We start from the raw sequence: 226,842 nt of genomic DNA on the forward strand, positions 1-226,842 counted from the left end.
CAACACCCGCCCCGAGAGGCTGTAGGGGCGCCCCAGCATGCGCGCGGCCAGGGCCAGATCGCCGTCGGCCAGGGCCTGGCGGATCAGGGTACTGCTCACCCGCAGGCCATCCAGTTCGACGGTGGTGGCGGCTTCCAGGGTGAAGCCATGATCGCGGGCAGCCAGATTCAGGTAGGTGAAGTCGCCGGCGCGGTCGCAGCCGAAGCGGAAGTCGTCACCGATCTCCAGGTGCCTCACGCCCAGGCCTTCCACCAGTACCTGCTGGACGAAGGCCTCGGCGGACAATTCGCGCAACCGCCGATTGAAATTCAGGCAGAGCACGTTGTCGACGCCCAGGCGCGCGAAACATTCCAGTTTCTCACGCAGGCGCGTCAGGCGCACCGGCGCGATGTCGGGCAGGAAGAATTCACGGGGCTGCGGTTCGAAGATCACCACGCAACTGGGCACCCCGAGCTCCGCCGCCCGCTCACGCAGCCGCGCGAGGATGGCCTGGTGCCCCAGGTGAACCCCGTCGAAGTTGCCAATGGTGGCAACGCAGCCCTTGGGAAAGGCGTCGAGATGGTGGAGACCGCGAAACAGCTGCATGGATAGGGATTGCTCAGAAATTAATCGATTATATCCGGATGCCCGCCGCGAGGACAGGCACACACCCGGCCTTGTGCAATCACAGCACCGCGCGCCGGTTGAAGTCGCGCACGCGGAAGCCGAGCAGGAAGAGACTGGCGAAATAGGCCAGCACCCCCGCCGCGACCAGCCCGCCCAGACGCAGCAGGCGCTGCCACATCAGTCCTTCGCTCCAGCTGGGCAGCAGCTGCATCAGACCGAACAGGACGGCGGTCATCACCGCCACCGCGACCAGCAGCCGGAGCAGGAAGCCCGTCCAGCCGGGCTGGGGGATGAACAGGTTATGGCGGCGCAACTGCCAGAATAAAAGGCCGGCGTTGAGACAGGCCGCCAGACCTATGGCCAGCGCCAGGCCGACGTGCTGCAGCGGCCCGATCAGGACCAGGTTGAGCACCTGGGTCACCGCCAGGGTGAAAATGGCGATCTTTACCGGCGTCTTGATGTTCTGCTGGGCATAGAAGCCCGGCGCCAGCACCTTGACCAGGATGATCCCGAGCAACCCCACGGCATAGGCGACCAGCGCCCGCTGGGTCATCAGGGCATCGTGGGCATCGAAGCGACCGTACTGGAACAGCGAGACGGTCAGGGGCTCGGACAGCAGCGCCAGGGCCGCGGAGCAAGGCAGCACCAGCAGGAAGCAGAGTCGCAGACCCCAGTCGAGCAATCGCGAATACTCCTGGCGATCGGCCTTGGCGTAGGTGCGCGACAGCGCCGGCAGCAGGATGGTCCCGAGCGCCACGCCGAGCACGCCGGAAGGCAACTCCATCAGGCGATCGGCGTAGTACATCCAGGACACCGAGCCGGCCGCCAGGAAGGAGGCGAAGATGGTGTTGATGATCAGCGAGATCTGGCTGACCGAGACCCCGAGGATCGCCGGCCCCATCTGCTTCATGACCCGCCAAACGCCGGTATCGCGCAGATTCAGCCGCGGCAGCACCAGCATGCCGATGCGCTTGAGGTGCGGCAGCTGATAGAGGAACTGGGCCAGGCCGCCCACCAGGGTCGCCCAGGCCAGCGCCATGATCGGCGGATCGAAATAGGGCGTCAGGAACAGCGCGAAGATGATCATGCTGATGTTGAGCAGGGTCGGCACGAAGGCCGGCACGCTGAATCTGTTCCAGGTATTGAGCACGGCGCCGGCCAGGGAGGCCAGGGAGATCAGCAGGATGTAGGGAAAGGTCACCCGCAAGAGGCTGGACGTGAGGGCGAATTTCTCCGGGGTATCGGCAAAGCCCGGCGCGGTGATCCAGATCACCAGGGGCGCGGCCAGCATGCCCAGCACCGTGACCACCGCCAGCACCAGGGTCAGCAGGCCGCTGACATAGGCCAGGAAGGTACGGGTGGCCTCCTCGCCCTGCTGGGCCTTGTATTCGGCCAGGATGGGCACGAAGGCCTGGGAAAAGGCGCCCTCGGCGAAGATGCGGCGCAGGAGATTGGGCAACTTGAAGGCGACGAAGAAGGCGTCGGTGGCCATGCCGGCGCCAAAGGTGCGGGCGACGATGGTGTCGCGCACGAAACCCAGCACGCGGGACAGCATGGTCATGGAGCTGACGGCGGCCAGGGACTTGAGCAGATTCATGGCAGGGAGAGGACTCGGTGAACGCAGCGGGACGTGACGAAAGAAGCGCGCGAGCGCAGTCGGGCGATGGACACAAGCGATCGAGTGTAACGAGGCCCTTCATCGGCGACCAGCCGGATATCCATCCAGACGGCCTTGACAGCCGCCGCCAGGGACGTCAAGATTCGCGACCTTAATTTAGCTCTGTACTTGCTACAGAGTTCGCTCTGTACCCAATACAGTCTTTTTCGAAGGAGCTCCACGGTGGCTAACTCCCCCTCCGCCAAAAAACGCGCCAAACAGGCTGAGAAGCGTCGCAGCCACAATGCGAGCCTGCGCTCCATGGTGCGTACCTACATCAAGAACGTCGTCAAGGCGATCGAAGCCAAGGACCTGGAAAAAGCCAAGTCCGCTTATGTTGCTGCCGTTCCGGTCATCGACCGCATGGCCGACAAGGGCATCATCGACAAGAACAAGGCCGCTCGTCACAAGAGCCGCCTGAACGCTCACATCAAGGCCCTGGCTACCCCCGCCGCTGCCTGATAAGCGTTCGAATAAAAAACCGGCCTAGGCCGGTTTTTTATTGCCTGCAATTCGAGCACCCAACGCCTCCGGAGAGGCGCCAGGAGCGACGATCGTCAGACCAGGACCAGATTGTCCCTGTGGATCAGTTCGGGCTCGTAGACGTAGCCCAGCTCGACGACGATGGCATCCGAGGGCCGCCCCAGGATGCGCCGCGCCTCGGTCGCACTGTAGTTGACCAGGCCACGCGCCACCTCGCGCCCATCCGGACCGACGCAGGCGACCATCTCGCCCCGTCGGAAGCTGCCTTCCAGCTCCCGCACCCCCACCGGCAACAGACTGCGATGACCGCCCACCAGGGCCTCTACCGCACCGGCATCCAGGCGCAGAGTGCCACGCACCTGCAGATGCCCAGCCAGCCACTGCTTGCGCGCCGCCACCAGGCCGCGCTCGGGTGACAGCAGGGTTCCCAGCTGCTCGCCCTGCTGCAGGCGACTGAGCACCTGCTGGATACGCCCGCCGACGATGACGGTATAGGCACCGGAACGCGCTGCCAGACGGGCGGCACGCAACTTGGTCTGCATGCCGCCACGCCCCAAGGCGCCACCGGTACCGCCGGCGACCAGATCCAGGGCCGGATCGTCGGCACGCGCCTCACTGATGAGGCTGGCGTCGGGATTGTTGCGCGGATCGGCGTCGAACATGCCATCGCGATCGGTGAGGATGACCAGCAGATCGGCCTCGACCAGGTTGGCCACCAGGGCGGCCAGGGTGTCGTTGTCGCCGAAGCGGATCTCGTCGGTCACGACGGTATCGTTTTCGTTGATCACCGGCACCACGCCCAGGCTCACCAGCGTCCGCAAGGTACTGCGGGCGTTGAGATAGCGCTTGCGATCGGACAGGTCGTCATGGGTCAGCAGGATCTGTGCGGTCTGCACCCGGTGTTCGGCAAAGCTGGATTCCCAGGCCTGCACCAACCCCATCTGCCCCACCGCCGCGGCCGCCTGCAATTCGTTGATGGCGGTCGGGCGCTGCGCCCAGCCGAGCCGGCTCATGCCCGCCGCCACCGCGCCCGAGGACACCAGCACCAGCTCGATGCCCGCCTGGTGCAGGGCCACCATCTGCTCGACCCAGCCGGCCATGGCCCCGCCATCCAGACAACGACCGTCGTCGGTCAGCAGGGCACTGCCGATCTTCACCACCCAGCGCTGGGCGCCAGACACCTGATCACGCATGGGCAAGCTCCTTTCTTACCGTACGTAGAAGATTTCCGGACCGTCGCCGTCGTCTTCGTCATCGAAGTCGTCATCGGCATCGTCCACCGCCTTGACGCCGGACCGGCGCAGGGCACGCTGGTCATCCAGCGCCTGCAGCCGCGCCCGCGCCTCGTCCTCGATGCGCTGATCGAGTTCTTCCAGCGCTTCGGCATAGGCCGGATCCTCGGCGAGGCGCAGGGTACGCTCGTCGAGATACTGCATGATCGCCTGGCAGAGCTGCTCGGTTCCTTCGCGCTCCAGCGCGGAGATGACAAAGACCGGACCCTGCCAGTCCAGGTGCTCGACCACCGCCTTGAGGCGCTCTTCGCGCTCGTCGTCGAGCAACTGGTCGGCCTTGTTCAGCACCAGCCAGCGGTCACGCTCGCCCAGCGCCGGGCTGAACTTGGTCAGCTCGTTGATGATGGTCTCGGCAGCCTCGGCCGGATCGCTCTCATCCAGGGGCGCCATGTCGACGAGGTGCAGCAGCAGCCGGGTTCGCGCCAGGTGCTTGAGGAAGCGGATCCCCAGACCGGCACCTTCGGAGGCGCCCTCGATCAGCCCCGGAATGTCGGCGACCACGAAGCTCTTGAAGCGCCCCACGCTGACCACACCCAGGTTCGGCACCAGGGTGGTGAAGGGATAGTCCGCCACCTTGGGCTTGGCAGCCGATACCGCCCGGATGAAGGTGCTCTTACCGGCATTGGGCAGGCCGAGCAGACCGATGTCCGCCAGCACCTTGAGCTCCAGCTTGAGATCACGCTCTTCGCCGGGCTTGCCGGGCGTGGTCTGCCGCGGCGCACGGTTGGTGCTGGATTTGAAACGAGTATTGCCGAGGCCGTGCCAGCCGCCCTGAACCACACGGATGCGCTGACCGGGCTGGGTCAGGTCACCAATGATTTCCTGGGTCGCCGCATCGATCACCGTGGTGCCCACAGGGACCGGCAGCACCAGGTCTTCACCCTTGGCGCCGGTGCACTCGGTGCTCCCGCCCTTTTCACCGTTCTGCGCGGTGAAACGTCGGGTGTAACGGTAATCGACCAGGGTGTTCAGGTTGATGTCGGCTTCGAGCCAGATCGACCCGCCATCGCCGCCGTCACCGCCATTGGGGCCACCCTTCTCGATGAATTTCTCCCGGCGGAAACTCATCATGCCGTTGCCGCCGTCACCCGCTTTTACGTGTATGGATACTTCATCGACGAATTTCATCTGGACCTCCCGCGCTCGCGGGCCGCTGCAAACAAGGAACTAGTGTGGTACTTCAGGAGTTCGCGCAAGAATTGGCGAGTGTTTTTTGCCGGTTCGGCGTTCCGACTGGGCTAGGCGCCGCGACGAGTCATAGCAGGGCTATGGCGAGGAGTGACAACAACGCCCAGGCGGAAAAAGCGCCGCCAAAATTGTGCAGATAACTTCTGAAACACCACACTAGCTTAACTACAAACGAAAAAGCCCCGTCGGGTAGACAGGGCTTTTCTTTCGTCACAGGCCTTAGGCGGCGGCGACGATGCTCACGTAACGACGGCCGAAGGCGCCCTTCACGTCGAACTTGATCACGCCGTCCACTTTCGCGAACAGGGTGTGATCCTTGCCGAGGCCCACGCCGTAACCGGCATGGTACTGGGTGCCGCGCTGACGCACGATGATGTTACCGGCCTTGACGACCTGGCCGCCGTACAGCTTCACGCCAAGGCGCTTGCTTTCGGAATCGCGACCGTTACGAGTAGAACCACCCGCTTTTTTGTGTGCCATGAGTCAATTCTCCGTTAGAGGCGAGATCAGGCCTGGATGCCAGTGATCTTGATTTCGGTGAACCACTGACGGTGGCCCTGACGCTTCATGTGATGCTTACGACGACGGAATTTGATGATGGTGACCTTGTCGTGACGGCCCTGGGCGGTCACTTCGGCGGTCACTTTGGCACCATCAACGACCGGCAGACCGATCTTGACGTCGTCACCGTTGCCAACCAGCAGAACCTGGTCGAAGGTGACGGTTTCACCGGTGGCGATGTCGAGCTTCTCGACCTTCAGGTATTCGCCTTCGGCGACCTTGTATTGCTTGCCACCGGTAACGATAACTGCGTAGGACATGGTAAATCTCCGTTAAACCTGCTCACCCGGTGCTTTATAGGAGGTATCGTCGACCGGCATGGCTGCACGGGACCGGAAGGACCGCCGCGCAATTGCGTAAGACAGGGGGTCAACCCTAGGAATGTTCAGGGCCCGCGATTCTACGCAAGCCCGGGCCAGGAGGCAAGAGCCGCCCGCCCGCGCCTTGACAGCCCCCCACCCCACCCCTAGCATGCCGCGCAACCTCGTTCAGCGGCCATGCCGGGCCGGTGCCCAACCGAATCGGCAGGAGCGGCGAGCCGCGGGAGCGCGATGGCTATCCCTGGGCATGGCACTCGTGCCGGTCCCTAGGGCATAGTCTGGCGGTCATGCGCCATCCGGCCGCCTGAATATTGCCCGGACCTCCAGTGGACACCTCTCAATGACGCAGCAATCCCAGTCCTTCTATCGCGTGGTGACGGACGATTTCGCCGCCGTAGACGGCATCATCCGCCAGCAGCTGACCTCGCGCGTGCCGCTGGTCGAGAAGATTGGCGACTACATCGTCTCCGCAGGTGGCAAGCGCCTGCGTCCGCTGCTGGTGCTGCTGGCCGGCAAGGCGCTCGGGCGCGCCGACCATGATCTACAGTTGCTGGCGGCGACCATCGAATTCCTGCACACCTCCACCCTGCTGCACGACGACGTCGTCGATGCCTCGGGAATGCGCCGTGGCCGCTCCACCGCCAACGCCCTCTGGGGTAATGCCCCCAGCGTCCTGGTCGGCGACTTCCTCTATGCCCGCTCGTTCGAGATGATGGTGGCGCTGGGCTCCATGGAGGTGATGCGCATCATCTCCCAGGCCACTCGCGTCATCGCCGAGGGCGAGGTGCTGCAGCTGTCGAAGATCCGCGACGCCAGCACCACCGAAGAAATCTACATGGAGGTCATTCGCGGCAAGACCGCGATGCTCTTCGAGGCCTCCACCCACAGCGCGGCGATCCTGGCCGGCGCCAGCACCGAGCAGGCGGACGCCCTGCGCCGCTATGGCGATCACCTGGGCGTGGCCTTCCAGCTGGTCGACGACCTGCTCGACTACCAGGGCGACGCCGTGGCCCTCGGCAAGAACGTCGGTGACGACCTGGCCGAGGGCAAGCCGACCCTGCCGCTGATCGTGACCATGCGCGAAGGCACTGCCGAACAGGCCGCCCTGGTACGCCAGGCGATCCGCCAGGGCGGCAGCCAGGACCTGGAAGGCGTGCGCGCCGCGGTCGAAGCCGCCGGCGCCCTGGACTACACCGCTCGCAAGGCGCAGGAATTCGCCGAGCGGGCCATCGCCTGCCTGGACGCCCTGCCCGCCAGCGAATATCGCGACGCTCTCGCCGACCTGGGTCGCTTCTCGGTGGCCCGTACCCACTGAGGCCTGCCGTCGCCTGACCAAGCCCGCCGTCGCCAGACTGCGGGCTTTTTTCATGTCCTACTAAAAAAGTCAGGTAATCGGCTTGCTATTTAGCGAATAAGAATTATTCTCATGAATAGTACAGCAGGAGCTCTTGCCATGACTTATCTGATCGACGCCTGGCTGGACCGGCCGCATCCCTACCTGCGCATCCTCAACCGGGAAACCGGCAAGGTCTGCGCGGAGCTGGACGAGACGGCCCTGGAAGAACTCAAGGACCTGGGCGAGCTGGATCTGCACAGCCTCACCTCCAGCGAACCGCGGGTGGTGAAGGAGCAGATCCGCCAGGTCTTCCTGTTCAGCTACGCCCTTGCGCTGCGCCCGGACAACGAGGCGCTGCGGCTGGACTGCTAGCGTTAAAGGACGTCGAGCAGCTCGACGTCGAACACCAGCACGCTGTGCGGCGGGATGCCGCCGACGCCCTGGGCGCCGTAGGCCAGTTCGCTAGGCACATGCAGGCGCCACTTGCTGCCGGCAGGCATCAGTTGCAGGGCCTCGGTCCAGCCGGCGATCACGCCGCCCACCGGAAACTCGGCCGGCTGGCCGCGCTGGTAGGAGCTGTCGAACACGCTGCCGTCGATGAGGGTGCCGTGGTAGTGGGTACGCACCTGGTCTTCGCGAGTCGGCGTAGCGCCGTCACCCTGGGTGAGCACCTCGTATTGCAGACCGGACGGCAGCACCACGACGCCAGGGCGCTCGGCATTGGCCTTCAGGTAGTCGACGCCTTCCTGGGCGGCAGCGGCGGCCTTGACCTGGGCTTCCGCCTGCATGCGCTCGCGGATGACCCGGAAGCTGGCGTTCAGCGACTCGACGTCCACCCGGGAATCCTGGCCGTCAAAGGCCTCGTTGAGACCGGCGAGCACGGCCGCCAGCTGCATGCCGGGGACCGGATTCTGGCGCAGCTGATCGCCCAGCTGGCGGCCGATGCCGTAGCTGACGCGGGCTTCGTCGGTGTCGAGCAGGATGTCGTTCATAGCAGCCTTTCCATCGTCAAAAAGGAGCCGAGCCTAGCACATCAGGGATTCGACTCGCCGCCGCCCAGGCTGCCACGCTGCCGGCGACAGCGCTCGGAGCAGTAGCGCACCTCGTCCCAGTTGCGCTCCCACTTCTTGCGCCAGGCGAAGGGCCGCTGGCAGACCGGACAGAGCTTGGTGGGCAGATCGCCCTTCTTCATAGGGATTCTCCTGCGTCGATACGCGCCAGCAGTGCCTCGCCGCGCTGCCAGAGCGCCTGTTGCCGCTCGGGAGCCTGACGATCGAGGTTGCGATAGAGATTGAGCATGCGCGGATAGTGGGCGAAGCGCCCGCGATGACGGATCAGGAAATGCCAGTAGAGGGCATTGAAGGGGCAGGCTCGCTCGCCCAGGGCCTCGCCGACCTGATAGTGGCAACCCTTGCAGTAGTCGGACTGCCGGCGGATGTACTGGCCACTGGCGCAATAGGGCTTGCTCGCCAGATAGCCGCCGTCCGCATGCATCACCATGGCCTGGGTGTTGGGCAGCTCGACCCACTCGAAGGCGTCCAGGTAGACCGCCAGGTACCACTCGCCGATAGCCTGGGGCGCGATGCCGGCCAGCAGGGCGAAGTTGCCGGTGACCATCAGCCGCTGGATATGGTGAGCGTAGCTCAGCGCCAGGGTCTGGCCGATGGTCTCGCGCAGGCAGGCCATGCGGGTCGCCCCGGTCCAGTAGAACGCCGGTAGCGCCCGGGTATTGCCCAGCACATTGAGCTCCCGGTATTCGGGCATGCGCAGCCAGTAGACGCCATGGACATACTCCCGCCAACCGATCAGCTGACGCAGAAATCCCTCGGCGCTGTTGAGCGGCACCCTGCCCTCGCGATAGGCGGCGTCAACGTCGGCGCAGAGCTGACGCAGGTCCAGCAGTCCGATGTTCAGCGCCGCTCTGATCCGGGCGTGATGCAGATAGGGCTCGCCACAGGCCATGGCGTCCTGGTAGTGGCCGAAGTCGCGCAGGCCCGACGCCAGGAAATGCTGCCAGAGGCGCTCGGCATCGATACGGGTCACCGGATAGTCGAAGCCCTCCAGCCGGCCATAGTGATGGGCGAAGCGCTGCCCGACCAGGTCGAGCACCTCCCGGGTACAGGCATCGGGCGGGCAACTGAAGGGCTCGGAGACCGGATGGTCCTTGGGCAGGGCCTTGCGATTGTCCTTGTCCAGATTCCAGACGCCACCGCAAGGCTCGTCTGGCCCCCCCATCAGCCAGCCGTGTCGCCTGCGCATGCCGCGATAGAAGGCCTCCATCCGCAACTCGGTACGGGCCCCGGCCCAGCGGGCGAAGGCGCCGCGGCTGCAGAGGAATCGGTCATCGCCGTGCCATTGCACGGGCACCGCCAGATCGAGTCCCCGTAGTGCCTGCTCCAGACGCCATTCACCGGCCTCGGTCAGGTGAACCTCGCGTGCGCCCGTCTTCTTTGCCCAGAAAGCGATCTCGGCCGGCAGCGAGCCCTGATTGTCCGGTTCATCCAGGGTGCGGTAGTGGACCCGGAAGCCACGCGCGCGCATCTCGCTAGCGAAGTGGCGCATAGCGCTGAAGATCAGGGCGATCTTGCGCGGGTGGTGCGGGACATAGCTGGCTTCTTCCCGGACCTCGGCGAGCAGCAACACGTCCTGCGCGGGATCGGCCTCGCGCAGGGAGGCCAGCCGGGGCGACAGCTGATCGCCAAGGACCGGAAGCAGGCGCCGGACGGCGCCGTCGCTCAAAAGGCGTTCCGGTAGTTCAGCGGGATCTTCAGGGGCTCGGCCGAGCGTGGCGCCATGCCGACCATCTCGTCATAGGCGCTGTGCTGGATGAGAAAGCACGGCAGTGCCGGCAGGTCGGCCAGCAGACGGCGGGCCTGGGCGGCGGAGCCCAGGCGGTAGAAGTGGCCATCCCGCCCGGTCAGCCGCGTGCGACCGTCCTGGGTGAGTACCTCGAGCACATAGAAACCGCCCTCGATGGACAGCAGATTGAGTTCACGGACCTCGCCGGCCTGGGCGCGCTGGGTCAATTCCGGCAATTGCATGGAAACCTCCGGGTCGAGATCGACGCCAGGGGCGGCGTCGATCGGCAGCTGTGAGCATTCGACAACCTAGGACAAGCAAGCGCAGCGGCGCAATCCACAAAGCGTAAACGAAAGCTGCCGGCGGTGGACGAGTGGCCGCCCGGCCCGTCAGTGCTTGGTCAGCCGATCCAGATAGCCCATGGCGAAGGCCGAGACCACGAACACCAGATGGATGATCACGTACCACTTGAGGTATTCGGGATTGGTGTTCTGGGCATCCATGAAGATGCGCAGCAGGTGGATCGAGGAGATGGCGACGATGGAGGCAGCCACCTTGTTCTTCAGCGAGCCCGAATCCATCTTGCCCAGCCAGCTGAGCTTTTCCGAGCCTTCGTCGATGTCCAGCTGGGACACGAAGTTCTCGTAGCCGGAGATCATCACCATGACCAGCAGGCCACCCACCAGCGCCATGTCGATGAGCGACAGGACCAGCAGGATGAGTTCGGCTTCGGTGGATTGGAAGATGTGCGGCAGGACGTGGAAGACTTCCTGAAAGAACTTGAGCGCCAGCAGCACCAGTGCCAGGGACAACCCCAGATAGATGGGGGCCAGCAGCCAGCGGGAGGCGTAAAGGGCTTTTTCGATCAGACGTTCCATGCAGACTCGCTCGGATTACCAGGGCCGGGCGAGTATACCGGGGCGGTGCGGGCGGACCAATGCGGCAGGTTATACCTGACTCAGGCGTCGGGGCCGACCTGGAAACGCACCTGCTGGTGGGCACGCTCGCCGTTCATCTTGCGCAGTTCGCTCTGCATGTGCAGGCGCCAGATCTGGGTTTCCTCGACCTGGATATAGCCCTGCTCCACCAGGTTCTCGGCGATGGCGGTCATGACGCCTTCGGCCGCCTTGGGACCGTGGAAAGGCCCCTGGGCCTTGATCGCGGTGGGCTGCTGGCCATTCAGGCCGGCGGCGCACAACAGGGTCCAGAGGCCCTGCTCCTGACCGAGCGGCTTGATTTCGCATTCGATACGGGTGACGAGGCCCAGGCAGGGACGGATCAGGGTAATGGTGCGGGACATGGCGTCATCCTCTCGAAGCGCTCGATGCTCGCCGGTCCTAGGCCAGAGGTATCCACAAAGGCTGTGGACAACCCTGTTGGTCAACAGGGGGCAAGCGGGTCTGGGCGCCGTGCTACTTGGGCTGCGACGCCTTGTACAAAATCCGACCTGCCCCCTGGACCTCAGTTCTCCTCCGCTTCGTTGTTTTTCCCTTTTGCCTTGGAGTTATCACTGAGTTTGTCGGCCAGTTCATCTTCCAGCTCGAGCTCGGCGATTTCCTTGAGACGCTGCACCACGCGCGCATTGACGCTGCCGTCCGGGAAGCGACCCTTGGCATCCGGTGCCCCGGCGGGCTCGCCCACCAGCAGCGACAGAGCCTCGTCCGCCTGGCGGACGGCATAGACATGGAACAGCCCTTCGCGTACCGCTTCGAGCACGGTCTCGTCGAGCATCAGGTTGGTGACGTTGGCGCGCGGGATGATCACGCCCTGCTCGCCGGTCAGACCGCGGGCCTGGCAGAGGCGGAAGAAGCCTTCGATCTTCTCGTTCACCCCGCCGACCGGCTGCACCTCGCCGAACTGGTTGATGGAGCCGGTGATGGCGAAGCACTGCTTGAGCGGCGTGCGGGACAGCGCGGAGATCAGGGTGCAGGCCTCGCCGAGGGAGGCGCTGTCGCCATCGACATAGCCATAGGACTGCTCCAGGGCGATGCTGGCAGAGATCGACAGTGGAAATTCCTGGGCATAGCGACTGCCCAGGTAGCCGGTCAGGATCATCACGCCCTTGGAGTGGATCGGCTGCCCCAGGCTGACCTCGCGCTCGATGTCGAGAATACCGCTGGCACCTGGATAGACCGTGGCGGAAATGCGCGCCGGCATGCCGAAGGCGGAATCGGCCACTTCCAGCACGGTGAGGCCGTTGCACTTGCCCACCGCCGCACCCTGGGTGTCGATGAGGATGAGTCCGGTCAGCATGTCGTCCAGTACCCGGGCGCAGACGCGACCGGTGCGGGTTTCCTTGGCCTTGAGCGCGCGCTCGACATGGCCCTTGTCGGTACGCTCGTCGCCGGCCAGGTGGCGGATGAAGTCGGCTTCGCTGACCAGCTGGAACAGATCGCCGATACGCGCCGACAGCCGTCCCTGGTGTTCGGCCAGCCGGGCACTGTAGGTGGCCAGCCGCGCCACGGCCGCGGAGGTCAGGGGCGCCATGCCCTCTTCCGAGGTGCGCGTCTTGATCAACTGGGCGAACTGCTCGAGGCTTTCGTCGCGCAGCGGCAGCTCCTCGTCGAAGTCCACCAGCACCCGGAACATCTCTTGGAAGTCCGAATCCAGCTCCTGCAGGGTGTAGTAGATGTTGCGCGAGCCGATGATGATGACCTTGAGCTGCAGCGGGATCTGCTGCGGCGCCAGGCTCATGGCGGTGAGCCGCCCCAGTTCGGCCAGCGGCGATTCCATCTTCAGCTGACGCGAATGCAGGGCGCGCTTGAGTGCGTCCCAGACGAAGGGCTCGGTCAGCAGCTTGTCCGCCTCGACGATGAGGAAGCCGCCATTGGCGCGATGCAGCGCGCCGGGGCGCAGCTGGCGATAGTTGGTGTAGAGCGCGCCCTGATCGGACTGGTATTCGATCCGGCCGAAGAGGTTGTCGTAGGTCGGATGGGACTCGAACACCACCGGGGCACCGCCGGTGACGTGGTGGCCGATGATCAGATTGGGTTCGTACTGCTCGCGCAATTCCTTGCGCCGCTGCATGTCGGGCTTGGCGTCGTCGGCCAGTTGCTCGACCACCGTCTTGAGCAGATCCACCTGCATGGCCTGCAGATAGGCGCAGACCCCGGGATTGTCGTTGTACTTCTCCGACAGCGGCGCCAGCAGCGGTTGCAGGGCCTGGATGATGGTGTCTTCGTTCAGGGCACGCAGCTGGTTGCTCGACTCGCGCCGCCACTGCGGCAGGCTGGCCAGCTCTTCGTTGAGGCGCTCTTCCAGGCTGGAGATGTCGGCGTGGAAACGCTCGCGCTCGGCTTCGGGCAACTGGGCGAATTCGGCTTCGTCCAGCGCCTTGCCTTCCTTCATCGGGGTGAAGGCGACATTGTTGGCGTCGCGGTAGAGGGCGATCTCCTTTTCCAGGGCGAGCTTTTCCACCACGTCCAGCGCCTGGTCATAGCGCTGGTTGAAGGCGCGCTCGATGGCGCTCTTCTTCTGCTGGAAGGCCGGATGCTCGAACACCGCCGGGAAGGTCGCCAGCAGGTTGTCGATGAAATGGGCCATGTCGGCCACGAAGGCCTCGCCCTCGCCGGGGGGCAACTCCAGCACGCTCGGCGCGCGGGGCTCTTCGAAGTGATTCAGGTACACCCAGTCGTTGGGCGTCGGCTGGCGCTTGGCTTCGGCCTTGAGATAGCGCTGGACGAAGGAGAAACGACCGGTACCCGGCTCGCCCATGACAAAGACGTTGTAGCCGGGCCGCGGCATGGCCACGCCGAACTGCAGGGCTTCCACCGCACGTTCCTGACCCAGGATGCCGCGGAAGGGCTCGAGCTGATCGGTATCGGCGAAGGAAAACTGTTCGGGGGCGAAGGGGCGGGTCAGCTCATCAGGGGCGAGCCGGAGACCGGCTGCGACGGGATCGTGCATCGTAAGTCCTTGTCAGGCATGCAAGCAGTGCCCGCATTCTGCGACCGGGATGACAGCCGAAGCAAGGCAAGCGGCGCTCCGCCGCGTATTTAAGCGCAGCGGTTCGAAGGGCTGGCCATGACGTCCGTCGGTATTTTTCAACCCGGACGTTTTTTGACGAAATTCTCACTAGGCACCAACTAAGCTCTCTACACAGGGATCAGACGTAGTATCCCGTGAGGAGGCTCCCATGGCTGTCTCTCGTCGTCTCGCCTCGTTGTGCGTCCTGCTGGCCAGTCTCACGGCTTGCACCAGTTACCACGACCAGTTGATCGCCAAGGGCTATCCCCCGGCCTATGCCGACGGCTTCAGCGACGGCTGCCAGACCGGCAAGCAGGCGGTCAATGGCATCGGTTACGAACACAAGGACGCCCGCCGCTTCGCCGCGGAAAAGCCCTACCAGCAGGGGTGGGATGCAGGCTACGCGCAATGCGTGCAGGTGGCCCAGCGCGAAGAGCAGCAGCGCTTCATCGAGCAGGTCCGGGAAAATCGCGAAAGCGCCGAATCGCTGCTGCAGCGCTCGAGAACACGTTGAGGTCGCAGCCAACCTTGCGACCCTGACAGGATGACCTATGCTGGCGGGCCCGCTAGTCGAGCCCTGCCGATGTCTGCCCGCTCTCCGCTGTTCGCCGTCGCCCTGTTGCTGGTCGCCATGACCTCGATCCAGACCAGCGCCAGCCTGGCCAAGACCCTGTTCCTGCGTCTCGATCCGGTGGGCGTCACTACCCTCAGGCTGATCTTCGCCGCCCTGGTCCTGCTGATCGTGCTGCGCCCCTGGCGCAACTTCCGCCGCGCGGCGCTGGGCAGCCTGCTGGGCTACGGCGTCGCCATGGGCGTGATGAACCTGACCATCTACCTGGCCATGCAGCGGCTGCCGATCGGCATCGCCGTGGGCCTGGAATTCGTCGGGCCGCTGGTGGTGGCGCTGTGCGCCTTGCGCCGCTGGCTGGACCTGCTGTGGATCGTGCTGGTGGTGGCCGGCCTGGCCGTACTCCTGCCCTTCGGCCACAACGCCTCGGCACTGGATCCGCTGGGCACCACCCTGGCCCTGGCTGCTGGCGCCTGCTGGGCGATCTACATCGTCCTGGGCAAGCGCGCCGGCGCGGTGCACGGTACCGGTACGGTGGCTTTCGGCGCCACCATCGCCGCCCTGGTCGTCCTGCCCCTCGGCGTCGCCCACAGCGGCAGCAATCTCCTGAAACCTGAAATCTGGCCGCTGGCGCTGGCCCTGGCGCTGATGTCCACGGCCATTCCCTATGCCCTGGAAATGGTCGTCCTGACCCGCCTGCCGGCCTCCACCTTCGGCACCCTGATGAGTCTGGAGCCGGCGCTGGGCGCCCTCTCCGGCTGGGTATTCCTCGGCGAGATCCTGGGCGTCGCCCAGTGGTTCGCCCTCGCCTGCATCATCGTCGCGTCCATCGGCGCTACCTGGAGCAGCCGGCTGACCCCGGAGCAAACGCCGCTCTAGACACTCTATAGCGAGGCGAATCCTCACGCGGAGCGACGACGATGATCTATCTGATAATGGGCGTCTCGGGCAGTGGCAAGACCACCCTGGGCGAACTCCTGGCCAGCCGGCTGGGCTGCCGTTTCGACGATGCCGACACCTTTCACAGCCAGGCCAACAAGGACAAGATGGCCAAGGGCGTCGCCCTCACCGACGAGGATCGCTGGCCCTGGCTGGATGCCATCCACGACGCCATGCAGCAGGCGCAGGCCGATGGCACCACCCGGGTGTTCGCCTGCTCGGCGCTGAAGAAGGTCTATCGCGATCGCCTGCTGAACGGCCTGGAAGGCGTTCGTCTGCTGTTCCTCAGGGGCTCACCCGAGCTCCTGGCCGAGCGCATCGGCAGTCGCCGCGGGCATTTCTTCGATCCCAAGCTCTTGCAGAGCCAGCTCGACACCCTGGAGGCGCCCGATCACCTGGAAGCCCAGGTGCTGGACGTGCGCAAGGCGCCCGAGCAACTGGTGGACGAGGTGCTGGAGCACGGCCACGGCGCCTGAACGCTGCGGCCGCCGGCTCAGACCGCGACCGGCGCCTTGATGTGCGGATGGGCCTGGTAGCCTTCCAGTTCGAAGTCCTCGAAACGGAACGCGAACAGGTCGGTGACCGCTGGATTGAGCTTCATGGTCGGCAGCGGCAGCGGCTCGCGGGTCAGCTGCAGATCGGTCTGCTCCAGGTGATTGGCATAGAGATGGCAATCACCGCCGGTCCAGATGAATTCGCCCGGTTGCAGTCCGGTGACCTGGGCCACCATCAGGGTCAGCAGCGCGTAGCTGGCGATGTTGAAGGGCACGCCGAGGAAGATGTCGGCGGAACGCTGATACAGCTGGCAGCTCAAGCGACCATCGGCGACATAGAACTGGAACAGCGCATGGCACGGTGGCAGCGCCATCTCGTCCACCAGCGCCGGATTCCAGGCCGAAACGATCAGGCGCCGCGAGTCGGGCTTAGCGCGGATCATGTCCACCACCCCGGCGATCTGGTCGATATGGCGCCCGTCCGGTGCCGGCCAGCTGCGCCATTGATAGCCGTACACGGGGCCCAGCTCGCCGTTCTCGTCGGCCCATTCGTCCCAGATGGATACGCCGTTGTCCTTCAGGTAGCGGATGTTGGTCTCGCCCTGCAGGAACCACAGCAGTTCGTGGATGATGGATCGCAGGTGGCACTTCTTGGTGGTGACCAGGGGAAAGCCCGCGGCGAGGTCGAATCTCATCTGGTAGCCGAAGACGCTGTAGGTCCCGGTGCCGGTGCGGTCGCTCTTGAAGGTGCCGTGTTCGCGCACGTGGCGCATCAGGTCGAGGTACTGTTTCATGGCGGGAGCGCTACCTGGCAAAAGGCAAATGGTATCAAATCACGCCTCGCGAAAGCGGTCGCGCTTGTCGCAGGCCTGATCATCGGACATAAAAAAAGCGGCCCTGAGGCCGCCCTTTTCTTCCCGTCCTCAGCTGTTGGCCGGCGGCGCCATGAGGGTCGCCGTTTCGCGTTCGCGCCGGGTGCTTTCCGAGGCCGTGGCATCCATGGCTTCCTGCAGGCCCTGCAGTCGCTTCTTCTCGGCGCGGCGGGTGAAGTACCAGGCGAAGAAGGTGAACAGCGAGACCGCCAGGAGGATCAGGCTGGCGATGGCGTTGATCTCCGGCTTCACGCCGAGGCGCACCGCGGAGAACACTTCCATCGGCAGGGTGGTCGAGCCGGGGCCCGAGACGAAGCTCGCCAGCACCAGGTCGTCCAGCGACAGGGCGAAGGACATCATGCCGCCCGCCGCCAGCGATGGCGCGATCATGGGAATGGTGATCAGCAGGAACACCTTCCACGGCCGGGCGCCCAGGTCCATGGCCGCCTCCTCGATGGACAGGTCCAGCTCGCGCAGGCGCGAGGAGACCACCACCGCCACATAGGAGGAGCAGAAGCTGGTGTGGGCGATCCAGATGGTGGTCACGCCCCGGTCCTGCGGCCAGCCGATCAGTTGCGCCATGGAGACGAACAGCAGCAGCAGCGACAGACCGGTGATCACCTCGGGCATCACCAGCGGCGCCGTGACCATGCCACCGAAGACGGTGCGACCACGGAAGCGCGGGATGCGGGTCAGTACGAAGGCCGCCAGGGTGCCGAGGATCACCGAGGAGATGGCCGTGTAGAAGGCGATCTCCAGGGAGCGGAACACCGCGCTCATCAGCTGGGTATTGTCCAGCAGGCCGACGTACCACTTCACCGACCAGCCGCCCCAGACGGTCACCAGGCGCGACTCGTTGAAGGAGTAGATGACCAGGATGACCATCGGCAGATAGATGAACAGCAGCCCGAGCACCAGCATCAGGTTGGTGAACTTGAGGCCTCTCATGGCTTGCCCTCCAGTTCCTTGGCTCGGCCCCAGAGTGGAGAGCCGGTTGAACAGCACGATGGGCGCACAGCGGCTTTCTGGCTCACAGCTTGCCCTCCAGTTCCTTGGCTTGGTTGCGGTTGAACAGCACGATGGGCACGATGAGGATCACCAGCATCACCACCGCCAGGGCGGAGGCCACCGGCCAGTCACGGTTGTTGAAGAATTCCTGCCAGAGCACGCGGCCGATCATCAGGGTCTCCGGGCCACCCAGCAGCTCGGGAATGACGAACTCGCCCACCGCCGGAATGAACACCAGCATGCAGCCGGCGATGATGCCGTTCTTGGACAGCGGCACGGTGATCTTCCAGAAGCTGGTGAAGCGACTGGCACCCAGGTCGCCAGCGGCTTCCAGCAGCGTCAGGTCATGCTTCACCAGGTTGGCGAACAGCGGCAGGATCATGAACGGCAGATAGGAATAGACGATCCCCAGGTACACCGCGAAGTTGGTGTTGAGCATCTGCAGCGGACTGCTGATGAGCCCCAGATTCATCAGGAAGCTGTTGATCAGGCCGTTGGTGGACAGCAGCCCCATCCAGGCATAGACGCGGATGAGGATGGCGGTCCAGGTCGGCATCATGATCAGCAGCAGCAGCACCGTCTGCTTCTCGCGACTGGCCCGGGCGATGGCATAGGCCATGGGGTAGCCGATCAGCAGACAGATCAGGGTGCTGATGCCGGCCATCTTCAGCGAACCGAGGTAGGCGTCCAAATACAGCGGATCGTCGGCGAACATCAGGTAGTTGCCGAAGTTGAGCGCGATATCCAGTTGCTGATCGGCGTAGCTGAACAGCTCGGTATAGGGCGGGATGGCCACGTCCGCGACCGAGAAGCTGATCTTGAGCACGATCAGGAACGGCAGCAGGAAGAACAGGAACAGCCACACGAAGGGCACGCCGATGGTCAGGCGGCGGCCATCGAGCAGGCGCTTGAGCAAGGGGGGTCTGGTCATGCTTGCAGTACCACGCCGCTGTCGTCTTCCCAGTACACCACCACGGCGTCATCCCAGGTGGGTCGCTTGCCGAGGCGCTCGGCGTTGGCGATGAAGCACTGGACGATGGGGCCGGTGCCCAGCTTGACGTGATAGACCGAGTGCCCGCCCAGGTAGGCGATGTCGTGCACGGTGCCGCTGCACCAGTTGTAGTCGGGATGCTCGTGATCCGCCGGCAGGCTGGTGCCCATCAGCAGCTTCTCGGGGCGCAGGGCGAAGGTGACCTGCTTTTCCTGGGCGCGGGTGCTGATGCCGTGGCCGATGTAGATCGGTCGCTCCAGTTGCGGACTGTGGATGATGGCGTGGTCGGCACCGTCGTCGGTCAGCTCGCCGTCGAAGACGTTGACGCTGCCGATGAACTCGCAGACCAGCCGGCTCGCCGGGGTCTCGTAGATGTCCATCGGGCTGCCCACCTGGGCGATCCAGCCCAGGTGCATGATGGCGATGCGCTCGGCCATGGTCATGGCCTCTTCCTGGTCGTGGGTCACCATCACGCAGGTCACGCCCACGCGCTCGATGATCTCCACCAGTTCCAGCTGCATCTGCGAGCGCAGCTTCTTGTCCAGGGCACCCATTGGCTCGTCGAGCAGCAGCAGCTTGGGCCGCTTGGCCAGGGAGCGCGCCAGGGCCACTCGCTGGCGCTGGCCGCCGGAGAGCTGGTGCGGCTTGCGCTTGGCGTACTGGGTCATGTGCACCAGCTTGAGCATCTCGGCCACGCGGGCATCGATCTCGGCCTTGGGCAGCTTGTCCTGCTTGAGGCCGAAGGCGATGTTCTGCTCCACGCTCATGTGCGGGAACAGCGCATAGGACTGGAACATCATGTTGATCGGCCGCTCGTAGGGCGGCATGTCGGTGATGTCCACGCCATCGAGAAAGATGCGCCCTTCGCTGGGCCGCTCGAAACCGGCCAGCATGCGCAGCAGGGTCGACTTGCCCGAACCCGAGCCGCCGAGCAGGGCAAAGATCTCACCCTTGTTGATGGTCAGGGAGACGTCGTCGACAGCGACGGTTTCGTCGAATTTCTTGGTGACCCGGTCGATCTTGACCAGGACTTCCTTGGCTTTCTTGTCGCCGGTGGCGGCTTTCTTGAAGGCACTGGTGGCAGTCGCCATGTACATCTCCCCAGGAAAATCGGGGACCGGTCGGGCCGGTCCGCTTTAGCGTTGGTTATTTGCCGGACTTGACCCGCGTCCAGCTGCGGGTTTCCAGGCGCAGGATCTGCGGGGGCAGCTCCTTCATGACGTACAGCTTGTCCATCACCGCTTGTGGCGGATAGACGGTCTCGTCCTGCCGCAGCTCGGCATTCATCAGCTCGCCCGCCTTCGGATTGGGGTTGGCGTAGCCGACATAGTCACTGACCTTGGCAATGACCTCGGGCTGCAGCAGATAGTTGATGAAGGCATGCGCCTCCTTCACGTTCTTGGCATCCTTGGGGATGGCCAGGAGGTCGAACCAGAGGTTCGCGCCCTCCTTGGGAATCGCGTAGCCGATGTTGACGCCCTTCTTCGCTTCCTCGGCACGCGAACGCGCCTGAAAGACATCGCCGGAATAGCCGAAGGCCACGCAGATGTTGCCGTTGGCCAGATCCGAGATGTACTTGGAGGAATGGAAATAGGTGATGTATGGCCGCACCTTGAGCAGCTGGGCCTCGGCCTTCTTGTAGTCGTCGGGATTGGTGCTGTTGGGATCGAGTCCCAGGTATTGCAGTACTGCCGGATAGACCTCATCGGGCGAGTCCATGAAGGAGACGCCGCACTTGCTCAGCTTCTTGAGGTTCTCGGGTTCGAACAGGATGGCCCAGGAATCGAGCTTGTCGGTGCCTAGCGCGGCCTTGACCTTGTCGACATTGTACCCGATGCCGTTGGTGCCCCACAGGTAGGGAACGCCGTATTGGTTGCCCGGATCGCTCTTTTCCAGCTGCTTGAGCAGCGCCGGATCGAGATTCTGCCAGTTCGGCAGCTGGCTCTTGTCCACCTTCTGGAAGGCGCCCGCCTTGATCTGCTTGGCCAGGAAGTTGCTCGAGGGCACCACCACGTCATAGCCGGTGTGACCGGCCAGGAGCTTGCCTTCGAGGGTCTCGTTGGAATCGAAGACGTCATAGACGGGCGTGATGCCGGTGGCCTTCTGGAAATCCTCGAGCGTGGTCTCGCCGACGTAATCGCTCCAGTTGTAGACGCGTACCGTCGGCTCGGCGACGGCGGTTCCCATGACGGTCAGGGTGGTCATGGCCAGCAGGGTTTTACGCAACGAAAGCACGGGCGGCTCCTTTCATGGTGGGCATCGGCGGCGACACCCTTTCAGCGGTCCATACAGACGGACGGCACGCCGGAGTGACTCCGGCGTGCCGTCCTTTCAGCCGCACGCGGCGACCGAACTCACTTGCCGGACTTGATGGTGGTCCAGGTACGGGTCATCAGACGCTGGGTCTTGGCCGGAAGATCCGGGAAGGCGTACAGCTTGGCCATGGTTTCCTGGGTCGGATAGATCCCCGGGTTGGTGCGAATCGCTTCAGCTACGAGCGGGGTCGCCTCTTTGTTGCCGTTGGGATATTGCACGTAGTCGCTGACCGCCGCGATCACCTTGGGCTCCATGATGTAGTTGATGAACTTCAGTGCGCCCTCGGGATTCTCGGCATCCTTGGGAATGGCCATGGTGTCGAAGAAGGTGCCGGCGCCTTCCTTGGGAATGTTGTAGGCCACGGTCACGCCGTTCTTGGCGTCGGCCGCGCGGGCCTTGGCCTGGGCGATGTCGCCGGAATAGCCGACCGCCACGCAGACGTTGCCGTTGGCCAGGTCCGAGATGTACTTGGAGCTGTGGAAATAGGTGATGTACGGACGCACCTTGAGGAACAGCTCCTCGGCCGCCTTGATCTCCTTGGGATCCTGGCTATCTGGCTTGTAGCCAAGGTAGTGCAGACCGGCGGGAATGATCTCGGTGGGCGAATCCAGCACGGCCACGCCGCAGCCCTTGAGCTTGGAGAGGTTCTCGGGCTTGAAGATCAGGTCCCAGGAATCCACCGGCGCATTGTCGCCCAGGGCGGCCTTGACCTTGGCCGGGTTGTAGCCGATGCCGATGGTGCCCCACAGGTAGGGGATGGCGTACTGGTTGCCCGGATCGCTGACTTCCAGGGTCTTCATCAGCTGCGGATCCAGGTTGCTGTAGTTGGGCAACTTGGACTTGTCCAGCGGCTGGTAGACGCCGGCCTTGATCTGCTTGGCCAGGAAGGAGTTGGACGGCACCACCACATCGTAGCCGGAACGGCCGGCGAGCAGCTTAGCTTCGAGGGTCTCGTTGCTGTCGTAGACGTCATAGACCACCTTGATCCCCGACTCCTTCTCGAAGTTGGCGATGGTGTCTTCGGCAATGTAGTCGTTCCAGTTGTAGACGTGCAGGACCTTGGGGTCCGCCGAGGCGTTACCGGCAAAGAGGCCGGCCAGGCTCAGCGCTAGAAGAGTCTTGCCAAAAACATTCATGCGGTGGTGCTCCTCAAGTCATCGTTGGTCTTTTGATTCGGTGCGCGGCCAGCGCCCGCGCGCAGTCTGGCAAGGTCCGCCGCCGGGCTCAAGCCTTGGCGGCCATTAGCCACGCTGGCGCAGCACCGCATGGGTCTGATCGAGGCTCAGGCGCGCCAGGGTGACCAGTTCGTCGATGGACTCCGGCGTGATCACCAGCGGCGGCGCGATGATCATGGTATCGCCCACCGCGCGCATCACCAGGCCGTTGCGGAAGCAGTGCTCGCGACAGAGCATGCCCGCCCCGCCCTCGTAGCGCGTCCGCGTCTGCTTGTCGCGCACCAGCTCCAGCGCCGCCACCATGCCGACGCCACGGGTCTCGCCCACCAGCGGGTGGTCGGCCAGCTCCGCCCAGCGCTTTTGCAAATAGGGTGCCGTGGTACTGCGAACCCGGTCGACGATGCCCTCGTCGCGCAGGATGCGGATGTTCTCAAGGGCCACGGCCGCGGCCACCGGATGCCCGGAATAGGTGAAGCCGTGATAGAACTCGCCGCCCTCGTCGAGCACCCTGACCACCTCGTCGCGCACCACCACGCCGCCCATGGGCACGTAGCCGGAGGTGAGCCCCTTGGCGATGGGCATGAGGTCCGGAGCGTTGCCGTAGTACTGGCTGCCGAACCATTCGCCGGTGCGACCGAAGCCGCAGATGACCTCGTCGGCGATGAAGAGGATGTCGTACTTGTCGAGGATCTGGCGGACCCGCGGCCAGTAGCTTTCCGGCGGCACGATCACCCCGCCGGCGCCCTGGATGGGTTCGGCGATAAAGGCGGCGACGCGCTCCTCCCCGACCTCGAGAATCTTCCGCTCCAGCTGATCGGCCGCCCAGATGCCGAATTCCTCCGGACTCATCTCGCCGCCTTCACCGAACCAGTAGGGCTGCGGGATATGCACGATGTCGGGCAGCAGGCCGCCCTGCTCGTGCATCGCCGCCATGCCGCCCAGGCTGGCACCGGCCAGGGTCGAGCCGTGGTAACCGTTCCAGCGGCCGATGACCACGCGCTTCTCCGGCTGGCCCTTGGTCGCCCAGTAATGGCGCACCAGGCGCAGCACGGTGTCGTTGGCCTCCGAGCCGGAGCCGGTGAAGAACACGTGGTTCATGCCCTCCGGCGCCAGTTCGGCGATGGCCTTGGCCAGCTCCAGCACCGGCGGATGGGCGGTCTGGAAGAACAGGTTGTAATAGGGCAGTTCGCGCATCTGGCGACTGGCCGCCTCGACCAGTTCTTCACGGCCGTAGCCGACGTTGACGCACCAGAGCCCGGCCATGCCGTCGAGGATGCGCTGACCCTCGCTGTCCCAGAGGTGCACCCCCTCGGCGCGGGTGATGATGCGCGCGCCCTTCTCGTTGAGCTGGCGATAGTCGGTGAACGGCGCCAGCAGATGCCGGCGACTCAGGTCCTGCCAATGGGCGGTGGTAAAGGTATTCACGAAGCCTCTCCTCGGATCGCGGTCAGACGCTGAGCAGCAGGAATTCCCGCTCCCAGGAACTGATCACGCGCTTGTAGTTCTCGTGCTCGGCGCGCTTCACCGCGACGTAGCCGCGGGTGAAGCGACTCCCCAGATACCGCTCCAAGGTGGCCGACTGCTCCATGCGCTCCAGGGCGGCTTCCAGGGTCAGCGGCAGGCGCAGGTTGCGACGCTCGTAGCCGCGACCCTGCACCGGCGCACTGGGCGAGACGTTCTCGATCATGCCCAGATAGCCACACAGCAGGCTGGCCGCCAGGGCCAGGTAGGGATTGGCGTCGGCACCCGCCAGGCGATTCTCCACCCGGCGATTCTGCGGATCGGAATCCGGCACGCGCAGGCCCACGGTGCGGTTCTCCTCGCCCCACTCCACGTTGACCGGCGCCGAGGTGTCGGGCAGGAAGCGGCGGAAGGAATTCACATTGGGGGCGAACAGCGGCAGCGCCTCGGGAATGTATTTCTGCAGGCCACCGATGTGGTGCAGGAAGAGTTCGCTCATGCTGCCATCGGGGTTGGAAAACACCGTCTTGCCGGTCTTCAGGTCCACCACGCTCTGGTGCAGGTGCATGGCGCTGCCGGGCTCGCCGGTCATGGGCTTGGCCATGAAGGTGGCGGTGACGTTGTGTTTGAGCGCCGCCTCGCGCAGGGTGCGCTTGAAGACGAAGATCTGGTCGGCCAGGTGCAGCGGATCGCCGTGGCGGAAGTTGATCTCCATCTGCGCGGTGCCCTCCTCGTGGATCAGGGTATCCAGATCCAGTTCCTGGGCCTCGCACCAGTCGTACATGTCTTCGAACAGCGGATCGAATTCGTTGGCCGCATCGATGGAAAAGGACTGGCGCCCGGTTTCCTGGCGCCCGGAGCGACCTACCGGCGGCTGCAGCGGATAGTCGGGGTCGTCGCTGCGCTTGGTCAGGTAGAACTCCATTTCCGGCGCGACGATGGGCTGCCAGCCGTGCTCGGCATAGAGCTTGAGCACCTTCTTGAGCAGGTTGCGCGGCGACAGCTCGATGGGGATGCCGCGCTTGTCGTAGGTGTCGTGGATCACCAGGGCGGTGGGCTCCAGTGCCCAGGGCACCAGGAACACCGCGCGATCGTCCGGGCGACAGTGCATGTCGATGTCGGCCGGATCGAGCAACTCGTAGTAGATGTCGTCGTCGACATAGTCCCCGGTCACGCTCTGCAGGAGCACGCTCTCCGGCAGGCGCATGCCCTTTTCGTTGAGAAACTTGGCGGTGGGGGAAATCTTGCCGCGGGCGATGCCGGTCAGATCGGCGACCAGGCATTCCACTTCAGTGATCTTGCGTTCTTTCAACCAGGCGGTGAGCCGGTCAAGCGGGGTGCTCATAAAGACCTCGAAGGTTCGAGCGGGGTGAACAGCATCAGCGCTCGGCAGCGCGCGCCTTGCAGGCCTTGCCGAACGCCCTGAACAAGGCGAGATAGACCGGGTGACTGCGCACCCTCCATTCCGGGTGCCACTGCACGCCACAGGCGAAGGCGCGGGCCTCGCGGACCGAGACGGCCTCGATCAGGCCGTCGGGCGCCAGTGCCTCGGCACGCAACCCCGGTGCCAGGCGATCGATACCCTGGCCATGGATGGAATTCACGTCGAAGCGAGCCGGCAGCTCCAAGGCCTCGAACAGGCCGCCTGGCTGGACCTCGACCGGATGGTGGAGACCATAGTGCTCCTCCAGGGTCTCGCCGCGTTCGCGGTGATCCATGAGGGAGCCGACCTCGTGCACCTTCTGGTGCAGGCTGCCGCCAAAGGCCACGTTCATTTCCTGAAAGCCGCGGCAGATGCCCAGCACCGGCACCCCGGCCGCCACGGCGGCGCGCAGCAGCGGCAGGGTCACGGCATCGCGAGCCGCATCGTGCAGGGTGCCGGGCTCGCTGGGCGTACCCTGGTAATGATGGGGCTCGACGTTGGATGGCGACCCGGTGAACAGCAGACCGTCCAGGCGCCCGAGCAAGGCCTCGGTGGCAATGAGATCGGCCAGGGCCGGAATCACCAGCGGCATGCCCTCGGCCCCCTCCACCACCGCGCGCAGATACTTGTCGCCCGCGATGTGAAAGGGATGCAGGCCTAGTTGCCTGGTACAGGCTGTGACACCTATGAGGGGCAGCGCGGACATGGGACACCGGGTTGAACAGGAATCATCCGAGCCTAGTCTTGTTCGTTATTTTTCACAACCACCGGCAAAAAGTTTCGAGATTCTGCACAGGAGCGGCGAAACAGAGGCATTCCAGCGCCTCTGAATGCGCCAAAAACAGGCACCTGCGCACCACCCCTGAGCAGGGGTGCCTCCAGTTGACTTTGGTCCGCCTTTCGGATTGACTCCAGAGTGGTAACTCCGCTGATTGATATTTTTAACAGGGGCGCTGACAAAGCGTCGGAGCGCAGGCGAGACCGTACTCTCAGGTCGCTGTCGGATCGACAGCGGGCACTCGTGCCCTCACTGCGGTTGGCCCACTGGGCAAACAGGCGCATCAGGCGCTAACCGTTTTGTCGAGCGCAGCCAAAAGCAAAGGTGTTTCATCATGTCGGTACCCCCGCGTGCCGTTCGTTTGGATGAAGCGACCGACTTCCTCAGGGAGCACCCTGAGGTCCAGTTCGTCGATCTTCTGATTGCGGATATGAATGGCGTGGTGCGTGGCAAACGCATCGAGCGCACCAATCTGCCCAAAGTCTTCGAGAAAGGAATCAACCTCCCCGCTTCGCTGTTCGCCCTCGACATCACCGGCTCCACCGTCGAAAGCACCGGTCTCGGGCTCGACATCGGCGACGCCGACCGCGTCTGCTTCCCCATCACCGATACCCTCTCCATGGAACCCTGGCAGAAGCGCCCCACCGCGCAGCTGCTGATGACCATGCATGAGATGGAAGGCGAGCCCTTCTTCGCCGATCCCCGCGAGGTCCTGCGTCAGGTCGTCCAGCGTTTCGACGAGCTCGGACTCACCGTCTGCGCCGCCTTCGAGCTGGAGTTCTATCTGATCGATCAGGAGAACATCAACGGCCGCCCGCAACCGCCCCGCTCGCCTATTTCCGGCAAGCGTCCCCAGTCGGTCCAGGTCTATTCCATGGACGATCTGGACGAGTATGCGGACTGCCTGCAGGACATCATCGACGGCGCCCGCGCCCAGGGCATTCCGGCCGACGCCATCGTCGCCGAATCGGCTCCGGCGCAATTCGAGGTCAACCTCAATCACGTTGCCGATCCGATCAAGGCCTGCGACTACGCCGTGCTGCTCAAGCGCCTGATCAAGAACGTCGCCTATGACCATGAGATGGACACCACCTTCATGGCCAAGCCCTATCCGGGCCAGGCGGGCAACGGCCTGCACGTACATATTTCCCTGCTGGACAAGGACGGCCGCAACATCTTCGCCGGCGAGGATCCCGAGCAGAACGCCGCATTGCGTCACGCCATCGGCGGTGTGCTCGAGACCCTACCCGCCTGCATGGCCTTCCTCTGCCCCAACGTGAACAGCTATCGCCGCTTCGGCTCGCAGTTCTTCGTGCCCAATGCGCCGAGCTGGGGCCTGGACAACCGCACCACCGCCCTGCGCGTCCCCACCGGCACGCCGGAGGCGCACCGCATCGAGCATCGGGTAGCCGGGGCCGACGCCAACCCCTACCTGCTGCTGGCCGGCGTCCTGGCCGGCGTGCACCATGGCCTGACCCGACAGATCGAACCCGGTCCGGTCACCGAGGGCAACTCCTACGAGCAGCACGAGCAGAGCCTGCCGAACAACCTGCGCGATGCCTTGCGCTACCTGGACGACAGCTCGGTGATGGCGGAGTACATCGACCCGAAGTACATCGACATCTTCGTCGCCTGCAAGGAGCACGAGCTGGAGGAGTTCGAGCACTCCATCTCCGACCTCGAGTACAACTGGTACCTGCACACCGTGTAAGCGCCAGCCTGCCGACCGGTCCCGCTCCGGTCGGCAGCTGTTCTGCAGTACCTCTGGCGCCCTGTGCGTGTTCACGCCCGCGGCGCCCTTTCGATTCTTTCCCTTATCAGCCCAAGACGACTCTGGACGGAGAGCCTCGCCATGACCACCCTCACCACGCCGCGTGCCGACGGCTTCCACATGCCGGCCGAATGGGCCGACCAGCGCAAGATCTGGATGATCTGGCCCGAGCGCCCGGACAACTGGCGCCTGGGCGGCAAGCCCGCCCAGGCCGCCTTCACCGCGGTCGCCCAGGCCATTGCCCGTTTCGAGCCTGTGACCATCGGCGCCTCGGCCCATCAGTACGAGAATGCCCGTGCCCGCCTGCAGCACCCGAACATCCGGGTGGTGGAAATCAGCAATGACGACGCCTGGTGCCGCGATACCGGCCCGACCTTCGTCAGCGACGGCCAGGGTGGCGTGCGCGGGGTGGACTGGAGCTTCAATGCCTGGGGCGGCCTGGATGGCGGCCTCTATTTCCCCTGGCAGCGCGATGACCAGGTCGCCGGCAAGATCCTCGCGATTGAGAATCTGCCGGGCTATCGCACCCCGGACTTCGTCCTCGAGGGCGGCTCCATCCACGTCGACGGCGAAGGCACCCTGATCACCACCGAGGAATGCCTGCTCAACGCCAATCGCAATCCGCACCTGGATCGCGAAGCGATCGAGCACTACTTGAGCGACTACCTGGCGGTGGACAAGGTCATCTGGTTGCCCCACGGTCTCTACAACGACGAAACCAACGGCCACGTGGACAACTTCTGCTGCTACGTGCGCCCGGGCGAGGTGCTGCTGAGCTGGTGCGACGACCAGGCCGACCCCAACTACAGCCGCTGCCGCGAGGCCCTGGCCGTGCTGGAGCGCGAAACCGATGCCCGCGGCCGCACCTTCAAGGTGCACCGGATCGTCACCCCGGGTCCGCTGTTCGCCAGCGAAGAAGAATGCCGCGACGTGGATGCCTGCCTTGGCACCCAGCCACGCCGAGCCGGTGAGCGGCTGGCCGCCTCCTACGTCAACTTCCTCATCGTCAACGGCGGCATCATCGCCCCGACCTTTGGCGTTCCCGAGGACGCCGAGGCGCTGCGTACGCTGCAGGCCTGCTTCCCGGAGCACGAGGTGGTACAGGTTCCCGGCCGCGAGATCCTGCTCGGCGGTGGCAACATCCACTGCATCACCCAGCAGCAGCCGACCGGTCACTGATTTCCGGCGGAAACGAAAAAGCCCGTCTCGCGACGGGCTTTTTTCTGACCTGAGCGCGGCTCAGAGCAGCGGCAGGGTGTAGCTGACGATCAGACGGTTTTCGTCGACGTCACGCTGGCCCGGTACACCGGCTTGCGAAACGGCCGGCAGGTCGGAACGCAGCATGGCGTTACGCCAGGTGAAGCCCAGACCTTTCAGCTGGCCTTCCGGGATCACGTAGCTGACAGTCAGGTCGCGTTCCCATTCCATGGCGTCGCCAGTACGGGTACGGATGTTGTCACCGCGCTGATAGATGACGCCAGCGGTCAGACCCTTGACGCCCAGCTGAGCGAAGTCATAGGAGTAGCGAGCCTGCCAGGTGTCTTCGCCGGAACGGGTGAAGTTGTTGATCTGAATATCGGTGATGGCATAGGTCGAAGCGCCACCGTTCTCGTTCAGGTAGGGGAAGGCGCTGTTACCGTTGCTGCCCTGATAACCCAGACCGAAGGTGTGGCCGTAGATCGAGTAGGTGAACAGGCCGCTGTAGAGGCGGTTGTCGATCTCGCCAGTGGTACGGGTACCACCGTAGTAGCCGCTGGACACGTAGAGGCCGGTGCTGTCGGCCTTGCGGTTCTCGCCCTGGCTGTTGCTATCGAAATAGCGCAGGTCGGTCTTGAAGGTACCGTCGCCCAGCTTGACGCTGTGCACCAGGCCCAGGAAGTGCTGGTTGTAGAAGTCTTCCAGCTGACCGAAGTAGTACTGCAGGGTCAGGTCTTTGGTGACCTTGTAGTCGGCACCGACGAAGCGGAAATGGTCGCTGTTGCGACGCAGGGCGGCATTCGCAGCACCGTTGGAACCGGCGATGGACAGATCGTCTTCGTCGGTGGAGTTACGGTTCTTGGCGCGCTCGAGTTGGCCGGCGGTCAGGGTCACGTCCTTGATGTCCTTGGACGTGATCTGAGCACCCTGGTAGGTCTGCGGCAGCAGACGACCGTCGTTGGAGACCACGACCGGCAGCTTCGGCATCAGGGTGCCGTAGCGGAATTCGGTTTCGGAGATCTTCATCTTGGCGGTAGCGCCCAGGCTGCTGAACTCGTCTACAGCGCTGTTATCGGTGTCGCGCGGGAACATGGTGCCGTTCTGCACGCTGCCACCGTTGCCGCCGTTGGCCTTGCCACCGCTGTCCAGACGCAGGCCCAGCATGCCGACCGCATCGACGCCGAAGCCAACGGTGCCCTGGGTGAAGCCCGACTGGTAGTTCAGCATGAAGCCCTGACCCCAATCCATCACGCGGGAAGGATTGGCAGTACCGTTGCGGTTGTCTGTGTTGATGTAGAAGTTACGCAGACTGAGGGTGGCTTTGCTGTCTTCGACGAAGCCGGCAGCGTGGGCGGCGGCAATGAGGGACAGGTTCAGACAGGCCGCGGAGACCGCGACCACCAGTGGCTTCTTGACCATGAGTGCTCCAGGGGTGAATCGTTGTTATGCGGCCACCAGAGGTGTCAGCGCCTGCTGGTGGTATGCCCGACGGGCCGTGCGGAAGGGAAAGCTAGAGGGCTTTTGTTTCAATTTGGAGAATTATCCCGGGCCTGGTCGACTTTTAAGTTGCGACCTCCAGCACAGGGTCCCTGCCACCGTCTTCCACGTTGCGAAAGCTAATTGCAAAAAAGCATTTCGTCTAGCGATACCTGGTTGAAAACCCGCCCTGTGGTCTTCCCCTCTGACTGTTCGGTCATGTCCCGAGGGAACCTGCGCTGCCTACGCCTATGGAACGGCTCGCCGTTTCCTGGGGGAACACCCGCCCAATCCGTACGCACTGAGGCTCTGGGACGGGCCTCCCAAGGCACTGGCTCGGCCTTGAAAATCGACCAATCTCAAGCATCAAAAAAGCAGGATCTAAAGGAATTCCCTATCTGCTTCAAGGACTTGTAATTTTTTGCGACGGCTCTTTCAGTGGAATGGCCCTGAAGACGACGTCTTTCGCCCGGCGTGACGCATCACGTGCCCTGCCGCAAGGGCGATCTTGCCCAATCGGTCACGCAGGAAATTCTTTCCCATCGATGGGGTGCCGCCGCTTCAGCCAGGACGGCCAACAGGACAAGAAGAAGAGATCGGCTGCAGGCCAGATGGACAAGGAAGCAAGGTCGCAGCGGACCGGGTGGGGGATGGCATGACGGCGGTCGGCAGAACCGCGACCCAAGCCGGCCGAGCTGTCATCGGCGCGGCCTGGCAAGGGGTATTCAGCCCTGGACGACCTGATCCTTGCCCTGGCGCTTGGCGCGGTACATGGCCTCGTCCGCCCGCACATAAAGGGTGTCGAGGGACTCGTCGCCCTCCCGCAACACGGTGACACCCTGACTGATGGTGACCTTCAGCGGGCCCTCGGCGCTGGGTACCGCCAACTGCCGCACGGCGCGCTGCAGGCGCCCGCCGATCTGCAACGCCAGATCGCTGTCGCAGCCCGGCAGCAGCAGGGCAAATTCCTCGCCGCCGATACGGCCGAACAGATCCCCACGGCGGGTAGTCTGGGCGCCGCATTCGGCAACACGCTGCAACACTTGATCACCCATCTGGTGACCGAAGCGGTCATTGATCTTCTTGAAGTCGTCGATGTCGAGCAACAGGAAGGCCAGGGGCTCGCCTTCGTTCTGGGCGAATTCGAAGGCGCGCTGGGCACTCTCGAAGAAGTGCCGACGGTTGCTGCTGCGGGTCAGGACGTCGGTGGTGGCGAGCCGTTGCAGCTCCTCCTCCATGCGCTTCTTGTCGGTGATGTCTTCGGCGATGCCCACCACCAGCAGCGGCATGCCAGCCTCGCTGCGCTGACTGACAAAGCACTTGTCGCTGAGCCAGCGGATCTCGCCGTCGGCGCGGATGATGCGGTACTCGCGCGATTCCACGGCGCCCTGCTCGATCACCTGTTCCAGGGTGCGCTGGGCGTATTCCAGATCGTCGGGATAGATGTTGTTGAGCCAGGTGCTGTAGTCGCTCAATACCAGGGACTGGGAGCGACCGAAGATCTGTTCGTAGGCAGGGCTGACATAGATGATCTGGCGAGTGCGCCAGTCCAGGGCCCAGAGCACCGCATTGACGCTTTCCAGCAGCGCGCTGAACAGCTGCTCCCGGTCACGCAGGCGATCTGTCTCGGCCCGCGAATGCAGGAGAGCCAGCAGATTCTCTTCCGGAGTGGGAAGAGCAGACAGAGAGGGTTGTTCATCCATATACAAATGCGCCTACGCGGGGTCCTGAGGGAGTTAGAGACAGCTGAAACCAGCCTGGTTCAATCCCCGCATAGAGCAGCCCACCGCTTCGGTGGGCTTTTGTGAAGCCTTTCTCAAGCAGTTCCGGCCGGCCGCAGGGAATAGGTTTTCAGCTGTTCGGCGAATTCGCGCAGCGACTGAATGCCGCTCGCTTCGGCTTCGCCGATCCACTGCCGGGTCGCGGCCAGCATGTCGTGGCCGTTGGCGCTGGTCCGGGCCCAGATCTGCTGCAGCGCCAGGCGCTTTTCGTAGATCAGCTTCAGCGCCTGGCTGTGCTCGAGCAGTTCGTCGATGCGCACCTGATGGCGGGCCTTGAGCAGACTGGTCTCGCGGGCCAGCAGACCACGCGCCCGACGGAACAGCGGACGCTGGGAGGGCGCCGCACTGCCGCGCTCCTGCCGCAGCAGCGGGCCGATCACCTGCTTGCGGTACTGGGCCATGATCTGGAAGCGGTTGTTGAGGATGGCCATGGCGGTGTCCATGTCCAGCTGCCCCTTGCCTTCGATGCGATGGGCGATGGGGGCGACACGGTTGACCTTGGCCAGACGCAGCCAGGTGAACAGCTTGATCCAGGCCCAGCCCATGTCGAATTCCCAGCGCTTGACCGACAGCTTGGCCGAGTTCGGGTAGGTGTGGTGGTTGTTGTGCAGCTCTTCGCCGCCGATGACGATGCCCCAGGGAATGAGGTTGGTGGCGGCATCGCGGCACTCGAAGTTGCGATAGCCCACGGCATGGCCCAGGCCATTGACCACACCCGCGGCCCAGAAGGGAATCCAGACCATCTGCACGGCCCAGACGGTGAGCCCCAGGGCGCCGAACAGGGCGATGTCGATCAGCAGCAACAGCACCACACCCATGTTGCGGGTGCGCGGATTGGAGTAGAGCTTGCGCTCGATCCAGTCGTCCGGGCAGTTCTTGCCATAGATGCGCAGGGTATCGGCGTTGTTCGCCTCGGCCTTGTACAACTCGGCGCCGCGCCGCACCACGGTGGCGAGGCCCTTGTGCACCGGGCTGTGCGGATCCTCTTCGGTTTCGCACTTGGCGTGGTGCTTGCGGTGAATGGCGGTCCACTCGCGGGTGTTCATCGCCGTGGTCAGCCACAGCCAGAAGCGGAAGGCGTGCTTGAGCGCGGGATGCAGCTCCAGCGAACGGTGGGCGGAGTAGCGATGCAGGTAGACGGTGACACTGACAATGGTCAGGTGGGTCAGCAGCAGGGTGACCACCACCAGTTGCCAGACCGACAGGTCAAGCAGGCCGTTGTAGCTCATGGACGCAAAGGACCTCGCGCGGGTTGTGTAGTGCAACTGTCACAGAAAGTTCAGTGAACAGGCGTTCGCGCATTATTGCCGGGGTGGGCGATAAATCCAGCCCTCCCTTTTGCTACACAACGTGTCCTTCACAGACTGCTAATTCTAAAAGTGAATAAACAAAGCATTATTAGCAATTTTAAGAAATAAAGATCAGCCCTCTAAGATGGCGCCACCTCCCCGCCCACCGCTGTACACGAGGACGCCACCCCATGAGCTCCGTTCCGTTCCGCAGCCTGGAAAACCAGGACGAAACCGCACTGCTCCGCGATATCCAGCAGGCTTTGCGCGGGCTGAGATTCGGCGCCATCGAGATCACCGTGCACAACGGGCAGGTGGTGCAGATCGAGCGCAAGGAAAAATTCCGGCCTCAGACCGGCCAAGCCAACAAGCATTGAGTTCTCGAGGTCAGCGGACGAGCGGGCAAGGCGCCCGCCAGACGGTGTCCGGCTTTCTCACGTCAAGGAGCCTTTTCATGTCGATTCGCCGTTTCGCCCTGGCCGCGCTGGCTGGTGCCCTGTTCGCCACCCAGGTCCACGCCGTTGAATTGCTCAACGTGTCCTACGATCCGACCCGCGAGCTCTATCAGCAGTACAACGCCGCCTTCGCCAAGCACTGGAAGACCGGGACCGGCGAAGACGTGACCATCAAGAACTCCCATGGCGGCTCAGGCAAGCAGGCGCGCTCGGTGATCGATGGCCTGCAGGCCGACGTGGTGACCCTGGCGCTGTCCGGCGACATCGATGCCCTCAATCTGCGCCAGCAGCTGGTCGACCCGAACTGGCAGAAGCGGCTGGCGGACAACAGCACCCCCTACACCTCGACCATCGTCTTCCTGGTGCGCAAGGGCAATCCCAAGGGCATCAAGGACTGGGACGACCTGGTGAAGAAGGATGTCCAGGTCATCACCCCCAATCCCAAGACCTCCGGCGGCGCCCGCTGGAACTTCCTCGCCGCCTGGGCCTATGCCAAGGCCAAGTACGGCAGCGATGCCGAGGCGCTCAAGTTCGTCACCGAGCTCTATCGCCACGCCCCGGTGCTGGACACCGGTGCACGCGGCGCCACCATCAGCTTCGTGCAGCGCCAGCTGGGCGACGTGCTGATCGCCTGGGAAAACGAAGCCTATCTGTCCCTGAAGGAAGAAGGCGGCGACCAGCTGGAGATCGTCACCCCGTCGCTGTCGATCCTGGCCGAGCCGCCGGTGGCCGTGGTGGACAAGGTGGTCGACAAGAAGGGCACGCGCAAGCAGGCCGAGGCCTACCTGCAGTATCTGTACAGCCCCGAGGGGCAGCGCATCGCCGCGCAGAATTTCTATCGCCCCCGCGATGCCAAGGTGGCCGCGGAATTCAAGGATCAGTTCAAGCCGGTCAAGCTGGTGACCATCGATCAGGAATTCGGCGGCTGGAAAGAGGCGCAGCCCAAGTACTTCGCCGACGGCGGCGTGTTCGACAAGATCTTCGCCGACATCAACAAATAGCGCCCCGGCCGGGACGGCTCACGCTGACCGGCCCGGAACAGGTATCGTTCCACCCCTCTGCGCCCTGGCGAATGCATCGCCGGGGCGCCTTGCAGAAGGACGTCTCATGTCTCGCCGTCTCTCCCCGGTCATACCCGGCTTCGGGTTGACCCTGGGATTCTCCCTGACTTACCTCGCGCTGATCGTGCTGATCCCGCTGGGCGCCATGTTCCTCCATGCCAGCCAGCTGACCCTCGGGCAGTTCTGGTCGCTGATCACCGGGCGCCAGGTGCTGGCCGCGCTACAGCTGTCCTTCGGCACGGCCCTGCTCGCCGCCCTGGTCAACGGCATCCTCGGCACCCTGCTGGCCTGGGTGCTGGTGCGCTACGAGTTTCCCGGGCGCAAGCTGATCGATGCCATGGTCGACCTGCCCTTCGCCCTGCCCACCGCGGTGGCCGGCATCGCCCTGACCGCGCTCTATGCGCCCAACGGCATGATCGGTTCGCTGTTTCCCTTCAAGATCGCCTATACCCCGATCGGCATCACCCTGGCGCTGATCTTCGTCACCCTGCCCTTCGTGGTGCGCACCCTGCAGCCGGTGCTGGCGGACATCCCCAAGGAGATCGAGGAAGCCGCCACCTGCCTGGGCGCGCGCCCGTGGCAGGTATTCCGCTACGTGCTGGTGCCGACCCTGCTGCCGGCCTGGCTGACCGGTTTCGCCCTGGCCTTCGCCCGCGGCGTGGGCGAGTACGGCTCGGTGGTGTTCATCGCCGGCAACATCCCGTTCAAGACCGAGATCCTGCCGCTGCTCATCGTCTCCAAGCTGGACCAGTACGACTACACCGGCGCCACCGGCATCGGCGTGTTCATGCTGCTGGTGTCCTTTGTCATGCTGCTGCTGATCAACATCCTGCAGCGCCGCATCCAGCCCAACATCTAAGGACGTCCGCATGAGCCTCATGACTTCCACCAAGGCCGATGCGCGCGCCAACAAGCAGCGCACGCCGGTGGCCATCGCGCTGATCGCCAGCGCCTGGCTGATCTTCCTGCTGGTCCTGGTGCTGCCGCTGTACATGGTGCTGAGCCAGGGCCTGGCCAACGGCATCGGCGCCTTCTGGGACGCCATCAGCGAACCGGATGCGCTCTCGGCGCTCAAGCTCACGCTGTTCGCCACCGCCATCTCGGTGCCCCTCAACCTGGCCTTCGGCCTGGCCGCGGCCTGGTGCGTGACCAAGTTCGAGTTCACCGGCAAGAGTCTGCTGATCACCCTGATCGACCTGCCCTTCTCGGTCTCGCCGGTGATCGCCGGTCTCATCTATGTGCTGCTGTTCGGCGCCCAGGGCCTGATGGGCCCCTACCTGCAGAGCGTCGATGTGCAGATCGTCTTCGCCGTACCCGGCATCGTGCTGGCGACGATCTTCGTCACCTTTCCCTATGTGGCCCGCGAACTGATCCCGCTGATGCAGGAACAGGGCACCCAGGAAGAGGAGGCGGCGCGCCTGCTGGGCGCCAGCGGCTGGCAGCTGTTCTGGCACGTGACCCTGCCCAACGTGAAATGGGCGCTGATCTATGGGGTGGTGCTCTGCACCGCGCGGGCCATGGGCGAGTTCGGGGCGGTGTCGGTGGTCTCCGGCCATATCCGCGGCCTGACCAACACCCTGCCGCTGCATATCGAGATTCTCTACAACGAGTACAACATCGTCGCCGCCTTCAGCGTGGCGATCCTGCTGCTGATGATGGCCCTGGTGATCCTGCTGCTGCGGCAGTGGAGCGAGAGTCGCCTGAGCCGCCAACTGCAGCACCGTGACGAGGAATAAGGCGCCATGAGTATCGAGATCCAGGGTATCAACAAGAGGTTTGGCGCCTTCCAGGCGCTCAAGGACATCAACCTGCACATCGAGAGTGGCGAGCTGGTCGCCCTGCTCGGCCCCTCGGGCTGCGGCAAGACCACCCTGCTGCGCATCATCGCCGGCCTGGAAGCGCCGGACACCGGCAATATCGGCTTCCATGGCGAAGACGTCTCCGGGCGTGACGTGCGCGATCGCAACGTCGGCTTCGTCTTCCAGCATTACGCGCTGTTCCGCCATATGACGGTGTTCGACAACGTGGCCTTCGGCCTGCGCATGAAGCCGCGCCGCGAGCGGCCGAGCGAGGCGCAGATCGCCAGCAAGGTGCACGAGCTGCTGAACATGGTGCAGCTCGACTGGCTGGCCGATCGCTATCCCGAGCAACTCTCCGGCGGTCAGCGCCAGCGCATCGCCCTGGCTCGCGCGCTGGCGGTGGAGCCCAAGATCCTGCTGCTCGACGAACCCTTCGGCGCCCTGGATGCCAAGGTGCGCAAGGAGCTGCGCCGCTGGCTGGCACGGCTGCACGAAGAGATCCACCTGACTTCGGTGTTCGTCACCCACGACCAGGAAGAAGCCATGGAGGTGGCCGACCGCATCGTGGTGATGAACAAGGGCCAGATCGAGCAGGTCGGCTCGCCCGGCGAGGTCTACGAGCAGCCGGCGAGCGACTTCGTCTATCACTTCCTGGGTGACTCCAACCGCCTGGCCCTGGGCGAGCAGGAGGTGCTGTTCCGTCCGCACGAGGTGGAGCTGGAGCGTGAGCCGCGAGCGGGTTATCACGCCGCCGAAGTGCGCGACATCCGGCCGCTGGGCGCCACCACCCGGGTCACCCTGAGAGTGCCGGAGCAGACCGAGGTGATCGAGGTGGAGCTGGTCAAGGACCACCCGGTGCTGGCCGGTCTGCAACGGGGTGCGCCGCTGCATTTCCTGCCGCGTACGCCCTGAGTCCGCCGCGGCGGCTAAGACCAAAGTCGTAGCTGCCGGGACCAGACAGCGGTTGCAACCTCCGGAAAGCGGGCTCCATGATCGACGAAGCTGACACCCGTCACACTTCGTCCTCGATCGAGCAGAATAACAAGGAGGTCGCATGCCCAGGCGCTGGCCCGTCGTGTTGTCGCTTCACCTGGTCATCCTCGTGGCCGCGCTGCTGCTCTGGCAGTGGCTGGCGCTCCCCATCGCCGCCGGCATGGCACTGGTGCTCGCCGCTGCCCTCTGGCCCTGGTTGCTGCTGCGCAGGCCCCCGGCGCCGCCCGCGCCGAGCCAGTCCTTCGACGCGCTGACCAGCGATCTCTCGCGCAGCACGGCGCGCAACGCCGTGGCCATCGCTGGCGTGGCCTTTGCCGCCCAGCAACTGGCGGCCCGAGTGCAATCCCAGGCCAGCACGGCGGCGCAGATCTCCAGCAGTGCCACGTCCCTTACCCAGACCGAGCATGACAGCGCCGGCAGCGCCCGCCAGGCCCTGGCGGTGGCGCAGCAGGTGCACCAGCGCAGCGAGGCCGGGCGGGAAGCCCTGAATGCGGCGATCGCCGCCATCCGCGCCCTCAGCGAGCACGCCCGCCAGAGTCGCGAACTGATCGCCGGCCTGAGTGCCCGTACCGACAAGATCCAGCAGGTCACCGAGGTCATCCAGGGTATCGCCAGCCAGACCAACCTGCTGGCGCTCAATGCCGCCATCGAGGCCGCGCGCGCCGGGGAACACGGGCGCGGCTTCGCGGTGGTCGCCGACGAGGTCCGGGGGCTGGCGGCGCGGACCTCCAGCGCGACCGGCGAGGTGGGGCTGATCGTCGCCGACATCAGCCAGCAGACCGACGCCGTGGTAGCGCAGATCCAGCAACTGGCCCAGGCGCTGGACGACGGCGTGCGCCAGGTCGAACGCACCGGCGAGGGCCTGCAGGAGATCGCCCAGCTGGCGCAGACCGCCGAGCGCCAGGCCGCGGACATCGCGCAGGGCACCTCGGCCAATCTTGCCCAGCTGGAAAGCCTGGCCCAGGCGGTGGAGCAGGTGCACAGCGATCTGGCCGACAGCGAGCGCCAGACCAGCCGGCTCAGCAGCGCCGCCGACGAACTGGTGGACATGGCCGAGGCCAGCAGCGAACGCCTGGCCGAGGTCGGCCTGGACAGCTATCACCAGCGCATCTTCGAACTGGCGCGCCAGGGCGCGGATGCCATCGGCCGGCGCTTCGAGGAAGACCTGGCCGCCGGGCGCATCACCCAGGACGCCCTCTTCGACCGCCAGTACCAGCCCGTGCCCGGCAGTCAGCCGGCCAAGTACCGCACCCGTTTCGACAGCTATACCGATGGCGTGCTACCGGCGATCCAGGAGCCGCTGCTGGACCAGCATCCCGGCCTGGTGTTCGCCATCGCCTGTACGCCGGAAGGCTATGTGCCCACCCACAACCGCGCCTTCGCCCATGCACCCACCGGCGACGTGGCCGTGGATACGGCGCGCAGTCGCAGCAAGCGCCTCTTCGGCGATCGCACCGGCAAGCGCTGCGGCAGCCATCAGCGTCGCCTGCTGTTGCAGACCTACATGAGAGACACCGGCGAGGTGATGCACGACCTTTCGGTGCCGATCCTGGTGAACGGCCGCCACTGGGGTGGACTGCGCCTGGGCTATCGTCCCGACAGCGCGCGCTAGGCCAGCTTGAGCTGGGTGACCGCCAGCTGCCAGACCGCCGCTTCCAGACCGAGCATGCGCCCGGCCTTGTGCTCGAGCAGGGCATCGAGGGACTCGCCCGGGGCGGGATTCGCCGCCTGCGCCGCCAGGTGCAGGATCAGCGACGGCTTGGGCAGCACGCCGTGCAGGCTGTGCACCGCGGCCACCAGCTCGCGCAGCTCCAGCGGTAGTCGCCAGTGCCGCTGCAATTCCGCGGAGAACTCCAAGCTGTAGCTCAGCAGCGCGCGCTCCAGCGCAGCCTCCTCGATGGCGCCACCCCCGTCGCACCAGCGCTGCACGCCTTGCAGCACCGCCAGTTCACCCAGGCGGTGCAGCAGGCCGGCGGTATAGCAGCGCTCGGCGTCTTCGCGCACATAGCGTAGCGCCAGCAGCCGGGCGCAGTCGGCGGCGCGCTGGGCCAGGCGCAGATAGCCTTCGGCGCGTCCGGCCAGCAGCGGCTCGGCCAGACGGGTCGCCCGCCGCAGGCTCAGGCCGAGGACCAGATTGAGGGTGAAGCCGACGCCCAGCCGCGGCAGGGCCTGGCTGAGGGTCTGGCAGGATTGGCCGACACGCTGGGAGGCGCTGTTGGCCGCCGCGATCAGGGTCGCCGTGACCAGGGGATCCTGACCGAATTCGGTTTCCAGTTCGTCCAGGCTGCAGCTCTCGCTCTCGCGACAGCGCTCGATGATGGCCGGCAGATCGGCGAACAGCGGCACGGCGTCGATTTCGGCGGCCATGCGCTGCAGATGATCGTCCAGGGAGCCCAGCGCCGCGACACTGGCCGTCCGGGACTCGTCCCCCGCGGGCGGCAACAGGCTGCGCAGACGGCGCAACACCTCTTCCGCCGCATAGGGTTTGACCAGATAGGCGGTTGGCGCCAGACGCAGGGCCGCGCGCACATAGGCGGCATCGGCCTGTTCAGACAGCAGGATCACCGGCTGCAGCGGCTGGGCGCCGCGCTGACGGATGCGGCGCAGCAGGTCGAGTCCATCGCAATCGGCCGGTCGCTCGACGATGATCAGGGCGCATCTCTTTCGCTGATCCAGTTCGGCGAGGGCCTGATAGCCATGGCCGTATTCCTGCACCAGGGCATCGGCACGCACGGCCAGCACCAGCGACTTGAGCAGGTCGCGGGTCCAGGGATTGGCGTCGACGATAAGTATCAGGGGCGGCATCCCAACCCACTCCTGCTTGAGGAAAGCGAAGCGGCGGATAATGCGTCAAAGCAGAAATAATGCCAAGTCCATCACAGAAAAACCGCCCTCTGGGAGGGCGGTTTGGTCAGGACTCAGGCCAATTCGGCAAAGCACTCGCCGATTATGGCCAAGCCGCGATCCAGCTCTTCGTCGCTGGCGGTCAGCGGCACGAGGATGCGCAACACGTTGCCGTAGCTGCCGCAGCTGAGCAGGATCAGGCCCTTCTGGCGCGCGCGGACCACGATCTGGCTGGTAAGCTCGGCATCGGGCTGCTCGATGTCGCCGCCCTTGCCTAGCTCCATGGCGATCATGGCGCCCAGGCCACGGACGTCGCAGATCTGCGCGTGCTTGGCGGCCAGTTCGCGCAGACCGGCGGTGAGGCGTTCGCCCACGGCCTTGGAGCGGTCCAGTAGCTTCTCTTCCTCGAAGGTCTCGATCACCGCCAGGGCCGCGGCGCAGGCGATGGGGCTGCCGGCGTAGGTGCCCCCCAGGCCGCCGGGGGTGACGGCATCCATCACCGTGGCGCGACCGGTCACGCCCGACAGCGGGAAACCACCGGCGATGGACTTGGCGAAGGTCACCAGGTCGGCGTCGACGCCCATCTGCTCCATGGCGAAGAAGGTCCCGGTACGGCCGGCGCCGGACTGGACTTCATCGGCGATGAGCAGGATGCCGTGGGTGTCGCACAGCTTGCGCAGGCGCTGCATGAATTCTTTGGGCGCGGCATAGAAGCCGCCCTCGCCCTGTACCGGCTCGAGGATGATGGCGGCGATGTCGCCAGGGGCCGCATCGTTCTTGAAGATGCGCTCGACGCTGGCGATGGCGTCATCGACGCTGATGCCGTGCAGTTCGCAGGGATAGAGCGCGCGATAGACACCACCGGGCATCAGGCCCATGCCGGCCGAATAGGGCGCGACCTTGCCGGTCAGCGACAGGGTCATCATGGTACGGCCGTGGTAGGCGCTGGAGAAGGCGATGACGCCGGCGCGCTGGGTGGCGGCGCGGGCGATCTTGACGGCGTTCTCCACGGCTTCGGAGCCGGAGTTGAACAGCGCGGTCTTTTTCGGGAAGTTGCCCGGCACCAGTTCGTTGAGCTTTTCGCAGACCTCGACATAGGGCTCGTAGGCCAGCACCTGGAAGCAGGTGTGGGAGACCTTGGTCAGCTGCTCCTGCACGGCCGCCACCACGCGCGGATGCAAGTGGCCGGTGTTGAGCACGGCGATGCCGCCGGCGAAGTCCAGGAATTCGTTGCCCTCGACGTCCCATACCTTGGCGTTCTCCGCGCGGGCGACGAAGATCGGATGGGTCTGGCCGACGCCACGGGCGACGGCGGCACTGCGGCGGTGCATCAGGGAATCATTGGTGTGGCTCATTGCAGTCCTCGATGGCCGCTCATCGTGGCGGCCGGCTACGGGAAAGGCGCGGACCGGATTCCGGGCAGCATACGATGATCGACTGCCAACGGCCCGGCGTCCGCGCCGGGAAAAGCTTTGGATCAGGCTGAGGGGCTGTTGGGCTTCGACGGTAGAGCTGTCTCAACCCAACCTACGGTGTCAGTAGGTTGGGTTGAGCTCCGCGAAGCCCAACGAGAGCGATCAGACGCCCAGGCAGAGGTACTTGATCTCCAGGTATTCCTCGATGCCGTACTTGGAGCCTTCACGGCCCAGGCCCGAGGCCTTGACGCCGCCGAAGGGCGCGACCTCGTTGGAGATCAGGCCGGTGTTGATGCCGACCATGCCGTACTCCAGCGCCTCGGCCACGCGGAACACGCGGGACAGGTCGCGGGCATAGAAATAGGACGCCAGGCCGAATTCGGTGTCGTTGGCCAGCTCGATGACCTCGGCCTCGTCCTTGAAGCGGAACAGCGGCGCCAGCGGGCCGAAGGTCTCTTCCTTGGATACCTTGGCGCTCTTGGGCACGTCGGCGAGGATGGTCGGTTCGAAGTAGCTGCCACCGTTGGCGTGGGCCTTGCCCCCGGCGATGACCTTGGCGCCCTGGCTCACGGCGTCGTCGATGTGCTCCTTGACCTTGGCCGCGGCCTTGGCGTCGATCAGCGGGCCGATGGTCACGCCCTCTTCCAGGCCGTTGCCGACCTTGAGCTTGGCCACGGCGGCCTTGAACTTCTCGGCGAAGGCGTCGTACACGCCATCCTGGATGTAGAGGCGGTTGACGCAGACGCAGGTCTGACCGGCGTTGCGGTACTTGGAGGCAATGGCGCCTTCCACGGCCTTGTCCAGGTCGGCGTCGTCGAAGACGATGAAGGGCGCGTTGCCGCCCAGCTCCAGCGACAGCTTCTTGATGGTGGGCGCGCTCTGCTCCATCAGCTTGGCACCGATCTCGGTGGAGCCGGTAAAGGAGATCTTGCGCACGATGGGGCTTTCGGTCAGCTCGGCGCCGATCTCGGCGGCGGAGCCGGTGACCACGCTCAGCACGCCCTTGGGAATGCCGGCGCGCTCGGCCAGCTCGACCAGGGCCAGGGCCGAATACGGCGTCTGGCTGGCGGGCTTGATCACCATGGTGCAGCCGGCGGCCAGGGCCGGACCGGCCTTGCGGGTGATCATCGCGGTGGGGAAATTCCACGGCGTGATGGCGGCGGTGACGCCGATGGGCTGCTTGATGACCAGGATGCGCTTGTCGGCCTGGTGGCCGGGGATGGTGTCGCCATAGATGCGCTTGGCTTCTTCGGCGAACCACTCGATGAAGGAGGCGGCGTAGGCGATCTCGCCCTTGGCTTCGGCCAGCGGCTTGCCCTGCTCCAGGGTCATCAGCCGGCCCAGGTCGTCCTGGTTCTCGATCATCAGCTCGTACCAGCGCCGCAGCTTGGCCGAACGCTCCTTGGCCGTCAGCGCCCGCCAGGCCGGCAGGGCGCGGTTGGCGGCGTCGATGGCACGCTTGGTCTCGGCGCGGCCGAGCTTGGGAATGGTGCCCAGGGTCTCGCCGGTGGCCGGGTTATCCACTTTGACGGTGGCACCGCTGTCGGCGTCGATCCAGGCGCCGTCGACATAGGCTTGCTGGCGAAACAGGGAAGCGTCTTTGAGCTGCATTACGGTCTCCTTGGCTGAAAGGGCCGGAAGCAAGGGCATGACACCCCTGCGCCTGCGATAGGGTCAGGCCTGGAAACGCTGGCATCGCCACCGTTCAGTGCCCGTTCGAGCAACGTTCGAACCGCCCTGGGCGTTCGAAATATTGAACGCATCCTAGGAGAATATTGAACCCCCGCGCAAGAGCGCCGGAGCGGTTTTCGCGCGGCCCTCCTCCTTGTTTATCCAGCCCTTGCCAAGCCCCGCGAAACAGTCGTTCAAAATCAACAACATCGTGCATCCGGGCATGGACGGTCGAGGGCAAGGTGAGTATGATGGCGACCGATTCAGCGTCACCGAATCGCTGCACTCGTAGCTCAGCTGGATAGAGTACTGCCCTCCGAAGGCAGGGGTCGTGGGTTCGAATCCCGCCGAGTGCGCCATCTTCCGTTCACCGTCGCGTGAACCTCAGCAAAGCCCGCCATCGTGCGGGCTTTGCTGTTTCTGGCGTCAATCAAGCCGTTCCAGAACTTACAGACCGCTGGTAAAGGGGGCTCGCCAGATTACCGGCGTGATTTATCTGACCATTATCACTACCACCCTCGCGATTCTGATCTAAGCTCTGACCTCTAGACCCGCTCCAACAGGCCGGCCGGATGCCGATACCCTGGTGACCACCTCGCAAGGACGCCTCATGAGATACCTCCTGACCAGCTCGGTCACCCTCTTTCTCGCCGCTCCGCTCCTGACCGAAGACACCGCCCTGGCACAGGCCGGTCATGCCCTTCGCCCGGGGATAGAGGCAGCGGCGCACGCCCTCAATCTGTCGCTGCTGCAGAGCAGCGCGGTCGGCAGGGGCCCGGTGGCCGACGGGGCGCGGCTACAGCTGGCGGCGCTGGAACGGCAAGCGCGGCGGGACGACTAGCGCCTCAAGGCGTTTGCCAAGGCCCGGCGCAGAGCCCTTCTTGAACGAAGCGCCCGTCCCGGGCTCTCAAGGTCTCCACCATGGCCACCCCGAGGAGACCTGGATGAAATCCCTGATTCCCCTGTTGTTGTTGCCCCTCGCCCTGGGCGCCTGTACCCGGGAGCCGGTTCGGCACGACGATCTCGGCTTGCCGAGCTGCGATCTGCAGCAGCAGCGCGAACTCCCGGGCGAGCTGGGCGGCGCCATCAGCGATCCGCGGCAGGCGCATATATCGATGCGCGCCAATGTGCTGCTGGCCGATGTGAGCACGGCGCGCAAGGCGCGGCGGATCAGTCAGGAACAGGCGACCGCCTTCAGCGAGCGCATCGCCGCGGTGCGCAGCCAGACCGATTCCCTGGTCGGGCAGCAGGGCTTTCTCAGCGCGGCCGAGCGCGCCAGCTTCGATCGCGAATTCGACGGGATCGCCACGCAGATCTGCCAGCCGCGCTAGCGGCTGGTGGGTGGCGCCTGACAGGTCGGGTCGAAAGGCGCCGCCATGAACGGCTAGGATAATGGGGCCGATCAGGCGGCAAGGCAGCTTGCCGCCCTGTTCTCTTGGCCTACGGGGACGACCCCGGCGATCGGCGGGCAGCGTTCCGGGACGGCCCGGTTTTACAGGAGGCCGTCGTTGGCTTGGTTCTATCTGGTGTGCGCCGGACTGCTCGAAGTGGTCTGGGCGTTCTACATGAAGCAGTCCGCGGGCTTCACCCGTCTCATACCCACGCTGATCACCGGGGTCGCCATGGTGGCCAGCGTGGCGCTGCTGTCGATCTCCATGCGCAGCCTGCCGCTGGGCACCGCCTATACGATCTGGACCGGCATCGGCGCGGTCGGCGCCTTCATGGTCGGCATCCTGGTGCTGGGCGAGGCGGCGAGTCCGCTGCGCATCCTGGCCGCCGCGCTGATCGTCGGCGGACTAGTGCTGATGAAGCTGACCTCATCCTAGGTTCTGTACGAAAACTGCCTGCGCTCGGTGATGCTTTGTTGAAAACCGCTGCGGAATGCTCATTTACCGCTCGTAAACTCGCTCGCGAGCCCGGTCCGCTTCCTCAGCGCTTTTCGCCTCGCCTGACCTTCGCTCGGCGACTTTTCGTACAGAACCTGAGCGCCCTCCCCTAGCGCGGAATCACCGAGCGGGCCAGCCAGATGAACAGCAGCCCGCCAAGCAACCCACCCACGGCCATCGCCAGCAGCCCTTCCAGGGTACGCGTCGCATAGATGAGCACCGGCATGGGTGCGAAGGCGTCGATCAGGCGGATGGCGGCGATCAGGCTGAGGCTGCTGGCCAGCGGCAGCAGGCAGGCGCGATAGGCACCGCCGTGACGACCGAGCCAGAGGGCCGCGGCAAAGGCTGGTAACCAAGCGGCGAGCACGATAGCGGCATAGACGGGTCCGAAGCCCAGCAGATCCTCCAGCGAGGTCCGCCAGCGCGTGGCCAGGTCGATCGGCTGGCCGAGCACCTGGAGAGCGGCCAGGTTGTACTGAGTCTGCACCAGGCTGCCCCAGGCGGTGGCCAGCAGCAGGGCCGCGGCGAACGCCAGCAGGGTGCGCGGTTGCAACAGGGCGCGCCAGAGCGGTTGAGGCATGGTCGGAAGATTCCTTGGAGAGAGCCAGATGCTAGCGAAAGCGGGTACCCGGAACAGACCTCAAGCGTTACCTAAAGCTTCCGGCCGCTGGGTCTGGCTGGCGTGGCTGGCCCTGCTGGCGGTTCCACTGGCGCTGGCGACGCCGGCCTATCGGATCGAGACGGTGGCGACCGGGCTGGACCGCCCCTGGTCGCTGGCCTTCCTGCCCGATGGCCGCGCGCTCCTGACCGAGGGCGCCGGGCGCTTGCGGCTGCTGGTGCCGGATGGAGACGGCCGCCTCAGGCTGCAGGCGGAAGCGCTGGACGGACTACCCGCCTTGTACAACGAAGGCCAGGCCGGTCTGTTCGAGGTGCTGCCGGATCCGGATTTCGCGCGCAACCAGCTGATCTATCTCTCCTATGCGACAGGCACGCGCCAGGCCAATCACCTGAGGGTGGTACGGGCGCGGCTGGAGAGTGGCCGCCTAGAGGACGTTCGGACGCTGTTCACCAGTCAGCCGGCCAAGGCCTTCGGCCAGCACTTCGGGGCGCGGATGGCCCTGCTCGGCGACGGCACCCTGGCCATCGCCCTGGGTGACGGCAACGTGGAACGTACCGACGCCCAGCGACTGGATACCCATCTGGGCAAGATCGTGCGCATTACCCGCGACGGCCAGGTGCCGGCGGACAATCCCTTCATCAAGCGACCCGGCGCCCTGCCGGAGATCTACAGCCTGGGCCATCGCAATCCCCAGGGCCTGGTCTGGGTGGCCGAGCGCCAGGCGCTGTACGAGCACGAGCATGGCTCCAAGGGTGGCGACGAACTCAATCTGATCCGCAGCGGTGCCAACTACGGCTGGCCGCTGACCACCGGCGGCGTGGACTACACGGGCGCGCGCATCTCGCCCTTTCGCGAATTGCCGGGCATCACCCCACCGCTGCTGGAGTGGACCCCCTCCATCGCACCGGCCGGGATGACCTGGTACGACGGCCAGGGCTTTCCCGCCTGGCGCGGCAGCCTGTTCGTGGCGGCGCTGCGAGAGAAGTCGGTGCGGCGGATACCGCTGGTGAACGGGGTGCCCGGTCCGCAGGAGCTCCTGTTCCAGGAGCTGGACCAGCGCTTGCGCGACGTGCGCAGCGGACCGGACGGGAATCTCTGGCTGCTCACCGATGGCGAGGACGGCCGGCTGTTGCGGGTGGTACCGGGGTAGGTGGCGAGAGAGCCGTGATGCCGATCCGGTACAGCGCCAGTCGCGGCCATGCCGGTGCGCCGTAGGTTGGGTTGAGCGCAACGAAGCCCAACATCGCCTCAGGGCTCGCCATGTCGGGCTGCGACGATAGGGCCGTCTCAACCCAACCTGCGGAGACATGGATAGCCTGTTGAGGCGGCAACTCGGGTAAGCCGCGAGACGCCTCGTCGAAACGACGAATACTCCGTCGCTTCGTCAAATAAAGCACAACGATTCGACGCTCTGACGCTCACATCTGGCAGCGCCGCTTTTTAAGCTGGAGCCTCAACCACGGAGGATCCCGCCATGAAAGTCACCCTGCTCGGCGCCGGCCATATCGGCTACACCATTTCGCAATTGCTGCACGCTAGTGGCGACTACCAGGTGACGGTGGCGGATCGCGACGAGCGCGCCCTGGCGGCCATCGCCGCCCTGGGTGTGCAGACCCGGACCCTGGATACCGCCGACGCCAGCGCCCTGGCCGCGGCCCTGGATGACCAGGACGTGGTGCTCAATGCCCTGCCCTATCATCTGGCGATTCCCGTGGCCCAGGCGGCCAAGGCTACCAACACCCACTATTTCGACCTGACCGAAGACGTCAAGGCGACCAAGACCATCCGCCAGCTGGCCGAGGGCGCGAGCAATGCCTTCATGCCCCAGTGCGGTCTGGCGCCCGGCTTCATCGGTATCGCCGCGCACTCCCTGGCCAAGCGCTTCGACAGCGTGCGCGAGGTGAAGATGCGCGTCGGCGCCTTGCCGGAATTCCCCACCAATGCCCTGAAGTACAACCTGACCTGGAGCGTCGACGGCCTGGTCAACGAGTACTGCCACCCCTGCGAAGCCGTACGCAACGGCGAACTGCAACTGGTGCAGCCGCTGGAAGGCCTGGAGCACTTTTCCCTGGACGGCGTGGAATACGAGGCCTTCAACACCTCGGGCGGCCTGGGCACCCTCTGCGAGACCCTGCAGGGCCAGGTGGAAACCCTGGACTACAAGACCGTGCGCTATCCCGGTCACCGCGACCTGATGAAGTTCCTGCTGGAAGACCTGCGCCTGGCCGGTGACCAGGAGCAGCTCAAGAACATCCTGCGTGGCGCCGTGCCCACCACCATGCAGGACGTGGTGCTGGTGTTCGTCACCGTCAGCGGGATGCGCGGTGGCAAGCTGGTGCAGGAGGTGTTCAGCCGCAAGATCTTCGCCGCCGAGCGCGACGGTCGCCTGACCAGCGCCATCCAGATCACCACCGCCGCCGGCATCTGCACCGCCCTGGACCTGTTCCGCGAAGGCAAGCTGCCGCAGCGCGGCTTCATCGCCCAGGAGCAGGTCGACATGGAGGCCTTCCTGGCCAACCGTTTCGGCAAGTCCTACCAGCCGGTCTGATCGGGGAAGCTTAGCGGGCGATAAGGGGTCCATAACGGAACAGTTGCCGTTAGAGGACCCCTCGTCATGCTCAGCGTCGCCATCGTCGGTTGCGAACAGATCCACGCCCAGGACTATCTGGACACCAGCCTGGCCGATCCGCGGGTGCGGGTGGTGGCGGTGGCCAGCGAACGCGATCCCGCCCGCGCCCGGCGCCTTGCCGCGCCCCACAGTCTGCCGGTACTCGATGACTTCACCCGGTTGCCCGCGGTGGACCTGGCCTTCGTCACCACCGCCATCGAGGATCACGAGGCAGCGGTGACCGCCCTGCTCCCGCGCGCCCGTCATCTCTTCGTGGAAAAGCCGCTGGCCGTCTCGGCAGCCCGGGCCACCGCCCTGGCCGATCAGCTCGCCGGGCGTTCCTGCTTCAGTGGCTTCTATCTGCGCACCGACCCGGCCTTGCAGCTGTTGCGCCAGCGGGCGCGGGACGGCGCCATCGGCAGCCTCGCCCACCTGTCGCTCACCGCCGGCCACCCCGGGCTGCTGGAGGGCTGGCTCAGCGACTGGCCGGCGCATCTGGACGAGCGCCGCATGGGCTATGGCGCCTTTGGCGATCTGGCGGTGCACCTGCTGGACTTCAGCGCCTGGCTAAGCGGTGAGGCCCTGACCGTCGTGCACAGTCGGCTGGACCGCGATCCGTGCTGGCCGCTGGATCATGGCGGCGAGGCCCTGCTCCAGGCCGGCGATCTGCCGATTCATCTGCGCGCCAGCGCCACCCTGCGCGGTCCGCGGCTGGCCATGCGGCTGGACGGTAGCGAGGGAAGCCTGGAGCTCTCCGCGGGGCGCCTGGTGCTGCACGACGCCAAGGGCAATCGGCAGGTGTTGGCCGAGGGGGTGGATCCCGGCGTGCCCCAGGGCGCCCAGGCGGTGTTCGACCAGCTGCTCGGCCAGCCGCGACCGGAACTGGCCAGTCTGGCGGACGCCCTGGTGGCCAATCGGCCGCTTGATGCCCTCTATGGACGCGGTTGAAGGCGGATTCGGACGCTCCGGGGCCACCTAAAGGTCGGACAGTTGGTGCCGATAGCGAGGGTATCCAGCGCAACTTGGCTGATACCCACCTCGCAGAAAGGAAGGCTCCATGGTCTGGTTCAACAATCTGGCGCTGGCGAAGAAACTCGCCGTGGCCTTTGGCCTGTGTACGGCCATCACCCTGGGCATCGGCGCCGTCGGCCTCAGCGGTATCCGCAGCGTCAACGCTCAGCTGGATAACGTGCTGAACGACACGCTGCTCTCCATCACCCTGCTCAACGATGCCAAGAGCAATGTCATCGGCCACAACCGCGATCTGTTCCGCGTGCTGTCCATGGCCTACGGCGAGGCGCCCCAGAGCGATCTGCAGACCGTCATCACCTCCCTGCGCGACAACCAGGCCGATGCCGAGAAACCCTTCGCCGCCTATCGCACCACGCCGCTGCAGGCCGATGAAAAGCAGGCCGGCGATGCCTTCGAGCAGGACTGGAAGAGCTATATCGCCGGCACCGACGCCATCCTGGCGCGGCTGGCCGTCAAGGACGTCGCCGGTGCCGCCAAGTTGTTGAACGAGCAGGTGCAACCCACCTATCGCAAGACCATGGCCTCGTTCAAGGTCATGATCCAGTCCAACAAGCGCCAGAGCGCCGAAGCCGGCACCGCGGCGCATGCCGCCTACCAGCAGGCGGTCTGGGCACTGGGCCTGGGTCTGCTGCTGGCCTCACTCTGCGCCCTGGCGCTGGGCATCGTCATCACCCGGATGATCGTTGCACCAATCCGCCAGGCAGTGACCAGCGCCGAGCGCGTCGCCCAGGGCGACCTGACCCAGTCGATCCAGAGTTCGCGCCGTGACGAGGCCGGGCAGCTGCTGCAAGCGCTGGGTGGCATGCAGCGCAGCCTGAAAGACACGGTACAACAGATGGCCGGCGCCTCCAGCCAGCTCGCCGCGGCCGCCGAGGAACTGCACGCCGTGACCGAGGAGAGCTCGCGGGGTCAGGTCCGCCAGCACGATGAAGTGCAGCAGGCCGCCACCGCGGTCAACCAGATGACCGCCGCCGTGGAAGAGGTGGCGCGCAATGCCGCCTCCACCTCCACTGCCTCCCAGGACACCAGCCGCGAAGCCCAGCAGGGCCGCGAGCAGGTGCAGCAGGCCGCCCAGGCCATGGCGGTGATGACCGGCGAGATCACCGACTCCACCCAGAAGGTGCAGACCCTGGAAGGCCAGGTACGCGAGATCGGCAAGTTGCTGGAGGTGATCCGCGGGATCGCCGAGCAGACCAACCTGCTGGCGCTCAATGCCGCCATCGAAGCCGCCCGGGCGGGCGAACAGGGCCGCGGCTTCGCCGTGGTGGCGGACGAGGTCCGTGCCCTGGCCCATCGTACCCAGGGGTCCACCGGCGAGATCGAACGCATGATGAGTGCCGTGCGTAGCAGCGCCGAGGAAGCGGTGGGCGCCATGCACAAGAGCCAGTCCCTGGCCGACAGCACCCAGGCGCGCGCCAACCGGGCCGGTGAAGCCCTGGACCGCATCGCCGCGGGGGTCGCCCAGATCGAGGAGCGCAACCTGGTGATCGCCAGCGCCGCCGAGGAGCAGGCCCAGGTCGCTCGCGAAGTGGATCGCAACCTGGTCAACATCCAGGACCTGTCCACCCAAACCGCCACCGGGGCCCAGCAGACCGCGGCGTCCAGCCAGGAGCTGTCGCGACTGGCCACCTCCTTCCAGACCCTGGTGGCGCAATTCCGTTATTGATCGGTCATCCCGCACCCTTCCGACCGGCGGTCAGCCTGCCCTCGCCCCCGCGAGTGGCAGGCTTTCGGTGCAGCCATGGGTCTGCAGGCCCGACGCGCTGATGTTCGCAATTGAACATTGCGCGCCGACGCGGCTCTGAGCAGAAACACCTGAATGGATGCTCCCATGCGCTTTACCTACGATGCCCGCCGCAGCTATCGCCTGATCGGCCTGGACGATGGCCGTCTGGCTGGCCAATTGCTGTGTGGGCAGCTGTACATCATGGTCGCGGGCGATGGAAAGCAACCGCAGTCCTATGCCCAGCTGGAAGATGACCAGCTGCGCACCGCCGAGGGCCGGCTGATCGGCTGTCGCGACGCGGATATCCTCACCCTGCAGCGGACGGGCGTAGCCCTGCGTCTGGAGCCGCTCGACGCCTGAGGCAGGACGGCTAGCGCGGTCCCCTCTGCTCCGGGCCACCGCCTGGCCCGTCCCCATGGCCACCATGACCTCCACCGCCGGGCGGTGGCATGAACAGCCAGCACCCGGACAGGGACAACAGGGCCGCCAGTACGGCCAGCTTGACGCTCTTCACCATCACGACGATCTCTCCTCTCGAAGGGCCCTTCCCTTCTCACCGTCATTGGACGCCAGGCCGAGCCGAAAAAGGCGTAGCCCCGGGTAAAGGCCAGGTAATAACGCTGTCCGGCCTGATACATCCGCTGCCGATCGGTGGGAACCTCTCGCGCGCCTTGCTGCTCCATTTCCTTGAACGTCATCGAAAAGATGCCAAACGGGCGCCTTTTGGCCCCCTTCAGGAGATGTCATGTCCAGCAACAACCAGTACAGCATGCAGAACCCCCTCACCCAGTATCCCCAGCCGGAATTTCCCAAGCAGCCCCAGGAGGCCCCGGGCCTGGCGCAGGTCATGGAGCCGCGTCCCGATCATGGCGAGACCAGCTACAGGGGCTTCGGTCGACTGGCCGGACGCAAGGCGCTGATCACCGGCGCGGACTCGGGGATCGGTCGGGCCACGGCCATCGCCTATGCCCGGGAGGGTGCCGATCTGGTACTGAACTACCTACCCGAGGAAGAGGCCGACGCCCAGGAAGTGGTCACGCTGGTGGAAGCCGAGGGTCGCAAGGCCGTCTGCGTGCCCGGTGACCTGAAGGACGAGGCCTTCTGCACACAGCTGGTGAGCAAGGCCAAGGAGGCCCTGGGCGGTCTCGACATCCTGGTCAACGTGGCCGGCAAGCAGACCGCCGTGCAGGACATCGCCGAGCTGACCACCGAGCAGTTCGACGCCACCTACAAGACCAACGTCTACGCCCTGTTCTGGCTGTGCAAGGCTGCCCTGCCGCACCTGCCGGCCGGCGCCGCCATCATCAACACCACCTCGATCCAGGCCACCCAGCCTTCCGAATTCCTGCTGGACTACGCCTCGACCAAGGCGGCCATCACCAACTTCACCAAGGCCCTGGCCAAGCAGGTCGCCAGCAAGGGCATCCGCGTCAACGCCGTGGCCCCCGGTCCGTTCTGGACCCCGCTGCAGCCCAGCGGCGGCCAGCCCCAGGAAAAGATCCCCACCTTTGGCGGCGAAACGGTGTTCAAGCGCCCTGGCCAACCGGCGGAACTGGCGCCCATCTATGTGCTGCTGGCCTCCCAGGAATCGAGCTATGTGACCGGTGAGGTCTATGGCGCCACCGGAGGCATGGGCTGACGGCCATGGCGGCCTTCGATCCCGCCCGCCAGGATGGCTACGCGCCCCTGGCGGGCTATGCCGCCCTCTCCGATGGCCGTTCGGTCGCCCTGGTGGCGCCGGACGGCTCGCTGGACTGGTGGTGCGTGCCCAACATGGATTCCGCCCCGCTGTTCGACCGTCTGCTGGACGCTCCAGAGGGCGGATTCTTTTCGATCGCCCCGGTGGCCGACTATCGCGTCGAGCGGGCCTATCGAGAAGACAGCAATGTGCTGGAAACCTGCTTCCACACCGCTGATGGCAGCGTCCGCCTCACCGAATCGCTCAACAGCGGTTCGGCCGGGCGCCTGCCCTGGTGCGAACTGGGTCGCCGGGTGGAAGGTCTTTCCGGGCGGGTCGAACTGCGCATCGAACTGGTACCCGGGACCCAGGGCCAGACCGTCTCACCCTGGATGCGCAGCACCCCCAATGGCGAGGTCATGCACGTCGATGGCGTGATGGCCACCCTGCGCTATTGCGAACGCCTGGAAATCCTCCAGTGCGACGACCGCCGACTGGTGGCGCGCCTGGTGCTCGAAGCCGGGCAACGCAGTGTCCTGGCGCTGACCGCGACCGAGAACGAGCCGCTGGTGGTGCCCTCGCTGGACGAGGTGGACCAGCGCATCGACCGCAGTGACCAAGCCTGGCGCGAATGGGCCCAGGGCTTCGCCTACCGCGGCGAATTCCTCAGCGAGGTGAAGCGCTCCGCGCTGGCCCTCAAGCTCTTGCTCTACTCCCCCACCGGCGCCATCGTCGCCGCGGCCACCACCTCGCTGCCAGAACGCATCGGCGGCGACAAGAACTACGAATACCGCTACGCCTGGGTGCGCGATGCGGTCTTTACCATCAAGGCCTTCCTGCGCCTGGGCGCCCTTGGCGAAGCCCAGGCGGCCCTGGCCTGGATCCAGAATGTCATCCGCCGCCACGGCAATCGTCTGCACACCTGCTTTACCCTGCAGGGCGAACTGGCACCGGCGGAGCGCACCATTCCCGTCCCCGGCTATCGCGACTCCCAGCCGGTGCGCGTCGGCAATCGCGCCAGCGCCCAATGCCAGCTGAGTCTTTATGGCGATCTGCTGGAGACCTTCCGCCTCTATGCCAGCAAGGGCCACGTGCTGGATTTCGCCACCGCCAGCCTGCTCACCGACCTGGCCAATCTCTGCGCCGATGGCTGGCGCCAGCCGGATGCCGGCATGTGGGAGTTGCCCGAAGAGCGGCACTACACCCTGTCCAAGCTGGGCTGCTGGTTCGCCCTGGATCGCGCCGTGACCCTGGCCCGCGAAGGGCACATCCCCGACGCCATGTGTGGCCGCTGGGAGCGCGAGCGCGACCGCATTCGCGATTGGGTCAACGAACACTGCTGGAGCGAGCGCAAGCAGGCCTACACCTTCTATGCCGGGACCGAGCGCCTGGACGCCGGGCTGCTGCTCGGTATCCGCTTCGGCTTCGACGGGGGTGAGCGGTCGGTGAGCACCCTGGCCGCCATCCGCCGCGAGCTGGCCCGCGGTCCGCTGGTCTATCGCTACAGCGGCGCCGAGCGGGAGGAAGGGGCCTTTCTCGCCTGCTCCTACTGGATGGTCGAGGCCCATGCCGTACTGGGCGAGGTGGACCAGGCATGCGAACTGATGCGCGAGGTCCTGGCCGCCAGTCTCAATGGCGTCGGCCTGATGACCGAGATGCGCGATCCCAATGACGGCGCAGCCCTGGGCAACTTCCCCCAGGGCTTGAGCCACCTGGCCATGGTGCATGCCGCGCTGATCCTGGAAGAGCCGGAGCCCGAGGCGTGAGCGACCTGGACTTCACCCGTCCGGTGGACGAGGTCGCCCGGCAACTGATCGGCGCGACGCTCAGGGTCGCGGGCGTCGGTGGCCTCATCGTCGAGACCGAGGCCTATGACGGCGAAGACCCGGCCTCCCACAGCTTTTCCGGTCCCACCCCGCGCAACCGCGCCATGTTCGGTCCGCCCGGCCATGCCTATGTCTATCGCTCCTATGGCATCCACTGGTGCTTCAACCTGGTCTGCCGCGAAGCCGGGCATGGCGCCGGCGTGCTGATCCGCGCGCTGGAGCCGCTGTGGGGGCTGGAGACAATGCGCGAACGTCGCGGTGGCCTGCCCGATCGCCTGCTCTGCGCCGGTCCCGGCCGGCTGTGCCAGGCCCTCGCCATCGACGGCAGTCACGATGGCCTGCCGCTGGCCGAACCGCCCTTCCTGCTGGAGCCGGCGGCTGCCGAGGTGGCGGTGCTCGCGGGCCCGCGCATCGGCATCAGCCGCGCGCGCGAGGTGCCCTGGCGCTTCGGCCTGGCCGGTTCGCGCTATCTGAGTCGTGGCTTTCCTGGCTGAGCACCGCCGCGCGGTGCTGGCGCCGGCCGCGGCGCAAATCGACGATCAGGGTCAGGAGACCGAAGGCCAGAATCACCAGGACGATGCCCAGGCCGAGTAGCTGCTTTTCCATGTTGTCCTCCGGGTCTGTCGATGAAGCGCGCTAGACCGCGCGCGCGGCGGATTCGGCCCGACGCCGCAGCGAGCGGCGCAGGATCCAGGTCAGGGCGAGACTCAGCGTGGCCATGGCTGCCAGCAGCAGCGAGTAGGACAGCCACCAGGGATGACCGGCGGTCATCATGCTGAATTCGGACATGCCGCCAATGCCGGCGATGAGGTTGAGCGGCAGGAACACCACGTTGATCAGCGTGAGGTTGCGCAGGGTCAGGTTCATGCTGTTGTTGGCCAGGTTGCCACGGGCATCCATGAGGCGGGCGAACACCGTGGCGTAGAGGTCGGCCTGGCGGCGGCACTGATCGTTCTCGATGATCAGGTCCTCCAGGCGCGCCTGCAGCGCCTCACCGAACTCGCGCCTTTCGGCGATCTGTCGCAGTCGGTCGAGGACCGCGCCGTTGCCCTGCAGGGCGTTGATGTAATGGATCAGGCTCTCGCTGAGGTTGAACATCTGCAGCAGGTGCTCGTTGCCCAGGGAGCTGTCGAAGCGCTGCTGCAATTCGCGGCCGACCAGCCTGATGACCTTGAGATGCCCCTGGTAGTGATGGACGCTGCGAAACAGCAGCTCCACCAGCACATCCAGCGGAGCGTGCAGCGGCTGCAACGGCCCCTCGCCGGCCAGCAGCGACTGGCCGGCGGAGATGACCACCAGCCGCTCGGGATGCCAGAGCAAGCCGAAGGAAGACACCTCGAAGGCGAAGCGCGCTCCGCCGGCATAGCGTTCCGGACGCTTCCAGATCAGGAAGAGTTCGTCGCCCTGCACTTCCAGGCGCGAGACCTCGTCCGGGTCGAGCGCCGAGGCCAGGCGGTGACTGTCCAGGTTGAAGGCCTGCTGCAGCCAGGTGCGTTCCCGGGCATCCGGATCGCTGCACAGCAGCACTGGCGCCTGGCGGTCGCCGGCCGGCACCAGGCCGCCGTCCAGCAGGGTGAAGGCTTCGATCATGAGAAGCTCCTACCAGCCCTGACGCCGTTGCTCCAGGCGCCGGACGAAGTCCTCCAGCACCCGCCGATAGAGACTCTCGCCCAGCAGGCCGTCTTCGATGCCGGCGTCCAGGTTGGGGTTGTCGTTGACCTCGATGACCACCAGCCGATCACCGTCCTGCTTGAGATCCACCCCATAGAGGCCATCGCCGATCAGGGCGGCGGCCCGCACCGCCAGCTCCACCACCGCGGGAGGTACTGCGGCGATGGCCACCGCCTCGCAGTGCCCTCCGCTACTGCCGGCGTCCGCCTTGTGGTTGTAGATCTGCCAGTGGCCGGCGGACATGAAGTAGCGACAGGCATAGAGCGGCTCGCCGGCGAGCACGCCGATGCGCCAGTCGAATTCGGTGTAGAGGTATTCCTGGGCCAGCAGCAGCACCGAGCGCTCAAACAACTCCGCCGCGGCCTGGCGCAACTCGGCGGCGTCGGCCACCTTGAGCACGCCGCGGGAAAAGCAGCCGTCGGGAATCTTCAGCACCAGCGGATAGCCCAGGCGCCGCCCCACCTCTTCCAGCTCGTGAGGCCGCTCACGATAGAGGATCTCGGTACGCGGCATGCCCAGGCCGTGCTGGGCCAGCAGGTCGCTGAGAAAGACCTTGTTGGTGCAGCGCAGGATGGAGGCGGGATCGTCCAGCACCACCAGTCCTTCGCTCTCGGCCTTGCGGGCGAAGCGATAGGTGTGGTCGTCGACCCGGGTGGTGGCGCGGATGAACAGGGCGTCGTATTCCGCCAGCCGGCCATAGTCCTTGCGCTCGATCAGCTCCACGGCCACCCCCAGGTCGCGCCCGGCGGCGACGAAGCCGGCCAGGGCCGCGGCATTGGATGGAGGCAGCGGTTCTTCCGGATCATGCAGGATGGCCAGGTCGTAGCGCGCCTGGCGCCGCGAGGCCGGTTGCCGCCAGATGCGCCGGTTGAAGGCATCCAGGGCATCGGCGAAGGCGTATTGCTGGGCGTCCTGCAGCCGGTGCAGGGCGCCACTCTTGATCCCGGCGATATGCCAGTGGCGACTGTGGCGCAACTCCACCTGCAGGATCGGACAGGGCAAGGCGTCGAACAGCTGCCTTGCCAGCGCCTGCAGCGGCGCGAAGTCGGTGCGGCCGAAATAGAGGTTGAGGGTGAAGCCCTCGGTGGCACCCAGCGGATGCTCGGCCAGCGCCTGGTCCACCAGGACGTCGAGGTCTTCCAGCAGCAGGCCGTAGAGCGCCTTGCGATTGAGTTCGCTCAGGGTGCGCACCGAGGGGATGACGCGATGGCCACGCGCCTCCGCCAGCAGCGAGCAATAGTAGCCATGCCCCAGATAGCGGTAGTTGCGACAGAGGTTGAGCACCTGGATCCGGCCGCCACCGGCGGAGAGACGACGGTCTTCCAGGTACTCCTGGGCGGTGATGATGCTTTCGCTGGGCAGGTAGTCCGACCAGTCTTCCTTGCGCTCGACGATGATCAGCAGGGTGCTGCTGGCCGGCAGGTGCAGCACGGGTTCGGGACGGGGAACGGGGGTGGCGACGGGCAGGCGGGCTTGGATCGCGACCATGATGCGGACGGGGCTCTTGCGGAAGGGGTGTCCAGCAATACGCCTTCCGCCGACAGCTGTCCCGCGCCGTTACGCAGGCTTTATGCCCTGGCGGTGGAGTTGACCGAGACTTTGCACCGGGCACGCCGTTCGGCGGTTGGCTAAGCTTGACGGACGTCCTGCCCCGGAGTCCTCATGAAGTCCCGTCAGTTGCTGCCGATTGTCCTGCTGTGTCCCCTCCTCGCCCAGGCCAGCCTGCGCTGCGGCCAGAGTCTCGTCGAAGAAGGCGACAGCGTCGAGCAGGTCCTCGCCGCCTGCGGCACCCCGGCCGAGCGCAAGATCAATCCGCCGGCGCTACGCAACAACAACGTGCCCACATTCAATGCCGCCGAGACCCAGTTCTGGACCTATGCCCCGGCGAACGGCGCCTCGCGCTACCTCACGTTCATCGACGGCAAACTGGTGGAGATCAGGGTCGAGCGTTAGTGGGAAGCCTCCCTCACCCCAGCCCTCTTCCGGAGGGAGCGGGGGAAAAGCAGCAGCTTAGGCGTAGGTTGGGTTGAGCGCAGCGAAGCCCAACAGTTGCCAGGCGAGCCTCTCTCTCGGTTAGCAGGCAAGAGCCTCCCTCACCCCAGCCCTCTCCCGGAGGGAGAGGGGGAAAAGCAGCGGCTTCTGCGTAGGTTGGGTTGAGCGCAGCGAAGCCCAACACTTGCCAGGCGAGCCTCGCCATCGCGCAGGCAAAAAAGAACCGCCCGGAGGCGGTTCAAGAGGAGCACGACCTCAGGGTCGTGGTTAGAACTTGGCTTCTAGGTCCAGCTGCAGGGTCTTGACGTCGGCGTCGCGGCGGAAGCGGCTGGCGGTATCGGACTCGGCGAGGAAGTAGGTCAGGCCGACGCCGAAGTTCTTGTCGATGTCGTAGCCGAGCTTGAGCTTGTGGCCACGGGCGCCGGTCGAGCCGTTGCCGAAGTCGGAGTCGGTGAAGGCGCCCACCACGGCGTTGCGCTGGACATCGCGATAGTTGTATTCCAGTCCGACCCGCTGCATCAGCTTGGTCTTGGCGCCCACCAGCCAGGCGGTGTCCTCGCCGTCGTCGGCCTTGTCGTTGACCACGTACTGGCCGTAGAAGGACAAAGGCACCCACAGCTTGGTCAGGTCCAGCTGGGCGAAGCCCTCGTAGAGCTGGAAGCGGTCGGTGGTGTTGCCATTGACCGCCAGGGCGCAGGGCGAGGTGACCGAGCCGGTGGTCGGGCAGGTGCTGTCCTGGTCCTTGTCGTAGGCGTAGACGCTGCCACCGACCATCAGCTTGGCGGCATCGCCCAGGTTGAAGCGGCTGCCCAGCTGGCCGGCGTAGAGGCGCAGGTCATGCCTGAACTCGTAGCCCTCGCCGTCGACGTTGTCCTTGAGCACGTAATAGCCGGTGCTGCCGAACAGCTCGGCGCCGCCGCCCAGGTCGTACTTGTAGGTGCCGGCCAGGCCTTCGGGATTGATGTCGGCGTCCCAGATGACGTCACCGGTGCTGACCCACTGCTGGCCCATCTTGCCGCCCACCAGGTGCAGATTCGGCATCGCCGTCGGGTGGTAGTCGATGTAGGCCTGATCCAGCCAGAGCTGCTTCTTGTTGAAGTAGCCGTTGAGGTCCTGGTTGGTGGAGCGGGCATCGTCGCCGCCGCCGGTGGCGATGCGGATGCCGGTGTCCACCTGCGGATTGATCTCGCTGTAGGCGCCCAGTCGCGCCCGGATGCGCTGGCGGTCGCGGTCGCGACCGTTGTCCGGCTCGCCGCTGATGTCGATGCTCTCGTGGCGCACCCGCACGTCGCCCTTGATCTGGGTCTTGGCGGCCCAGGCCAGTTTCTTCTCGAAGTCGGAGGTCTTCTGCTGCTGGGCGACCTGGGCGGCGCGCGCCTGCTGCTCCTGCTGCAGGTCGCCGCGCAGTTCGCTGTACTGGGCGGGGGTGATGGAGCCGTTGGCCTTGAGCATGTCGAGCAGCTTCTCATCGACAGCGGCACTCGCGGCGGCCGAGCAGGTGGCCAGGAGCACGCCCGAGAACAGCGCCGTGAATCGATAAGGGTTAACAGACATCGGCAGATCTCCTTTCAAGACAATCCAGGGGTGGTGGCTGGCAATGCAGCCCGTCACGAAGCTGGGTCAGTCTCGACAGAAGAGATGTCGTTTTGTCTTCAATAAAGTAAAACTTTTAATACAAGCCTTTGAAATTAAATGAAAATTTCACGTTAACGCCATGCGTTTCGAGCTCGGGAAAAGTCTTTTTCGGACGTGAAGACAATTTTCTCCGCCGAGAAACCAGGCGACCGCCCTGCCCCACCCCTTTCCGCTCGCCCATGAAAAAGGCCACTCCGGGGAGTGGCCTTGCCGAGAGCCGGCGAAAGCGTCAGCCGAAGCGACCGGTGATGTAGTCCTCGGTCTGCTTCTTGTCCGGCTTGGTGAAGATCTTGTCGGTCTTGTCCACTTCGATCAGCTCGCCCAGGTACATGAAGGCGGTGACGTCGGAGCAGCGCGCCGCCTGCTGCATGTTGTGGGTGACGATGACCACGGTGAACTCCTGCTTGAGTTCAGCCAGCAGCTGTTCGATGCGCGCGGTGGAGATGGGGTCCAGGGCCGAGGTCGGCTCGTCCAGCAGCAGCACCCGCGGACGCAGGGCGATGGTGCGGGCGATGCACAGGCGCTGCTGCTGACCGCCAGAGAGACCCAGGGCGCTCTGGTTGAGCTTGTCCTTGACCTCGTCCCACAGCGCCGCGCCGCGCAGGGCCTGCTCGACGCGATCCTGCAACTCCACGCGGGACAGCCGCTCGTGGTGGCGGATGCCGTAGGCGACGTTGTCGGCGATCGACATCGGGAAGGGCACCGGCTTCTGGAACACCATGCCGATGGTGCTGCGCAGGCGGCTCAGCGAGTACTTGGGATCGAGGATGTTCTCCCCGTCCATGAGGATCTCGCCGGTCGCTTCCAGCCCCGGGTATTCCGAGTAGATGCGGTTGAAGATGCGCAGCAGCGTGGACTTGCCGCATCCGGACGGGCCGATGATGGCGGTGATCTGCTTGGCCGCGATGTCCAGGTTGATCGACTTGAGCGCCTGGTGGCCCTTGTAACGGAAGCCGACGTCGCGCGCCTGCAGTTCCGGTATCTGCGTCTGCATGGTAGTCACTTGGAATCCCGGTTACGAAAGAAGAAGCGAGAGGAGAGGTTCAGGAGCAGCACGAACAGCGTCAGCAGCAGGGCGCCGGCCCAGGCCAGGTGCTGCCAGTTCTCGAACGGACTCATGGCGAACTGGAAGATGGTCACCGGCACGGTGGCCATGGGCTTGAGCACGTCGGCGTTCCAGTACTGGTTGCCGAAGGCGGTGAACAGCAGCGGTGCGGTCTCACCGGTGATGCGGGCGATGGACAGCAACACCCCGGTCACCACGCCGGCGCGGGAGGCGCGCAGCAGGATCTGCAAGGTCACCTTCCACTGGGGGATGCCCAGGGCCAGGGCCGCTTCGCGCATGGCCGGCGGCTGCAGCTGCATCATCTCGTCGGTGGTACGGGTCACCACCGGCACCACCAGCATGGCCAGCGCCAGGGAGCCGGCGAACCCGGAGAAGCCGAGGCTGCCGCCGGAGTACTGGTTCAGCGTCACCACCACGGCGGTGTAGATGAACAGGCCGATGACGATGGACGGCGCCGACAACAGGATGTCGTTGACGAAACGCACCACCAGACCGAGCTTGGAGTGGCGGGCGTATTCGGCCAGCCAGAGGCCGGCGAGGATGCCGATGGGCGCGCCGATGGCGGTGGCCAGCAGGGTGATCAGCACGCTGCCGAACAGGGCGTTGGCCAGACCGCCGTCGGCGGCGCCGGGCGGCGGCGTCATCTCGACGAAGAGGGCCGGGCTCAGGGCGCTGACGCCCTTGATCAGGGTGGTGCCGAGGATCCAGGCCAGGAAACCCAGGCCGAGCACGGCGGCGGCGCTGCCAAAGATCAGCGCGATGCCGTTCTTGATCCGCCGCTTGCGATAGAGATAGGCGTCGATGTGCATCAATTACCTGCCTTGCGCGACAGTTGCGTCAGCATCAGCCGTGCCGCCAGCAGCACGAAGAAGGTCACCACGAACAGCAAAAAGCCAAGGGCGATCAGCGAAGAGCGGTGCAGATCGGTGTAGGCCTCGTTGAATTCGTTGGCGATCACCGAGGCGATGGAGCTGCTCGGCATCATCAGCGAAAGGGAGAACTGGTGGGCGTTGCCCAGCACGAAGGTCACCGCCATGGTCTCGCCCAGGGCGCGACCCAGACCGAGAAAGGCGCCGCCGACCACCGCCGAGCGGGTGTAGGGCAGCACGATGTCCCAGCAGACTTCCCAGGTGGTGGAACCCAGGGCGTAGGCCGATTCCTTGAGCTGGGCCGGCACGCTGCGGAACACCTCGTACATCACCGAGGTGATGAAGGGCAGGATCATGATCGCCAGGATGATGCCGGCGGTCAGCATGCCGATGCCCAGCGGCGGGCCCTGGAACAGCACCCCGATCACCGGGATGGCGCCGAGGTAGTCGTTGATGAAGGGCGAGATATAGGCGGCCATGAAGGGGCCGAAGACGAACAGGCCCCACATGCCGTAGATGATCGAGGGAATGCCCGCCAGCAGTTCGACCGCGGTGGCCACCGGGCCGCGCAGCCAGGGCGGCGCGATCTCCGAGAGGAACAGGGCGATGCCGAAGGCGGTGGGCACGGCCAGCAGCAGGGCGATGAAGGAAGTCATCAGGGTGCCGTAGATGGGCACCAGGGCGCCGAACTTCTCGGCGCCGACATCCCATTCGGCCGAGGTGATGAAGTCCAGGCCAAAGGTCATGAAGGCGTGGCGACCGCCCCAGAGGGTGGACGCGGCGGCGCCGACCAGTACCAGCAGTACCAGCAGCGCGGCGGAAAACAGGAGCCGGCGGAACCAGACATCGGCACGGGTATCCCGGCGGATGCGCTGTTCCTGAACGGCGGAGAGGGGCAGGGTCTGGTCGGTCATGGAGCTTTCCGTCTACCTGGAAGGACGCGCGAAACCGCCTGGACCCCAGGGGATCCAGGCGGCGGGACAGTCGTGCTTACTTCTTGAAGTCGGACGCCCAGTAGCCTTCGATCTGCTTGACCAGGGTGTCCGGGACCGGGACGTAATCCAGGGCCGCGGCATCCTTCTGGCCATGCTCAAGGGACCACTTGAAGAAGTCGAAGGCGACCTTGCTGCGCTCTTCGTTCTTGGGTTCCTTGTACATCACGATCCAGGTGGTGGCGGTGATCGGCCAGGCATCGGCGCCCGGGGCGTTGGTCATCAGCAGGTTGAAGTCCTTGGCGCTCTTCCAGTCGGCGGTGGCGGCGGCGGCCTGGAAGCTCTTGGCTTCGGGCTGCACGAAGTTGCCGGCGGCGTTCTTCAGCTGCACGTGGGTCATCTTGTTGGTCAGCGCATAGGCGTACTCGACGTAGCCGATGGAGCCCTTGATCTGCTTCACGTAGGCGGCGATACCCTCGTTACCCTTGCCACCCACACCGACCGGCCAGTTGACGGTGGTGCCGAAGTTGAACTTCTCCTTCCACTCCGGGCTGACCTTGGCCAGGTAGTTGGTGAAGTTGTAGGAGGTGCCGGAGCCGTCGGAACGACGCACCACGGTGATGGCGCCCTCAGGCAGCTTCAGGCCGGGGTTCAGCGCGGCGATGGCCGGGTCGTTCCAGGTCTTGATCTCGCCCATGAAGATCTTGGCCATGGTCGGACCGTCGAGCTTCAGCTTGCCGGGTTCGATGCCTTCCACGTTGATCACCGGCACGATGCCGCCAATGATGGTGGGGAACTGGCCCAGACCGCCCTTCTGCAGGTCGTCGGTGCTCATGGGCGCGTCGGTGGCGCCGAAGTCCACGGTGCCGGCCTTGATCTGGGCGATGCCGCCGCCGGAGCCGATGGACTGGTAGTTGATCCGGTTGCCAGTCTTCTCGCTGAAGCCTTGCGACCACTTCGACAGAACGGGGAAGACGAAGCTCGAGCCGGCGCCCGTGACATCCACGGCGTGAGCGGCGGTGCTCAGGCAAAAGGCCGACAACAACAGAGAGAGGCTGAACGTGCGTTTCATGGTGGCTCCATTACCTAGTGAGGGCTGGCGCTAGGCTATTGCCGAAATGTGACAATTAAGTGTCAGCGGCATGACGAAACGGGGACGGCAGAGCGCCATCATTAAGGGCGGTGGCGACAGCGCAAGCGCCGACGAGCAGCGGTGTCCGCGCCCGGGTCTCGGACGAGACCGCTACGAGCGATCCGTCGAGCGCGGCGGATAACAAAGGGGCCGCGAGTGCCCCGGCCCGTTATCACAGGCGACCTCTGACGGTCGCCAGACGACACTCCCACCGGGCACCCGCGCTCCGCTCGCGCCTCCTCTCGGCAGCCTGTGCCGAAGCGAAAATCCAGCTGCGCCGGGCCTTGCAGGTCCTTTTGCGGCTATGCCTGGTCGCCACGGCAGCAGAAATTTAGCCAAGGCTATATATATTAGAACTATCTACAAGATAGACTTTCTCTATCCGGATGGGTAAGGTGGCGGCCTCTTTGGGGAGTAGCCTGCTTCCACCGCGGTGGAAAGCGTCCTGATCAACATACTCGGCAACCGCCGTGGTCAGGACAGCCAGTCAGGGTTGGCGAGACCAGAGGCATCACCGCGCCATGCCGGGCGTGCGGGGGTGCCTTGTGGATCGAGCCCGGCCGGCGCTGTCACGATGAACCCCGCTTCCCTGATGTTCCTGGCCTTCGCCATGTCCACCGATGCCTTTGCCGCCGCCGTCGGCAAGGGTGCCAGCCTGCACAAGCCCTGCCTGCGCGAAGCCTTGCGTACCGGCGCCATCTTTGGCGTCATCGAAGCCATCACCCCGGTGATCGGCTGGGCCGTCGGCCTCACCGCCGCCCAGTACGTCCAGCCCTGGGATCACTGGATCGCCTTCACCCTGCTCACCGTGCTCGGCCTGCGCATGATCTGGGCCGGCTTCGGCGCGCCCGAGGCCGAAGCGGAAAAGCCCCGCCAGCATTCCTTCATGCTGCTCGCCCTGACCGCCGTGGCCACCAGCATCGATGCCCTCGCCGTGGGCGTGGGCCTGGCCTTCATCGACGTCAACATCATTACCGCCGCCCTGGCCATCGGCCTCGCCACCATGATCATGGTCACCACCGGGGTGATGCTGGGCCGGGTGATGGGCAACCTGGTCGGCAAGCGCGCAGAGATGCTCGGTGGCGTGGTGCTGATCGTGATCGGCGCGGCCATCCTCCATGAACACCTGGCCGCCGTTGCCAGCTGATGGCCCGGCCCTGGCGTAGCGCCCTCCTCGTCCTGGCCGCCCTGCTGCTGGCAGCCTTGGGCTTTCTCGCCTGGCAGCGCTTCTGGCCGGCCCAGGCTGCCCCTGGCTGGCGCTACGAAGTGGCCCATGCCGACATCGCCAAGGCCAGTGCCCTGGCCTGGCAGGGCGATGCCCTGCTCACCGCGGAAGAACTCAAGGACGGCAAGGGCCGCCTGCTGCGTATCGATGCCGAGGGCCGGCGCAGCGTGCTCAGCGAGGGGCTGTACAAGCCCGACGGCCTGGTGCCCTACCAGGACGGCTTCGCCTACAGCCAGGAAGGTGGCACCCATCCCATCCGCTGGTTCGACGCCGCCGGCAGTCGCGATCTCTTCACCGGCATCAACGCCCAGGGCCTCTGGGCCGAAGGCAAGCGGCTCTATGCCGTGGAAGACCGCAAGGGAGCCGGACGGCTGCTGCGCTACGACGCCGCCGATGGCAGCCTGACCGTGCTGCGCGACCATCTGGACGAGGCGGAGTCCTTTACCCGCTGCCCGGACGGCAGTGCCTTCTATACCGAAAAATCCCGCGGCCTGGTGCGCCAGCTGAGCGATGACGGCCGTGATCCGCCGGCGCTGAGCGAGCTGCGCGAGCCGAGCTTTCTGCTCTGCGACCGGCGCGGCCTGTGGATCAGCGAAGACTCCACCCACCGCGCCCGCCTGCTGCTCTGGGATCGCCAGTCGGCCCCGCGCGCCATCCTGACCTTCCTGCGCGCGCCCCAGGCCTTGCTGCCACGGGGCGACGGCTATCTACTGGCCGAAGGCGGTCGCAACCGCATCATCGCCCTCGATCCGCGTTAGCGCATGCGCTTCAAGGTGTCGTCCTTGCGCACCAGGTGATGCCAGAGGGCGGCCAGCACGTGCAGGCCGATCACCCAGTAGAAGGCCTTGCCCAGCCAGAGGTGCACGCCCTTGAGCGTCTTCGCCAGTTCCGGGTCCACCGGGAAGGGCGAAGGCAGCGCCCAGGTGCTGGACGGGATCTTGACCGCGCCGATGGTCAGCCAGACGGTGAACAGCCCGAGCAGCGGCTGGGCCAGCAGGAAGGCATAGAGCGCATAGTGGGTCAGCCGGCCGAGGGTCTCCAGGCTTCGCGCCAGCGGCGGCGTGATCGGCGGCACCGGATGGCGGTGGCGCACCAGCAGCCGCGGCAAGACCAGCGCCAGGACCAGCAGCCCGACCCAGAAATGACTGAGCGTCACCCACTGGCGCTCCAGCGAGCCCCGCTCGAACTGTCCGCGGTTAAGGATCAGTACATAGGCCAGCAGTACCAGCAGGGCCATGAGCCAGTGCAGCAGCCGGGCGCTGCGTGCATAGCGGGAGACAGGAGAAGCGGAAGGCATGACGGGATCCTGCGACTGAGGTGAAGAGGCGTCGGCAGTGTAGCGGCGCCCCGGAGCCAAGGGTAAGACGGCCGCGGGACTAGCCGCAGGGCGCCGCCGAGGTATCCAGCAGCAAGGTGCTCAGCTGCTGCGGCGGCTGATGCACGAGGCCGGTGGGCGATTCGCAGACGCGCTGCACGAAATTGTCGCTGAACAGGAGCTTGCCATGGACGAAGTACTCGTCGGGGCGGCGATTGGGATTGTCGATGCGGGTCCCCAGGCGCTCCGCCAGCCAGCTGCCGGCCTCGTAGTGGCTGATCCAGCGCTCACCCTGCAGCTCGGCCAGGGGTTGGGGCGGTGCGTCCCGCGCCACCACGATCACCGGTACGTCGCTGACCTCGGGCACCAGGTCGTTATGGCCCCAGTGACCGCCCTCCCCTAGCCGCTGGCCGTGATCGCCGGTGATGATCAGATAGCGCTCGCCGTCCAGGCGGTCGAAGTCGGCGAGGATCTCGGCGAGCAGGCCGTCGAGATAGTGCAGGGAATTGTCATAGGCGTTGGCCTGGCCCTCGGTCCCGCTATCCGGCCAGGGCGCCGGGGTGCTCTCGTGCCGGTAGTTCTGCGCATAGGGCAGGTGCGCGGTGCGCAGGTTGAGCACCACGAAGTTGCGCGGCGCCCACTGCTGCTCGTCGAGGATCTCCAGCAGGGCGCGATCCTGGCGCTGCAGGAAGCGCAATGGATGGTCCTCGCGGGTGATGGCGACGTCCAGGTGGCGACTGCCCAGGTGCGCCAGCAACTTGGATTCCTGGGAGGACAGCCAGTGGGTGCGAAAGCCGGCGGCCTGGGCGAAGCGGAACAGATTGATCTCGCCACTGCGCAGGCGTCCGTCCTGGCCCGGTTCGCGGATCGGATTGAGCAGGTAGGGCAGGCTCACGTCGGTGGCCACCCCTGCCGCCACCCCCGGCCGGATCAGCGTCTGGGGATTGCCCGCCAGATAGGCCGACAACCTAGGGGTGGTATTGCGCGCATAGCCAAAGGCCCCCAGGCGGTCGCTGCGCAGGGAATCGGCCACCACCAGCCAGACGTGTCGCGCACTGCTGGGCACCTGGGCCAGTCCATAGGGCGCATAGGCGGTGGGCGGCAGGACGACATCGTCACGCCCGGCCAGGCGCACCGCCCAGGCGGAAAAGGCGTTGAGGCTGTTGTGCAGCCCGCTGCGCGCGGGACTCGGCACGAAGGCATCGAGATTGCGGTAGGTGGCGCGATAGGGTTTGGACAGCAGCACCGCGGCGATCAGGATCAGCGCCCAGCGACTGGCCGGCAGCGGTATCCGGCCTGGCAACTGGAGATGCAGGGCGATCAGCAGTCCATAGGGCAGTCCCACGCACAGCAGCACCGTCCAGTGTTCGGGCAGACTGAGCCACAGCGTCTGGCGCACTTCGGCGGTATCGCCCAGCAGGGCCTGGATGTCGATGGCGCTGAGTGGTTCGCCGAAGAAGCTCAGGTTGCCCAGCTGCAGCAGCTGCATCAGCGCGAACCCCAGCAGGATGACCGCCGCCAGGCGCGGCAGATTGCTCAGCCAGAGCGCCAGGCTGAACACCCAGAGCGCGGCCACATAGCCCGCCTCCAGCTCGGCGCGGTTGTTTGCCGTGAAGCCTTGCTGCAGGAAATCGTCGGCCAGCAACAGCAGGCAACTCAGACTGCTCAGCAGCAGCAGATTGCGCCAGGGCCGCCAGCCCGAGGCGCGGGGACGGGAGAAGGCTGCGAGCAGCATCAGGGTGCCCTGCGCATGCGCGAGGGACGGCAAAGGCAAGCGGGCATGGCGGGCTCCAGCGACGGGAAGCCGCTACCCTGAGGGGCGAACCTTAATGAAGTCTTAGCGACTCATGCGCGGTAACAGATGACCAAAGGGTCAGACGCAAGCCGACCGGCTTGACCCTGAAGTCACTTCAGGCTTCAGGATGGTCAGAGAAGGGCCCGTGCCCACTGCTTCCTCAATGCTCCGGAGACCTGTAGATGAGTGGCTCCACCTCTCACCACGACCACGACCACGACCACGACCACGACCACGATCATCAGCATGGCCACGACCATGGCCATGGTCATTCCCACGCCCCGCGGGTGACCGCCGCCAACGAGCGCAAGCTCAAGCTGGTCTTCGTCCTGACCTTTGGCTACGCCATCGTCCAGGCCGTGGGCGGCTGGTGGTCCGGCTCCCTGGCGCTGATCGCCGATTCCGGCCATATGGTCTCGGACGCCGCGGCCCTGCTGCTGGCGCTGGTGGCCTACCGGGTGGCGGCCAAGGCGGCCAATGCGCGCTTCACCTATGGCTTCCACCGGGTGCGCATCCTCGCCGCCCTGACCAATGGCGTCGCCCTGCTGCTGCTGGTCCTGTGGATCGGCTGGGAAGCCATCATGCGGCTGCGCGAGCCCACCGAGGTGCTGTCCGGCCCGATGCTGGTGGTGGCGGTGATCGGCCTGGTGGTCAATATCGTCGGCTTCGTGGTGCTCAACAGCGGGCACAAGGACGACAGCAACCTGCGCGGTGCCCTGCTGCATGTGGCCGGCGACCTGCTGGGCTCGGTGGGCGCCATCGTCGCCGCCCTGGGCATCCTCTGGACCGGCTGGACCTGGCTGGACCCGGCGCTGTCGATCCTGGTCGCCCTGCTGATCGTCAAATCGGCCTGGACCCTGGTGCGCGATGCAGGCGCGGTGCTCTTGCAGGCCGCGCCGCGGGAATTCGACACGGCCGGTGCCACGGCGGCGGTCCGCGCCCTGCCGGAGGTGGCCGAGGTGGGCCATCTGCACGTCTGGACGCTGACCGATGAAACCCGCATCGCCACCCTGCACATCACCCCGGCGCCGGGCAGCGATCCCCTGCGCCTGCCGACCCTGGTGGGCGAGCTGCTGCGCAGTCGCCATGGCCTGCAGCACGTGACGGTACAGGTGGATCCGCCCGGCACCCTCGACGGGCACTGCGCCTAGTAGCGCGGGGAAGACTCATCCAGCGGGCGGCGGCGACCGGTCAGCATCGACAGCGGCAGGTTGTCGCCCACCCTCAGGCTTTCCACCACGGCGGCCACGGCATGCAGGCAGACCAGCGCCAGCAGGCCGTTGGCGAAGCAGGCGTGCAGGTCTCCGGGCCAGTCGGCGCCCCAGAGGGCATCCACCTCGCGCATGAGGAAGCCGGTGACGCCCAGGCCGCCGATGGCGGCCATCATCAGCAGCATCACCAGGGCACCCAGCGGCGAATGGCCGAGGCGATGATGGGGCCGCCCCTGGCAGAGATCACGCAGCTGGGCGCCCAGTCGGGCGCGGGTCGGCCAGCAGTCGCTCCAGCGCGCGCTGCGCGGGCCGACGAAACCCCAGACCAGGCGTACCAGCAGCCAGGCACTGGCGTAGTAGCCGATCCAGCGGTGCCAGAAGGCGCCCTTCTCGTTGAAGAAATAGTTGGCGAAGAAGGCGGCGGCGACCGACAGGTGGAACAGCCGTACCAGGGGATCCCAGAGCCGCACGGTCGCCGTCTTCATCAGCTGTCGATCTCGCTCTTGACCGCCTTGCCGCTCACCGGGTCGTGATAGATCTCGACCTTGCGCCGGTCCTTGTCGAAGCCATAGATCTCGTAGCAGTTGCCCTTGGTGATCTTGAACTTCTTGATCTCGTAACCCTGGTCGCGCAGCTGCGCCTGGAATTTCTCGGCGTCCTGCCAGGTGGACTTGTCCGCCTGGGTGCACTGGGGTTCGGCGGCGAGGGCCAGGGGACTTGCGAACCGCAACGGCAGCAACAGGCGGCGCATGGCGACACTCCTCGTGATTGGAGTGGCCAGACTCGACGGCGAAGCTTAATGCAGTCTTAGGATGCAACGCCCGGTAACAGTTGCCCCTGCCGCTGCGCCAGGACGCCAGCGATGATGGCGGCCTGACGGCATTGCAGAACGAGGAGCACGGCCGTGCGGGTACTGCTGGTGGAAGACGATGCGGCCCTGGCCCAGGGCATCCGCATGGCCCTGCGCGGCGAGGGCTATACCCTGGACTGGGTGGCCGACGGCCTGGCCGCCGAGCATGCCCTGGCCGCCGAGCGCTTCGACCTGGTGCTGCTCGACCTGGGCCTGCCGCGCCTCGACGGCCTCGACCTGCTGCGCCGCCTGCGCAGCCAGCCGGACGGCCAGGTGCCGGTGCTGGTGCTCACCTCCCGCGACGCCAAGGCCGATCGCATCCAGGGCCTGGATGCCGGCGCCGACGACTACCTGGTCAAGCCCTGCGACCTGGACGAACTCAAGGCGCGCCTGCGCGCCCTGATCCGCCGCAGCTGTGGCCGCGCGCAACCGCTGCTGGAGCACGCCGGCATCAGCCTCGATCCGGCCAGCCAGGTGGTGCACTACCGCGGCGCCGAGGTGGTGGTGACGCCCATGGAATACCAGCTGCTGCACCAGCTGCTGCTGCGACCGGGCGCCGTCATCACCCGCGAGCGCCTGAGCAACGCCCTCTATGGCTGGCAGGAAGCCGCTTCGGGCAACACCCTGGAAGTGCTCATCCACAACCTGCGCAAGAAACTCGACAGCGGCCTGATCCGTACCGTGCGCGGGGTGGGCTATCTGCTGGAGCGTCAGCCATGATCGCCATCCGGACCCGCATCCTCGCCCCCACCCTGGCCCTGGTGCTGGCCGGCAGTCTGGCCCTCGCGCTGCTGGCGCTGCGCGACAGCCATCGCGAGATCGAGGGCATCTACGACGCCCAGCTGGTCCAGGGCGCGCGCCTGCTGGAAGGCCTGCTGCAGGCCGGCACGCCGGCGGCAGCCAGCTGGCCGGCGCTGATCCGGGTGTTCGATCGCGCCATGCAACCCGTTCCCGGCAGCGTGCCGGCGCACCCCTACGAGAATCAGCTGACCTTCCAGATCTGGACCGCCGACGGCCGGCTGCTGGCCCGTTCCGGTAATGCACCGCAGCTGGCCGAGGTGCCGCCGGAGGGCCTGCACGAGGTGTTCGAGAACGGGCGCGAATGGTGCGGGATGCTGGTGCGCACCGCCGAGGGCGGCCTGCGCATCTGGGTCGGCGAGCGCGAAGACCTGCGCCAGGACCTGATCCAGCGCATCGTCAGCCATACCCTCTGGCCGACCCTGGTGGGCCTGCCGCTGCTGGTCGGGGTGCTCTGGCTGCTGCTGGGCTGGGGGCTGCGACCGCTGCAGGATTTCGCCCGCGGACTGCGCGAGCGCGATCCGCACAGCCTGGCGCCGCTGCCGGCCGGTCCGCTGCCGCCGGAGTTGCAACCCATGCGCGGCGCCCTGGATCACCAGCTCGCCCAGTTGCGCGCCCTGCTCGATCGCGAGCGGCGCTTCATCGCCGACGCCGCCCACGAATTGCGTACGCCGCTGGCGATCCTCGATCTGCATGCGCAGAACGCCCAGCGCGCCGAGACGGCCGCGGAGCGCGACGAAGCCCTGGGCTATCTGCGCCAGGGCGTCAGCCGGGCCACCCGCCTGGCCAGCCAGTTGCTGACCCTGGCGCGGCTGGAACCCGGCGCCACCCAGGTCCAGCCGCTGGCGCTGGAACCCCTGGTCCGGGAAGAACTGGCGGAATTGACGCCGCTGGCGCTCAGGCAGCAGGTGGAGCTGGTGCTGGCGGCCCAGGCCGGACCGCCGGTGCTGGGCGATCCGGACGCCATCGCCATCGCCCTGCAGAATCTGGTGACCAATGCCCTGGCCTTCGCCCCCGCCGGCAGCACGGTGGAAGTCGGCATCGAGGCCAGCCAGGACCAGGGCGTGCTGCTGCGGGTGGAGGATCGCGGCCCCGGGGTGGACGAAGCCGAGCTAGCGCGGCTGTGCGATCGCTTCTACAGCGCCGGCAACCCCCAGGGCGCCGGGCTGGGGCTGGCCATCGTCGAGACCATCACCCGCCGCCTGGGCGGTGCCCTGAGCTTCAGCAATAGGGCGCGGGGCGGCTTTTGCGTGGAGTTGCGCCTGCCGCGCGCGGGCTAGGTTCAAACAGCTAGGCCTGCTGGCAGCCGCGCGCCACGACCGGGCGCTCCGGGCGGGTCAGGCGCAGGCCGAGGCCCATCAGCACCACCACGCCCACCGCCATCAGCAGCCAGGCGTTGGCCAGGCTGTCCAGGTAGTCGCGCAGGATGCCGGCGGCCAGCGGCGCCAGGCTGGCGATCAGATAGCCACCGCCCTGGACGAAACCGAGCAGCGCGCCGGCGTCGGCGGGATCGCGCACCTGGTCCATCGCCAGGATCAGCGACAGCGGAAACAGTGCGCCGATGCCCAGGCCGAGCAGGATGGCGGTCGGCACCGCCAATGGCAGCGGCGCCAGCGCCAGGCACAGCAGCCCCACCAGCACCACGCCGAGTACCCCCAACACCAGCGGCCGGCGGTTGCGCAGGCGGGCGATGGTCGCCGACAGCAGGAGGCCGGCGCTGACCTCGGCGAGACTCACGCCGCCCAGCAGCAGGCCGCTGTCGGCCGGTGGCCAGCCGAGGCCGGTGTAGTACGGCGGCAGCCACGCCAGCACCAGGGTGTAGGCGGCGGTACCGATGCCGAAGAAGGCCAGCAGCAGCCAGGCCTGGCGCTGCCGCCAGGGTTGCGCGCGGGGTGCCGCGTGCTGCACCGGCGCGTCCGGACGGGCCAGGGCCAGCCAGACGCCGAGCGCCAGCAGCACCGGCAGGGTCCAGAGCGCCAGGCCCTGGGCCCAGCCCCACTGCTCGGCCAGGGGCGCGGCGGTCGCCGCCGCCACGGCCGCGCCACCCATGATGCCGGTGGTGTAGAGACCCATCAGGGTGCTGGTGCGCTGCGGATGGCAGCGGCGGATGTAGGCGGGGATCAGCGCCTGCACCAGGGCAATGCCGACCCCGCCCAGACCGGCGGTGAGGATCAGCCCCAGGCCGCCCGGTTCTTTCCAGCGCAGCGCATTGGCCAGGGCCAGCAGCAGCAGGCCGAGGGCGATGCCACGGCGCTCGCCGAGCCAGGCCTGCAGGCGGGCGCCGCCCAGGGCGCAGAGACCCATGGCGGCGATGGGCAGGGTGGTCAGCGCCCCGGCGCCGCTGCCCTCCAGACCGGTGGCCGCCTGGATGTTATCCAGCAGCGGACCGATGGCCGCCAGGATGGGTCTGAGATTCACGCCGACCAGCAGCACCAGCAACACGGCGAGGAAGGCGTCCTGGCGTGGTGCGGCCATGGTCGGGGATGATGATGACGCGGAAAGCATGGACAATCTCCAGCACGACTCGGTATTTCTCTTGATGAGAAGTATCTTAACATCAAGATATATTCCTGAGGTAAGCCGATGGCCGATCGCGCCGAATTCGCCGTGGATCAGTGGCACCGCGAGCGCCCCGACCTGGATGCCCTGCCCATGCGCCTGGTGGGTCGCCTGGGCGAGATGGCCCAGGTGCTCAATCGCGATGTCCTGCAGCCCTTCTTCGACGAACACCGGCTGCACTATGGCGAATTCGACGTCCTGGCGACCCTGAGGCGCGCCGGCGAGCCCTATGCCCTGAGTCCGACCGTGCTCTATGAATCGGCCATGATCTCCTCGGGCGGCATGACCAATCGCCTCGACCGCCTGGAGCGTGCCGGCCTGATCGAGCGACGCAGGAATCCCGAGGATCGCCGCAGTACCCTGGTGGCCCTCAGCGCGAACGGCTTCGCCCTGATCGATGGCCTGATGGCCGCCCACGTGGACAACGAGCGCCGCGCCCTGGCCACCCTCAGCGAGGCCGAGCAGCGGCAGCTCGATGCCCTGCTGGGCAAATGGCTGGCCGGCCGCGCGCCGTCCTGACGCCATGCTCATCGACTTCAGCTCGTGCAATGGCCTCCACGCCGTGGCCCAGGACTTCGCCCATGGCGACCGGGTGCCGCCCCATAGCCATCGCCAGGCGCAGCTGATCCATGCCCTCTGCGGCGTGGTCATCGTCAACACCGCCCAGGGTCGCTGGGTGGTGCCGCCCGGGCGGGGGGTCTGGGTACCCGCCGGCGAAGAGCACGATCTGCACCTGCTGGGCCGCGTCGAGGTGCGCACCCTGTTCGTCGATCCGCGGGTACGGGCCGAGCTGCCGACGCGCTGCCAGCTGATCGCCGTCTCGCCGCTGCTGCGGGAACTCATCCTGGCCGCCCTGCCCCTGCCCGCCGATCGACCGGCCGAAGGGCGCGCCCGCTATATCCTGCAGCTGATGCTCGACGAGTTGCAGGGCTCGCCCACCGCCGGACTGCACCTGCCCTGGCCGGTGGATGCCACGCTCGCCGAACTCTGCCGCCACCTGCGCCAGCACCCGGGCGAGCGCTGGACGCTGACCCGCGCCGCCGCGCGGCTGGCGGTCAGCGAGCGCACCCTGAGCCGGCTGTTCCTCAAGGAGACCGGCCTGACCTTCGGCCAGTGGCTGCAGCGGGCGCGGCTGGATTCCAGCCTGACCTCCCTGGCCGCCGGCCACCCCATCGTCGACGTCGCCCTGGACCACGGCTATGCCAGCCCCAGTGCCTTCGCCACCCGCTTCCGCCAGGTGCTGGGAGTGTCGCCCTCGGCCTATCGCGGCCAGGCGGGCTTGCCCGAAGAGGTCAGCCCCGCCGCGCCCTGAGCCCCAGCTCGGCCGGATCGACGAGCCCCAGGGCCGCGCCCTGCCCGGCATTGGCGGCCAGGGCCAGGCGACCGCCATAGGGATGGCGCGGATGGATGGTCAGCTGGTTGCAGGCCTCCACCACGCTGGCCACCTCTTCCAGGCGCGAGAAGTCGATCCCCGGCGTGATCCCCTGGCTGTAGAGATTCAGCGCCAGGGTCACCAGGTCGACGTTGCCGGTGCGCTCGCCATTGCCGAACAGACAGCCCTCCACCCGCGTGGCCCCGGCCAGCTGGGCCAGTTCGGCGCAGGCGACGCCGGTGCCCCGGTCGTTGTGCGGATGGACGCTGATGGTCACGTGGGGCGCCGCACCCAGGCCGCGGATGAAGCCCTCGATCTGATCGGCGTAGACATTGGGCGTGGCCACTTCCACCGTCGCCGGCAGATTGAGGATCAACGGGCGCTCCGCCGAGGGCTGCCAGGCCTCGCGCACCGCCTGGCAGATCTCCAGGACGAAGTCCGCCTCGGTGAAGCAGAAGGTCTCGGGCGAATACTGATAGGTCCAGGCGGTCTCCGGCTGGGCGTCGCACAGGGCGCGCACGCGCTGGGTACCGGCGACCGCCATGGCCAGGGTGGCGGCGCGATCCTGGTCGAACACCACCCGGCGAAACAGCGGCGCGGTGGCGTTGTAGAGATGCACGATGGCACGGGGCGCCCCGACCAGGGCCGCGAAGGTGCGCTCGATCAACTCGCTGCGCGCCGGCGTCATCACCTGCAGCCAGAGATCGTCCGGCAGCCCGTCCGCGGTGACCAGTTCGCGCACAAAGGCGAAATCGGTCTTGGACGCCGCCGGAAAGGCCACCTCGATTTCCCGGTAACCCACGGCCAGCAGCAGGGCGAAGAAGCGCCGCTTGCGCTCCAGCCCCATGGGCTCGATCAGGGCCTGGTTGCCATCGCGCAGGTCGGTTGAGCACCAGCGCGGTGCCTGGGTCAGCTGGCGACTCGGCCATTGGCGATCGGGCAAGGCCGGCGCGGCGAAGGCGGGGTACTTGGTCTGGGGTTGCTTGAGCATAAGGGACTCCAGGACTGGACCCCGGAGTCTGACCGTCCCGCCGCTTCGCTGCGCTCGCGAGCAGGACAGGTCCCTGCGCGATCCGGACAGCGGCGGGCGAAAAAAAGCCGCCGGGGGAAGACCCGGCGGCTGTGGGTGCCTCGGCAGGGTGACGATCAGTCCACCGAGATGCGCTCCAGCGGCACCGGCTTGAGTCGCGGCGTGAGCACATGGATAACCACGATGGCCACCAGGTAGGCACTGCCGGCGACGATGAAGATCGGCTGGTAGGACTTGAAGATCTCCAGGATGTAGCCGTTGTAGGTGGTCATCAGCATGCCGCCGATGGCGCCGGCGGTACCGCCGATGCCGATCACCGAGGCCACGGCTTCCTTGGGGAAGAGGTCCGACGGCAGGGTCATCAGGTTGGCCGACCAGGCCTGGTGGGCCGCGGCGGCGAGGCCGATGATGCCGACCACCAGCCACAGGCTGGAGACGAACTGGGCGGTGACGATGGGCACGACCGCCAGGGCGCAGAGCAGCATGGTGGTCTTGCGCGCCAGGTTGGCGCTGCGGCCGAGCTTCATCTGCTTGGACGAGCCCCAGCCGCCCATCACCGAACCGATGTCGGCGAGGATATAGATGGCGATCAGCGGCGGACCGAAGGATTTCAGATTCAGGCCGTAGGTCTTGCCGAGGAAGTCCGGCAGCCAGAACAGGTACAGCCACCAGATCGGATCGGTGAGGAACTTGCCGGCGGCATAGGCCCAGGTCTCGCGGAAGGTCAGCAGCTTGAACCAGGAGATCTTGGTCGGGGCGGTCGGGGTGGCCGACACCGGGGAGCCATCGTCGGCCTGGATGTAGGCCAGCTCTTCACGACTCACCTTGGGGTGCTCGTGGGGGCGGCGATAGATCAGCAGCCAGGCGATCAGCCACAGGGCGGTGACGATGCCGATGGAGATGAAGGCCGCGCGCCAGCCCCAGGCCAGGGTGATGGCCGGAACCAGCAAAGGTGTGATGATCGGGCCCATGGCGGTGCCGGCGTTGAACAGCCCGGTGGCCTGGGCGCGCTCCTTTTGCGGAAACCATTCCGACACCGCCTTGAGGCTGGCCGGGAAGCTGCCGGACTCGCCGAAGCCGAGGGTGAAGCGCACCAGCACGAAGTGGGTGACGGTATGGGCGATGCCGTGACCGATGCTGGCGATGGTCCAGATGGTGAAGGCCAGAGCGTAGCCGATGCGCACCCCGACCTTGTCGATGATGCGGCCAAAGGTCAGGAAGCCGATGGCGTAGGCGCACTGGAACCAGAACACGATCTTGGCGTAGTCGGTCTCCGTCCAGCCCAGGTCCGCCTGCAGCGTGGGCTTGAGGATGCCGATCATCTGGCGGTCGATGTAGTTGATGCCGATGGCGATGAACAGCAGGGCGCAGATCAGCCAGCGGTAGCGGGTGATGCGGGAGGCTTGTTGGGTAGCGGCGACGGGCGGGACCTGCGGCCGCAGGGCGGACTCCGTCTCGGGAGTGACCTGGATAGTCATCGAATAGGCTTCCTGACTTGTTGTTATTGACCGGCGTGAACCGGGGTCGTTGGAAAGCTGTTACCAGATATTCATATGACATCGTATGAGTGACTTTCCAAGGTGTCAATCCACCCAAAGCAGAGTGGTCAGACAACGCTCCAGAGGCTAGACCTGGCTACCGGAGCAGGCGCGCGCGCCCCGGTGAAGGATCCCGCCTCGCGCCGAAACGACGCCGTGAAGAATCTGTGACGCGCCTGGCACTTTCCCAGCCCGGACCGTCTAATGCCGGTCTTTGAAGCGAAGCCGTCGCCTCATCCTTCTCGCCGAGCCTGCCGTGCCTGTCGCCGACACCCCTTCCCTGCTGGCGCGCCTTGCCGAGCTGGAGCAGCGCAATCAGCAGCTGCGCCAGCATCTCGACGCCCGCGCCGCACTCCCCGAAAGCCCCGTCGCCCTGGCCAGCGAGCGTTACCAGTTCCTGTTCAACGCCATGGACGAAGGCTTCTGCATCATCGAATTCATCGACGGCCCCCATGGACCGCTGAGCGACTACGTCCATGTCGAGGCGAATCCGGCCTATACCGCCCATGCCGGCATTGCCAACATTGTCGGCAAGAAGCTGCGCGAGGTGGTCGGCGACGAGGCCCAGGCCTGGCTCGATCGCTATGGCCACGTGCTGCGCACCGGCGAAGCCATCCGCTTCGAGCAGGAACTGGTAGCCACCGGGCGCTACCTGGAGCTGACCGCCTTTCGCATCGAGCCGGCCAGCCGCCGCCAGGTCGCCGTGCTGTTCCAGGACATCACCCCACGCAAGCGCGCCGAAATCGCCTTGCGGCAACTCAACGAAACCCTCGAAGAACGGGTGCAGGCCGCCCTGGCCGCCAACCGCATCCTGGCCAATGTGGTGGACGGCTCCGCGGCCCTGATCCAGGTGGTGGATTTCGACTTTCGCTGGCTGGCGATCAACGGCTCCGGCGCCGATGTCTTCGAACGCGTATTGGGTGTCCGCCCCCACATCGGCGGCTCCATGAGCGAGAACCTAAAGCGGCGTCCCGAGTTGTACGAGGTGATCATCCCGCTGTGGCAGCGTGCCTTCGCGGGTGAGACCTTCCGCGAGATCGTCTCGGTGGACGAGGCCTCGACGCAGCGCCATTACGAGCTGCAGTTCAGCCCCCTGCACGATGCCGAAGGCCGCTGTATCGGCGCCTATGAGTTCGCCTACGACGTCACCGAGCGCCTCAACGAGCAGGAACGCATCCGGCTGATGGAAGAAGCGCTGCGCCAGTCGCAGAAGATGGAAGCCGTCGGCCAGCTCACCGGCGGCATCGCCCATGACTTCAACAACCTGCTGACCGGCATCCTAGGTTCGCTGGAGCTGCTCGACCTGCGCCTGCGCCAGGGCCGCCTGCAGGACCTGGAGCGCTACACCGGCACCGCCCGCAGCGCCGCCCAGCGCGCCGCCGCCCTGACCCACCGGCTGCTGGCCTTTTCCCGCCGCCAGACCCTGGATCCGCAACCGGTGGCCCTGGAGCAACTGGTGATCGGCCTGGAAGACCTGATCCAGCGCAGCATCGGCCCGCAGATCGCCTTGGAGCGCGAAGCCGATCCCCGGCTCTGGCTGACCCACATCGACGGCCTGCAGCTGGAAAACGCCCTGCTCAATCTCTGCCTCAATGCCCGCGACGCCATGCCCGACGGCGGCCGCATCCGTATCGTCCTGAGCAACGAACGCCTCGACGAGGCCCAGGCCGGGTGCCAGGCGCTGCCTCCGGGCGACTACGTGCGCCTGAGCGTGGGCGATACCGGCAGCGGCATGAGCGCCGAGGTGCTCGACAGGGCCTTCGATCCCTTCTTCACCACCAAGCCGCTGGGTCAGGGCACCGGCCTGGGGCTGTCCATGGTGCACGGCTTCGTGCTGCAGTCGGGTGGCGAGATCCGCATCGACTCCGCGCCCGGCGCCGGCACCCGGGTAAATCTCTATCTGCCGCGCCATCGCCTGGCACCGGTAGCCAGCGCCCCGGTCTATCCCGAGCTCGAACCCAGCCGGCCCGGCCAGGGCGAGACCATCCTGGTGGTGGACGACGAACCGACCATCCGCACCCTGCTGGTGGATGCCATGCTCGCCCAGGGCTACCAGGTGCTGGAGGCGGCCGATGCCGCCACTGCCCTGGCCCTGCTCGCGCCTGATACCCACCTGGATCTGCTGGTGACCGACGTCGGCCTGCCCGGGGCGCTCAATGGCCGCCAGCTGGCCGATGCCCTGCGCAGGCTGCGGCCGCAGTTGCCGGTGCTGTTCATCACCGGCTATGCCGAGGCCAATGTCATCGGCGACGGCGATCTCGACACCGGCATGCGGATCCTGACCAAGCCCTTCACCCTGGATACGCTGGAGCGACGGATCCAGGCGATGCTGCAGCCGTCCTGAGCTGCGGCCGGGCAACAGGTGGTAGCTCTTTGCTATCATCGGCCATCCGCGTCGCTACCCGTGCCCTCGCCCATGGACAAGCTCTCCCTGCTGCACCTCCTGCTGATCTTTACCGCCATCGCCTGCATGGCCCTGCTGGCCACGCTGATTCGCTGAGCGGCGTTAAGGCAGCCATAAGCCGGGCGGTGGCAAGCTCTCCTCCATGCCGACAAGGCATCGTAGAAGCTGACATCTGCGCTTTTAGCCCGGGAGGATCCCGGGCTTTTTTTCGCGTCGACAAAATGCGCAGCAGTCCACGCGTCCGCGCTTTGCCCCTCCAGCGCTCTCCGCCGGGCCTGGCATGATGGGGCTCTGGTCCAGGAGGGACAGCCATGATCACCAGGATGCCGTCAGCCCACGCCCAGTCGCTCGCCTTCGATGCCTGCCCCCTGGGCGCCAAGGTCCAGTCGCTGTCCATCGAGATCCTCCAGCAGGGCTTCCAGGCGCTGGATCATCACGGTCAGCTGGACATGAGTCGCGCGCTCAAGCGCCAGTTGCGCGAGCGCCTGGTCGAGCAACTGGATGCCCAGCTGCCCGCGGTCGCGGCCGCCGCGCTGGAGCGTTCCACCCCGCAGCCACGGGCCTTGCCGCAGCGTCGCAGCTGCGGCGGCTGATCGCCTCTTTCAGTCCCGGTAGTCCGGCTCCAGCCGCAGGAGCTGGCGCTTCACGCTGTCCAGGTGCAGCCGTGCGCTGTCGGCATTGCCCTGCAGCATCTGCTGGCAGGCGGCGTGCGCGATGGCGGGCGCCACCGGCTTGAGTGGCCGGCCGCTGGCCATGGCCTTGGGTTGCACCTCGGCGGCGCGCTCCAGGTAGTAGAGATCGTCCCAAGCCTCGGCGATGCTCGGCCCCAGCACCAGCGGTCCGTGATTCTTCAGCATGACCACCGCCGCGTCACCCGCCGCCCGGGCGATGCGTTCGCCTTCGGCCGCGTCCAGCGCCAGGCCGTTGTAGTCCTCGTCCACGCTCAGGCGGTCATAGAATTTCAGCGCGGTCTGCCCGGCCCAGACGAAGGGTTCGCCTTCCAGCAGGCAGAGCGCCGTGGCGTGGGGCATATGGGTGTGGAAGGCGGCCCGCGCCCCGGGATTGAGCCGGTGCAGCTGGGCATGGATATAGAAGGCAGTGGCCTCGGGCGCCCCTTCCCCTACGACCACACCGCCAGTGAAGTCGCAGATCAGCAGCGAAGAGGCGGTGACCTCGGCGAAGGCCAGGCCATAGGGATTGACCAGGAAAAGGTCATCGTGGCCGGGCACCACGAAGGAAAAGTGATTGCAGATCCCCTCGCCCAGGCCCAGTCGGGCGGCCATGCGGAAACAGGCGGCGAGATCGATGCGGGCCTGGCGGATGGCCGGGGTTTCCAGGTCAAGGTGACGGGCAGCGGCGGTGGTGCTCTCGAAGGCGTGGGCCATGGGCAGCTCCTTGGATGGGGACCCGAGCGCTGCACAAAGGATGCCGCCCCCTGTCATGGCGCTGTCATCATAAAATTGCAGCAATCCCTTGTTACATCTCTGCTGTCTTTCTACCTGTACAGAGAATCTTCCATGGCGTTCCTTCCTACCCGTCTCGCCCGTGCCTGCAGTCTCGCCCTCCTCGCCAGTTCGGCCGTCATGGCCGCGGAGCCGGCGCGCAACGTCATCCTCTTCATCCCCGACGGCCTGCGCGCCAACATCGTCGATGCCCAGACCGCGCCGAATCTGGCCCAGCTGCGCCGCGAGGGTGTGAACTTCCAGAACAGCCATTCGCTGTTCCCGACCTTCACCACGCCCAATGCCTCGGCCATGGCCACCGGGCACTACTTGGGCGATACCGGGGATTTCGGTAACACGATCTACACCGGCTTCCCGGTCCCGGGCGCCAACAACAGCGTCACGCCCTTCCTGGAAAACGACGAGGTGCTGGGCGACGTCGACGAGCATTTCGCCGGCAACTACCTGGACGAGGAGACCCTGCTGGCCGCCGCGCGCCAGGCGGGCCTGTCCACCGCCGCCGTCGGCAAGCTCGGTCCGGTGGCCATCCAGGACGTGACCGCCCGCGACGGCGAGAAGACGGTGATCGTCGACGATTCCACCGGTCACCCCACCGGCATTCCGCTGAGCGCGGCCATGCAGGACGCCCTGAAACAGGCCGGTCTGCCGCTGGAAGCCCCGAGCCGGGGCGCCAACGGCAAGGCCGGCAACGCCACCACGCCGGGCACCCTGAGTGCCAACGTCGAGCAGCAGCGCTACTTCCTCGACGTCACCAACCAGGTGCTGCTGCCGCGCTTCAAGGCGAGCGGCAAGCCCTTCGTGCTGGTGTTCTGGTCGCGCGATCCCGACGGCACCCAGCACAATCAGGGCGACAGCCTGGGCAAGGTCACCCCGGGCATCAACGGCCCCACCAGCCTGGCCGCCATCCGCAACGTCGACGCCAACCTCGGCGCCCTGCGCGCCCGGCTGAAGGAGCTGGGCCTGGACGGCAACACCGACATCTTCGTCAGCGCCGACCACGGCTTCTCCACCATCTCCAAGGAGAGCAAGACCAGTCCGGCGGCCAAGGCCAGCTACCCCGACGTGCCAAAGGGACAGCTGCCGCCCGGCTTCCTCGCGCTGGATCTCGCCGCCGCGCTGAAATTGCCGCTGCTCGATCCGGACGCCAAGGGCGCCGCGGTGGCGATGGACCAGGGCCAGCATCCGAGCAAGGCCAATGGCCTGATCGGCCCCGACCCGGCCAAGCCGGAGGTGGTGGTGGCGGCCAACGGCGGCTCGGACCTGGTCTATCTCCCACAGGGCGATGCCAAGGCGCTGGCGCCCAAGGTGGTCGCGGCGCTGCTCAAGCAGGACTACGTCAGCGGCCTGTTCGTCGATGACGACCTGGGCAAGATTCCCGGCACCCTGCCGCTCTCGGTGATCAACCTCAAGGGTTCGGCGCTCACCCCCTACCCGGCCATCGTGGTCAACTTCCGCTCCTATGACAGCGGCTGCGGCAAGCCCGACGTCTGCGCCGTGGAAGTGGCCGATACCGGGCTGCAGCAGGGCCAGGGCATGCACGGCAGCTTCAGCCGCGGCGACACCCACAACTTCATGGCGGCGATCGGTCCGGACTTCCGCAAGGGCTTCGTCGACCCGAGTCCGGTCAGCAACGCCGACGTCGGCCAGACCCTGGCACACCTGCTGCACCTGGAGATCCCGGCCAAGGGGCAACTGGTCGGCCGGGTGATCGGCGAGAGTCTGGAAGGCGGCAAGCCGGTCAAGGCCAGCCACCAGGTGCAGCGTTCCGCGCCGGCGGCGGGCGGGCTGGTCACCGAACTCAAGACCCAGAACGTCGGCGACACCCGCTACTTCGATGCGGCTGGCTTCAAGGGACGCTCGGTCGGGCTGTGATCCGCGCCTGCTAGAGGGTAAGGGTGCCGCGGATGCAGTCCTGCACCGCGCCACCCACCCAGATCTGGTCGGCGATACGGGCTACCCGTACCCGACCGCGCCGGCCCATCGCCGTCCCCTGGCTGGCCAGATAGCGCTCCGGCGCCAGGCCCGCCGGGATCAGCCACTGCGCCAGGCTGGCATTGAGGCTGCCGGTGACCGGGTCTTCGGCGAATTCCTCGCCCATCAGGGCACGCACCTCGAATTGCGCCTCGGCCGCGCTGCCCGTCCAGGGGGCGATCAGGCCGACGTTGAGGCCTTCCAGGGCGGCATAGTCCGGCCGGATCGCCAGCAATTCCTCGCGACTTTCAAGCAGCACCGCCACCCAGCCGGGGCCGTTGTCGGCCCACTGGCTGGCCTGGATGCGCGCGGGCGCCAGGCCGGTGCCCCGGGCAATGCGCGCCAGTACCTCGGGCTCCACCGCGCCGCCTCGCACCAGCGGCGGCGCGGCGAAGGCCAGCTCCTCTCCGGCGGCGCGGATCGACACCAGGCCGGCGCCGCATTCCTGGATCACTTCGCCGCCCTTGGGCCGCCCGCCTTCGCGCAACCAGACATGGCAGCTGCCCAGGGTCGGATGCCCGGCGAAGGGCAGCTCGCGCTGCGGGGTGAAGATGCGCACCCGGTAGTCCGCCGCCGGATCGGTCGGCTGCAGGAGAAAGGTGGTTTCCGACAGGTTGGTCCAGCGCGCCAGGGCGGCCATCTGCTCGGTGGACAGCGCATCGGCGCCGCAGACCACCGCCAGGGCATTGCCCTCCAGGGGGCGCTGGGCGAAGACATCGACCTGATGAAAGACGAGGGACATGGCGGTGGACTCCTGGGGCAAAGAGTCGATTGTCAGCGGTTGGCAGGCGACAGGAACAGCCACAGCCAGGTGGCTAAGGGGCCGTACAGACGGGCGTCGCGCGCGGGATTCGCGTGGAAAACGCTGCGCGGTTTTCCACCCTACGGCATCGTCGCAGGGTTCGCCCTCACCCCAGCCCTCTCCCCGAGGGAGAGGGGGCGGTTCCGCGCGGGGTTGTTGCCCTGCGTAGGGTGGACAACGGCGCAGCCTTATCCACGAAGCAACACACCCGTAGGTTGGCGTTGAGCGCAGAGAAGCCCAACGCGGGCACGGCACCCTCACCCCAACCCTCTCCCCGAGGGAGAGGGGGCAGCTCCGAGCAGAGAGGTGGCGCCGCACCGTAGGGTGGACAACGGCGCAGCCTTGTCCACGAAGCACCACACACTCGTAGGTTGGCGCTGAGCGCAGCGAAGCCCAACGCGCTCCAACCACCCTCACCCCAACCCTCTCCCAGAGGGAGAGGGAGCAGCTCCGAGCAGAGAGGTGGCGCCGCACCGTAGGGTGGACAACGGCGCAGCCTTGTCCACGAATCCGCCCTACCCGTAGGTTGGTGCTGAGCGCAGCGAAGCCCAACGCGGGCACGGCACCCTCACCCCAGCCCTCTCCCAGAGGGAGAGGGGGAAAAACCGAGGCACCTCAACCCCCTCACTCCACGGCCGGCCGCGCGAAGATGCGGGTCACCGCGTCCAGGTGCGTGGCCATGGCCTGGCGGGCGGCTTCGGGGTCGTGGGCTTCCAGGGCTTCGAGGATGGCCAGGTGCTCCTGCTGGGAGCGGTCGGGCATGTCTTCGGGGGTGTAGCGGCGCTGCAGCAGCTGGAACATGCTGCCGTAGCGATGGCCGAGCAGATGGCGCAACAGCAGCGCATAGGCCGGATTGCCGCTGGCCTGGGCGATGCGGATATGGAACAGCCGGTCGCCGGGATGGGTGGTCGACCCCAGACGATTGTCCTCGACGTTGCGCCCATAGGCCGCGCGGATGCCGGCCAGTTCGCTGGCGCTGGCGTGGCTTGCGGCCAGGGCGGCGGCTTCCGGCTCCACCAGGCGGCGCGCCTGCAGCAGGGCGAAGGGCGGGATCTCGGCGTCCAGGTCCAGCGCCAGGCTCAGCTCCGGATCCATCTCCGCCCACTGGCCGCGCCCGGCCAGCTCCAGCACCGGGGTGTCCGGTGGCGGCGGGGCGCTGGGCGCGCAGACCCGCACGCCATCGCCGACGCGCACGTCCACCAGGCCGATCACCTCCAGGGCGATCAGCGCCTCGCGTACCGAAGCGCGACTCACCCCCAGTTGCTTGGCCAGTTCGCGCTCGGCGGGCAGGCAACTGCCCGGCGGATATTCGCTGCCGTCGATGAGGGCGCGCAACTGGTCGGCGATCTGCCGGTAAAGCCGTGGTTTTTCAATCACCTGAAGGGGCATGGCGGTCTCGTCTCATGCAGGTCGCGCAGTCTGCCGCGAAAAAATCCTTGCCTGAGAGCCTAGCAGGGTCTAAACAATAGGACCAATGGCCTGACCATTGACCGCTGGCGGTCAGGCGACTCACAACAATAAACAGCCAAGAGGTCTTCGCATGAGTCATGCAGGCAAACGCGTCCTGGTTACCGCCGCCGGCCAGGGGATCGGCCGGGCCACCGCCCTCGCCTTCCACCGCGCCGGTGCCGAGGTCATCGCCACCGACATCAATGCCGCCGCCCTGGACAGCCTCGAAGGGCTGCAGACCCGGGTGCTCGACGTCACCGATGCCGCCGCCGTGACCGCGCTGGTCACCGAGCTGGGCAGCCTGGACGTCTTGTTCAACTGCGCCGGCTACGTCCACGCCGGCAGCATCCTCAACTGCGACGAAGACGCCTGGCGCTTCTCCTTCGAACTCAACGCCACCGCCATGTACCGCATGATCCGCGCCGTGCTGCCCGGCATGCTGGCCCAGGGCGGCGGCTGCATCATCAACATGGCCTCGATCGCCTCCAGCCTCAAGGGCGTGGCCAATCGCTGCGCCTATGGCGCCAGCAAGGCGGCGGTGATCGGCCTGACCAAGTCGGTGGCCGCCGACTATGTCGGCCAGGGCATCCGCTGCAACGCCATCTGCCCCGGCACCGTGGATTCCCCCTCGCTGCACCAGCGCATCGCCGACCAGGCCGCTCGCGAAGGCCGCAGCGAAGCCGAGGTGCAGGCCGCCTTCGCCGCCCGCCAGCCGATGGGTCGCGTGGGTCGGCCGGAGGAGATCGCCGCCCTTGCCCTGTATCTTGCCTCCGACGCCGCCGCCTTCGTCACCGGGACCGCCCAGGTGATCGATGGCGGCTGGAGCGTCTGACGCCGTTTTTCGTCCGCACCCTTTTCCCCTCATAGGAGCTCCGATGAAACTCTTGCGCTACGGCCCCCAGGGCCAGGAAAAACCCGGTCTGCTGGATGCCCAGGGCCGGCTTCGCGATCTCTCCGGCCAGGTGGCCGATCTCGCCGGCGAGGCGCTCGGCGCCGAGTCCCTGGCCCGGCTGCGCCAGCTGGACCCGGACAGCCTGCCGCTGGTGGACGGCACCCCGCGCCTGGGCCCCTGCGTGGGCCGGGTCGGCAAGTTCATCTGCATCGGCCTCAACTACGCCGACCACGCCGCCGAGTCCGGCCTGGACGTGCCCAAGGAGCCAGTGGTGTTCAACAAGTGGACCAGCGCCATCTGCGGGCCCAACGATGCCGTGCAGATCCCCCGCGACTCGACCAAGACCGACTGGGAAGTGGAGCTGGGCGTGGTGATCGGCAAGGCCGGGCGCTACATCGACGAGGCCCATGCCCTGGATCACGTAGCCGGCTATTGCGTGGTCAACGACGTCTCCGAGCGCGAGTGGCAACTCGAACGCGGCGGCACCTGGGACAAGGGCAAGGGCTTCGACACCTTCGGCCCGCTCGGCCCCTGGCTGGTGACCGCCGACGAGGTGGCCGACCCGCAGAACCTCGATCTCTGGCTGGAGGTGGACGGCCATCGCTACCAGAACGGCAACACTCGCACCATGATCTTCACGGTGGCCCAGATCATCGCCTACCTCAGCCGCTGCATGAGTCTGCAACCGGGTGACGTCATCTCCACCGGCACGCCGCCGGGCGTGGGCATGGGCGTCAAGCCACAGTCGGTGTACCTCAAGCCGGGCCAGGAAATGCGCCTGGGCATCCAGGGCCTGGGCGAGCAGCACCAGCGCACCGTTGCCGCCGACTGAGGCAGGCCCTCCCACCCACAGCTAGCTAATCCCCGTGCCCGCTTTTCATCGAGCGGGCGCGGGGCCGGGTTCGCTCAGCCCGCGAAAACCCTCGAGGACAGCGCCATGCCAACAACAATTACCGGCCTGCAGATCGAAGACATCCGCTTCCCCACCAGCCAGGCGCTGGATGGCTCCGATGCGATGAATCCGGATCCGGACTACTCCGCCGCCTACGTCATCCTGCAGACCGACCAGCCGGGACTGGAGGGTCACGGCCTCACCTTCACCATCGGCCGCGGCAACGAGATCTGCTGCGCCGCCCTGCGCGCCCTGGAGCCGCGGGTGCAAGGCCTGACCCTGGAGTGGATCCAGGAAGACCCGGGCCGCTTCTGGCGCCACATCACCGGTGACAGCCAGCTGCGCTGGATCGGCCCGGACAAGGGCGCCATCCACCTGGCCACCGGCGCGGTGGTCAACGCCGCCTGGGACCTCTGGGCGCGCGCCGTGGGCAAGCCGGTCTGGCGCCTGGTGGCGGAGATGAGCCCCGAAGAGCTGGTGCGCTGCATCGACTTCCGCTACCTCACCGACTGCATCACCCCCGAGGAAGCCCTGGCCCTGCTGCGCCAACGCGCCGAAGGCAAGGCCGAGCGCCTGCAGCGCCTGGAAGCCGAGGGCTATCCCTGCTACACCACCTCGGCCGGCTGGCTCGGCTATCCCGACGACAAGCTGCGCCGCCTCTGCCAGGAGGCCATCGACGCCGGCTTCTCCCACATCAAGCTCAAGGTCGGTCGCGATCTCGCCGACGACATCCGCCGGGTGCGCATCGCCCGCGAGGTGATCGGCCCCGAGCGCCACCTGATGATCGACGCCAACCAGGTGTGGGAAGTCGGCGAGGCCATCGACTGGGTACGCGAGCTGGCCTTCGCCCAGCCCTGGTTCATCGAGGAACCCACCAGCCCCGACGACGTGGAGGGCCATCGCGCCATCCGCGAGGCGGTGGCGCCGGTCAAGGTGGCCACCGGCGAGATGTGCCAGAACCGCATCCTCTTCAAGCAATTCATCATGCGCGGCGGCCTGGACGTGGTGCAGCTCGACGCCTGTCGCCTGGGCGGCCTCAACGAGGTGCTGGCGGTGCAGCTGATGGCCGCCAAGTACGACCTGCCGGTCTGCCCCCATGCCGGCGGCGTGGGCCTCTGCGAATACGTGCAGCACCTGGCGATGATCGACTACCTCTGCGTCGCCGGCACCCACGAGGGCCGGGTGGTGGAATACGTCGACCACCTCCACGAACACTTCGAGGACCCCTGCCAGGTGCGCGGCGCCGCCTATCTCGCGCCCCAGGCGCCGGGGTTCTCCATCGCCATCAAGGCCGCCTCCCGGGCGCGGTATCGCCATGCCGGATGGCAGCCGTCATGAGCCTGCGCCTGGATGCCCATCAGCACTTCTGGCGCTATCGGCCGGCCGAATTCGCCTGGATCGACGGGCGCATGGCCGGACTGCAACGCGATCATCTGCCCTCCGATCTGCAACCGCACCTGCAGCGCGCCGGTTTCGACGGCTGCATCGCCGTCCAGGCGCGCACCCTGGAAGAGGAGACGGACTTTCTCCTCGACCTCGCCGCCCGCACGCCCTGGGTACAGGCGGTGGTCGGCTGGACCGACCTACGCGCCGCCGACCTGGTGGCGCGCCTGGAACGCCGCCAGGGCAGTCGTCACCTGCGCGGCTTTCGCCATCCGGTGCAGGACGAGGCCGATCCCGGCGCCTGGCTGGCCGATGCCGCCGCCAACCAGGGCGTCGCCACCCTGCAGCGGCATGGCTATCTCTATGAGCTGCTGATCCACGCCGAGACCCTGCCCGCCGCCACCGCCTTCGCCGCTCGCCATGACCATGGCGTGCTGGTGCTGGACCATCTGGGCAAGCCGCCGGACCGGGTCGCGCCCGCCGACTACGCCCGGCTGCTGGCGCCCCTGGCACGACTGCCCCATGTGCATTGCAAGCTGTCCGGCCTGGTCACCGAGGCCGACTGGCAGGGCTGGCAGGCGGAGCAATTGCTGCCCTATGCGCGCATCACCCTGGAGGCCTTCGGGCCGGAGCGCCTGCTGTTCGGCTCCGACTGGCCGGTCTGCACCCTGGCCGCCAGCTACGCCGAGGTGGTCGACTTGGCCGAGCAGGCGCTGCTGGATCTCACGACCAGCGAACGTGCGGCGGTCTTTGGCGGCAACGCGGCCCGCCTCTACGGCCTGGGCACCCAGCCGCGGGAGGCTGTGGCATGAATCTGCAGCTGACCGACAAGGTGTTCCTGGTCAGCGGCGGCGGCTCCGGCATCGGCGCCGCCATCTCCCTGGCCCTGGCCGCCGAGGGCGCCATCCCGGTAATCCTCGCCCGGGAGCCGCTGGAGGCGAGCTTCGCCGCGCAGCTGGCCGAACGCCAGCCCAGGGCACGGGCCTTCACCGTGGAGCTGTGCGACGAAGCCGCCTGCGAGCGGACCGTGGCGGCCATGCAGGACGCCTATGGACGCATCGATGGCCTGGTCAACAACGCCGGGGTCAACGATGGCGTCAGTCTCAGCGCCGGTCGCGCTGCCTTCGTCGCCTCCCTGGAGCGCAACCTGGTGCACTACTACCACCTGGCGCACCTCTGCCTGCCGGCGCTGCGCGCCAGCACCGGCGCCATCGTCAACATCGCCTCCAAGACCGCCCTCTCCGGCCAGGGCGACACCAGCGGCTACACCGCGGCCAAGGGCGGCGTGCTGGCCCTGACCCGCGAGTGGGCCGCCTCGCTGCTGGACGACGGCATCCGCGTCAACGCGGTGATCCCCGCCGAGGTCATGACCCCGCTCTATGAGCGCTGGCTGCAGGGCTTTCCCGACCCGGCCGCCAAGCTCGCCGCCATCACCGCGCGCATCCCCCTCGGCCGCCGCATGACCACCCCCGAGGAGATCGCCGACACCGTGGCCTTCCTGCTCTCGCCCCGCTCCAGCCATACCACCGGGCAGTGGCTGAGCGTCGATGGCGGCTATCTGCATCTGGATCGAGCGTTGACGTGACGACGTGGCCGTAGGTTGGCGCTGAGCACAGCGAAGCCCAACACAGGCAGGCACACCCACCCCGGCCCCTCCCAAAGGGAGAAGGGGCGGTCCAGGGATGGCAGTTGGATTTGGCGTTAGCGAGATCACCAGCGCGTGGAAAACGCTGCGCGGTTTTCCACCCTACCCATCCGCCGTCGGTCGGCGAGAGCGACCTCCCGTAGGGTGGACAACGGCGCAGCCTTGTCCACGCGCCCAGGCATCAAAACCGCCGTTGGAGTACAGGCCTGCCACTATGGCTACCCTCACCCCAGCCCTCTCCCCGAGGGAGAGGGGGCGGTATCGTGGTTAGTGGTGAGATTTGGCGTCAGCCGAGACCACCAGCGCGTGGAAACGCGGCGTACCGACGTAGGTTGGCGCTGAGCGCAGCGAAGCCCAACAGGCGTGAGCACCGTAGGGTGGACAACGGCGCAGCCTTGTCCACGCGCCCATCCACCCAACCCGCTAGCGCTTCGGACTCAACGGGCTGTCGTCCAGATCCTCGCGCTCTTCGGTGGTGGTGGTATTGGCCGAATCCGGCACGTCGCCGTATTCGTCGTAGTCGTGGGGGGTCTGCTTATCGTCCGCGGGTTCGGGATTCATGGGGTACTCCGATCGTAGAGGCACCCTTGGTGGAGTCCGCCGGCCCCGGGGGCGTTCCCGCTAGACCAGCGCCACCAGACGTTCGGCCACCCGGTCGAAGGGTTCGATGCTGCGCTGGGCGCGGCACAGCGGGATCACCCCCTGCACCGCCGCCACCAGCAGCGTGGCCAGCCCCGTGGCCGCCTCTTCCGCATGGCCATGCTCGACCAGCGCCTCCTGCAGCCGGGCCTCCCAGCGGCGATAGATGCCCGCCGCCGCGTCCAGCTCGCGCTGGGCGATCTCGTCCACCGGTTCCTCCACCGCCACCGCCATCACCGGGCAGCCGACGCGAAAGTCCGAGTCCAGCAGGATGTCGCGCCAGAGCCGCAGGAAGCCCTGGATACCCGCCAGCGCCCCGGCCTGCAGCTGGCGCTCCAGATCGCGACTGACCTGGGCGCCGGCCAGCTCCACCGCCTCCACTACCAGCTGGTGCTTGCCGCCGGGGAAGTGATGATAGGTGGACCCCAGCGGCGCCTCGGCGCGCTTGATGGTCTCGCGGATGCTGGTGGCATTGAGGCCGTGCCGCGCCAGCATGGCCGAAGCCGCCACCACCACCCGATCCCGCACCTTCGACTGCTCGGTCATCCATTCTCCTTGCTATGACAGTCGTCATAATCTACCGTCCAGGCATTATAACAACTGTCATAGGGACCACCCCATGCCCAGCGACGCTCTCGTCGAGGACCTGATCACCGCGGACGGTTATCGCCTCAGCACCAGTCGCTATCCCGCCCAGGGACCGCTGCAGGGACGGCTGATCGTCGCCGGCGCCACCGCCGTGCCCCAGGGCTTCTATCGACGCTTCGCCCAGCACGCCGCGGCCCGCGGCTTCGAGACCCTGACCTTCGATTACCGTGGCATCGGCCGTTCGGCGCCGGCCTCGCTCAAGGGCTTTCGCATGGACCTGCTGGACTGGGCGCGCCAGGACCTCGCCGCCGCGGTAGACAGCATGGCCCAGGGCGACGTCCCCCTCTACCTGGTCGGCCACTCCTATGGCGGCCATGCCTTCGGCCTGTTGCCCAACCACGCCAAGGTCGCCGGCTTCTATGTCTTCGGCACCAGCGCCGGCTGGTACGGCTACATGCCGCCGCTGGAAAGACTCAAGGTGCTGACCATGTGGAAACTGGTCCTGCCGGTGCTGACCTGGTGGAAGGGCTACTGCCCCTGGAGCGCCCTGGGCCTGGGCGAAGACCTGCCGCGCGACGTCTATCGCCAGTGGCGCCACTGGTGCAGCTATCCACACTATTTCTTCGACGACCCGGCCATGCAGGGCATCGAAGCCGGCTACGCGGCGGTGCGCACCCCCATCGTCGCGGTCAACGCCCTGGACGATCTCTGGGCCACGCCGCAATCGCGCGATGCCTTCATGCAGGCCTATCGCAACGTCGACCTCCAGCGCGAAGACCTCGACCCCCGCCAGCACGGCGGCGCCATCGGTCACATGGGTTATTTCCGCGCCAGCGCCCAGCCGCTGTGGGACCGCGCCCTGGACTGGTTCGCCGCCCTGCCGCGGGCGTCCGCGCCGAACTAGGTTGCCAACAGGCCGCCCGCACGGCGTGCCTGTCGCTTTTCCAAAAGCTCCCCGTCGTTTCCGGACAGCTGTCCCGCTGCCCCAGGTCCCATTGTGGCGGCACTAATAACAAGGAGAAACACCCGTGCTGATCGGCGTCCCCAAGGAAACCGGTGCGGGGGAAACGCGCGTGGCCGCGACCCCCGAAACCCTCAAGAAACTGATCGGCCAGGGCCACCAGGTGGTGGTGCAACAGGGCGCTGGCGAAGGCGCCAGCCTGCCCGATGCGGCCTATGTCGCCAGCGGTGCCCAGCTCGGCGATGCCGCCGCGGCCCTGGGCGCCGACCTGGTACTCAAGGTGGCGGCGCCCACTGCCGCCGAGCTGGCGCTGATGAAGCCCGGCGCCGTGCTGATCGGCATGCTCAACCCCTTCGCCCAGGAGACCCTGGAGCAGCTCAACGCCTGCGGCCTCACCGCCTTCGCCCTGGAGGCTGCGCCGCGCACCTCCCGCGCCCAGAGCCTGGACGTGCTCTCCTCCCAGGCCAACATCGCCGGCTACAAGGCGGTGATGCTGGCGGCCGACCACTATCCGCGCTTCATGCCCATGCTGATGACCGCCGCCGGCACGGTGAAGGCCGCGCGGGTGCTGATCCTTGGCGCCGGGGTGGCCGGGCTGCAGGCCATCGCCACCGCCAAGCGCCTCGGCGCGGTGATCGAGGCCTCGGACGTGCGCCCGGCGGTGAAGGAGCAGATCGAATCCCTCGGCGCCAAATTCGTCGACGTGCCCTTCGAGACCGAGGAAGAACGCCAGTGCGCCGAAGGCGTCGGCGGCTATGCGCGGCCCATGCCGGCCTCCTGGATGGAGCGTCAGGCCCGGGCCGTGCACGACCGCGCGAGGCAGGCCGACATCGTCATCACCACCGCGCTGATCCCCGGCCGCCGCGCGCCCACCTTGCTGCATGCGGCCACCGTGGCCGAGATGAAGCCGGGCTCGGTGGTCATCGACCTGGCCGCGAGCCAAGGCGGCAACTGTCCGCTCACCGAGCTGGACCGGGTAGTGGTCAAGCACGGCGTCACCCTGGTCGGCTACGGCAACCTGGCCGCGCGCGTGCCGGCGGACGCCTCGGCGCTCTATGCCCGCAACCTGCTGGACTTTCTCAAGCTGGTGCTCAAGGACGGGGCCTTCCACCTCGACCTGGCCGACGACATCGTCGCCGCCTGCCTGGTGTGCCACGGCGGCGAATTGCGTCGCAAGAACGCCTGAGCGCCCGCCCTCCGCCTATAACAAGGACTGCCCCCATGGATCTGATTTCCGACGGCCTCTACAACCTGATCATCCTCGTGCTGGCCATCTACGTCGGCTACCACGTGGTCTGGAACGTCACCCCCGCGCTGCACACCCCGCTGATGGCGGTGACCAACGCCATCTCCGCCATCGTCATCGTCGGCGCCATGCTAGCCGCCGCCCTCACTGTCACCCCGCTGGGCAAGATCATGGGCACCCTGGCTGTGGCCCTAGCGGCGGTCAATGTCTTCGGTGGCTTCCTGGTCACCCGCCGCATGCTGGAGATGTTCAAGAAGAAGGCCCCCAAAGCCCCGGCGGAGCGGTCCTGACATGAGCATGAACCTCATCACCCTGCTCTACCTGGTCGCCTCGGTGTGCTTCATCCAGGCGCTCAAGGGCCTTTCCCATCCCACCACCTCGCGCCGCGGCAACGCCTTCGGCATGGCCGGCATGACCCTGGCGGTGCTCACCACCCTGGCGCTGATCCACAAGCTCGGCAGCGACCTGGCGGTGCAGGGCATCGGCTACGTCATCGTCGGCCTGCTGGTGGGCGGCAGCGCCGGCGCCTACATGGCCAAGCGCGTGGAAATGACCAAGATGCCCGAACTGGTGGCCTTCATGCACAGCATGATCGGCCTGGCCGCGGTGTTCATCGCCATCGCCGCGGTGGTCGAACCGCAGTCCCTGGGCATCGTCTCCAGCTATGGCCAGCCGATCCCCAGCGGCAATCGCCTGGAGTTGTTCCTCGGCGCAGCCATCGGCGCCATCACCTTTTCCGGTTCGGTGATCGCCTTCGGCAAGCTCTCCGGCAAATACAGGTTCCGCCTGTTCCAGGGCGCCCCGGTGCGCTTCGCCGGCCAGCACCCGCTCAACCTGGTGATCGGCCTAGCCATTCTCGCCCTGGGCCTGATGTTCACCTTCAGCGGCAATCTCGGCGCCTTCGCCGTGCTGGTGGCCCTGGCCTTCGCTATCGGCGTGCTGATCATCATCCCCATCGGCGGCGCCGACATGCCGGTGGTGGTCTCCATGCTCAACAGCTACTCGGGCTGGGCCGCCGCCGGTATCGGCTTCTCGCTGAACAACTCCATGCTGATCATCGCCGGCTCGCTGGTAGGTTCGAGCGGCGCCATCCTCTCCTACATCATGTGCAAGGCGATGAATCGCTCCTTCTTCAACGTCATCCTCGGCGGCTTCGGCGGCGCGACGGAAGCCGCGGCCAGCGGCGGCAGCGGCGAGCGGCGCCCGGTCAAATCCGGCTCGGCGGACGACGCCGCCTTCCTGCTCGGCAACGCCGACAGCGTCATCATCGTCCCCGGCTACGGCCTGGCGGTGGCCCGCGCCCAGCACGCGCTGAAGGAGTTGACCGAAAAGCTGGTGCACAACGGCGTGACGGTGAAATACGCCATCCACCCGGTGGCCGGCCGCATGCCCGGCCATATGAACGTACTCCTGGCCGAAGCCGAGGTGCCCTACGACCAGGTGTTCGAGATGGACGACATCAACTCCGAATTCGGCCAGGCCGACGTGGTGCTGGTGCTTGGCGCCAACGACGTGGTCAACCCGGCGGCCAAGAACGATCCAAAGTCACCCATCGCCGGCATGCCCATCCTCGAAGCCTTCAAGGCCAAGACGATCATCGTCAACAAGAGATCCATGGCCAGCGGCTATGCGGGCCTCGACAACGAACTCTTCTACCTGGACAAGACCCTGATGGTCTTTGGCGATGCCAAGAAGGTCATCGAGGAGATTGTCAAGGCGGTGGATTAAGCCGTAGCCCCTCGCGACCGATTGAGTGGTCGCGAGGGGCTGTTCGTTGGCACCCCATAAGACATACGTTTTCCTCTTGAAGCCTCCAGGCTTACGCACTTAACGCAAGGCTGTTCACGCAAGGATCAGCATCGCTCCTTCGACCGATTGCGCCTTCAGCCTTACTAATCAGATTATTCCTCAGCGCCTCACCTATCCCCTACCTCCAATCGAACGCTCACGCTCCGGGCTCTCCCAGCCCTCACAAGGACCGTCCCCATGCAAACCTCCCGCTCCCTCATGGTCGCGTTGCTGCTGGCCAACACCGGTGCCGCCTGGGCCGAATCCAATACGGCCAACGTCCAGCAGAACGGCGGCTTCAATGTGGTGAACCTGAACCAGGGCAGCGAGCTGTCGGCGCGCAACCAGGCGGATATCCAGCAGAGCGGCAGTTTTCTCAATGCCCAGGTCACCCAGCAGAACGATGCCGATGACCGTGTGCGGGTGGTGCAGACCAATGCCAGGAGCGCGGTCGAGGTCAATCAGGTCTCGGGGTCGCAGCGCCTGGTGGATATCGAGCAGCGCGATGGCGGCTATGACCGGGTGCAGGTTGATCAGGGGCCGGGCAGCGGCAACGAGACAGTGGTGCGCCAGAGCGGCCTGCGGCAAGACACCTCTGTCCATCAGGACGGCGGCTATCACCGGATCAACATCGAGCAGGACAGCTACGCCGCGGGCCAGAACACCCTGACGGTGCGCCAGGATGGACTCAACGGCAAGCTGGACCTGGCTCAGCACGGTGATCGCCAGGACCTGCAGGTGACCAGCTTCGGCCTGCGCAACGAGGTCTGGGTGAGGCAGACCGGCGAGGACTCGACCACGATCGTCGAGCAGCGCGGCAACGACAACTACATCGGCCTCAAGCAAGGCGGCGAGCGGGTGGATTCCAGGGTGGTGCAGGAGGGCAATGGCAACGATGCCCGGGTCCGGCACTCCAGCAGCTATTCGCGGCCCAGCACCGTCGACATCGCCCAGCGCGGCGATCTGAACCGCGCCGACGTGAATGTCTATGGCGTGGGCAGCCAGGTGACCCTGGCGCAGACCGGTAACGGCAATGGCGCCTCCGCCATCGTCTCGGGCGAGGGCAACCAGTTGGACCTGGCGTCCAATGGCGACGGCAATGGCATCAACGCCTATGCCCTGGGCAACGACGGCCAGATGAAGGTCGATCAGCAGGGCAATGATCTGGCCCTGACCGCCTACGTCACGGGCAATACCTCCAGCATCACCGCCAACCAGAGCGGCTTCCAGCACACCGCCAACCTGACCCAGAACACCGCGGGCAATGCCATCAACCTGACCCAGAGCGGCTTTTCCAACCACGCGGTCATCAGCCAGTAGTCAGGGATCAGCGGGGCCAGCCCCCGCGCTCTCCGGCGGCAGCTGAGATTGCCGCTGCCACCCTCGCTCAATCTTTGCCCCACGCGGCCGTTACCCTTGAGATGTACCTTTCAAGGAGTCCGCGATGTCCAGCACGCTGTCGGTGAATGGCATTGGCCACGGCATCTTGCGCGCGCCCACGCTCAGGCTGGGTGGCGCGACGGCCAAACCCACCGCCGAAGAAGAGGCGGCCAAGGTCGAGCAAAGCAAGAAGCCCAAGGGCATCGGCAAGCCCAATCCGCTGAACCAGATCAAGGACCAGGCCGAAGCCGACGCCGCCCCTGCCAGCGAGAAGGGCAGCACCGGTAACAAGACCCTGGATACCCTGCAAAAGGCCATCGACATGGCCAAGCGGCAACTGGAGTTGGCGCAGAAGCAATTGCGCGCGGTGGAAGGCCAGAGCAAGGGTGAAAGCAAGGTTGAGCAGGAAGCCAGCCAGGCCGCGCGCGAAGCCGCCCAGGCCAATGTCGCCGCCGCCAGCGAAGCCCTGACGACTGCCTATGCCGCCTATACCGAAGCCCTGAAGAAGGCCGGCGAAAGCACTGGCGGAGTGAGCGCCAAGGCGTGATGCTGGCCCCCTGACCCGACGGACTGGGCTACCCTCGGATGCCTGTCACGATCTGGAGGGCGTATTCGCATGGCAGCCAAACTCAAGGGCAAGACCGCCCTGGTCACCGGCGCGGCCCAGGGCATAGGCGCCGCCATCGCCCGGGCTTTCGTGGCGGAAGGCGCCTTTGTCTATGTCACCGACCTCAACGCTGAGCTGGGCCATGCCGTCACGGCCGAGTTGGGCGACAGTGCCTGCTATCTGCCCCTGGATGTGCGCCTGGAAGCCGACTGGCAGCGGGTGGCCGGGCAGATCCTCATGGAGCGCGGTCGGCTCGACGTGCTGGTGAACAACGCAGGGATCACCGGCTTCGAACAGGGCGTGGTGACCCACGATCCAGAACACGCCAAGCTCGAAGACTGGCACGCGGTGCATCGCACCAACCTCGATGGCGTCTTTCTCGGCTGCAAGCATGGCATCCGCGCCATGCGTCCGGCCGGGGCCGGGTCCATCATCAATATCTCGTCGCGTTCCGGGCTGGTGGGTATTCCCGGCGCGGCGGCCTATGCCTCGTCCAAGGCGGCAGTGCGCAACCACAGCAAGACGGTAGCGCTCTATTGCGCGGAGCAGGGCCTCGCTATCCGCTGCAATTCGATCCACCCCGCCGCCATCCTCACGCCGATGTGGGAACCCATGCTGGGTGATGGCCCGGATCGCGCGGCGCGCATGGCGGTGCTGGTGCGGGACACACCGCTGCGGCGCTTTGGCCGCCCCGAGGAGGTGGCGGCCGTGGCGCTGCTGCTGGCGTCGGACGAGACCGCCTACATGACTGGCAGCGAGTTGAATCTGGATGGCGGGCTGCTGGCCGGCTCGGCGGTGACGCCCGCGGTGATCTCGCCCTAGCCCTTCATCCTGAAGCTCAGCTGCAATTCGGTGCCGCGCTGGCCCGCGCGGGACCACTGGGCGTGGGCGCCGATCTGGCCGGCCAGGCCCTCGATCAGCTTCATGCCGGTGCCCGAGCCGGGCTTGCGGGCGGAGGTCTGCAGCGGCAGGCCCTTGCCATCGTCCTGGATGCGCACGCGCCAGGTGTCGTCCTCGCCGATGTCGATGTCCACCGCCAGCAGTCCGCCCTCGCCGTCGAAGGCGTACTTGAGGCTGTTGGAGGCGAATTCGGTGAGGATCATGCCCAGGGGCACGGCGGTGTCCGGGTCCAGGTCGACGTCGGCGATGGCGATCTGCAGACGCACCTGGCCGGAATGCTCCTGGTGCAGGTGGCAGAGATTCTCCAGCAACTGCATCACGAAGGGCCGCAGGCGCAGTTGCTGGGCGGTATTGGCCGCATAGAGCTGCTCATGGACCAGGCGCAGGGCGTCGATGCGTGCCCCGATGCCCTGCAGCTCCTGGCGGGCTTCATCGGACTGCGCCGCCCGTGACCTGAGCCAGACCAGCCCGGCGATGATGGCGATGTGGTTCTTGATGCGATGCTGCATCTCCTGCATGAGGCGGGTGTTGGCCTGCAGGGCGTCGTTGAGGTCGCTGGTTTTGAGCAGGCGGTCGATAACCGGGCCAAGGATGGTGGCGTAGGTGCGCAGGAATTCCACGTCTTCCTCGCCGAAGTCCCGCGGCTCGCGGGCATCGACCTGCAGCAGGCCATAGGGCCGGCCGCCGGGCAGGAAGATCGGCACGTTCACCAGCGCCTGGACCCCATGTTCGCGAAGGAAATCGGCCAGGTCGAAGCGCTCTTCCTGGCGGATGTCCGGGGTGATGACGGGGCGGCTTACCTTGATCGAATAGGCTTCGGACGAACGTTCGCCAAGGGAGACCTTGGCCTGGCCGACCACCCCCGGCTTCCAGCCGACCCCGGCACGCACCAGCGCCTGGTGCTCGCCGCGCTCGATTTCCAGCACCTTGGAAAATTCGGTGCCGAGCGCATCACTGACCAGCTGGCAGGCGCGCATCAGGATCTCGTCCAGGTCTTCGCAGCGCAGCGCGAAGTCACCGAAGTCCGCCAGGAGTTTCTGGCGCTGAGCCAGCATCTGGACACGTTGCTGATCGTTCATGGGGTTTTCCTGAGCGCGCGCGCCGCCCGGTGCCGAGCCGGGAACGCGACTGGATCCCTGGCAGGCCGACGGCGGCGGGAATGGGGATCAGTCATCCGGATAGATGTCTGCCGCGGTAATCGCCGGCAGACTGCCGATGGCGCGCAATTCGTTGATGGCGTCACGGATCACCTCGTAGAGCAGCGCAGTATTGCGTACCAGGGTCTGGTTGAGAGTGCGCGACACCCGCGCCGGCCGGGCGGGGTCGATGAGGGTGATCAAGAGATTGTCACCCTGGGACTCGATCTCGTGCTTGATGGGCGGGTCCAGCGCCGCCAGCTGGCTTTTGAGGGCTTGCATAGGGCCAGGTATTCTCCACGTGCTATTGCTCTTTCCGACTCGACCGCTGGCGCCAGCGTTCCAGCGCTTCGCTCGCCAACGTCTGTCGCCAGGCCTTATGGCGCCAGGCCTCACGGCCGTATTGAGCAAGAGGCCCTTGGCAGCCTTCGCCAGCCGCCTCGCCGCAGCCACTCGCAGCGAGTTGCCAGCCGTAGTGTTCGGCCTTATAAAAATTGTCTTTGTCAGCGAAGGGACGGCATCAATGAACAGAGCTTTCGATCTGCGCAAGGCTGTTGGCACCCTTCGCTCCGCCCTGACCCTGCTGGTGCTGCTGACCGCCCTGACGGTCCAGGCGGACGACCCACCCACGCCGGTCGAAGGCGACTTCGTCGTGCCGCGCTTCACCTTCCATACCGGCCAGACGCTCGACAACTTCCGCCTGCACTACCTGACTCTGGGAAAGCGCGGCAATCCTACGGTCCTGGTGCTGCACGGCACCGGGCAGCAGGCGGCGGCGATGCTGAGCACGGATGTCGGCGGCCAGTTGTTCGGCCCGGGCCAGCCGCTGGATGCGAACAGGTTCTTCATCGTGATTCCGGATGCGATCGGCACGGGGAGTTCGACCAAGCCGTCGGATGGCCTGCGCGCCGCCTTTCCCCACTACAACTACGCCGACATGGTGCAGGCGCAATACCTGCTGCTCACTAAAGGACTGGGGATAGAGCACCTGCGGCTGATCATCGGCAATTCGATGGGGGGCATGCAGACCTGGCTGTGGGGCGGCCTGCACCCCGGCTTCGCCGATGGCCTGGTGCCCATGGCGGCGCAGCCGACCGAGATGGCCGGCCGCAACTGGATCATGAGGCGCATGCTGGTGGAGTCCATCAGGCAGGACCCGGCCTGGAACCAGGGCAATTACCAGACTCAGCCGCCGTCCCTGCGCCTGGCCAAGACGATGTTCGAATTCGCCACCAGTGGCGGCACCCTGAACTACCAGGAGATCGCCGGCACCCATGCCCAGGCGGATGCGCTGGTCGACAAGCGCCTGGCGGCTTCGGTGGCCGTCGACGCCAATGACTTCATCTACCAGTGGGAGTCCTCGGCCGACTACAACGCCGAGCCGGGACTGAGCAAGATCAAGGTGCCGGTGCTGGCCATCAACGCGGCGGACGACGAGCGCAATCCACCCGAGACCGGCCTCATGCAGGCGGCGCTCGAGCAGGTGCCGAGCGCCCGCTACCTGCTGATCCCGGGCAGCGCCGACACGCGCGGGCACGGCACCACCGGGCTGGCCAGGCTCTATGCGGCGGAGCTGGCGCAATTCGTCGAAAAGCTGCCCAGCGCCCCTGCCGGGCGTTAGGAACCTGGCCTAGAGCGGGGTCGTTTCTTCCTGGTAGATCCGCAGCCCGCGCGCCTGGTAGTTGGCCAGGGCCGCCGGGTGATCCAGGGTGCAGGTGTGCACCCAGACGCGCTCGGTGCCGGGCCACTCCCAGGCGGAACGGAGGGCGTGACTTAGTAGCGGACCGCCGAAGCCCAGGCCCATGAAGGCATTGGTGAGGCCGAAGTAACGGATCTCGACGTTGCGACCATCCGGGCGGTACAGCTCGTAGTAACCGGCGATGGCGCCGCGGTGATAGGCGACCCAGGTGCGGTGTCCTTCCTGCTCCACCAGCGCGCGCCATTGGGCGTCGCTCCAGCCGCTGAGATCGCTCCAGTCCCAGGCCTGGCCGACCAGGGCATAAAGAAAGCGGTTGAGTTCGGGTTGCGGCACCTCGCACTCGACGATCTGCAGATCGGGCCGCTGTGGCTTCTCGTGCAACTCGGTCGAGGCCGTCATTTCGAGGTAGAAGGTGGTGCAGGTCCGGTCCATCGCCAAGACTCCCTGGAAAAGGTCAGCACCGATTGTGACCAGAGCGGCGGGGGTGATGCCAGTCTGAATGCGACGCTTGGCGAGGCTGCGCGAGTGCAGCACCGCGACCTTGCCCCGGGGCCTGAGGTGGTATTGGATGAACCAACTGAGCTGTTCGCCATCTTTTGAGGATCACCACCATGCCCATCTCGTCGCGGCTGACGCCCCTGTCCGACCAGAACACCACGCCCGAGCAGCAGCGGGTGCTGGACGAGATCCTCAGCGGCCCGCGGGGCAATCTCGACGGCCCCTTCCTGGCCTGGGCGCACAGCCCGGCGCTGGCCGATCACGCCCAGCGGCTGGGCGCCTTCTGCCGCTATGGCACCCGGCTGGAATTGCGCCTCACGGAGTTGGCGATCCTCACCACCGCGGCCTGGTGGCGTTCCCAGGCGGAGTGGCAGATCCATGAGCCCATCGCCCGCCAGGCGGGGTTGACGGATCAGGTGATCGAGGCGCTCCGGCAGGGCACCGTGCCGGTCTTCGCGACAGCCGAGGAGGCCTGCGTGTATGCCATTGGCGTGGCGCTCTACGACACCCGGCGGATTCCCTCAGACCTTTATCAGCAGGGGGTGGCACTGTTCGGCGAAGCCGGGATGATCGAACTGGTGGGCGTCTATGGCTACTACAGCCTGGTCGCCATGACCCTCAATGCCTTCGCGGTGGATCGGGGCGGCGACACGCCCCGCCCCTTCGCCGAGTGAGGCCGACTCGCCGCTAGCCGGCAACCGCCGCACCGCTGGCCCGACCGCGCCAGGCCAGGACCAGGGCCATCGCCAGGCCCAGGGCAGCCATCCCAGCGCCGGCCAGGGAGATCGCCGGATAGCCGAGACCGGCGTCGATCACCGCACCGCCCAGGGCCGCGCCGAGGGCATTGCCCAGGTTGAAGGCGCCGATATTGACCGCCGAGGCCAGGTTGGGGGCGTCCTTGGCGGCTTCCATCACGCGCATCTGCAGCGGCGGCACCAGGGCGAAGCTGGCGATGCCCCAGATGAGGATGGCCACGGCGGCCGCCAGCGGCCAGCGCATCAGCACGCTGAAGGCCAGCAGCACCACGATGAGCACGCCCAGGGAGGCGATGAGGGTGCGGTCGATGGAGCGGTCCGCGGCCTTGCCGCCCCAGAGATTGCCCAGGGTCAGGCCGACGCCGAACAAGACCAGCATGGCAGTGATGAAGGCCGTGGAGCCATGGGTCTCGCGGGCGAGGATCGGCGCGATGTAGGTGAAGACTGTGAACATGGCACCGGAACCGACCACGGTCAGCCCCAGGGCGGCCAGCACCGGCGGGCGACCCAGCACGCGGATTTCGGCCAGCACGCCATCGCTCGCGGGCAGGGCCACGTTGGGCAGGGCGAACCAGAGCGCGGCCATGGTCAGCAGGCCGAGTCCGGCGATGCCCCAGAAGGCCTGGCGCCAGCCGAGCAATTCGCCGAACCAGGTGGCCAGCGGCACCCCGCCGATGGTCGCCAGGGTCAGCCCCATGAACATGGCGGCGACCGCCCCGGCGCGCTTGTCCGGCGCGACCACGCTGGCCGCCACCAGGGCGCCGACGCCAAAGAAGGCGCCATGGTTGAGCGAGGTCACCACCCGGGCGATCAGCAGGCTGGTGTAGTCGGTGGCCAGCGCCGACATCAGATTGCCCAGGGTGAAGATGGCCATCAGGCCGATCAGCAGATGACGGCGCGGAATGCGGCCGGTGGTCAGGGTCATCAGCGGTGCGCCGATCAGCACGCCCAGGGCATAGGCGCTGATCAGGAGGCCCGCCGCGGGAATGGACACGCCGAGATCGGCGGCGATACCGGGCAGCATGCCCATCGGCGCGAATTCGGTAACGCCGATGCCGAAGGCACCGGTGGCCAGGGCTAGCAGGGGTGGATTGATACGCATGGGAAAGGGTCCTTATCTATGCCGTGAATGCTAAGCTCCCGCGTCAAGTGCCGGTAGATGGCGGTTTTGGCATGCACCTTTGCCCTGGAGTCACAAGTGGATCTGAATGGTCGCTCGGGAGAGATGGCGGTGTTCGCCCAGGTGGTGGAGGCTGGCAGCCTGTCTGCCGCCGCCAGAGCCCTGCGCCTGACGCCTTCGGCGGTGAGTCGCTCCATCGCCCGCACCGAGCAGCGCCTCGGCACGCGACTGCTGTTGCGCACCACCCGCGCCATCACCCTCACGGCCGAGGGTGAGGCCTATCTGCGCGCGGCGCGGCGCATCCTGGCGGACCTGGCCGAGGTGGAAGACGCCATCGCCGACCAGGGCGTGCCCAGAGGAAGGCTGAGGGTCAGCGCCGCCCTCGGCCATGGCCGCATGACCCTGGTACCGCTGGTGGCGGCCTTCAGCGCGCGCTATCCGGACATCGTCGTGGACCTGGCGCTGGGCGACGAGGTGGTGGACATCCTCGCCGGCCAGGCCGACGTGGCGATCCGCTTCGGCCAACTGGCCGACAGCCCCCTGAGCGCCCGCCCCATCGGCGTCACCGGGCAGGTGGTGGTGGCCTCGCCCGCCTATCTCGCCCGCCACGGCACGCCCCGGGAGCCGGAAGACCTGCTCGACCACAATTGCCTGAGATTCAACTTCCGTCGCGCCCTGCCCGACTGGCCCTTCGTCCGCGACGGCCAGGCCTTCGCCCTGAAGATCAGCGGCAACATCGAATGCAACAGTGGCGAGGCCCTGGCGCTGCTGGCCCGCGAAGGCGCCGGCATCGCCCGCATCGGTGAATTCAGCGTGGCCGACGACCTGCGCAGCGGCGCCCTGGTGCCGCTGCTGGAAGCCTGGAATCCGGGCGATCTTGAGCCGATCCACGCGGTCTTCGTCGGTGGCTCGACCATGCCGGCGCGGGTGCGGGTGTTCGTCGATTTCCTGGTGGAGCGACTGGGCGGCTGACGCCCTCAGGCGAAGCGCCCGTCCCGCTTGAAACGCTCCGTAGCCTCGATCAGGGCACTGGTGGTGCCGGACTCGGTGGGCGCGTGGCCGGCGTCGTTGACGATCTTGAGCACCGAGCCGGGCCAGGCCTTGTGCAGCCGGTAGGCGGAGTTCGGCGTGGCGATCATGTCGTGACCGCCCTGGACCAGGTAGCAGGGCAGCTGGCGGATGCGCGCCAGGCCCTGGATCAACTGGTCTTCTTCGAGAAACAGCTGGTGCTTGAAGTACCAGGCGTCGAGCACGGCCATGCCCAGCGTGGTCTGCTCGTCGGCGGCCTGGGCTTCCACGCCTTCCGGATCATGACGCAGCAGGGAGCAGCTGGCCGAATAACGTACCCAGGCCCGGGCGGCCTCCAGGCGCGCCTGCGGGTCTGCGCCGAGCAGACGTTCGAGGTAGGCGTCCAGGGCGGCATCGCGCCGGTCTTCCGGAATCCAGCTGACGAAATCCTCGTAGGCGCGAGGAAAAAAGCGGCGCATGCCGTGCAGATACCAGTGCACCTCGTCGGCGGTGCCGAGAAAGATGCCACGCAGCAGGAAACCCAGGCAGTGCTCGGGATGGGCCTCGCCATAGGCCAGCGCCAGGGTGGTGCCCCAGGAGCCGGCGGTGAGCAGCCAGCGCTCGATGCCCAGGTGCTCGCGCAACCGTTCGAGGTCATCGATGAGGTGCTGGGTGGTGTTGTCGCGGGTCTCGGCCAGGGGGGTGGATCTCAGGGCGCCGCGCTGATCGAACAGCACGATGCGGTAGTGGTCCGGATCCCAGAAGCGCCTCTTGCTCGGCTCGGCCCCCTCGCCCGGTCCACCGTGCAGGTAGACCACCGGCACGCCCTGGGGATTGCCGCATTCCTCCCAGTACAGTTCGTGCAACGCGCTCACCCGCAGCCGACCGCTGCGGTTGGGCTGCTCGATTTCCGGAAAGAGCTGGTAGGTGACGGCGCAGGGTGCATCCATGGTGGTTTCTCAGGCGGGCTTCGAGATAGCTTGAGCCGACACCGGCCGCCCAGGTTCCAGTCGAAGCGGCGCCCGGAAGCGGCGGCAAGCCGTATCCGCACCGGGCTGCACGCGCAGCGCCGGTGGGCTTGCGGGGCTCAAGGCGGGCACTCCGAGAAAACCCGTTGCGCAGCGCCAGCGGCGCGGCCCGTTGGTCGGAACGGGACTGCCGCGAGCCCTGGGGAACTCCGACCGGCATCCCCGCCCTAATCCCCCACGCCTGCTTCCATGGCGCCCCTTCGCTGACTCGAAACGTTGCATTCGTTCGCTTCGCTGGCCTGAGGGCGCCCGGTTCGCCGTTCCCTCTCGTGTCTTGCCAGGATCCCGCTCTGCCATGTCCGCTTCCGCTTCCACCCCCGTCGACCCCGACCAGAAGGCCTCGGCCCGCCGGTTGATCTTCATCACCGTACTGGTCGCCACCATGGGCGCCCTGGCCTTCGGCTACGACACCGGCATCATCGCCGGCGCCCTGCCCTTCATGACCCTGCCACCCGACCAGGGCGGCCTAGGCCTCAACGCCTACACCGAGGGGCTGGTCACCGCCGCCCTGATCGTCGGCGCGGCCTTCGGTTCGCTGGCGGCGGGTTATCTCGCCGATCGCTACGGCCGCCGCACCACCCTGCGCCTGCTGTCGATTCTCTTCGTCGTCGGCGCCCTGGGCACCGCGGTGGCGCCCTCGGTGGAGCTGATGGTGGTCGCGCGCTTCGTGCTCGGCCTGGCGGTGGGCGGCGGTTCGGCCACGGTACCGGTGTTCATCGCCGAGATCGCCGGCCCCAAGCGCCGCGGGCGCCTGGTGAGTCGCAACGAGCTGATGATCGTCAGCGGCCAGCTGCTGGCCTATGTGCTCAGCGCCCTGCTCGCCTGGCTGGTGCACGACAACGGCATCTGGCGCTACATGCTGGCCATCGCCATGGTGCCGGGGATCCTGCTGTTCGCCGGCACCTTCCTCTTGCCCACCTCGCCGCGCTGGCTGGCGGCCAAGGGCCGGATCGACGAAGCCGAAGCCGTGCTGGAACGCCTGCGCGACACCCCCGAGGAGGTGCAGCGCGAAGTCGAGGAGATGCGCGAGAGCGAGGAACAGGCCAGGCATCGCCCTCCATTGCGCGAACTGCTCGCCCAGGGCTGGGTGGTCAAGTTGCTTCTGCTGGGCATCGGCCTGGGCTTCGTCGCCCAGTTCACCGGGGTCAACGCCTTCATGTACTACACGCCGATCATCCTCAAGAGCACCGGCATGGGCACCAGCGCGGCCCTGACCGCCACCATCGGCAACGGCGTGGTCTCGGTGATCGCCACCCTGCTCGGCATCTGGGCCATCGGTCGCGCCGGACGCCGCACCCTGCTGCTGATCGGCCTGGTGATCGTGGTCGTCGCGCAACTGGCGCTGGGCAGCGTGTTGTTGTGGCTGCCGCAGAACCTCACCCAGAGCTACCTGGCGCTCGCCTGCATCCTAGTGTTCCTGCTGTTCATGCAGATGTGCATCGCGCCGGTCTACTGGCTGCTGATGTCCGAGCTGTTTCCCAACCAGGTCCGTGGCCTGCTGACCGGGGTGGCGGTGGCCGTGCAGTGGCTGTGCAACGCCACCGTGGCCTTCAGCTTTCCGGTGGCCCTGGAAGCCATCGGCAACTACACCTTCTATGGTTTCGCCGCCATCAATCTGGGCTCGTTGTTGTTCGTCTATTTCTGCCTGCCGGAGACCCGCGGCAAGTCCCTGGAAGAAATCGAACGCCATCTGAAAAAAGAGTTATAGCGGGTCTTTAGCCGACCGATCGGCGATTTTCCGACTTGCTGCGGACCAAATGGAATAATTTCTCATCCCGTATCAAGTCGGACTTTTCCGGGCCGATGCAGAGTGAAGGCATGTCGCCGTCACTCTTCGCGCCAGGGCGCGACCGGGGCTTTCGATGAACATCAAGCAGAAACTCACCTCGCTTTTCGCGGTAACCGCCTGCCTCCCGGTGATCCTGGTGGCGGGCGTGGTCATCATGAACGTGCGCAGTCAGGCGACCGGCGATTTCCTCGACGGCAGCGGGCGCGAAATCCGCCAGATCGATCGCAACATCCAGCAGTTCTTCTCCGGCATCCAGCAGAACGTCGACTTCCTCGCCAAGGAACCGAACATCCTCACCCTGGAAGGCCTGAAGAACTACAGCGGCGCCGACGCCGCCCAGTTGCCGCAGCCGGAAGCCGGCCAGCAGGCGCTGGCCTATTTCACCCGCTTCGCCAAGACCCACCCCACCACCGCCTACCTGTCGGTCGGCCTGGCCGATGGCGGCTACGTCAGCTGGCCGGACGACGCCAAGCTGGCCAACTACGACCCGCGCGTGCGTCCCTGGTACCAGGCGGCCATGAACAATCCGGGCAAGGTGGTGCGCACCCCGGCCTACTACTGGGCGACCGACGACGTCTCGCTGATGGGCGTGGTACGGACCATGGAAGACGCCAGCGGCAAGGTCCGCGGCGTGGTGGGCCTGGACATCTCGCTCAAGCAGCTCACCGACCTGGTCAAGAGCATCACCCTGGGTCAGAGCGGCTATCTGCTGCTGGTGGAAGACAACGGCAACGTGCTGGTCGACCCGCGCGACCCCAAGCACAACTTCAAGCAGCTCAAGGAGCTGGGCGATGCCTACCAGACCCTCAGCGGCATCCAGAGCGGGCTGGGTGAGGTCAATCTCAACGGCACCGACTACATGGTCAACGTCTATCAGGCCAAGGACCTCGGCTGGAAATTCATCGGCCTGATCGAGCGCAGCGAAGTCATGGGCAAGGCCACCGCCCTGACCTGGCAGATCGCCGGCATCACCGCGGTGCTGGCGCTGCTGTTCGCCGTGCTCGGCGCCGCCTTTGCCGGCATGATCGTGCGGCCGATCCGTGGCGTCTCCGCGGGCCTCGAATCCATCGCCCAGGGCGAAGGCGATCTGACCAAGAGCCTGAACGTGCAGGGCAAGGACGAAACCGCCGCCCTGGCGGGCTGGTTCAACCAGTTCCTCGCCAGTATCCGCCAGCTGGTGCAACGCATCGGCCAGGCCTCCAACGACCTGCAGCAGGCCTCGCAGACCACCACCCAGGCGGCGGCCAGCATGAACGAAGTCGCCGGTCGCCAGCGCGAAGCCGTGGAGCTGGTCTCCACCGCCTTCAACGAGATGGTCGCCACCTCCAACGAGGTCGCGCGTTCCTGCAGCCAGGCCGCGGCCTCCGCCGACGCCGGTCATCACAAGGTGCAGGAAGGCTACGGCCAGATCGAGAAGGCCACCGGCAACGTCAACCAGCTCAGCGGCAGCCTGGCCCAGTCGGCCGAGGCCATGGCCGTGCTGGAACAGGACAGCCACAACATCAACACCATCCTCGACACCATCCGCGGCATCGCCGAGCAGACCAACCTGCTGGCGCTCAACGCCGCCATCGAAGCGGCGCGGGCCGGCGAGCAGGGGCGTGGCTTCGCCGTGGTGGCCGACGAGGTGCGGGCCCTGGCCAAGCGCACCGCCGACTCCACCGGCGAGATCGACGGCCTGCTCGGCAGCCTGGCGCGGCGCACCCAGGAGGTCACCCGCCAGATCGAGACCAGCCTGGAGCTGTCGCAGACCAGCGTGACCTCCATCAGCGAGGCGCGGGGCAGCTTCGAAGGCATCCGCCAGTCGGTGGACGAGATCCGCGACCAGGCGCTGCAGATCGCCGCGGCGGCCGAGGAACAGCACCAGGTGGCCGAGGACATCAACCGCCACATCGCCCAGATCCATGACGACGCCCAGCAGGTGGAAGGCCTGGCCCAGTCCACCACCCGCGACTCCTCGCGCCTGTCGCAGCTGTCGGGCGAACTGGATGGCCTGGTGCGACGCTTCCGCGCCTGATGGAGGCCTCGCGCTAGCAGAAGCCCCGCGGGTGATCCCGGCGGGGCTTTTTTATTGGCCGGGCGTTCGGTCGCGCGTGGATAAGGCTGCGCCGTTATCCACCCTACGGACGTTGAACATCCCCGCTACGCCAGACAGCCCCCTCTCCCCCTGGGAGAGGGGTGGGGTGAGGGTGCCTAGAGCAAAACCGTAACGTGGAAAACGGCGCAGCCTTTTCCACTGCCGGATCGAATACCCCGCTGGGCTTCGCTGCGCTCAACCCAACCTACGACGCTGGCGCTAGCAGAAGCCCCGCGGGTGATCCCGGCGGGGCTTTTTCATTGGGCGGGCGTTCGGTAGCGCGTGGATAAGGCTGCGCCGTTATCCACCCTACGGACGTTGAACATCCCCGCTACGCCAGACAGCCCCCTCTCCCCCTGGTAGAGGGTTGGGGTGAGGGTGCCTTGAGCGAGACTGTAGCGTGGAAAACGGCGCAGCCTTTTCCACTGCCGGATCGAACACTCCGTTGGGCTTCGCTGCGCTCAACCCAACCTACGACGAGGCCCCGTAGGTTGGGTTGAGCACAGCGAAGCCCAACAGCCCTCCCCTCAAGCCCCGGACGGCACGCCCTGGTCGCGATCACCACGCAGGCTGCTGTGGGCGGCCTGACATATCTCGCGCAGGCCGCTCTTCAGGCCCTCTTCGAGGGTGGGGTGGTAGAAGGGCATGTCGAGCAGCGAACTGGCGGTCTCGCCGTGGATCAGCGCCAGCACCAGCAGATGGCCGATATGGTCCATGCCCGGTCCGACCATGGCCGCGCCGGTCAGCTTGCCGGTGCCCGGTTCGGCATAGAAGCGGGCGATACCCTGGTTGCGCGCCTCGACCCGGGCGCGGCCCTGGTCGTGGTAAGAAGAGGTGCCGATCAGGCTACCCTGGTCGGGCGGACTGCCCAGCACCGCCACCGGTGGATCGGTGAAGATCAGCGAAAACAGCGGCGATCTCGGGGTCGGTCGGACCTCGGGATAGCAGGCCGCATTGTGCCCGGCGATAGCGCCCTCATCGGAGGCCTCGTGGAGGATCGGCCGGTCATGGTCGGCATCGCCGGCGATAAAGATCGACGAAGTGCCGCACTGCATCGTCTCGGGGTCGTAGAGCGGGGTGCCATGGTCGTCCAGCTCGATGCCGGTGGTCTCCAGCCCCAGGCCCTTCAGCCGCGGCGGTCGCCCGGCGGCCACCAGCACGTAGTCGAAAGCGCCCTCGCCGCTCGCGGCGCCGGACCAGGATAGCCGCACGCCCTCGCCTTCGCGCCGGGCATCCACCTCGACGTTCAGCAGCAGGGTCAGGTCCTGTTCCAGGATCTTGCGCAGCTCGGCCTTGACCTCCAGGTCCTCCAGCGCGCCCAGGCCATCGTCCTGGCCGAACAGGGTGACGGCCACGCCGAGGCGAGCCATGGCCTGGGCCAGTTCCAGACCCACCGGACCGGTACCGATCACCGCCAGAGAGCGCGGCAGATCGGGCAGCTCGAAGATCGTCTCGTTGGTCAGCGCGCGCTCGCCGAGGGCGGCGAAGGGTTCCGGTACGAGGGGGTAGGAGCCAGTGGCGATGACCACACTCCGCGCCTTTATAGTCTTACCATTACTGAGTTGCAGGCGATCCGCCGCCACGAAGCGCGCCGTGGCCTGCTGGGCCACACCCTCGGGCAGCTTGGCGAAACCCTGCTTGGTGGCGGCGACGAAATGGTCGCGTTCGCGACGCACCCGCGCCATGACCGCCGCGCCATCGACGCTGACGCTACCCACGTCGATGCCGAAGGTAGCGGCGCGCTGGACGGCATGATGGGCTTCGCCGGCGACGATCAGCAGCTTGGAGGGCATGCAGCCCACGGCGGCGCAGGTGGTGCCGGCCCAGCGGTCGTCGATCAGCAGGGTACGCGCGCCCTGGCGCCGGGCGGCGCGTTCGGCGGCAAGGCCAGCGGTTCCGGCCCCGATCACAGCAACATCGCATTCGAGATCGGCAGCGGTGGAAGGGGTTACGGGATCACTCATCTCATCACCTGACGTTGCGGAGGATTAACCCGACTCGCGCCAGGGCTCTAGCAAGGGACCCTGAGCGGAGCGGTGGGGTTGCATCCCCAAGGCGTGATCCACTTCGACAAAAAACCGACAATTCTTGTCAGGGGCGTCAAATTCCATGCCACTCGTCACCTTATACTGGCGAACTGGAACCATTGGGGTGTCCTATCCTCAATTAGCCAACTTAAATGGACGCAGGGCATTCACATGGAACGTGACATCAGCAAGATTCCGCTCATCAACGATTGGTCCTACCTGATCGCCCTGGAGACCGGCCTGTTCACCCGGGGTGAACTCAGCGGTGCGGTGCTCAAGGCCCTCAACGACCAGGCCCGCCTGCTCTCCCGTCGCTACCTGGTGCAGAAGTCCAAGCTGGACGTGCGCAAGCTGTCGCCGGCCGAGACCGAGATCCTCGACACCCTCAGCGACACCGCCGCCAGCCTGCGTCGCCGCCAGCGGCTGCCGCACAACATCGTCAAGAGCCTTAGGGCCGGCGGCCTGATCGCCGCGGTCGAGCGCAGCGTCTGCGCCTCGGGCATCCTGCAGTGCCACAACGGTTTCTATGAAGACGGCCTGGAGCCGGGCGCCTTCGAGCAGATCGTCATGCGCCATCCCCATGAATTCGGCGATCACGCCCGCCAGAGCGCCGCTCTGTATTTCGCCCAGGAATCCTTCGCCCTGGAACAGTCGCAAGACGTGCACGAACAGCCGCTGCAGGCCAGCGCCTGATGAGCGAGGCGTACGCAACGACCGGGGCGGCCGGGAGGCCCCAGACCCCGCTTGGCTGCGTGCGCCTCGCCGCCCCCGTTCCTTCTTGCGGTACCGCTTTTCCGGAGTCCTGGCGCGTGACGCCCGCTTTCGCGCCGCTCAGCCCCCCATAGCGCCCCTGCCCTCGCCGGCCGACCGATCTCGCTGATCGCGTCGGCTGTCGCCCTTTCGTTGCCGGCCCTGTCGGCAGCGGCCTTTGCCTGCGCCCGTCTCACGACGGGCGTCCCTGCCGATGCCGTCTGCGTCGCCTTCCGCCTGGAGTTCGCTCCCGGGCGGCGGCCGCGGCATGGGCCACGGCTGCGAGGAGCAGACATGACTACCGCCCACGTTCCCCCGGGACGCAACAACTTCGATTTCCTCAGATTCGCCGCGGCGTCCACCGTGGTGATCGGCCACGGTTTCTGGCTCTCGGGCCACATCGGTGCCGAGCCGATCCTCAACTTCACCGGCTTCACCGACGCGGCCAGCATCGCCGTCTATGTGTTCTTCGTGATCAGTGGCTTCCTGATCACGGCGTCCTTCCAGCGCAGTCGCAATCCCCTGGATTTTCTGCTCAAGCGCGCCCTGCGGATCTTTCCGGCGCTGATCGTCTCGGTGCTGTTCTCGGTGCTGGTGGTGGGCTGGCTGGCCACCAGTCGCGAGACGAGCGCCTATTTCAGCGATCGCCAGACCCTGGGCTTCTTCAAGAACATCCTCCTGATGACGCGCTTCGAGCTGCCCGGCGTCTTCACCGGCAATCCCTTTCCCGACACGGTGAACGGCAGCTACTGGACCCTGCCCTACGAGGTGTTCATGTACCTGTCGCTGCTGATCATCGGCGTGCTGGGGCTGCTGACCCGCTCGGTGGTCATGGCCACCCTGGTGGTGCTGGTGCTGGGCAACTTCCTGCTGTTGCCGCAGATGGGCATCGCCAGCTTCGTGCTGCACAAGGTATTCAGCCTGGGCATGTTCTTTTTCGCCGGCGCCCTGCTGCAGCTCGCGGGACCGCGCATCCCTTGGCGCCTGGAGATCGCCCTGGCGCTCTGCCTGCTGTCGCTGGCGGCCATCGTCTGGCACATCCTGCCGGTGATCCACCTGGTGTCGCTGGCCTATGTGATCATCTACCTGGCCCAAGTGGAGGTACCACTGCTGCACGGCTTTGGCCGCTTCGGCGACTACTCCTACGGCCTCTACCTGTTCAACTTCCCGGTCCAGCAACTGCTCATGCACTGGTTTCCCGACAGCTTCTCGCTGCCGGGCTTCCTGCTGGTGAGCTATGTCCTGACCTTGGGTTTGGCGGTGCTCTCCTGGCACCTGATCGAGGCGCCGGCGCTGAGATTCAAGCCGCGGCGCCAGGCACCGGTGGCGCCGGCCTGAGCCCGGTTGGCCGATCGCCTCAGCCGAGGCGACCGGCCAGGGCGAAACCGGCCAGGGTCAGCAGCAGCGACCCCAGCACATGGACGGTCACGGTGAGCGCCGCCCAGCCCAGGCGGCCGCTCTGCAGCAGATTCACCACCTCGGCGGAAAAGGTCGAGAAGGTGGTGAAGCCGCCGCAGAAGCCGGTCACCAGCAGCAAGCGCCACTGGGCTTCCAACCCGGGATAACGGGAGAACAAGCCCAGGGCGAGGCCGATCACGAAGCCGCCCACCAGATTGACCAGCAGCGTGCCCAGGGGCAGTAGCGGAAACAGCGCATTGAGCCGCAGACCGACCCACCAGCGACAGGCGCTGCCCAGGGCACCGCCAAACATCACCGCGAACAGGGCATAGGGCATCTCAGACTCCTCTCAACGACGCCGGGCGGCCAGGAGCAAGACGGCAATGCCGGCGAGGGCGGACAACAGCGACCCCAGCAGCACGCCGATCTTAACCTCATCGACCAGGAAGGGCGCCCCCGGAAAGGCCAGGGCGCCAATGAACAGACTCATGGTAAAGCCAATGCCACAGAGCAGCGCCACGCCATAGAGCTGCAGCCAGCTGGCGCCTTCCGGCAGCCGCGCCAGGCCGCTGCGGATGGCCAGCACCGCCATGAGGGAAATCCCGATCTGCTTGCCAAGGAACAGCCCCAGAGTCACGCCCAAGGGCACCGGATCCAGCAAATTGGCGGGCGACATCCCGGCCAGGGAGACCCCGGCATTGGCGAAGCCGAACAGGGGCACGATCAGGAAGGCCACCCAGGGATGCAGCGCGGACTCCAGCCGGAGCAGCGGCGAGGCGTCGTCGGCCTCGGTGTCGCCCAGGGGAATGAACAGCGCCAGGATCACCCCGGCCAGGGTCGCGTGGATGCCCGAGCGCAGCATGCAGAACCACAGCAGCGCGCCCACCAGCAGATAGGGCAGCAGCGCGGTGACCTTGAGGCGATTGAGCACGAACAACACGGCCACCAGACCGGCCGCGGCCAGCAGCATGCTGCTGGAGAGGTCGCTGGTGTAGAACAGCGCGATGATCACCACGGCGCCGAGGTCATCGAGGATCGCCAGGGCTGAGAGAAACACCTTGAGCGACGCCGGCACCCGCGAGCCCAGCAGCGACAGCACGCCCAGGGCGAAGGCGATGTCGGTGGCGGCGGGAATTGCCCAGCCCGAGAGGGTCTGGGGATTGTGGCGATTGACCAGGGCATAGAGCAGCGCCGGTACCAGCATGCCACCGAGCGCAGCGAGGCCCGGCAGGGCGCGATCGCCCCAGCTGGCGAGTTGGCCGACCGCCATCTCGCGTTTGATTTCCAGTCCCACCAGCAGGAAGAAGATGGCCATCAGGCCGTCGTTGATCCAGTGGCCGAGGGACAGCCCTCCGATGTACCAGTGCAGACTGGCGAAGTAGCCGTCGGCCAGCGGCGAGTTGGCGACGATCAGGGCGATGGCCGCGGCCACCATCAACACGATGCCGCCGGCCGCTTCGGCCGCGCAGAAGCGATTGAGAAAGGCCAGGGCCTTGGCGGGAGAAAGGGGGGCGTTCATGGGCAGCCGTACTCCGCGCGGCGGCCCGACCTGCGCTCGATTCAACCTGTCCTACCGCGAGGTTGCGGCGACACCCAGCCGATAATCCTACTATGGCAACCCGGTGGTCGCAGCAGAAAATCTCCCCAGGGCGCGGCCGCTCTGCGTCGCCGCCTGGCCTCTTGCGGTGGCGGCCGGCGGTCTTCGCCGGTATTGCCAGGGCTCGGTACAGGGTGGACCATCAGCGCCCTCGTTCTGCCCAGCAGCTGCTTGCCCATGTCCCAGGAACCCCTTACGCCGTCCTCTTCCCTCTTCGCCCGTCTGGTCCAGGGCCTGCGCGCCTTCTGGCCAGCGCCCTTGCCCATCGACGGTCGCGAACGCCTGCGCGCCAGCCTGGGCGCCGGTCTCGGCATCCTGCTAGCCGCGCTGCTCGCTGCCTGGTGGCTGGAGGGCCAGCCGGTGCATCAGCACGGCGCCCTGGCGCTGGCGCTGGTAGCGCCGCTGGGCGCCAGCGCCGTATTGGTGTTCGCCCTGCCCTCCAGTCCGCTGGCGCAGCCCTGGTCGGTGGTGGGCGGCAACACCCTGTCGGCGCTGATCGGCATCGCCTGCGCCCTGTGGATTCCCGAAGCCAACCTAGCCGCCGCGCTGGCGGTCGCCCTGGCCATCGCCGCCATGTTCACCCTGCGCTGCCTGCATCCGCCGGGTGGCGCCTCGGCGCTGCTGATGGTTCTCATCGGCGCCCAGGACTTCAGCTATGCCTGGAGTCCGGTGGCGCTGGATTCGCTGCTGCTGGTGAGCGCCGGCCTGCTCTACAACAACCTGACCCGCCGCCCCTGGCCCCATGTGCCACGCCCGGCCGAGCCGAGCGGCGAGACGCGCCTGCAGCGCGCCGACCTCGACGCCGTGCTGGCGCGCTACAACCAGGTGCTGGACATCAGCCGCGACGACCTCGCCGAATTGCTCGAACAGGTGGAGGCGCGCGCCTACCAGCGCAAGATGGGCGAGCTGCGCTGCGCCGACGTCATGAGCCACGAACCGGTGACCGCCCGTGCCGAGATGCCGCTGCAGGAAGCCTGGGCGCTGATGCGCGCCCGCCGCATCAAGGCGCTGCCGGTGGTGGATCGCCAGGGCCATCTGCTGGGCATCGTCACCGTCGCCGACTTCATGCGGCAGATCGACCTGGACGTCCACGAGGGCCTCGGCTGGCGCCTGAGATCGCTGGTCCGCCCGCGCACCCGCCAGGAGGAAAACAGCGTCGGCCGAATCATGACCCGCACCGTGCGGGTGGCCAGCGCCGATCGCCTGCTGATCGACCTGGTGCCGGTGTTTTCCGAGAACGGCCACCGCCACATCCCCATCATCGACGGCTCGCGCCGCCTGGTGGGCATCATCACCCAGTCGGATCTGATCCGGGCGCTGTACCAGGCGGTGCGGGCCTAGGGCTCATACCTGGAAGCGATTCACCAGCCCCTGCAGGTCCACCGCCAGCCGTGACAGCTCCTGGCTGGCGGCGTTGGTCTGGCGGGCACCGTCGGCGGACTGGATGGCGAGATCGCGAATGTTGACCAGGTTGCGGTCCACTTCCCGGGCCACCTGCGCCTGCTCTTCGGCCGCACTGGCGATCACCAGGTTGCGCTCGTACATCTCGCCGATGCGGCTGTTGATCTCGTCCAGCGCCACCCCCGCCGTTTCCGCCAGGGCACGCGTGGCCTGGGCCCGCTGGCTGCTGCTGTGCATCGACCCCAGGGCCTGACTGGCACCGCTGCGCATGCCGGAAACCATCTGTTCGATTTCCAGGGTGGACTGCTGGGTACGGCTGGCCAACGCGCGCACCTCGTCGGCGACCACGGCGAAACCGCGACCGGCCTCGCCGGCCCGAGCCGCCTCGATGGCCGCATTGAGTGCCAGCAGATTGGTCTGTTCGGCGATGGCGCGAATGACGTCGAGCACCTTGCCGATGTCCTGGGACTGCTCAGCGAGCCGCTGGACCAGCGTCCCGGTGGCCGAGACCTCGTCAGACAAGGCGGCGATGGCGCCCAGGGTGTCGGCGACCCGGGTCTGGCCCTGCTGTGCGGCCTGGCTGGAGGCCCGCGAGGCTTCGGAGGTGGAGACGGCGTTGCGCGCCACCTCGTCCACCGCGGTGCTCATCTCGGTAACGGCCGTGGCGGCCTGTTCAAGCTCATCGTTCTGCTGCTGCAGGCCTTGGCCAGCGGCCTCGGTGACCGCATTGAGTTCTTCGGCGGCGGTCGCCAGTTGGGTGGAGGAGCCGGCGATACGCGAGAGGGTCTCGCGCAGTTGCGCCTGCATCTGCTGCAGGGCGCGCTGCAATTCGCTCACCTCGTCACGGCCTTGCACGGCCAGGGTCTGCGTCAGGTCGCCTTGGGCGACGCGGCGGGCGGCCAGCAGTGCCTCGCGCAGCGGCCCGACGATGCTGCGGGTCAGCAGCCAGGCCATGAGCACCGTGGCCAAGGCGGCCAGGGTGATCACCGCGATGACGATCAGCCGTGAGGCGTCGTAGCGGTCCGCCGAGATCTTGCCGTCGCGCTCGATGCCCTCGGCATAGAAGTCGCCCAACTCACCCAGTTGCTTGCCGGTGCCGTCCACCACCGGTTTCATGTCCACCAGCGTCAGCTTGTTGAGTGCGGCGGTATCGCCACGGCGGGCCAGGGCGAAGGACTCGGTCATACCCTGCTGATAGGTGGCGAAATCGCGCTTGAAGAGGTCCCAGCGCTGATGTTCCTCGGGAGTATCGACAAAGACCTCATAGGTCCTGATGCCGTCCATGAGGACCTTGTTACGCGCCTCGTACTGGCCGACATAGGTATCGATGTTGCGTGGGTCCGGATCCAGCGCCAGGCGCAGGGAAATGGTACGGATGCGCAGCATGTTCTCGCGAATGGCGTCTACCGCGCGGATGCTGGGCACCCAGTCACGCTCCGTCACCACCTGACGTTCGCGGATACCCGCCATCTGCGCCAGGGAAAACAGCCCGAGAAAAGCCACCATCAGGGCGATCAGCCCAAAGCCCAGGGCGGCGCGGGGCGCGATGTTGCAGTTGCGTAACAGCATGGAAGTCTCCGTGGCCTCTGGCCCTGTTGTTGTCAGACAACAGATATCGGCCGTCACCCGCTGGCCTTGAGCACAACGGCCGCAGCGAACCTCGCCGCGTTTTCGCCGTCTCAAAGGCACTGTCGCCCATTCCGGGCGACCTGCCAGGAATGTTCGGATGAAAACCGGTCCCTCTCGCGCCTCCTCGTTCTCCGCGCCTCGTGCGCTGCTCGCCAGCCTGGTCCTGGGCGGCGGTCTGCTGCTCGCGGGCTGCGCCGGCAACCCGCCGACCGCGCAGATGGCCGTGACCCAGTCGGCCGTCAACGAAGCCGTGAGCGGCGGCGGCAACCAGTTCGCCCCCATCGAGACCAAGTCGGCCCAGGACAAGTGGACCCAGGCCCAGGCGGCCCTGTCCAACGAGAAGTACGACGAAGCCAAGCAACTGGCCGAGCAGGCCGAGTGGGATGCCCGCCTGGCGACCCGCAAGACCCAGGCCGCCAAGGCCCAGGCGGCGCTGCAGGATGCTCAGAACAGCATCCAGCAGATCCGTGAGGAAGGTCAGATCAACCTCCAGCTGCAACAGAATCTACAGAAAAAGGTGCAGCAGTAAGGCTGCCCGCTCTCTTGAAGGACGAAACCATGCGTAAACGTTTTCTGCTCCCGCTGATGTCGGCGCTGACCCTGACCCTGGCCGCCTGCGCCACCCCGCCCAACCCCAATCTGGAAAAGGCGCGCAACGACTACGCCGCCCTCGAATCCCAGCCCCAGGCCACCCAGCTGGCGGCACTGGAAACCAAGGATGCCGGCACCTGGCTGGCCAAGACCGACAAGGCCTACAAGGACGGTGAGAACGAGCGCACCGTCGATCAGCTGGCCTACCTGACCCAGCAACGCATCCAGACCGCCATGCAGACCATCAAGCTGCGCATGGCCGAAGCCGAGCTGAAGAAGGTCGACGCCGAACGCGGCGAAGCCCGCCTGAACACCCGCACCCAGCAGCTGCAGCAACTGCAGAAGGCGATCAAGTAAGGTCCAGGGCGCAGGTCCCTCTCGGGAATCCTGCGCCCCCTGCCGTGGTCCTCTACTGACCCGCGAGCGTCCTGCTCGCCACAGTCCGGAGGATCTCTCATGCACGCCATACGCCTACGCAAACCCGGTGGTCTGGACCAGCTGGAAGCCTGTGAACTGCCTGATCCCGGGCAGCCGGGGGCTGGCGACATCCGGGTGCGGATCAAGGCCAGCTCGCTGAATTTCCATGACCTGGGCGTGGTGCTGGGCAAGATGCCGACCGCTGATGGGCGCATTCCCATGTCCGATGGTGCCGGGGTGATCGAGGCCGTGGGCGCGGGGGTCAGCGAATTCGCCGTGGGCGATCATGTGGTCTCGACCTTCTTTCCCCACTGGCTGGACGGCGAGCCGACCATCGACGATTTCTCCACCACCCCGGGCGATGGCGTCGACGGCTTCGCCTGCGAGGTGGTGGTGCGTCCGGCCACGGCCTTCACCCGCGCGCCCAAGGGCTACAGCCATGCCGAGGCGGCGACCCTGACCACCGCCGGACTCACCGCCTGGCGCGCGCTGGTGGTGGACGGCGGCCTCAAGGCCGGTGACAGCGTGCTGGTCATGGGTACCGGCGGCGTCTCGATCTTCGCCCTGCAGATGGCCAAGGCCATGGGTGCCACGGTGATCGCCACCTCCTCGTCGGACGAGAAGCTGCAGCGCGCCTATGCCCTGGGCGCCGATCACCTGATCAATTACCGTGACGAGCCGGAATGGGGCGCCAAGGTGCAGGCCATCACCGGCGGTCGTGGCGTCGACATCGTGGTGGAAGTGGGCGGCCCGGCGACCCTGGCGCAGTCGATCCAGGCCGCGCGTATCCATGGTCACCTGGCGTTGATCGGGGTGCTCACCGGCGTCGAGGGGCAGGTCCCCACGGCCAACCTGATGCGTCGCCACCAGCGGCTGCAGGGGCTGATCGTCGGCAGCCGCCGCCAGCAGCAGGAAATGATCCAGGCGCTGGAAGGCAACGGGATTAAGCCGGTGATCGACCGCAGTTATCCGCTGGACGAGATCGCCGCGGCCTTCGCCTTCCAGAAGGACGGCAGCCACTTCGGCAAGATCGTCCTAGAGTTCTGACAATGGTCAGACGAAAGCCGGACTGACGCCGGCAAGGCTCTGCTAGACTTCCGGAATCGTCTCATCGCGTTCCGGAAGTCTCGATGACCTCGCCCGACCCCCTCCCCTATCTTGTCGTCATCGAAGACAACAGCCTGCTCGCCGAGCTGCTGAGTAATCACCTCGAAGACCGCCTGAGCTGGACCTGCCTGCAGTTCGACAATGCCGACGACGCCCTGGTGCATCTGCTCCAGCAGCAGCAGGCCCCGGGGCTGGTGATCACCGATCACCTGATGCCTGGCCAGCTGCGCGGTGGTGAACTGGCGGAGATGCTGCTCCAGCGCTGGCCCGCGCTGCCCATGGTCATCACCTCGGGCTATGGCTACGAGATCACCACAGCGCTGCCGGACCAGGTGATCTTCCTGCAGAAGCCCTGGACGCTGGACGAGGTGGATTCAGCGGTGCGCCTGGCGCGGGCGCGGCAGGCGGCGGATTAGATACCCAGCTGGCCACAGGCCCTAAGCAACTGGTCGATGGTCCAGGGCTTGGGCAGGAACAGCGCCTTGTCCTCACGCTCCGCGTATTGCTGGCCGGTATAGCCGGACGATACGAGGATAGGCAGCTGTGGAAAGCGCTGGCGTACCTGTTTCGCCAGGGCGAGGCCGTCCAGCCGACCAGGCATGCGCACGTCGGTGAACAGGAGATCGGGCGTCAGGGAATCGGACTCGAGCCAGCCCCAGGCGGCATCGGCGGTATCGAATGACTGGACGGCATAACCTTCCATCTCGAATACCTCCGTCGCCAACGATCTCAGCACCGGATCGTCCTCGACGACCAGCACGGTGGTAACAGCAGCAGAAGAAACTACATCGGTCATGGCAACGCTACTTCATTAGTACGACTAAATAGACCGAAAATATTCGAATTGGATCACAACGCTCGGATGGGCGGCTGGCCGCCGGGTGTCGGCACTTGTCTGATGCCGTAACAGCTACTTAATTCCCTGCCTGTCGGAAAAAGGTGCTGGCAGATCGCTAGCCACCGCCCAACTCTCTTACTCTAAGGTTCTCGCTGGACGTCACCGCCGTCCGCTTCCGCCGCCCTCGTGTTCGAACGACCTCATGGCTGAATCCGCTCTCTCCCACGCTGAACTCCAGGCCGAAGTCCGCCGCCTCCGTGCCGCGCTCGATCAATGCACGGCGCTGCCACCCCAGGATGCCCAGCGGCGCCTGGCGATCTTCGATGGCGCCATCGATTTCGCCATGATCGTGCTCGATTCGGCCGGGGTGATCACCGACTGGAACACCGGCGCCGAACGCCTGCTGGGCTGGACCGCTGGGGAGATTCGCGGCGCACCGGCGGAGCGCTTCTTCACCCCGGAAGACAATCAGACCGGCCGGGCCGCATTGGAAATGCGGCTGGCCCTGCGGGACGGACGTGCCGAGGACGAGCGCTGGCACCTGCACCGCAACGGCACCCGCTTCTGGGCGAGCGGCGAGATGCATCCGCTGCACGATGACGCCGGCACCCATACCGGCTTCGTCAAGATCCTGCGCGACCGCACGTCCCAGCACCTGGCCGGCCAGGCCCTGCGCGACAGCCAGCAACACGTCGGCGAGGTGCAGCAGCAACTGGCAGAGAGCGAGCGCTATTGGCGCGGCCTGTTCGAGCAACTGGACGAGGGCTTCATCCTTGGCACCATCCTGCGCGATGACCAGGGCCGCGGCCGGGACTGGCGCTACGACCAGGTCAACCGTGCCTGGTGCGCGCACTTTGGCTTGAGTGCGCAACAGGCGATGGGTCAGACCGCGCGCACGCTGTTTCCCGATATTGAAGACCTCTGGGTGGAAGATTTCACCAAGGTGGTGGATACCGGCCAGTCGTTCAGCTACGTGCGGCAATTCCAGCACAACGGCCGCTGGTACGAAGGCCATGCGCACAAGGCTGGTCCGGACAGCTTTCTGGTGCTGTTCCTGGATGTCACCGAGCGCGAGCAGGCCGCCCAGGCCACCCGCGACGAAGAGCGCTATCGCAGGGCGCTGGCCGAACTCGGCGAAGGCTTCAGCCAGCTGGGCGACATCGAGGCCATCACCGAACTGGCCTGCGCCACCCTGGGTACCACCCTGGATGCTCACCTGGTGGGCTATGGCCTGGTGGACGCCGATGCCGAGACCATCACCGTGGGGCGCGACTGGACGATCCCGGGCGCCCGTAGCCTGATGGGCACCCTGAATTTTCGCGACTATGGCAGCTATAGCGAAGCCTTCAAGCGCGGCGAAACCGTGGTGATCGAGGATGTGCACGAAGACCGCCGCACCCGTGACAACCTCGCTGCCCTGCAACGCCTGGATACCCGCGCCCTCGTCAACATGCCGCTGTTCGAGCACGGCAACCTGGTGGCCCTGCTCTATGTCGGTTCCAGCCAACCGCGGCGCTGGACGCCGGCCGAGTTGCAATTCATCCGCGAGGTCGCCAATCGCACCCGCTCGGCGACGGCGCGGCTGACCGCGGAACGTGCCCTGCGCGACAGCGAACTTAATCTGCGCCTGGTGGCCGACACCTTGCCCTGCTTGATCGCCTTCGTCGATCGCGAACTGATCTATCGCTTCGCCAACGTCGAGGCACCCAAGTGGTTCAAGGACGCGCCGGAAAGCATCTTGGGCCGCAGCATGGCCGAGGTATTCGCGCCAGAGCTGTTCGCAGCCCGCCGCCCGGCCATCCAGGCCGCCCTGGACGGCACCCCGGCGCGGCTGGACCTGCCCTGGGCCTGGCCGGACGGTCGGCGGCGCATCGCCGACATCCACTACCGCCCACGGCGAGATGCACGTGGGGCGGTGGACGGCTTCTATGTATTCGCCCAGGACGTCACCATACAGCGCGACGCCCAGGCGCTGATCCAGGCACAGAATCTGACCCTGAGTCAGGAGGTCCAGGTGCGTACCGCCGAGCGCGATCGGCTTTGGGCGCTCAGCGAGGATCTGCTGCTCACCGCCGACTTCACCGGGCAGCTCCTGCGGGTGAGTCCGTCCTGGTCGCGCGGCCTGGGCTATTCCGAGGCCGAGTTGCTCAGCCGCCCTTACACCGAACTCATTCACCCCGACGATCTGCCGGGCGTGCTGATGGCGCTGGACGAACTGCGCCGCAGCGGGCTGCCGACCCGGGTGGAGAATCGGGTACAGGCGGCGAATGGCAGCTGGCGCTGGCTGACGTGGACACTGTCCCTGGACCTCGACCAGGAGCACCTCACCGGGGCCGGTCGTGACGTGACCCGGGAAAAGGAGGCCATGGAGACCCAGGCCGTGCTGGAAGAGCAGTTGCGCCAGTCGCAAAAGATGGAAGCGGTCGGCCAACTCACCGGCGGCCTGGCCCACGACTTCAACAACCTGCTCGCCGGCATCGTCGGCAGTCTGGACATGCTCACGGTACGCATCGGCCAGGGCCGGCTGAACAATCTCGAGCGCTACACCACCGCCGCCCAGGGCGCCGCTATCCGCGCCGCCGCCCTGACCCACCGGCTGCTGGCCTTTTCCCGGCGGCAGACGCTGGATCCCAAGCCCACCGACGTCAATCGGCTGGTGGCTGGCATGGAAGACCTGATCCGCCGCACGGTGGGTCCCGCGATCCAGATCGAGGTGGTGGCCAGCAGCGAGCTGTGGTTGACCCTGGTCGATCCGCCGCAGCTGGAAAATGCCCTGCTCAACCTCTGCATCAATGCCCGCGACGCCATGCCCGAGGGTGGTCGCATCTTCATCGAGACCGCCAATCGGGCGCTGGATGCGCGCATGGCCCGGGTCCGCGACCTGGAGCCGGGCGAGTACATCGCCCTCTCGGTGACCGACAACGGCTGCGGCATGCCGCCCGAGGTCATCGCCAAGGCCTTCGATCCCTTCTTCACCACCAAGCCGATCGGGGTCGGCACCGGCCTCGGCCTGTCGATGATCTACGGCTTCGTGCGCCAGTCCGGCGGGCAGGCGCGCATCCATTCCCAGGTCAATCAGGGCACCAGCGTCACCCTCTTCCTGCCGCGCCATCGCGAAGCGGCGGCTGGCGTCGATCTCGCCGCCAGCCAGCCGACCCTGCCGCGTCAGGGTCACGGCGAGACGGTGCTGGTGGTGGATGACGAACCCACGGTACGGATGCTGGTGGTGGAGGTGCTGGAAGAACTAGGCTACGCCGCTCTGGAAGCGGCGGATGCCAGCTCCGGGTTGCGCTTGCTGGAATCCGATGTGCGCATCGACTTGCTGATCAGCGACGTCGGCCTGCCCGGCGGCATGAACGGCCGGCAGATGGCCGACGCCGGCCGCCAGCGGCGTCCCGGACTCAAGGTGCTGTTCATCACCGGCTACGCCGAGAACGCCGTGGTCGGCAACGGCCATCTGGAGCCCGGCATGCACGTGATGACCAAGCCCTTCGCCATGGACGCCCTGGCGGTCCGCATCCGCGATCTGATCGAAGGGACCTGAGGGCCCTTCCGAGCGGATCTCCCCTCACCCCAGCCCTCTCCCGGAGGGAGAGGGGGCGGTTGGGAGGCGTAGGGTGGATAACGGCTTTAGCCTTATCCACGAATGGAGCCGGGGCTTGCCCCGTGGAAAACGCTGCGCGGTTTTCCACGCGACGGTGACGCGGCCAAGGCGCATGCGCCACAACCCGCACCAGGCTCGACCGTCCCCTCTCCCCTCGGGAGAGGGCTGGGTGAGGGCTGAGGTGCGCCACGGTATCTCCCTCGTTGGGCTTCGCTGCGCTCAACCTACGTGGCTGATCGACCGTAGCGTGGATAACGGCGCAGCCTTATCCACGAAGAGGTGAAGGTGCGCCCAGTGGAAAACGCTGCGCGGTTTTCCACGCTACGGTGACGCGGCGGTAGTGCACGAGCCACACGCGCGCCAGACTCGACCGCCCCCTCTCCCCCAGGGAGAGGGCTGGGGTGAGGGATGAGGTGCACCAGAATATCTCCCTCATTGGGCTTCGCTGCGCTCAACCTACGCGGCTGATCGACCGTAGGGTGGATGACAGCGCAGCCTTGTCTACGAATGGCGTGAAGGTGCGCCCCGTGGAAAACGCCGCGCGGTTTTCCACGCTACGGTGACGCGGCCAAGGCGCACGGGCCACAACCCGCACCAGACTCGACCGCCCCCTCTCCCCTTGGGAGAGGGCTGGGGTGAGGGCGCTCCAGCGCAGAGGTATCCCAGCTGTTGGGCTTCGCGGCGCTCAACCCAACCGACTTTCCGCCGGTATCCGCACCCAGCCTTCCATCAGGCGCCGGGCGCTGCGGCTCATGCTGGCCTTTTCCACCTGCCAGACACCGGCCACCTCGCGGGCCTGGGCGCCGACCGCCACGGTGCCGGCGGTGTGCCCCATGCGTACCTGGCGGCCCGCCAGGTCGCCGGTGACAGCGTTGACCAGGGTCCCGGGCAGCGCCGCGGCCACCGCCACGGCGACCGCGCCGGTGCCGGGGATGGCGTGGTGCAGCTTGCCCATGGAGATCATCCGCGCGATGACGTCGAGTTCCTCGGCCTGGACCTGCTTGCCCCCGGCCACCCGATAGGTCTGGGGCTCGGCGATCAGGCACAGCTTGGGCGTGTGCGGGCGCTCCGCCGTGGTCTGGGCGACTGTCGCGGCCAGGCCCATGGCCACCGCGCCCGCCGCGCGCAGGGCCTCCAGGCGCTCCAGCAGCGCCACATCGCCGTTGACCTGAGCCTGGGTCTCGGTACCACTGAGGCCCAGGGTCTCGGCCCGCACGAAGACGGTGGGATTGCCGGCATTGAGCAGGGTCACCGGCAGCCGGCCCAGCCCCGGGACGTCCAGTTCGTCAACGGCTCGCCCGGTGGGCAGCACGCTGCCATCGCTGCCCGCCGGATCGAGAAAATCGAGCACCACCTCGGCGGCCGGGAAGGCCACGCCGTCGAAGCGGAAATCCCCCTCCTCCTGCACCTCGCCATTTGCCATGGGGACGTGGGCGAGGATGCGCTTGCCGAGATTGGCCTGCCAGATGCGCACCCTGGCCAGGCCCTCGCGCGGCGCCTGGACCAGGCCCTCGCTGATGGCGAAGGGGCCGACGGCGGCGCTGAGATTGCCGCAGTTGCCCGACCAGTCGATCACCGGCATCTCGATGGCCGGGGCGCCGAACAGGTAGTCGACGTCACAGTCCGGGCGGCAGGAGGGCGCGATCACCACCACCTTGCTGGTGCTGGAGGTGGCCCCGCCCAGGCCGTCGATCTGCTTGCCGTAGGGATCGGGGCTGCCGATCACCCGCAGCAGCAGCGCATCGCGCGCCGGACCGGCCGGCGGCAGGTCGCGGGCATGAAAGAACACGCCCTTGCTGGAACCGCCACGCATGTAGACGGCGGGGATACGCAGTTGCGGCATCTTGGGTCTCCGTCAGGGTGCCTAGACGAGATAGCGACCGAACCAGCCCAGAGTACGGTCCCAGGCCAGCCGCGCGGCGGCTTCGTCGTAGCGCGGGGTGGAATCGTTGTGGAAACCATGGTTGGTGCCCGCATAGCGATGCACCTCATAGGTCTTGCCGGCCGCCTGGAGCGCCGCTTCGTAGGCCGCGGCGCCTTCGTTGATACGTGGATCGTTCTCGGCGTAATGGATCAGCAGGGGCGCCTTGATCGCGGCCACCTCCTCGGCGCGCGGCTGACGCCCATAGAAGGGCACTGCCGCAGCCAGCTCCGGGTAGGCCACGGCGGCCGCGTTGGCCACCCCGCCGCCGTAGCAGAAACCGGTGATGCCGACCTTGCCGGTGCTGAATTCGTGGCTCATCAGGGTTTCCACGGCGGCGAAGAAGTCGTTCATGAGCTTCTCGGGATCGACCTGCTGCTGCAGTTCGCGACCCTTGTCGTCGTTACCGGGATAGCCGCCCATGGCCGTCAGGCCATCCGGCGCCAGGGCCAGGTAACCGGCCTTGGCCAGGCGCCGGGCGACGTCTTCGATATAGGGATTGAGGCCGCGATTCTCATGGACCACTACCACCGCCGGCACCTTGCCACTGGCCTTGGCCGGGCGCACCAGATAGCCGCGGACCCGCCCATGGCCCTTGGGCGAGGGGTAGTAGACGTATTCGGCGACGATATCCGGATCGGTGAACTCGACCTGGGTGGCCAGGGCATAGTTGGGCGTCAGGGCCGCCAGGACCCCGGTGGCCGACAGGCCCAGCACCGCGGCGCAGGCGCCGGCGCGAGCGAGGAAGTCGCGACGGCTGATGCGACCATGCACATAGAAGTCATAGAGTTCGAGCAGTTCGGGCGAGAAATCCTTGGCGGTGAGGCGGGTCATCGCGGCGCTCCTCTGGCGGGAAACGGGGCATCCGGCGCGAATGGCCAGGCGCCTCGGTGGCTCCCGAGTGTGCCGCGTATCGTCTGACTATGCCACTGCCCGCCTCTAGCTGGAGGCCTGCAGTTCGTGCAGCACGGCGATCAGCGCCTCGAAGCTGACCGGCTTGTTCAGATGCCGGGCGAAACCCGCCGCCCGCGCCTTGTCGATATCCAGCCGGGTGCCATAGCCGGACAGCGCCACCGCCGGCGTGCCGACATTGCGATCGCCCGCCCGCACCTGGCGCAGGAATTCGTGGCCGTCCATCTCCGGCATGCCGATATCGGAAAGGATGACGTCGAAGTCGCGTTCCTGGGCCAGCGCCAGGCCGCCCTGGGAGTCGGTCGCGGTGGTGACCCGGACGCCCTCCTCTTCGAGCAGCAGTTGCAGGGTCTCGACGATATCGCGGGAATCGTCCACCAGCAGAATCCGCAACCCGGCGATGGACTGGTCATCCGCCCGCGCCTCGGGCGGATGGCGCCCTTCATCCTCGCACAGGGGCAACCAGACGCTGAAGCGCGCGCCCAGCCCAGGGCCTGCGGAATGGGCCTCGATGCGCCCGCCATGGGCTTCCACCAGTTGCTTGACCAGCGCCAGCCCGATCCCCAGGCCGTGCTGGGCGCGGGCGGTATATTTCATTTCCGCCTGACCGAACATGTCGAACACCCGCGGCAGGAAGTCCGGCGCTATGCCCTGGCCATTGTCGGTGACGTCCAACCGGGCCTCGCCCCCCTCCACCCCCAGACTGATCTCCACCCGGCCGCCCGCTGGGGTGAACTTGATGGCGTTGTTGAGCAGGTTCCAGACGATCTGGCCAACCCGGGTGACATCCGCCTGGACGTACAGCGGCGCCTCGGGCAGCCGTGAGCAACTGACCTGCACCTCGCCTGCCAGCGGGCGAATCACCTCGGCGATCTCGCGCAGCTGCTGGGCCAGGTCCAGACTCTGGCGCTCCAGCTTGAGCTTGCCGGTGCGGACACGCGACAGGTCGAGCAGGTCGTCGATGATCTGCGCCTGGCTGCGCACCGCGCGCTGGATGGCATCGGTGGCACGACGCGCCAGGGGCACGTCGCGCAGCACCGGTGAACGGGTCAGCAGCTCGCTGTTGAGCTGGATCAGATTGAGCGGGTGCTTGAGCTCATGGGACATGACCGCGAAGAACTCGTCCTTGAGCTGCCCCAGGGCGCGCTGCTGGGCCTGATGATTGGCCGTTTCGCTGGCCTGCATATGGTCGGCGGTGGCATCCCGGGCGATTTTAGCGAACCCCTGGCCACCGGAGACGCTGCTCATGCGACTGAGCACCCCAGCGCAGTAAAGTCGGCTGCCGTCCTTGCGTCTCAGCCAGCGTTCGTCCTGAGCGGCGCCCAACTCCCGGGCCTGACGCATCTCGGCTTCCGGCACCTGGGCCGCGATGTCTTCTGGGGTGAAGATCAGCCCTACCGGCTGGCCCAGGGCCTCGCGCTCGCTGTAGCCGAATAGCCGGGTGGCGCCCCCATTCCAGCTGTCGATGATGCCAGCGGCGTCCAGGGTGACGATGGCGTAATCCTGAATGGTCTGAGCCACCAGACGCATGTTTTCCTCGCCAGCGCGGGCACGATCCTGGGCCAGGCGTCGCTCGGTGATGTCGATGAAGGTCAGCACCGCGCCTTCGATGCGGTCTTCGGCGGTGCGATAAGGCAGCAGCCGCGCCAGATACCAGCGCTCGTCGTGGCTGCGGACTTCCCGCTCGATCTGTCCAAGAGATTCGAACACCTGATTAGCGTCGGTGGCCAGTTCGGGGTAGTCCAGCCGATTGGTGATATCGAGCAGCGAGCGGCCGGTATCGCTGACGATGATGTTGAAGATGCTGGCGGCGCGCGGGGTGAATCTCTTGATGCGCATACCGCGGTCGACGAACACCGTGGCGATGTCGGTGGAGGTGATGAGGTTCTGCAGATCGTCGTTGATCTTGCCGGTTTCCTCGATCTTGGACTTGAGCTCGTAGTTGACGGTGATCAGTTCTTCGTTGATCGACTGCAACTCTTCCTTGCTGGTCTCCAGTTCCTCGGTGGCCGAGCGCAACTCCTCGTTGATCGCCTGCAATTCCTCGTTGGAGGCCTTGAGCTCCTCGGTGGAGGTCTCGGATTGCTCGATGGTCAGTTGCAGTTGTTCCTTGGTGCGCTGCAGTTCGGCTTCCAGCTGGGTGAGGACGCTGTCCTTGGCCTCGGTGTGATCGCTGGTGGAGTCGGTGCTCATGACGTCTTCGACTTCGTCGAAGAGCACCAGCATGTAGTCGGTGCTGGTGTCGCTGTCACGGAACGGCCGCACCACCATGTTGATGTAGTAGCTGCGGTCGTCGCGCTGGATGTGCACGCGGCGCGCCTCGACGCTCTTGTTGCTCTGTAGCGCCTGGAACAGCGCGGTGCGCAGCTCCAGGCGCAACTCCTCCAGCACCAGCGCCGGCAGGTTGTAGCTGGGCTCACCACCGACATAGCGCAGGAAGCGTCCGGCCCGCTCGGACAGGTGCACAATGTTGGATTCGCGGTCGACGATGATGCTCGGCGGCGCGTACTGCTCCAGCACCCGCTGATGCACCTCGGCAAAGGACACCTTCTTGCGCCGACCGACCTGGTGCGGCGGCAGGCGCACGCTCTGGATACCTGGGTTGAGGTTGAGCAGCGGCGTTGGCCGTATCACGCTGGTGGTGTGCTTCGCCCGGTAGATACGGTTCTTCTTGTCGACGGTAGCGAACAGATTGCTCTGCACATCGGCCGATTCGGAACTGCCGAGGAACAGATAGCCCCCCGGCTTGAGGGCGAAATGGAAGGTGTGCAGGATCTCGGCCTGCACCTCGCGATCCAGGTAGATCAGCAGGTTGCGGCAACTGATGAGGTCGAGACGCGAGAACGGCGGATCGCTGAGCAGGTTGTGCTGGGCGAACAGCACCTTCTCGCGCAGCTCCTTTTTCACCCGGTACTGATTCTGCTCCTTGAGCAGGTGCTGGCGCAGGCGCGCGGGCGCGACGTCGGTGACGATGGAACCGGGATAGACACCATGGCGGGCCACCGCCAGGGCATGCTCATCGAGATCGGTGGCGAACACCTGTAGCCGCGCGGCGGACTGGCGCAATTCGGCCTGCTCGGTCAGCAGCATGGCCAGCGAATAGGCCTCTTCGCCACTGGAGCAGGCGGCGCTCCAGACACGTAATTCCTGGTCGTCCTCGGCGCCTTGGAGCTGCTCGAACAACTCCGGCATGACATCGCGCTCCAGGGCCTCGAAGGCCTCGCGATCGCGGAAGAAGTTGGTCACGCCGATGAGCATGTCCTTGAGCAGCGCTGGCGTTTCCTCAGGATGATCGTGGAGAAATCTGGCATAGGTGGGCATGTCGGCGATCGCGTTGACCTGCATGCGCCGCTCCACCCGACGCAGCACCGTGGCGGTCTTGTACTGCTTGAAGTTGTGCCCGGTGCGAGTGCGCAGCAGGGTGAGGATGTCGCGCAGCGCCAGCTGCATGGCCTTGCTGGACGGACCGGGCACCCGGGTTTCGAAGTCCAGCTGGCGCAGTTCGCCCTGGCTCAGGGTACTGATGGTGGCGGCCAGTTCCAGCAGCTTTTGCGGGATCTCCACCACGGGCAGGATGAAATCCACGGCGCCCGCGGCGATGGCGCTGCTGGGCATGGAATCGAATTCGGCGTCTTCCGGCGCCTGGGCCAGGGTCACCCCGCCCTGCTCCTTGACCCGCCCCAGGCCCACGGCACCATCGGCACCATTCCCCGAGAGGACGATGGCCACGGCATGAGTCCTGTGCACATCGGCCAGGGTGCGAAAGAACAGGTCCACCGCCACATGATCGCCCTGAGGGCGTTCCGACGGACTCAGACGCAGATAGCCATCGTTCATGGCCAGGTCATGGCCTGGCGGAATCACATAGATGTGCTCGGCCTGGATGGGCACCGGCTGGGTGACCTGCTGCACTGGCAACCGGGTGGCGCGCTGCAGGATCTGGTCCAGCGTGCTCTGGTGTTCCCGCGACAGGTGCATTACCACCACGAAGGCCATGCCACAGTCGGCCGGCAGGGCCTCGAAGAAGCGCAGCAGTGCCTGGATACCCCCGGCGGAAGCCCCGATCCCCACCACCGGAAACGGCAGATCACTAGGGGTCAGGTGCTTGGAGTTGTTGGGTCTGGCCACGTCCACCTGTTTGCTCATCTATCCGCCGTCTGAAAATCCGCAAAAATCGTGATCGCCGCGTCAGCACCGATTCCGCCAGGCCATCCGCCTTTTCGCGCGGAAGAGGCCTGCCGCCGGCCTGAGTATAACGAGCGCACGCCAGGAGGGCCGGCCTCATCCTGTCGCAGGAGGACGTAAATCGGGAAGGTACCGCCTAAATGGGACTGGCGAGTGCAGGGCAAGTGCGAGCGAAGCGCGGGAAAGCCTGGGGCGAGAGGAGGTTCTGGGGGTGGGTGGAAAGGCACCGCGCCGAACCCTCTGCACGCACCGAACCACCCCCTCTCCCGCCTGCGGGAGAGGGTTGGGGTGAGGGTGTTCCCGGCCACGCGAGTGGCCATATCAGGAAGCACGCGTGGATGAGGCTGCGCCGTCATCCACCCTACGCCGAACGTACCATCCACGCCGATCCGCCCCCTCTCCCGCCTGCGGGAGAGGGCTGGGGTGAGGGTGCTCCCGGCTGCGCAAGTGGCCCTGCCAGCAATCACGCTGGTACTAAGGTTCCGGTGACCCTGCCTGTTGGGCGAACCAGCCAAGGAAGGCGGCCAGTCGCTGGCGGAATTCGACAGCGCCCGCCTGAGGTCGCAGGGCTTCGGTGTAGAAGAACTCGATTACGACCCCTTGCTCGGGATACAGCCGCAAGGCCCGCGCCCGATGCTCTTCCAGGGTCCAAGGCCAGTCGGTCTCATCAGGCCGACGCAGCGCCAGAAGCGCGCGCAGCAGCCGCCGCGCCGCCTCTCGTTGTAGGCGCAAACGCTCGGCGGGCAGCGTGCACGTGTCCAGGGTGTGCAGATACCCTTCCAGCTCAGGTACCACCGCACCATTCACCGCTTGAGCGATGGCAGCACTCGGCTTGAAAGGGGCAAGACGCCGCGCCAGATCCTCGCCCCATAGCCAGCGACAATGGTGCTTGAGCCAGAACCCCCAACTGAGACGATTGGCGGAGGCCAATGCCTCGGCTCGGCGCCCGAGATCGAAATCGATCTTGCTGACTTCGGGGTAGCCAAGCTCCAGCGTGCGCCGCAGATGCTCCAGTTCAATCACCCTGGTGCTCGGGCAGGCGTCGCTCAGGATCAAGGTGAGATCCAGATCCGACTGGCCCGGTCGGGCACGACCCTCCGCCACGCTGCCATAGACATAGAGCGCGACCAGATGAGTGCCCAGCAAGGATGGCAACTGGTTACGCACGGCGGCCAGCACTGCCTGGTACTCGATCTGGAAGGGCACTTTCGGCAGCTGGCGGATAAAACCCGCCGCATCCAGTCCGTTGTCAGCGGTGTACATCAGAACAACCCCATTTGCTGATCCAGCAGCCGATCGAAGCGGTCGCCGACGAAGGGCAGGATGGCGTCTGCCACCGGGGCCAGCTGGCGCTGCACATAGTGGTCGTAATCCGGCGGCGCATGGGGCAGTTCGAGCGGTTCGGCGCCGGCGGTGGTGATCAGGTAGCTGATCCAGCCGCCGCGGCGAAAGCGGCTGCGGCGGCCCAGCCGGGCGCCTTCCGCCTCCAGCAGGCGCGCCGCGCGGACCTGGGGCGAGAGATTGCTCTGGTACTCATCCAGCGGCCGGCGCAGGCGCTTGCGATAGACCAGCAGGTCGTCGAATTCGCCCGCGCGGGTACGGGCGACGAAGTCGCGCACATAGTCCTGGTGGGGCTCGCCGGTGAAGATGCGCAGGTACAGTTCGCGCTGGAAGCGCTGGGCCAGCGGCGACCAGTCGCTGCGCACCGTCTCCAGCCCCTTGAACACCAGCTCCGGCTGGCCATCGGCACCAGGTCGCAGCCCGGCGTATCTCTTCTTGCTGCCCTCTTCCGCGCCGCGGATGGTGGGCATGAGAAAACGACTGAAGTGGGTCTCGTATTGCAGCTCCAGGTGGCTTTCCAGTCCCAGCTCGGCCTGCAGTTGCTCACGCCAGTGGGCGTTGACCGCCGCCACCAAGTCGCGACCGATGCGCTCGGCCTCGGCCTCTTCGTGAGCGCGCCCGAGCCAGACGAAGGTGGAATCGGTGTCGCCATAGATCACCCGATGGCCACGGGCCTCGATCAGCTCGCGGGTCTGGTGCATCACCGCGTGGCCGCGCAGGGTGATGGACGAGGCCAGGCGGTGATCGAAGAAACGGCAGTGCGGGGTGCCCAGCACGCCATAGAAGCTGTTCATGATGATCTTCAGCGCCTGGGCCAGGGGCGCGTTGCCGGCACGCTTGGCCGCGTCGCGCCCTTCCCAGACCCGCGCCACCATCTCCGGCAGGCAGTGCCGGGTGCGATGGAAACGCGCGCCACGAAAGCCCGGCACCGTCTCGGCCTCGGGTAGCGCCAGGCCCTCCACCAGGCCCACCGGATCGATGAGAAAGGTGCGGATCAGCGAGGGATAGAGGCTCTTGTAGTCCAGCACCAGCACCGAGTCGTAGAGCCCGGGCCGGGAATCCATGACGAAGCCGCCGGGGCTCGCCTCGGGCGGCTGGGCGCCGAGATTGGGCGCGACGAAGCCCTGGCGGTGCATCAGCGGCAGATAGAGGTGGTAGAAGGCGGCGATGGAGGCGCCGTGACGCTCCAGCGGCAGACCGGTGACGCTGGCGCGTTCCAGCAGGAAGCGCAGCAGCCCGGTCTTGGCGAAGATCCGCGTGACCAGTTCGCAATCCACCAGGTTGTAGCGCGCCAGGGCGCTCTTCTCGCCGGCGAACATGCGGTTGATCGAGGCCATGCGGTCGTGGGGATTGTCGATGGCCTTGCCCTCGCCCAGCAGGGTGCGGCTGACGTTCTCCAGGCTGTAGGAGGGAAACACCCAGGTCGCCGACTTAAGCGCCTCCACCCCGTCGATGATCGGCCGTCCGGCCAGCAGGGCGTGGAAGGGCCGGCCCTGGCCACCGGGTTCGTAGCGATCGTCCTCGACGGCGCCACGGCCCAGGTGCAGCGGCACACCCAGCTTGCGCGCGTGCTCATGGAGCACGCGGATGTCGAATTGCAGCACGCTCCAGCCGATGATGACGTCGGGATCGTGGCGCGCCATCCAGGCGTTGAGGCGTTCGAGCAGGGTAGCGCGGTCGGCGACGTATTCCAGGTCGAAGTCCACCACGGCGTCTTCCCCGGTCGGCGGGCCGAGCATGTACACCTGGCGCTGGCCGCAGCCGTGCAGGCCGATGCTGTAGAGCTCGCCGCGCTCGCTGGTCTCGATGTCCAGCGACAGGGTGCGCAGCGAGGGGCGATAGTCGGGATCCGGCCGCAAGGGCGCGCCGTCGGCGGTGGGCAGTGTCACCGGCGCGGTGATGAAGCGCTCCATGAGAAAGCGATCCGCCGGGGCGATGTCCGTCTCGTAGACGTCGATGCCGGCGGCGGGGAGGCGCTGCTCCAGTTCGCGCAGGGTGCGATAGCGCGGCGCATAGAGCCCCAGGACGGGGCGCCGCTGGAAGTCCTGCAGCGCCAGCTCGCGGATCTCCACCCCGGCCGGCAGCAGGCGCTCGATGTCCGCCCGTCGCGCGGCCGGGGCGAAGGCCACCGCCTGCTGCGCCGGCACCCGCAACTGGTGCGGACCGCTGTCGGTGGCGAACCAGAACACCAGCTCCATCCCGGTGGAAGTCTCGCGCCAAAGGCGTGTCAGCAAGAAACCCTGGACGGCGGCCAAAGCGGTGGCGCTCCTCGACATGGATGAAGAGCCCATTCTCGCAAGGCCGGCCGGTACAGGCGACCTCGACGCGCCAGGTGGTCCGCTCGTCGCCCCCGCCGAATGGCCTGTGTCCTGTGGCGATGATCTTGCATCGAATGCCCACACCCGTCGTAGAGCCGACTGTTCGGTTCCTGGGCGCACCCTAGTTTTCAGCTGTCAGGCCGTGTATGAATCCGTTGTCGTCGTCGTTTTCCAGCGCTGTCCCACCCCGCTACAACGCCCAGCAAGCACGGGTGCGCGAGCAGGCGCGTCGCTGGCTGGAGCAGGACGTCCTGGTGCTGGATACCGAGGCGACCGGTCTGGGCGAGGATGCCCAGCTGATCGAGGTGGCGGTCATGACCCTCAGCGGCCGGGTGCTGCTCGATACCCTGGTCCGCCCAGGCATCGCCGTACCCCGCGAGGCAACGCTGATCCACGGCCTGACCGATGCCCACCTGGCCCAGGCGCCACGCTTTCCCGAGGTGTTCGCCACCCTCTGGCCGCTGCTGCGGGGCCGCACCGTGCTGGCCTACGGCATGGCCTTCGACTACCGCCTGCTGGCGCACAATGCCCGCCTCCACGGCCAGGCCCTGCCGCCGGAACTGGAACGGGAGACGCCACCGGTGCAACTGGTGGATGGCACCCGCCTGCACTGCCTGATGCAGCTCTATGCGCACTTCTGGCAGGAGCCCAGTCTGGACAGCCGCAGCCAGGACGGCTGGCGCCGCAAGTCCCTGGCCATGGCCGCCCGCCAGCAAGGCGTCGCCGTGCAGGAAACCCATCGCGCCCTGCCCGATTGCCGACTCAAGGCCGCCCTGGTGCAGGCGCTGGGCGACGAGGCGCCGGCTACCTGGAGCGGACTGCAGGCCCTGGCGGGCTAGCCGAGCGACAAAGTACCGGCAAGCAGACAGGCTAACTCCGCGCGGCTTGCCATACTGGAGTCGTCATCCCGTCCGAGGCCCCGCCATGCAAGCCGTCGTCTACGAAGCCTTTTCCGCGCCACCCCGCCTGTGCACGGTGCCGGACCCCACCCCCGAAGCCCACGGCGTGGTGCTCAGGGTCATGGCCACCGGCGTCTGCCGCAGCGACTGGCACGGCTGGGTCGGCCATGACAGCGACATCAGATTGCCCCATGTGCCGGGCCACGAGCTGGCCGGGGTGGTCGAGGCGGTGGGCAGGGACGTGATCCTCTGGCGCGCCGGCGACAGGGTGACGGTGCCCTTCGTCGGTGGTTGCGGTGCCTGTCCGCAGTGCCATGCCGGTCACCAGCAGGTCTGCGATCACCAGTTCCAGCCCGGCTTCACCCACTGGGGGTCCTTTGCCCAGTACGTCGGCATCCACCAGGCCGATCTCAATCTGGTCGCCCTGCCCGAGCAACTGGACTTCGCCACCGCGGCCAGCCTGGGCTGCCGCTTCGTGACGGCCTTTCGCGCGGTGGTCGATCAGGGCCGGGTCAGCGCCGGCCAGTGGGTCGCGGTGCACGGCTGTGGTGGCGTCGGTCTTTCGGCGATCATGATCGCCCGCGCCCTGGGCGCCCAGGTGGTGGCCATCGACATCACCGCCGACAAGCTGGCGCTGGCGCGTCGGCTTGGCGCGGTGGCGACGATCGATGCCACCCAGGTGGCCAGCGTGCCCGAAGCGGTGCAGGAACTGACCGGCGGCGGTGCGCACGTCTCCCTCGATGCCCTGGGCCACCCCACCACCTGCTGCAATTCCATCGCCTGCCTGCGCAAGCGCGGCAAGCACGTCCAGGTCGGGCTGCTGATGGGTGACCAGGCGACCCCGGCGCTGCCGATGAACCTGGTGATCGCCCGGGAACTGGAAATCCTCGGCAGCCACGGCATGCAGGCCCATCGCTACGACGTGCTGATGGCCATGCTGCGCCAGGGCACCCTGGCGCCGGAGAAGCTGATCGGCCGCGAGATCAGCCTGGCCGAGTCCGGCGCCGCGCTGATGCACATGGACAAGTTCGCAGGCACCGGGGTGACCGTCATCACCCGCTTCGACTAGCCCGGGCTAGTCGGCTTCCGCCGCCTGCAACACCCAGCGCAGGCCCTGCAGGTCCTCGGCGGTCAGGGTCTCGCGCAGGCGGCAGAGGCGATAGTGGACGCGGGTGTTCATGGCTACCCACTCCAGGTCCTGGCGGGTAGGCTGGGCGACGAAGTATTCGCCATAGCGCTCGTCCAGCCCGGCCATGCGGTACTGGCCCTTGAGCGGCAGGTAGATCTGGCCGTTCATCTCCCAGCGACTGGCGCTGCAGCCATGGAAGCGCACCTTGTCGCCAAAGGTGGAGAGCTGGGTGCGGAAGTCGGTGGTGGCGTTGCCGGCACTGGTCTTGAACTGACTGGCGATGACGCTGAAGACGATGCCTTCCGGCGACGGCGCGCCGCGCCATTCGATGACCCGGCGATTGAGCGCCGCGTCGAATCCATCGGTAAAGATACCGGCGGCCTGCGCCGTGAGCGTTGGCAGGGTCAAGGCACCCAGCAACGCCATCATTGTTTTCAAAACGAGCTCCTGGTGATGACCCCGGCGTCTAGCCTGAGGCAGCAGGCCGAGGCGGCAAAGGGCCAGCGTCAGACTTTGGAGACCCGATTGGCTGAAAGGTGCCCCCGCCGGTCCGGATAAGCGGTATCTTTCACAGTCTAGCGACGAGCCCGCCTCGTCCACCCCCTTGAACCGTCGCCGGCGAGGCGTACGGCCCGACCACGAAACGACCGGCCTAGCCGCCGGAGAGCACTGCGAGGATCTATGAGCGCTGCGGACATCGATTGGAAGACCCTCGGTTTCGACTACATCAAGACCGACTTCCGCTATATCGCCACCTATCGCAACGGCAGCTGGGGACCCGGCGAGCTGACTCGCGACAACCAGCTGCACATCAGCGAAGGCTCCACGGCCATCCACTACGGCCAGCAGTGCTTCGAAGGCCTCAAGGCCTATCGCTGCCAGGACGGCTCCATCAACCTATTCCGCCCCGACCGCAACGCCGCGCGCATGCACAAGAGCTGCGCCCGCCTGCTGATGCCGCCGGTCCCCACCGAGATGTTCATCGATGCCTGCCAGCAGGTGGTCAAGGCCAACGAGGCCTGGATCCCGCCGTACGGCACCGGCGGCGCCTTCTATCTGCGCCCCTTCGTCATCGGCGTGGGTGACAACATCGGCGTGCGCACCGCCCCCGAATTCCACTTCGTGGTGTTCGGCATCCCGGTCGGCGCCTACTTCAAGGGCGGCATGACCCCGCACAACTTCGTCATCTCCGGCTATGACCGCGCGGCGCCCCAGGGCACCGGCGCCGCCAAGGTCGGCGGCAACTACGCCGCCAGCCTGATGCCCGGCGCCCAGGCCAAGGCCGAAGGCTTCGCCGACTGCATCTACCTGGACCCCCTGACCCATAGCAAGATCGAGGAAGTCGGCTCGGCCAACTTCTTCGCCATCACCGGTGACGGCAAGTTCGTCACCCCGCGCTCCGAATCAGTGCTGCCGGGCGTGACCCGCATGTCGCTGATGGACCTGGCGCGCGAGCGGCTGAACCTGGAAGTGGTCGAGGGCGACGTCCATATCGACCAGCTCGACCAGTTCGTCGAAGCCGGCGCCTGCGGCACCGCGGCGGTCATCACCCCCATCGGCGGCATCCAGTACGGCGAGAAGCTGCACGTCTTCCACAGCCTGACCGACGTCGGCCCGGTGACGCGCAAGCTGTACGAAGAACTGACCGGTATCCAGACCGGCGACAAGCCCGCGCCGGAGGGTTGGATCGTCAAGGTCTGACTTGAGGGTTGGGTTGGTTTGAAGAAGGCGCCTCAGGGCGCCTTTTTTGTTGGCCGACAGGGTTTGGTAGGTTGGGTTGAGCGGAGCGAAGCCCAACGTTGCGGAGTTTGGCCGAGAGGTCTGGGCTTATCGGTGCCCTAGCCGTTTATCGAGCTTTGCTTGGGCTCTTGTTTCGCCCACCCGGGCGAGTCACTTTTTTCAAACGCGAAAAAAGTAACCAAAAACGCTTGTCCCCACGTTTCGGCCCTCCGCTGCGCTCCGGGTGCCCTCGCTCCGGCGCCGTGGCGGGGGCACGGCACGAAGGGGCCTCCTGCCCCTCGCGCCTTGCTCGGCGTCCTGCCTCGCAACCTCCACAACGACACCGGAACTCGGCCTCACTGACGGGGACGGGGCGCAAGCCTGAGGCTGAGGTGTTTAGATATTCGTAGCGTGGAAAACCGCGCAGCGTTTTCCACTGAGGGAGTAACGCTTAACACGTGGACAAGGCTGCGCCGTTGTCCACCCTACCGGTTTGCACCCAAGGCATCAGGCGCGCGAATCGCCCCGTTCAGGAGGGCGAACGCCAGTGGCGTGGAGTGGGTCGAGCCGCAGGGATGCGGCGAGAGGTCCAGTGGGCCATGGACGGCCCATCTGGACCGACCCCGGAACGGCGCTGGCGTGAGCGGACCCGCAGCGCAGCGGAGAGCCGGATGGTGGGGCAAGCGCTTTTGGTTACTTTTGTCCGGGGCGCGCAGTCGCGACTGACAAAAGTAACTCGCCCGGGTGGGCGAAACAAAAACCTTCAAAACACTCGATAACAAGCTGGGGCGCAGACGAGTACACAGGAGCGTTGGGCTTCGCTGCGCTCAACCCAACCTACAAAAGCACCCCTACACCCCCTCGCGCCGCCGCAGGATGGCGCGGGCGCCGATGAACAGCACCGCCACGCAGATCGCCGCGGCGATCAGCCAGCGCTTCGACACATGATGCTCGGCGAAGAAATCCCGCAGGATTTCGCCCACCGCATAACCGATGCCGGTCATGACGAAGCCCCAGAGCAGCGCGCCGATGATGTTGTAGAACAGGAAGCGTCGCGGGCGTACGCCGCTGGCGCCGATCAGCAGCGGGCCGATCAGGCGGAAGCCGTAGGCGAAGCGGATGCCGATGATCCACAGCGCCTCGTGACGATGGATGCGGCTGCGCAGCCAGTCGATGCGCGCCTGCTGGCGCTTGAAGCGACCGAGGATGCTGTCGCCGTAGCGCCGCCCGAGAAAGAACAGCGTCTGGTCGCCGATGAAGCCGCCCAGGGCCACGCAGACCGCCGTGAGCGGAAACAGCAGGTAGCCGTGGCGCGCGGCGATGCCGGCCAGGATGGCCACGCCGTCGCCTTCGATCAGGGCGCCCAGCACGGCGGCCCCGTAGCCGTAGTTGCTGATGACCTCGCTGTCGATCATGGCGCGTCCCTAGAGACCGAGAATGGTCAGCATGATGAAGGTGCCGAACAGCACGAAGTGGGTCATGCCCTCGATGGCGTTGGTCTCGCCGTCGTTGAGGTTGATGGCGGCGACGATCAGGGTCACGGCCATCATCACCGTCTGCACCGGGGTCATGGCCATCTGGATGGGCTGGCCATTGTACAGGGCGATGGCTTCCACCACCGGCACGGTGAGGATCACGGTGGACAGGCTGGCGCCCAGGGCGATGTTGATCACCGACTGCATGCGATTGGCCATGGCCGCGCGCAGCGCGGTGAGGATCTCGGGGCTGGCGGAGATCACCGCCACCACCAGCGCGGGGACCAGCGCCGGTACGGCCAGGCCTTCCAGACCGGTGTCCAGCGACTTGGACATCACCTCGGCCAGGGCCCCGGTGGCGACGATGCCGACGATCAGCATGGCGATGGAAAGGGTGGCGCTGCTTTCGCCATGGCCCGCAGCGGCCGCCTCGCCCTCGACCGCCGGACGCTTGCGCTTCTTGTCCGGGTAGTTGTAGCTGAAGAAATAGCTGTGCGGGCCGGTCTGCATGCGCAGGAACAGGGTGTAGAGCAGCGCCATGGCGCCGATGGTGAAGAAGGAATAGACGTGCCACTGGGCCGAGGGGATGAATTCCGGCACCAGCATGGAGATGCTCACCGCGGTGATGATCATCACCCCGTAGCTGCGGCTGGAATCGTCGTTGTAGGGCTGTTCGCCGTGCTTGAGGCCACCGAGCAGCGCCGCTAGGCCGATGATGCCGTTCATGTCCAGCATCACCGCGGCATAGATGGTGTCGCGGGCCAGGGTCGGCGAATGATCGTGGCTCATCATGATCGCCAGGATGATCACCTCCACCAGCACGGCGGAGAGGGTCAGGATCATGGTGCCGTAGGGGTCGCCGACCTTTTCCGCCAGCAATTCGGCGTGGTGGGCCACGCGCATGGCCGCGCAGATGATGGCGGCGATCAGACCGCCGGCCGCGATCAGCGCCAGGGTCTGGCCACCGCCGAGCAGGGCGTGTTCGAACACATAGGCCAGCACCGTGGCGCCGATGGCGACCAGCAGCAGGGTTTCGTCTTTGAGAGCGGCGAGCATGGAAAGGGGCGTCCTTGGTTGAGCAATGCCTTGTTACGACCGCCGTAGACGGCAAAACGCTCGCACCGCGCTACACCCCCCGGCCCTGGCCGCCCGCGCTCCCGCCGCGTGGCGGGCCCCTCAGCCCACCCGGGCGCGCGGTACCAGGCGCTTCCACACCGCCTTGGTGCCGGTGGCGCAGGCCTGCCGATAGCCCAGGGCATGGCGCTCCACCAGGAACCAGGACACCACCGCCAGCGGCAGGGTGATGCCGATCGAGAGCAGTACCATAGTCCAGGCCTCGATGCCGGGGATCACCGCCGCCAGGGTCTGCTGCACCGGGAAGGAGTAGATGTAGAGGCCATAGGAATAGTCGCCCACCTCGTTGAAGGCGCGGATGCGCCCGCCCGGGACGAAGGCGAGGTAGAGCAGCACGTAGCCCAGCGTCAGGTTGTAGACCAGGAAGAAGCTGTCACGGTCGGGAGCGGCCACCGCCAGCAGCGCCACGGCGGCGACGAACAGCGCGCGCGACAGGGGGATGTAGCCGCGCAGCACATAGAAGGCGCCGCCGAGAAAGAACATCTGGAACAGCCGCAGCAGGTGCGATTCGCTGGCGAAGAAATAGTAGGCGAACAGCTTGAACAGCGCCGCGCCCGCGGCGAACAGCAGGATGGCGCGCTGGAAGTGCCGGCTGTCCAGGCGCAGCCAGAGCACGGCCAGCCACAGCAGCGCCAGGGCGCCGTACATGCCCACCTCGAAGGGCAGCGTCCACAGCGAGCCATTGACGACGGTCTGCAGCGGATTGCCCTCGAACAGCCCGGGCAGGTCGAATTCGGCGCCGGCGATCAGCCCGGTGTTCTTCAGCAGGTAGAGCCAGGTCTGGCCGTCGCTCAGATAATCCTGCAGCGGCGCCCGGGTCAGCCAGGCACCAAGGCCGAGCACCGTCAGCATCAGCATCACCAGCAGTCCCGGCACCACGCGCAGGGCACGGCCCCAGACGAAGTCGATGATATCGGCGCGGCTGAGCAGACTCTTGGTGACCAGGAAACCGCTGGTGATGAAGAAGATGTCGACGGCGATGTCGCCGAGGGTCATGCCCAGGCTCTCGCGCCCGGGTTCCGCCGTGGCGGTGCCACTGGAGATGGCGAAACTGTGGCTGAAGACCACGGCGAGCGCCGCGATCATGCGAATCAGATTGAGATTGTTGTTCTTGCCGCCAACGTAATCCTGAACGGTCTGCACGGATACCTCACGCCTGGTGTTTGGAGCCATGCGTCCCGATTGTAGTCAGATCCGGACCCAATGCAGGCGTTATGGCCTTTTGCTGGCCCAAAGCGTGGAATGCTGGGAATTTCTGACCGACGAAGCCACCGTACATCGGTCAGGGGGAACCCGGATGCCTGCGGAAAACCCGGCAAAGCGTGCGACAATCGTCCATCTTTTTCCGATTCAAGCGATCCCGAGGCTCCCATGTACGACTGGCTCAACGCCCTGCCCAAGGCCGAACTGCACCTGCACCTGGAAGGCACCCTGGAGCCCGAGCTGCTGTTCAAGCTGGCCGAGCGCCATGGCGTCGCCCTGCCCTGGGGCGATGTCGAAGCCCTGCGCGCCGCCTACAACTTCGGCAACCTGCAGGAATTCCTCGACCTCTATTACGCCGGCGCCGACGTGCTGCGCACCGAGCAGGACTTCTACGACCTGACCTGGGCCTATCTGCTCAAGTGCAAGGAACAGAACGTCATCCACACCGAACCCTTCTTCGATCCCCAGACCCACACCGATCGCGGCATTCCCTTCGAAGTGGTGGTGCGCGGCATTACCCAGGCGCTGAGCGATGGTGAAAAGCAGCTGGGCGTGACCAGCGGGCTGATCCTGAGCTTTCTGCGCCACCTGTCCGAAGACGCCGCCCAGGCCACCCTGGACCAGGCGCTGCCGTTCCGCGACCACTTCGTCGCCGTCGGCCTGGACAGCTCGGAAAAGGGGCATCCGCCGAGCAAGTTCAAGCGCGTCTTCGCCCGTGCCCGTGCCGAAGGCTTTCCGGCAGTGGCCCATGCCGGCGAGGAAGGTCCGCCGGAATACATCTGGGAGGCCCTCGACCAGCTCGGCGTGGTGCGGATCGACCACGGCGTGCGCGCCTTCGAGGACGAGCGCCTGATGGCCCGCCTGGTCGACCAGCAGATCCCGCTCACCGTCTGCCCGCTGTCCAACACCAAGCTCTGCGTGTTCGACGACATGAGCCAGCACACCATCCTCAAGATGCTCGACCGCGGCCTCAAGGTCACCGTCAACTCGGATGACCCGGCCTACTTCGGCGGCTATGTCACCGAGAACTTCATGGCCCTGCACGAAGGCCTGGGCATGACCCAGGAGCAGGCCCGGCGCCTGGCGCAGAACAGCCTCGACGCCCGCCTGGTGAAATGAGCATGAGCCTGACCGCTGCCGAGATTTCCTATTACGAACGCTTCGCCGAGCGCCTGGCCGACGCCGCCGCCGTGGCCATCCAGCCCTACTTCCGCGCCCAGCTGGCGGTGGACGACAAGGGCGACGCCGCCGTCGCCGGGCGTCGCTACGACCCGGTGACCATCGCCGACAAGGCCGCCGAACGGGCCATGCGCGAACTCATCCAGGCCGAGCACCCGGATCACGGCATCCTCGGCGAAGAAGAGGAAAACGTCGCCGGCAGCAGTCCCCTGAGCTGGGTACTCGACCCCATCGACGGCACCCGCGCCTTCATCACCGGCCTGCCGCTGTGGGGCACCCTGGTGGCGCTCAACGACGGCAGCCGCCCGGTGATCGGGGTGATGAACCAGCCCTTCACCGGCGAGCGCTACCTGGGCACCCCGGCCGGCGCCTGGCGCAACGGCGCGGCCCTGCGCACCCGCGCCTGCGCCAACCTGGCCCAGGCCCGGCTGATGTGCACCAGCCGCGACATCTTCGACACCCCCGAACGCCTGGCCGCCTTCGACGCCGTGGCCGCCGAGGTGCAGCTGGCCCGCTTCGGCGGCGACTGCTACGCCTACTGCATGCTCGCCTCGGGCTTCGTCGACGTCATCATCGAAGCGGGCCTGCAGCCCTACGACGTGCAGGCGCTGATCCCCATCATCGAAGGCGCCGGCGGCCGCATGACCGCCTGGGATGGCGGCGATGCCCAGCAGGGCGGCGCCATCCTCGCCTGCGGTGATCCGAAGCTGCATGCGCAGCTGGTGGAACGGTTGCAGCATCTGGCCTGAGGCTTGGCAGGTGGGTCCGTAGGTTGGGTTGAGCGGAGCGAAGCCCAACGCGGCCCCCCGCTCAAACCGGACGCGTTGGGTTTCGACAATGGGCCGTCTCACTCCAACCTAGGCGACTGCAACTTCGTAGGTTGGTCTAAGCGCAGCGAAGCCCAATGTTAGATCTGGCTTATCGGTGCCCTATTTGCTTATCGAGTGCTCGGATGGATTTTGTTTCGCCCCCTCGGGCGACTCACTTTTTTCAAACGCGAAAAAAGTAAGCAAAAACGCTTGCCCCGGACATCCGGCCCTCCGCTGCGCGACGGGTCCGCTCACGCCAGCGCCGCTCCGGGGTCGGCCTACACGGGCCGTCCATGGCCCGTTAGGCCTCTCGCCGCATCCATGCGGCTCGACCCACTCCACGACACTGGCGTTCGCCCTCCTGAACGGGGCGATTCGCCAGCCTGAAAGTGTTAGTTGAAGAGCCATGAACAGCCCGTAGCGTGGACAGCGGCGCAGCCTCGTCCACTGATGACGTCGGTGCTCACCAGTGGAAAACGCTGCGCGGTTTTCCACGCTACAACTTGTGAACACCCAAGCATCAGGCTGGCGTCCCTTCCCCGTCAGTGAGGCCGAGTGCAGGTGTTGCGGAGGGGGTTGCGAGGCCAGGATGCCGAGCGAGGCGCGAGGGGCAGGAGGCCTCTTCGTGCCGTGCCCCTGCCACGGCGCCGGACCGAGGGAGACGTAGCGAAGCGGAGTAACAGCCGCAGGCTGGCCCGAAGGGTGAGCGAAGCGAATCACCCGGAGCGCAGCGAAAGGCCGAAACGTGGGGACAAGCGTTTTTGGTTACTTTTTTGCGGGGCGCGTAGCCGCGTTTGAAAAAAGTAACTCGCCTGAGTGGGCGAAACAAAAAGCTTCAGCAGACTTCGATAAGCAGGCAAAACACCCAAAGCAATCGCGGCCATGGGCCGCTCCTACAGGCCCAATCCAACCCTGTAGCAGCAACTGTATCGGCGGAACACCACGGCCGCGATCGGCCCTCTGTCTTCCATGCCCGCTACCCCCTTAAGCCCCCTCTAAGCCAACTCCCGTATACCGGCAGGATCCCGCCAAGAGTCCCTGCCGTGCTCCCCTCTTCCTCCCCCGCCGCCCCCAGAACCGCACAGCTGGAGCGGGCCTTGCTGCTCGGCTGCCTGGCCGCCTACCTGCTCGCCGGTCTGTTCGGTCGTGGTCTGTGGAAGGCCGACGAGCCCTATTCCTTCGGCATGGTGTGGAATTTCCTCACCACCCCGGACTGGCTGATTCCCCGGGTCGGCACCGCGCCCTTCATGGAAAAGCCGCCGCTGATGTACTGGACCGGCGCCCTGGCCGCGCGGCTGTCCGCGTCCTGGCTGAGTGCGCCCGACGGCGCGCGGCTGGCGGTGCTGGGGTGGATGCTGGTGACCCTGGCCGCGCTCGCCTGGCTGACCGAGCGGCTGCTGCCCGGTCGCCGGCGCGAGGCCGTGCTCGCCCTGCTGGGCATGCTCGGGGTGGTGCAGCACAGTCACCTGCTGATCGCCGACGTGCCCCAGCTGGCCGGCGCCACCCTGGGCCTCGCCGGGCTGGCCGCCCAGTTGCACGACAACCGCCACCCCTGGCGCCATGGCCTGCTGTTCGGCAGCGGCCTGGGTATCGCCTTCATGAGCAAGGGCCTGCTGGTCCCCGGGGTGCTGGGCCTTACCGGACTGCTCTGCGCGCTCTGCTGGCCCCGGCGGCTGATCGAGCCGGAAGGACGGCACTGGCTGCTCGCCGCCGGCCTGGCCGCCCTGCCCTGGTTGCTACTCTGGCCGGCGCTGCTCTGGCACCAGGCGCCGGAGCTGTTCCATACCTGGCTGTGGACCAACAACATCGGCCGCTTCTTCGGCCTGGAAGCGCGCAACAGCGATACCGACGGTCTGGCTTCCAGCCTGGAGGACCTACTGGCGCTGTCCTTTCCCACCGGGCTGATCCTGCTCGGCGCCACGCTCTGGCAACTGTATCGCCGTGGCGGCAGCCCGCTGAAGCGGCTGGGTCGGCATCCGGGACTGGCCACGGTGGTGCTCTATGCACTCGTCTGCCTGGCGGTGCTGCTCAAATCGGCGGTGTTCCGCAGCCTCTATCTGCTGCCGCTGTTTCCGGCTCTGGCGCTGCTGGCGGCGCGGCTGCAGCCACCGCCCGCCATCGCTCGCCTCGGGCGTGATGCCAGCCTGGCATTCTGGACGCCGCTCATCGTCCTGCTGGCGCTGGGCGGTATCGGTCTGGCCCTGGGCTGGGCCTTGCCCTGGCCACAGCTGATCCGCGAGCACTTGCCGATCGCGGAACACCTGGCGCCGAGCCGCCTGGCCTGGGCGGTCGCGCTGCTGGCCCTGGTCGGCTGGGGCATCACCCTGGCGCTGCGCGCACAGCTGGCAGCCGCCAGCGTCTGGTTCGTCGGCCTGACGGTCAGCTGGACCCTGGCCAACAGCCTCTGGCTACCCTGGGTCGATCTGGGCAACAGCTATGCACGGCCCTTCACCGCGCTGCAGCGGATGCTGCCACGGACGGACTGCGTGGCCAGCTACGGCCTGGGCGAATCGGAGCGCTCCATGCTGCAGGTCTACAGCGGCTATCCCCCTCAGGAGCTGAGCGGTCTGCAACAGGTATCCTGCCAGGTGCTGGTGGTGCAGGACGAATGGCACGAAGCCGTGGCGGTACCGCCGGGCTGGCAGTTGCTCTGGCAAGGCGCCCGCCCCGGCAATCTCAAGGAGCGCTTCCGTGCCTTCACGGCGTTACCGAGGGTGCCCTGAGGTGTTGGGCTTCGCTGCGCTCAGCCCAACCTACGGCGGCTCCAACACCCCACGCAGGTTGGGCTAAGACGGCTCCATCGTCGAAGCCCAACACGCATGACCTGGCCTTGGGCACCGTTGGGCTTCGCTGCGCTCAACCCAACCTACGGCAGCTCCAATGCCCACGTAGGTTGGGCTGAGACGGCTCCATCGTCGAAGCCCAACACGCGGGACCTGGCCTTGGGTAGCGTTGGGCTTCGCTGCGCTCAACCCAACCTACGGCGGCTCCAACACCCCACGCAGGTTGGGTTGAGACGGCTCCATCGTCGAAGCCCAACGACCGCGGTCAGAGGCCGCTGCCATCGCCCCAGGCCGTGAGCAGATCCTGGGACTCCATCACCAGCCCCAGGTGCAGGGAGACCATGCTCAGCGCCGCCCGCTCCAGGCTTTCATCGGTTCCCCGCACCAGATCGCGCAGGACGATGACCCGGTAGGTGCGGTTGCTGGCGTCGAAGGCGGTGTTGAGCACGCAGCAGTCGGTGAAGCCGCCGTCCAGCACCACGGTGGTGATGCGCTGGTTGCGCAGCAGGAAGTCCAGGTCGGTGGGATAGAAGGCCGACAGCCGCCGCTTGTTTTCCACCCGCAGATCCTCGGGCAGGACCTCGGTGAGCAGCTCGGTCCAGGGCGAGCCTTCCAGGGCATGGGCGTCGGCATTGGGAATCGGCCCGACGTGCAGCGGAAAGGTCCGTCGCCAGGCCGCAGGAATGCCGCCCAGGTCATCGGCGCCATTGGCGCGCAGCACCGATTTCACATGGACGATACGCACGCCCAGAGCGCGGGCCTGGCGGTGGAAGGCGTCCACTGGCGCTACCAGGTCACGGGCGCGGGGCGCCGGGCAGGGGCACTCCGGCGAGGCGTCCAGGTGGCCGCGGTGCAGGTCGATGGACAGCACCGCCGTGGTGCTCGGGTCCAGGTAATCGGCGAAGTCCGCCCGCGCCAGCAGGCGCGGCTCCTCATAGACGAAAGCACGCAGGTTCATCGACGCTCCTCGCGGACATAGGCTTCGCCCAGGGCGCCGGGCTGGCTCAGGCGATCACGCCCCGCCAGGGCGACCCAGATCATCACGCCCAGGGTGACGGCATAGGGCGCCATCAGGATGAAGTATTGCGACAGCCGCACCCCGGCGGCGGCCAGCTGGGGAATCAGCGCCTCGATGCAGCCGAACAGCAGCGCCCCGGCCAGGGCGCGCCAGGGCGACCAGCGGGCGAAGATCACCAGGGCCACGGCGATCCAGCCACGGCCGCCGGTCATCTCAGCGATCCACAACTTGGTGCTGAGCACCGCGATGTAGCCCCCGGCCAGACCCACCAGGGCCGCGCCGGCAAGGATCGCCAGCAACCGGTAGCCGGCCACCGAGAGACCCGCCGCATCGGCCGCCTGGGGATTCTCACCCACCGCCCGCAGGCGCAGGCCGAGGGTGGTGCGTTCGAGCCAGGCGATCACCGCGAGGAAGATCAGTGGAGTCAGGTAGACCAGCAGGTTCTGCTGGAACAGCCGCCCCACCAGCGGCAGCTCCGACAGCGGCCAGAGCGCCAGCGCCGGCAGGCCGGTCACCGGCTGGTTGGTCCAGCCCCAGAGGGTGCCGAGCAGGCCGGTGAGGCCCTGGCAGAAGAACACCAGGGTCAGGCCGGCGATCACCTGGTTGATGCGCAGCCAGATCACCATGACCGCGAACAGCAGCGAGACCAGCGCCGCCGCGCCCATGGCCGCCAGCAGTGCCAGGCCGGCATTGCCCAAGGTCAGTTGCGCGCCGATGCCGAACAGCGCACCGACCAGCATCAGGCCCTCGGCATGCAGGGCCAGCACTCCGGATCGCTCGGTGAGGATCAGCCCCAGCGCCGCCAGGGCGTAGGGTATAGCGAAGTCGGGGACGTTACCCAGCCAGCTGGCGAGCAGGTTCAAGCGGCACCTCCCTGGCTGCGTCTGAGCCGATGGCGGATGAAGAAATCCGAGGACGCCACGCAGATGACGATCAGCGCCTGGATCAGCTGCACCATGGCGAAGGGGATCTGGTAGAACACCTGCAGGTTGCGCCCGGCGACGAACAGGGTCGCCACCAGGAAGGCCACCACGGCGGCGGCCAGCGGGTTGTTGCGCGCCAGGAAGGCGATCAGGATCCCGGAGAAGCCGTAGCCCTGGTAGAAGGACTGGGTCAGCCGTCCCTCCTGCCCGGCCGCCACCACGAAACCGGCCAGCCCGGCCAGGGCGCCGGAAGCCAGCACCGTGGCGAGGATGGTGGCGCGTACCGGCACGCCGACGGCACCGGCCACGCGCGGATTGGCGTCGACGAATCTCAGGTAGAGCCCGGCCCGGCTCAGGGCGACGAACCACCAGGCCAGGAGCGCCACCAGCAGCGCCAGGGGCACCGCCAGACTCAGCCCGGGCAGCAACTCCGGCAGCCGCTCGAAGGGGCGGAACAGCGGCGAATAGGGAAAGGCGTCGCGCGGGTCCTTCCAGGGACCGAACACCAGGTGCAGCAGGAAGTTGGCGGCGATGTAGTTGAGCATCAGCGAGGCGATGATCTCGTTCACCCCTAGGCGCAGCTTGAGCAGCAAGGGCGCCAGCGCCCAGAGCAGGCCGCCGAGCAGCGCCGCCACCAGCATCAGCGGCAGGCGCAGGGCCTCCGGGCCGATCTCGAACAGCGACACCGCCGTGGCGCCGATGGCCCCCCAGATCATCTGGCCTTCCAGCCCCAGGTTCCAGAAGCGCGCGCGAAAGGCCAGGCAGCCGGCCAGGCCCACCAGGATCACCGGCGCGGCCTGGAACAGCGTGGCCTGCAGACTCTGGGCATCGAACAGGGTGGCGACCACGAATTCGTTGAGCAACTCGCCGGCCGGTACTCCGGCCAGCACCAGGATGGCGGCGGACAGGCCCAGGCCCAGCAGCAGCGCCAGACCGAGAATCAGCGCCTGCCAGGGCCAGGCCAGTTGCTGGCGGATCTCCAGGGTGTAGCGCCGGCTGAACAGCGGTTGCCGTGGCCGCGGGCTATCGACCTCGGCCAGGGGAGCACTCAGGGGTTCAAGCATGATTCACCATGGCATGGCCGATCGCCTGGCGATCGGCGGGTCGCTGAAATTCGGCGACGAGGCGTCCGGCGCTCATCACCCCGATGCGATCGGCGAGGGCGAGCACCTCGTCCAAGTCTTCGCTGATCAGCAATACCGCGGCGCCGGCCTCACGGGCGGCCAGCAACCGTGCCTGCACCTCGGCACCGGCGCGCACGTCCAGGCCACGGCTGGGACTGTGGGCCAGCACCAGGCGCGGTTCGCGGCCGAATTCCCGGGCGATCACCAGCTTCTGGGCGTTGCCGCCGGAGAGCAGCGCCGCCTTCTGCCGCACCGAGCGCACGCCCTGGACATCGAATTGCGCCACCGCCGCCTGGGTCGCCGCTTCCTGGGCACTGCGATTCAGGCGGGCGAAGCCACCGAAGCGACCGCTGTGCACCGCGCCGATGGCGAAGTTGTCGGCCACCGATAGGGAGCCGGCCAAGGCACTGCCATAGCGGTCGGCGGGAATGGCGGCGATGCGCAAGTCGCGGCGCCCGGCACTGGCCGTCGTGCCGAGCGCGCCAAAGCCCTCCAGCCGCACCTCGCCTTCGTAGGGCTGCGGCAGGCCCATCAGCACATCGGCCAGTTCGCCCTGGCCGTTGCCGCCGACCCCGGCGATGCCATAGATCTCGCCGGCGCGCAGCTCCAGGTCGATACCGTCCAGCGCGCGCCGCCCGCCGCGTTCCGGGGTGCGCAGGCCGCGTACCGTCAGCAGCGGTGCCCCGGCGGCATGTCGTGGAGAATCGGCGAGCGGCTGGGCATCGCCGACGGTGAGGCGCACCAGTTCGTCCACCGACACCTCGGCGGGGTCCAGGCTGCGCAGGGTGCGGCCGCCGCGCATCACCGTGAGGCGATCGGCGTAGGTCAGGGCGTCCTGCATGCGGTGGGTCACCAGCACCACCGCCGCGCCCTCCGCCGCCAGGGCGCGCAGGGTCTGCAACAGGCGCTCGCCTTCGCCATCGGTGAGCACCGCGGTGGGTTCGTCGAGGATGAGGATGCGCGCCCCGGCCAGCAGCACCTTGAGGATTTCCACCCGTTGCTGTTCGGCGATGGACAGCTCCGCCACCCGCTGCTCCGGGCGGATGGCGAAGCCCAGGGCGGCGGCCTGCTGGCGAATACGCTCGCTGATCTCGGTCAGGCGCCGGCTATGGCTACCCTCCCCCGCCGGCAGGCCGAGCAGGACGTTCTCCGCCACGCTGAAGGGTCGCACCAGCTTGAAGTGCTGGTGGACCATGCCGATGTGCAAGCGGGCGGCGTCGGCCGGACCGCGCAGCCGCACCGGGTTGTCGTCCACCAGGAGCTCACCGGTCTCCGGTGCATAGAGGCCGGCGGCGATGTTCATCAGCGTCGACTTGCCTGCGCCGTTCTCGCCGAGCAGCGCATGCACCTCGCCCCAGCGCACCAGGAAATCCGCCTGCTGCAGCGCCTGGAAGCCATCGAAGGTCTTGCCGACGCCGCGCAGTTGCAGGGCGTTGTGTCTTTTCATGCTGGTCGGCCTTTGTCCAAGGATCGCCTCCGTGGAAAACGCTGTGCGGTTTTCCACCCTACCCAGGGGTGAACCGCTACTTCTGCGTCGTCACGCCCTGGACGAACCAGTCCATCTGCCACAGCGCCGGGTCGGAGAGCACCTGGCCGGCGGGGACGCGCTCCTTGCCGTCGCGATCATTCAGGGGACCGGCGTAGATCTGCTTGCCCTTGAGCAGGGCCTCGCGCTCGGCGAGGATCTTCTCTTGCGCCGCCTTGGGCACGGCATCGCCGAAGCCGGCGATGTCGGTGCCGCCGTCGGCCATCGACACCAGGGCGCCGTTGGGTGCGGGTTTCCAGTGGCCGGCGATGACGCGCTTGAGCTCCGGCACCAGGAAGCGATCCCAGACCCACACCGAGGAACAGAGGGTGGCCTTGGGCGCGAACTGGCGCATGTCGCGGTGGTGGCCGGTGCCATGAACGCCGCGCTCCTGGGCGACGATCTGCGGCGTGGGGGTATCGACGTGCTGGCCGATGACGTCGGCGCCCTGGTCGATCAGGGCCGCAGCGGCGGCGCGCTCCTTGACCGGATCGTTCCAGCTGCCGGTGTAGATCACCGTCAGGGTGGCATTGGGATTCATCTGCCGGGCGCCCAGCTCGTAGGCATTGATGGTCCAGTTCACCACGCCGAAGGGATTGGCGGCGACGAAGCCCAGCTTGCCGGTCTTGGAGGCCGCGCCCGCGGCCATGCCGCAGAGGTACTGGCTTTCGTAGGTGCGGCCATAGAAGGATTCGAGGTTACGGCCATTGGTGGTGCCCGAAGCGTTGAGGAAGGCCACCTCGGGATACTGCTCGGCGAGTTGCTTGAAGGTATCGGAATAGCCGAAGGCGGTACCGATGACGATGTTGGCGCCGCGCTTGATGAAGCGTTCGGCGGCCGGGCGGATGGCCGAGGCGGTCTCCGGCACGTTTTCCACGAACTGGATCTTCAGGCCCAGTTCCTTCTCGATCTTGACCCGCGCCTCGTCCATGGCCTGGGTCCAGCCGCCGTCGTTCTTGGCGGTGAAATACAGCATGGCGATCTTCGGCTCGCCCTTGAGGGTGAAGCCCTCGTCGTCCGCCCGCGCCACGGCGCCTAGTCCCACCAGCGCCAGCACGCACGCCACTCTTCCCAGCCATCTGCTCAGCATCGTCTCGTCCTTAGCCTTGTCTACAACATGTGGTTGATACGGAACACGTTGCCTTCCGGGTCCAGCAGCACCGCCTGGTACCAGTGGTAGTAGGTTTCGTAGGGCGCCTTGACCAGGCGGGCACCGGCGGCCTCGGCCACCGGCACCAGCCGGTCCACCTCGGCGCGGCTGTCCACCTCCAGATTGAGCAGGAAGCAGCAGCCACGGCTGTCGGCGAATTCGCCCAGCCCCAGCAGCTCATAGGCCTCCGGCGCGTTGAAGCCGATGGCGGTCTTGCCGGTGTCCAGGCCGCGAAAGATCGGCGAGCGGATCGCCTCGATCTCGGGAAAATCGAACACCCCCTGGTAGAAGCCGCTCAGGGCCACCACGTCGCGGGCGAAGACGTTGACATAGGAAAGACTCGGCATCAGGCCACCCGCACGCCGGACTGGGTCCCGCCAAAGGTGGTCTGCTTGACGAACTTGGATCTCAGGTGGTCGCCCGAGGTGATGGGCGCATGGCGCGGCGGCGTGCCGGGCGTGGCGCAACCGGGCAGGCATTGGATGAGGGTGTCGTAGTTGGGCTGGTGGAAGAACACCAGGGACTGGCGGCGGGTGTCGCAACCGGCATCCGCCGGTGGATTCACCACCCGGTGCAGGGTCGAGACCCAGCGGTCGTTGGTCCACTGCATCATCAGGTCGCCGATGTTGACCACGAAGCCGCCCGGCACCTTGGGCACGTCCACCCACTCCCCGTCGGCATTGCGTACCTGCAGGCCGCCGGGCGCGTCGTCGGGACGGACGATGGTCAGGCTGCCGTAGTCGGTATGGGCCCCGGCGCGCAGCTGGCCGGGCAGCGCCGCCTCCTTCTGGTGGGGATAGCAGAGGGTGCGGAACATGCTGATGTGGCGGTCGATGCGGCTGTCGAAGTAGGTCTCCGGCAAGTCCAGCCCCAGGGCGAAGAGGCGCATCAGGGTGCGCGCCAGGTCGCTCATGGCGGCGAAGTACTCGGCATAGGCCTCGCGAAAACCGGGGATGGCCGTCGGCCAGACATTGGGCGCGAAGTGCGGTCCGGCTTCCGGACCGCGGTAGTAGGCCGTCTCCGGGACATCCAGCGGTCCGATGGAAAAGGACTCCTTGAGATCCCCCGGCGCCGCCTCCTCCAGGCTGTAGGCCAGACTCTCCTCGGCCACCGCGCTGTAGCCGCGCACCTGATCCGGACGCGGCCGATCGGCCTTGCGCTTCTCCGCCAGCGGCAGCTCGAAGAAGGCTCGCGATAGGCGCGAGACGCGCTCGACCAGTGCCTCGGGCACCTGATGGTGGGTGATGACCAGAAAGCCGATGTCGCGGCAGGCCTGGTCGACGGCCTTGGCCACCGCCTGCTTGCCGGCGGCCGAGCCTGCGAAATAGGGGGCCAGATCGATGATGGGAACACTGGACAGCGGCATGACGGACCTCACGGATTGGACGAAAGGAGACAGCGCGACGCACGTTCACCGGGCAGGACGGCAGCAGGGAAATTGCAACCGTTGTGCCATCTTTGGACCATTTGGTAAAAACTATAAAAGCCAATTAAAACAGTACGTTAAATATGGCGCTCAAGATCTACCGGCGACGCGCCGCACCTTGAGCGGTCAGCGTGCACCGGGGTGGCGCCCAGGCTGTGCCCGGCGCCGGCAGGCAAGGCCTAGGTGTGAGGGATCTGCTTGGCGGTGTTGGGCTTCGCCGCGCTCAACCCAACCTACGGCGGTCGTAGGTTGGGTTGAGCGCGGCGAAGCCCAACGGCCCCAACTAGGCCAGCTCGTGATAACGCCGGTCGAAGTACAGCAATCCGCCTTCGCCCCCCGGCTCGGCCACCCCCAGCACCTCGCAGAGCAACAGGTCGTGGCTGCCCACCGACTGCACCCCGGCGATGCGGCAATCGCAGGCCACCAGGGCGCCGTCCAGCACCGGCGCACCGGTGGCGAGGCGGGTCCAGCGCGCCGCGGCGAAGCGTTCGGCCATGGCGGTCTTGCCGCCGAACAGGTTGGCCAGCGCCTGCTGGCCGGCGGCCAGGACGTTGACGCAGAGCACGCCGTTGGCGCTGAAGGCCGGATGCACCGAGGCACCCCGGTTGAGGCAGACCAGCAGGGTCGGCGGGCTGTCGCTGACGCTGCATACGGCGGTAGCGGTAAAGCCGGCTTGACCAGCCGGACCATCGGTGGTGACGAGGTTGACCGCGGCGCCCAGGCGCGCCATGGCCCCGCGGAAGAGGTCGCGTTCGACCGGGGCGGCGGGGCTGGCAGCGGACAGGGGCAAGGCATGGGCAACGGACATGGCGTTACGCCTCCAGGGCTTGGCTGAGATAGTCGAGCACCACCCGGTCGAAGGTGGCGGAATCGGTGACGCTGGAGGCGTGGCCGCCCCACTCCAGCAACTGGAAGCTGGCCCGGGGCAGACCCGCGGCCAGCCGCTGGGACGAAGTCCAGGGCACCAGCACATCGTCGCGATTGGCCAGTACAAGGGTCGGCACCTGGATGCGCGCCAGCTCGGCGTCCACATCGAAGGCCAGCAGCGCGCCGATGCGCCGCAGGACGTTGGCCTCGCCGGGAAAGTGCGCCAGGGCATGGGCTTCGTCGGCGGCCAGGCGCTCGCCGTGTTCGGCGATCCAGGTGGCTGGATAGAGGAAGATTGCCTGGGCCTGGACATAGGCCGCGGCGCCGCTGTCGCGCAGCAGCCGTTGACGCAGGGCGAAGCAGCGCGCGGTATGCGGATTGGGCTGACTCCAGGCATTGACCAGCACCTGACGGCGGATCAGGCCCGGACGCAGCAGGTTGGCCTGCAGGCCCACCAGACCACCCAGGGCATGGCCCATGAACAGGCAGCGGTCGAGTTCCAGGCGATCGGCCAGGGCCAGCAGGTCCTCGGCCATAGGCTGGATGCGATAGTCGGCGGGCAATTCGGCCGGACTCCTGCCGGTGCCGGTCTGGTCATAGACCACCACCCGGAAACGCTCGCCGAGGGCCGCCAGCTGCGGCGCCCAGAAGGCCCCGGCGCCGCCCAGCCCGGAGCTGAGCAGCAGGGTCTCGGCCGCCGGATCCTGGCGGCCATGGAGTTCGAAGTGCATGGGCGGTCCTTGAAGGTTGGGTGGTTGAGGCGGCCCTCACCCCAGCCCTCTCCCAGGGGGAGAGGGGGTAGGTACGGAATGGGAGCGGATTCCCTCGCTCTCTCCTACAGGAAGGGAGCGAGCGGCACGGGGTCCGGCCTAGCCGACATGGGCGATGCTGGCGATCTCGATCAGGGCATCGGGCTTCACCAGGCCGCACTGGATGCAGTAGCGCGCCGGCTTTTCGCCGGGAAAGAATTCGGCGTACACCGCGTTGATGGCGGCGTAATTGGCCCAGTCGGTGAGCATGATCATGTTGAAGGTGACATCGGCCATGCTGCCGCCGGCCGCCTCCACCACGCCCTGGATGGTGGTGAGCACATGGCGTGCCTGGGCCGCGGCGTCGCCGACGTGGACCACGTTGTTCTGGGCATCGAACGGCAGGGTGCCGGAGACATAGAGCACCCCGTCGGCCAGGCTGCCGGGCACGAAGGGCGCGATGGGGGTACCGGTACCGGCGGGGATCACGGCTTGCTTGGGCATGGTGGCTCAGTCCTTGGCGAAGGTGGTGTGGAAATCGGCGCAGCTGGCGACCCAGCCGAAGAAGGTCTCGATGTTGAACAGCGCGGCGTCATGCGCCGAACGGGGCCCGGCCTGGTGGCAGGCGTCGTGCAGGCAGACGCCGAAGTACTCGAGGAAGAAGCCGTCTCTCAGGGTGGACTCCACGCAGACATTGGTGGCGACCCCGACGAACACAAGGTTGCGGATGCCGCGGGCGCGCAGCAGGCTGTCCAGGTGGGTGTTGTAAAAGCCGCTGTAGCGGGTCTTGGGCACCACCAGGTCCGCGGCCGCCGGTTGCAGCCGATCCACCAGGGCGTAGTCCCAGCCACCCTTGGCCAGCAGCTGACCCTGCAATTCGGGTCGCTTGCGCATGGTCTTGAGGGCATTGGACTTGTGCCAGTTGGGCGAACCCGGCCCGCCCGCCTCGCGATACTCCGGGTCCCAGCCATTCTGGAACCAGACCACCTGCATGCCCGCAGTGCGGGCGGTCTCCACCACGGCGGCGACGTTCTCGATCACCGGGCCGGTGGCGGAGACGTCGAAGCCGGCCAGATCCAGGTAGCCGCCCTGGCTGGCATAGGCGTTCTGCATGTCCACCACGATCAGGGCGGTCTCGCTGGCCTTGAGCCTCAGCGGCTCGGGACGCGCCGGCAGCGTCACGGCTTCGGTGTCGTCGGCGGGCAAGGCATAGCCCGCCAGGGTTTCCACAGCGTTCATCAGGCACTCTCCTTGAGCAGATCGACGTGACGGCGGCTCTGCATCAGCGGCTGGATGCGCTCGCCGAAGTCGGTCACGCCCTGGACGAAGTCGTCGAAGGTCAGCAGCACCCCGCTGGCCCCGGGCACCTCGGCGATCTCGTCGAGCATCCGCGCCACGCTGGCGAAGGACCCCACCAGGGTGCCCATGTTGATGTTCACCGCCGAGGTCGGATCGGCCATCTGCCGCACGTTGGTGTCGCTGCCGGACTTGGTGTCAGCGGCGGCCTGGGCGCCCAGCCAGGCGATGGCCTCCTCGTCGGCACCGGCCTTGTAGTGCTCCCACTTGGCGCGGGCGGCCTCGTCGGTCTCGGCGGCGATGATCATGAACAGCGCGATGGAGGAGACCTCGCGCCCGGTCTTGGCGGTGGCCGCCTGCAGCCGCTCCACCGCCGGGGCGAAGGCCTTGGGTGTGTTGACGCCCTTGCCGAAGACGAAGCTGTAGTCGGCGTGCTCGGCGGCGAAGGCCAGGCCGGCATCGCTCGCCCCAGCGCAGACGATCTCCATGGGCGCCTGGGGCTGCGGACTGACCCGGCAGTCTTCCATGCGGAAGTGCGCGCCCTGGAAGTCCGACTGGCCGGTGCCCCAGAGGTCGCGCAGCACCTGGGCGTATTCACCGAGGTATTGATAGCGGCTGGCGAAGAACTCATCGCCCGGCCAGAGCCCCATCTGGCTGTATTCGGGCTTCTGCCAGCCGGTGACCAGATTGACGCCGAAGCGGCCGCCGGAAATGCAGTCGATGGTGGCGGCCATGCGCGCGACGATGGCCGGTGGCAGGGTCAGGGTCGCGGCGGTGGCGAACAGCTTGATGCGCGAGGTCACCGCCGCCAGCCCGGCCATGAGGGTGAAGGACTCCAGGTTGTGGTCCCAGAATTCGGTCTTACCGCCGAAGCCGCGCAACTTGATCATCGACAGGGCGAAGTCGAAGCCGTAGTGCTCGGCGCGCTGCACGATCTCGCGATTCAGCTCGAAGGTGGGCCGGTACTGGGGCGCGTTTTCCGACAGCAGCCAGCCGTTGTTGCCGATGGGAATGAAGACACCGATGTTCATCGCTCGCACTCTCCCGCAGTCAGGAATCGAGGCGCATCCAGATGCGCCGTGGCTGCAGGATCGGAGCAGAAAGCTTGCCAAGTCTTGAAATTTCAAGCCGATCAAGCACTTGGATAAAATCCCGGAATACCTTCGGACCGTTTGGTCCAGATCAGAGCACCCAGTTTGTGCAAGGCGCCCGAATCCGGGGCATGCACGATGTCGGGCCATGCTAGAGTCTGGAGACCGGCGCGCTACCCTCTGGCATCCGCCGGCGATTCGTCACCAGGAAGGTGCGAATCTCAACGACCGCGCCTGAAGCCGTCCCTCCCGCTCGCCCAGCGGTCGGTCCGCGTCAGATGTCCATGAAGGCCCAAGGAGCAGTTCGTGAGTCAGGCCAGTGATTCTTCACCACGCAAGCCGCGTCAACCCAGCCCTGCCGCCCAGCAACGCCGGCAGCGCCAGATAGAAGCCAAGCGCGCCCAGATCCTCGGCGCTGCGCTCGATATCTTTTCCCGCTTCGGGCTGCACGGCGCCAGCCTGGACCAGGTGGCCCTGCAGGCGGACGTCTCCAAGACCAACCTGCTCTACTATTTCAGCAGCAAGGAAGACCTCTATGTCGCCGTGCTGCGCCAGTTGCTGGCGACCTGGCTGAATCCCCTGCGCACCTTCAGCGAAGATCAGGAGCCCCTCGACGCCCTGCGCGGCTATCTGCGCCAGAAGCTGGAGATGTCCCGCGACTATCCCGCCGAATCCCGGCTGTTCTGCCTGGAGATGGTCCAGGGCGCGCCGCTGCTGCTGCCGGAATTGCAGGGCAGCCTGCACGACCTGATGGACGAGAAGGCCCGGGTGATCCGCGCCTGGATCGCCGCCGGCAAGCTGGCCCCGGTGGATACGCACCACCTGATCTTCAGCATCTGGGCCATCACCCAGCACTACGCGGACTTCCGCGTGCAGGTACAGACCCTGTGCGGCCGGACGCTGGAGGATCCACTGTTCTTCGACGAGGTCCTGCAGGGCCTCGAGACGCTGATCATCGACGGCCTCAAACCCCGCGCCGGCGACCCGGCCTAGGCTGCCAGGAAGAACTCGGCGAACAGTTCGCTCAGCCTCGGCCAGAGCGGTGCCGGCAGGTCATGGGCCATGTCCGGCATCAGCTCGAAGCGGGCGCCGGGAATGGCCCGCGCCACGGCGCGACCACAGGCCGGGCGCAGCAAGGGGTCCCGCGCGCCGTGCACCACCAGGGTCGGCGCCTGGATGCGCCGGGCGAAGGGCCGCAGATCGCCGCTGCCGAGCAGGGCGAACAGCTGCCGCTGCACCCCGTCCACATCCACCCCACGCGCCAGGATGCGCTGCACCAGCCGTTCGAGATCGGCGTCGCTCTGGCGATAACGCGGACTCTCGATGCCGCGCAGCAGGGCCTTCTGCCGGGCAAGCGCCGCTTCCGCCGGCAGATCGGCCGGCGGCCGCAGCAGCAGACTGCCAAGCAACTTGAACGAGGGCGGCGGCAACAGCGGCTGATTGGTCGACGAGAACAGGATGCCCAGCCGCGCGACCCGCTGAGGCCATTGGGCGGCGAGAATCTGGGCGATCATGCCGCCCATGGAGCCGCCCAGTACGAAGGCGCGCGCAAGCCCCAGGTGATCGAGCAGCCCGACCGCATCGGCGGCCATGGCTTCCAGGCGATAGGGCACCGCGCTGGGCTTGCCCAGTTGCGCCCGCCCCAGCACCGGCCATAGTGAAGGCGGCCGTCCACCCGGCCAGCTCAACCGCGAGGACTGACCGACGTCGCGATTGTCGAAACGGATCACCCGCAGGCCCCGGCGGACCAGGGCCTCGCAGAAGCCTTCCGGCCAGAGCAGCAACTGGGCGCCAAAGCCCATGATCAGCAGCAGCGCCGGATCGGCGGGATCGCCCCAGTCCTCGTAGGCCAGCTCGAGGGCGCCGACCCGGGCGCGACCTTCACGTATGTCCATGGCTCCCTCGCGAGCTGGGTAAAGGCCCATGCTACCCCAAGGTCGCACCCGCGAAAGCGGCAGAACCGGGCGGTCACGCAGCGGTGCTGCGCTATGCTCGACCAAACCTCTTCCAGAGACCTTCGCCATGTCTGCAGCGCCCCTGGTTTACCACCTGACCGACGAAGCACGCGAAGACCTGCGCCAGGCCATCGCCGCGCCGCTGAGGCGCTACAACGACAGCCAGGCGGGCCCGAGCGGTTACCGGGCCCTGGTCATCAGCCTGACCCGTGGCGGCGAAGCCCTCGGCGGACTCTGGGGCTACACCAGCTATGACTGGCTCTATGTGCAGTTGCTGGCGGTGGAGGAAGCCGCCCGCGGCCAGGGCGCCGGCCGCGAGTTGCTGTTGCGCGCCGAGGCCGAAGCCCTGGTCCGCGGCTGCCACGGCGCCTGGCTCGACACCCACGAATTCCAGGCCCGCGGCTTCTACGAGCGCCTGGGCTACGAGGTGTTCGGCGAACTGGCGGACTATCCGCCGGGCTTTGCGCGGTACTTCCTGCGCAAGGCCCTGGTCCCGACGCCCGCCGTCGGCACTAGCGCTGGCCCTGACTGAGGGCGCTCAGGCGGGTCGAGAGTCCCTGCATCTCCTGGCCGAGCTGGCGCAGCGTCCCGGCATCGCGGGCGCCCTCCTCGCTCGCCGCATGGATACGCACCGCCAGTTCATTGATTTCCTGGGTCACGTGGCTCTGCTCCTGGGCAGCCACGGCGATCTGCTGGGCGCGCTCGACGATGCCATCGAAGCTGTCGACGGTCCCGCTCAGGGTGCCGGCCACGACGGTCGCCTCCCGGACGGCGACCTCGGTACGCTGCACCCCGGCCTGCATGGTGGCCACGGCGGCGCTCGATGCCTGGCGCAGGCTGGCGATCATCCCCTGGATTTCGTTGGCGGACGCCTGGGTCCGCCCGGCCAGCGTGCGCACCTCGTCGGCGACCACGGCGAAGCCGCGCCCCTGTTCACCGGCCCGGGCCGCCTCGATGGCGGCGTTGAGGGCCAGCAGGTTGGTCTGTTCGGAAATCGACTTGATCACGTCCAGCACGCCGCCGACCCGCTCGATATCCTCGCCCAGGCGGGTGATGGCGGTGGCAGCGCCACCGATCTCCTGGGCCAGCCCCTGCATGGAGTCGGTGTTGCGCGCCATCTGGCTTTGGCCGGTATGCACCGTGCCGAGCGAAGCACGGGCCACGTCGGAGCAGTCGGTGGTGTTGCGCGCCACCTCGCCGGCGCTGGCCGACATCTCGGTGATGGCGGTCGCCAGCAGGGTGTTGTCCTCGCGCTGCTTTTCCGCCCGATCGGCCAGGCCATGGGACAGCTGCGCCAGTTCGGTCGCCTGGCCCTGCAGCAGCGAGGCGTCGGTGGCGATCCGGCGGAGCATCTCGCGCAGCGAACCGGCGTAGCGATTGACCGCGCCGCGCAAGCGGCCGATTTCGTCGGCACGCCGGATGTCCAGTTCGCTCGCGTTGGCACCGTCCTGGCCCAGGCGCTCGATCTGCAGGGTGGTCTCTTCCAGCTGGGCGAGCAGGCGCCGGCCGGCGAGCCAGGCCACGCCCAGCAGCAGCGCCAGGAGCGGCAACAGCAACAGCAGCATCTGGCTGGTCAGGCGCGTGGCCAGGCCGGTGACCTGAGCTTCCGGCGTGACCAGGCCGACCTGCCAGCCGGTCGCATCCATCGGCACCAGGGTGACGTAAGCGGCGCCATCGAGCTGGCGGTCGTGGGCGAGGTACAGGGTGCGGTTGCCCGCCTGGCCGAGGGCCTCCGCCACCGCCTTGAACGAAGCCTCGCCCGCGATCACGTCGCTTAGCGTCGGCAGGCCCTTGGCGCCCTTGACCCCAGGGAAATAGAGCAGATTGCCACTGCGATCGACGGCGAAGGCATAGCCACCGGTCACGCCGCCCTGGCGCTCGAGGAAGGCGGCGAGGCCATCAAGCTTGAGGTCGAGCGTCGCCACTCCGGCGAAGGCGTTCTGCTGGCGATAGGGCACGCTGCAGGTGGTCATGGCGACCTTGCTGACCGGATCCTGGTAGGCGTCGGACCAGACGCACCGCCCTGCCGTGGCCGCCCTGGCATCGCGGTACCAGGATTCGTCGCGATAGGGTGGAGTCTGGGCGGCGTTGTAGTCGTCCGAGTACTCCAGACCGCCGGCGCCATTGCGGGCCCAGAAGAAGCTGCGGCGGTCGACACCCGGGGTGAAGGCGGCGGGTTCCGGCCAGAGGCCACCACCGGCGATGGCCTGGTCGCCGTGGCTGTCGATCAGCCGCGGCAGGACGGCCTTCACCAGGGCTTCGTCATGGGGCAGCGTCTCCCCCAGGTCCGCCAGGGCCACGCTCGTCCCCTCGATGCGCGCCAGCTGCAGGGCGAGTTGCCGCGCGATGGCGGTGGCCGACTGTTCGGCGGCGGCCGTCCCGGCGGCCACCAGTTGCGGTTTACCACCAAAGGCCATCACGGCGTAGACGCCGATGGCGGTGAGCCCCAGCAGGCAAAGCACGCCCAGGGTCATGCGCCCGGCGATGCGGGTGGGTATCAGAGTCATACGGCGGCTCCAGAAGGTTACCAGGGGGAATGGCCAGTATTACGGCCGGGACGGCGGTCAATTGAGCGAAGCGATACCCTGGCGCGGGATGCCGCCGATGAACGGCGGGTAGTCAGTCCGAGGTGAGGAAGTTGCCGATCCGGGCGTTGTCCTGCGCCCCTTCCAGCAGCGGCACCTCGGCTTCGTCCTTGAGTTGTACGCCGGAGAGTTTGCGGCGATCCGCTTCGCGCATCAGGTAGAGCAGCTTGTGCGCCGCCAGGCCATAGGCGAGGCCTTCCAGGCGCACGTTGGAGATACAGTTGCGATAGGCGTCGTTGAGGCCCGGCCGGGGGCCGTAGGTGAAGTAGAGACCGAGGCTGTCGGGCGAGCTGAGACCGGGGCGCTCGCCGATCAGCATCACCAGCAGGCGCGCCTTGAGCAGCCCACCGATTTCGTCACCCACCGCTACCCGCCCCTGCTCCACCAGGGTCACCGGCGCCCAGCGCCAGCCCTCGGCCCCGGCCTGGTCGGCCAGGCGTTCGAGGAACGGCAGCGCATGGCGATGCACCGCCAGGGCCGAGAGGCCGTCGGCGATGACCACGGCGACGTCGAAGCCCTCGGGATGCTCGGCGGCATAGGCCGCGAGTTCGTGGGCGGACTCCGCGGACAGCTTGCGCCCCAGGTCCGGCCGCTGCAGATAGGTGTGGCGATCCGGCGCGGCGCTCTTGAGCACCAGGGTCTCGCGGCCCTGGGCGGCCAGGCCTTCACGCAGCGCCTGATGATCGAAGGCCAGGTGCACCGCATCGCGGGCCTGGGCATGGGCGGCCTGGAAGTCCAGCTGGGCCGACGTCGGCAGGCTGGTGCCGGCGCGGCCCAGGGCGATGCGCGCCGGGGTCAGGCGACGCAATTCGGCCCAGGGATCGGGACGAGCGGTGTCGGAGTCCTTCATGGCAACCTCCTCGGTAGGTTGGGTTGAGACGGCTTCATCGTCGAAGCCCGACAAGCAGGGATTGGGGCTGGCACTCGGCACCTTCGTAAGTTGGGCGTAGGTTGGGTTGAGACGGCTCCACCGGCGAAGCCCAACAGGCACGAGTCGAGCCTGGCAACGTTGGGCTTCGCTGACGCTCAGCCCAACCTACGAAAAACCATTCAAATCTGCGCCAGCGCCCGCTGGAACGGCGCCGGCAAGCCCTCGCCAAGGCGGAAGCGGCCGTCCTCCAGCCGCAGGATCCCCAGGCGGTCGAGCCAGGCGGCGAATTCCGGGGCGGGTTGCAGGCCCAGCACCTGGCGGGCGTAAAGGGCGTCGTGGAAGGAGGTGGTCTGGTAGTTGAGCATCACGTCGTCCGACCCCGGGATGCCCATGATGAAGTTGATGCCCGCCGCGCCCAGCAGGGTCAGCAGCATGTCCATGTCGTCCTGGTCGGCCTCGGCATGGTTGGTGTAGCAGATGTCGCAGCCCATGGGCACGCCGAGCAGCTTGCCGCAGAAGTGATCCTCCAGCCCGGCGCGGATGATCTGCTTGCCGTTGTAGAGGTACTCCGGACCGATGAAGCCGACCACGGTGTTGACCAGCAGCGGCTTGAATTTCCGCGCCACGGCGTAGGCGCGCACCTCGCAGGTCTGCTGGTCGACGCCATGGTGCGCCCCGGCGGAGAGGGCACTGCCCTGCCCCGTCTCGAAATACATGAGGTTGTCGCCCAGGGTGCCACGGCGTTGCGACAAGCCGGCCTCGTAGCCTTCCTGCAGCAGTGCCAGGCTGATGCCGAAGCTTTCGTTGGCGCCCTGGGTGCCGGCGATGGACTGGAACACCAGATCCACCGGCGCGCCGCGCTCGATGGCGGCGATGCTGGTGGTGACGTGGGTCAGCACGCAGGACTGGGTGGGAATCTCGTAGCGCTGGATCACCGCGTCGAGCATCTTCAGCAGTTCGCAAATGCCGCTGGTGCTGTCGGTGGCCGGATTGATGCCGATCACCGCATCGCCGTTGCCATAGAGCAGGCCGTCGAGGACGCTGGCGGCGATGCCGGCCGGATCGTCGGTGGGGTGATTGGGCTGCAGCCGGGTCGACAGCCGTCCCCGCAGGCCGATGGTGTTGCGAAAGCGGGTCACCACCCGCACCTTCTGCGCCACCAGGATCAGGTCCTGGATGCGCATGATCTTGGACACCGCGGCGACCATCTCCGGGGTCAGCCCCGGTGCCAGGGCGGCGAGGCTGACCTCGTCGGCCGCCGGCCCCAGCAGCCAGTCGCGAAAGCCGCCCACGGTGAGGTGGGCGACCGGGGCGAAAGCCTGGGTATCGTGGCTGTCCAGGATCAGCCGGGTGACCTCGTCGGCCTCGTAGGGGATCACCGCCTCGCTGAGAAAGTGCTTGAGCGGCACCTCGGCCAGCGCCATCTGCGCCGCCACCCGCTCCACGTCGCTGCCGGCGGCGACCCCGGCCAGGACATCCCCGGAACGCGCCGGGGTGGCCTTGGCCAGCAGTTCCTTGAGATCGGCGAAACGCCAGGTCTGGCCGCCCACGCTGTGCTGGAAACCGCTCATGCTACCTCCTCGGGTTGCGCTGCTCAGGCCTCGCCGAAGGCGGCGTCGGGCGCGATGTCGCCCTGTCTACGGCTGAGACCACAGACCAGCGCGCCTATCACCATCAGCACCACGAAGACGCTGGCGATCACCGGGTTGTACCAGACCATGGCGATCAGGCAGACCACCGCCAGCACCAGGGCGATGGCCGGCACCACCGGATAGCCGGGGGCGCGGAAGGTGCGCTCCAGGTTCGGCTCGCTGCGCCGCAGCTTGAACAGGCTGAGCATGCTCATGATGTACATGACGATGGCGCCGAACACGCTCATGGTGATCATGGCGGCGGTCAGGGTCAGGCCCTGCAGGCTGATCACGCCATCGCTGAAGATGGCGGCGATGCCCACCACGCCACCCGCCAGCACCGCCCGGTGCGGGGTCTGGAAGCGCGACAGCTTGGCCAGGCCGCGGGGCAGGAAGCCGGCGCGAGCCAGGGCGAAGAACTGCCGGGAATAGCCGAGGATGATGCCGTGGAAGCTGGCCACCAGGCCGAACAGGCCGATGCCCACCAGCAGGTGCAGCCACACCGAACCCTCGCCCACCACGCCCTTCATGGCCTGGGGCAGCGGGTCGTTGATGTTGGACAGGGCGCGCCAGTCACCCACCCCGCCGGCAAAGATCATCACGCCGATGGCCAGGGTCACCAGGGTGAGGATGCCGGCGATATAGGCCTTGGGAATGGTCCGCTTGGGGTCCTTGGCTTCCTCGGCGGCCATGGCCGCGCCCTCGATGGCGAGAAAGAACCAGATGGCGAAGGGAATGGCGGCGAACATGCCGCCCACCGCGGCCAGGGAGAACTGGTCCTGGCCGGCCCAGCCGCCGCTGGTGAAGTTGGCCACGCTGAAGCCCGGCGCCACCACCCCCATGAAGATCAGCAACTCGATCACCGCCAGCACCGTGACCACCAGCTCGAAGGTGGCGGCGATGCTCACCCCGAGGATGTTCAGGGTCATGAAGATGAAATAGGCCGCCACCGCGCAGAGCTTGGGATCGAGGGTGGGAAACTGCACGTTGAGGTAGGCGCCGATGGCCATGGCGATGGCCGGTGGCGCGAAGACGAATTCGATCAGGGTGGCGATGCCGGCGATGGTGCCGCCCGTGGGTCCGAAGGCGCGCCGGCTGTAGGCGAAGGGCCCGCCGGCGTGGGGAATGGCGGTGGTCAGCTCGGTGAAGCTGAAGATGAAGCAGGTGTACATCACCGCCACCACCAGCGCGGTGATCAGAAAGCCCAGGGTCCCGGCGACGCCCCAGCCGTAGCTCCAGCCGAAGTATTCCCCGGAGATCACCAGCCCCACGGCGATGCCCCAGAGGTGCAGGGTGCCGAGGGTCGGCTTGAGTTTCTCGTTGGTCATGACAGGCCACTCCCCTTGTAGCGACGTGATCCGAATGGGTCACCGCGATCCCGCGATGCCCGGCTTTTTCGAGCTTAAACAGCTCGGGGCCGTGGCGACTTGACCGCTCGACACGGTTGCCGAGGCCTGGGGTCAAGTCGGCGTTACCCCTCTTCCCAGGGTGCTACCCGAGACCGCACCACCCTGGTGCGATGCCCGACCGCTCGCCCCGCGATGAAGCACGTCATGGCACCCAATAGCGTGAAGCCCTCGGCGTTCCAGCCCCGGCGGAGGACCGCTTTCCACCCCGGGGCACAGCCTTTGCTTCATTCATGCCGATCCCCTCCCTGGACCCGCACCATGCCCCTGGCCGCCTCCGGCTTCGCCGCCCTGACCTCACCGTCGCGCAACCTCGGCGTGCTCTCCGCCGCCGCCAGCGGACTGGACGCCGTCATCACCAGCCACGGCGGCGACGTCGATCGCATCTTCGGCACCGCCGGCATCGACCCCGAACAGCTGCAGCACCCCACCCTGAGCCTTGGGCTGGGCAACTACTGCCGGGTCCTGGAGGAAGCCGCCGCCCAGTCCGGCTGCGACAATTTCGGTCTGCACTATGGCGGCCAATTCAAGCCGCAGATGCTCGGCCTGCTGGGCTACGTGGGGCTCTGCTCGCCGACCGCCGAGGCGGCCCTGCAGAACTTCGCCGCCGCCTTTCCCTTCCACCAGCACAGCACCCTGATCCAGCTGGTGGACGCCGGCGACTGCTGGCGCTTCGACTACCAGGTACGCCACGGCGCCATCGTCGCCCGCCGCCAGGACGCCGAGCTGACCCTGGGCATGCTGCTCAACCTCTTGCGCCATGTGCTCGGCGCTACCTGGGCGCCGCGCGCGGTGCAGTTCGAACACCCGCGCCCCGAGGGCTGGCACGAACATCGCCGGCTGTTCGACGCCCCGGTCAGCTTTGGCCAGCCCTGCAATGCCATGCTGGTGCCCAAGGCCGACCTGCGCGGCCGCGCCATGCCCGAGCACGATCCGCTGCTCCTCTTGGTGGTGCAGGACGCCATCCGCCAACTCGGCCAGCGCCTGCCGCAGATGGAACTGCTCGAAGAGGTCCGTGCCTCGGTGCGCCTGGCGCTGCCTCTGGGCGAGCCCAGCCTGGAATCCATCGCCCAGCGCCTGGACCTCTCCACCAGCCAGCTGCAACGCCGCCTGCGCGACCAGGGCGCGAGCTTCTCGGCGCTGGTCGAGGGCGTTCGCCGCGACCTGGCGCAGCACTACCTGCGGCAGCGGCTGCCGGTCACCGACCTGGCGCCGCTGCTGGGGTACTCGGAAACGAGCGCCTTTTCACGGGCGTTTCGGCGGTGGTTTCAGGTGAGTCCGCGGCAGTGGCGGGGGATTTCGTAGGGCAGGGTCGGCACGCCGAAGGCCGGCTGACGTAGGTTGGCGCTGAGCGGAGCGAAGCCCAACGCGCCGGTGTATTGGTACCCTGGCTGGTTATGGAATGCTTTGATGGTTCTTATTTCGCCCACCCGGGCGACTCACTTTTTTCAGTCGCTAAAAAAGTAAGCAAAAACGCTTGCCCCGACCATCCGGCCTTCCGCTTCGCTCCAGATCCGCTCACGCCAGCGCCGTTCCGGGGTCGGCCTACACGGGCCGTCCATGGCCCGTTAGGCCTCTCGCCGCATCCATTCGGCTCGACCCACTTCACGACACCGGCGTTCGCCCTCCTGAACGGGGCGATTCGCCAGCCTGAAAGTGTTGGTTGAAGAGCCACAAAAACCCATAGCCCGTAGCGTGGACAACGGCGAAGCCTTGTCCGCGGATAGCGTCAGTACCTTCCGTCGCGACTGACAAAAGTGACTCGCCCGGGTGGGCGAAACCAAAAGCATCAAAGCGCTCGATAAGCAGCCAGGGTTCCAGCTAAACCAGGTAAGCCAAGGCATCTCGGCCAACCTCCGCAATGTTGGGCTTCGCTACACTCAGCACCAACCTACCGAACAGGCAAAAGCAATTCCGCCGGATGGGCGAAACAAAAACCTCGGTGATCAGCTGAGGCACCCACCCTCCAGACGCCAACATCCGCCCAACCCACCCACCCGGTCAGATTCTTGCAAGGCCCTCCCCAAACAGCCTAACCAGAACAACGACCAACCCCGATGACCTCTGCCCTGCCCCCTGCCCTCTTCACCCCCGCCTGGCTGGCGCGCCTAGAGCTGGCCTATGCCCGCCAGGGCGACTGGACCCGGCCGACCACCCGCCGCCACCTCGGCCCGTTACGGGTGCAGAAACACCTGCACGCCGAAGGCCCCGAGGTCTGCCAGCACATCATCGTGCATCCACCGGGAGGCATCGCCGGGGGCGATCGGCTGGACATCGACGTCAGCGTCGGCGAAAAGGCCTGGGCCCAGCTCACCAGCCCCGGCGCGGCCAAGTGGTATCGCGCCGACAGCGCCGCCCACCAGCAACTCGAGCTGCGCGTCGCCGCCAGTGCCACCCTGGAATGGCTGCCCCAGGAGACCATCGTCTTCTCCGGCGCCCAGGCCCATCTCGCCACCCGCATCGAACTGGCAGGCGATGCCCGCCTCTGCTACTGGGACATCGTCGCCCTCGGGCGTCCGGCCAGTGCCGAGCGCTTTGCCGAGGGGCTGTTCCAGGCGCATCTGGACATCCGCCGCGACGGCACTCCGTTGTGGCACGAGCGCCAGCGCCTGGTCGGTGCGGATCGCCTGCTGGACTCGGCCATCGGCCTCGCCGGCCAGCCGGTGTTCGCCACCCTGCTGATCACCGGCACCCTGGACGCCGACACCCTGGAGCGTTGCCGCGAGCTGGCCCTGCCAGTGCGGGGCGACCTGACCCAGCTGCCCGGCCTGGTGGTCGCCCGCTGCCTGGCCGCCGAAAGCCTGCAGGCCCGCGCCTGGCTGATCGAGGTCTGGCGCCTGCTGCGCCCGGCCCTGCTCGGCCGCGCCGCCATGCCACCGCGGATCTGGAGCACCTGAGGCCGCGACACTCTTGTAGGCGCGGCCCACGGCCGCGATGATCGACCTTCCTTGACCGAACCTGCCAACCGGAACACCCATGGACCTGACGCCCCGCGAAAAAGACAAGCTGCTCATCTTCACCGCCGGCCTGGTGGCCGAACGCCGCCTGGCGCGTGGGGTGAAGCTCAACTACCCGGAAGCCATGGCGCTGATCTCCGCCGCCCTGCTCGAAGGTGCTCGTGACGGTCGCACCGTGGCCGAGCTGATGCACTACGGCACCACCCTGCTGACCCGCGACCAGGTGATGGAAGGTGTCCCGGAGATGATCCCGGAGATCCAGGTGGAAGCCACCTTCCCCGACGGGACCAAGCTGGTCACCGTCCACCAGCCGATCGCCTAGGGAGGTCGCCATGAGTCTGATCGTCCGCGACGCCACCCCCGCCGACCTGCCGGCCGTGCTGCACATCTACAACGACGCCGTCAGCAACACCACGGCGATCTGGAACGAGACCCCGGTGGACCTGGCCAACCGCCAGGCCTGGTTCGACCTGCGCGCCACCCAGGGCTACCCCATCCTGGTCGCCGAGAACGCCGAGGGCACGGTGGTGGGCTATGCCTCCTTTGGCGACTGGCGCCCCTTCGAGGGCTTTCGCCACACCGTCGAGCACTCGGTCTACATCCACCCCGACCAGCGCGGCCAGGGCATCGGTCCGCGACTGATGACGGTGCTCATCGAACGCGCCCGCGCCTGCGACAAGCACGTGATGGTGGCCGCCATCGAGAGCGGCAACCAGGCCTCGATCCGCCTGCACGAACGACTGGGCTTCATCACCACCGGGCAGATGCCCCAGGTCGGCACCAAGTTCGGTCGCTGGCTGGACCTCACCTTCATGCAACTGATGCTGGAGCAGCGCCCATGATCCCTGGCGAATACCAGATCCAGGACGGCGACATCGAACTCAACGCCGGCCGCCGCACCCTCAGCCTGACCGTCGCCAACAGCGGCGACCGGCCGATCCAGGTGGGCTCCCACTACCACTTCCACGAGACCAACGACGCCCTGCTGTTCGACCGCGCCCTGGCCCGCGGCATGCGCCTGAACATCGCCGCCGGCACCGCCGTGCGCTTCGAGCCGGGCCAGAGTCGCGAGGTGGAATTGGTCGAGCTGGCCGGCCTGCGCACCGTCTACGGCTTCGCCGGACGGGTGATGGGCAAGTTGTAGGGATACTCGGGCTCTTCGCCTTTTACGCGCGCCCGCACCCCCACCCGCTCCCAAGGGGAGAGGGTGCTCAAGAACAGACACCGAGCTCCCGCTCTTCCCCCTCTCCCTCCGGGAGAGGGTCGGGGCGAGGGCCAACCGGACCACCTATATTCGGGATCAACGCCTATGAAAATCTCCCGCCAAGCCTATGCCGACATGTTCGGCCCCACCACCGGCGACCGGGTGCGCCTGGCCGATACCGAGCTCTGGATCGAGGTCGAAGAAGACCACACCGTCTACGGCGAAGAAGTGAAATTCGGCGGCGGCAAGGTCATCCGCGACGGCATGGGCCAGAGCCAGCTGCTGGCGGCCGAGGTGGTCGACACCGTCATCACCAATGCGCTGATCGTCGACCACTGGGGCATCGTCAAGGCCGATGTCGGCCTCAAGCAGGGCCGCATCCACGCCATCGGCAAGGCCGGCAACCCGGACATCCAGCCCGGTGTCAGCGTGCCCATCGGCGCCGCCACCGAGGTCATCGCCGGCGAGGGCATGATCCTCACCGCCGGCGGCATCGACTCCCACATCCACTTCATCTGCCCGCAGCAGATCGAAGAGGCGCTCATGAGCGGCACCACCACCATGATCGGCGGCGGCACCGGGCCGGCCACCGGCACCTATGCCACCACCGTGACCCCCGGTCCCTGGCACATGGCGCAGATGCTCAAGGCCGCCGACGCCTTCCCGATGAACATCGGCTTTACCGGCAAGGGCAACGCCAGCCTGCCCGGGCCGCTGGAAGAGCAGGTGCGCGCCGGCGCCATCGGCTTGAAACTCCACGAGGACTGGGGCACCACCCCGGCCGCCATCGACAACTGCCTGGCGGTGGCCGATCGCTTCGACATCCAGGTGGCCATCCACACCGACACCCTCAACGAATCCGGTTTCGTCGAGACCACCCTGGGCGCCTTCAAGGGTCGCACCATCCACACCTACCACACCGAGGGTGCCGGGGGCGGCCACGCGCCGGACATCATCAAGGCCTGCGGCTTCCCCAACGTGCTGCCCAGCTCGACCAACCCGACGCGGCCCTTCACCAAGAACACCATCGACGAGCACCTGGACATGCTCATGGTCTGCCACCACCTGGACCCGAGCATCGCCGAGGACGTGGCCTTCGCCGAGAGTCGCATCCGCCGCGAGACCATCGCTGCCGAGGACATCCTCCACGACCTCGGCGCCTTCGCCATGATCAGCTCCGACAGCCAGGCCATGGGCCGCGTCGGCGAGGTCATCACCCGCACCTGGCAGACCGCCGACAAGATGAAGAAGCAGCGCGGCCCACTGCCCGAGGACGCCGCTGGCAACGACAACTTCCGGGTCAAGCGCTACATCGCCAAGTACACCATCAACCCGGCCATCACCCATGGCATCAGCCACGAGGTGGGTTCCATCGAAGTGGGCAAGTTCGCCGACCTGGTGCTCTGGCGCCCGGCCTTCTTCGGTGTGAAGCCAACGCTGATCCTCAAGGGCGGCGCCATCGCCGCGAGCCTGATGGGCGACGCCAACGCCTCCATCCCCACCCCGCAGCCGGTGCACTACCGCCCCATGTTCGGCAGCTACGCCGGCATGCTCCACGACACCAGCCTGACCTTCATCAGCCAGGCCGCCTTCGACGCCGGGGTTCCGGAGCAACTGGGGTTGAAGAAACGCATCGGCGTGGTCAAGGGCTGCCGCACCGCGCAGAAGAGCGACCTCATCCACAACGGCTACCTGCCGACCATCGAGGTCGATCCGCAGAACTACCAGGTCAAGGCCGACGGCCAGCTGCTCTGGTGCGAACCGGCCGAGGTGCTGCCGATGGCGCAGCGGTATTTCCTGTTCTAAAGGGGCCTGTTCTAACGAGGCACAGGGAATGTTGGGCTTCGCTGTGCTCAACCCAACCTACGCAAAGCGCTCCGTAGGTTGGGTTGAGGCGGCTCCATCGCCGAAGCCCAACGCGACAAAGCCCGGTTGGCATTCGTAGGTTGGGTTGAGGCAGCTTTACCGCCGAAGCCCGACACGACAAAGCCCGATTGGCATCCGTAGGTTGGGTTGAGGCAGCTTTACCGCCGAAGCCCAACACGACAAAGCCCGGTTGGCACCGTAGGTTGGGTTGAGGCAGCTCCATCGCCGAAGCCCAACACGACAAAGCCCGATTGGCATCCGTAGGTTGGGTTGAGGCAGCTTTACCGCCGAAGCCCAACACGCACAAGCTACTCATGAGCGCTGAAAAAGGCTCTAGAATGCGATTTTCCACTCACCAGGGACGGTGATCTTGGACTATCGACGCAGCCGCGCCACGGGCGGTACTTTCTTCTTCACGGTCAATCTCAATGACCGCTCAACCACCCTGCTCGTCGATCACATCGGCGCGCTGCGGCAGGCGATACGCCAGGTAAAGGCACGGCACCCCTTCGATATTCTCGCCATGGTGGTCTTGCCCGATCATCTTCACGCGCTCTGGCGTCTGCCAGAGGACGATGGGGACTACCCCCTGCGCTGGAGTCTGATCAAGGCTGCCTTCTCCCGTCAGCTACCGCCACTGGAGACGGTGCAGCTGTCGCGACGGCTGAAGCGCGAACGCGGCGTCTGGCAACGGCGCTATTGGGAGCACCGGATCCGCGACGAGCAGGATCTGCAGCGACATCTCGACTACATCCACTTCAATCCGGTGAAGCATGGCCATGCACGGAGCGCCGTGGAGTGGCCCCATTCCTCCATCCATCGCTATGTGCGAGCGGGCGTTTTGCCTGTGGACTGGGCAGGTCAGGCTGATCAGGAATGGGCGGTAGGAGAGCGTTGAAAGTGGGTCGTGTTGGGCTTCGCTTTCGCTCAGCACCAACCTACGGCGTCCGTAGGTTGGGTCGAGGCGGCTCCATCGCCGAAACCCAACGCGACAAAGCCCGGATGCCACCGTAGGTTGGGTTGAGGCAGCTCCATCGCCGAAGCCCAACGCACCTCAGCAGACATCGGGCACCGTTGGGCTTCGCTGCGCTCAACCCAACCTACGTATTCAGCCGCGACTGATCGGCGCGGCCGGGGCTTCGGCGCGGTCGTTGCGGTCGTAGGTGGCCTTGTCCAGCTGGCCCATCCAGCGGGCGGTCAGGGTGCCGGCGGTCATGGAGCCGTTGACGTTGAGGGCGGTGCGGCCCATGTCGATCAGGGGTTCGATGGACACCAGCAGCGCCACCAGGGTGACCGGCAGGCCGAGAGCCGGCAGCACGATCAGGGCGGCGAAGGTGGCGCCGCCGCCCACACCGGCCACGCCCGCCGAACTCAGGGTGACGATGCCGACCAGGGTGGCGATCCACAGCGGATCGAAGGGGTTGATCCCCAGGGTCGGCGCGACCATCACCGCCAGCATCGCCGGATAGAGGCCGGCGCAGCCGTTCTGGCCGATGGTGGCGCCGAAGGAAGCGGCGAAGCTGGCGATGGCCGGCGGCACGCCGAGGCGCTCGGTCTGGGCCTCGATGCTCAGCGGGATGGTCGCCGCGCTGGAACGGCTGGTGAAGGCGAAGCTCAGCACCGGCCAGACCTTGGGAAAGAAGCGCGCCGGCGACAGGCCGCTCAGGGTCAGCAGCAGCGCATGCACGCCAAAGAGGATACCGAGGCCCAGGTAGGAGGCGATCAGGAAGGTGCCCAGCTTGAGCACGTCCTGGGGACTGGCGGTGGCGACCATCTTGGTCATCAGCGCCAGCACGCCGTAGGGGGTGAGTTGCAGCAGCAGGCGCACCAGCTTCATCACCCAGGCCTGGAGCACGTCGATGCCGGCCAGCACCTTCTCGCCCCGCACCGGATCGTCGCGCTGCAGGCGCAGGGCGGCGACGCCGAGGAAGGCGGCGAAGATCACCACGCTGATGATGGAGGTGGGGTTGGCGCCGGAAAGATCGGCGAAGGGATTCTTCGGAATGAAGGACAGCAGCAGCTGCGGCACCGACAGGTCCGCCACCTTGCCGACATAGCTGTTCTGCAGCGCGGTCAGGCGCGCGGTCTCCTGGGCGCCCTGCACCAGGCCTTCGGCGCTCAGGCCGAACAGCCAGGTGACCAGCACCCCGACCAAGGCGGCGATGGCGGTGGTGAACAGCAGGGTGCCCAGAGTCAGCAGGCTGATGCGCCCCATGGATGAAGCCTCGCGCAGCCGCGCCACGGCGGCCAGGATGGAGGCGAACACCAGCGGCATGATGCTCATCTGCAGCAGTTGCACGTAGCCGTTGCCGACCAGGTTGAACCAGCCGATGGAGGTCTTGAGCACCGGGGCGTCATGCCCGTAGACGAGTTGCAGCACCAGGCCGAAGGCCACGCCCAGGGCGAGGCCGATGAAGACGCGCACGGCCAGGCTCCAGCCGGTGTTGCGGGTACGCGCCAGCAGGCCGAGCAGCACGGCGAAGGCGACGAGGTTGAGAACGAGAGGCAGATTCACACGAGGTCTCCGATACGGCGCCCGACGCGGCCGCCGGACGAAAAGGCGGCGATGGTAGCAGCTCGGGCCGACTCGGCTTAGATCGAGGTGCTATCACCTGATAACGGGAGGAGCGGTTCTATCGCCGGGGTGAACGGTGCCCGTCCCGGGGTTGGCGCTGCTAGAGTTCGTGTTGTCGGGAAACGATGCCCGGCAATGCCAACCCAAAAAGGAGTTATTCCATGCAACGTTTCGCCAAGCTCGCCGCTTCCTTCGCCCTCGCCGCCGCCGTCGCCGGCTGCACCGGCACCGCGATGAAGACGCAGAACCTGGATCCGTCGCAGTACACCGTCGTCGGTCATGGCGAAGGCAAGGCTACCGGTCTCATGATCCTGGGCTTCATCCCGGTCCAGCAGAACGACCGCTTCGTGCGCGCCCAGCAGGCCGCCATCAAGTCGCGCGGTGGCGATGCCCTGATCAACGCCCAGGTGCAGGAAAACTGGTTCTGGGCCTATGTCCTGAGCGGCTTCACCACCACCGTGTCCGGCGACGTGGTCAAGCTCAAGCGCTGAGTCCGGCCCGCTCGACCGACGCCGCCCATCGAGGCGGCGTTTTTGCGCTAGGCTGGTCGCTTCTTTCCGAGGAGGCCGACCATGACCGCGACCCTGATGAAACTCCCGCTGCAATCCATCGACGGCGAAACCCTGACCCTGGAACGCTACCTGGGCAAGGTGCTGCTGGTGGTGAACGTCGCCTCCAAGTGCGGCCTGACCAGCCAGTACGAAGGGCTGGAACGCCTCTATGAGGCCCAGCGCGAGCGCGGCCTGGAAGTGCTCGGCTTTCCCGCCAACGACTTCAAGCAGCAGGAGCCGGGCAGCGATGCCGAGATCAAGGAATTCTGCACCCTCACCTATGGCGTGCAATTCCCGCTGTTCGCCAAGCTCAGCGTCGTGGGTGAAGACAAGCATCCGCTCTATGACGAACTCACCCGCGCCCAACCCGAGGCCACCGGTGACGGTCCCTTCCGTGAGCGCATGGTGAGCCGTGGCGGCAATCCCAATCCCAAGCCCGAGGTGCTGTGGAATTTCGAGAAATTCCTGATCGGGCGGGATGGCGAGGTGGTGGGGCGCTTCGCGCCGGATGTGACGGCGGATGATCCGCGACTTCTGGAAGCCATCGAGGCGGAGTTGGCGAAGGGTTGAAGCCGCCCTGCCGGTAAAGGGCGAGGCGTGACCTGATTCGTAGGTTGGGTTGAGCGCCAGCGAAGCCCAACACTGCCAGGGTCAACCTTCAATATTGGTGCCCTAGCTGATTATCGAGTTTTGCTGGCACTTCTTGTTTCGCTCACCCGGGCGACTCACTTTTTTCAGTCGCGGCTGCGCGCCCTGGTCTACGCGTCCCGAACAAAAGTAAGCGAAAACGCTTGCCCCACGTTTCGGCGTCGCTCCAGGGGCGCGGCACGATGGGACGTCCTGCCTCGCATCCCTCTCCGCGACATCTGTGGTCGGCCTCACTGACGGGGACGGAGCGCAAGCCTGAGACTTTGGTGTTCTATGAATTTGTAGCGTGGAAAACCGCGAGGCGTTTTCCACAGGTGGGCACCGACACCTTCAGTGGACAAGGCTTCGCCGTTGTCCACGCTATGGGCTACGGGTGACGCGTTCTTCAACCAACACTTTCAGGCTAGCGAATCGCCCCGTTCAGCAGGGCGAACGCCAGTGTCGTGGAGTGGGTCGAGCCGCAGGGATGCGGCGATAGGCCTAACGGGCCATGGACGGCCCGTGTAGGCCGACCCCGGAACGGCGCTGGTATGAGCGGACCCGCAGCGCAGCGGAGGGCCGGATGGTGGGGCAAGCGTTTTTGGTTACTTTTGTTCGGGACGCGTAGTCCGGGGCGCGCAGCCGCGACTGGCAAAAGTGACTCGCCCGGGTGGGCGAAACAAAAGCCGTCAGAACACTCGATAACCCGCTAAGGGGTCTAATATCCAAAACGTTGGGCTTCGCTTGCGCTCAGCCCAACCTACGGTAAGTGCCTGGAGCTCCTGCGCGATCAGGCTATGACAGCATATCTACCCCCGCTGCAACACCCCGCGCATGGAGCCGAAATGTCCCGGGAAGGAACAGAAGAAGCTGTATTCCTTGCCCGCTTCCAGAGCCCCGGTATCGAAGGTCACCGAATCCTTCTCGCCACCACCTAACATCTTGGTATGGGCGATGATGCGTTCGTCGCCCTCGGGCAGGTAGCCCTTGTCTTCGCCCGCGTTCATGCCGGCGGCGTCGACGGCCGAGGCATCGGTGGAGCGGGTCAGCACCCAGTTATGGCCCATGACGTTCTTGGGCAGGCTGCCGTTGTGGATCAGTTCGACGGTAAAGGTCTTGCACGACGCCGGGACCTGGATCGAGGCGCGGCTGTAGGTCATCTGGTCGCCGGCTTCGATCTGGGTGGTACAGCTGTCGGCGGCCCAGGCGCCGGTACTTCCCAGGGCGAACAATGCGGCGGCAAAAAACGTGGATTTCATGAACCCTCCGGATGCGTGAAAGTCGCCAGTCAGACCGATGCGAGGGTGGCGGGTTCCAGCGGCCATGGCAAGGGAACGGCTTCGCTCTATCGCCTCCATCGAAACCTTTGCCAGGTCGCCTGGCCTTACCTCTGGGTACTATCCCTCCATCATCCGCCAGCCAAGGACGCCCGCCATGACCCTTACCGCCCTGCTGCACGAGTTGTTCGCCAACTATGCCCAGGCCGCCAGCGGCAATGCGCCGGAAGCGGCTTTCCTCGCGCGATGAGGATGCTTTGCTCCGACGGAGCGGGCGGCTAGGCTAGGCGCTTTGCCTGCCTAGGAGTCCCCATGTCGCTGAAAACCGTCTGTGTCTTCTGTGGCGCCAAGCCCGGTGCCTCGCCCGTCTTCGCCGAAGCGGCCGCGCACCTCGGGCGTACCCTCGCCGAGCGCGGCCTCACCCTGGTCTATGGGGGCGGCAAGGTCGGCCTGATGGGTGTGGTCGCCGATGCCGCCCTGGCGGCCGGTGGCGAAGTCATCGGCATCATTCCCCAGAGTCTCAAGACCGCCGAACTGGGCCATACGGGCTGCACCCGGCTGGAAGTGGTCGACGGCATGCATGCGCGCAAGGCGCGGATGGCCGAGCTGGCCGATGCCTTCATCGCCCTCCCCGGCGGCCTGGGCACCCTGGAGGAACTCTTCGAGGTCTGGACCTGGGGTCAGCTCGGCTATCACGCCAAGCCCATGGGCCTGCTGGAAGTCGACGGCTTCTATGCCCAGCTGGAGGGCTTCCTCGATCACCTGGTCGCCCAGGGCTTCGTCGCCGCGCCGCACCGCGCCATGTTGCAGGTGGAGGCCTCGCCAACGGCCCTGCTAGACGCCCTCGCCGCCTGGCGACCCACGGTGCCGCCGCGCTGGGCCGAAGCGGCACCCCGCTAGCGCCGGTACACCGCCCGTCCCGGGTCTCGAACCCTCGCCGCTTGTGGCCTGTCGGTACTGACAGGCCCGCAAAAGTCACATCAGCGACGAGGATTCTTCCATGACCGATTTCCCCAAAGCCCCCATGCCGGAACAGCAGCAGGACGTTCCCGGCCTGCAATCGCGCATGAATCCGGTGCCGGATTGCGGCGAGCAAAGCTACAAGGGTTCTGGCCGTCTGGCCGGCAAGAAGGCGCTGATCACCGGTGGCGACAGCGGCATCGGCCGCGCCGTGGCCATCGCCTTCGCCCGTGAGGGCGCCGATGTCGCCATCAGCTACCTGAACGAGCACGAAGACGCCGAGGACACCGCCCGCCTGGTGCGCGAAGCCGGACGCGAGGCGCTGCTGCTGCCGGGTTGCCTGTCCAAGCGTGAGCAATGCCTGGCAGTGGTGGACAAGACCGTGGCCGCCTTCGGCCGTATCGATGTTCTGGTCAACAACGCCGCCTTCCAGATGACCCACGAGACCCTCGACGAGATTCCCGACGACGAGTGGGTCTACACCTTCGATGTGAACATCACCGCCATGTTTCGCATCACCCAGGCCGCGGTGAAGCACATGGGCCCGGGTGGCTCCATCATCAACACCACCTCGGTGAATTCGGACATGCCGCGGCCGACGCTGCTGGCCTATGCCACCACCAAGGGCGCCATTGCCAACTTCACCGCCGGCCTGGCCCAGTTGCTCGGCGAGAAGGGCATCCGCGCCAACAGCGTGGCCCCCGGCCCCGTCTGGACCCCGCTGATCCCGGCCACCATGCCGCCGGAGCAGGTCAAGGAATTCGGTGGCAACACCCCGCTTGGCCGCCCCGGCCAGCCGGTGGAACTGGCGCCGGTCTACGTGATGCTGGCATCGGACGAATCCAGCTACACCTCGGGCGCGCGCATCGCCGTCACCGGCGGCAAGCCGATCCTCTGACCAGCCCTGCACCCCGGCACAGGCCGGGGTCGCCCCTTCTTTCTTCCGTATCCGGAGCCCTCTCGTGAGCGACCATCCCAAACCCCCGCTGAAACCCCAGCCCCAGACCTTTCCCGGCTCCGAAGCACGCATGGAGCCGCAGCCCGACAGTGGCGCCGAGACCTACCGCGGCTCGGGTCGCCTGGCAGGCAAGAAGACCCTGATCACCGGCGCCGACAGCGGCATCGGTCGCGCCGTGGCCATCGCCTTCGCTCGTGAGGGCGCCGATGTCGCCATCGCCTACCTGGACGAGCACGAGGATGCGCAGGAGACCGCCCGCCTGGTCACCGAAGCCGGACGCCAGGCCGTGCTGCTGCCGGGCGATCTGGCCGAACGCCAGACCTGCCTGGACGTGGTGCAGAAGACCGTCGAGGCCTTTGGCCGCATCGACGTGCTGGTCAACAACGCCGCCTTCCAGCAGGTGCGCGACAGCCTCGACGAGCTCCCCGACGAGGAATGGGTGCATACCTTCAACGTGAACATTCATGCCATGTTCCGCATCACCCAGGCGGCGGTGAAGCACATGCCGCGCGGCGGCTCCATCATCAACACCGCCTCGATCAACGCCGACATCGCCCCGCCGACCCTGCTGGCCTACTCGGCCACCAAGGGCGCCATCGCCAACTTCACCGCAGGCCTGGCACAGCTGCTCGGCGACAAGGGCATCCGCGCCAACAGCGTGGCCCCCGGCCCGATCTGGACGCCGCTGATCGTCAGTACCATGAAGCCCGACGAGCCGGAGCAGTTCGGTAGCAGCACACCGCTGGGCCGCCCTGGCCAACCAGTGGAACTGGCGCCGGCCTACGTGTTGCTGGCGTCCGATGAGGCGAGCTACATCTCCGGTGCCATGCTGCCGGTGACGGGCGGGATGCCGGTGCTCTAAGGGTTCTGCTGGGGTGCCTGGGCTTGCCCTCTCCCCGGCCCTCTCCCCGAGGGAGAGGGGGGTAGATAATTCCGTAGGTTGGGTTGAGCGCAGCGAAGCCCAACGTGGGGATATCCGGTAGCGTTGGGCTTCGACGGTGAAGCCGTCTCAACCCAACCTACGAGGCTTGCCCTCTCTCAGAGAGAAGATTGCTCAGCGTCCGCGTGGAAAGCGCTGCGCGGTTTTCCACCTTACATATCGGGGTTCGCCCTCTCCCCGAGGAGAGGGGGTAGGTCCGTAGGTTGGGTTGAGCGCAGCGAAGCCCAACGCGGGGTAGCCGGCGGCGTTGGGCTTCGACGATGAAGCTGTCTCAACCTAACCTACAAGGCTTGCCCTCTCTCAGAGGGAAGATTGCTCAGCGTCCGCGTGGAAAACGCTGCGCGGTTTTCCACCCTACATATCTGGGTTCGCCCTTTCCCCCAAGGGAGAGGGGGCAGGTCCGTAGGTTGGGTTGAGCGCAGCGAAGCCCAACGCGGGGGAGCCGGCGGTGTTGGGCTTCGACGATGAAGCTGTCTCAGCCCAACCTACGGGGGGCCACCCTGCCAATTCATGCCGGCGACCGGAAACCTCGGTCAAACGCCCTACGGCTGCAGGTAGCGCACCATGGCATCGCCGATCATGGTCTTGTGCCGGCGCAGCACGGCCGGTGCTTCCATGTCGATGTCGTGGATGTGGCCGAAGGTGTGCCGGTTGGAGACGCGATAGAAGCAGAACGAGCACATCAGCAGGTGCACATCCACCGCGTCCAGCCCGTTGCGGATCTCGCCGCTGGCTTCGCCGCGGGCGAGGATGCGGCGCAGGGCCTCCAGCGCCGAGGAGTTGAGGCTGGCGATGGTCTCGGACTGCGCCAGGTGGCGACCGCGATGGATGTTCTCGATGCTCACCACGCGGATGAAGTCGTCGTGGCTGCGGTGGTGCTCGAAGAGGAATTCCGCCAGGGTGCGGATCGCCTCCAGCGGCGGCAGGCGGTCCAGCGGCAGTTCGGCCTCGTTGCCGCGCACGTCGCTGTAGAGCTTTTCCAGCACCGTCAGGTAGAGCTGCTCCTTGCTGCCGAAGTAGTAGTAGATCATTCGCTTGGAGGTGTGGGTGCGCTCGGCGATGGCGTCCACCCGCGCACCGCTCAGCCCCAGGTCGGCGAACTCGGCCACGGCGGCGGCGAGGATGGCCTGGCGGGTCTTCTCGGGATTGTTCTTGCGCGGGGTACGCAGCGTGGGCGCGAGCGCCGGGGTGTCCTGCATCGGGCTGACTCTTGTCGAAGGAGAGGCGCGGGCACCCAGCGGTGCCCGCCTGGCTCAGAATTCCAGGGGCGCCGGGCGACCCTGGCGGGCCTGCAGCATGGCCGCCAGACGGACCGGGCTGTTGGCCGCACCATAGCCACTGTAATCCTTGCGCTGGAGGATTTCGAAGAAGAAACGGTCGGCGAAGGACTCGGTGTAGACGTGGAACAGCTCGCCACCCTGGGCATCGCGGTCGTAGAGGACGTTGTAGTAGGCCAGCCGACTGAGGAAGTCGTCGTCGAAATCGAAGCGCGCCCCCAGGTCGTCGTAGTAGTTCATCGGGATCTCCAGCAGGGGCACCCCGGCGGCCTTGGCCTGCTCCACCGCCTGGAAGATGTCCTGGCAGGCGAAGGCGATGTGGTGCACCCCCGAGCCGCGATAGCTAGACAGCGCCCGGGCGATGGCGGTGTTGCGATTCTCCGAGATGTTCAGCGCCAGGCGCACGCTGCTCTCGCGATTCTTCAGGGCGCGGCTCTTGACCAGGCCATAGGGGTCCGGGACCACCACCTCGTCGTCGGCGCTGAAGTCGAACAGGCTCTTGTAGAACAACACCCAGCTGTCCAGGGCATCGGCCGGCAGGGCGATGGCCACGTGGTCGACGTGGGTCAGCCCGAGGCCCCCACTGGCACCGGCGCTGACGTCGAAGTCGGTGTCGTAAAGGCTGCGGCCGTCCACGCCACGATCGGCGAGATAGATCAGGCTGCCATCGGGCGCCCGCACCGCCGGGATCTCCCGCTCGTTGGGGCCGACCAAGCCGCGATAGGGCTGCGCCCGGTACTGCTGGGCGCGCTCCAGGGCGGCCTGGCTATCCGGCACGCGCAGGGCCATGGCGCACAGCGAGGGGCCGTGGGCCTCGAAGAAGTTGTGGCCGAAGGAATAGGGTTCGGCGTTGAGCACCAGGTTGATCTCGCCCTGGCGCAGCAGGGTGACGTTCTTGGAGCGATGCCGCCCGGCCTGGGCGAAGCCCAGCTTGCCCAACCAGCGCGCCAGTTCGGCGCCATGGCCGTCGTCCACGGCGAATTCGAGGAATTCGGTGCCTTCCAGGCGCGGCGCCTCGGGCGGGGCGAACAGCGGCGCCGCCACCGGGGTCTCTTCGCGCTGCAGCCGCGCGGCGGTCTGCTCTTCCAGGTAGAGCAGGGATCTCAGGCCATCGGCGGCGGTGGCGCGGGTCTGGGCGGCACGGAAGCCGTCGTTGAAGATCTCCAGCGACAGCGGACCCTGGTAGCCGGTCTGCAGGATAGGCGCGAGGAAACCGGCCAGGTCGAACTCGCCCTGTCCCGGGAAGCAGCGGAAATGCCGGCTCCACTCCAGCACGTCCATCTGCAGCACGGGCGCATCGGCCATCTGCACGAAAAAGATCTTGTCCCCCGGGATCTGCGCGATGCCCGCCGGATCGCCACCGATGGACAGGGTATGGAAGCTGTCGAGCAGCACGCCGAGATTGGGATGATCGACCGCCTTCACCAGGCGCCAGACCTGCTGCCAGGTGTTGACGTGGCGGCCCCAGGCGAGGGCCTCGTAGCCGATGCGCAGCTCGCGCCGGGCGGCACGCTCGGCCAGCAGTTGCAGGTCGTCGGCGATCAGGCGCTCGTCGCCGAGGCTGTCGGCGGCGGTGTTGCTGCACACCAGGATCAGGTCGGTGCCCAGCTCCTGCATGAGGTCGAACTTGCGCTCGGCGCGGTCGAGATTGCGCTGCAGGCGCTCGCGGCGATTGCCCTCGAAGTCGCGGAATGGCTGGAACAGGGTGATGGCCAGCCCCAGGTCCTGGGCGCGCTGGCGGATCTCGCGCGGACTGGCCCCGGAATACAGCAGGTCGTTCTCGAAGATCTCCACACCGTCGAAGCCCGCCGCGGCGATGGCCTCGAGCTTTTCGGTCAGGGTGCCGCTGATGGATACGGTCGCGATGGAACGCTGCATGCCGGTGCTCCTGTGTTGAACGGCCACGCCGTCGGTCATGGCGGGCGGGGTGGCGCGGATCTGTCGGGTCTGGCACCGATTATTCGTGGCACCGCGTGGCCCAACAATGGATTATGTACGAACCGGTTAGTTTCTGTTCGCTGATCGAACATTTGGTCGTCCGGCGAATTGACCAGGCCCGGCAGCGCCTCGCACTATGGATCGCAGAGCCCAGCGCTCGTCGCTTCCGCCGCGTCGACCATAACAAGACAAACAAGAGTGTGCGTCCATGCCCCAGCTATCCACGTTATCCTGCGTCCCCCGTCTCGTCTGCAGTCCAACCGCGCTCAGTCGGCGACGGCCAGGCTAGGTCCTCCCGTCCTTTCCATCTTCGGCTCCCGCTGCCCGAGCGAGTTCGTGCGCGGCGCTGAAACCCTCCTGGCCTGACAATAAAATTCCGGAGACAACCATGGCCAATACCGCCTCCCCCACCCCCGGCTCCCAAGCCAAGAAAGCCACCGCGAGCGGCTGGATCGGCTCGGCGCTGGAATACTACGACTTCTTCATCTACGCCCAGGCGGCGGCGCTGATCTTTCCGCAGATCTTCTTCCCCTCCACCGATCCCAAGATGGCCATCGTCGCTTCCCTCGCCACCTATGGTGTGGGCTATCTGGCGCGGCCGGTCGGCGCCTTCGTGCTCGGGCACTGGGGCGATACCCGCGGTCGCAAGAACGTCCTGCTGCTGTGCATGTTCCTCATGGGCATCGCTACCATGGCCGTGGGCCTGCTACCCACCTACCACCAGATCGGCATTTTCGCGCCCATCCTGCTGGTGGTGCTGCGGCTGATCCAGGGCTTCGCCGTGGCCGGCGAGATCTCCGGAGCCAGCTCCATGGTGCTCGAACACGCACCCTTCGGGCGGCGCGGCTACTATGCGAGCTTTACCCTGCAGGGTGTCCAGGCCGGCCAGGTGATGGCCGCGGCGATCTTCCTGCCGCTGGCCTACTTCATGCCCGCCGACGCCTTCAACAGCTGGGGCTGGCGCATTCCCTTCCTGCTCAGCGCCTTCGTCCTGCTGGCCGGCTTCATCATCCGTCGCGAGGTCCATGAGACGCCCGCCTTCGTCAAGGAAGAAGCCAAGACCGGCACCGCCACCGTGGCCAGACGCTCGCCCATCGGCGAAGCCCTGACCACCAGCTGGAAGGCCATGATCCTGGTGGCGCTGATGGCGCTGATGAACGTCATCCCGGTGGTGGCCACCATCTTCGGCGCCGCCTATGCGGTGCAGCCGGCCTACGGCATCGGCTTCGACAAGAGCGTCTACCTGTGGATACCGGTGGTGGGTAACATCGTCGCCGTGCTGGTGATCCCCTTCGTCGGCAACCTCTCCGACCGTATCGGTCGCCGGCCGACCATGATCGGTGGCGCCCTGGGTTCGGGTCTGCTGGCCTTCGGTTACCTCTATGCCATCAGCATCCACAACCTGCCGCTGGCCTTCCTCATGTCGCTGCTGATGTGGGGCGTGGTCTACCAGGGCTACAACGCGGTCTTCCCGAGCTTCTACCCGGAGCAGTTCCAGACCCGCTACCGCGTCTCGGCCATGGCCATCGCCCAGAACATCGGCACCATGTTCACCGCCATGCTGCCGGCGCTGTTCACCCTGGTCGCCCCGCCCGGCACCGACAACATCTGGCTGGTGGTCGGCGGCCTGGCCTTCGGCGTGACCTGCCTGTCGGCCCTGGCGGCCTACCTGTCGCCGGAAACCTACCGGGTGCCCATGAGCGACCTGGGCAAGCCGGGCGCCGTGCAGATGGACAAGCACTCCTATGACACGGCCCGTCAGGACAGCCTCAAGGCCAGCGTCTGACCCCTCGCGAGCCCTCGCCTGGCGAGGGCTCCGCCCTGCTACCTTGGTAGCCTTGCCGTAAGACATACGTTGTCATATAACTAATCAGCCGAACGCCTCGGTCGCTGTTTTCCGATAATTCAAATAAGAAAGGAATCCCTCATGTCGCCTGCACCCTCCTAGCCGTACCTCGCACCACCGCCCGACCCGCCCTCGTCAGATGCCGCCCCCGCGCCGGCAGGGCACCCCTTACCTACAAGAACAAGGAACACCATGAGCACTCGACTCGCTTCCGGCCGGCTCGCCCGTGCCTGCGCCGCCTTCGCCGCCCTCGCCAGCACCACACCGCTGTGGGCCGCGGACGGCTTCCTCGAAGGCACCAAGGCCACTCTCAACCTGCGCAACTTCTACTTCAATCGCAACTTCGTCGATCCGGCCTACACCGCGCAGAACAAGGCCGAGGAATGGACCCAGAGCTTCATCTTCGGCCTGACCTCCGGCTACACCCAGGGTCCGGTGGGCTTCGGCATCGATGCCCTGGGGCTCTATTCGGTCAAGCTCGACGGTGGCGCCGGCACCTATGGCACCCAGCTGCTGCCGACTCATGCCGGCAACGAGCCGGCCAAGGATTTCGGCCGCCTGGCGGTGGCCGCCAAGGCCAAGGTCTCCAAGACCGATATCAAGGTCGGCGAGTGGTTCGCCGTGCTGCCGATCCTCAGGTCCGACGACGGCCGCTCGCTGCCGCAGACCTTCCAGGGCGCGCAGATCCACTCCACCGAGTTCCAGAACCTGGAGCTCTGGGGTGGGCAGATGCGGCAGAACAGCCCGCGCAACGACGCCAGCATGGAAGACATGTTCATGCAGGGTCGTGCCAATGCCACCTCCGATCGCTTCAACTTCGTCGGCGGCGAATACAAGTTCAACGAGAAGCGCACCCAGATCGGCCTCTGGTACGCCCAGCTCGAAGACATCTACAATCAGAAGTTCATCAACCTGATCCACTACCAGCCGGTAGGCAGCTGGACCCTGGGCGCCAACCTCGGCTACTTCATCGGCGACGACGACGGCTCGGCCCGCGCCGGTGCCCTGGACAACCGCACCGCCTATGCGCTGCTCTCGGCCAAGCAGGGCGGCGGCACCTTCTATGTCGGCCTGCAGCGCGTCAGCGGCGACAGCGCCTGGATGAGGGTCAACGGCACCAGCGGCGGCACCCTGGCCAACGACAGCTACAACTCCAGCTACGACAATGCCCGGGAGCGCTCCTGGCAGGTGCGCTACGACCACAACTTCGCCGCCTTCGGCGTGCCGGGTCTGACCCTGATGAATCGCTACCTCAGCGGCGACAACGTGCACACCGGCACCATCACCGACGGCAAGGAATGGGGTCGCGAATCCGAGGTGCAATACGAGGTGCAGAGCGGTCCGCTGAAGAAGCTGCTGATCCGCTGGCGCAACTCCAGCATGAGGCGCGACTACAGCGCCAGCGGCTCCTTTGACGAAAACCGCATCATCCTCAACTACCCGATTTCGGTACTGTAGGACGCCGGTTCGCGGCTGGCTGGGCGGCCGTTCCGCCCGCCCAGCAGACCGCCGCCGCTTGCCCGGATCGCCCAGGCCTTATACTGTACAAAGATACAGCAAAGAGGCCTCGACATGACCCAGCCCCAGCGCCCGCCACGGGGTCGTGGCACCGCCAGCAATCCGCATAATCGCTTTGCCGCGACCCGCAGCGAGGCCGAGCACGATGGCTGGTACGAGGACGCCACCCCGCTGACTTTTACCACTGCCGTCCGCCAGGAAACGGCCAAGACGGTGATCAGCCGCAACCAGTCGCCGGATGTCGGCTTCGATCGCTCGGTGAATCCCTATCGCGGCTGCGAGCATGGCTGCATCTACTGTTTCGCCCGCCCCTCCCACGCCTACTGGGACCTCTCGCCCGGTATCGACTTCGAAACCCAGCTGATCGCCAAGACCAATCTGGCCGAGCGGCTGGAGGCGGAGCTGAGCAAGCCGGGCTACCAGCCGCAGCCCATCGCCCTGGGCATCAATACCGATGGCTACCAGCCCATCGAGCGGCAATACCAGCTGACGCGCCAGGCGCTGGAGATCCTGCTGCGCTACCGCCATCCGGTGACCCTCATCACCAAGAGCGCGCTGATCCTGCGCGACCTGGATCTGCTGACGCAACTCGCCGAGCGCAACCTGGTGCGCGTGGCCTTCAGCCTCACCACGCTGGACGACGAACTCAAGCGCATCCTCGAACCCCGCACCGCGGCGCCCCAGGCCCGACTGCGGGCCATGCGCACCCTGCACGAGCACGGCGTGCCGGTGAGTGCCCTGCTGGCGCCGATGATTCCCATGATCAACGACCATGAACTGGAAGCCCTGCTGGAGGCGGCCCGCGACCACGGCGCCCGCTCGGCCGGCTATACGCTGTTGCGACTGCCGCTGGAGATCGTCGAGCTGTTCGAGGAATGGCTGCAGACGCACTTTCCCGAGCGCGCCGCCCATGTGATGAGCCTGATCCGGCAGTCGCGCGGCGGGAAGAACTACGACAGCCGTTTCGGCATCCGCATGAAGGGCGAGGGCCAGTTCGCCGACCTGCTGGCCCAGCGCTTTCGCCTGGCACGCCGCCGCTTCGGCCTGGAGCGCCGCGAGGGCGAAGGCCTGGACTGCAGCCAGTTCGCCCCGCCGGGAGAGCAGTTGGGGCTGTTCTAGCACGGGCGTCGAACGGGCTCCCCTCACCCCAGCGCTCTCCCAGAGGGAGAGGAAGAAAGGCGACGCACGCCTCGCAGGTTGGGTTGAGCGCAGCGAAGCCCAACAGCCTGACACCCTCACCCCAACCCTCTCCCAAGGGGAGAGGGGGAAAGGCGGCACGCGCCCCGTAGGTTGGGTTGAGCGCAGCGAAGCCCAACAGCCTGACACCCTCACCCCAACCCCTCCCAAAGGGAGGAGGGGAAAAGCGGCATGCGCCCCGTAGGTTGGGTTGAGCGCAGCGAAGCCCAACAGCCTGACACCCTCACCCCAACCCTCTCCCAAGGGGAGAGAGTGAAAAGCAGCACGCCCCCCGTAGGTTGGGTTGAGCGCAGCGAAGCCCAACGATGTAACCACCCTCACCCCAACCCTCTTCCAAAGGGAGAGGGGGAAAGGCGACGCAGCCTCGCAGGTTAGGTTGAGCGCAGCGAAGCCCAACAGCGTGGCATCCCTCACCCAACCCTCCCCACCCAGCTGCTAGGCTAAACGGCTGTGCCTATCTCTGGAGTCGCCATGACCGCCCCTACCCCGCTCACGCCGGCCCAGGCCGTTGCCGCCGGTATCGACTTCGCCGAGCTCAAGGTCGATGCCAGCGGCCTCTACTGGAGCCAATACGATCCCACCGATGGCGCCACCCGCCTCTGGGTCCGCGAGGCCGGCGCCGCGCCGCGTTGTCTCACGCCGGCGGGGTTCAGCCTGCGCAGCAAGGTCTACGAATACGGCGGCGGCGCCCTCTGCCTGGGCGACCAGGGACCGCTGTTCGTCAACGAAGCCGACCAGGCGGTCTATCGCCAGCCGCGGGATGGCGGCGCGCCCGAATGGCTGGCCGGAGGCGAGGCCTGGCGCTACGGCGATCTGCACTGGGATGGTGTCCGGCAGCAGGTGCTGGCCATCGAGGAGGATCGCCGCGAGCAGCCGCCGCGCCATCGCCTGGTCGCCCTGAGTGCCGGTGGCGCACGCCAGGTGCTGGCCGAGGGTGCGGATTTCTATGCCGCACCGCGCACCAGCGCCGACGGCCGCCGCCTGGCCTGGATCGAGTGGGACCGGCCCCACCAGCCCTGGACCCGTACCCGGCTGCTGACGGCGACGCTGGATACCGCAGGACGCCCCGGTGCACCCACCGTCGTGTCGGCCGATCCTGACGAATCATTGCAACAACCGCTGTTCGATAGCGAGCAGCGGCTCTGGGCGCTGAGCGATCGCCAGGGCTGGTGGCAGCCCTGGTGCGAAACCGTGGAAGGCTTCGCGCCCCAGGAGGCACCTGCGGCGGATCACGCCGCGGCGCCCTGGCAACTGGGCGGTGCCAGCTGGTTGCCGACGGCGGAAGGTTGGCTGGCGACCTGGCAGGAAGGCGGCTTCGGCGTGCTCGGCGAGCGCCGGGCCGCGGGCGAGACCCGGCGCCTGGCCGCGGACTTCAGCCGTTTCCGCGGGCTGGCCCTGGACGACAGCCATTGCTACTGCATCGCCGCGGCGCCCACGCGTCCTTCGGCGGTGCTGGCCATCGACCGTCAGAGCGGCGCGGTGGAGATCGTCACCGGCGGCGTCGCGCCCCTGGGCGATAGCGCCATCGTCGCACCCCGGCCGCTGAGCTATCCCAGTGGCGACGGCCAGGCCCAGGGCTTTCTCTATCTGCCGGAACGGCACGGCGAGGGCCCGCCGCCGCTGCTGGTCAGCATCCACGGCGGCCCTACTTCCTGCACCTATCCGGTGTTCGATGCGCGCATCCAGTTCTGGGTGCGCCAGGGCTTCGCCGTGGCCGATCTCAACTATCGCGGCAGCAGCGGCCACGGCCGGGCCTACCGCCAGGCGCTGCACCTGCGCTGGGGCGAGGTGGACGTCGAGGACGCCTGCGCGGTGGTCGACCACCTGGGCACCCAGGGCCTGGTGGACCCGACACGGGCCTTTATCCGTGGCGGCAGCGCCGGCGGCTACACGGTGCTCTGCGCCCTGGCCTTCCGCGACGTCTTTCGCGCCGGTGCCAGCCTCTATGGCGTCAGCGATCCCCTGGCGCTGGCCAAGGTCACCCACAAGTTCGAGGCCGACTACCTGGACTGGCTGATCGGCGATCCCGAAGCCGATCGCGCGCGCTACGAGGCGCGGACGCCGCTGCTGCATGCCGAGGGCATCCAGGCGCCGGTGATCTTCCTGCAGGGCCTCAAGGACGCTGTGGTGGTTCCCGCCCAGACCGATGCCATGGCCGCGGCCCTGGAGGCACGCGGCATACCGGTGGTGGTCAGGCGCTATCCCGACGAGGGCCACGGCTTTCGCCAGGCGGCCAACCAGGCGGACGCCCTGGAACAGGAAGCCGCCTTCTATCATCGCTGGCTATGAAGAGGACTGGCGCGCCTGGTGCAGCGCCTCGAGCGTCTGGTGCAGGACGTCGGCCTCGATCTGGCCAGGGGCCGACGCCTGTCCCTGGCTGCCAAAGGTGAGGGCGCTGCCGAAGGTTTCGCCCGCCAGGCGGGAGACGGTACCGGTACCGCCCATGGCCATGATGAGCAGCGGCCGGGGGCTGCGCTCGTGCATGTTCCAGGTCACCTGCAGCAGGCGGGCGACGTCGCCGCCGTCATGGGGCATCACTGCCAGCTTGAGGATGTCGGCGCCCAGGGCTTGTTGGCGCTGCAGCCGCTTCAGCATGTCGGCATTGCTCGGAGTGCCCTGGAAATCATGGCTGGAGAGGATCACCTTGGCTCCGGTCTTGTGCGCTTCCACCACCAGCGCCTTGATGCTGCGCTCGTCGCGCCGCATCTCCACATCGATCAGGTCGGCGAAGCCTGCCTGCAGCAGCTTGCCGTAGAGCGCCGCGTAGGCCGCGTCATCCAGCTCGCCGGCGCCGCCTTCGCGCTTGGACCTGAAGGTCAGCAGCAGCGGCTTGCCGCCCAGTGCCTGCACCAGTTGCCGCCCTAGGGCAGCAACCTGGTCGGCGTCCGTGGCGAAAGTCAGGAGGTCGAGGCGCAATTCCAGGATGTCGACCGCCGTGGACCCGGCGGCGGCATGGCCCTGCTCCAGCACCTGCTCGGCGGTCTTGCCGGAGGTGGAGACGATGACCTTGGGACGCCCTGCGCCTATGGGCAGATCGCGGACCTGCACCACCTGGGTGGCGGCCTGTACCGGAGTGGACAGCGCCCAGCCGGCGCACAGGGCGAAGGGTAGCGCCGCGAGGAGTAGCGGGCGAAGCTTGAGGGGCATGGCAGGACTCCAGAACGCGAAGGGATTGTCTACGAGACCGACAAACCCCTCGCCGAGTGCCCCTCGGCGAGGGTGTGACGGGCGCTGATCGCACGGCTCGCGTAGACTGGCACTTTAGCCGTCGAGTCCTTGCATGCCCTTCGTTCGCCGCGGTATCGAAAGCATCGTCTCCACCTGGCTGGCCGGCCTGCTGCTGCTCCTGCCGCTGGTGCTGACCCTGGCGCTGATCGGCTGGATCGTCAGTTTCCTCAATGGCCTGATCGGACCCAACACCACTCTGGGCCGGTTGTTCGTGGCGGTCGGTCATCCCTTCGTCGGCAATTCCATGGCGGCCTATGGCCTCGGCACCCTGCTGCTCCTGGTGCTGCTCTATCCGCTGGGGCTGGCGGTCAAGCTGGGCCTGCGCCGGCCGCTGGGCTGGTTCGCCGACATGACCTTTCGCCGCATTCCGGTGGTGGGCAAGCTCTATGGCCTGGCCGAGCGCTTCGTCGAATTGCTCGATCGCAAGGAGGGCGGAGCGGACATCCGCGCCATGAGTCCGGTGTGGTGCTTCTTCGGGGGTCAGGGCGTGGCAGTGCTGGCACTGCTGCCCAATCCGGCGGTGATCGACATCGAGGGTCGCCACTATCACGCCGTGCTGGTGCCTTCGGCGCCGGTACCCGTGGGTGGCGGGCTGCTCTATGTGCCGGTGGACTGGGTGAAGCCGGCGGACATGGGCATCGACATGTTCACCAGCATCTATGTCTCCATGGGCATCACCCTGCCGCCGGTGGTCAAGGACCGCCAGGTGGAATTCATTCCCCTGGAAGAAGCCGTGCGCCGCCAGCAGGAAAACGGGACGGCCGAGGAGCCGCCCCGCCAGCCTTAGTTCTGCACCGCCTGGACCGAGCCGCCATCCACGCGCAGGTTGCTGCCGTTGATGAAGGAGGCGCGCTCGGACACCAGCAGGGCGATGGCCGCGGCCACCTCTTCCACCTTGCCGCGGCGCTTCTGCACGATGCCGGGCCGCTCTTCGTCGAGGAAGCTTTCGATGGCTTCTTCGAAGGAGACGCCCTTTTCCTTGGCGCGCTTTTCCATCATACCGTCGGTCATGCCGGTCTCGATGAAGGCCGGCGACACGGTGTTGCACAGCACGCCGTGGGCCGCTTCCTTGTACGACAGGTTCTTGATGAAGGCGGCCAGGGCGGCCTTGGCCACGTTGTAGACGGCCTCTTCCCAATAGGGCTGGACGGCGTTTTCCGAGGTGATGCAGACGAAGCGACCCCAGCCGCGCTTGCGCATGCGCGGGATGGCGGCGCGGCCGACGCGCACGGCGGAAAAGAAGTCGGTGGCCCAGGCTTCCTCGTAGTCGGCATCGGCCAGTTCCAGGGGATCGCCCTTGGCGCCGGTGACGCCAGCGGTGTGCACCACGATGTCGATCTGGCCGAAGCGGGATTCACCCTGCTCCACCAGTTGGTCCACCGCGGCCTGGTCGGTCATGTCGGCAGCGATCAGCAGCGTATCGCTCGGCAGGCCCTTGGCCGCCTCTTCCAGCTTGCCCTGCTCCAGGTCGGAGAGCACCAGCCTGACGCCCTCCTCGGCCAGCAGCTTCGCCGTGGCCAGACCCATGCCACCGCTGGCACCCGTGATAAGGGCGACGCGCCCCTTGATTCCCAGATCCATACCGACCTCGCTGATTGATTGCGTACAGTGCCGTCATCCGGCGTCTCTGATTCCGACTCGCCACGAGGCGCCGTTGCGCTTACCGTTCGGCGGAAAGCGCAACGGCAGCCCTGCCTGCCGGTCCAGATAGGCAAGACCCTTGGGAAGTTCACGATGCACGCACCCCGCCTGCCCCTGACCCTCTTTCACGACGGCGCCTGTCCGCTGTGCGCCCGCGAGATCGCCTGGCTACGGCGCCACGCCGACCCCAGCCATCTGCAGCTGGTGGACCTGGCCGCGCCGGACTACCCGAGCCAGGCGCCGGCCGATGCCCCGCCGCGCCAGGCCATGCTCGACCTGCTGCACGCCCGGGACGCCGACGGCCGCTGGTTCAAGGGCCTCGATGCCACCTACTGGAGCTGGCGCACCGCCGGCCTCGGTCACTGGGCGCGGCCGCTGGCCTGGCGCCCGTTGCGGCCCCTGCTGGAACTGGGCTATCGCCTGTTCCTCAAGCTGCGCCCGGGTCTGACCTGGCTGCCCCATCCCGAGGGCAGTCGGCGGTGCCAGGATGACGTCTGCACCCTGGACGAGCCGCGCGACCGCTCGCGCCGGGGCTGACGCCAGCGCTCGCCCGCCACCGCTTCAGTCCCGAAGAAAGGCGGGTGAACCCTGCTGGCATCCAGCCAGGGTTCGCCTGCAGGCGCGTCTCGGCTAAACTGCGCGGCTGCTCGCGTTACGGATCCTGACATGTCTGCTGCTCTACCCGCCCGCGCCCTGGGCCTCGACTTCGGTACCTCCAACTCCACCGCCGGCTGGTTCAGGCCCTCGGGCGAGGTCCTGCTGCCCCTCGAAGAGGGCAAGGCCACCCTGCCCTCGGTGATCTTCTTCAACGCCGAGGAGCGCCGCCCGGCCTATGGCCGCCAGGCGCTGCACGAATACCTGGAAGGCTACGAGGGACGCCTGCTGCGCTCGCTCAAGAGTCTGCTCGGCTCCAACCTGCTCAAGGGCGAGACCAGCATCCTCGGCAGCGCCCTGCCCTTCACCGAGGTGCTCGGCCTGTTTCTCGGCACCCTCAAGCAGCGCGCCGAGGCGCAGGCCGATCGCGCCTTCGACGCCGTGGTGCTGGGCCGTCCGGTGCATTTCGTCGATGACGACCCGGTCGCCGACCAGAAGGCCGAAAACACCCTGGCCGCAGTGGCGCGGCAGGTAGGCTTCAGCGACATCTCCTTCCAGTTCGAACCCCTCGCCGCCGCCTTCGACTACGAGCGCAGCATCGAGCGCGAGGAACTGGTGCTGATCGTCGACATCGGCGGCGGTACCTCGGACTTCTCCCTGGTGCGCCTGGCACCGGAGCGCCGTGCCCTGGCCGACCGCGCCGGCGACATCCTCGCCACCGGCGGCGTGCACGTCGGCGGTACCGACTTCGACCGCCAGCTGAGCCTGGAAGGGGTGATGCCGTTGCTAGGCTACGGCAGCGCCATGAAGAGCGGCGCCACCATGCCCACCAGCCACTACATCAACCTGGCGACCTGGCACACCATCAATGCCGTCTACGCCAAGAAGAGCGTGCTGGGCCTGCGCGACATGAGATACGACGCCCAGGACACCCGCTGCATGGACCGGCTGTTCAAGCTCATCGAACAGCGCGCCGGCCACTGGCTGGCGATCCAGGTGGAAGACGCCAAGATCGCCCTGACAGACGACTGGCGCCGCACCCTGCGCCTGGATCGCATCGAGACCGGCCTGGCCGCGGACCTGGAACGGCCGCTGTTCGACGCCGCCATCGCCCTGCAACTGGAGCGCCTGAGCCGCGGCGTGGACGAGCTGCTGGCCCGCGCCGACCTGGATCCGGCGCGGGTCGACAGCCTGTTCTTCACCGGTGGCTCCAGCGGCATCCCTGCGCTGCGCCAGGCCCTGGCCAGGCGCTTCCCCGGCGCCCGTCTGGTGGACGGCGACCGCTTCGGCAACATCGGTAACGGCCTGGCCATCGAGGCGTTCAAGCGCTACGGCTGAGTCCTTCGACACCGCCGGGGCCGGCGCCCACGAGGGCGTCGGCTCCACATCAGGCTCGCCTAGCGGCCGCGCTCCGCCGCGATCTCGCTACCGCGAGCCAGGCCGCCGAGACCCCGAAGTAGCAGGCACCGAAAGCCACATAAGGCGTCACGCTGGAAACATCCAGCGGGACACCTTCGGTCGCCTGCTTCACGAAGAATCCACCCGCCAGGGCGGATTGAGCGCCACTCAGGATCATCGCCCACTGACCAGCGGACGTCCGCCAGCGCCGTATCGCCACGACCAGTTGGAAAAGCCCAGCGGCCATGGCCCAGACCCCGAACACCCCGATCGCGGCGCCTAGGCCGGACCCCAGTGCCAGCCCTATCGCTACCGCGACGCCCAGACTGACGACGGCGTTGAGTCGCTGCGCAGCGTTGTGCCGCAGCCCGCCGCTCTGGCGGGCATCCAGAACGTTCGCCAGGGCATCCCACGCCGGGTAGAGAACGAGCAATAGCGGCCCCGCCCAACCCTGCTCATGACCGATGGCGAGCGCCAGCGCGATCCACAGCAGCGAAACCGCAGTCCTGATGAAATAGTAGCGTTGCAGCCAGTGGCTGGCAGTCGAATCCGGGAAGGTATGACTCATGGAGCACTCCAGCGGTGTTCATTTACGGAACGGCAAGGACGCTTGCCGGGAAAGGAATCCACTCACCAGGCGAAAAGGCCCAGGCACCCCATGGCGATGAGCGTGCCACTCGAGCGGGTTGGGCACAGGGATCGAGATGATCCGCGAGGTGGGTGGAACGTTAGGGGCCACGGGCGCCGCAGCCCCGCCTGGATCGATCAGTCGAAGTCGGTATGCAGGGCGATGTCACGCCAGGCCTCCATGTCAGCGCGCAGCGCCTGCGACTTGCGTTCCGCGATGTCGTAGGCGACCGGTCCAAGCGGCAAATGCAAGGGTGGCTCGGTCGCCATGACGGCCTGCACTATCACCGCGGCAGCCTTTCGCGGATCTCCCGCCTGTTTGCCGTCATTGCTGTCCCGGTAGGCACGCCGCCGCCCCGCCGTGTCGGCGTAGGCCGGGATCACCTGGTTCGCCATGGCGATGGAGCGCCCGAGAAAATCGGTGCGAAACGGCCCGGGCTCGACGATGGTCACGCGGATTCCGAAGGGTTCCACCTCCTTGGCCAGCGACTCGGAAAATCCCTCGACCGCGAACTTGCTCGCGCTGTAGTAGCCGGAACCCGGTCCTCCCGAGAGCCCTGCCCCGGATGACAGGTTGACGATACGGCCGCCGCCCCGCCGACGCAGGACAGGCAACGCCAGGCGGGTCGTTTCGATCAGGCCGAATACATTCACGTCGAACACCGGCCGGTATTCGCTGGGCTTGGCCTCCTCCACGGCACCGATGAAGCCTATCCCGGCGTTGTTCACCAAGACATCGAGACCACCGAATTCCCGCTCGGCATAGGCAATCGCGGCAGCCGCCGAGGCGGGATCGGTGACGTCCAACCGCACGGTCCTCAGGTTCTCGGGGAATTGCCGAGCCAAGGGTTGCAACAAGGCGGGATCGCGAGCCGTTGCCACGACTCTGTCGCCACGCGCAGCGGCCGTTGCGGCGATATGGCCGCCAAGACCGCTCGAGCAACCGGTAATAAGCCAGGTCTTTCTCATGCTGTTCTCCTCGCGCTGTGAGAAGCGCTGTTCACTCTGCGTCGCAAGCCCTTGGCGAGGCCGTCGCCGGGGTGCCTGGCCAACTCAAAACGGCTGCCAGCGCCAGGGCAGCGCCCATCGTCAAGGCGGCAACGGAAAAGGCGACCTGCACCTCTCTTCCGCCAGCGCCATCGGGGGCGAGGGCGAAAAACAGGCCACCGATGAGCGCTACCGCCAGGGCGGCGCTGATCTGCAGGGTGGCATTCATCAAGCCGGCGGCGAGTCCGGCCAGGCTCGGCGCCACCTGATCCGCGTTCACTCTCACCAGGGCCGGAAGCGCTATGCCCTGCCCCAGGCCGATCAACAGCAGCGGCACCGGCAGCCAGGTGGGCAAGCCGGCCAGCGCGGCCGCCAACATCAGGCCCATGACCTCCAAAGCCATGCCAAAGGCGGCGGTGCGTGCACCCAACCGTTGGGCAAGGTGCGGACTGCACAGGGGCCCAAGGAGGAAGCCGACCCCAAGGGGGAGGATCGCCCAGCCCGCAGCCAGGGCTCCGTGCCCCAGGCCGGCCTGCTGGTAGACGGCGAAGATGAGAAAGAAAGGTGCCAGGGCATAGAACAGAAAGGTCGCCAGGAGGCTGCGTCTCAACCGGGAAGCAGTGAGCAGGGAAGGCAGCACCAGGGGCGTCTCGCCGGCCGCCTCCTTGCGTTGCTCGTAGCGCCAGAAGGTGATCAGCAACCCGCCACTGACGATGAGCAGGGGGAGTGACCACCAGGGCCAATGCAGTCGTGGTCCCTCGACCAGGGGTACGACCAGCGCCAACAGCCCAGCCGCGAGCAGACCGGCGCCCATGACATCCAGCCGGCCCGGTTGCGTGGCCCGGCTCTCGCGCAGCACGACCAGCGCGGCCGGCAGGGCACAGAGAATGACGGGAAGATTGATGAGGAAGATGCTGCGCCAGCCCAAGCCGAAAGGATTGGCCTCGATCAGCACCCCACTCAAGACCTGACCCAGCACAGCGGCAAGTCCGAAGGTCGCGCCGTACAGGCCGAGCGCCCGGTTCTTCTCTTCCGCGGGGAAGGTCGCATGGATCAGGGCCATGGACTGTGGCGCCATGATGGCAGCCGCTACGCCCTGCAGCAGCCGCCCGGCAATCAGTATCGCGGGCGTTGGCGCGACCCCGCATAGCGCAGAGGCGATACCGAAGCCCAGCATACCGCCCAGATAGACACGCTTGCGGCCGAACATGTCACCCAGGCGGCCGCCCAGGATCAGGGTGACCGCATACGCCGTCGCATAGACGGATACCACCAGCTGGGCCAGATCCGAGGAGGTCTCGAAGTCGCGACGGATCACCGGCAGCGCCACATTGACGATGAAGAAGTCGAGCGGTGGCAGTAGCGTACCGATCAGCAGCACGCCCAGCGCGAACCAGCGACGGCTATCGGGCTGGGCCATGGGAAGGGATGAGTTCATGGACCTTACCTTTAATCGGGCTGCATCCTGCCCCGTGCAAGCCTTGCCGGCACGCGGCAGCTGGATGCAGCGATTTCTCGAAAAGCGAGGTAGCAGCGTGCCGGCGGGCGGTCAGCAAGCGGCCGTAGCGAACAGCGCGCGGCCAAGGCAACCGCCTGGTCTAGCGCATCCCGCCGGAGCCGAAGAGGCATTCGCCGGTCACCCAGCTGGCATCGTCGGACGCCAGAAAGGCGACGATGGGGGCGATATCCCGTACCTGGCCGATACGGCCGAGTGGGGTGCGGGCCTCGTTCCAGGCCTGGAATTCCGCACCCAGGGCGCCGGCGGCCTGGGTGCCCTCGGTTTCGATGAGGCCAGGATTGACGGCATTCACGCGGATACCACGAGGGCCCAGCTCGCGGGCGAGCACACCCGTGATCACATCGAGCGCGCCCTTGGTGCCGCTGTAGATGGCGCTTTCCGCCGGCAGGACGCTGGTGACATTCGAGCTGACGTTGATGATGCTGCTGCCGGCGCCCAGATGGGGACTGGCGGCGCCTATGAGCTGCAAGGGGCCGAGTACATTGATGTCGAATTGCAGCCGATACAGATCTACGGTGGTGTCTTCGATCCTGGCGAATTGATAGACACCGGCATTGTTCACCAGGATATCCAGGCGACCGAAGTGTTCGAGGGCCGCCGTTACCAAGGCCTCCATATCGGCCCGCTGGCGAACGTCGGCGCGTAGCGCGATAGCCGTACCCCCTGCGGTCTCGATGTCGGCGAGGACGGCGTCCGCCCCGTCCTGGCTGGACGCATAGCCGATGACGACCCTGGCGCCGTCTGCCGCCAGTTGCCGGGCAATGCCCGCACCGATGCCTTTGGAGGCGCCCGTCACAATCGCAACCCTATCTCGCAACCTGCTCATATCTGCTCACCTGCACGGAACCAGTTCGAACATCCCTGGCTGAATCCAACGGATCTACGTCGATGTGAGTCACCATGGTCGCCCCTACGATATTGTTTGGGGACTGCCTTTCCTGCATATTCAATGTTCATTTTTGAACGCAGGTTCGTCATGGAATGGAGCGATGTACGGATCTTTCTGGCAGTCGCCCGGGGCGGGTCCTATGGCTCGGCCGCGCGAGCCTTGGGAGTCAGTCACCCAACGGTAGGTCGACGAATCAAAACGCTCGAGGATGAAGCCGGACAGGCGCTGCTACGACGCACCCGCGAGGGCCTGATCCTCACGAATTCGGGAGATGCCGTATTCGCCCTGGCCGAGTCCATGGAAGCCTCGGCCCTGGCCATGGAGCGGCGTCTGGCAGGTAACCACCAGCGCCTGGAGGGAATCCTGCGAATCTCTTCGGCGGATTGGTTTGCCGGCTATGTTCTGGCGCCGGTCCTGGCCGACCTCACCCGGCGGCATCCTGCCGTGGTACCCGAGGTCATTGCCAGCTATCGACTGCTGGATCTCTCCCGACGCGATGCGGACGTGGCCTTTCGCCTGGTGCCCTTCAGCGAACCGGATATCGTGCAGCGCCGTTTCCTGAGGATGCCCTACGGCCTCTATGGCTCCGCCGAGACGGTGCTGACCATGCAAGAGGATACGGCTGCGGTCGGGCTGATCCTCATGAACAGCGCCCAATCGCACTTTCCCGATGTCGCCTGGTTGCTCGATCGACTGCCGGGGTCGCAACGCGCCTTCACCAGTACCAGTCGAACCGTTCAGGCACAGATGTGCCGGCGTGGACTGGGAGTTGCCGTCCTGCCCCGCCCGCTCGGCGATGCGACGGCAGGACTGCAGCTCATCGAGAGCTTTGGCAGTCCTCCATCAAGGGATATCTGGGTGGGCTATCACCAGGACCTGCGCCACATGGATAGGCTGCGGGCGTTGCTGGATATCGCCGAAGAGGTATTGGGGCCGGCGCACTAGGCTGGCCGGCCGTCACCCCTATCGCCTGGGCCCTGGGCGCTAGGGGTACGCGCTCGATCAGGCGCCGAAGGCGCCGTCGATGGTGTGCATGGCGCCGGTGACGAAGCCGGCCTCGGGGCCGGCCAACCAGGCGACCATGCCGGCCACCTCGTCGGCGCTGCCGTGGCGCTTGATCGCCAGGAAGCTGTGCATCAGCTCCTTCATGGGGCCATCCGCCGGATTCATCTCGGTATCGATGGGGCCCGGCTGCACCACGTTGACGGTGATGCCGCGCGGACCGAAGTCCCGTGCCAGACCGCGGGCGAGCCCCTGCAGGGCCGACTTGCTCACGGCATAGGCGGCCAGGCCGGGCACCGGCATGCGATCGCCATTCACCGAGCCGATGACTATGATCCGCCCGCCCGGCGGCATCTGCCGCGCGGCTTCCACGGCCGCGTGATAGGGCGCCTGCACATTGATGCTGAACAGACGATCGACGGCGTCCGGATCCTGTTCCAGGGCATCGCCGAACAGCGCCACGCCGGAATTGACCACCAGCACGTCCAGCGGACCAGAGGCGCGCACCCGGGCGATCACCGCGTCGCGGTCGGCGCTGTCGGTCAGCTCGGCGGTGCTACCGGTTTCCGCCGCCAGGGCCTGGGCGGCATCCCTGGAACTGGCATAGGTAAAGGTCACCTGGGCGCCGGCGGCGGCGAAGCGCCGCACGATGGCGGCGCCTATGCCGCGACTGCCACCCAGCACCAACACCTTCTTGCCTGTGAAATCGCTCATGGGTCTGCCTCCTGATTAATGTAGTGAGTGCTACAATAAGCCTCTCCCGTCCGCTGTCAAAGTATTTTTGTAATGAACGCTACAAATAAACCCGCACCCCGTGGGCGGCCGCGCCGCTTCGATCCGGACGAGGCCCTCGTCCAGGCCCAGCGCCTGTTCCATGAAAAAGGCTATGACGGGGTGAGCGTCGCCGATCTGACCCAGGCGCTCGGGATCAGGCCGCCGAGCTTCTATGCGGCCTTCGGCAGCAAGCTCGAGCTGTACCAGCGGGTGCTCGAGCGCTATATCTCGACGGGCACACTGCTGCTGCACGAGATCCTGGACGGCGAGCAGTCCCTGGCGGTAGCGCTCACCCGAGTGCTGGAAGAGGCGGCGCGCAGCTATGCGGTCGACCCCTGTGCGGCCGGCTGCCTGGTGCTGGAGGGCACCCATTCCGACGATCCCCAGGCCCGCGCGGCGGCCGACCGGCACCACCAGGCGGCCCAGACGCTCATCCGCACCCATATCGCCGCCTGCCAGCCGCAGCGTGCGCAGGAACTGGCCGACTTCGTCATCACCACCATGGCCGGCCTCTCCGCCAGCGCGCGACACGGCCAGAGTCTGGAACGCCTGCTGGCCAGCGCGCGCCTGGCGGGCCTGGCGCTGAACCAGGCCCTCGCCGTGGAGGCGTGACGCGGCTCCGGCGCCCTAGTCCCCGGCGATGAACAGCGGATTGAAGCCGCTGCGGGCATAGCGCCCCTCTTCCGCCAGGGCGAAGTCCAGCGGCAGGCTGGCGAGGTCGTCGGCCAGGGGCTCGGCACCCAGGTTGAAGCTCTTGCTGACCAGCTTGAGGTAGCTGTCGCAGCTGTCGCAGGTCTCGGCCTGGGCGGCCAGGGGCGTCTTGCCGGCGTCGTCTTCCAGGGCCAGGTAGCGCACCTGGGCGCTGGTGTTGCAGCAGCTGCACTTGCTGCGCTCCAGGTGCCATTCGGTGGCGCAGAGGCTGCAGTGCAGGTAGCGCACATTGTCGCGATCGCGGTCGGCGTGGACGATGCTGGCCAGCGGCGGCGCGGCGCAGGTCGGGCACAGCACCCGGCTGGCGTCGCCATGGCGCTGGGGGGGCTGGGGCAGGCCGAGGGCCAGACGGACCCAGGCCACCTGCAGGGCAGCGCCCACCAGCGGCAGCAGCGCCCGGACCTCCGGGGCGCCAGGTTCCTGGGCCAGCAGCTGCTCGGCGAGCCGTTGACGCTCGGCCACCGGCAAGGCGGCCAGCTGTTCGAGCACCGGCCGCTGACGCGTGGCGATGCGCAACTCCAGGTTGGCCAGCAGCGCCTGCAGATCGCCCTGCCAGTCCAGATCCCGCAGCAGGGCCTGCCCCTGCAGCGGCGGCATGCCGTGCTCCAGGGCCAGGCTGAAGGCATCCGGCGCCGGTTGCCAGCCGGGCTGGCGCTCCTGCAGGACGGCCTCCTGGGCCTGGACCAGCAGGGCCATGAAGCCGAGGAAGTCGCCCAGTTCGATGCTGCGCTCGGCCAGTTCGCCCAGGCGGCGGGCGCGACGGGCGAACAGCTGGCGATCGGGCAGGACCACCGGCGGCGGATTGAGGATGCCGGTGGGCGAGGTGCCGTACTGATGCATCAGGGAGTCCCCTTGTCGGGCATGCGGTGTTCATCCAGGGGGCGCTCGCCCCGCTCGCCGCCTTCGCGGCGTTCCTGCTCGACGATCTCGTCGTACCACAACCGGTGATGGTGCTTGGCCCAGGCGCGGCTGACGCGGCCCTGGGTCATGGCGCGGAAGGAGCCCTTCACCCAGATCGCCGAATAGACGTGGATGATCAGGGTGACGATGGCGATGAAGGCGACATAGGCGTGCACCAGGCTGGAAAAGCGCAGCCAGCCGCGCGGCAGGATGTCGGCGAAATACGGCCGCCAGATGAAGAAGCCGCTGAGCAGCAGCGCCGGCACCGACAGCAGCATCACCCAGTACACCAGTTTCTGCCCGGGGTTGTTGGCGCCGATGGGCGGCGCCAGTTCGTCGCGGTTGGCGAGAACATCGCCGATGCGCCGCACCCAGGCCACGTCGTGGCGCTTGAACAGGTTGACCTTGAAGAAGCGCACCGCCATGACCACGAAGCCCAGGCTCATGGCCACCCCGATGAAGGGGTGCAGGATGCGCGTCATGGTCGGCCCGCCGAACAGCGCCGTGAGGTCGAAGAAGAACGGGTGGAAGAAGGCCAGGCCGCTCAGGGTCAGGCAGACGAAGGTGAAGGCGATGAACCAGTGGTTCAGCCGGCTGAAGGTGGTGTAGCGCAGGATGCCGCGCTTATTGTCCGATGGCGTGGTCATGGCCGGTCCTCCTCGCGCGCGGCGTGGCGCTCTGCCTCGTCCGGGGATTCCTCGGGTTCTTCCTTGGGTCCCTTGGTCAGGTAGTGGGCGATGCCCGCGATGGCGGTGACGCCCAGCAGCGCCGACATGATCGGCTTGGTCACGCCCTTCCACAGGCTGACCATGGGGCTGATCTGCGGATCGGCCGGCAGGTGGGTATAGAGCTCCGGCTTGTCGGCGTGCTGCAGCACGTACATCACATGGGTGCCGCCCACCCCGGCCGGATCGTAGAGACCGGCGCCGGGAAAGCCGCGGTCATGCAGTTGGCCGACGCGCATCTGGGCGTGTTCGGTCATGTCTTCCTTGGTACCGAACATGATCGCCCCGGTCGGGCAGGACTTGACGCAGGCCGGCTCCAGGCCGTGGTAGACCCGGTCGGAGCAGAGGGTGCACTTGTAGGCCTTCTGGTCCTTCTTGGAGATGCGCGGCACGTCGAAGGGGCAGCCCGAGACGCAATAGCCGCAGCCGATGCAGTGCTCGGAGTTGAAGTCGACGATGCCGTTGGCGTACTGCACGATGGCCCCCGGCGCCGGGCAGGCCTTGAGGCAGCCCGGGTCGGCGCAGTGCATGCAGTTGTCCTTGCGGATCAGCCACTCCAGGTTGCCCTTCTCGTTGACGTATTCGTCGAATCTCATCACCTGGAAGGTCTCCGGGGTGAGGTCCGGCGGATTGTTGTAGGTGCCGTTGCAATGGCCGACCTCGTCGCGCAGGTCGTTCCATTCCGAGCAGGCCACCTGGCAGGCCTTGCAGCCGATGCAGCGCGACACGTCGATCAGCTTGGCCACCGCCTCCACCCCGCCGATGCGGGTATGGGGCGACTCCTCGGAGGTGGCCGAGCGCGCGACGATGTTCTGGAAGTTGACTTGATCGCCTCTCATAGAACCTCCCTCAGACCTTTTCCACGTTCACCAGGAACGACTTGAATTCCGGTGTCTGGGTGTTGGCGTCGCCCACGAAGGGGGTCAGGGTGTTGGTGAGGAATCCGGGGCGGGTGACGCCCTTGAAACCCCAGTGGATGGGGATGCCGATGTGGTGCACCGTGCGCCCCTCCACCTGCAGCCCGTGCATGCGCTTGGTCACCACCGCCACCGCCTTGATGTAGCCGCGCTTGGAGCTGACCTTGACCCAGTCGCCGGCCTTGATGCCGAGTTCGGTCGCCAGGTCCTCGCCGATCTCGACGAACTTCTCCGGCTGGGCGATGGCGTTGAGCCGCGCATGGGTGGTCCAGAAGTGGAAGTGCTCGGTCAGCCGGTAGGTGGTGGCCGCATAGGGGAATTCCTCGCGGGTGCCCAGCCGGGCCCGGTCGCCGGGGAAGATCCGCGCCGCCGGGTTGTTCTTGGCCCGCGGGTTGTCCGGGTGCAGCGGATTGTGGTCCAGCGGCGATTCGAAGGGTTCGTAGTGCTCCGGGAAGGGTCCCTCGGCCAGCAGGCTGCCGCCAAAGAAGTGCGCGACGCCCTCCTGGTTGAGGATGAAGGGCCCGGCCTTGGCCGAGGGCGGCGAGGTCCAGGGGAAGTCGGGGATATCGGCGCCGGCCCAGCGTTCGCCGTTCCACCAGATCAGCCGCTTCTCCGGTGCCCAGGAGGTCCCGTCCGGCCGGGCGCCGGCGCGGTTGTAGAGGATGCGGCGATTGAGCGGCCAGGCCCAGGCCCAGCCCAGGGTCATGCCGATGTTGTAGGGATCGGCGTTGTCGCGCCGGTCCATGTTGTTGCCCTGGCGGTTGTAGGAGCCCGAATAGATCCAGCAGCCGCAGGTGGTGCTGCCGTCGTCGGCGAGGAAGCCGAAGTCGTCGAGCAGTTCGCCACGCTTGTGGGAAATGGTCCCGTTCGGCCCGGGTAGGTCGGCCAGGGCGCGGCCGTTGTATTCCTGGGCGATGTCCTCGGGATTGGGCTCCTCCGGATTGCTGTAGGGCCAGGTCAGGTTGAGGATGGGATCGGGGAAGGCGCCACCCTCGTCGCGATACATCCCCTGCAGGCGATGGAACAGCCCGGCGAGGATGGCCACGTCCGGCCGCGCCTCGCCCGGTGGCGGCGCGGCGCGCCAGTGCCACTGCAGCCAGCGCGAGCTGTTGACGATGGCGCCGTTCTCCTCGGCGAAGCAGGTGGTGGGCAGGCGGAACACCTCGGTCTGGATCTGGCTCGGGTCCACGTCGTTGAGTTCGCCGTGGTTCTGCCAGAAATCGGCGGTCTCGATGGCCAGCGGATCCATCACCACCAGGTACTTGAGCTTGCCAAGCGCCTGGCTGACCTTGTTCTTGTCCGGGAAGGAGGCCAGCGGATTGAAACCCTGGCAGAAATAGCCGGTGATCTCGCCGTGGTGCATGCGCTCGAAGGTGTGCAGGACGTCATAGAGCGGCTCGCTGAGCTTGGGCAGCCAGTCGTAGCACCAGTCGTTGTCCTTGGTCGCCGCCTCGGAGAACCAGGCCTTCATCAGGCTTACGTGGAAGCGCTCGTAGTACTTCCAGTAGGAGACCTCGCCCTCGCGCAAGGGCTGCTTGGCGCGCCGCTTGATGTAGTCGCGGTATTCATGTTCCTCGTGGGAGGCCAGGTAGAGATAGCCCGGCAGCTGGTTGGACAGCAGGCCCAGGTCGGTCAGCCCCTGGATGTTGGAGTGACCGCGCAGGGCGTTGACCCCGCCGCCGAGCATGCCGATGTTGCCCAGTAGCAGCTGCACCATGGAGGCGGTGCGGATGATCTGGGCGCCGATGGAATGCTGGGTCCAGCCCAGGGCATAGAGGATGCTCATGGTGCGCTCGGGGCGCGCCGTCTCGGCGATCATGTCCCAGGTGGTCTGGATCTGCTCGCGCGGCATGCCGCAGACGCGCTCCACCAGGTCGATGGTGTAGCGACTGTAGTGCGCCTTCATCAGCTGGTAGACGCAGCGCGGGTGCTGCAGGGTCGGGTCTTCCTGCACCATGCCGCGCTCGTCGAACTCGTAGCTCCAGCTGGATTTCTCGTAGGCGCGGCGCTTGTCCTCGCCGAAGCCGGAGAAGAGGCCGTCGTGGAAGCCGAAGTCTTCCTTCACGATGAGGGCGACGTCGGTGTAGGCCCTTACGTACTCATGCTGGATCTGGTCCGTGGTGAGCAGGAAGTTGATCAGCCCGCCCAGGTAGACGATGTCGGTCCCGGTGCGGATATAGGCGTGGTAGTCCGCCACCGCCGAGGTCCGGGTAAAGCGCGGATCGATGGTGATCAGCTTGGCGTTGTTCTTTTCCTTGGCCTCCACCATCCAGCGAAAGCCCACCGGGTGCGCCTCGGCCGAGTTGCCGCCCATGGACAGGATGAGATTGGCGTTGCGGATGTCGACCCAGTGATTGGTCATGGCACCGCGGCCGAACGAAGGGGCAAGACCTGCCACCGTCGGTCCGTGTCACACGCGCGCCTGGTTGTCGATCGCCAGCATGCCGAGGCTGCGGATCACCTTCTGGGTGAGGTACGCGGTCTCGTTGGAACAGGCCGAGGCCGCCAGGAAGCCGGTGGTGATCCAGTGATTGACCAGGTGGCCGTCGGCGTCATGGGTGACGAAGTTCTTGTCCCTGTCCTCCTTCATGTAGCGAGCGATGCGGTCCAGCGCCTCGTTCCAGCTGATGCGCTTCCACTCGTTGCTGCCCGGCTCGCGCACCTCGGGGTGGGAGAGGCGCGATTCGCTCTTGATGAAGTCCAGCACCCCGGCGCCCTTGGGGCAGAGAGAACCGCGACTGACCGGATGATCCGGATCGCCTTCGACGTGGTAGATGTCGCTGACGGTGTTGATGCCGCCATCGCCGCGGCTGTAGAGCAGCATGCCGCAGCCCACCGAGCAGTAGGTGCAGGTGTTGCGCGTCACCTTGGCGGCGGCGAGCTTGTAGTAGCGGATGGACGCCAGCGCGGGCTCCGGGGCGAAGCCGAGCAGGGCCATGCTCGAGGTGGCGACCCCCGCCGTACTGAGTTTGAGGAAGTTGCGGCGCGATACCTTGATCGACATTTCTTGGGTAACTCCAGGCACATCACGGTAGGACTTCGTCCTGAGCCGGGCCTGGCAGTTCGAGCGAAGCGTCGCCTTTCTTCGTCGAAAAATCATTCAAAATCAGTGTTTTAGCGAAGCGGCAGGAGGGCTTGGCAGGGTCTGCGGCAGGCGCTGGCGGCGACTGCGACCTTTCGTCCGATGGCTGTCCCGGCTGACCGCCGCGCGCCGCTGGAGTAAGGTGGCGGCCTTCATCGCATCTTCGAGAGAGTCTGTCCCATGTCGCTGGAAATCGTCGACCATCCCGCCCTGGAAGTGACCGGTCTGCTGTTCGAGCCTGGCCAGGGCGAAGACATCGCCGCCCTCTGGCGGCGCTTCGCCGATCGCGCCGGGGAAATCACCGGTCGCGAGGGCGATGCCGAATGGTATGGCCTGAGCTGGCGTCAGGCCGGCGCCATGCACTACCTGGCCGCGGTGGCCACCGCGCCGGGCGCGCCCCTGCCCGCCGGCATGGTGCGCCAGGAACTGCCGGAAGGCCGCTACGCCCGCTACGTGCACCTGGGCACCGCGCCCAGCGTGGCCAAGAGCCTCGGCCGGCTGTTCGCCGAGCTGCTGCCGGCGCGCGGCCTGCAACCCCGTCCGGGTGCCTGCTTCGAGCATTACACCGAGGCCTTCACCGGGGTGGATGCGCAGGATTCGCAGATCTACATCTACGTGCCGGTCTTCTAAAGGCCACTTGCCGCAGCGCGGACAGGACGTTCGTCAGCTGCGGCTTGCCTCGCGGCATAACCCTTTCCAAGCTGGGGATATCGCCCGCAACCCCAGGTGCACGATGTCCCTGCCCGAGCTCCAGTCCTTTATCGCCCGGCACGAGCGGATCTTTCTGCTCACCGGCGCCGGTTGCAGCACCGATTCCGGCATTCCCGACTACCGCGACCGCGACGGCGCCTGGAAGCGCCCGCAACCGGTCACCCTGCAGGCCTTCGTCGGCGACGAACGCCTGCGCCGCCGCTACTGGGCACGCAGCCTGATCGGCTGGCCGCGCTTCTGCCAGGCGCGGCCCAACGCCACCCACCAGGCCCTAGCGGCCCTGGAGCGGCGTGGCCAGGTGGAGATGCTGCTGACCCAGAACGTCGATCGCCTGCACCAGGCCGCCGGCAGCGAGGCGGTGATCGACCTGCACGGCCGCCTCGACCAGATCCGCTGCCTGGGCTGCGAGCTGCGCCTGCCGCGCCAGGAATTCCAGCAGTGGCTGGGCGAACTCAATGGCGACTGGCTGGCGCTGGACGCGGCTACCGCGCCGGATGGCGATGCCGATCTGGAAGGCGTGGATTTTATGAGTTTTCGCGTGCCGGACTGCCCGCGCTGCGGCGCCCTGCTCAAGCCGGACGTGGTGTTCTTTGGCGAACACGTGCCCGGCGCGCGGGTGGAGCGCGCCTTCGCCCACCTGGGCCGCGCCGATGCGCTGCTGGTGGTGGGCTCGTCGCTGATGGTCTATTCCGGCTTTCGCTTCGCCCAGGCCGCGGCCCGCGCCGGCCTGCCCATCGCCGCCCTGGGCTATGGCCGGACCCGCGCGGACGACCTGCTCGCACTCAAGGTGGAAGCCTCCTGCGCCCAGGCACTGACCTTTCTGCTGGAGTATCCCGGGGCGGCGCCGGCGCTTACGCCGGCACTTGCCGAGGCCGTGGCGCCCGGCCCAGGTGCATCAGCGGACGCTCGATCCAGCGGTAGCTGAGCATCGACAGCAGGCAGGCGAGTACCAGTACCGGCGGCAGCAGCGCCATGAAGCCGATGGTGCCCAGGGTTTCGACCGAGCCCAGGTTGAGCAGGGTGAAGAGGCCGTAGAGCAGCAGTCCGTGGGTGAGATAGAGGCTGTAGCTGATCTCGCCCAGCACCTTGAGGCCGCGACTGCGCAGGAGGCCGAAGAGGTCGTTGCCGGCGGCCATGGCGGCGAAGGGCAAGGCCAGCGCCAGCATCTGCTTGAGGTTGTAGTCCGGCTGGGTCATGGCATAGGCCACCAGCGCCAGCGACAGCGCGGCCACCAGGGGCGTGCGCAGGCGTGCCAGCAGCGCCGGCCGATGGACCTTGACGAACACCGGCAGGAAACCCAGCAGGAACAGCAGGCCGAAGCGCGCGCCCAGCACGTGGTAGTGATAGCCGGCGGCGACCAGGGCGCCCACCAGCAGCGCCGAGACCAGCAGCGGCAGGCCGAAGCCACGACGATTGAACAGCGCGGCGATGAGCGGCAGCGCCAGGTAGAACAGCGCCTCGTAGCGCAGCGTCCAGTGGGCGCCGGCAGTCATCCAGCCGCTCTCCTCCAGGCCGTTGAGGCTGAAGCCGGAAAACAGCTCCCAGCTGAGCAGCTCGAGCATGAAGTGCTGGCCGTCGGCGATGACGAAGTGGGTGCGGATCAGGGTGAAGAGCACCACCACGGCGACCACGCAGAGATACAGCGGCATCACCCGCAGCACCCGCGAACGGAGCAGCTCGCCCCAGTCCGGCGTGCGGCGATAGACCTTTCCGAAGAACAGGTAGCCGGTGATCATGAAGAACAGCGAGACCGGTACCACGCCCATGTTGTAGAGCAGGTCGCTGTCGGGTTCGCGCCACTGGCCCTCGGCCTTGAGGTGATAGGTCAGCACGAAATGCAGGCAGACCACGGCGGTGGCGAGGATGCCGCGCAGGGCATCCAGCGGCGAGGAGCGCGCCAGGGTCTCCTCGGTGAGCAGCGGGCTGCGGCGCAGGGCGAAAGCCAGCAGCACCAGGGTGCCCAGGTAGAGGGCGATGGGGAGAGCGACGTCAGTCATATCCGTGACCTTCTTGACAGGAACCGGCAAAGACCCGCCCCCAGACCGCCGGAGCGGTCGCCGGAGCGAGCGAGAGAAAAGCGCGACAGCCGGGCACGCTACCGCGCGGTACGCGACCGAGGGCAGAGGGACCGGAAAGGGAGGAGAACAGCGGCGAGCGGAAGGATCCGCTGCCTCAGGAAAGCGCGAGAACGCCCATCAGACAAGTCTTGTTACAGGCGTTCCCTCGGGTTAGACGTTTCGTTAGCCTGGCTCAGCGGCCCTGGCACGCGGCCCAGGGGCCGCCTGCCATTCGTCGGATCCGCCCTCAGGGCGCCAGTGCCCGCGCCACCACCGGGTAGTGATCCCACACCTGGCCGTCCGCCATGGAGCGCAGCAGCTTGACGTACTCGGCATGGGACCAGGCCAGCGGCGTTGCCGAATCGGTGCCCTGCCCCTTGCTGTAGCCGTGGCGCCGGTTGTCACCCACGCCGTCCCAGACCTGCTCGGGCAGCATCAGGCCGGCGTTGGCGAACAGCTCCAGGCCGCGGACGTAGGTGTCGCGCAGTCGGGTGAGCGCCGCCGCATCCGGCTTGCCCTGCAGGACCAGGCGCGCCAGTTCGTAGTGACCGCGTTCGCCGGTGAAGATCGGCCAGACCCGGCCGCGCAGTCCGGAGTTGGGCACCGGCTGCTCGGTGGCGGGAAAGTTGATGCCAGAGCTTTCACTCTCGCCATAGCCGTCGTTGCCATAGCGCCGCCAGCCGGGGAAGGTGCCGTTCACCCCCGGGTACTGGAAGCTGTACTTGACCCGCAGATTCTCCGGCAGGCCCTCGTCGTCCAGCACCGCCAGGCTCTTCTGCACCAGGGGATCGCCGGCCGGTCGCACGCCGTAGCGCACCAGTTCGAGGAAACCGGCGTCCAGCACCTGGTCTTCCGGCAGGCCCGGGCGGCTGTTGTTGTCCACCAGCTTGCCCTTGTCGTTGGGATTCTCGTTCTGGGTGATGCGCAGGTAGTAGTTGCCGGCGCCCAGGCTGCCCTGGGTGGTGGCCATGGTCTTTTCCACCTGGCTCGAATAGCGCCGCGCGGTGTCGCGGTAGCGGCTGGCATTGGCCTCGTCGCCGGCGTGGCGCGCCAGTTCGCTGGCCGTGGCGAGACCGGCGATCACCGCCGCGGTGGTGGACGGCGAATAGCCCCACTGCTCTTCCCAGCGTTCCTGCTGGGTCTGCGGCGGCTTGACCTGCCAGGTGTTCCAGCCCAGGTTGACCTGGCTGTCGCGGGCGAGGAAATCCGCCGCGGGCCGGAGCATCTCGCGATACCAGCGATCGATCTCGGCGTCGCCCAGCAGGCCGCCCTGCCAGAGGCGATAGCCGAGCATGATCGGCATGGCGGTCTGGTCCAGTTGCACGCCCACCCATTCGATGGTGCCGTCGACGTGGGTCTTCTGCAGGAACCAGCCGGTGGCACCGGGCGCATGGACCTCGTCGCCCTGCTTCTGCTGGTGGATGAAGGCCGAGCTGTCGGCCGGCTTGTGCGCGGTGTTGGCATCCACCTGCACCTGCTTGAGATAGCTGAAGGCGACCTTGGGCGTCTGCCGATCGCCCAGCGCCAGCAGCGCCATGGCGCACTGGTAGAAGTCCCGCGGCCAGACCGCCTTGTAGCCGGTGGTGCCCTTGGCCGCCGGCACCGTTTCGCCCCAGGGATTGGACAGCGAGGCGATCAGGGCGCCGGCGTGGGTCTTGTCTTCCTGGGCCTTGAGCACCAGGGCGCTGGCGTTGACCAGCTTGCCGCCGTCGCCGGCCTGGGCCTGCAGGCGCGGCAGCTGGTCGAGGCTGGCGAGGTAGTCCTGCCAGCCGATGGCGTCGCCCTCGCCGTTGTAGTGGGCCAGCACCTTTTGGTAGCCGCGGGCCAGGGTGGCGTCCGCCGCCGCCTCGGCCTGGCGCGGATTGGCGCCAAAGCCCACCACCACGTCCAGGGTGGTCTCGGCGCCCTTGAGCGGCAGCTTGGCCAACATGGCGACGTTGCCGGCCTGGTCGCCGGTGCTGCTGTAGAGCTGGGTCAGCTTGCCGTTGCGGCGCAGGTCGTCGAGGCCGTCGGAGCTGCCGACGAAACCCACGCTGGGCGTCTGCAGCGGCTGGCTGGCCTTGACCACCAGGGCGTGCTCGCCTTCGCTGGCGTAGAGCACAGAGCCATTCACCGCGGCGCGGTCGTGGCTGCCGCTATTGGCCAGCGCCGGATCGACATAGAGATAGGGCTGGATGCGCGGATCCTGGCTGCGAAAGATGACGCGCATGACCAGGGTGTCCTGGTCCGGATCGGTGAAGACGTGCTTCTCGATCTCGTAGCGCCCCTGGCGGTCGCGATTGACGATCCGGTAGGCCAGGGAGGTGGGCCGGCCGGCGCTATCGGTGGCCAGGTATTCGATGCGGCTGTCGGTGTCGTCGCGCTCCAGGTGGGTGAAGTCCGGTCCGCGGATCACCAGTTGCATCTCACGCAGCTGCGCCTCGTGGATGAGCCCTTGCATGGTCTCGGTGACCACGCCCTGGGCCAGGGAAAACCAGACTCGCGAGACGCGGCCGGTACTGGCCTGGTCGCTGTAGGCGCCATCGCGATAGGCCTCGTAGCTGGTGCCGATGCCGGTCTTGCCGGAATAGGACCAGAAGGGTGTGGCGCCGGGGGCGCCCGGGGCTTCCAGGGCAGACGCCAGGGGCGTCAGGAGAAAACTGGCGGAACAGAGCAGCGGACGGACGAAGCGGACGGGCATGGGCAGGCGGGCCTTGTTCTGGTTGTGCCGAAAGTCGCATGGCAGAGGGCCTGCTGGCCCTCCCCGTCCGTAAGCCTAGTCGGATTTTGGCGGGCTGCTGGCTAGCCTTCGTCGCGCGCCGGTGGCCGGGGCTGCGGCAGGTACCCGGCCAGGGGCGAATCCGGCGCCAGCAGCGCGGTGCGGATGACATGCAGGTAGCTGGCGATGCGCCGCAGGGGCGAGCGGTCGAAGTCGCCCGGCGAGGGCTCCAGGTGGCGCTGGGCCTGGTGCGCCAGGAGGATGGCCTGGTCCACGGCGGTCAGCGCGCGGGCCAGGTTGGCGGCATCGGGCTGGCGAGCCAGCCGCACCAGCGCCCGGCCCAGGGCGCGGATCGCCAGGCGCCAGGCACGCTGTTCGCGATACCAGGGCAAGGGCGGCAGCGCCGCCTGTTCCAGGCGCAATTCGATGATGGCGTGGCCCAGTTCCAGGCTGAGAAAGGTCCAGCGCAGCAACTGCCGCTGCACCACCGGCTGACCCACGGTAAGCACCTGCACCTGGTTGAGCAGATCGCGCAGACCGGAATCGAAGCGGCCACTCAGGCCGGCCAGGGGCGCGCCTATGGCGTGGACCAGGCGCTCGCGCAGGGCATCCTCCAGCCGCCGCCAGACCCAGGGCTGGCTGGGCGGCAGCAGCACGCTGACGGCCACCACCGCCACGCCGCAGGCCACCAGGTAAGCCAGGTAGGTGTTGCAGAAGAGGTCGGCGTCGTAGCGCGGCAGATTGCCCGGCAGCGCTGCCGAGCAGAACCAGACCATCAGCCCGGTGCCATAGCCGGCCAGGCGCGGACGGGTGATCAACCAGGCGCCGGCGGTGAACACCGGCGCCAGCACCAGCAGCAACAGCGCGAAGCCATCGATCCAGGGCAGCACCTGGAAGTGCAGCAGGCCACCGGCCAGGGCCCCGACCAGGGTGCCACCGGCCAGTTGCAGGCAATAGCGGCGCGGATCGGCCGAGGTGGAGGCCAGCGCCGAGATCAGTGCCGCCGCCAGGGTGCAGGCCGCGCCGCTCGGCCAGGCGGTCTCGATCCAGAACAGTCCCACGCCCAGCACCACCAGGGCGCTGCGCAACCCGGCCATCCAGGCCACCGCGCGACTGGCGAGCGGCGTGAAGGTCTCGCGCGTCTTGGGTGCGGTGCTGGTCGGTACGTCCAGCTCCAGCTGGGTATTCAGCAGCAGATGCAGATCCTCGGCGAAGCGATAGAGCAATTCGGCGGCGGTATCGTAGTCGAGCCGGTCGACCTCGGCCGCAGGCGCCGTGCGAGCCAGTTGCTGACGACCGGCGCGGATTGCCGCCATCAAGGTTTCACGCTCCGCGGCCAGGCGCTCGTTGAGCCGGCGCAGATCACGCTCTTCCGGTAGCCGGCCGAGGCTCGGCGCCAGGGCGGCGGCGATCAGTTCCAGCGCGGGCGCCAGGGCCTGACGCACCGCCGGCGGCCGCTCGGCCAGGCGCTCCAACAACTGGTAGAGGGCATGAAAGCGGGTGTTGAGCAGCATGAGGCGATTGCCCAGGGCCGCCAGGCGCCCGCTGCGCCGCCGCAGATAGGGCTCCTCGAAGACGCTGGCGCTGCGCAGGCTTTCGAAACCCACGGAATCGGCGGCGAAGCGGGCGCTGAGCGTGGCGAAGCGTTCGGCCTCGAGGCGGCCGAGCAGGCCGTCATGGGCCATGGCGAGGAAGTCGCGCAGGCGCTGCGCCAGGGTGCGGCGCAGGACGCCGCGGGTGGTCTGCGGCAGGATCGCCACGCTCACCACCCCGGCGCAGCAGATGCCCAGGGCAATCTCCAGCAGCCGCCAGATCGCCTGCAGGAAGGCGCCCTGGGGCTGGGCCACCGCCGGTAGCCCGACCAGGCAGGCGGTATAGCCGGCCAGCAGGAAGGCATAGCTGCGAAAGTCGCGATAGCGCGCCGCCCCGCGGGTGCAATAGCCGATCCACAGCCCCAGGGCGCCGAGCAGCAGCACCCGCTCCTGGGCGAACAGGGCGATAGCGGCCACGGTAAAGCTCAGGCCGGCCAGGCTGCCGAGGATGCGATAGAAACTCTTGGCCAGCACCTGGCCGCTCTGCGGCTGCAGGACGATGAAGACGGTGACCAGCACGGTGCTCGGTTGCGGCAGTTCCAGGCGATAGGCCAGCCACAGGGCCAGGGCCGCGGCCAGCAGCGCCTTGGCGATGAAGGCCCAGGTCTGGCCGTCGGTACGGCCCCACTCGCGAGCAGCGCGGCGCCAGGCGTTGCGGCTCGGCCAGCGGGGGCGGGAAAAGGCAGCGGGAGGCCGCGCGCGCGGCGGTGAGGCGAGAGGCATGCTGGGCAACGACGGGAGCGAGCGGAAGGGGCGAGACGCAGCGTCTCGGTGGTCATTCTAGAAAGCCCCGCCCACCCGGATTAAGCCGGGTATGGCAGCAAAGAGCCTTAACCAACGAGCGGGTAATGGCCCACAATGGCCCTTTCCACCGCCCTGCCCCGTCCATGGATCATCTCTTCAATCTGCGCGCCTTCGCCTGCGTGGCCCAGACCGGCAGCTTCACCGCCGCCGCGCGCCAGCTGGAACTCACCACCGCCTATGTGTCGCGGGCGGTCAGCCAGCTGGAGCAGCACCTGCAGACCCGGCTGCTGCACCGCACCACCCGCCAGTTGCGCCTGACCGAAGCCGGCGAACGCTACCTGGTGCGCTGCCAGCGCATCCTCGCCGATCTCGACGAAGCCGATGCCGAGGCCCGCCACGCCCTGGCCGTGCCGCGCGGCCGGCTGCGCATCCACACCATGACCGGCCTCGGCCAGCACTACCTGATCCAGAGTCTGGCCAGCTATGGCGAGCGCTATCCCGAGGTCGACCTGGATCTGCAACTGACCAACACCTTCACCGACATCCTCAAGGAAGGCTACGACCTGTCGCTGATCCTCGCCGACGGCCTACCGGACTCGGCCTTCTGCTCGGCGCGCCTGGGCAGCACCCACAGCGTGCTCTGCGCGGCGCCCGCCTACCTGGAGCGCCAGGGCCGGCCGACCACCCCGGCGGAGCTGACCGGGCACCGCTGCCTGCGGCTGGTCAATCGCGCCATGGCGCCGGATCGCTGGTTGCTGGAAGGGCCGGAGGGCTTGGCCGAGGTGGCGGTGGATCGACCGCCCTTCCAGGTCAACACCGCCGATGCCCTGGCCGAAGCCGTGGCCAGCGGCCTGGGCATCGGCGCCCTGCCGCTGTACGCCGCGGTCGAGGGTCTGGCCAGTGGCCGTCTGCAACGGGTGCTGCCCGGGCACCGGCTCTATGCCCTGGACATCCATGCGCTCTATCCCTCGCGGCGCTTTCTCGATGCCAAGATCCGCACCCTGGTGGACCACCTGCGCGAGACCCTGCCGGCCCTGCTGGAGCGCGACCGGCAGCGGGTGGAAGGCAGCGCCTAGGTTCTGTACGAAAAGTCGCCGAACGAAGGTCAGGCGAGGCCTGGGCGGCCCCGCGAAAACGCTGAGGAAGCGGATCGGACTCGCGCTCGAGTTTACGCGTGGTAAATGAGCATTCCGACGGGGCTGGCCATCCAGGCGGTTTTCAACGACGCATCACCGAGTGCAGGCAGTTTTCGTACAGAACCTAGAGGCGTTGCTCGGGGAGCATCCGCTCCAGCGTCCCGTCCCGGCGGATCGCCACATGCCAGACCACCGCCGCCACGTGCAGCAGCACCAGGCCATAGACGGCGAACTGGCCGGCCACATGGATGCGATTGGCGAGGATGCCGAGGGCTTCGTGCCGGGGAAAACCCGGCAGGGAAAACAGCCCGAACACCGGCACCGGCTGGCCCTGGCCGGCCATCAGGTAGCCGGTCACCGGCATCAGCAGCAGCACGGCATAGAGCAGGCCGTGGTTGAGACCGGCGAGCAGCCGCAGCAGGCGTCCATCGCGGGGGCTGGCGGGCGGCGCAGGATGCCGCCAGCGCCAGGTCAGGCGGATCAGGATCAGCAGGAACACCGAGATCCCGGTGGATTCGTGCAGCAGGTACCAGAGGGTACGCACCGGTCCGGGCGGAAAGTTTTCCGCCACCCAGACGAAGGGCAACAGCAGGCACAGCAGGGCGACGGTCAGCCAGTGCAGGGCCTGGGCGAAGCCGGTGTAGCGGTCGATGGCCATGGGCGATGCTCCGTAGCGGACGAGCCCCGATAGTGCCCCAGGCGCAGCGACAACGCCGCTACGCCTGGGGACCGTCCGTCAGAGCTGGCTCAAAGATGGATAAGCGCAGCCAGCGCCAGCAACAGCGCCGGGATCATCACCACGGCGCCCAGCTTGAGGAATTGCCAGAAGCTCACCGACAGCCCTTCGCGGCGCAGCGCGGCCAGCCACAGCAGGGTCGCCAGGGAACCGGTGATGGACAGGTTGGGGCCGAGGTCGATGCCGATCAGCACGGCACCGGCGATCTTTTCCGAGACATGGGCGGCCTGCACCGCTGCCCCCGCCAGCAGCCCGGCCGGCAGGTTGTTGACCAGGTTGCTGCCAAAGGCCACCAGCAACCCGGCGCCCCAGGCGGCGCGCTCCGGGGTCGCCTGGGCGGCGGCCTGCAGCTGATTGGCCAGCGCCTGCAGTACCCCGGTGGTCTCCAGGGCTTCCACCAGCACGAACAACCCGGCCACCAGCGGCAGGACGCCCCAGGAGATGTGCTTGAGCAACTCCAGGCCGCCGCCGCGCTTGCAGGCCACCACCACCAGGAAGGTGGCGAAGCCGGCGAGGAAGGTCGGCAGACCCAGCTCCAGATCCAGCGCCGAGGCGCCGAGCAGCACCAAGATGGTCAGGATCAGGCCGCAGCCGGCGATGCGTCCGGTGGTGGGCAGCGCCTCTACCGCGCCCCCTTCGGAAAGCCGCTCGGCGCGCAGGACCTTGGCCTGGGTCGCCCAGAGAGTGAGGAAGGTCGCGGCGATGGCCAGGATCGACGGCACCGTGAACAGCGCCAGCCAGCGGCTCAGCTCGGGCATGTGCTCGGCGAAGACCACCAGGTTGGCCGGGTTGGAGATCGGCAGCACGAAGCTCGCCGCGTTGGCGATGAAGGCGCAGGAGAACAGATAGGGCAGCGGATTCTTCACCTTCGCCGCGCGGGTGGCGTAGTAGACCGCCGGGGTCAGCACCACGGCGCAGGCGTCGTTGGAAAGGAACACCGTGACCAGGATGCCGACGCCATAGACCAGCGCGAACAGCCGCAGCGCCGAGCCCTTGGCCGCGCGCACCGCGTGGCCGGCGACCCAGTCGAACAGCCCTTCCTTGCGGGCGATCTCGGCCAGCAGCATCATGCCGATGAGGAACAGATAGACGTCGGTGCCCTTGGCGATGCCGTGCCAGACGCCGTCCAGCGGCAACAGCCCGAACACCGCCAAGAGTGCGGCGCCGGCGACGGCGAACAGGGCCTCTGGCAGACCGAAGGGCCGCGAGACCACCCCGAGGGTGGCCAGGGCGGCGATGACCCACGTCAGGACGTGGGGAGTGGTGATGATGGACCCCATGAAAGCGCTGTTCCTTCTAATCGATTCGCGAGACCGGCCTGGCCGACCTCACCATTTGCGGCCATTGCGATTGGGTCCCAGCTGGGTCCCCAGGACGCCCCTGGCCTGCCATTCACCCAGCTGGGTGCGATCCGAACCCCAGTCGGCGGGCGCGGCGACGGGGCACAGATGACCGTTCAGCTCCACCTCGTCACGGTCTTCGCCGCCCTGCGCATCCCGGACCCGGACCTGCAAGCGACGCACGCCCTCCGGCACGGGTCGGTCACCCCGATAACGGCCCTTGCCGAGCGGCTGCAGGGGCCACCAGGGACCGTCGTCGCAATGCCATTCGCAAGCCGTGAGCTCGCTCTCGGCCAGCACCAGCACCCGGCACTCGCGGACTTCGGCCACGCCGGCGCCATTGAGGCGGGCATCACCGGGCGCGGTGATCTGCACCCACGGCCAGCCATCGGGCAATTCGCGAAAGCGCCAGCTCACCGCCGGACCATCCAGGGTGACCAGCGCGAATCCTACACCGCCTTCCTCGATCTGGCCGGTGGATCTGCAGGCGGCATAGAGCACGCCGCCGTCGTGGGCCAGTTCGTTGTAGTGGGTATGGCCGATCTCCACCAGGCGCACCGGGCCCTCATGCAGCAACCGCGCCACCCGCTCGGCCTCGCCGGGCCCCCGCAGGTCCGCCGGATAGCTGTGCATGAAGACCACGCAGCGCTGCTCCAGCCGGGTCGCCTGGTGCAACTCCTGCTCCAGCCACTGCACCTGCTCGCGGCCAAGGCGGAAATCCGGCCCGCCGATGCCCGGCCCGCACATGTCGAGGAACAGGCAACGCACGCCGCCCACCTCCCTGGCATAAGGCAGTTGCGGCACCTGCAACTCGGCATAGAAGGGCCCGAGATCGCCGCCTTCCATGTCGTGGTCGCCGGTGATCACCGTTACTGGCAGCGGAAAGTCGTCCAGCAGGCGCTTGAGCAACCGATACTGCTCCGCGGTGCCATTGTCGGCGTTGTCCCCGGGCAGGTAGACGAAATCCAGTTCGGTGCGCTCGCGCAGGCGCTGCAGGAGGGTCTGCAGGTCCCGGGCGTTGTCGGCCTCGGCGGTGGTCAGGTGCAGATCGCCGATATGGGCGAAGGCGAGAAAATCATCCTGGCGTGCCATTTCAGCCTCCCACCACCGAACCGGTGGAACGCGCCGCCTCCCCGGCGACGTGCTCGTCGCGGGTCTCCGGCATCAGCAGCAGATAGAGCACGAAGCCCACCGCGGCGATCGCCGCCAGGGTGGTGAAGGCCGCGGCGTAGCCGAAGCGGACGATGATGATCCCGGCGATGGTGGCACTGATCGCCGCGCCCAGCCCCTGGGCGGTGGCGATGGCGCCCTGGCTGACGTTGAAGCGCCCGCTGCCGCGGGTCAGGTCGGCGACGATCACCGGCATCAGGGCGCCATAGATCCCCGCGCCGATGCCATCGAGCAATTGCACCGCCACCAGGTAGTAGGGACTGTCGGAAAAGGTGTAGAGCACGCCGCGGATCGCCAGCACGGCGAAGGCGAAGAGAAAGATCGGCTTGCGCCCGAAGACATCGGCCTTGCGCCCCACCAGGATGGCCACCGGCACCATCACGCACTGGGCGGCGACGATGCAGACGGCCACCAGCGAGGTGGCGCTGTCCTTGCCGACGATATGGGTCAGCTGCTGGCCGACCGAGGTCAGCATGGCGGCATTGGCCAGGTGGAAGATGGCGGCCAGCAGTGCCAGCAGTTGCAGCTTGCGATTGGCCAGCAGCGCCTGCCAGGCCGACACCGGCTTGGCATCGCGGGCACCGACGTCGTCGCCCAGCCCCTGGGCCAGGTCATCGTCGATCTCGTCCTGGGGCACCCGGACGATGGCGACGATGGAGGCCGCGGCCAGCAGCGCCATCAGCCAGAACACCACGGTGGGACCGAAGAAATAGGCGAGGCCACCGGCCAGCGCCGCCGAGACGGCATTGCCGGCGTGGTTGAAGCCTTCGTTGCGGCCGATGTGCTTGGTGAAGGCCTTGGGGCCGACGATGCCCAGGGTGATGGCCGCCAGCGCCGGGGCGAAGATCGCTGCCGCGGCATGGGCCAGCGACTGGGTGGCCGCCACCACGTAGAAGTTGGAGACGAAGGGCAGCAGCACGCTGCAGATGGTCACCACCAGGGCGGCGACGCCGACCATGAGGCGCTTGTGGCGGGTGCGGTCGATCAGGGCGCCGGCCGGGGTCTGGGCGATCAGCCCGGCGATGCCGGCGAGGGTCATGATGAAACCGGCGGTGGCCTCGTTCCAGCCCTCCCCCGGACCGCGCACGGCGATCAGGTAGATGGCGAGATAGGGGCCCAGGCCGTCGCGGACGTCGGCCAGGGTGAAGTTCAGGGCATCCAGGGCATGGCGCGCGCGGCGAGAGGGTTCGGCGCTGGCCCCGGCGGTCGGGAGACGGGTTTCGGACATGAGCGGGCATCCGTAGCGAGATATAGGTCGCGGGACGCAGGTCCCACGGCACCTCTCGCCCCGGCCCGCCAGCGGCCCACGGCATGACCCGCTGGGCCCCAGCCAACCACCGCTGCCAGGGGAGATTGCAAAATGTGACCGGAGCGAAGCGGCGCTAGTGCCGTGCCCTCACGAAAGAAATGCCTCTGGCGCGGGACTTTCCGCACGTTTTCCACCCTGGCGGCCCGGCGCCCCCCAGGTAACGCCGCCGATCAGGCCACCCGTCGGCTCGGCGCGGCGTCGACCTCGGGCTGGGCCAGGGCCACGGCGCTGCCCTCTTCGCTGCGCGGCCTCAGCATCGACAGCAGGTTGGCCTCGATGGTGGCGCACAGCTTGTCCATGGTGATCTGGTGCTGGCTGTCGGCGAAGGGCGCCTGCAGATCGCTGCCGATGCGCTCCAGGGCCAGCAGCATGAAGCCGACCACGGTGGACACCAGCGGGGTGAACCAGCCAAGGGTCGAGACCAGGCCCAGCGGCATGGCGATGCAGAACAGAAAGCTGAACAGCTGCGGAAAGCAGACATAGGGATAGGGCAAGGGGGTGTTGGCGATGCGCTCCATGCCGCCCTGCCAGTTGGACATGTCCACCAGGGTCTCTTCCAGCCGCGCCAGGCGGATGCTGTCCAGCCGGCCCTGGCGGTATTCGCTGGCGATCAGCTCGGCGGTGCCGGCGAGGATGTCGTTGGCGAAGTTGAGGCTGCCGTCGGCCAGCGCCAGTTCGTGGCGGGCCAGATAGGGCGCGGCCGCCGCGGCCGGGTCCTGGCGCTTGAGCTGGGCGCGCAGGGCGTGCAGATAGCCCATGTGCCGACGCAGGAGCACCGCCTTGACCCGGTTCTGCGCCCTGCCCTGGTCGTCGATCAGGGTCAGCACCTGGCGGCCGAAGCTGCGCGAGCTGTTGACCATGGCGCCCCACAGGGTGCGGGCCTCCCACCAGCGGGCATAGGCACTGTTGTTGCGAAAGCTGATCAGCACCACCAGCGCCGAGCACAGCAGGGTCAGGGGCGTCAGCGGCAGGTCGAAGCGCTCGTCGACGAACAGCATGGCGTCCACCGTCACCGCCACGTCCCACAGCAGCAGACCGAACAGCGACCAGCCGACATAGCTGAAGGTGGTGCGCAGGAACTGGATCTTCTTCTGGATGGAACGGAGCTGGATCGGACTGGACATCTGCTACTCCCGGCGGCGCGGATTCTCGATTCGCGGTTGCCCTGGCTGTCCTGTCGTCACGCCGCGAGCCGCTGGGCCCGTCGCCGCGCCTCTTCCCTGAGAATGCAACCTGTTCGCGAGACTAGTCGGCGGTCCTTAAGTCAAACTTAATCCGGAGCGACGGGCGGATCATGGCAAAGTGCCGTGCCAGAGCGCTCCGCCTTCACCCTAGCGCCTCTAGCCAGTGCCTTGACGACCGTCCGACCGCCGATCGGCGACTGCCCGGGCTACCGGGCGATACCGCTCAATCCTGCAGCCGACCAGCCAGCCGGGACAGGTCCTGGGACACGCCGTGCAGGCGTTCGCTGGCACTCTGCGTCCGTTGCAGATCCTCTTCATTGTGCCGGGCGACAGTGACGATTTCCGCCAGGTTGCGGGCGATGTCCTCGGCCACCGAGGTCTGCTCTTCGGCCGCCGTGGCGATCTGCCGGTTCATGTCGCGAATGGCTTCCACGGCCAGGGTGATGCTGCGCAACCGCTCGCCCGAAGCCACCACCTGATCGCGTCCGGCACTGCTTTCGGCGGCGCCCGCACGCACCGCCTCGGCGGCTTCGTGGGCGGCGCCCTGCAGCGTCGCGATCAGCTGATGGATCTCGCTGATGGAACTGGCCGTGCGCACCGCCAGGCTGCGCACCTCGTCGGCCACCACGGCGAAGCCACGCCCGGCGTCCCCTGCCCGAGCGGCCTCGATGGCGGCGTTGAGCGCCAGCAGGTTGGTCTGGTCGGCGATGCCGCGAATGACCTCCAGCACACTGCCGATACGCTCGCTGTCGTGCTCCAGGCGGGCGATGACGGCGGCGGTGCGGGTGATCTCGGCATGCATCCGTTCGATGGTGGCGATGGTCTGGGTCATGCTCGTCTCGCCTTCCTGGGCCGCACGATCCGCATCGTTGGCCGCCGTGGCGGCGCTGCCGGAGTGACGGGCCACCTCTTCCGCCGTGGCACTCATCTCGTGCATGGCGGTGGCCACCTGATCGGTACGCGAAAATTGGTCGCGGATACCCTCGCCGCTGCGCTGGGCGATGGCCCCCAGCTCCTGGGTGGTGGCATCGAGCGCCCCGGTGCCCTGGCGCAACTGGCCGGCCAGATCGACGAAAAACTCGCGCAGGCGGTTGGCGGCGCGGGCCAGCCGCCCCACCTCGTCGCGCCGCGACTCGGCCAGGGGCTGCCCCAGGCGTCCCTCGCTGAGCTGGACCAGTTGCTCGGTGACCCGCCCTAGCGGCCCGACGATGCGGCGATTGACCAGCCAGGCGCTGAGCAGGGCGATCAGGGCGGCAAAGGCGAGCATGGCGCCGACCGCCAACAGCACGGTGCGCCGCGCCTCGGCACTCAGGGCCTCGGCCTGGCTGTTGGCGCGGGCGTGCAACGCGGTGACCAGAGCGGACAGCTGCTCGCTGGTGGCCCGGTCGATGCCCTTGACCGCGGCATCGCCCTGGGCCGCGGCATAGTCCGCGGCGACATAGGCCGCCAGGCCGCGTCGATAGGCTTCGCCCATCTCCCGGTGGCTCTGGGCGAGTTGCTGCAGGCGCTGGCGCAGTTCGGGTTCGTCGGCCCGCCGCTGCAACTGTTCCAGTGCGGTCTGGACCCGCGCTTCCTCTTCCTGGAATTGCTTCCAATAGCGCTCGCGCTGGTCGGCGGCACCGCCACGCAGCAGCACGTTCTTCCACTCCTGCACCTGGGACTTGAAGGCCAGGTTGGTGGCGTCCACCAGCCGCGCTTCCTCCAGCGGGCCGGTGAGGAGTCTTTGATAGCCGTCCAGTTGGCGGGACAGCAGGCCGAAACCGGCCAGGGCCAGCGCCAGCAACAGGACCAGGCCGCCGCCGATGAGCAACAGCAGTTGAGCACGCAGGGAACGAGAGGGATTCATGGCAAGGGACCGAGAGGATGGCGCGGCCGGTCACTTCACTGCACTTTTATTGCAATAAGGTTTCAACTAGTTGAAAGGCGGACTATTACCGCCATACGGTCACCAGTCGCCCCCAGAAGGTCGGTCCCACCGCTTTTGGGACGGCCAGCGCCCTCGTCGCCGGGGGCGCCGTGCCATAATCCGAGGCACCTTCGCCGTCCCAGATGCCTGCATGTCCAGAATTGTGAAAGCGAGCCTCGTGCTGCTCGTGCTCTTGGCCCTCTACAGTCTGCTCGGATTCCTGGTCGGACCGCGCCTCGCCCTGCACTACCTCAACCAGACGCTGGCCGAGCGCCTCACCCAGCCGGCCCAGCTGCAGGCCCTGAGCTTCAATCCCTTCACCCTGCAGCTGCACGCCGAAAAGCTGCTGATCGGCCCGGCGGACCATCCTCTGGTCGCCGCCGAAGGCTTCTCGGCCGACCTGCAGTGGGACAGCCTCTGGCGGCGCACCCTGCACCTGACCGAGGTGCGCCTCGACCAGCCCCAGGTCGATCTGCGCATCGCCAAGGGCGGCCAGGTCAATCTGGCCCAGCTCTGGCGCAGCGAGCCCGCGACCCCCGCCACCTCGACGCCGGCCGCCACGGAGCCGGGCCAGCCCTTCCCGGTGCACATCGAGCGCATCGCCCTGGTCGGGGGCCGCCTGCATTTCCTCGACGCCCAGGGCGCCCAGCCGGTGGAAGCCACCTTCACCCCCCTGGATGCCACCCTGCAGGAGTTCCGTACCCGCAGCGGCGACACCCCCGGCCAGCTGGCACTGACCGCCACCACCGCCCAGGGCGGCCAGCTCACCTGGAAGGGCAGCCTGGATCTCCTGCCGCTGCGCAGCGAAGGCGACCTGACCCTCAAGGGCGTCAGCCTCGCGCCCTGGTGGCCCTATGTGCGCAACCAGTTGCCACTGGCACTGGGCAAGGGGCGGCTGGAAGCCAGCGCCCACTACCGCCTGGACCTGAGCAAGACGCTGCAACTGCAACTCAGCCAGGGCCGCCTGGCGCTGGACGACGTCGCCGTGCAGGCGGTGAACGCCGAACCCAAGGCCAGCTTCAAGCGCCTGGCCGCCGAGGGCATCGCCCTGGATCTGCAAAAGCGCGAGGTCAGCATCGCCCGCCTGCGCGGCAACGGCCTGGATGCCTGGGGCAATCGCG

At 66.9% G+C, this 226,842-nt stretch carries 202 protein-coding genes, 1 tRNA gene, 6 pseudogenes and 1 riboswitch (2 of these 210 only partly in view); of the genes and pseudogenes, 98 read left to right on the top strand and 111 right to left on the bottom strand.

The window, feature by feature from the left end; translation table 11 throughout:
* Together ribF and murJ are read right to left on the bottom strand one after the other, a co-directional pair.
* Positions 1-585, bottom strand: partial view of a bifunctional riboflavin kinase/FAD synthetase gene (ribF, locus tag FHR73_RS17720; protein WP_183633018.1) — the 5' portion only. Its footprint begins 363 nt before the window's first position; the window shows 585 of its 948 coding nt (coding positions 1-585); it begins with the start codon at positions 583-585; the stop codon falls past the left edge of the window.
* A gap of 79 nt (positions 586-664) precedes the next feature.
* Entirely contained in the window at positions 665-2,203 is a 1,539-nt protein-coding gene (murJ, locus tag FHR73_RS17725; RefSeq protein WP_183633019.1) for a murein biosynthesis integral membrane protein MurJ, read from the bottom strand.
* Positions 2,204-2,446: 243 nt separating this feature from the next.
* Between murJ and rpsT the strand changes: the two genes are divergently transcribed.
* Positions 2,447-2,725, top strand: a complete 279-nt coding sequence (gene rpsT, locus FHR73_RS17730; RefSeq protein WP_007160795.1) for a 30S ribosomal protein S20 — start codon at positions 2,447-2,449, stop codon at positions 2,723-2,725.
* Positions 2,726-2,820: 95 nt separating this feature from the next.
* On the opposite strand, the gene proB is transcribed toward rpsT, so the two are convergent.
* The 4 genes from proB to rplU all read right to left on the bottom strand — a co-directional run bounded on the left by proB (position 2,821) and on the right by rplU (position 6,047).
* Positions 2,821-3,939 carry a glutamate 5-kinase gene (gene proB, locus FHR73_RS17735; RefSeq protein ID WP_183633020.1) on the bottom strand — a complete coding sequence of 373 codons (1,119 nt, stop codon included), beginning with the start codon at positions 3,937-3,939 and terminating at the stop codon, positions 2,821-2,823.
* Between the two features lie 15 nt (positions 3,940-3,954).
* Positions 3,955-5,166, bottom strand: a complete 1,212-nt coding sequence (cgtA, locus tag FHR73_RS17740; protein WP_133861314.1) for an Obg family GTPase CgtA — start codon at positions 5,164-5,166, stop codon at positions 3,955-3,957.
* Between the two features lie 279 nt (positions 5,167-5,445).
* Positions 5,446-5,706: a 50S ribosomal protein L27 gene (gene rpmA / locus FHR73_RS17745; RefSeq protein WP_007160792.1), complete on the bottom strand. Its 261-nt coding sequence runs from the start codon at positions 5,704-5,706 to the stop codon at positions 5,446-5,448.
* 26 nt (positions 5,707-5,732) lie between these two features.
* A complete protein-coding gene (gene rplU, locus FHR73_RS17750) occupies positions 5,733-6,047 on the bottom strand; it encodes a 50S ribosomal protein L21 (protein ID WP_007160791.1) in 315 nt (104 codons plus the stop codon).
* Positions 6,048-6,447: 400 nt separating this feature from the next.
* Here rplU and FHR73_RS17755 point away from each other — a divergent pair, with 400 nt between their 5' ends.
* Together FHR73_RS17755 and FHR73_RS17760 are read left to right on the top strand one after the other, a co-directional pair.
* A complete protein-coding gene (locus tag FHR73_RS17755) occupies positions 6,448-7,422 on the top strand; it encodes a polyprenyl synthetase family protein (RefSeq protein ID WP_183633021.1) in 975 nt (324 codons plus the stop codon).
* A 138-nt stretch (positions 7,423-7,560) separates the two neighbouring features.
* On the top strand, positions 7,561-7,815 hold the full coding sequence (locus tag FHR73_RS17760; RefSeq protein ID WP_007160789.1) for a hypothetical protein: 255 nt from the start codon (positions 7,561-7,563) through the stop codon (positions 7,813-7,815).
* A gap of 2 nt (positions 7,816-7,817) precedes the next feature.
* Here FHR73_RS17760 and FHR73_RS17765 read toward each other — a convergent pair whose 3' ends face one another.
* The 7 genes from FHR73_RS17765 to FHR73_RS17795 form a co-directional block, all read right to left on the bottom strand.
* Entirely contained in the window at positions 7,818-8,435 is a 618-nt protein-coding gene (locus FHR73_RS17765) for an FKBP-type peptidyl-prolyl cis-trans isomerase (protein ID WP_183633022.1), read from the bottom strand.
* Positions 8,436-8,476: 41 nt separating this feature from the next.
* Positions 8,477-8,635: a DUF2256 domain-containing protein gene (locus tag FHR73_RS17770; RefSeq protein ID WP_183633023.1), complete on the bottom strand. Its 159-nt coding sequence runs from the start codon at positions 8,633-8,635 to the stop codon at positions 8,477-8,479.
* On the bottom strand, positions 8,632-10,182 hold the full coding sequence (locus tag FHR73_RS17775; RefSeq protein WP_183633024.1) for a cryptochrome/photolyase family protein: 1,551 nt from the start codon (positions 10,180-10,182) through the stop codon (positions 8,632-8,634). Before FHR73_RS17775 ends, FHR73_RS17770 begins: the two co-directional genes overlap by 4 nt.
* Entirely contained in the window at positions 10,179-10,484 is a 306-nt protein-coding gene (locus FHR73_RS17780; RefSeq protein ID WP_183633025.1) for a DUF6482 family protein, read from the bottom strand. The genes FHR73_RS17775 and FHR73_RS17780 overlap by 4 nt, the downstream gene beginning before the upstream one ends.
* 147 nt (positions 10,485-10,631) lie before the next feature.
* On the bottom strand, positions 10,632-11,120 hold the full coding sequence (locus FHR73_RS17785; protein WP_133861321.1) for a TIGR00645 family protein: 489 nt from the start codon (positions 11,118-11,120) through the stop codon (positions 10,632-10,634).
* 80 nt (positions 11,121-11,200) lie between these two features.
* The gene (locus FHR73_RS17790) at positions 11,201-11,542 is read right to left on the bottom strand and encodes a hypothetical protein (RefSeq protein ID WP_007160783.1); all 342 of its coding nucleotides are present in this window, start codon (positions 11,540-11,542) and stop codon (positions 11,201-11,203) included.
* Positions 11,543-11,703: 161 nt separating this feature from the next.
* Positions 11,704-14,148 carry a Lon protease family protein gene (locus FHR73_RS17795; RefSeq protein WP_183633026.1) on the bottom strand — a complete coding sequence of 815 codons (2,445 nt, stop codon included), beginning with the start codon at positions 14,146-14,148 and terminating at the stop codon, positions 11,704-11,706.
* Between the two features lie 229 nt (positions 14,149-14,377).
* Here FHR73_RS17795 and FHR73_RS17800 point away from each other — a divergent pair, with 229 nt between their 5' ends.
* From FHR73_RS17800 to FHR73_RS17810, 3 genes are all read left to right on the top strand, one after another.
* Entirely contained in the window at positions 14,378-14,722 is a 345-nt protein-coding gene (locus tag FHR73_RS17800) for a hypothetical protein (protein ID WP_183633027.1), read from the top strand.
* A gap of 69 nt (positions 14,723-14,791) precedes the next feature.
* Positions 14,792-15,655, top strand: coding sequence for an EamA family transporter (locus tag FHR73_RS17805; protein ID WP_183633028.1), 864 nt, complete (start codon positions 14,792-14,794; stop codon positions 15,653-15,655).
* Between the two features lie 41 nt (positions 15,656-15,696).
* A complete protein-coding gene (locus tag FHR73_RS17810; protein ID WP_183633029.1) occupies positions 15,697-16,191 on the top strand; it encodes a gluconokinase in 495 nt (164 codons plus the stop codon).
* A 17-nt stretch (positions 16,192-16,208) separates the two neighbouring features.
* On the opposite strand, the gene FHR73_RS17815 is transcribed toward FHR73_RS17810, so the two are convergent.
* From FHR73_RS17815 to FHR73_RS17855, 9 genes are all read right to left on the bottom strand, one after another.
* A complete protein-coding gene (locus FHR73_RS17815; RefSeq protein WP_027600868.1) occupies positions 16,209-17,003 on the bottom strand; it encodes a thymidylate synthase in 795 nt (264 codons plus the stop codon).
* A gap of 129 nt (positions 17,004-17,132) precedes the next feature.
* Positions 17,133-18,029: an ABC transporter permease subunit gene (locus FHR73_RS17820; RefSeq protein ID WP_183633030.1), complete on the bottom strand. Its 897-nt coding sequence runs from the start codon at positions 18,027-18,029 to the stop codon at positions 17,133-17,135.
* A gap of 82 nt (positions 18,030-18,111) precedes the next feature.
* Positions 18,112-19,020: an ABC transporter permease subunit gene (locus tag FHR73_RS17825; protein ID WP_183633031.1), complete on the bottom strand. Its 909-nt coding sequence runs from the start codon at positions 19,018-19,020 to the stop codon at positions 18,112-18,114.
* The gene (gene potA, locus FHR73_RS17830; protein ID WP_133861329.1) at positions 19,017-20,171 is read right to left on the bottom strand and encodes a polyamine ABC transporter ATP-binding protein; all 1,155 of its coding nucleotides are present in this window, start codon (positions 20,169-20,171) and stop codon (positions 19,017-19,019) included. Before potA ends, FHR73_RS17825 begins: the two co-directional genes overlap by 4 nt.
* A 55-nt stretch (positions 20,172-20,226) precedes the next feature.
* Positions 20,227-21,285, bottom strand: a complete 1,059-nt coding sequence (locus FHR73_RS17835; RefSeq protein ID WP_183633347.1) for a polyamine ABC transporter substrate-binding protein — start codon at positions 21,283-21,285, stop codon at positions 20,227-20,229.
* A gap of 149 nt (positions 21,286-21,434) precedes the next feature.
* Entirely contained in the window at positions 21,435-22,532 is a 1,098-nt protein-coding gene (locus FHR73_RS17840; protein WP_183633032.1) for a polyamine ABC transporter substrate-binding protein, read from the bottom strand.
* A 105-nt stretch (positions 22,533-22,637) separates the two neighbouring features.
* Positions 22,638-23,996: an aspartate aminotransferase family protein gene (locus FHR73_RS17845; RefSeq protein ID WP_183633033.1), complete on the bottom strand. Its 1,359-nt coding sequence runs from the start codon at positions 23,994-23,996 to the stop codon at positions 22,638-22,640.
* A 22-nt stretch (positions 23,997-24,018) separates the two neighbouring features.
* Positions 24,019-25,377: a glutamine synthetase family protein gene (locus tag FHR73_RS17850; protein ID WP_027600160.1), complete on the bottom strand. Its 1,359-nt coding sequence runs from the start codon at positions 25,375-25,377 to the stop codon at positions 24,019-24,021.
* 34 nt (positions 25,378-25,411) lie between these two features.
* A complete protein-coding gene (locus FHR73_RS17855) occupies positions 25,412-26,161 on the bottom strand; it encodes a gamma-glutamyl-gamma-aminobutyrate hydrolase family protein (RefSeq protein WP_183633034.1) in 750 nt (249 codons plus the stop codon).
* 406 nt (positions 26,162-26,567) lie between these two features.
* Here FHR73_RS17855 and FHR73_RS17860 point away from each other — a divergent pair, with 406 nt between their 5' ends.
* Positions 26,568-27,944 carry a glutamine synthetase family protein gene (locus FHR73_RS17860; protein WP_133861334.1) on the top strand — a complete coding sequence of 459 codons (1,377 nt, stop codon included), beginning with the start codon at positions 26,568-26,570 and terminating at the stop codon, positions 27,942-27,944.
* A 141-nt stretch (positions 27,945-28,085) separates the two neighbouring features.
* A complete protein-coding gene (aguA, locus tag FHR73_RS17865) occupies positions 28,086-29,183 on the top strand; it encodes an agmatine deiminase (RefSeq protein WP_183633035.1) in 1,098 nt (365 codons plus the stop codon).
* A gap of 60 nt (positions 29,184-29,243) precedes the next feature.
* On the opposite strand, the gene FHR73_RS17870 is transcribed toward aguA, so the two are convergent.
* From FHR73_RS17870 to desA, 3 genes are all read right to left on the bottom strand, one after another.
* Positions 29,244-30,620 carry an OprD family porin gene (locus tag FHR73_RS17870; RefSeq protein ID WP_183633036.1) on the bottom strand — a complete coding sequence of 459 codons (1,377 nt, stop codon included), beginning with the start codon at positions 30,618-30,620 and terminating at the stop codon, positions 29,244-29,246.
* A 782-nt stretch (positions 30,621-31,402) separates the two neighbouring features.
* Positions 31,403-32,380 (bottom strand): sensor domain-containing diguanylate cyclase, encoded by a 978-nt coding sequence (locus FHR73_RS17875; protein WP_183633037.1) that lies wholly within the window; start codon positions 32,378-32,380, stop codon positions 31,403-31,405.
* A 113-nt stretch (positions 32,381-32,493) separates the two neighbouring features.
* Positions 32,494-33,687: a delta-9 fatty acid desaturase DesA gene (gene desA, locus FHR73_RS17880; RefSeq protein ID WP_183633038.1), complete on the bottom strand. Its 1,194-nt coding sequence runs from the start codon at positions 33,685-33,687 to the stop codon at positions 32,494-32,496.
* A gap of 251 nt (positions 33,688-33,938) precedes the next feature.
* Between desA and oscA the strand changes: the two genes are divergently transcribed.
* From oscA to FHR73_RS17910, 6 genes are all read left to right on the top strand, one after another.
* Complete coding sequence (oscA, locus tag FHR73_RS17885; protein ID WP_183633039.1) at positions 33,939-34,124, top strand: sulfur starvation response protein OscA; 186 nt, start codon at positions 33,939-33,941, stop codon at positions 34,122-34,124.
* Positions 34,125-34,201: 77 nt separating this feature from the next.
* Complete coding sequence (locus FHR73_RS17890) at positions 34,202-35,203, top strand: sulfate ABC transporter substrate-binding protein (protein ID WP_183633040.1); 1,002 nt, start codon at positions 34,202-34,204, stop codon at positions 35,201-35,203.
* Between the two features lie 106 nt (positions 35,204-35,309).
* Positions 35,310-36,122 carry a sulfate ABC transporter permease subunit CysT gene (gene cysT / locus FHR73_RS17895; RefSeq protein WP_133861341.1) on the top strand — a complete coding sequence of 271 codons (813 nt, stop codon included), beginning with the start codon at positions 35,310-35,312 and terminating at the stop codon, positions 36,120-36,122.
* 10 nt (positions 36,123-36,132) lie between these two features.
* Positions 36,133-36,999, top strand: coding sequence for a sulfate ABC transporter permease subunit CysW (cysW, locus tag FHR73_RS17900; RefSeq protein ID WP_183633041.1), 867 nt, complete (start codon positions 36,133-36,135; stop codon positions 36,997-36,999).
* A 6-nt stretch (positions 37,000-37,005) separates the two neighbouring features.
* Complete coding sequence (locus tag FHR73_RS17905; RefSeq protein WP_183633042.1) at positions 37,006-37,974, top strand: sulfate/molybdate ABC transporter ATP-binding protein; 969 nt, start codon at positions 37,006-37,008, stop codon at positions 37,972-37,974.
* A 241-nt stretch (positions 37,975-38,215) separates the two neighbouring features.
* Complete coding sequence (locus tag FHR73_RS17910) at positions 38,216-39,667, top strand: methyl-accepting chemotaxis protein (protein WP_409258697.1); 1,452 nt, start codon at positions 38,216-38,218, stop codon at positions 39,665-39,667.
* On the opposite strand, the gene FHR73_RS17915 is transcribed toward FHR73_RS17910, so the two are convergent.
* From FHR73_RS17915 to gabD, 3 genes are all read right to left on the bottom strand, one after another.
* The gene (locus FHR73_RS17915; protein ID WP_183633045.1) at positions 39,664-40,860 is read right to left on the bottom strand and encodes an HDOD domain-containing protein; all 1,197 of its coding nucleotides are present in this window, start codon (positions 40,858-40,860) and stop codon (positions 39,664-39,666) included. The genes FHR73_RS17910 and FHR73_RS17915 overlap by 4 nt on opposite strands.
* Positions 40,861-40,973: 113 nt before the next feature.
* Complete coding sequence (gene gabT / locus FHR73_RS17920; RefSeq protein ID WP_183633048.1) at positions 40,974-42,254, bottom strand: 4-aminobutyrate--2-oxoglutarate transaminase; 1,281 nt, start codon at positions 42,252-42,254, stop codon at positions 40,974-40,976.
* 222 nt (positions 42,255-42,476) lie between these two features.
* Complete coding sequence (gene gabD, locus FHR73_RS17925) at positions 42,477-43,925, bottom strand: NADP-dependent succinate-semialdehyde dehydrogenase (RefSeq protein ID WP_027600146.1); 1,449 nt, start codon at positions 43,923-43,925, stop codon at positions 42,477-42,479.
* Positions 43,926-44,267: 342 nt separating this feature from the next.
* Between gabD and FHR73_RS17930 the strand changes: the two genes are divergently transcribed.
* From FHR73_RS17930 to FHR73_RS17945, 4 genes are all read left to right on the top strand, one after another.
* A tRNA-Arg gene (locus FHR73_RS17930) sits at positions 44,268-44,344 on the top strand.
* A 251-nt stretch (positions 44,345-44,595) separates the two neighbouring features.
* Complete coding sequence (locus FHR73_RS17935) at positions 44,596-44,826, top strand: hypothetical protein (protein WP_077171562.1); 231 nt, start codon at positions 44,596-44,598, stop codon at positions 44,824-44,826.
* Between the two features lie 103 nt (positions 44,827-44,929).
* Complete coding sequence (locus FHR73_RS17940) at positions 44,930-45,316, top strand: hypothetical protein (RefSeq protein WP_183633050.1); 387 nt, start codon at positions 44,930-44,932, stop codon at positions 45,314-45,316.
* Between the two features lie 177 nt (positions 45,317-45,493).
* A complete protein-coding gene (locus tag FHR73_RS17945; RefSeq protein ID WP_183633052.1) occupies positions 45,494-45,811 on the top strand; it encodes a multidrug efflux SMR transporter in 318 nt (105 codons plus the stop codon).
* A 169-nt stretch (positions 45,812-45,980) separates the two neighbouring features.
* Here FHR73_RS17945 and FHR73_RS17950 read toward each other — a convergent pair whose 3' ends face one another.
* On the bottom strand, positions 45,981-46,451 hold the full coding sequence (locus tag FHR73_RS17950; protein WP_183633054.1) for a hypothetical protein: 471 nt from the start codon (positions 46,449-46,451) through the stop codon (positions 45,981-45,983).
* A 28-nt stretch (positions 46,452-46,479) separates the two neighbouring features.
* On the opposite strand from FHR73_RS17950, the gene FHR73_RS17955 reads away from it, so the two are divergent.
* The 9 genes and pseudogenes from FHR73_RS17955 (at position 46,480) to FHR73_RS17990 (ending at position 55,854) form a co-directional block, all read left to right on the top strand.
* Positions 46,480-47,640: a PQQ-dependent sugar dehydrogenase gene (locus FHR73_RS17955; RefSeq protein ID WP_260175742.1), complete on the top strand. Its 1,161-nt coding sequence runs from the start codon at positions 46,480-46,482 to the stop codon at positions 47,638-47,640.
* Positions 47,641-47,964: 324 nt separating this feature from the next.
* Positions 47,965-49,038: a saccharopine dehydrogenase family protein gene (locus FHR73_RS17960; RefSeq protein ID WP_183633055.1), complete on the top strand. Its 1,074-nt coding sequence runs from the start codon at positions 47,965-47,967 to the stop codon at positions 49,036-49,038.
* A 66-nt stretch (positions 49,039-49,104) separates the two neighbouring features.
* Positions 49,105-50,046 carry a Gfo/Idh/MocA family protein gene (locus FHR73_RS17965; RefSeq protein WP_183633056.1) on the top strand — a complete coding sequence of 314 codons (942 nt, stop codon included), beginning with the start codon at positions 49,105-49,107 and terminating at the stop codon, positions 50,044-50,046.
* 109 nt (positions 50,047-50,155) lie between these two features.
* Positions 50,156-50,938 (top strand): annotated as a pseudogene (locus FHR73_RS22880) (MCP four helix bundle domain-containing protein); the annotation flags it as partial.
* A gap of 27 nt (positions 50,939-50,965) precedes the next feature.
* Entirely contained in the window at positions 50,966-51,796 is an 831-nt protein-coding gene (locus FHR73_RS22885) for a methyl-accepting chemotaxis protein (RefSeq protein WP_409258698.1), read from the top strand.
* 165 nt (positions 51,797-51,961) lie between these two features.
* Positions 51,962-52,216, top strand: a complete 255-nt coding sequence (locus FHR73_RS17975; RefSeq protein WP_183633058.1) for a hypothetical protein — start codon at positions 51,962-51,964, stop codon at positions 52,214-52,216.
* Positions 52,217-52,601: 385 nt separating this feature from the next.
* Complete coding sequence (locus tag FHR73_RS17980; RefSeq protein ID WP_183633059.1) at positions 52,602-53,495, top strand: SDR family oxidoreductase; 894 nt, start codon at positions 52,602-52,604, stop codon at positions 53,493-53,495.
* Between the two features lie 5 nt (positions 53,496-53,500).
* Complete coding sequence (locus FHR73_RS17985; RefSeq protein ID WP_183633060.1) at positions 53,501-55,300, top strand: glycoside hydrolase family 15 protein; 1,800 nt, start codon at positions 53,501-53,503, stop codon at positions 55,298-55,300.
* Positions 55,297-55,854, top strand: a complete 558-nt coding sequence (locus tag FHR73_RS17990; RefSeq protein ID WP_183633061.1) for a DNA-3-methyladenine glycosylase — start codon at positions 55,297-55,299, stop codon at positions 55,852-55,854. Before FHR73_RS17985 ends, FHR73_RS17990 begins: the two co-directional genes overlap by 4 nt.
* A 142-nt stretch (positions 55,855-55,996) precedes the next feature.
* On the opposite strand, the gene FHR73_RS17995 is transcribed toward FHR73_RS17990, so the two are convergent.
* Together FHR73_RS17995 and FHR73_RS18000 are read right to left on the bottom strand one after the other, a co-directional pair.
* On the bottom strand, positions 55,997-56,950 hold the full coding sequence (locus tag FHR73_RS17995; RefSeq protein ID WP_260175743.1) for a magnesium transporter CorA family protein: 954 nt from the start codon (positions 56,948-56,950) through the stop codon (positions 55,997-55,999).
* A 9-nt stretch (positions 56,951-56,959) separates the two neighbouring features.
* The gene (locus FHR73_RS18000; protein WP_260175744.1) at positions 56,960-58,519 is read right to left on the bottom strand and encodes a RimK family protein; all 1,560 of its coding nucleotides are present in this window, start codon (positions 58,517-58,519) and stop codon (positions 56,960-56,962) included.
* Positions 58,520-58,693: 174 nt separating this feature from the next.
* Here FHR73_RS18000 and FHR73_RS18005 point away from each other — a divergent pair, with 174 nt between their 5' ends.
* On the top strand, positions 58,694-58,984 hold the full coding sequence (locus tag FHR73_RS18005) for a DUF2845 domain-containing protein (protein ID WP_183633062.1): 291 nt from the start codon (positions 58,694-58,696) through the stop codon (positions 58,982-58,984).
* 306 nt (positions 58,985-59,290) lie between these two features.
* On the opposite strand, the gene FHR73_RS18010 is transcribed toward FHR73_RS18005, so the two are convergent.
* From FHR73_RS18010 to pstS, 5 genes are all read right to left on the bottom strand, one after another.
* Positions 59,291-60,577, bottom strand: coding sequence for a putative porin (locus FHR73_RS18010; protein WP_183633063.1), 1,287 nt, complete (start codon positions 60,575-60,577; stop codon positions 59,291-59,293).
* Between the two features lie 310 nt (positions 60,578-60,887).
* On the bottom strand, positions 60,888-61,652 hold the full coding sequence (pstB, locus tag FHR73_RS18015) for a phosphate ABC transporter ATP-binding protein PstB (RefSeq protein WP_017638707.1): 765 nt from the start codon (positions 61,650-61,652) through the stop codon (positions 60,888-60,890).
* A gap of 5 nt (positions 61,653-61,657) precedes the next feature.
* Positions 61,658-62,533, bottom strand: coding sequence for a phosphate ABC transporter permease PstA (gene pstA / locus FHR73_RS18020; protein ID WP_183633064.1), 876 nt, complete (start codon positions 62,531-62,533; stop codon positions 61,658-61,660).
* On the bottom strand, positions 62,533-63,507 hold the full coding sequence (gene pstC, locus FHR73_RS18025; RefSeq protein WP_044341613.1) for a phosphate ABC transporter permease subunit PstC: 975 nt from the start codon (positions 63,505-63,507) through the stop codon (positions 62,533-62,535). Before pstC ends, pstA begins: the two co-directional genes overlap by 1 nt.
* 76 nt (positions 63,508-63,583) lie before the next feature.
* A complete protein-coding gene (gene pstS / locus FHR73_RS18030) occupies positions 63,584-64,597 on the bottom strand; it encodes a phosphate ABC transporter substrate-binding protein PstS (RefSeq protein WP_044341614.1) in 1,014 nt (337 codons plus the stop codon).
* Between the two features lie 462 nt (positions 64,598-65,059).
* A riboswitch (yybP-ykoY riboswitch) is annotated at positions 65,060-65,226 on the top strand.
* Between the two features lie 5 nt (positions 65,227-65,231).
* On the opposite strand from pstS, the gene mntP reads away from it, so the two are divergent.
* A complete protein-coding gene (gene mntP / locus FHR73_RS18035) occupies positions 65,232-65,804 on the top strand; it encodes a manganese efflux pump MntP (RefSeq protein WP_183633065.1) in 573 nt (190 codons plus the stop codon).
* The gene (locus tag FHR73_RS18040; protein WP_183633066.1) at positions 65,804-66,640 is read left to right on the top strand and encodes a hypothetical protein; all 837 of its coding nucleotides are present in this window, start codon (positions 65,804-65,806) and stop codon (positions 66,638-66,640) included. Before mntP ends, FHR73_RS18040 begins: the two co-directional genes overlap by 1 nt.
* Here FHR73_RS18040 and FHR73_RS18045 read toward each other — a convergent pair.
* Together FHR73_RS18045 and FHR73_RS18050 are read right to left on the bottom strand one after the other, a co-directional pair.
* Positions 66,637-67,179 (bottom strand): cytochrome b, encoded by a 543-nt coding sequence (locus tag FHR73_RS18045; RefSeq protein ID WP_183633067.1) that lies wholly within the window; start codon positions 67,177-67,179, stop codon positions 66,637-66,639. The genes FHR73_RS18040 and FHR73_RS18045 overlap by 4 nt on opposite strands.
* A 79-nt stretch (positions 67,180-67,258) precedes the next feature.
* Positions 67,259-68,932, bottom strand: coding sequence for a phosphoethanolamine transferase (locus FHR73_RS18050; protein WP_183633068.1), 1,674 nt, complete (start codon positions 68,930-68,932; stop codon positions 67,259-67,261).
* Positions 68,933-69,174: 242 nt separating this feature from the next.
* On the opposite strand from FHR73_RS18050, the gene FHR73_RS18055 reads away from it, so the two are divergent.
* Positions 69,175-70,143 (top strand): cation diffusion facilitator family transporter, encoded by a 969-nt coding sequence (locus FHR73_RS18055; protein WP_183633069.1) that lies wholly within the window; start codon positions 69,175-69,177, stop codon positions 70,141-70,143.
* On the opposite strand, the gene FHR73_RS18060 is transcribed toward FHR73_RS18055, so the two are convergent.
* Both FHR73_RS18060 and FHR73_RS18065 read right to left on the bottom strand, forming a co-directional pair.
* Positions 70,140-70,688 carry a cytochrome b/b6 domain-containing protein gene (locus FHR73_RS18060; protein WP_183633070.1) on the bottom strand — a complete coding sequence of 183 codons (549 nt, stop codon included), beginning with the start codon at positions 70,686-70,688 and terminating at the stop codon, positions 70,140-70,142. The two genes, FHR73_RS18055 and FHR73_RS18060, sit on opposite strands and share 4 nt — an antisense overlap.
* Entirely contained in the window at positions 70,688-70,954 is a 267-nt protein-coding gene (locus tag FHR73_RS18065) for a PepSY domain-containing protein (RefSeq protein WP_183633071.1), read from the bottom strand. The genes FHR73_RS18060 and FHR73_RS18065 overlap by 1 nt, the downstream gene beginning before the upstream one ends.
* Positions 70,955-71,107: 153 nt before the next feature.
* Here FHR73_RS18065 and FHR73_RS18070 point away from each other — a divergent pair, with 153 nt between their 5' ends.
* Positions 71,108-71,773 carry a response regulator gene (locus FHR73_RS18070; protein ID WP_183633072.1) on the top strand — a complete coding sequence of 222 codons (666 nt, stop codon included), beginning with the start codon at positions 71,108-71,110 and terminating at the stop codon, positions 71,771-71,773.
* A complete protein-coding gene (locus tag FHR73_RS18075; RefSeq protein ID WP_183633073.1) occupies positions 71,770-73,131 on the top strand; it encodes an ATP-binding protein in 1,362 nt (453 codons plus the stop codon). The genes FHR73_RS18070 and FHR73_RS18075 overlap by 4 nt, the downstream gene beginning before the upstream one ends.
* 10 nt (positions 73,132-73,141) lie before the next feature.
* On the opposite strand, the gene FHR73_RS18080 is transcribed toward FHR73_RS18075, so the two are convergent.
* On the bottom strand, positions 73,142-74,326 hold the full coding sequence (locus FHR73_RS18080) for an MFS transporter (RefSeq protein ID WP_183633353.1): 1,185 nt from the start codon (positions 74,324-74,326) through the stop codon (positions 73,142-73,144).
* Between the two features lie 108 nt (positions 74,327-74,434).
* Between FHR73_RS18080 and FHR73_RS18085 the strand changes: the two genes are divergently transcribed.
* Complete coding sequence (locus tag FHR73_RS18085) at positions 74,435-74,929, top strand: MarR family winged helix-turn-helix transcriptional regulator (protein WP_183633074.1); 495 nt, start codon at positions 74,435-74,437, stop codon at positions 74,927-74,929.
* Between the two features lie 4 nt (positions 74,930-74,933).
* Entirely contained in the window at positions 74,934-75,722 is a 789-nt protein-coding gene (locus FHR73_RS18090) for a helix-turn-helix transcriptional regulator (RefSeq protein ID WP_183633075.1), read from the top strand.
* Here the strand turns inward: FHR73_RS18090 and FHR73_RS18095 are convergent.
* On the bottom strand, positions 75,703-76,773 hold the full coding sequence (locus FHR73_RS18095; protein WP_183633076.1) for a 2-isopropylmalate synthase: 1,071 nt from the start codon (positions 76,771-76,773) through the stop codon (positions 75,703-75,705). The genes FHR73_RS18090 and FHR73_RS18095 overlap by 20 nt on opposite strands.
* Before the next feature lie 155 nt (positions 76,774-76,928).
* Positions 76,929-78,290, bottom strand: coding sequence for an MFS transporter (locus tag FHR73_RS18100; RefSeq protein ID WP_183633077.1), 1,362 nt, complete (start codon positions 78,288-78,290; stop codon positions 76,929-76,931).
* Between the two features lie 316 nt (positions 78,291-78,606).
* Here FHR73_RS18100 and FHR73_RS18105 point away from each other — a divergent pair, with 316 nt between their 5' ends.
* Both FHR73_RS18105 and FHR73_RS18110 read left to right on the top strand, forming a co-directional pair.
* The gene (locus FHR73_RS18105; RefSeq protein ID WP_183633078.1) at positions 78,607-80,694 is read left to right on the top strand and encodes a PAS domain-containing protein; all 2,088 of its coding nucleotides are present in this window, start codon (positions 78,607-78,609) and stop codon (positions 80,692-80,694) included.
* 371 nt (positions 80,695-81,065) lie between these two features.
* Positions 81,066-81,347, top strand: coding sequence for a hypothetical protein (locus FHR73_RS18110; protein WP_183633079.1), 282 nt, complete (start codon positions 81,066-81,068; stop codon positions 81,345-81,347).
* Between the two features lie 9 nt (positions 81,348-81,356).
* On the opposite strand, the gene FHR73_RS18115 is transcribed toward FHR73_RS18110, so the two are convergent.
* Complete coding sequence (locus FHR73_RS18115) at positions 81,357-82,139, bottom strand: aldolase (protein WP_183633080.1); 783 nt, start codon at positions 82,137-82,139, stop codon at positions 81,357-81,359.
* Between the two features lie 132 nt (positions 82,140-82,271).
* On the opposite strand from FHR73_RS18115, the gene FHR73_RS18120 reads away from it, so the two are divergent.
* Positions 82,272-84,089, top strand: coding sequence for an alkaline phosphatase family protein (locus tag FHR73_RS18120; protein WP_183633081.1), 1,818 nt, complete (start codon positions 82,272-82,274; stop codon positions 84,087-84,089).
* Between the two features lie 10 nt (positions 84,090-84,099).
* Here FHR73_RS18120 and FHR73_RS18125 read toward each other — a convergent pair whose 3' ends face one another.
* A complete protein-coding gene (locus FHR73_RS18125; RefSeq protein ID WP_183633082.1) occupies positions 84,100-84,930 on the bottom strand; it encodes a PhzF family phenazine biosynthesis protein in 831 nt (276 codons plus the stop codon).
* 684 nt (positions 84,931-85,614) lie between these two features.
* The gene (locus FHR73_RS18130; RefSeq protein ID WP_183633083.1) at positions 85,615-86,379 is read right to left on the bottom strand and encodes a FadR/GntR family transcriptional regulator; all 765 of its coding nucleotides are present in this window, start codon (positions 86,377-86,379) and stop codon (positions 85,615-85,617) included.
* Positions 86,380-86,530: 151 nt separating this feature from the next.
* Here FHR73_RS18130 and FHR73_RS18135 point away from each other — a divergent pair, with 151 nt between their 5' ends.
* The 5 genes from FHR73_RS18135 (at position 86,531) to FHR73_RS18155 (ending at position 91,191) form a co-directional block, all read left to right on the top strand.
* The gene (locus FHR73_RS18135; protein ID WP_183633084.1) at positions 86,531-87,271 is read left to right on the top strand and encodes an SDR family oxidoreductase; all 741 of its coding nucleotides are present in this window, start codon (positions 86,531-86,533) and stop codon (positions 87,269-87,271) included.
* A gap of 43 nt (positions 87,272-87,314) precedes the next feature.
* Positions 87,315-88,163 (top strand): ureidoglycolate lyase, encoded by an 849-nt coding sequence (locus tag FHR73_RS18140; protein WP_183633085.1) that lies wholly within the window; start codon positions 87,315-87,317, stop codon positions 88,161-88,163.
* 105 nt (positions 88,164-88,268) lie between these two features.
* Positions 88,269-89,561: an L-fuconate dehydratase gene (locus FHR73_RS18145; protein ID WP_183633086.1), complete on the top strand. Its 1,293-nt coding sequence runs from the start codon at positions 88,269-88,271 to the stop codon at positions 89,559-89,561.
* A complete protein-coding gene (locus tag FHR73_RS18150; RefSeq protein ID WP_221191602.1) occupies positions 89,558-90,418 on the top strand; it encodes an amidohydrolase in 861 nt (286 codons plus the stop codon). The genes FHR73_RS18145 and FHR73_RS18150 overlap by 4 nt, the downstream gene beginning before the upstream one ends.
* Complete coding sequence (locus tag FHR73_RS18155; protein ID WP_183633088.1) at positions 90,415-91,191, top strand: SDR family oxidoreductase; 777 nt, start codon at positions 90,415-90,417, stop codon at positions 91,189-91,191. The genes FHR73_RS18150 and FHR73_RS18155 overlap by 4 nt, the downstream gene beginning before the upstream one ends.
* Before the next feature lie 483 nt (positions 91,192-91,674).
* Here FHR73_RS18155 and FHR73_RS18160 read toward each other — a convergent pair whose 3' ends face one another.
* Positions 91,675-91,812 (bottom strand): hypothetical protein, encoded by a 138-nt coding sequence (locus FHR73_RS18160; protein WP_169742428.1) that lies wholly within the window; start codon positions 91,810-91,812, stop codon positions 91,675-91,677.
* Positions 91,813-91,872: 60 nt separating this feature from the next.
* Positions 91,873-92,436, bottom strand: coding sequence for a TetR/AcrR family transcriptional regulator (locus FHR73_RS18165; RefSeq protein ID WP_183633089.1), 564 nt, complete (start codon positions 92,434-92,436; stop codon positions 91,873-91,875).
* A 73-nt stretch (positions 92,437-92,509) separates the two neighbouring features.
* On the opposite strand from FHR73_RS18165, the gene FHR73_RS18170 reads away from it, so the two are divergent.
* The 7 genes from FHR73_RS18170 (at position 92,510) to FHR73_RS18200 (ending at position 99,282) form a co-directional block, all read left to right on the top strand.
* Positions 92,510-93,382 (top strand): alpha/beta fold hydrolase, encoded by an 873-nt coding sequence (locus FHR73_RS18170; RefSeq protein WP_183633090.1) that lies wholly within the window; start codon positions 92,510-92,512, stop codon positions 93,380-93,382.
* Between the two features lie 124 nt (positions 93,383-93,506).
* On the top strand, positions 93,507-94,625 hold the full coding sequence (locus FHR73_RS18175) for a Re/Si-specific NAD(P)(+) transhydrogenase subunit alpha (RefSeq protein ID WP_183633091.1): 1,119 nt from the start codon (positions 93,507-93,509) through the stop codon (positions 94,623-94,625).
* Between the two features lie 35 nt (positions 94,626-94,660).
* Positions 94,661-94,975 carry an NAD(P) transhydrogenase subunit alpha gene (locus FHR73_RS18180; RefSeq protein WP_183633092.1) on the top strand — a complete coding sequence of 105 codons (315 nt, stop codon included), beginning with the start codon at positions 94,661-94,663 and terminating at the stop codon, positions 94,973-94,975.
* Between the two features lies 1 nt (position 94,976).
* Complete coding sequence (locus FHR73_RS18185; RefSeq protein WP_183633093.1) at positions 94,977-96,413, top strand: NAD(P)(+) transhydrogenase (Re/Si-specific) subunit beta; 1,437 nt, start codon at positions 94,977-94,979, stop codon at positions 96,411-96,413.
* 258 nt (positions 96,414-96,671) lie between these two features.
* The gene (locus tag FHR73_RS18190) at positions 96,672-97,793 is read left to right on the top strand and encodes a hypothetical protein (RefSeq protein WP_183633094.1); all 1,122 of its coding nucleotides are present in this window, start codon (positions 96,672-96,674) and stop codon (positions 97,791-97,793) included.
* A gap of 124 nt (positions 97,794-97,917) precedes the next feature.
* Complete coding sequence (locus FHR73_RS18195; protein WP_183633095.1) at positions 97,918-98,400, top strand: hypothetical protein; 483 nt, start codon at positions 97,918-97,920, stop codon at positions 98,398-98,400.
* A 69-nt stretch (positions 98,401-98,469) separates the two neighbouring features.
* A complete protein-coding gene (locus FHR73_RS18200) occupies positions 98,470-99,282 on the top strand; it encodes an SDR family oxidoreductase (RefSeq protein ID WP_183633096.1) in 813 nt (270 codons plus the stop codon).
* Here the strand turns inward: FHR73_RS18200 and FHR73_RS18205 are convergent.
* Positions 99,279-100,439, bottom strand: coding sequence for a sensor histidine kinase (locus FHR73_RS18205; RefSeq protein ID WP_183633097.1), 1,161 nt, complete (start codon positions 100,437-100,439; stop codon positions 99,279-99,281). The two genes, FHR73_RS18200 and FHR73_RS18205, sit on opposite strands and share 4 nt — an antisense overlap.
* 87 nt (positions 100,440-100,526) lie before the next feature.
* The gene (locus FHR73_RS18210) at positions 100,527-100,778 is read right to left on the bottom strand and encodes a hypothetical protein (protein ID WP_183633098.1); all 252 of its coding nucleotides are present in this window, start codon (positions 100,776-100,778) and stop codon (positions 100,527-100,529) included.
* Positions 100,779-101,019: 241 nt separating this feature from the next.
* Here FHR73_RS18210 and FHR73_RS18215 point away from each other — a divergent pair, with 241 nt between their 5' ends.
* Positions 101,020-102,117, top strand: coding sequence for an alpha/beta fold hydrolase (locus tag FHR73_RS18215; protein ID WP_183633099.1), 1,098 nt, complete (start codon positions 101,020-101,022; stop codon positions 102,115-102,117).
* 9 nt (positions 102,118-102,126) lie between these two features.
* Here FHR73_RS18215 and FHR73_RS18220 read toward each other — a convergent pair whose 3' ends face one another.
* The gene (locus FHR73_RS18220; RefSeq protein ID WP_183633101.1) at positions 102,127-102,627 is read right to left on the bottom strand and encodes a GNAT family N-acetyltransferase; all 501 of its coding nucleotides are present in this window, start codon (positions 102,625-102,627) and stop codon (positions 102,127-102,129) included.
* 179 nt (positions 102,628-102,806) lie between these two features.
* Between FHR73_RS18220 and FHR73_RS18225 the strand changes: the two genes are divergently transcribed.
* Positions 102,807-103,367, top strand: coding sequence for a carboxymuconolactone decarboxylase family protein (locus FHR73_RS18225; protein ID WP_183633103.1), 561 nt, complete (start codon positions 102,807-102,809; stop codon positions 103,365-103,367).
* Positions 103,368-103,380: 13 nt separating this feature from the next.
* Here the strand turns inward: FHR73_RS18225 and FHR73_RS18230 are convergent, their stop codons facing one another.
* Complete coding sequence (locus FHR73_RS18230) at positions 103,381-104,550, bottom strand: MFS transporter (RefSeq protein WP_183633105.1); 1,170 nt, start codon at positions 104,548-104,550, stop codon at positions 103,381-103,383.
* Positions 104,551-104,646: 96 nt separating this feature from the next.
* Here FHR73_RS18230 and FHR73_RS18235 point away from each other — a divergent pair, with 96 nt between their 5' ends.
* Positions 104,647-105,540 carry a LysR family transcriptional regulator gene (locus FHR73_RS18235; RefSeq protein WP_183633107.1) on the top strand — a complete coding sequence of 298 codons (894 nt, stop codon included), beginning with the start codon at positions 104,647-104,649 and terminating at the stop codon, positions 105,538-105,540.
* Between the two features lie 5 nt (positions 105,541-105,545).
* Here the strand turns inward: FHR73_RS18235 and pip are convergent, their stop codons facing one another.
* The gene (gene pip / locus FHR73_RS18240) at positions 105,546-106,526 is read right to left on the bottom strand and encodes a prolyl aminopeptidase (RefSeq protein ID WP_183633109.1); all 981 of its coding nucleotides are present in this window, start codon (positions 106,524-106,526) and stop codon (positions 105,546-105,548) included.
* Positions 106,527-106,899: 373 nt separating this feature from the next.
* On the opposite strand from pip, the gene FHR73_RS18245 reads away from it, so the two are divergent.
* The 3 genes and pseudogenes from FHR73_RS18245 (at position 106,900) to FHR73_RS22895 (ending at position 110,410) form a co-directional block, all read left to right on the top strand.
* Positions 106,900-108,312 (top strand): sugar porter family MFS transporter, encoded by a 1,413-nt coding sequence (locus tag FHR73_RS18245; protein ID WP_183633111.1) that lies wholly within the window; start codon positions 106,900-106,902, stop codon positions 108,310-108,312.
* Positions 108,313-108,547: 235 nt separating this feature from the next.
* Positions 108,548-109,555, top strand: a pseudogene (locus tag FHR73_RS22890) (cache domain-containing protein); the annotation flags it as partial.
* An 87-nt stretch (positions 109,556-109,642) separates the two neighbouring features.
* A complete protein-coding gene (locus FHR73_RS22895) occupies positions 109,643-110,410 on the top strand; it encodes a methyl-accepting chemotaxis protein (protein WP_409258699.1) in 768 nt (255 codons plus the stop codon).
* A gap of 587 nt (positions 110,411-110,997) precedes the next feature.
* Here the strand turns inward: FHR73_RS22895 and FHR73_RS18255 are convergent.
* Entirely contained in the window at positions 110,998-112,434 is a 1,437-nt protein-coding gene (locus tag FHR73_RS18255; protein ID WP_183633115.1) for a dihydrolipoyl dehydrogenase, read from the bottom strand.
* 234 nt (positions 112,435-112,668) lie between these two features.
* On the opposite strand from FHR73_RS18255, the gene FHR73_RS18260 reads away from it, so the two are divergent.
* Both FHR73_RS18260 and FHR73_RS18265 read left to right on the top strand, forming a co-directional pair.
* Positions 112,669-113,190: a hypothetical protein gene (locus FHR73_RS18260; protein ID WP_183633116.1), complete on the top strand. Its 522-nt coding sequence runs from the start codon at positions 112,669-112,671 to the stop codon at positions 113,188-113,190.
* Positions 113,191-113,541: 351 nt separating this feature from the next.
* A complete protein-coding gene (locus FHR73_RS18265; protein WP_183633117.1) occupies positions 113,542-114,585 on the top strand; it encodes an acyltransferase in 1,044 nt (347 codons plus the stop codon).
* 19 nt (positions 114,586-114,604) lie between these two features.
* Here FHR73_RS18265 and crcB read toward each other — a convergent pair whose 3' ends face one another.
* Together crcB and nhaA are read right to left on the bottom strand one after the other, a co-directional pair.
* Positions 114,605-114,982, bottom strand: a complete 378-nt coding sequence (crcB, locus tag FHR73_RS18270) for a fluoride efflux transporter CrcB (protein ID WP_183633118.1) — start codon at positions 114,980-114,982, stop codon at positions 114,605-114,607.
* A gap of 12 nt (positions 114,983-114,994) precedes the next feature.
* Positions 114,995-116,164 carry a Na+/H+ antiporter NhaA gene (nhaA, locus tag FHR73_RS18275; protein ID WP_183633119.1) on the bottom strand — a complete coding sequence of 390 codons (1,170 nt, stop codon included), beginning with the start codon at positions 116,162-116,164 and terminating at the stop codon, positions 114,995-114,997.
* Positions 116,165-116,419: 255 nt separating this feature from the next.
* On the opposite strand from nhaA, the gene FHR73_RS18280 reads away from it, so the two are divergent.
* Positions 116,420-117,583 (top strand): HPP family protein, encoded by a 1,164-nt coding sequence (locus tag FHR73_RS18280; RefSeq protein WP_183633120.1) that lies wholly within the window; start codon positions 116,420-116,422, stop codon positions 117,581-117,583.
* 3 nt (positions 117,584-117,586) lie between these two features.
* Here FHR73_RS18280 and FHR73_RS18285 read toward each other — a convergent pair whose 3' ends face one another.
* Entirely contained in the window at positions 117,587-119,212 is a 1,626-nt protein-coding gene (locus tag FHR73_RS18285; RefSeq protein ID WP_183633121.1) for a methyl-accepting chemotaxis protein, read from the bottom strand.
* Positions 119,213-119,369: 157 nt separating this feature from the next.
* Here FHR73_RS18285 and FHR73_RS18290 point away from each other — a divergent pair, with 157 nt between their 5' ends.
* From FHR73_RS18290 to FHR73_RS18305, 4 genes and pseudogenes are all read left to right on the top strand, one after another.
* Positions 119,370-119,801 carry a DUF4398 domain-containing protein gene (locus tag FHR73_RS18290; protein ID WP_183633122.1) on the top strand — a complete coding sequence of 144 codons (432 nt, stop codon included), beginning with the start codon at positions 119,370-119,372 and terminating at the stop codon, positions 119,799-119,801.
* A gap of 29 nt (positions 119,802-119,830) precedes the next feature.
* Positions 119,831-120,214, top strand: a pseudogene (locus FHR73_RS18295) (DUF4398 domain-containing protein); the annotation flags it as partial.
* Positions 120,215-120,319: 105 nt separating this feature from the next.
* Complete coding sequence (locus tag FHR73_RS18300; protein WP_183633126.1) at positions 120,320-121,327, top strand: NAD(P)-dependent alcohol dehydrogenase; 1,008 nt, start codon at positions 120,320-120,322, stop codon at positions 121,325-121,327.
* 83 nt (positions 121,328-121,410) lie between these two features.
* Complete coding sequence (locus FHR73_RS18305) at positions 121,411-121,803, top strand: response regulator (RefSeq protein WP_183633128.1); 393 nt, start codon at positions 121,411-121,413, stop codon at positions 121,801-121,803.
* On the opposite strand, the gene FHR73_RS18310 is transcribed toward FHR73_RS18305, so the two are convergent.
* Positions 121,800-122,183 (bottom strand): response regulator, encoded by a 384-nt coding sequence (locus FHR73_RS18310; protein WP_183633130.1) that lies wholly within the window; start codon positions 122,181-122,183, stop codon positions 121,800-121,802. The genes FHR73_RS18305 and FHR73_RS18310 overlap by 4 nt on opposite strands.
* Positions 122,184-122,427: 244 nt before the next feature.
* Here FHR73_RS18310 and FHR73_RS22900 point away from each other — a divergent pair.
* A pseudogene (locus FHR73_RS22900) lies at positions 122,428-123,774 on the top strand (PAS domain S-box protein); the annotation flags it as partial.
* A complete protein-coding gene (locus FHR73_RS22905; protein WP_409258700.1) occupies positions 123,757-125,769 on the top strand; it encodes a PAS domain-containing protein in 2,013 nt (670 codons plus the stop codon). The pseudogene FHR73_RS22900 and the gene FHR73_RS22905, both read left to right, overlap by 18 nt.
* A gap of 745 nt (positions 125,770-126,514) precedes the next feature.
* Here FHR73_RS22905 and prpF read toward each other — a convergent pair.
* The 5 genes from prpF to FHR73_RS18340 all read right to left on the bottom strand — a co-directional run bounded on the left by prpF (position 126,515) and on the right by FHR73_RS18340 (position 136,443).
* Positions 126,515-127,672 (bottom strand): 2-methylaconitate cis-trans isomerase PrpF, encoded by a 1,158-nt coding sequence (prpF, locus tag FHR73_RS18320; protein ID WP_183633134.1) that lies wholly within the window; start codon positions 127,670-127,672, stop codon positions 126,515-126,517.
* A gap of 21 nt (positions 127,673-127,693) precedes the next feature.
* The gene (gene yghX / locus FHR73_RS18325; protein WP_183633136.1) at positions 127,694-128,584 is read right to left on the bottom strand and encodes a YghX family hydrolase; all 891 of its coding nucleotides are present in this window, start codon (positions 128,582-128,584) and stop codon (positions 127,694-127,696) included.
* 105 nt (positions 128,585-128,689) lie between these two features.
* Positions 128,690-132,808, bottom strand: a complete 4,119-nt coding sequence (locus FHR73_RS18330; RefSeq protein ID WP_183633138.1) for a CheR family methyltransferase — start codon at positions 132,806-132,808, stop codon at positions 128,690-128,692.
* Positions 132,809-133,321: 513 nt separating this feature from the next.
* The gene (locus FHR73_RS18335) at positions 133,322-134,110 is read right to left on the bottom strand and encodes a nucleotidyltransferase domain-containing protein (RefSeq protein ID WP_183633140.1); all 789 of its coding nucleotides are present in this window, start codon (positions 134,108-134,110) and stop codon (positions 133,322-133,324) included.
* The gene (locus tag FHR73_RS18340) at positions 134,110-136,443 is read right to left on the bottom strand and encodes a DNA polymerase II (RefSeq protein WP_183633142.1); all 2,334 of its coding nucleotides are present in this window, start codon (positions 136,441-136,443) and stop codon (positions 134,110-134,112) included. The genes FHR73_RS18335 and FHR73_RS18340 overlap by 1 nt, the downstream gene beginning before the upstream one ends.
* A gap of 209 nt (positions 136,444-136,652) precedes the next feature.
* Here FHR73_RS18340 and FHR73_RS18345 point away from each other — a divergent pair, with 209 nt between their 5' ends.
* Together FHR73_RS18345 and FHR73_RS18350 are read left to right on the top strand one after the other, a co-directional pair.
* Positions 136,653-137,345 carry a 3'-5' exonuclease gene (locus FHR73_RS18345; protein WP_221191604.1) on the top strand — a complete coding sequence of 231 codons (693 nt, stop codon included), beginning with the start codon at positions 136,653-136,655 and terminating at the stop codon, positions 137,343-137,345.
* An 85-nt stretch (positions 137,346-137,430) separates the two neighbouring features.
* The gene (locus FHR73_RS18350; RefSeq protein ID WP_183633144.1) at positions 137,431-138,474 is read left to right on the top strand and encodes a zinc-dependent alcohol dehydrogenase family protein; all 1,044 of its coding nucleotides are present in this window, start codon (positions 137,431-137,433) and stop codon (positions 138,472-138,474) included.
* 6 nt (positions 138,475-138,480) lie between these two features.
* Here the strand turns inward: FHR73_RS18350 and FHR73_RS18355 are convergent, their stop codons facing one another.
* On the bottom strand, positions 138,481-138,972 hold the full coding sequence (locus FHR73_RS18355) for a hypothetical protein (protein ID WP_183633146.1): 492 nt from the start codon (positions 138,970-138,972) through the stop codon (positions 138,481-138,483).
* A gap of 243 nt (positions 138,973-139,215) precedes the next feature.
* Between FHR73_RS18355 and FHR73_RS18360 the strand changes: the two genes are divergently transcribed.
* Complete coding sequence (locus tag FHR73_RS18360) at positions 139,216-140,235, top strand: branched-chain amino acid aminotransferase (RefSeq protein WP_183633148.1); 1,020 nt, start codon at positions 139,216-139,218, stop codon at positions 140,233-140,235.
* 869 nt (positions 140,236-141,104) lie between these two features.
* Here FHR73_RS18360 and FHR73_RS18365 read toward each other — a convergent pair.
* The 3 genes from FHR73_RS18365 to FHR73_RS18375 form a co-directional block, all read right to left on the bottom strand.
* On the bottom strand, positions 141,105-141,668 hold the full coding sequence (locus FHR73_RS18365) for a DedA family protein (protein WP_027600931.1): 564 nt from the start codon (positions 141,666-141,668) through the stop codon (positions 141,105-141,107).
* A gap of 9 nt (positions 141,669-141,677) precedes the next feature.
* Complete coding sequence (locus tag FHR73_RS18370) at positions 141,678-142,784, bottom strand: calcium:proton antiporter (protein WP_183633150.1); 1,107 nt, start codon at positions 142,782-142,784, stop codon at positions 141,678-141,680.
* Positions 142,785-142,904: 120 nt separating this feature from the next.
* Positions 142,905-144,005, bottom strand: a complete 1,101-nt coding sequence (locus FHR73_RS18375) for an acyltransferase (protein WP_311630407.1) — start codon at positions 144,003-144,005, stop codon at positions 142,905-142,907.
* A gap of 228 nt (positions 144,006-144,233) precedes the next feature.
* Between FHR73_RS18375 and FHR73_RS18380 the strand changes: the two genes are divergently transcribed.
* Both FHR73_RS18380 and hisN read left to right on the top strand, forming a co-directional pair.
* Positions 144,234-145,184, top strand: a complete 951-nt coding sequence (locus FHR73_RS18380; protein ID WP_145249925.1) for an adenosine deaminase — start codon at positions 144,234-144,236, stop codon at positions 145,182-145,184.
* A gap of 2 nt (positions 145,185-145,186) precedes the next feature.
* On the top strand, positions 145,187-145,993 hold the full coding sequence (gene hisN / locus FHR73_RS18385; protein WP_183633154.1) for a histidinol-phosphatase: 807 nt from the start codon (positions 145,187-145,189) through the stop codon (positions 145,991-145,993).
* A 776-nt stretch (positions 145,994-146,769) separates the two neighbouring features.
* Here hisN and FHR73_RS18390 read toward each other — a convergent pair.
* Positions 146,770-146,937: a hypothetical protein gene (locus FHR73_RS18390; protein ID WP_183633156.1), complete on the bottom strand. Its 168-nt coding sequence runs from the start codon at positions 146,935-146,937 to the stop codon at positions 146,770-146,772.
* A 159-nt stretch (positions 146,938-147,096) separates the two neighbouring features.
* Here FHR73_RS18390 and FHR73_RS18395 point away from each other — a divergent pair, with 159 nt between their 5' ends.
* Positions 147,097-148,776, top strand: a complete 1,680-nt coding sequence (locus tag FHR73_RS18395; protein ID WP_183633158.1) for a glycosyltransferase family 39 protein — start codon at positions 147,097-147,099, stop codon at positions 148,774-148,776.
* 325 nt (positions 148,777-149,101) lie between these two features.
* On the opposite strand, the gene FHR73_RS18400 is transcribed toward FHR73_RS18395, so the two are convergent.
* The 12 genes from FHR73_RS18400 to rutA form a co-directional block, all read right to left on the bottom strand.
* Positions 149,102-149,794: a cysteine hydrolase family protein gene (locus tag FHR73_RS18400; protein ID WP_221191605.1), complete on the bottom strand. Its 693-nt coding sequence runs from the start codon at positions 149,792-149,794 to the stop codon at positions 149,102-149,104.
* The gene (locus tag FHR73_RS18405) at positions 149,791-150,717 is read right to left on the bottom strand and encodes an ABC transporter permease (protein ID WP_183633159.1); all 927 of its coding nucleotides are present in this window, start codon (positions 150,715-150,717) and stop codon (positions 149,791-149,793) included. The genes FHR73_RS18400 and FHR73_RS18405 overlap by 4 nt, the downstream gene beginning before the upstream one ends.
* Complete coding sequence (locus FHR73_RS18410; RefSeq protein WP_183633161.1) at positions 150,714-151,841, bottom strand: ABC transporter permease; 1,128 nt, start codon at positions 151,839-151,841, stop codon at positions 150,714-150,716. The genes FHR73_RS18405 and FHR73_RS18410 overlap by 4 nt, the downstream gene beginning before the upstream one ends.
* Positions 151,834-153,348 (bottom strand): ABC transporter ATP-binding protein, encoded by a 1,515-nt coding sequence (locus FHR73_RS18415; RefSeq protein WP_183633163.1) that lies wholly within the window; start codon positions 153,346-153,348, stop codon positions 151,834-151,836. Before FHR73_RS18415 ends, FHR73_RS18410 begins: the two co-directional genes overlap by 8 nt.
* 76 nt (positions 153,349-153,424) lie before the next feature.
* Entirely contained in the window at positions 153,425-154,516 is a 1,092-nt protein-coding gene (locus tag FHR73_RS18420; RefSeq protein ID WP_183633165.1) for a BMP family ABC transporter substrate-binding protein, read from the bottom strand.
* Between the two features lie 20 nt (positions 154,517-154,536).
* The gene (locus FHR73_RS18425; RefSeq protein ID WP_183633167.1) at positions 154,537-154,923 is read right to left on the bottom strand and encodes a VOC family protein; all 387 of its coding nucleotides are present in this window, start codon (positions 154,921-154,923) and stop codon (positions 154,537-154,539) included.
* Positions 154,923-155,942, bottom strand: coding sequence for an isopenicillin N synthase family oxygenase (locus FHR73_RS18430; RefSeq protein WP_183633169.1), 1,020 nt, complete (start codon positions 155,940-155,942; stop codon positions 154,923-154,925). Before FHR73_RS18430 ends, FHR73_RS18425 begins: the two co-directional genes overlap by 1 nt.
* Before the next feature lie 343 nt (positions 155,943-156,285).
* A complete protein-coding gene (locus tag FHR73_RS18435) occupies positions 156,286-156,810 on the bottom strand; it encodes a flavin reductase (protein ID WP_183633171.1) in 525 nt (174 codons plus the stop codon).
* A 4-nt stretch (positions 156,811-156,814) separates the two neighbouring features.
* Positions 156,815-157,600 carry a pyrimidine utilization protein D gene (gene rutD, locus FHR73_RS18440; RefSeq protein ID WP_183633173.1) on the bottom strand — a complete coding sequence of 262 codons (786 nt, stop codon included), beginning with the start codon at positions 157,598-157,600 and terminating at the stop codon, positions 156,815-156,817.
* Between the two features lie 138 nt (positions 157,601-157,738).
* Positions 157,739-158,122: a pyrimidine utilization protein C gene (gene rutC / locus FHR73_RS18445; protein ID WP_017642623.1), complete on the bottom strand. Its 384-nt coding sequence runs from the start codon at positions 158,120-158,122 to the stop codon at positions 157,739-157,741.
* 6 nt (positions 158,123-158,128) lie between these two features.
* Positions 158,129-158,857: a pyrimidine utilization protein B gene (rutB, locus tag FHR73_RS18450; RefSeq protein ID WP_183633175.1), complete on the bottom strand. Its 729-nt coding sequence runs from the start codon at positions 158,855-158,857 to the stop codon at positions 158,129-158,131.
* Complete coding sequence (rutA, locus tag FHR73_RS18455) at positions 158,857-159,945, bottom strand: pyrimidine utilization protein A (RefSeq protein WP_027600944.1); 1,089 nt, start codon at positions 159,943-159,945, stop codon at positions 158,857-158,859. The genes rutB and rutA overlap by 1 nt, the downstream gene beginning before the upstream one ends.
* A 366-nt stretch (positions 159,946-160,311) precedes the next feature.
* On the opposite strand from rutA, the gene rutR reads away from it, so the two are divergent.
* Positions 160,312-160,998 carry an HTH-type transcriptional regulator RutR gene (rutR, locus tag FHR73_RS18460; protein WP_183633177.1) on the top strand — a complete coding sequence of 229 codons (687 nt, stop codon included), beginning with the start codon at positions 160,312-160,314 and terminating at the stop codon, positions 160,996-160,998.
* On the opposite strand, the gene FHR73_RS18465 is transcribed toward rutR, so the two are convergent.
* A complete protein-coding gene (locus FHR73_RS18465) occupies positions 160,995-161,900 on the bottom strand; it encodes an alpha/beta fold hydrolase (protein ID WP_183633179.1) in 906 nt (301 codons plus the stop codon). The genes rutR and FHR73_RS18465 overlap by 4 nt on opposite strands.
* Positions 161,901-162,027: 127 nt before the next feature.
* Here FHR73_RS18465 and FHR73_RS18470 point away from each other — a divergent pair, with 127 nt between their 5' ends.
* A complete protein-coding gene (locus FHR73_RS18470; RefSeq protein WP_183633181.1) occupies positions 162,028-162,492 on the top strand; it encodes an N-acetyltransferase in 465 nt (154 codons plus the stop codon).
* Here FHR73_RS18470 and FHR73_RS22910 read toward each other — a convergent pair.
* The 5 genes and pseudogenes from FHR73_RS22910 to eat all read right to left on the bottom strand — a co-directional run bounded on the left by FHR73_RS22910 (position 162,473) and on the right by eat (position 168,375).
* Complete coding sequence (locus tag FHR73_RS22910) at positions 162,473-163,606, bottom strand: methyl-accepting chemotaxis protein (RefSeq protein ID WP_409258701.1); 1,134 nt, start codon at positions 163,604-163,606, stop codon at positions 162,473-162,475. The genes FHR73_RS18470 and FHR73_RS22910 overlap by 20 nt on opposite strands.
* Positions 163,592-164,467 (bottom strand): annotated as a pseudogene (locus FHR73_RS22915) (cache domain-containing protein); the annotation flags it as partial. The gene FHR73_RS22910 and the pseudogene FHR73_RS22915, both read right to left, overlap by 15 nt.
* Positions 164,468-164,579: 112 nt before the next feature.
* On the bottom strand, positions 164,580-165,395 hold the full coding sequence (gene eutC, locus FHR73_RS18480) for an ethanolamine ammonia-lyase subunit EutC (RefSeq protein WP_183633185.1): 816 nt from the start codon (positions 165,393-165,395) through the stop codon (positions 164,580-164,582).
* Between the two features lie 200 nt (positions 165,396-165,595).
* On the bottom strand, positions 165,596-166,987 hold the full coding sequence (locus tag FHR73_RS18485) for an ethanolamine ammonia-lyase subunit EutB (RefSeq protein ID WP_183633187.1): 1,392 nt from the start codon (positions 166,985-166,987) through the stop codon (positions 165,596-165,598).
* A gap of 23 nt (positions 166,988-167,010) precedes the next feature.
* Positions 167,011-168,375, bottom strand: a complete 1,365-nt coding sequence (gene eat / locus FHR73_RS18490) for an ethanolamine permease (RefSeq protein ID WP_183633189.1) — start codon at positions 168,373-168,375, stop codon at positions 167,011-167,013.
* 339 nt (positions 168,376-168,714) lie between these two features.
* Between eat and FHR73_RS18495 the strand changes: the two genes are divergently transcribed.
* The 7 genes from FHR73_RS18495 to FHR73_RS18525 all read left to right on the top strand — a co-directional run bounded on the left by FHR73_RS18495 (position 168,715) and on the right by FHR73_RS18525 (position 175,378).
* Complete coding sequence (locus tag FHR73_RS18495) at positions 168,715-169,758, top strand: AraC family transcriptional regulator (protein WP_183633191.1); 1,044 nt, start codon at positions 168,715-168,717, stop codon at positions 169,756-169,758.
* A 752-nt stretch (positions 169,759-170,510) separates the two neighbouring features.
* A complete protein-coding gene (locus FHR73_RS18500) occupies positions 170,511-171,350 on the top strand; it encodes an urease accessory protein UreD (protein WP_183633193.1) in 840 nt (279 codons plus the stop codon).
* 79 nt (positions 171,351-171,429) lie between these two features.
* Positions 171,430-171,732: an urease subunit gamma gene (gene ureA, locus FHR73_RS18505; RefSeq protein ID WP_007162996.1), complete on the top strand. Its 303-nt coding sequence runs from the start codon at positions 171,430-171,432 to the stop codon at positions 171,730-171,732.
* A gap of 10 nt (positions 171,733-171,742) precedes the next feature.
* On the top strand, positions 171,743-172,252 hold the full coding sequence (locus tag FHR73_RS18510) for a GNAT family N-acetyltransferase (RefSeq protein ID WP_027600040.1): 510 nt from the start codon (positions 171,743-171,745) through the stop codon (positions 172,250-172,252).
* Positions 172,249-172,554 carry an urease subunit beta gene (locus FHR73_RS18515; RefSeq protein WP_064307547.1) on the top strand — a complete coding sequence of 102 codons (306 nt, stop codon included), beginning with the start codon at positions 172,249-172,251 and terminating at the stop codon, positions 172,552-172,554. Before FHR73_RS18510 ends, FHR73_RS18515 begins: the two co-directional genes overlap by 4 nt.
* A 165-nt stretch (positions 172,555-172,719) precedes the next feature.
* Positions 172,720-174,420: an urease subunit alpha gene (ureC, locus tag FHR73_RS18520; protein WP_183633195.1), complete on the top strand. Its 1,701-nt coding sequence runs from the start codon at positions 172,720-172,722 to the stop codon at positions 174,418-174,420.
* Between the two features lie 427 nt (positions 174,421-174,847).
* Positions 174,848-175,378 (top strand): REP-associated tyrosine transposase, encoded by a 531-nt coding sequence (locus tag FHR73_RS18525; RefSeq protein WP_183633359.1) that lies wholly within the window; start codon positions 174,848-174,850, stop codon positions 175,376-175,378.
* A 210-nt stretch (positions 175,379-175,588) separates the two neighbouring features.
* On the opposite strand, the gene FHR73_RS18530 is transcribed toward FHR73_RS18525, so the two are convergent.
* Entirely contained in the window at positions 175,589-176,995 is a 1,407-nt protein-coding gene (locus FHR73_RS18530) for an L-cystine transporter (RefSeq protein WP_183633197.1), read from the bottom strand.
* A gap of 221 nt (positions 176,996-177,216) precedes the next feature.
* Here FHR73_RS18530 and FHR73_RS18535 point away from each other — a divergent pair, with 221 nt between their 5' ends.
* Positions 177,217-177,546, top strand: coding sequence for a hypothetical protein (locus tag FHR73_RS18535; RefSeq protein ID WP_133862181.1), 330 nt, complete (start codon positions 177,217-177,219; stop codon positions 177,544-177,546).
* Positions 177,547-177,627: 81 nt separating this feature from the next.
* The gene (locus FHR73_RS18540; protein WP_183633199.1) at positions 177,628-178,176 is read left to right on the top strand and encodes a glutathione peroxidase; all 549 of its coding nucleotides are present in this window, start codon (positions 177,628-177,630) and stop codon (positions 178,174-178,176) included.
* A gap of 866 nt (positions 178,177-179,042) precedes the next feature.
* On the opposite strand, the gene azu is transcribed toward FHR73_RS18540, so the two are convergent.
* Positions 179,043-179,492 carry an azurin gene (azu, locus tag FHR73_RS18545; RefSeq protein ID WP_183633201.1) on the bottom strand — a complete coding sequence of 150 codons (450 nt, stop codon included), beginning with the start codon at positions 179,490-179,492 and terminating at the stop codon, positions 179,043-179,045.
* Between the two features lie 330 nt (positions 179,493-179,822).
* Between azu and FHR73_RS18550 the strand changes: the two genes are divergently transcribed.
* The 3 genes from FHR73_RS18550 (at position 179,823) to FHR73_RS18560 (ending at position 182,290) form a co-directional block, all read left to right on the top strand.
* Positions 179,823-180,410, top strand: coding sequence for a TIGR00730 family Rossman fold protein (locus FHR73_RS18550; RefSeq protein ID WP_183633203.1), 588 nt, complete (start codon positions 179,823-179,825; stop codon positions 180,408-180,410).
* 100 nt (positions 180,411-180,510) lie between these two features.
* Positions 180,511-181,368: an SDR family oxidoreductase gene (locus tag FHR73_RS18555; protein WP_183633205.1), complete on the top strand. Its 858-nt coding sequence runs from the start codon at positions 180,511-180,513 to the stop codon at positions 181,366-181,368.
* 64 nt (positions 181,369-181,432) lie between these two features.
* A complete protein-coding gene (locus FHR73_RS18560; RefSeq protein WP_183633207.1) occupies positions 181,433-182,290 on the top strand; it encodes a glucose 1-dehydrogenase in 858 nt (285 codons plus the stop codon).
* A 620-nt stretch (positions 182,291-182,910) separates the two neighbouring features.
* Here FHR73_RS18560 and FHR73_RS18565 read toward each other — a convergent pair.
* Both FHR73_RS18565 and quiC read right to left on the bottom strand, forming a co-directional pair.
* Positions 182,911-183,567 carry a TetR/AcrR family transcriptional regulator gene (locus FHR73_RS18565; protein ID WP_183633209.1) on the bottom strand — a complete coding sequence of 219 codons (657 nt, stop codon included), beginning with the start codon at positions 183,565-183,567 and terminating at the stop codon, positions 182,911-182,913.
* Between the two features lie 54 nt (positions 183,568-183,621).
* On the bottom strand, positions 183,622-185,523 hold the full coding sequence (gene quiC, locus FHR73_RS18570) for a 3-dehydroshikimate dehydratase QuiC (protein ID WP_183633211.1): 1,902 nt from the start codon (positions 185,521-185,523) through the stop codon (positions 183,622-183,624).
* A 448-nt stretch (positions 185,524-185,971) separates the two neighbouring features.
* On the opposite strand from quiC, the gene FHR73_RS18575 reads away from it, so the two are divergent.
* The 4 genes from FHR73_RS18575 to FHR73_RS18590 all read left to right on the top strand — a co-directional run bounded on the left by FHR73_RS18575 (position 185,972) and on the right by FHR73_RS18590 (position 192,433).
* Positions 185,972-187,369: an MFS transporter gene (locus tag FHR73_RS18575; RefSeq protein ID WP_183633212.1), complete on the top strand. Its 1,398-nt coding sequence runs from the start codon at positions 185,972-185,974 to the stop codon at positions 187,367-187,369.
* Positions 187,370-187,621: 252 nt separating this feature from the next.
* Positions 187,622-188,887 (top strand): OprD family porin, encoded by a 1,266-nt coding sequence (locus FHR73_RS18580; RefSeq protein ID WP_183633213.1) that lies wholly within the window; start codon positions 187,622-187,624, stop codon positions 188,885-188,887.
* A gap of 114 nt (positions 188,888-189,001) precedes the next feature.
* Positions 189,002-190,066: a PA0069 family radical SAM protein gene (locus FHR73_RS18585; protein ID WP_183633214.1), complete on the top strand. Its 1,065-nt coding sequence runs from the start codon at positions 189,002-189,004 to the stop codon at positions 190,064-190,066.
* Positions 190,067-190,615: 549 nt separating this feature from the next.
* Positions 190,616-192,433: a S9 family peptidase gene (locus FHR73_RS18590; RefSeq protein WP_183633215.1), complete on the top strand. Its 1,818-nt coding sequence runs from the start codon at positions 190,616-190,618 to the stop codon at positions 192,431-192,433.
* On the opposite strand, the gene aroD is transcribed toward FHR73_RS18590, so the two are convergent.
* Positions 192,428-193,291 (bottom strand): type I 3-dehydroquinate dehydratase, encoded by an 864-nt coding sequence (gene aroD / locus FHR73_RS18595; RefSeq protein ID WP_183633216.1) that lies wholly within the window; start codon positions 193,289-193,291, stop codon positions 192,428-192,430. The genes FHR73_RS18590 and aroD overlap by 6 nt on opposite strands.
* A 133-nt stretch (positions 193,292-193,424) precedes the next feature.
* Between aroD and FHR73_RS18600 the strand changes: the two genes are divergently transcribed.
* On the top strand, positions 193,425-194,159 hold the full coding sequence (locus tag FHR73_RS18600; protein ID WP_183633217.1) for a DUF502 domain-containing protein: 735 nt from the start codon (positions 193,425-193,427) through the stop codon (positions 194,157-194,159).
* On the opposite strand, the gene FHR73_RS18605 is transcribed toward FHR73_RS18600, so the two are convergent.
* Positions 194,156-194,953, bottom strand: coding sequence for an SDR family NAD(P)-dependent oxidoreductase (locus tag FHR73_RS18605; protein ID WP_183633219.1), 798 nt, complete (start codon positions 194,951-194,953; stop codon positions 194,156-194,158). The genes FHR73_RS18600 and FHR73_RS18605 overlap by 4 nt on opposite strands.
* Positions 194,954-195,106: 153 nt before the next feature.
* On the opposite strand from FHR73_RS18605, the gene FHR73_RS18610 reads away from it, so the two are divergent.
* Together FHR73_RS18610 and FHR73_RS18615 are read left to right on the top strand one after the other, a co-directional pair.
* Positions 195,107-195,550, top strand: coding sequence for a thiol-disulfide oxidoreductase DCC family protein (locus FHR73_RS18610; RefSeq protein WP_183633221.1), 444 nt, complete (start codon positions 195,107-195,109; stop codon positions 195,548-195,550).
* 129 nt (positions 195,551-195,679) lie between these two features.
* Entirely contained in the window at positions 195,680-196,945 is a 1,266-nt protein-coding gene (locus FHR73_RS18615; protein WP_183633223.1) for an Hsp70 family protein, read from the top strand.
* A 49-nt stretch (positions 196,946-196,994) separates the two neighbouring features.
* Here the strand turns inward: FHR73_RS18615 and FHR73_RS18620 are convergent, their stop codons facing one another.
* The 4 genes from FHR73_RS18620 to FHR73_RS18635 form a co-directional block, all read right to left on the bottom strand.
* Positions 196,995-197,573, bottom strand: a complete 579-nt coding sequence (locus FHR73_RS18620; RefSeq protein WP_183633225.1) for a DUF308 domain-containing protein — start codon at positions 197,571-197,573, stop codon at positions 196,995-196,997.
* Positions 197,574-197,770: 197 nt separating this feature from the next.
* Complete coding sequence (locus FHR73_RS18625; protein ID WP_183633227.1) at positions 197,771-198,601, bottom strand: oxidoreductase; 831 nt, start codon at positions 198,599-198,601, stop codon at positions 197,771-197,773.
* Between the two features lie 31 nt (positions 198,602-198,632).
* Positions 198,633-200,057 carry an MFS transporter gene (locus FHR73_RS18630; protein WP_260175745.1) on the bottom strand — a complete coding sequence of 475 codons (1,425 nt, stop codon included), beginning with the start codon at positions 200,055-200,057 and terminating at the stop codon, positions 198,633-198,635.
* Between the two features lie 160 nt (positions 200,058-200,217).
* Complete coding sequence (locus FHR73_RS18635; RefSeq protein ID WP_183633229.1) at positions 200,218-200,964, bottom strand: SDR family NAD(P)-dependent oxidoreductase; 747 nt, start codon at positions 200,962-200,964, stop codon at positions 200,218-200,220.
* A 123-nt stretch (positions 200,965-201,087) separates the two neighbouring features.
* Here FHR73_RS18635 and FHR73_RS18640 point away from each other — a divergent pair, with 123 nt between their 5' ends.
* Positions 201,088-201,972, top strand: a complete 885-nt coding sequence (locus FHR73_RS18640) for a LysR family transcriptional regulator (RefSeq protein ID WP_260175746.1) — start codon at positions 201,088-201,090, stop codon at positions 201,970-201,972.
* 57 nt (positions 201,973-202,029) lie between these two features.
* On the opposite strand, the gene bdcA is transcribed toward FHR73_RS18640, so the two are convergent.
* Positions 202,030-202,743 carry an SDR family oxidoreductase gene (bdcA, locus tag FHR73_RS18645; protein ID WP_183633231.1) on the bottom strand — a complete coding sequence of 238 codons (714 nt, stop codon included), beginning with the start codon at positions 202,741-202,743 and terminating at the stop codon, positions 202,030-202,032.
* A 72-nt stretch (positions 202,744-202,815) separates the two neighbouring features.
* Between bdcA and FHR73_RS18650 the strand changes: the two genes are divergently transcribed.
* On the top strand, positions 202,816-203,415 hold the full coding sequence (locus FHR73_RS18650; RefSeq protein WP_183633232.1) for a TetR/AcrR family transcriptional regulator: 600 nt from the start codon (positions 202,816-202,818) through the stop codon (positions 203,413-203,415).
* Between the two features lie 15 nt (positions 203,416-203,430).
* Here the strand turns inward: FHR73_RS18650 and fdhE are convergent, their stop codons facing one another.
* The 4 genes from fdhE to fdnG are packed head-to-tail and all read right to left on the bottom strand — an operon-like array spanning position 203,431 to position 209,054.
* Positions 203,431-204,354, bottom strand: coding sequence for a formate dehydrogenase accessory protein FdhE (gene fdhE / locus FHR73_RS18655; RefSeq protein WP_183633235.1), 924 nt, complete (start codon positions 204,352-204,354; stop codon positions 203,431-203,433).
* Complete coding sequence (locus FHR73_RS18660) at positions 204,354-205,061, bottom strand: formate dehydrogenase subunit gamma (protein WP_183633237.1); 708 nt, start codon at positions 205,059-205,061, stop codon at positions 204,354-204,356. Before FHR73_RS18660 ends, fdhE begins: the two co-directional genes overlap by 1 nt.
* Positions 205,058-205,978: a formate dehydrogenase subunit beta gene (fdxH, locus tag FHR73_RS18665; protein WP_183633239.1), complete on the bottom strand. Its 921-nt coding sequence runs from the start codon at positions 205,976-205,978 to the stop codon at positions 205,058-205,060. Before fdxH ends, FHR73_RS18660 begins: the two co-directional genes overlap by 4 nt.
* 10 nt (positions 205,979-205,988) lie before the next feature.
* A complete protein-coding gene (gene fdnG, locus FHR73_RS18670) occupies positions 205,989-209,054 on the bottom strand; it encodes a formate dehydrogenase-N subunit alpha (protein ID WP_183633365.1) in 3,066 nt (1,021 codons plus the stop codon).
* Between the two features lie 264 nt (positions 209,055-209,318).
* On the opposite strand from fdnG, the gene FHR73_RS18675 reads away from it, so the two are divergent.
* Both FHR73_RS18675 and FHR73_RS18680 read left to right on the top strand, forming a co-directional pair.
* Positions 209,319-209,768, top strand: coding sequence for a GyrI-like domain-containing protein (locus tag FHR73_RS18675; RefSeq protein ID WP_133862204.1), 450 nt, complete (start codon positions 209,319-209,321; stop codon positions 209,766-209,768).
* A gap of 103 nt (positions 209,769-209,871) precedes the next feature.
* On the top strand, positions 209,872-210,774 hold the full coding sequence (locus FHR73_RS18680) for an NAD-dependent protein deacetylase (protein WP_183633241.1): 903 nt from the start codon (positions 209,872-209,874) through the stop codon (positions 210,772-210,774).
* Here FHR73_RS18680 and FHR73_RS18685 read toward each other — a convergent pair.
* The 3 genes from FHR73_RS18685 to FHR73_RS18695 all read right to left on the bottom strand — a co-directional run bounded on the left by FHR73_RS18685 (position 210,701) and on the right by FHR73_RS18695 (position 216,919).
* The gene (locus FHR73_RS18685; protein WP_183633243.1) at positions 210,701-211,846 is read right to left on the bottom strand and encodes an acyltransferase; all 1,146 of its coding nucleotides are present in this window, start codon (positions 211,844-211,846) and stop codon (positions 210,701-210,703) included. The genes FHR73_RS18680 and FHR73_RS18685 overlap by 74 nt on opposite strands.
* Positions 211,847-212,153: 307 nt before the next feature.
* Positions 212,154-214,586 carry a glucan 1,4-alpha-glucosidase gene (locus FHR73_RS18690; RefSeq protein ID WP_183633245.1) on the bottom strand — a complete coding sequence of 811 codons (2,433 nt, stop codon included), beginning with the start codon at positions 214,584-214,586 and terminating at the stop codon, positions 212,154-212,156.
* Positions 214,587-214,687: 101 nt separating this feature from the next.
* Positions 214,688-216,919: an FUSC family protein gene (locus FHR73_RS18695; protein WP_183633247.1), complete on the bottom strand. Its 2,232-nt coding sequence runs from the start codon at positions 216,917-216,919 to the stop codon at positions 214,688-214,690.
* 164 nt (positions 216,920-217,083) lie between these two features.
* On the opposite strand from FHR73_RS18695, the gene FHR73_RS18700 reads away from it, so the two are divergent.
* Positions 217,084-218,016 (top strand): LysR family transcriptional regulator, encoded by a 933-nt coding sequence (locus FHR73_RS18700; protein WP_183633367.1) that lies wholly within the window; start codon positions 217,084-217,086, stop codon positions 218,014-218,016.
* Between the two features lie 184 nt (positions 218,017-218,200).
* Here FHR73_RS18700 and FHR73_RS18705 read toward each other — a convergent pair whose 3' ends face one another.
* From FHR73_RS18705 to FHR73_RS22925, 7 genes and pseudogenes are all read right to left on the bottom strand, one after another.
* Positions 218,201-218,734: a cytochrome b gene (locus FHR73_RS18705; protein ID WP_183633250.1), complete on the bottom strand. Its 534-nt coding sequence runs from the start codon at positions 218,732-218,734 to the stop codon at positions 218,201-218,203.
* A gap of 89 nt (positions 218,735-218,823) precedes the next feature.
* Positions 218,824-220,113 carry an arsenic transporter gene (locus tag FHR73_RS18710; protein WP_311630476.1) on the bottom strand — a complete coding sequence of 430 codons (1,290 nt, stop codon included), beginning with the start codon at positions 220,111-220,113 and terminating at the stop codon, positions 218,824-218,826.
* 27 nt (positions 220,114-220,140) lie between these two features.
* Positions 220,141-221,244, bottom strand: coding sequence for a metallophosphoesterase (locus FHR73_RS18715; RefSeq protein ID WP_183633252.1), 1,104 nt, complete (start codon positions 221,242-221,244; stop codon positions 220,141-220,143).
* A 1-nt stretch (position 221,245) separates the two neighbouring features.
* Positions 221,246-222,550 (bottom strand): MFS transporter, encoded by a 1,305-nt coding sequence (locus tag FHR73_RS18720; protein WP_183633253.1) that lies wholly within the window; start codon positions 222,548-222,550, stop codon positions 221,246-221,248.
* 251 nt (positions 222,551-222,801) lie between these two features.
* Positions 222,802-223,755, bottom strand: coding sequence for a bestrophin family protein (locus tag FHR73_RS18725; protein ID WP_183633254.1), 954 nt, complete (start codon positions 223,753-223,755; stop codon positions 222,802-222,804).
* A gap of 283 nt (positions 223,756-224,038) precedes the next feature.
* Positions 224,039-224,752: a methyl-accepting chemotaxis protein gene (locus FHR73_RS22920; RefSeq protein ID WP_372240112.1), complete on the bottom strand. Its 714-nt coding sequence runs from the start codon at positions 224,750-224,752 to the stop codon at positions 224,039-224,041.
* A 204-nt stretch (positions 224,753-224,956) separates the two neighbouring features.
* Positions 224,957-225,661: pseudogene (locus FHR73_RS22925) on the bottom strand (methyl-accepting chemotaxis protein); the annotation flags it as partial.
* 211 nt (positions 225,662-225,872) lie between these two features.
* On the opposite strand from FHR73_RS22925, the gene FHR73_RS18735 reads away from it, so the two are divergent.
* Positions 225,873-226,842, top strand: partial view of a DUF748 domain-containing protein gene (locus FHR73_RS18735; RefSeq protein ID WP_183633256.1) — the start only. Its footprint extends 1,886 nt past the window's final position; the window shows 970 of its 2,856 coding nt (coding positions 1-970); it begins with the start codon at positions 225,873-225,875; the stop codon falls past the right edge of the window.

The organism is Pseudomonas sp. AS2.8 (assembly GCF_014190935.1).
Classification (GTDB): domain Bacteria; phylum Pseudomonadota; class Gammaproteobacteria; order Pseudomonadales; family Pseudomonadaceae; genus Chryseomonas.

Bases quoted from the DNA above. Each gene is read 5' to 3' on its own strand.
- murJ (WP_183633019.1), bottom strand. From the start codon at position 2,203: ATGAATCTGCTCAAGTCCCTGGCCGCCGTCAGCTCCATGACCATGCTG.
- proB (WP_183633020.1), bottom strand. From the start codon at position 3,939: ATGCGTGATCAGGTGTCTGGCGCCCAGCGCTGGGTGGTGAAGATCGGC.
- cgtA (WP_133861314.1), bottom strand. From the start codon at position 5,166: ATGAAATTCGTCGATGAAGTATCCATACACGTAAAAGCGGGTGACGGC.
- rpmA (WP_007160792.1), bottom strand. From the start codon at position 5,706: ATGGCACACAAAAAAGCGGGTGGTTCTACTCGTAACGGTCGCGATTCC.
- rplU (WP_007160791.1), bottom strand. From the start codon at position 6,047: ATGTCCTACGCAGTTATCGTTACCGGTGGCAAGCAATACAAGGTCGCC.
- FHR73_RS17755 (WP_183633021.1), top strand. From the start codon at position 6,448: ATGACGCAGCAATCCCAGTCCTTCTATCGCGTGGTGACGGACGATTTC.
- FHR73_RS17760 (WP_007160789.1), top strand. From the start codon at position 7,561: ATGACTTATCTGATCGACGCCTGGCTGGACCGGCCGCATCCCTACCTG.
- FHR73_RS17765 (WP_183633022.1), bottom strand. From the start codon at position 8,435: ATGAACGACATCCTGCTCGACACCGACGAAGCCCGCGTCAGCTACGGC.
- FHR73_RS17770 (WP_183633023.1), bottom strand. From the start codon at position 8,635: ATGAAGAAGGGCGATCTGCCCACCAAGCTCTGTCCGGTCTGCCAGCGG.
- FHR73_RS17780 (WP_183633025.1), bottom strand. From the start codon at position 10,484: ATGCAATTGCCGGAATTGACCCAGCGCGCCCAGGCCGGCGAGGTCCGT.
- FHR73_RS17785 (WP_133861321.1), bottom strand. From the start codon at position 11,120: ATGGAACGTCTGATCGAAAAAGCCCTTTACGCCTCCCGCTGGCTGCTG.
- FHR73_RS17790 (WP_007160783.1), bottom strand. From the start codon at position 11,542: ATGTCCCGCACCATTACCCTGATCCGTCCCTGCCTGGGCCTCGTCACC.
- FHR73_RS17795 (WP_183633026.1), bottom strand. From the start codon at position 14,148: ATGCACGATCCCGTCGCAGCCGGTCTCCGGCTCGCCCCTGATGAGCTG.
- FHR73_RS17800 (WP_183633027.1), top strand. From the start codon at position 14,378: ATGGCTGTCTCTCGTCGTCTCGCCTCGTTGTGCGTCCTGCTGGCCAGT.
- FHR73_RS17805 (WP_183633028.1), top strand. From the start codon at position 14,792: ATGTCTGCCCGCTCTCCGCTGTTCGCCGTCGCCCTGTTGCTGGTCGCC.
- FHR73_RS17810 (WP_183633029.1), top strand. From the start codon at position 15,697: ATGATCTATCTGATAATGGGCGTCTCGGGCAGTGGCAAGACCACCCTG.
- FHR73_RS17815 (WP_027600868.1), bottom strand. From the start codon at position 17,003: ATGAAACAGTACCTCGACCTGATGCGCCACGTGCGCGAACACGGCACC.
- FHR73_RS17820 (WP_183633030.1), bottom strand. From the start codon at position 18,029: ATGAGAGGCCTCAAGTTCACCAACCTGATGCTGGTGCTCGGGCTGCTG.
- FHR73_RS17825 (WP_183633031.1), bottom strand. From the start codon at position 19,020: ATGACCAGACCCCCCTTGCTCAAGCGCCTGCTCGATGGCCGCCGCCTG.
- potA (WP_133861329.1), bottom strand. From the start codon at position 20,171: ATGGCGACTGCCACCAGTGCCTTCAAGAAAGCCGCCACCGGCGACAAG.
- FHR73_RS17835 (WP_183633347.1), bottom strand. From the start codon at position 21,285: ATGACCACCCTGACCGTCATGGGAACCGCCGTCGCCGAGCCGACGGTA.
- FHR73_RS17840 (WP_183633032.1), bottom strand. From the start codon at position 22,532: ATGAATGTTTTTGGCAAGACTCTTCTAGCGCTGAGCCTGGCCGGCCTC.
- FHR73_RS17850 (WP_027600160.1), bottom strand. From the start codon at position 25,377: ATGAGCACCCCGCTTGACCGGCTCACCGCCTGGTTGAAAGAACGCAAG.
- FHR73_RS17855 (WP_183633034.1), bottom strand. From the start codon at position 26,161: ATGTCCGCGCTGCCCCTCATAGGTGTCACAGCCTGTACCAGGCAACTA.
- FHR73_RS17860 (WP_133861334.1), top strand. From the start codon at position 26,568: ATGTCGGTACCCCCGCGTGCCGTTCGTTTGGATGAAGCGACCGACTTC.
- aguA (WP_183633035.1), top strand. From the start codon at position 28,086: ATGACCACCCTCACCACGCCGCGTGCCGACGGCTTCCACATGCCGGCC.
- FHR73_RS17870 (WP_183633036.1), bottom strand. From the start codon at position 30,620: ATGGTCAAGAAGCCACTGGTGGTCGCGGTCTCCGCGGCCTGTCTGAAC.
- FHR73_RS17875 (WP_183633037.1), bottom strand. From the start codon at position 32,380: ATGGATGAACAACCCTCTCTGTCTGCTCTTCCCACTCCGGAAGAGAAT.
- desA (WP_183633038.1), bottom strand. From the start codon at position 33,687: ATGAGCTACAACGGCCTGCTTGACCTGTCGGTCTGGCAACTGGTGGTG.
- oscA (WP_183633039.1), top strand. From the start codon at position 33,939: ATGAGCTCCGTTCCGTTCCGCAGCCTGGAAAACCAGGACGAAACCGCA.
- FHR73_RS17890 (WP_183633040.1), top strand. From the start codon at position 34,202: ATGTCGATTCGCCGTTTCGCCCTGGCCGCGCTGGCTGGTGCCCTGTTC.
- cysT (WP_133861341.1), top strand. From the start codon at position 35,310: ATGTCTCGCCGTCTCTCCCCGGTCATACCCGGCTTCGGGTTGACCCTG.
- cysW (WP_183633041.1), top strand. From the start codon at position 36,133: ATGAGCCTCATGACTTCCACCAAGGCCGATGCGCGCGCCAACAAGCAG.
- FHR73_RS17905 (WP_183633042.1), top strand. From the start codon at position 37,006: ATGAGTATCGAGATCCAGGGTATCAACAAGAGGTTTGGCGCCTTCCAG.
- FHR73_RS17910 (WP_409258697.1), top strand. From the start codon at position 38,216: ATGGCACTGGTGCTCGCCGCTGCCCTCTGGCCCTGGTTGCTGCTGCGC.
- FHR73_RS17915 (WP_183633045.1), bottom strand. From the start codon at position 40,860: ATGCCGCCCCTGATACTTATCGTCGACGCCAATCCCTGGACCCGCGAC.
- gabT (WP_183633048.1), bottom strand. From the start codon at position 42,254: ATGAGCCACACCAATGATTCCCTGATGCACCGCCGCAGTGCCGCCGTC.
- gabD (WP_027600146.1), bottom strand. From the start codon at position 43,925: ATGCAGCTCAAAGACGCTTCCCTGTTTCGCCAGCAAGCCTATGTCGAC.
- FHR73_RS17935 (WP_077171562.1), top strand. From the start codon at position 44,596: ATGAGATACCTCCTGACCAGCTCGGTCACCCTCTTTCTCGCCGCTCCG.
- FHR73_RS17940 (WP_183633050.1), top strand. From the start codon at position 44,930: ATGAAATCCCTGATTCCCCTGTTGTTGTTGCCCCTCGCCCTGGGCGCC.
- FHR73_RS17950 (WP_183633054.1), bottom strand. From the start codon at position 46,451: ATGCCTCAACCGCTCTGGCGCGCCCTGTTGCAACCGCGCACCCTGCTG.
- FHR73_RS17955 (WP_260175742.1), top strand. From the start codon at position 46,480: ATGCTAGCGAAAGCGGGTACCCGGAACAGACCTCAAGCGTTACCTAAA.
- FHR73_RS17960 (WP_183633055.1), top strand. From the start codon at position 47,965: ATGAAAGTCACCCTGCTCGGCGCCGGCCATATCGGCTACACCATTTCG.
- FHR73_RS17965 (WP_183633056.1), top strand. From the start codon at position 49,105: ATGCTCAGCGTCGCCATCGTCGGTTGCGAACAGATCCACGCCCAGGAC.
- FHR73_RS22885 (WP_409258698.1), top strand. From the start codon at position 50,966: ATGGCCGGCGCCTCCAGCCAGCTCGCCGCGGCCGCCGAGGAACTGCAC.
- FHR73_RS17975 (WP_183633058.1), top strand. From the start codon at position 51,962: ATGCGCTTTACCTACGATGCCCGCCGCAGCTATCGCCTGATCGGCCTG.
- FHR73_RS17980 (WP_183633059.1), top strand. From the start codon at position 52,602: ATGTCCAGCAACAACCAGTACAGCATGCAGAACCCCCTCACCCAGTAT.
- FHR73_RS17985 (WP_183633060.1), top strand. From the start codon at position 53,501: ATGGCGGCCTTCGATCCCGCCCGCCAGGATGGCTACGCGCCCCTGGCG.
- FHR73_RS17995 (WP_260175743.1), bottom strand. From the start codon at position 56,950: ATGATCGAAGCCTTCACCCTGCTGGACGGCGGCCTGGTGCCGGCCGGC.
- FHR73_RS18000 (WP_260175744.1), bottom strand. From the start codon at position 58,519: ATGGTCGCGATCCAAGCCCGCCTGCCCGTCGCCACCCCCGTTCCCCGT.
- FHR73_RS18005 (WP_183633062.1), top strand. From the start codon at position 58,694: ATGAAGTCCCGTCAGTTGCTGCCGATTGTCCTGCTGTGTCCCCTCCTC.
- FHR73_RS18010 (WP_183633063.1), bottom strand. From the start codon at position 60,577: ATGTCTGTTAACCCTTATCGATTCACGGCGCTGTTCTCGGGCGTGCTC.
- pstB (WP_017638707.1), bottom strand. From the start codon at position 61,652: ATGCAGACGCAGATACCGGAACTGCAGGCGCGCGACGTCGGCTTCCGT.
- pstA (WP_183633064.1), bottom strand. From the start codon at position 62,533: ATGCACATCGACGCCTATCTCTATCGCAAGCGGCGGATCAAGAACGGC.
- pstC (WP_044341613.1), bottom strand. From the start codon at position 63,507: ATGACCGACCAGACCCTGCCCCTCTCCGCCGTTCAGGAACAGCGCATC.
- pstS (WP_044341614.1), bottom strand. From the start codon at position 64,597: ATGAAACGCACGTTCAGCCTCTCTCTGTTGTTGTCGGCCTTTTGCCTG.
- mntP (WP_183633065.1), top strand. From the start codon at position 65,232: ATGAACCCCGCTTCCCTGATGTTCCTGGCCTTCGCCATGTCCACCGAT.
- FHR73_RS18040 (WP_183633066.1), top strand. From the start codon at position 65,804: ATGGCCCGGCCCTGGCGTAGCGCCCTCCTCGTCCTGGCCGCCCTGCTG.
- FHR73_RS18045 (WP_183633067.1), bottom strand. From the start codon at position 67,179: ATGCCTTCCGCTTCTCCTGTCTCCCGCTATGCACGCAGCGCCCGGCTG.
- FHR73_RS18050 (WP_183633068.1), bottom strand. From the start codon at position 68,932: ATGCTGCTCGCAGCCTTCTCCCGTCCCCGCGCCTCGGGCTGGCGGCCC.
- FHR73_RS18055 (WP_183633069.1), top strand. From the start codon at position 69,175: ATGAGTGGCTCCACCTCTCACCACGACCACGACCACGACCACGACCAC.
- FHR73_RS18060 (WP_183633070.1), bottom strand. From the start codon at position 70,688: ATGAAGACGGCGACCGTGCGGCTCTGGGATCCCCTGGTACGGCTGTTC.
- FHR73_RS18065 (WP_183633071.1), bottom strand. From the start codon at position 70,954: ATGCGCCGCCTGTTGCTGCCGTTGCGGTTCGCAAGTCCCCTGGCCCTC.
- FHR73_RS18075 (WP_183633073.1), top strand. From the start codon at position 71,770: ATGATCGCCATCCGGACCCGCATCCTCGCCCCCACCCTGGCCCTGGTG.
- FHR73_RS18080 (WP_183633353.1), bottom strand. From the start codon at position 74,326: ATGGCCGCACCACGCCAGGACGCCTTCCTCGCCGTGTTGCTGGTGCTG.
- FHR73_RS18085 (WP_183633074.1), top strand. From the start codon at position 74,435: ATGGCCGATCGCGCCGAATTCGCCGTGGATCAGTGGCACCGCGAGCGC.
- FHR73_RS18090 (WP_183633075.1), top strand. From the start codon at position 74,934: ATGCTCATCGACTTCAGCTCGTGCAATGGCCTCCACGCCGTGGCCCAG.
- FHR73_RS18095 (WP_183633076.1), bottom strand. From the start codon at position 76,773: ATGCTCAAGCAACCCCAGACCAAGTACCCCGCCTTCGCCGCGCCGGCC.
- FHR73_RS18100 (WP_183633077.1), bottom strand. From the start codon at position 78,290: ATGACTATCCAGGTCACTCCCGAGACGGAGTCCGCCCTGCGGCCGCAG.
- FHR73_RS18110 (WP_183633079.1), top strand. From the start codon at position 81,066: ATGATCACCAGGATGCCGTCAGCCCACGCCCAGTCGCTCGCCTTCGAT.
- FHR73_RS18115 (WP_183633080.1), bottom strand. From the start codon at position 82,139: ATGGCCCACGCCTTCGAGAGCACCACCGCCGCTGCCCGTCACCTTGAC.
- FHR73_RS18120 (WP_183633081.1), top strand. From the start codon at position 82,272: ATGGCGTTCCTTCCTACCCGTCTCGCCCGTGCCTGCAGTCTCGCCCTC.
- FHR73_RS18125 (WP_183633082.1), bottom strand. From the start codon at position 84,930: ATGTCCCTCGTCTTTCATCAGGTCGATGTCTTCGCCCAGCGCCCCCTG.
- FHR73_RS18130 (WP_183633083.1), bottom strand. From the start codon at position 86,379: ATGCCCCTTCAGGTGATTGAAAAACCACGGCTTTACCGGCAGATCGCC.
- FHR73_RS18135 (WP_183633084.1), top strand. From the start codon at position 86,531: ATGAGTCATGCAGGCAAACGCGTCCTGGTTACCGCCGCCGGCCAGGGG.
- FHR73_RS18140 (WP_183633085.1), top strand. From the start codon at position 87,315: ATGAAACTCTTGCGCTACGGCCCCCAGGGCCAGGAAAAACCCGGTCTG.
- FHR73_RS18145 (WP_183633086.1), top strand. From the start codon at position 88,269: ATGCCAACAACAATTACCGGCCTGCAGATCGAAGACATCCGCTTCCCC.
- FHR73_RS18150 (WP_221191602.1), top strand. From the start codon at position 89,558: ATGAGCCTGCGCCTGGATGCCCATCAGCACTTCTGGCGCTATCGGCCG.
- FHR73_RS18155 (WP_183633088.1), top strand. From the start codon at position 90,415: ATGAATCTGCAGCTGACCGACAAGGTGTTCCTGGTCAGCGGCGGCGGC.
- FHR73_RS18160 (WP_169742428.1), bottom strand. From the start codon at position 91,812: ATGAATCCCGAACCCGCGGACGATAAGCAGACCCCCCACGACTACGAC.
- FHR73_RS18165 (WP_183633089.1), bottom strand. From the start codon at position 92,436: ATGACCGAGCAGTCGAAGGTGCGGGATCGGGTGGTGGTGGCGGCTTCG.
- FHR73_RS18170 (WP_183633090.1), top strand. From the start codon at position 92,510: ATGCCCAGCGACGCTCTCGTCGAGGACCTGATCACCGCGGACGGTTAT.
- FHR73_RS18180 (WP_183633092.1), top strand. From the start codon at position 94,661: ATGGATCTGATTTCCGACGGCCTCTACAACCTGATCATCCTCGTGCTG.
- FHR73_RS18185 (WP_183633093.1), top strand. From the start codon at position 94,977: ATGAGCATGAACCTCATCACCCTGCTCTACCTGGTCGCCTCGGTGTGC.
- FHR73_RS18190 (WP_183633094.1), top strand. From the start codon at position 96,672: ATGCAAACCTCCCGCTCCCTCATGGTCGCGTTGCTGCTGGCCAACACC.
- FHR73_RS18195 (WP_183633095.1), top strand. From the start codon at position 97,918: ATGTCCAGCACGCTGTCGGTGAATGGCATTGGCCACGGCATCTTGCGC.
- FHR73_RS18200 (WP_183633096.1), top strand. From the start codon at position 98,470: ATGGCAGCCAAACTCAAGGGCAAGACCGCCCTGGTCACCGGCGCGGCC.
- FHR73_RS18205 (WP_183633097.1), bottom strand. From the start codon at position 100,439: ATGAACGATCAGCAACGTGTCCAGATGCTGGCTCAGCGCCAGAAACTC.
- FHR73_RS18210 (WP_183633098.1), bottom strand. From the start codon at position 100,778: ATGCAAGCCCTCAAAAGCCAGCTGGCGGCGCTGGACCCGCCCATCAAG.
- FHR73_RS18215 (WP_183633099.1), top strand. From the start codon at position 101,020: ATGAACAGAGCTTTCGATCTGCGCAAGGCTGTTGGCACCCTTCGCTCC.
- FHR73_RS18220 (WP_183633101.1), bottom strand. From the start codon at position 102,627: ATGGACCGGACCTGCACCACCTTCTACCTCGAAATGACGGCCTCGACC.
- FHR73_RS18225 (WP_183633103.1), top strand. From the start codon at position 102,807: ATGCCCATCTCGTCGCGGCTGACGCCCCTGTCCGACCAGAACACCACG.
- FHR73_RS18230 (WP_183633105.1), bottom strand. From the start codon at position 104,550: ATGCGTATCAATCCACCCCTGCTAGCCCTGGCCACCGGTGCCTTCGGC.
- pip (WP_183633109.1), bottom strand. From the start codon at position 106,526: ATGGATGCACCCTGCGCCGTCACCTACCAGCTCTTTCCGGAAATCGAG.
- FHR73_RS18245 (WP_183633111.1), top strand. From the start codon at position 106,900: ATGTCCGCTTCCGCTTCCACCCCCGTCGACCCCGACCAGAAGGCCTCG.
- FHR73_RS22895 (WP_409258699.1), top strand. From the start codon at position 109,643: ATGAACGAAGTCGCCGGTCGCCAGCGCGAAGCCGTGGAGCTGGTCTCC.
- FHR73_RS18255 (WP_183633115.1), bottom strand. From the start codon at position 112,434: ATGAGTGATCCCGTAACCCCTTCCACCGCTGCCGATCTCGAATGCGAT.
- FHR73_RS18260 (WP_183633116.1), top strand. From the start codon at position 112,669: ATGGAACGTGACATCAGCAAGATTCCGCTCATCAACGATTGGTCCTAC.
- FHR73_RS18265 (WP_183633117.1), top strand. From the start codon at position 113,542: ATGACTACCGCCCACGTTCCCCCGGGACGCAACAACTTCGATTTCCTC.
- crcB (WP_183633118.1), bottom strand. From the start codon at position 114,982: ATGCCCTATGCCCTGTTCGCGGTGATGTTTGGCGGTGCCCTGGGCAGC.
- nhaA (WP_183633119.1), bottom strand. From the start codon at position 116,164: ATGAACGCCCCCCTTTCTCCCGCCAAGGCCCTGGCCTTTCTCAATCGC.
- FHR73_RS18280 (WP_183633120.1), top strand. From the start codon at position 116,420: ATGTCCCAGGAACCCCTTACGCCGTCCTCTTCCCTCTTCGCCCGTCTG.
- FHR73_RS18285 (WP_183633121.1), bottom strand. From the start codon at position 119,212: ATGCTGTTACGCAACTGCAACATCGCGCCCCGCGCCGCCCTGGGCTTT.
- FHR73_RS18290 (WP_183633122.1), top strand. From the start codon at position 119,370: ATGAAAACCGGTCCCTCTCGCGCCTCCTCGTTCTCCGCGCCTCGTGCG.
- FHR73_RS18300 (WP_183633126.1), top strand. From the start codon at position 120,320: ATGCACGCCATACGCCTACGCAAACCCGGTGGTCTGGACCAGCTGGAA.
- FHR73_RS18305 (WP_183633128.1), top strand. From the start codon at position 121,411: ATGACCTCGCCCGACCCCCTCCCCTATCTTGTCGTCATCGAAGACAAC.
- FHR73_RS18310 (WP_183633130.1), bottom strand. From the start codon at position 122,183: ATGACCGATGTAGTTTCTTCTGCTGCTGTTACCACCGTGCTGGTCGTC.
- prpF (WP_183633134.1), bottom strand. From the start codon at position 127,672: ATGCCGCAACTGCGTATCCCCGCCGTCTACATGCGTGGCGGTTCCAGC.
- yghX (WP_183633136.1), bottom strand. From the start codon at position 128,584: ATGACCCGCCTCACCGCCAAGGATTTCTCGCCCGAACTGCTCGAACTC.
- FHR73_RS18330 (WP_183633138.1), bottom strand. From the start codon at position 132,808: ATGAGCAAACAGGTGGACGTGGCCAGACCCAACAACTCCAAGCACCTG.
- FHR73_RS18335 (WP_183633140.1), bottom strand. From the start codon at position 134,110: ATGTACACCGCTGACAACGGACTGGATGCGGCGGGTTTTATCCGCCAG.
- FHR73_RS18345 (WP_221191604.1), top strand. From the start codon at position 136,653: ATGAATCCGTTGTCGTCGTCGTTTTCCAGCGCTGTCCCACCCCGCTAC.
- FHR73_RS18350 (WP_183633144.1), top strand. From the start codon at position 137,431: ATGCAAGCCGTCGTCTACGAAGCCTTTTCCGCGCCACCCCGCCTGTGC.
- FHR73_RS18360 (WP_183633148.1), top strand. From the start codon at position 139,216: ATGAGCGCTGCGGACATCGATTGGAAGACCCTCGGTTTCGACTACATC.
- FHR73_RS18365 (WP_027600931.1), bottom strand. From the start codon at position 141,668: ATGATCGACAGCGAGGTCATCAGCAACTACGGCTACGGGGCCGCCGTG.
- FHR73_RS18370 (WP_183633150.1), bottom strand. From the start codon at position 142,784: ATGCTCGCCGCTCTCAAAGACGAAACCCTGCTGCTGGTCGCCATCGGC.
- FHR73_RS18380 (WP_145249925.1), top strand. From the start codon at position 144,234: ATGTACGACTGGCTCAACGCCCTGCCCAAGGCCGAACTGCACCTGCAC.
- hisN (WP_183633154.1), top strand. From the start codon at position 145,187: ATGAGCCTGACCGCTGCCGAGATTTCCTATTACGAACGCTTCGCCGAG.
- FHR73_RS18390 (WP_183633156.1), bottom strand. From the start codon at position 146,937: ATGGCCGCGATTGCTTTGGGTGTTTTGCCTGCTTATCGAAGTCTGCTG.
- FHR73_RS18400 (WP_221191605.1), bottom strand. From the start codon at position 149,794: ATGAACCTGCGTGCTTTCGTCTATGAGGAGCCGCGCCTGCTGGCGCGG.
- FHR73_RS18410 (WP_183633161.1), bottom strand. From the start codon at position 151,841: ATGCTTGAACCCCTGAGTGCTCCCCTGGCCGAGGTCGATAGCCCGCGG.
- FHR73_RS18415 (WP_183633163.1), bottom strand. From the start codon at position 153,348: ATGAAAAGACACAACGCCCTGCAACTGCGCGGCGTCGGCAAGACCTTC.
- FHR73_RS18420 (WP_183633165.1), bottom strand. From the start codon at position 154,516: ATGCTGAGCAGATGGCTGGGAAGAGTGGCGTGCGTGCTGGCGCTGGTG.
- FHR73_RS18425 (WP_183633167.1), bottom strand. From the start codon at position 154,923: ATGCCGAGTCTTTCCTATGTCAACGTCTTCGCCCGCGACGTGGTGGCC.
- FHR73_RS18430 (WP_183633169.1), bottom strand. From the start codon at position 155,942: ATGCCGCTGTCCAGTGTTCCCATCATCGATCTGGCCCCCTATTTCGCA.
- FHR73_RS18435 (WP_183633171.1), bottom strand. From the start codon at position 156,810: ATGTCCGTTGCCCATGCCTTGCCCCTGTCCGCTGCCAGCCCCGCCGCC.
- rutD (WP_183633173.1), bottom strand. From the start codon at position 157,600: ATGCACTTCGAACTCCATGGCCGCCAGGATCCGGCGGCCGAGACCCTG.
- rutC (WP_017642623.1), bottom strand. From the start codon at position 158,122: ATGCCCAAGCAAGCCGTGATCCCCGCCGGTACCGGTACCCCCATCGCG.
- rutB (WP_183633175.1), bottom strand. From the start codon at position 158,857: ATGAACGCTGTGGAAACCCTGGCGGGCTATGCCTTGCCCGCCGACGAC.
- rutA (WP_027600944.1), bottom strand. From the start codon at position 159,945: ATGAACATCGGTGTCTTCATTCCCATCGGCAACAACGGCTGGCTGCTG.
- FHR73_RS18465 (WP_183633179.1), bottom strand. From the start codon at position 161,900: ATGGACATACGTGAAGGTCGCGCCCGGGTCGGCGCCCTCGAGCTGGCC.
- FHR73_RS18470 (WP_183633181.1), top strand. From the start codon at position 162,028: ATGTCTGCAGCGCCCCTGGTTTACCACCTGACCGACGAAGCACGCGAA.
- FHR73_RS22910 (WP_409258701.1), bottom strand. From the start codon at position 163,606: ATGGATGCGACCGGCTGGCAGGTCGGCCTGGTCACGCCGGAAGCTCAG.
- eutC (WP_183633185.1), bottom strand. From the start codon at position 165,395: ATGAAGGACTCCGACACCGCTCGTCCCGATCCCTGGGCCGAATTGCGT.
- FHR73_RS18485 (WP_183633187.1), bottom strand. From the start codon at position 166,987: ATGAGCGGTTTCCAGCACAGCGTGGGCGGCCAGACCTGGCGTTTCGCC.
- eat (WP_183633189.1), bottom strand. From the start codon at position 168,375: ATGACCAACGAGAAACTCAAGCCGACCCTCGGCACCCTGCACCTCTGG.
- FHR73_RS18495 (WP_183633191.1), top strand. From the start codon at position 168,715: ATGCCCCTGGCCGCCTCCGGCTTCGCCGCCCTGACCTCACCGTCGCGC.
- FHR73_RS18500 (WP_183633193.1), top strand. From the start codon at position 170,511: ATGACCTCTGCCCTGCCCCCTGCCCTCTTCACCCCCGCCTGGCTGGCG.
- ureA (WP_007162996.1), top strand. From the start codon at position 171,430: ATGGACCTGACGCCCCGCGAAAAAGACAAGCTGCTCATCTTCACCGCC.
- FHR73_RS18510 (WP_027600040.1), top strand. From the start codon at position 171,743: ATGAGTCTGATCGTCCGCGACGCCACCCCCGCCGACCTGCCGGCCGTG.
- FHR73_RS18515 (WP_064307547.1), top strand. From the start codon at position 172,249: ATGATCCCTGGCGAATACCAGATCCAGGACGGCGACATCGAACTCAAC.
- ureC (WP_183633195.1), top strand. From the start codon at position 172,720: ATGAAAATCTCCCGCCAAGCCTATGCCGACATGTTCGGCCCCACCACC.
- FHR73_RS18535 (WP_133862181.1), top strand. From the start codon at position 177,217: ATGCAACGTTTCGCCAAGCTCGCCGCTTCCTTCGCCCTCGCCGCCGCC.
- FHR73_RS18540 (WP_183633199.1), top strand. From the start codon at position 177,628: ATGACCGCGACCCTGATGAAACTCCCGCTGCAATCCATCGACGGCGAA.
- azu (WP_183633201.1), bottom strand. From the start codon at position 179,492: ATGAAATCCACGTTTTTTGCCGCCGCATTGTTCGCCCTGGGAAGTACC.
- FHR73_RS18550 (WP_183633203.1), top strand. From the start codon at position 179,823: ATGTCGCTGAAAACCGTCTGTGTCTTCTGTGGCGCCAAGCCCGGTGCC.
- FHR73_RS18555 (WP_183633205.1), top strand. From the start codon at position 180,511: ATGACCGATTTCCCCAAAGCCCCCATGCCGGAACAGCAGCAGGACGTT.
- FHR73_RS18565 (WP_183633209.1), bottom strand. From the start codon at position 183,567: ATGCAGGACACCCCGGCGCTCGCGCCCACGCTGCGTACCCCGCGCAAG.
- quiC (WP_183633211.1), bottom strand. From the start codon at position 185,523: ATGCAGCGTTCCATCGCGACCGTATCCATCAGCGGCACCCTGACCGAA.
- FHR73_RS18575 (WP_183633212.1), top strand. From the start codon at position 185,972: ATGGCCAATACCGCCTCCCCCACCCCCGGCTCCCAAGCCAAGAAAGCC.
- FHR73_RS18580 (WP_183633213.1), top strand. From the start codon at position 187,622: ATGAGCACTCGACTCGCTTCCGGCCGGCTCGCCCGTGCCTGCGCCGCC.
- FHR73_RS18585 (WP_183633214.1), top strand. From the start codon at position 189,002: ATGACCCAGCCCCAGCGCCCGCCACGGGGTCGTGGCACCGCCAGCAAT.
- FHR73_RS18590 (WP_183633215.1), top strand. From the start codon at position 190,616: ATGACCGCCCCTACCCCGCTCACGCCGGCCCAGGCCGTTGCCGCCGGT.
- aroD (WP_183633216.1), bottom strand. From the start codon at position 193,291: ATGCCCCTCAAGCTTCGCCCGCTACTCCTCGCGGCGCTACCCTTCGCC.
- FHR73_RS18600 (WP_183633217.1), top strand. From the start codon at position 193,425: ATGCCCTTCGTTCGCCGCGGTATCGAAAGCATCGTCTCCACCTGGCTG.
- FHR73_RS18605 (WP_183633219.1), bottom strand. From the start codon at position 194,953: ATGGATCTGGGAATCAAGGGGCGCGTCGCCCTTATCACGGGTGCCAGC.
- FHR73_RS18610 (WP_183633221.1), top strand. From the start codon at position 195,107: ATGCACGCACCCCGCCTGCCCCTGACCCTCTTTCACGACGGCGCCTGT.
- FHR73_RS18615 (WP_183633223.1), top strand. From the start codon at position 195,680: ATGTCTGCTGCTCTACCCGCCCGCGCCCTGGGCCTCGACTTCGGTACC.
- FHR73_RS18620 (WP_183633225.1), bottom strand. From the start codon at position 197,573: ATGAGTCATACCTTCCCGGATTCGACTGCCAGCCACTGGCTGCAACGC.
- FHR73_RS18625 (WP_183633227.1), bottom strand. From the start codon at position 198,601: ATGAGAAAGACCTGGCTTATTACCGGTTGCTCGAGCGGTCTTGGCGGC.
- FHR73_RS18630 (WP_260175745.1), bottom strand. From the start codon at position 200,057: ATGAACTCATCCCTTCCCATGGCCCAGCCCGATAGCCGTCGCTGGTTC.
- FHR73_RS18635 (WP_183633229.1), bottom strand. From the start codon at position 200,964: ATGAGCAGGTTGCGAGATAGGGTTGCGATTGTGACGGGCGCCTCCAAA.
- FHR73_RS18640 (WP_260175746.1), top strand. From the start codon at position 201,088: ATGTTCATTTTTGAACGCAGGTTCGTCATGGAATGGAGCGATGTACGG.
- bdcA (WP_183633231.1), bottom strand. From the start codon at position 202,743: ATGAGCGATTTCACAGGCAAGAAGGTGTTGGTGCTGGGTGGCAGTCGC.
- FHR73_RS18650 (WP_183633232.1), top strand. From the start codon at position 202,816: ATGAACGCTACAAATAAACCCGCACCCCGTGGGCGGCCGCGCCGCTTC.
- fdhE (WP_183633235.1), bottom strand. From the start codon at position 204,354: ATGCATCAGTACGGCACCTCGCCCACCGGCATCCTCAATCCGCCGCCG.
- FHR73_RS18660 (WP_183633237.1), bottom strand. From the start codon at position 205,061: ATGACCACGCCATCGGACAATAAGCGCGGCATCCTGCGCTACACCACC.
- fdxH (WP_183633239.1), bottom strand. From the start codon at position 205,978: ATGAGAGGCGATCAAGTCAACTTCCAGAACATCGTCGCGCGCTCGGCC.
- FHR73_RS18675 (WP_133862204.1), top strand. From the start codon at position 209,319: ATGTCGCTGGAAATCGTCGACCATCCCGCCCTGGAAGTGACCGGTCTG.
- FHR73_RS18680 (WP_183633241.1), top strand. From the start codon at position 209,872: ATGTCCCTGCCCGAGCTCCAGTCCTTTATCGCCCGGCACGAGCGGATC.
- FHR73_RS18685 (WP_183633243.1), bottom strand. From the start codon at position 211,846: ATGACTGACGTCGCTCTCCCCATCGCCCTCTACCTGGGCACCCTGGTG.
- FHR73_RS18690 (WP_183633245.1), bottom strand. From the start codon at position 214,586: ATGCCCGTCCGCTTCGTCCGTCCGCTGCTCTGTTCCGCCAGTTTTCTC.
- FHR73_RS18695 (WP_183633247.1), bottom strand. From the start codon at position 216,919: ATGCCTCTCGCCTCACCGCCGCGCGCGCGGCCTCCCGCTGCCTTTTCC.
- FHR73_RS18700 (WP_183633367.1), top strand. From the start codon at position 217,084: ATGGATCATCTCTTCAATCTGCGCGCCTTCGCCTGCGTGGCCCAGACC.
- FHR73_RS18705 (WP_183633250.1), bottom strand. From the start codon at position 218,734: ATGGCCATCGACCGCTACACCGGCTTCGCCCAGGCCCTGCACTGGCTG.
- FHR73_RS18715 (WP_183633252.1), bottom strand. From the start codon at position 221,244: ATGGCACGCCAGGATGATTTTCTCGCCTTCGCCCATATCGGCGATCTG.
- FHR73_RS18720 (WP_183633253.1), bottom strand. From the start codon at position 222,550: ATGTCCGAAACCCGTCTCCCGACCGCCGGGGCCAGCGCCGAACCCTCT.
- FHR73_RS18725 (WP_183633254.1), bottom strand. From the start codon at position 223,755: ATGTCCAGTCCGATCCAGCTCCGTTCCATCCAGAAGAAGATCCAGTTC.
- FHR73_RS22920 (WP_372240112.1), bottom strand. From the start codon at position 224,752: ATGCACGAGATGAGTGCCACGGCGGAAGAGGTGGCCCGTCACTCCGGC.